We start from the raw sequence: 168,464 nt of genomic DNA on the forward strand, positions 1-168,464 counted from the left end.
GGAGGAGACGGACTCGGCCCGGCGCAGGACCGCCCGGATCCGGGCGTCCAGCACCCGCGGCTCCACGGGCTTGACCACGTAGTCGTCGGCTCCCGCCTCCAGGCCCACCACCACGTCGAGGTCGTCGCCCCGGGCGGTGAGGAGGATCACCGGCAGCTGGTCCATCCTGCGGATCCGGCGGCACACCTCGACGCCGTCGATCCCGGGCAGCATGACGTCCAGGACGGCGATCTCCGGGCGGCGCGACCGGATGTGGTCGAGCGCCTCCTCGCCGGTGGCGTAGGAGGTCACGGAGTGCCCCTGACGGGCCAGGGCCAGTTCGAGACCGGTCCGGACGGAGGGGTCGTCTTCGACGAGGAGTATGCCGGCCACCCGGTCATTATTCTTCCAACACCCCATAAGCCCCTACTTGTCATGAAAATGTGACGTGGTCGGCAAGGGGATGGGGAGGGCCGGGGCGAGGCCGGAGCGGGCGGGGAGCGCCGGGTTCGCGGGGCCGTGGAGGGTGCTGGGGCAGGTTGCCACCTATGTGACCAAAGTCACATTTCTGGCATTGATATCGGGAAAGTCCCCGGTAATCAGGCAATCGGTAATGAAAAGGTCATGGGACTCTCCAGGGAAAACCATCCGGATCTTCCGTTCCGGTTGCGGACCACCCCCCTGGTCAAGGCAAGCTCATAGGTCGTGAGTCCAGGATCGTCGCAACCCGAGGGAGAGCGCCCGCAGGACACGGGGCGCCAGGCCCGCCGCTCCCGCCGCGCGTCCGGGAGACCCGCCAGGAGCGCGCCCGCCGGCGCCGCGCCGGCCGGCGGCACGTCCACGGGCGGTGAGCCGCCCAGGAGCGGGAGGCGGGGAGGGCCGGTGCCCGACGGGAAGCGCGGCGGCCTGACGCCCAAGCGCATCGCCGTCATCGCCGCGGTGACCGTGGTCCTCGTCGGAGGCGGCGCCTACACCGCGCACACCGCGATCCAGAACGCCTCCGCCCCCGCACAGGAGCCGCTCGCCCTGGACGAACTGGCCAGGGCGCTCGGCGGCGACCCGTTCGGGCCCGACCCCGCGGCCGACGCCCTGAAGGCCCAGGCGGCCCAGGCGCTCAAGGAGGACGCGCTCCGGCGCAAGCGCGAGGGCCGGGAGCCGCTCGACCACATCAAGATCGTCAAAGAGGCGCCGGGCGGCGGCGGGTTCGACCCCAAGCAGCTCCCGGCGGGCACCGCGAACCCGACCGGCAACAAGGCCCTGGGCAAGCAGATGCTGGAGGCCCGCGGCTGGGGCGACCAGTGGGGCTGCCTGGAGAAGCTGTGGATGAAGGAGAGCGGCTGGAACGAGCGGGCGATGAACCGCTCCAGCGGCGCCTACGGCATCCCCCAGTCGCTGCCCGGCCACAAGATGGCCAGCGCCGGCGCCGACTGGCAGACCAACCCCGCCACCCAGATCGAGTGGGGGCTGACCTACATCAAGGGCCGGTACGGCAGTCCCTGCGGAGCGTGGGGCCACTCCCAGGCCAAGGGCTGGTACTGACGCGCGGGACCACTCCCGGGCCAAGGGCCGGTACTGAAACGCCAGAAAGCGGCACGTCTGACCGGCCAGGGACGGTAAGCACCGCATCCTGGCCGCATGGGTGTGAAGGTCAGCGTGGTGGTGCCGGTCCGCAACCCCGGTGATACCGCCAACGCGTGTATCCACTCGGCGGTCGAGCAGTCGATGTCCCCGGAGGAGTTCGAGGTCATCTTCGCCGACGACGGATCGGACGACGGGACACGGCAGCGCCTGGCCATGGTCGCCGGAGCCTGGCCGAACGTCCGCGTGCTCCACCTGCCGCCCACCGGCTCGCCGATGCGGGGCCGCAACGCCGCCCTGGAGGTCGCCAAGGGCGAGTACGTCTACCTGATGGGTCAGACGGACCGCCTGGAGCGCACGGCCCTGGAGCGGATGTACGAGCGCGCGATGGCGACCGACGCCGACATCCTCGTCGGGCGGCTGGAAGGGGGCGACGGCCCGCCGCCCCGGGCGTTCGACGCCGACCGGGAGCACGCCGACATCCTCACCGACGGGCTGCTCTCCCTGCTCACCCCGCACAAGCTCTACCGCAGGGCGTTCCTCGCGACCGAGCGGCTCACCTTCCCCGAGCCCGGCGGGACCCTGTCGGAGCAGGCCTTCGCCGTCCGGGCCTACCTGCGGGCGGAGAACATCACCGTCATGGCCGGCGAGGTCTGCTGCCACCTGGGGGAGCGGCCGGAGCCGCCGGTCCCCCCGGCCGTCCAGGCGGCGGAGCTGCGCGCGCTGCTCGACGCCGTCGACGAGGCCGTGCCCGACGGGCGCAGGCGCGACCGCATGTACGCGCACTGGTTCCGCACCGCGATCCTGCCGCAGCTCGGCGGGGACGTCTTCAGCCTGTCCTCGCGGGAGCGGTCCGCCGTCTTCACCGCCCTGCGGGAACTGGTCCTGACGCGCTTCCCCGAGCGGCTCGACGACCGTCTCCCGGTCCACCTGCGCATGCGCGCGGCGCTGCTGCGCGCCGGGCGGCCCGACCAGCTCGTCATGCTCTCGCAGGCCACCCGCGAGACCCACCTGAAGGCCGACCTGAAGGAGCTCGCCTGGAACGGCGGTGTACTGGAGCTGGGCATCACGATGGAGCTGATGTGGACCGGCGACACTCCCACCTGCTTCGTGCCGCACGGCGACCGCCTGCTCTGGAAGCCCCCGATCCCGCTGGAGGGGCTCGGCTCCGCGGAACGGGTGACCGACGTCACCGAGGCGGTGGCCGCCGCCGGGTTCGACGCCTACCTCCGGCACCGCGACACCGGGATGGTCCACATGATCCCGGTGACGTCGGCGGTGGCCCTCCTGCCGCACCGCGACCGGATGAGGGTGCAGGTCACCGGGACGGCCTCGTTCGACGTCACCTCCACGTTCCTCGGCCAGCCGCTGCCGTCCGGGTTCTGGGAGATCCACGTCCGCATGCACGGCGGGCCGCACCGGGCCCGCGCCCGGGTGACCGGGGAGCCGTTCGAGCACTCCGGGGCGCTGGCCGACTATCCCGGACGGCCGGTCGTCCCCTGGTGGTGCGACGAGGGGCTGCCCGGCGTCTGCGTGGAGCCCCGGCTGCTGTCCGACGCGATCGCCCTCGTCTCGCAGGACACCACGAGCGTGCGCCGCCGTGACCACGTCTTCTTCGTGGTGCCCGTGCCGTACCTGCCGGAGGGGGGCGGGCCCCCCGGCGAGCTGGTGCTGCGCCGGGCCGGCGGGCGGCGGGAGGTCTCCGTGCCGGCCCTGGTCGAGCCGGGCGAGCCCGGCATGATCGGCGGGAGCCTGGTCGCCAGGGTCCCGACCCGGCGGCTGCCCCAGCGCGACCTGCTGGTCCCCGGCCGCTGGACGCCGTTCCTGCGGATGGAGGGGCAGGAGGTCGGGCTCCGCTTCCGGGTGCGGATGAACCGCTTCGGCGGGGTGGAGGTCCACCCCGCCGCCGCGGCCCGTCTCCCCGAACGGCGCTACCCGCTGCTCCGGCGCATCGCGACGCGCATCCCGGGGGCCCGCAACATGATGCGGTTCACCCGGACCCTGCAGCGGCGCTACCTGCCCAGCTGACAGCCGTTCGCGAGGTCGCCGCCCGCCGGACGGGGCAGGGTGGCGCTCGGCGGCGGGCTCTGCCGCCGCTCCACCCACCCTTCCAGGGCCTCGAAGGCGCTCCGGAAACACGGCAGGATCGGGCGGATCCGGTCGGGGTAGGCCGCGTACAGGCCGTCGACGTGGTTGCCGCCCTCGATCCGGTAGTAGCGGAAGGGCCGGCGCGCGCCGACCATGCCCGCGTAGACGTCCCCGGAGCGGGAGATCGGCAGCAGGGTGTCCAGCGTGCCGTGCAGCGTGATCAGCGGCTTGCCGATCCTGCCGGTCAGCGCGATCTTCCTGACCGCCTCGTACGGCCTGCGCGCGGCGTAGTCGTAGTCCGCGTCGCAGGCCGGGGCCCCCGGGGCCCCCGGGGCCCCCGGGGCACAGTACGGCGTGCCCGCCTCGGCGGCGCCGTCATAGCCCGGATCGATCTCCTCCCGGTAGATCCGCTGGGTGAGGTCCCAGTAGACCTGGTGGTGGTAGGGCCAGAGGAACTCCGAGCCGCGCGCGAACCCGGCGGCGTACATCGCCTCGGCGTCCCCCTGCGGGTAGGCCCGGAGCGCCGGCGGGAGGAAGGTCAGCAGGTTGTCGCCCCTGACCCGCCAGAGCGTGCCCTCCCAGTCGATCCCGCCGTCGTACAGCCACGGCCGGTTCTCCAGCTGCCAGCGGACCAGGTAGCCGCCGTTGGAGACGCCCGCGGCGTAGGTGCGGCGCGGGGCCGTGCCGTACCGCTTCCGGACGGCGGACCTGGCCGCGACGGTGAGCTGCGTGACGCGCTCGTTCCACTCGGCGATCGCGTCCCCCGGCTCGCGCCCGTCCCTGAAGAAGGCGAGACCGGTGTTGCCCTTGTCGGTCGCCGCGTAGGCGTAGCCCCGGGCCAGCGCCCAGTCCGAGACGGTGAAGTCGTTGGCGTACTGCTCGCGGTTGCCCGGGGTGCCCGCGACGACCAGCCCGCCGTTCCAGGCGTCCGGGAGGCGGAGCACGAACTGCGCGTCGTGGTTCCAGCCGTGGTTGGTGTTGGTGGTGGAGGTGTCGGGGAAGTAGCCGTCGATCTGGATGCCGGGCACGCCGGTCGGGTTGACGGCCCCGGCCGGGTGGAGCCCGGCCCAGTCCGCGGGGTCGGTGTGCCCGCTGGCGGTCGTGCCCGCCGTGGTCAGGTCGTCCAGGCAGGTCGCGACCTGGTGCTCGGCCCCGGGAACCTTGATCCGTTCCTGGCGGGCGCAGTGCCCGCCCGCGGGCCTGTCCGCGGGCAGGCCCCCAGGTTCGTCCGCGGGCCCGTCCGGTGACGCGTTCGCGGCCGGGGCGGTCAGGGTCGCCGGGGTTGCCGGAGGTGTCGAAGCGGCCGGGGCGGCCGGGGTCGCCTGGGCCGCCGGGGTGGCCGCGGTCAGCGCGGTGGCGGCCGCGGCGGTGACCGCCAGGCCGGAGGCGAGCAGGTGGCGGAGTGCGGGACGGAGTCCCGGTCGGAGTCCCATCGGATGGCCTCTCGTCCGGCTCAGCCGCGGGAGGCGGGCTCGGCGGCGGTTCCGGCGGTTCCGGCGGTGCCGGGGGACCGGGGGGCGTCGCCCAGGGTGGCCAGGTCGCGGCCCCTGGTCTCCTTCGCCGCGAACACGGTGACCAGGGTGAGCACGGCGGCTCCGGCCACGTAGAGCATGACCGGCAGCGCCGAGCCGTAGGACTGCAGCAGGGCCACCGCGATCAGCGGGGCGAGGCCGCCGGCCACGATCGAGGCGAGCTGGGCGCCGATGGACACGCCCGAATAGCGCATCCGGGTGGCGAACAGCTCGGAGAAGAACGCCGCCTGCGGGCCGTACATCGCGCCGTGCAGGATCAGGCCGACCGTGACGGCGAGGGTGATCGCGGCGAAGTTCCCGGTGTCGATCAGCGGGAAGAAGGCGAACGCCCACAGGCCGACCCCGGCCGCGCCGAGCAGGTAGACCGGGCGCCGGCCGAGCCGGTCGGAGAGCGCGCCCCACATCGGGATCGACACGAAGTGCACGGCGGAGCCGATCAGCACCGCGTTGAGCACGAAGCCCTTCTCCAGCTCCACCGCCTCCGTGGCGTAGACCAGGACGAACGCGGTGATCACGTAGTAGGAGACGTTCTCGGCGAAGCGGGCGCCGATGGCGGTGAGCACGTCCCGCCAGTGGTGGCGGAAGACGTCCACGATGGGCATGGTCTTCTTCGGCCCGGCGTGGGCGACGGCCTGCTGGAAGACCGGCGACTCGCTGATGCTCAGCCGGATCCACAGGCCCACCAGGACCAGCACGCCGGAGAGCAGGAACGGCACGCGCCAGCCCCAGCTCGTGAAGGCCTCGTCGGACTGGACCGCGGCCAGCAGCGCGAGCACGGCGGTGGCCAGCAGGTTGCCGCCGGGGGCCCCGGCCTGCGGCCAGGAGGCCCAGAAGCCGCGCCGCCCGGCGTCGCCGTGCTCGGAGACGATGAGCACCGCGCCGCCCCACTCGCCGCCGAGCGCGAAGCCCTGGACGAGCCGGAGCGCGGTCAGCAGCAGCGGGGCCGCCGCGCCGATCGCCGCGTGGGTGGGCAGGCATCCGATCAGGAAGGTCGCGCCGCCCATCAGCAGCAGGCTGAGCACCAGCAGCTTCTTGCGGCCGAGCCGGTCGCCGTAGTGACCGAAGACCAGGGCGCCCAGCGGGCGGGCGACGAAGCCGACCGCGTAGGTGAGGAAGGCCAGCAGGGTGCCGGTGAGCGGATCGGACTTGGGGAAGAACAGCGCGGGGAAGACCAGCGCGGCGGCCGAACCGTACAGGAAGAAGTCGTACCACTCGATCGTGGTGCCGATGAGGCTGGCGCCGACGATCTTGCCGATGGGGGTGCGGGTTTTCTCTGCCATCATCTTCACTCACCAGGGAGAGACGCCGTTGGGGGATGTCGGCTCACCGTACGTAGTGACCGGCGTCACTCCTATGGGGCGCGGCACCATACCCCGCGGACGGCCTGTGTGGGCTCCCGCCGGGGCGCCCGACCGGGGACGTGCGACCGGCGGGACGGCGTGGCCGGGCGAGGCGGGCGGCGCACGGGCACAGGCGTACCGGGGCGCTGCGCGGACGCGGGCGGGACGGCCGGGGACGCACCGGGACGGCTCAGGCGGTGGGGTGGCTGAGCCGGTGGAGCCGGAGGGCGAGCTGGAGCTCCAGAGCGCGTTCGGGCTCCTGCCAGCCCGCTCCCAGGAGCCGGCCGATCCGGTCCAGGCGCTGGGTGACGGTGTTGACGTGGATGTGCAGGGCCTCCGCCGTACGCGACAGCGAGCCGCCGGTGCCGAAATAGGCGGTGAGCGTGCCGACCAGCGAGGTGCCCCGGCGGGCGTCGTAGTCGATCACCGGACCGAGGGCCGAGTCGAGGAACGTCCCGATGTCGCGTCCCTCCCCGACCAGCAGGCCGACGAAGCCCAGCTCGGCCGCGCCGGCGCCCTCTCCGGCCCGGCCCAGCGCCCGCAGCGCGTCGGCGCAGCGCCGGGCCTCGCGGTGGGCGGCGGCGACCCCGGCGATGCCGCGCACGGGGCCGCAGGCGCCGGCCGTGGCGGGATGGCCGAGAGAGGCGCTCAGCTCGGCCGCCACCCGCTTGGCCAGCAGCCCGGGATCGCCTCCGGGCAGCAGCAGCACCACCTCGTCCCCGCGCTGGGCGGCGAGCCCGTGCTCCAGCGTGGCCCGGGAGGAGGCCCAGAAGGCCGCCCGCTCGCGTCCGCCGTCGTGCCGGACCACGATCACCACGTGGTCGCCGTCCAGGTCCACGCCCACCCGCCGGGCCCGCTCGCCCAGCCCGCCGAGGCCGGGACGGGAGATCAGGTCGTCGAGCAGCTCGCCGCGGACCCGGCCCTCGGCCTCGGCCACCGTACGGCGGAAGAGCAGCAGCAGGGCGGTGACCAGCGCGGCCCGTTCCAGGATGCGGTGGTCGGTGTCGGAGACCTGGCGGCCGGTCCGCAGGACGAGCGTGCACAGCGGCTCGCCGCCGACGTCCACCGAGGCGACGAGCAGGTCGCCCCGCCGGACGGTACGGCCCAGCGTCCGGGACGACTGCGCGGCCTCGGCGATCGCGGCGGCGTCGAGCCGGCCGGGTCCGTCCGCCCGGTCCGCGCCGTCCATCCGGTCCGCATGGCCCGAGGGGGCCGTGCGGTCCGCGCGGGCCCGGACGGCGTGCTCGCCGGGTCCGCCGAGGTCGCCGGTGATGGGCCGCCCGGCGTCGTCCAGCACCGCCAGGGAGCCGCCGAGCACCTCGGTGACCACGGCCGCCACGTCCTCCACGCCCCCGCCGCGCAGCACCAGCCCGGTCATCCGGTCGTGCGCGAGCGCGGCCCGCTCCACGGCCTCGCTGTGCGCGTTGAGGCGCCGGTTGGCCTCGCTGAGCTCCTCCAGCGCGTTGCGGGTCTCCTGCAGCAGCCGGGCGTTGTCGATGGCCACCGCGGCGTGTGCGGCCAGCGAGCCGAGCAGCACCACCTCGTCCTGGGTGAACGGCCGCACGCTCCGGTTGGCGGCGAACAGCACCCCGATGACCCGCCCGCCGAGCTTGAGCGGGACGCCGAGGATGGCGACCAGCCCCTCCTCCTGCACGGCGTCGTCGATGTCGTGCATGTGGCGGAAGCGCTCGTCGGCGAAGTAGTCGGCCGTGGAGTACGGCGTGGCGGTCTGCGCCACCAGCCCGCCCAGCCCGGCGCCCATGGCCAGCCGGAGCGAGCGGAACTTGGCCGAGACGGAGCCGTCGGTCACCCGCATCCGGGTGTCGCCCCGGTCGGGGTCGTGCAGCGTCATGTAGGCGGCGTCGGTGCCGAGCAGCTGCCGGGCCCGGTGCACGATGGCCTCCAGCACCGCGTCCAGGTCGCGCAGCGCGGCCAGGTCGCCCGCCGTGTCGAACAGCGCCGACAGCTCCGCCTCGCGCCGGGCCCGGCGCCGCAGCAGCGCCCGGACCTTCAGCGCCGCGAGCTTGGCCTCCTCCAGCTCGGCGAGCGTGGCGGCGTCGGCCCCGGCGGTCCTGGCCGCCAGCACGGGCCCCTCGAACTCGACCGCGGAGGCCTCCCTGGCCAGGAGTTCGAGGAAGACCCGCGTGCTCATACCGTTCATTGTCGCGGGGCCGCTCAGCGGGCGGTCCAGCCGCCGTCCACCGGCAGGGAGACCCCCGTCATGAACGATCCGTGCGGACCGCACAGGTAGGCGACGAGCTCGGCGACCTCCGCCGGCTCGACCAGCCGCTTCACCGCGGCGGGCGCGAGCATGACGCGTTCGACGACCTCGTCCGCGCCGATGCCGTGGGCCTCGGCCTGGGCGGCGATCTGCCGCTCCACCAGCGGGGTGCGCACGTAGCCCGGGCTCACGCAGACGGAGGTCACCCCGTGCTCGGCGCCCTCCAGGGCGATCACCTTCGACAGCCCCTCCAGCGCGTGCTTCGCGGTGACGTAGGCGGACTTGTACGGCGAGGCGCGCAGGCCGTGGACCGAGGAGATGTTGACGATCCGGCCCCACCCCCGCCCGTACATGCCGGGCAGGACCGCCCGGGCCAGCAGGAACGGCGCCTCGACCATGACCTTGAGGATCCGGGAGAAGACCTCGGGCGGGAACTCCTCGATGGGCGCCACGTGCTGGAACCCGGCGTTGTTCACCACGACGTCCGCGCCCGCCAGGAGGCCGTCCGGGAACGCCCCGGTGAAGTCCGGCGCCGACAGGTCCGCCGCCACCGGGGTCCCCGAGACGTCCGCGGCGGTCTTCTCCGCGGCCTCGGCGTCCACGTCGACCACCACCACGTGCGCTCCGGCGGCGGCGAGCCGCAGCGCGCAGGCGCGCCCGATCCCGCTGCCCGCTCCGGTCACCACGGCCCGCCGCCCCGTCAGGTCAGTCATGTCAGTGAATCTAGGCAATCACCCGGATCCCTCACATGTCCCCCACCGACATACCGCCCGCACGGGTTATGTGACGGCCGCACGCGAGCCCTTCCCGGCGCGGACCCGGGCGCACGAGCCTCGGACGCGGATCCCCGGACGCGGATCCCCGGGCGCGAACCCCGGGTCCGAGGATCCCCGGCGCGGACCCGGGCGCGGACTCGGGTGCGGCGTCCTCCGGACGGCGGCGTCCCGCGGGCCGCGGGAAGGGATTCGCGGCCGCCGCGGTTCGGAGAAATGTCGTAGGCGCGATCTAGGGTCGGACGGGTCCGAGCCGATCGCTCCCGACGCCCAGGACATCCAGGACACGAGGACACCGAGGACGCCGATGACCGCGAACCCGCTGCGACTGATGGCCGTGCACGCCCACCCCGACGACGAGTCCAGCAAGGCGGCGGCGACGACGGCCCGCTACGTCTCCGAGGGGGTGGACGTGCTGGTCTGCACCTGCACCGGGGGAGAGCGCGGCGACGTGCTCAACCCCGCGATGGACCGCCCCGGCGTGCTGGAGAACATGGCGGAGATCCGCCGCAAGGAGATGGCCGAGGCCGCCGCGGTCCTCGGGGTCGGCCACCGCTGGCTCGGCTTCGTCGACTCGGGGCTGCCGGGCGAGGGGGAGCCGCTGCCGGACGGGTGCTTCGCCGTGCAGGACCTGGCGGTGGCGGCGGAGCCGCTGGTGGCGGCGGTCCGGGAGTTCCGGCCGCACGTGATCGTCACCTACGACGAGAGCGGGGGCTACCCGCACCCCGACCACATCATGACCAACCGGGTGGCCGTCGAGGCCTTCGAGGCGGCGGGCGACCCGGACCGCTACCCCGGCACCGGGGAGCCCTGGCAGCCGCTCAAGCTGTACTACATCGCGTCATTCACCCGCGAGTGGTTCACCGCGATCCACGAAGGGCTGCTGGCCCGGGGGCTGCCGTCTCCGCTGGCGGAGATGGTGACCGACGACTGGTTCGAGGGCATGCCGGAGCTGCCGGTGACCACCAGGGTGACCTGCGACGACCACTTCGAGATCCGCGACCGGGCGATGAAGGCCCACGCCACCCAGATCGACCCGGACGGCCCCTGGTTCGCCCACCCCCGCGACCTGGAGCGCGAGGTGTGGCCGATGGAGGACTACCATCTCGCCCGTTCGCTGGTGGAGACGGAGCTGCCCGAGACCGACCTGTTCGCCGGGATCAGACCTTGACCGGGTAGGTCAGCGCCAGCTCGTCGCCTGGGACGCCTCGGATGCCCCAGTTCACCTGGGGCGACTCCAGGATCACGATCTCCAGGTCGTCGGCGGGGAGGCCGAGCGTCTCCTCGGTCCGGGCGAAGAGCGTCCGGATCAGCTCGCGCTTGGCCTCCTCCGACCGGCCCGCGAAGCAGACGATCTCCACGATCAGATAGCGATCGCTCCGCTGCGGGCAGACGAGGTCCTCGGAGTCCAGCAGCAGGAACCGGTGGAACCTCTTGTCCTCGGGGAGCTTCCACGCCTGGACCAGGCAGCCGTGCACGAGGTCGGAGAGCTCCTGGCGGAGCGGGCCCCAGACGTCGCGGCGGCCGTAGAACTTGATCTGTGCCATGGCGCCGAGTCTCGCAGATCACCTTCCACGGCGTCCGGCCGGGCCGGAGACGCCCCGTCGCCCCTGTCCGGGGCGGCCCCGCCCGCGTCACCGGCTCCATGGGCGGGGCAGGCGGGGCAGACGGGACGCTCAAGCGGGACGGTCAGACGGGACGCTCAGGCGGGCGGGTCATGGAGAGCACGTCGAGCAGGGCGTCGAGCTGCTCCTCGGTGATGGTGCCGTTCGCGACGTGCCCGCGCTCGACGACGACCTCGCGGATGGTCTTCCGCTCGGCCAGCGACTGCTTGGCGATCTTCGCGGCCTCCTCGTAGCCGACGTACCGGTTGAGCGGGGTGACGATGGACGGCGACGACTCGGCGTACTCCCGCAGGCGCCCGGTGTTGGCCGTGATGCCGTGCACGCAGCGGTCGGCCAGCAGCCGGGAGACATTGGCCAGCAGCCGGATGGACTCCAGGACGTTGCGGGCGATGACCGGCAGGGCCACGTTGAGCTCGAAGGTGCCCGAGGCGCCGGCGAAGGCGATGGCCGCGTCGTTCCCGATGACCTGCGCGGCGACCATGCACACGGCCTCGGGGATGACGGGGTTGACCTTGCCGGGCATGATCGAGGACCCCGGCTGGAGGTCGGGCAGGTTGATCTCACTGAGCCCCGCGCGCGGTCCCGACCCCATCCAGCGGAGATCGTTTGCGATCTTGTTGAGGGAGACCGCGACCGTCCGGAGCTGCCCGGAGAGCTCCACGACCGCGTCCCGGGCGCTCTGCGCCTCGAAGTGGTCGGGGGCCTCGCAGAAGGGGAGGTCGGTGACGTCGCGGAGCTTCGCGATGACCTTCGTGGCGAAACCCGGCGGGGTGTTGATCCCGGTCCCGACGGCCGTGCCGCCCAGGGGGAGCTGGGCGAGGTGGGGGAGCGCGCTCCGCACCCGGGCGACGGCGTTGTCGATCTGGGTGGCGTACCCCCCGAACTCCTGGCCGAGCGTGACCGGCGTGGCGTCCATCAGGTGCGTACGGCCCGCCTTGACCACCTCGTCGAACTCGATCGACTTCTCGCGCAGCGCAGTGGCCAGGTGCCGCAGGGAGGGGATGAGGTGGTAGGTCACCTCGGTCAGGGCGGCGACGTGGATGGAGGTGGGGAACACGTCGTTGGACGACTGGGAGGCGTTGACATGGTCGTTGGGATGGATCGGGCGGCCAAGCCGTTCCTCGGCGAGCGTGGCGATGACCTCGTTGGCGTTCATGTTGGAGGAGGTCCCCGAACCCGTCTGGAAGACGTCGACCGGGAACTCCCCGTCCCACTCGTTCTCCGCGATGTCGGTGGCGGCCTCGGCGATCGCCTGGGCCAGCTCCTTGTCGAGCACTCCCAGCTCGGCGTTGACCTCGGCGGCCACCGCCTTGATCAGGCCGAGGGCCGCGATGTGGGGACTCTCCAGGCCGCGCCCCGAGACGGGGAAGTTCTCTATCGCCCGCTGGGTCTGAGCCCGCCACTTCGCGCCCGCCGGAACGTGCACTTCGCCCATCGAGTCATGTTCGATCCGATACTCGCTCATGAACCCAGTCTGCAACGCGGAGGATAAGGCGGATGTTCCGGGCGGGACCTGGCTGTCGTCCGGGCCGGTTCCCGCCGGCCCGGACCGTTGTCCAGGCCGGTCTCCGCCTCCGTCCGTGTCCCTCCTCGCCCGTCCGGCCGTCGTCCGGGCCGGGACCGGTCCGGGCGGCATCCGCGCCGTCGCACGGATGCCGCCGTGCGGTCACCGGGCGTAGAGGAGTGCCAGGACGAGAACGATGATGACCACCAGGGCGGCGGTCGCCACGCCCATCAGGAGGAGCGCCCCGGCCCGCTTCTTCTGCTGCTGCGCGACCTGCTGCTCACCCGGTCCGACGATCGAGAACAGCTCGGTCCCCAGGCCGGGCGCGGAGTCGTCGTCACCGGACCACCCCTGAACGGGCCCGTGCGGGAGCGGGCCCGGCCGGTCCCCCGGTGATCCCGGTCCTCCGGGCCCGCCCGGGCCGTTCGGCCCACCGGAGCCGCCGGGCGCGTTGAATCCACCCGGTCCACCGGGCCCGTTCGGCCCACCGAATCCGCCGGGGCCCGGGAGTGCCCCGGCCTGCGTCGGTGCGTCACCCGGGGCGAAGCCTCCCGGACCCGCCGGCGGCGCGCCGTGGAACGGCGGTCCCGGGGGATTCCACCCTCCGGTGCCGGGCGCTCCGGGGCCCTGCCCGCCGGAGAACCCCCGCGGAGACGCAGGAGGGCCGCCGACCGGCGGACCGCCCGGGCCTGCAGATCCCGGGCCCCCGGATCCGGGACCCGTGGGGGCGGAGGTTCCGGACCCCGGGACCGCCGGACCACCGGGCTCTCCCCGGCGGTCCGGAGCGGACGGCCCCCGGGCCACCGGGGTGCCCAGGCCGGAGACGACGCCGGAGCCGGCCTCGGGGCGGGGTACGGGCGGTGCGGGCGGGGCCGGGGGAGTCCGGCCGGTGCCGGGGAGGGGGAGCCCGATCGTGGGACGCGCGACCATCATCGTCCGGTTGGCGTCGAACTCCTCGTCCGGCGCCGTGCCGTTCCCGGGGCCGCTCCCCGCGCCGTCCCCGGCCCATGCCCCCGCCCGGCCCTCGGAGCCGGGCCCGGCGGCGTGATGGAACGGGGAACGGGCCCCGCCGTCCGCAGCGGGAGCCGGGGGCCGGAACGCCTCAGGGGGCGCCGACGAGGCCAGGGGGGTGTCGGCCACCGCCCGGAGCATGGCGATCGCCTGGGAGGGCGTGAGCCGTACCGTGTGGTCCTTCTCCAGCAGCTGCTCCAGGACCGGGCGGAGCGGGCCCGCCTGGACCGGCGGGTCGACGCCCTCGGTCATCAGCGCGGCGAGCGTCTCGGCCATCGTGGACCGTTCGTACGCCGGACGGCCCTCGACCGCGAAGTACAGCGTGGCCCCGAGCGACCAGAGGTCGGACTCCGGCCCGGTGTGCTCCCCGCGGGCCCGCTCGGGCGCGGTGTACCCCGGGGAGCCGATCACCATGCCGGTCTGGGTGAGGCTCGTGTCCCCCTCGGCCTTGGCGATGCCGAAGTCGGTCAGGACCACCCGGCCGCTCTCGGTGATCAGCACGTTTCCGGGCTTCACGTCGCGGTGGAGCACGCCCTGGGCGTGGGCGGCGCGCAGCGCGTCCAGCAGGTCCACCCCGATCGCGGCCACGAGCCGGGGCGGGAGGGGACCCTCCTCCTCGACCACCTGCTCCAGGGAGCGGGCCTGGACCAGCTCCATGATGATCCACGGGCTGCCGTCCTCGATGATCGCATCGTGGACGGTGGCGACTGAAGGGTGGCTGATGCGGGCGGCGGTACGACCCTCACGGATCATGCGCTCCCGCAGTTCGGCGCGCTGTGCCTCGCTGAGCCCGGGCTCCTGGCGGATCTCCTTGATCGCCACCTCGCGGCCCAGGGAACGGTCGTGGGCACGCCAAACGGTGCCCATCGTCCCCCGGCCGAGCGGGGTGATCAGCTCATAACGGCCAGCGAGCACGCGCGTCTGCTGTTCCGGCATGAGAAGAAGATAAGCGATTACTCCTTGAGGAACGCTTTAGCCTCGCTTGCGGAGTTCCTTGGGCCAGAGACTGCGGGGCAGCATCAGCCGGATGACCGGCGACATGAGGCGGACCAGGGGGCGCGGCGCGGGCCTCGGCGCCAGCGGCGGTTTGCGGTGGTTCCCCTCGGCGGGGCGCCGGTGTCCGCGCGGCGGCGGCACCGGGGTCGCGACCGGCGGCGGAGGCGGAATCGGCGCGGCGCCCGCCCGGTGCAGGCCGCGGTGCTGGGGCCTGCGGTTGAACGAGGGCACGGCGATCGCCGGGGCGGGACGCGCCGGCCTGCCCGCGGGACGGCTCAGCGGCTCCTCGGCGATCCCGCCGGCCGCCACCCGGGCCAGCATCAGCGAGGCCCGGACCGGGTCGAGCCGGGTGGCCGGGTCGATCGTGAGCAGCCCGCGGAGCACCGGCGCGAGGGGGCCCGCCTTCTCCATCGGGATCGGCTCGCCGCTGGTCAGCGCGGCCAGTGCGGCGGCGGCCGTGCGCCGCCCGTGCAGTCCCCGGCCCTCGACGGCGGTGTAGAGGGTCGCCCCGAGGGACCACAGGTCGGCGGCCGGGCTCGCCTTGGAGCCCAGCACCCGCTCCGGCGCGATGTAGCCGGCGGAGCCGAGCACGATGCCCGCCTGGGTGATCGAGACCTCGCCCTCCAGCGCGGCGAGGCCGAAGTCGGTGAGGACGGCCCGCTCACCGGTCACCAGGACGTTGCTGGGCTTCACGTCGCGGTGCAGGATGCCCTTGGCGTGTACGGCGCGCAGCGCGCCCAGCACCTGCCGCCCGATCTCGGCGGCCTGGCGCGGGGGCAGCGGCCCCTCCTGCTGGACCAGCTGCTCCAGGGACCTGGCTCTGAGCAGCTCCATGACGATCCAGGGGCGCTCGTCCTCGGTGACGACGTCGAAGACGGTGATCACCGAGGGGTGCGCGACCATCGCGGTCGCCCGCCCCTCGCGCTCGGTCCTCGCACACAGCTCGGCCCGCAGCTCCTCGTCGAGGACCAGCGGCAGCCGCACCTCCTTGACCGCCACCTCGCGGCCGAGCAGCTCGTCGTGCGCTCGCCAAACGGTGCCCATGCCGCCGCGCCCGACCGGCTCGGCAAGCCGGTAGCGCGCGGCAAGAAGGTATCCGGACGGCGCACGCATGATGGGCAGCTTACCGATTTGCGTAGTGCGACCAGTAGAGACAGGGCCGAAAGTTCTTGTCCATTGAGGTCAGATTCTCTCGCAGGTGACAGTCGGGACACGTACGGTCACCGTTTTCACCCCGCTGCCGGGACCGTGCGGGGGCCGGAGGCGGAGGGCCACTCGGGGGACCGGGGGTGCGGGGCGGTGCCGGAACCTGGTCCCGGAACCCGAGGCCTAAGGGAGGGGCGGTGCCAGAACCCGGTGCCGGAACCCGAGGCCTAGGGGCGGGGCCGCGGCGTCAGTGCGCCGTGCGAGCCGTACCGGCCGAGGCGCGCGCCGCGTACGCGGTGGCCGAGTCGGCGATGGTGCGCAGGACGCCATGGAGCCCGGCGACGGTCTCGCCGTCGATGCCCATGGCCTCGCCGATGGCGTCCGGGATGTGCAGGGTCCGCTCCCGCAGGGCCCGCCCCTCCTCGGTGAGGGTGACGGCGACGGAGCGCTCGTCGTCGGCGCGGCGGCGCCGTGCCAGCAGGCCGTTCGCCTCCAGCCGCTTGAGCAGGGGGGAGACGGTGTTGTAGTCGAGCCGCAGCTCGTCGACGATCGCGCGGACCGTGCTCTCCTCGTGCCGCCAGAGCACGGCCATCACGAGGTACTGCGGATATGTCAGGCCGAGGGGGTCGAGCAGGGTGCGGTAGACGGAGGTGACGCTGCGCGAGGCGGCGTACAGGTCGAAGCAGAGCATCGCGGCCAGCGGCCCGGAGCCGTCGTCCCGCGGGGCGTCCGCCCGGCGGCGGTTCGCGTCCGAGTCCATGGACGGAGTCTAGGCGGAAAGAGCGGTGGCGACCAGATCGCGCGCGATTCGATCGCATGTGATCCAGATCGGCGGCCTGGTCCCGCGGGACATCTCGGAGATCTTGCAACGGAAGCGGCAATCCGCCCCGCCCTGCCGGACCTGGGGCGTGCCCGCGACCGTCATCGGCGCGGGAGCGGCCGGGTGCCACCGCCACCCACGCGGACCGGTCACCGGAAGTCATCGGAGTGGCGTAGATCACATCGCTCTCGACTATCTCGCGTGCGATGTAATCGGGTACGGTTCAACCACTTCGAAAAACGACTCCCCGGAGGATCCGATGGCCCGCTTCGCCCGCCCTCTCACCGCCCTGCTCGCCACGGCCGCCGCGGCCTCCGCGCTCACCACCGCCGCCCCGGCGGCCTCCGCTGCGACCGCGAGCCCGGCCAAGCCCACCATCGTGCTCGTGCACGGCGCGTTCGCCGACGCCTCCAGCTGGAACGGCGTGGCCGAGCGGCTCCAGCGCCGCGGCTACACCGTGATCGCGTCGGCCAACCCGCTGCGCGGCCTGGCCGACGACGCCGCCGCCACCGCCGCCCTGCTCAAGAGCATCAAGGGCCCCGTCGTCCTGGCCGGCCACTCCTACGGCGGGGCGGTCATCACCAACGCGGCCCGGGGCAACGACGAGGTCAAGGCCCTCGTGTACATCGCCGCCTTCATCCCGGAGAAGGGCGAGAGCGCCGCGGACCTGGCCGGCAGACACCCCGGCAGCACCCTCGGCGAGACCCTGCGGGAGGTGCCGCTGCCCGGCGGCGGCACCGACCTCTACGTCCGCCAGGACAGGTTCCGCAAGCAGTTCGCCCACGACGTCCCCGCCCGCGATGCGAAGCTGATGGCCGCCGCCCAGCGCCCCGTCACCGCCGCGGCGCTCAACGAGCCCTCCGGCGTCCCGGCCTGGAAGGACATCGCCTCCTGGGTGCTCGTCCCCACCGGCGACAAGAACATCCCGCCGGCCGCACTGCGCTTCATGGCGAAGCGCGCCGAGGCCCGCGCCACCGTCGAGATCGAGGGCGCCTCGCACGCGGTCCTGGTCTCCCGCCCCGACGCGGTGGCCGACCTGATCGAGCGCGCCGCCGCCGGCCGCCGCTAGCGGGTCGCCGCCAGAGGGCCGCCGCCGGCCGCCGCTGGAGGGGCCGCCGGACGGCACGTCCGGGGCGGGGGGCGACCGGCCCTCCCGATCTCCCGCGGTCGCCGGCGGGCCGCCCCCGAGCCCTGTCCCGTTCACCTCTGCGCAGCACGCGATCCGTACGTTCACCCCATCAGCGACCTCGCACCCCACAAAGGAACGAAAATGGCCTACATCACCGTCGGCACCGAGAACTCCACCCCCATCGAGATCTACTACGAGGACCACGGCACCGGCCGGCCGGTCGTGCTCATCCACGGCTACCCCCTCGACGGCCACTCCTGGGAGAAGCAGCTCCCCGCCCTGCTGGAGACCGGCCACCGGGTCATCACCTACGACCGGCGCGGTTTCGGCCGCTCCAGCCGGCCCACCACCGGCTACGACTACGACACCTTCGCCGCCGACCTCGACGTCCTGATGCGCACCCTCGACCTGCGCGACGCCGTACTCGTCGGGTTCTCCATGGGCAGCGGCGAGGTCGCCCGCTACCTGGGCACCTACGGCACCGAGCGGGTGGGCAAGGCGGCATTCCTGGCCCTGCTCCAGCCGTTCCTGCTCAAGACCGACGACAACCCCGGCGGCGTCGACCAGTCCGTCTTCGACGGGATCCTCCAGGCCGTCACCGCCGACCGCTACGCCTACTTCGACGCCTTCTACGCCGACTTCTACAACACCGACGAGAACCTCGGCGGGCGTCTCAGCGAGGCGGCCCTGCGGTCGAGCTGGAACGTGGCCGCCGGGGCGTCGGCCCACGCCTCGGCCGCGTGCGTGCCGACCTGGGGCACCGACTTCCGCGCCGACGTCGCCGCCGTCGCCGCCTCCGGGGTGCCCGCGCTGATCCTGCACGGCACCGCCGACCGCATCCTGCCCATCGACGCCACCGCCCGCCTGCTGCGCAAGGCGCTGCCCGAGGCGACCTACGCCGAGATCGAAGGCGCTCCGCACGGCCTGCTGTGGACCCACGCCCAGGAGGTCAACGAGGCGCTCGTCGCGTTCCTCGCCGGCTGAGCGCCTCCCCGGAAGGATCGCGGGCGCCGGCCGCCCCGCCGCACGGCGGGGCGGCCGGCGCCCGCGGCGGTGGAGCGCGGCTCTCCCGGTCACCGCGTTCCCCTCGGGGCTCCTCCCGCCGCGGTCTCCCGCCCCCGCTCCGCCGGCCCCTCCCCGAACCGCGCGGCGACCAGGTCGTCGGCCCAGCGCCGGAGGGCCTGCCCGACCGGCGGCATGCGCAACCCGATCCGCTCCGCGAAGGCCAGGGCCGGAGCGGTGTCGTAGCGGTCCTTCGAGAGGAACGACAGCGTCTCCGGGTCGACGCCGGTCAGCGCGCGGGGCAGCCGCCGTACCAGCCCGACGGGGACCGACCACCGCGGCGCGGGCACGCCCAGGTGGGCCGCGAGCAGCGCGACCAGCTCCCGGAGCTCGGGCGTCTCGTCGTCGAGCACCCAGTACGACCTGCCCGCGGTCTCCGGATGCTCGGGCAGGGCGACCATGAACCGGGCCAGGTAGTCGATGTCGACCACGGGGACGAAGACGTCCGGCCCGCCGGGGAGGACGGGCAGCCGCCGGTGCCAGAGGTCCCGGACGAGCGAGGCGAGGCCGATGAACTGGCCGGGGCCGATCACGGTGGCGGGGTTGACCACGGTCAGCGGGAGGCCGAGCTCGGCGGACCGGGCGCGCACCGCCGCGTCGCCCTCCTTCTTGGAGGCCTCGTAGGGCCCTTCGCGCCGGTAGTCGGGGCTCCCGCCGCTCACCCGGTAGCCGCTGACGTGGACCAGGCGGCGCAGGCCGGGGCGGGTGGCGGCCCAGTCGGCCACGTTGAGCGCGCCGGTGACGTTGGCCGACCGCGCCTCCTGCACGGTCAGCCCGAAGGCGAACCGGGCGGCGGCGTTGTAGACGTCGAGCACCCCCTTCAGCCCGCCGTCCGCCCGCAGGCCGAGACCGGGCACGGTGACGTCGCAGGTGACGACGGTCAACCGGGAGGCCTCCACCCCCTGCCCGGCGAGCCAGGCGGTCAGCCGGTCCCCGGAGCCGCGTACGGCGGCGGCGACCGTACGCCCCTGGCGGAGCAGCTCGGCCACCAGGGAGCGGCCGACGAACCCGGTGGCGCCGAGGACGAGGGAATCGGGGGTCATACGATCACTCCTGTTTATAGATCGGTCTACATATTTCCGAGGCGCGAAGAGGCCCCCGGAGTGGAACCGGGGGACTCCTACAGCAGCGCGGCGATCCGGCGGGTGACGCGGTCCAGCGGATCCCGGCTCCGGTGCGCCCGGGCCAGCAGCAGCGCGCCCTCGACCAGGGCGAGCACGGTGGCCGCGGTGTCGTCCGGCTCGGGGTGGCCGTCCGCGGCCAGGCGCAGGCGGAGCGCCTCCTCCCAGGAGCCGTAGACGTCGGAGCAGGCCCGGTGGAGGGGGTCGCTGGTGGCCGCCGTCTCCAGTGCCACGGTCGCCACCGGGCAGCCCTTGCGCCAGCCGGACTCCTCCAGCCGGTCGCCCAGCAGCCGGATCACCCCGGTGACCAGGCCCGCCGCGTCGGGTGCGGTCTCCGCCAGCGCGTGCAGCACCTCGCCGATCTCCCGCCCGGCGCGCCGTACGGACTCGGCCACCAGCTGGTCCTTGCCGCCGGGGAAGTGGAAGTAGAGCGAGCCGCGCGGCGCCCCGCTCGCGGCGACCACCTGGTTCAGCCCCGTGCCGAAGTAACCGCCGGTCTCGATCAGGTCCCGCGTCGCGTCGAGCAGGCGACCGCGGGTTTCCTCACCTTTCTGGCCCATGGGGAAAAAGTAGACCGGTCTTCCTATTTTTGCAAGGCAGCCGTGGCCCGGGGAACGGCTCCCCGGGCCACGGCGCGGCCTGCGGTCAGCTCCGGCGGCCGATGGAAAGGGCAGGGCCGGTGCGGTCGGTGAAGAAGTCGTCGCCCTTGTCGTCCACCACGATGAAGGCGGGGAAGTCCTCGACCTCGATCTTCCAGACGGCCTCCATGCCGAGCTCCGGGTACTCCAGGACCTCGACCTTCCTGATGCAGTCCTGGGCCAGGCGGGCGGCCGGGCCGCCGATGGAGCCCAGGTAGAAGCCGCCGTACTTCTGGCACGCCTCGGTGACCTGCCTGGACCGGTTGCCCTTGGCGAGCATGACCATGGAGCCGCCCGCGGCCTGGAAGCGCTCGACGTAGGAGTCCATCCGCCCGGCGGTGGTCGGGCCGAAGGAGCCGGAGGCGTAGCCTTCGGGGGTCTTGGCGGGACCGGCGTAGTAGACGGCGTGGTCCTTCATGTACTGCGGCATCTCGCCGCCCGCGTCGAGCAGCTCGCCGATCTTGGCGTGCGCGATGTCGCGGGCGACGACCAGCGGACCGGTCAGCGAGAGGCGGGTCTTGACCGGGTACTTGGTCAGCTCGGCGAGGATCTCCGCCATCGGCCGGTTGAGGTCGATCTTCACGACGTCGTCCGACAGGTGCTCGTCGGTGGTGTCCGGCAGGAAGCGGGCCGGGTCGGTCTCCAGCCTCTCCAGGAAGACCCCCTCGGGGGTGATCTTCGCCAGGGCCTGGCGGTCGGCGCTGCAGGAGACCGCGACGGCGACCGGGCAGGAGGCGCCGTGCCGGGGCAGGCGGATCACCCGGACGTCGTGGCAGAAGTACTTGCCGCCGAACTGGGCGCCGATGCCGAGCTTCTGGGTGAGCTCGAAGACCTTGGCCTCCAGCTCGGTGTCGCGGAAGCCGTGCCCGCTGGGGGAGCCCTCGGTCGGGATGGAGTCCAGGTAACGGGCGCTGGCGTACTTCGCCGTCTTCAACGCGAACTCGGCCGAGGTGCCGCCCACCACGATCGCCAGGTGGTACGGCGGGCAGGCGGCCGTGCCGAGGGAGCGGATCTTCTCCTCCAGGAAGGCCAGCATGCGCTTCTCGTTGAGGACGGCCTTGGTCTCCTGGTACAGGAACGACTTGTTGGCGCTGCCGCCGCCCTTGGCCATGAACAGCAGCTTGTACTCGTCCGGGTGGCCGTGCGGGTCCTCGGCGTACAGCTCGATCTGGGCGGGGAGGTTGGAGCCGGTGTTCTTCTCCTCCCACATGGTGAGCGGGGCCATCTGGGAGTAGCGCAGGTTCAGCCGGGTGTAGGCGTCGTAGACGCCGCGGGAGATGTGCTCGGCGTCGGCGCCGTCGGTCAGCACGTGCCGGCCGCGCTTGCCCATCACGATGGCGGTGCCGGTGTCCTGGCACATCGGGAGCACGCCGCCGGCCGAGATGGACGCGTTCTTGAGCAGGTCGAGGGCGACGAAGCGGTCGTTGCCGCTGGACTCGGGATCGTCGATGATCTTACGGAGCTGGGCGAGGTGCGACGACCGCAGGTAGTGCGAGATGTCGTGGATCGCGGTCTCGGTGAGCAGCCGCAGCGCCTCGGGGGCGACCTCCAGGAACCTGCGGCCCGCGGCCTCGACCACACGCACCCCCTCGCTGCTGACCAGGCGGTATTCCGTCTCGTCCGTTCCCAGGGGGAGCAGGTCGGTGTAGTCGAACTCGGGCATCGTCTTCGATCCTCCGTGCCGGGGGCCTTCTGCCGGTTCTCGCCGGTTCCTGCTAGAGGGTACGGCCTCCCGGCGGGCGTTCCGGAAGGCGCCCGCCGTACGGCTCCGCGGGGCGGGGTCGCTTCTTGGGCGAACCGTGGCGCGCCCGGGACGTCCGCTTGCCCGCCGGGCGACGGAGAGACGGGTGAACGCATCCGCTCCGCTTCACGAGGAGGAAGCCATGGAAGCCGCTCAGATCATGATGCTGGGGTTCGGTCTCCTGGTGCTCGCCGGGCTGCTCGTCCCGTTGATCGGGCTCGTGCTGCACGAGCTCGGGCTCCGGGACCAGGAGTGGCCGATCAGCCACCGCTGAGGGCGGCGGGCCGGATCCGGGCGCTCCTCCGCGCGCCCGGTCTCCGTGCGTCCGCGCACCCGGTCTCCGTGCGCCAGACCTTCGCGGGCCCGGCCTCCGCCTGCCCGTGCGTCCGGTGTCCGTGCGGGCGAAACGTCCTTGACGGGAACATGCGGTTTCCGTGACGTCCCTTGCCCGTGCGGGGGAGGCCGTCGGCGCAGGATGGACATGAGGCCGTACGCACCGGATGACCGGCATCTCAGGGGAAGATCATGGAAATCGGTTCTTATGTGCTGTTCGCCATCGGCTTGCTCATCATCGGCGGGCTCGTGGGGTCGTTGCTCACCATCGTGCTCCACATGGTCGCCGAGGAGAACAAGAACCAGCGTCCGCTGCGCCACTGACGGCGGGGCGACGGCCGGCCGCCACCGGGCGCCGCGCCGTCCCCCGCGGGTCAGGCCGGCTCAGCGACGGTGACCGCGGCCGCCGGTCGGCCGGGGACGGCTTCCCCGCGCCCGGGTCCCGCCGGGTCCGGGGCGTCTCTTCCGCGCCCGGGTCCGGCCGTGAGCCCGACGGCGATCCCGGTGATGACCAGCCCGGCCCCGGCCAGGTCGGCGGCGGACGGCGCGCCGAGACCGAGCACCGCGCCCGTGACCATCGCGCCGACCGGGATCAGCCCGGCGAACAGCCCGGCCGCGGCCGCGCCGAGCCGGGGCAGCGCGTCGTACCAGAGGAAGAACGCCACGGCGGTGACGACGACCGCCTGGTAGCCCAGGCCCGCCGCCTCGGCGCCGGTCGGTACGCGCAGCGCCGCGGACCCGTCGGCCAGCAATCCGATCACCCCGAGCAGCGGTACGGCCAGCGCGGCGGAGTAGGCCGAGACCCGTAGCGCGCCCAGCCGGGGCAGCAGCGGGATGGCCAGCACCGAGAAGCAGACCTCGCAGGCCAGGGCGCCCAGCGACCACAGCAGTCCGGCCGGGTCGCCGCTGCCCAGGCCGGTGGCCACGGTGGCCCCGGCGACCACGATCGCCGCCGCCGCCAGCATCCGGGGGGAGGGGCGCCCGCCGATCAGGGCGAGCGCCAGCGGGACGGTGCCGAGCACGGTGCCGACCAGTGCGGGGCCCCCGTGCCGGGTGGCCTCGATCACGCACACGTTGAAGATCGCCAGCCCGGTGAGGGCGAGGGCGGCCAGCAGGGCGGCCTCGCGGGGCGACGGCCGGACGAACCGCAGGCCCGACAGCCGGACGACGGCCAGCAGGATCACCGCGGCCAGCAGGTAGCGCAACGCCTGCCCGCCGTAGATCGGATAGTCCTCGATCAGCCCGGAGACCCCGGCCAGGGTGCCCACCAGGAACATCGCTCCGGCCGCCTGGGCGGGACCGCGGAACCGGGCCGCGCGGGTGGTGACAGCATCGCTCATGCCCGGAATGCTAGGGAGACAATGGTTTCCCAGTTCAGTCCAATCACCGAGCAGAACAGAGGACCAATTGGCCGATCTCCATCTGAGCGTCGACCGGGCCGCGGGCGGGATCGCCGGGCAGATCACCCGCGAGCTGCGCGAAGCCGTACGGCAGGGCAGGCTGGCCGCCGGGGTGCGGCTGCCCGCGAGCCGGGAGCTGGCCAGGGATCTCGGTCTGTCGCGGGGCGTCGTCGTCGAGGCGTACGAGCAGCTGGTCGCCGAGGGGTTCCTGGTCGCGAAGGTCGGAGCCGGGACCCGGGTGGCCCCCGCCGCGAGCCGCGCTCCCGGCTCCGGTTCCGGCCCTGTCACCGGCCGTCGCTCTGACTCCGGCCTCGGTTCCAGTCTCGGCTCCGGCCTCAATCCCGGTCCCGGCCTCAATCCCGGTCCCGGTCCCGGTCCCGGTTCCGCTTCCGGCCTGGGTACCGGCCCCGGCCCCGGTCTCGGTTCCGCTCCCGTTCCCGGGGCCGACGGTGTCCTCCGCCGGGGTTCTCCGGGCGCGGGAGCGGAGCGCCCCGGTCCCGCGGATGCGGGGACACCGGTCCACGAGTGCGACTACGGGCGCCGCCCCACCTCCCCCGACCTGCGGACCTTCCCCCGGGAGCGGTGGCTGGCCGCGACCAGGCGGGTGCTCGCCTCCCTTCCCGCCGGAGCCCTGGACTACGGCGATCCCGGCGGCGTCCGGGAGCTGCGCGAGGAACTGGCCGCCTACCTGCGCCGGGTCCGGGGGGCCGACGCGACCGCGGACGAACTGGTGATCGTGGGCGGGGTCGCCCAGGGGCTCAGCCTCACCGTCCAGGTACTCGCCGGGCGCTTCCCCGAGCAGGGGGAGCACCCCGGCCGCGACCTCGGCTGGTTCACCGGCCGGGCCGCGCGCCCGGCGGACCGCGAGCGCGACCTGCGGCTCGCGGTGGAGGACCCGACCGGCCTGCGCCAGCTGCCGCTGCTGCGGGCCGCGGGCGCCGACCTGGTCGCGGTCCCGGCCGACGAGGAGGGCATCGACGTGGCGGCGCTGGCCGCGGCGGAGGTCCGGGCGGTGCTGCTCACCCCGGCCCACCACTACCCGACCGGGGTCGTGCTCTCCCCTCGCCGCCGCGCGGAGCTGACCGAGTGGGCCGCGGCGACGGGTGCGGTGGTCCTGGAGGACGACTACGACGCGGAGTTCCGGTTCGACCGCGACCCGGTGGGCTGCCTGCAGGGGCTCGCCCCGGGCCGGGTGGTCCTCGCCGGGAGCGTCAGCAAGTCCCTGGCCCCGGGGCTCCGGCTCGGCTGGGTGGTGGCCCCGCCGCACATCGCCGGAGCGGTACGGCGGGCACGGGCGGAGCAGGACATGGGGTCGCCGGTGCTGGAGCAGCACGTGCTGGCGGACCTGCTGCGGACCGGGGCCTACGACCGGCACCTGCGGCGGATGCGCCGGGAGTACCGTGCCCGGCGGGACGCCCTCGTGCGGGCCCTGGCCGAGCACCTCCCCGAAGTCACCGTGTGGGGCGTCTCCGCCGGGCTGCACCTGTTCGCCGAGCTGCCCGGCGGCTGGGACGAGCGGGCCGTCGCGGCGGCGGCCCGGGCCCGGGGCCTGGCGGTCGAGCCGGTGGCCCCGATGCGCCGCCGGCCGGGCCCGCCCGCCCTGGTCATGGGGTTCGCCCGGCTCCCCGCCCAGCGCGCGGGGGAGATCGTCGCCGCGGTCGCCGGTGACCTCGCCCGCTGACGGCCGCCGTCAGGAGGAGCCCCGTCCCGGACGTCGTGAGCCGTCCGAGCCGAGCCTCCCGTCCCGCGTCTTCCGGCGTCGGGGCTCCGCCCCGTCGGTCCCGGCCCCAGAGTCGGGACCGGGGCCGGGACCGGGGGAGGTCAGGAGACCGCCGGGGCGGGCTCGGTCCTCGGCCGGAACCCCCCGGCCAGCGGCACGATCAGGGCGATCAGCACCACCGCGGGCACGAACGCCGCCCGCACGTCCACGGTGTCGTTGATCGTGCCGACCACGGCGGCGCCGACGACGAACCCGACGTAGTTGAACAGGTTGACCCGCGCGATCGCCGTCTCGGCCCCGGCGCCGAGCCGCCCCGCCGCCGAGAACGACTGCGGGGCGATGACGGACAGGCCCACCCCGACCAGGCCGAACGCCAGCACGGCCACGACCGGGCCGGGGGCGGCGACGACGCCGATCGCGCCCAGCGCCCCGACCACCGCGCCCGCGCGGACCACGGGGGCCGGACCGTGGCGGCGGACGGCGAGGTCGCCGGGGACCCGCGCCAGGAGCATGGCGGCCTGGTAGGCGAAGTAGGCCATCGGCACCAGCCATCCGCTCGCGGCCAGCGCCTTCTCCATGTAGACCGTGCTGTAGTTGGAGACCGCCGCGTCGCCGACGTAGAGGAACGCCATCGCCAGGCAGAGCGGGACGACCGGCCGCCACGGCACCCGGGCGGGCGCCGTCCCGTCCCGCGGGGGCGACCCGGCCGGCGCGTCCGCCCCCGGGTGCTCTCCGGCGTCCTCCGCGGTGCTCCCCGCGGCCTTACCCGCCGCGTGCTCCGCGGCCGCCCGCTGCGGGAACCGCTCCTCGGCGGCGCCGTACAGGCGGGGGAGCAGGGCCAGCGAGACGAGCGCGCCGAGCACCACCGGGACGGAGAACGCCCAGACCAGATCCACCTCCAGGGCGCTGAAGGCGGAGTTGAGCCCGGCGCCCAGCATCGAGCCGACGCTCCAGACCGCGTGGAAGCCGGTCAGCACGCTCATGCCGTACCGGCGCTCGACCGCGACCGCCTGCATGTTCATCGCCGCGTCGACCGCCCCGACGAAGAGCCCGAAGGCGGCGCTCAGCACGTAGAGCCCGGCGAGCTGGCCGTTCCAGCCCATCAGGACCACGACGGCGCAGACGGCGAGCTGGGAGAGCCTCAGGACCGGGGCGCTGCCGTACCGCGCGGCCAGGGGGGCGGCGGCGACGCTCCCGACGCCCGCGATCAGCGGCACCAGCAGCAGGACCAGCGTGAGGTCGCCGTCGCTCAGCCCGAACGCGCGCTGCAGGTCGGCCACGTGGGTGAGCAGGGTGGCGAAGCACAGGCCCTGGACGAAGAAGGCGGCCCAGGTCGCCACCCGTGCCTGCCGGTCACGCGGGGTCGGCATCGCGACCTCCAGAGAACATGAGGGGGGTTCAAGTTCTCGCCAGGCTAGGCGTGTCTCCCCTCCGGGTCAACGGTCGTCCGCGGGCCGGGCGCATCCGGGTCCGGCAGGGATTATCGTCGAGGCGTGGACGATTCCAGGCCCCCCGCGACGCCGGCCGTGCCGCCTCCGGGGCGGCCCCCCGCGACCAGGGGGAGAGCGCCGGAACCCCGCCCCGGCGACCTGAGGGCGGGCGACTCCGACCGGGAGCGGGTGGCCGCGGTCCTGGGCGACGCGCTCGCCGACGGCAGGCTGGCCCACGACGAGCACGAGGAGCGCCTGGAGGCGGTCTACCGCGCCCGCACGCTGGGCGAGCTCGCCGCGATCACCGCCGACCTGCTCCCGCCCGAGGCCCAGCCGCTGCGCACCGACGTCCGGCCCGTGACGGCCTTCTTCGGCTCGGAGGAGCGCTCGGGCCGCTGGGTGGTGCCCACCCGCTTCTCCGCCACCGCCGTCTGCGCCAACGTCACCCTCGACCTCTGCGAGGCGCTGCTGCAGTCCAGCCACGTGACCCTCCAGGTCACCGTGATCGGCGGGACGCTCACACTGATCGTCCCGGAGGGCGTGCGGATCGAGATGCCCGCTTCCCTCTTCCTGGGTGGGAAGAAGAACCAGGTCCGGCCCGCCCCCGACGGTCCGGTCATCGAGATCACCGGCCTCGTCTCGATGGGCAGCGTGATCGCCAAGTCGCCCAAGCGGCCCCGCCGCTCCTGGTTCCGTCGCTGACGCGCGGGGCCTTCCCTCCGGCGATCCGCCGTACGGCCTCCGGCGGGTCCGCCGCAGGGCCTTCGCGGTGCCCGGAGGGCTTCCGGGCGGCTCCCGGGGCTCCCGGGCGGCTCCCGGACGGCGGGGGCCGCACGGCCGCGTCCCGGCGTCCCGGCCGTCCGCCGGGACGCGGTGCTGACCCTAGCTGGCGCTGTCGAAGTTGATCGCGCTGTAGGCGCGGAGCTTCCAGAGCTGGTGCTCCGACTCGATCTTGCGGATCGTGCCGGAACGGCCGCGCATCACCAGCGAGCTGGTCACGGCCCGGCCGCCCCGGTAGCGCACGCCCTGCATGATCTCGCCGTCGGTGATGCCGGAGGCCGCGAAGAACACGTCATCGGACTTGACCAGGTCGTCGGTGGTCAGTGTGGCGTCCAGATCGAGGCCCGCATCCAGGGCCTTGCGGCGCTCGGCGTCGTCCCGCGGCCACAGCCTGCCCTGGATGACCCCGCCCAGGCACTTGAGCGCGCAGGCCGCGATGATGCCCTCGGGCGTGCCGCCGATGCCGAGCATCAGGTCGATGCCGGTGCCCGTGCGCGCCGCCATGATCGCGCCGGCCACGTCACCGTCGGTGATGAGCTTGATCCGCGCGCCGGTCTCCCGGATCTCGGCGATGATCTTCTCGTGCCGGGGCCGGTCGAGGACGACCACGGTCACGTCCGAGGACTCGCACCCCTTGGCACGGGCCACCGCGGCGATGTTGTCGGCCACCGGCGCGTTGATGTCCACCGAGGAGGCGGCCTCCGGGCCGGTCACCAGCTTGTCCATGTAGAAGACGGCGGACGGGTCGTACATCGAGCCGCGCTCGCTGACCGCGATCACCGAGATGGCGTTGGGCATGCCCAGCGCGGTGAGCCGGGTGCCGTCGATCGGGTCCACGGCCACGTCGCACTCCGCGCCGGTGCCGTCGCCCACGGACTCGCCGTTGTAGAGCATCGGCGCGTTGTCCTTCTCGCCCTCGCCGATCACGACCACGCCGTTCATCGACACGGTGTTGATCAGCTGCCGCATCGCGTTGACGGCCGCGCCGTCGGCGCCGTTCTTGTCGCCCCGCCCCACCCAGCGGGCGGCGGCCATCGCGGCGGCCTCGGTCACCCGGACCAGTTCCAGGGCGAGGTTGCGATCGGGCGCGTGCGCGCCCGTGGCGAGGGCGGCGGGAACGGACGTCTGCTCGGACATGGCGGAAGGCCCCTCTCGTGGATTACTGCAACGATCGTAGTTGTCCCCCTCTTGCCTGGCCGGGAAGGGATAACCTGCCGACCATGAGCAGCGACACGGATCGGTCGGCGACGGGCGTGACCGCACGGACCTCGGAGCGGGGCGCCGCCACGCGCGTCGCGCTCCTGGCGGCGGCCAGGGAGGTCTTCGTCACGAGCGGCTTCGCCGACGCCGGGGTCACCGAGGTGGTCGCGCGCGCGGGGGCGAGCGTGGGCAGCCTCTACCACCACTTCTCCGGCAAGGCCGATCTCTATCTGACGCTCTTCGAGGAGTTCCAGGCCCGGCAGACCCAGCGCACCAAGCAGGCGCTCCAGTCGGCCAGGGCCGAGGGCGAGACCGACCCGATGCGGCTGTTCATCGCCGGGGCCCGCGCCTACCTGGAGGGCTGCCTGGCCGAGCGCGAGCTCGCCGCGCTGTTCCTGCGCGGTGACGGCCCGCCCGGTTTCGAGCTCGTCATGCGCGACCGGCTGCGCCAGTGGGCCAAGCGCAACGCCGCGCTGTTCGAGGGCGACGAGGGCGCGCTGGTCGTGGTCGTCACCGGGGCGCTGGCCGCCGCCGTCTCCGAGATCGTCCTGTCGCCGGACGAGGACGCCTCCCGCCGGCTCGCCGAGGACGTGCTCGCCATCATCGGGCGGATCCCCGGCCCGCAGGCGTGACACCCCGCCCGGCCGCACCTGCAGGCCGGACCGCGCTCCCGGACGGGTAGTCTCGCCACTCGTGCAACGGTTCACTGAGGGTTTCCGCGGCTACGTCGCCGCGATGCTGATCTGCCTTCTCGGCGTCTTCGTCTTCCTGTTGGTCACGCCGCAGAGCAGGGAAGAGCACATCCCCAGGATCGACTACTCGATCGACGTCGCCAACATGCGGCGCGACGCGCCGTACCAGGTCTGGACGCCCGAGCCGGTGCCCGCCGACTGGATCCCCACCAGCTCCCGGAAGACCGCGCAGCGGGGCGTGGTGACCTGGCGGCTCGGTTTCGCCACGGCCAAGGGCGCCGACGGCGAGCGCGAGCACGTGATGCTCGCGCAGAGCGACGAGAAGCCCGCCGCCGGGTTCGCCGACCGGATGGCCAACAGCAACCGGTCCGTCGGCACCGTCCAGATCGCCGGTGCGGCCTGGGAGAAGCGCCAGCGGGAGGACAAGGACCAGCGCTCGCTGGTGCGGGTCCTGCCCGGCTCCGTGATCGTCGTCACCGGCACCGCCGGATGGGACGAGCTGACCGCCTTCGCCGGCTCACTGAAGCAGCAGCCGAAGGCCACGTCCTAGCAGGGTCCCGGCGCGGGCCCGGCGGGGCACGGCGGGGTTCGGCACCGCCCTGGTCAGGGGCTCGGCGCCGTCCCGGCGGCGGCTCGATGCCGTCCCGGCCGGGGGTTCGGCGCGGTCCCGGCGGGGTCCGGCGCCGTCCCGGCCGGACGCCTAGAAGGGCTGGTCCCCGCCGGGGTCGGGCTGCCTGCGCTGCGCCATGGCCGCGGCGAGCTTCACCCGGGCGCCCTGCAGCCACTCCTCGCAGAGCGCGGCCAGCCTCTCGCCGCGCTCCCACAGCTCGATCGACTCCTCCAGGGTGAGCCCGCCCGCCTCCAGGCGGCGGACCACCTCGGTCAGCTCCTCGCGTGCCTGCTCGTACGACGGTGTCTTCTCCTCGGCCACGCACCCACCCTAGTGGTGCTCCGCCGGGCGGTCCGGTCGCGGCCGTACCCGCGTGCCCTGGCGCAGGTGCCCGGGGCGGGTGTCCGGGGTTCACCGGTTCGCGATCGTCCCCTGCGTCGGCATGCGGGTGCCCGGGGCGGGGCCGTCCCGGGTCCGGTGAGGAGGAGGACTTCCGAGTCCGCGTGCGGGGGATTGCCATCCTCTGTTGTATCTGTTAGATATCTCTGAAAGAGATAAGGAGGTGCCGATGGCACGGCGAAGCCAGACGGAGACGGCGGTGCTGGGGGCGTTGAGCATGCACCCGATGACGGCCTACGCGCTCCGGGAGGCCATCCGGGACGTGCTCGGGCACTTCTGGAGCGAGAGCTTCGGACAGATCTACCCGACGCTCGGCGCCCTCGAACAGCAGGGCCACGTGGAACGCCGCGAGGGGCCGCGCTCCGGCTCGTCGACCTTCGCCATCACCGACTCCGGCACCGCCCGCCTGCGCGAGCTGCTGAGCGAGCCGATCGCGGCGACGCCGCCGCGGAGCGGGCTCCTGCTGCGGCTGTTCTTCGGCCGGACCCTGGGCGTGCGCAAATGCCGGGAGCTGCTGCTGGAGGCCAGGGCGGACGCCGAGCGGAGCCTGGCCGAGTACGACCGCCTGGCCCGCACGATCTCCGCCGAGGAGGCGGGCTCTCCGGACCTGCCCTACGTCCTGACGACCATATCCGCCGGCCGGCACAACGCCGAAGCCGCCATCACCTGGGCCGACGAGGCCCTCGCCCTGCTCGAGGACGTCCCCGGGGACGATCCCCCCGCGAACGGCCCCCCTGCGAACGGAGAGTAATGATGACCGTCTCGGCCGATCCCGTGAACGTCGCGCAACTGCGCCGCCCGGTCCCGCGGCTGCGCGCCCGGATCAACTTCGCCGTCTTCTCCGCCGTCACCGTCGGCGGCGGCTGGCTCTTCGCCGCCATGGACCGGGCCACCGGGGAGACCGTCGGAAACGGGAGCGTGACCTCCGCCGCCGGCGGCACGAACGGGCAGGGACTGTGGATCGCCGTCCCGGCGCTGACCGCGCTCGCCCTGTACTTCCTCAACCGGGACGGCGCGGGACGCCTGGGGCTCACGCTGCGGTTCGCGGGCCGGGCCCGCTGGTTCGCGTTCGCGGCGGTGTTCTCCCCGGCCGTGGCCGCCGTCGCGGTGGCGGCGGCCACGGCCTCCGGCGCCGCGACGTTCTCCGCCGCCCCGCGCGCCGGCGAGCAGCCCCTCCTCGCCGCCTTCGCCACCGCGCTCGGCTTCCTGGTGGTCAAGAACCTGCTGGAGGAGTTCATCTTCCGCGGGTACGGCACGCGCACCGCGATGGCGCTCGGCCTGCGCGGCGTCGCCCCGCACGTCCTCGTCGGGCTGGTCTGGGGGCTGTGGCACCTCCCGCTGTACACCGTCTGGATGTCCCAGGCGGACTTCCGCCAGAGCACGACGCTGCCGTGGGCGTGGTACCTGCCGACCTTCCTCGCGGGCATCGTGGCGATGGCCGTCCTCTACGGCGAGATGCGCGTGCGGACCGGCTCGATCTGGCCCGGCGTGGTGCTCCACACGGTCAGCAACGCCCTCACGACCCCGCTCCTGATCAACGGCCACGTGCGCTACGAGGACCACGGCGACGTGGTGTTCGGCCTCGCCGGCAACTCGGTCGTCTCGGTCCTCCTCTTCGGAGGGGCGGGACTCCTCCTCCTGCGCCGCCGGAACCGGGGCGTCGGGAGCTCGGGCGGTGAGCCCGCGGGCCCGGTCTGACGGCCCGGTCTGACGGCCCGGGGTGGGGCCCGGACTGGGGGCCGATCCGGCCGGCCCGGCGGAGCACCGCCGGACGGCTGGAAGACTGGCGGGGTGAGTGTGCGCGACGCGACCCCCGGCGACATCCCCGAGCTGGTCCGCCTGCGGGAGATCCTGACCGAGCGGATGGCCCTGGACGGGACCTACCCGCTCTCCGAGCACTGGCAGGAGGCCTACGCCGAGAGCCTCGCCGAGCGGATCGGCACCCCCGACACGGCCGTCTACGTGGTGGACGCCCCCGGGGGAGGTCTCGCCTCCTGCGGGATCGGCCTGGTCTTCAACCGCTTCCCCGGACCGTCCCTCCCCGACGGCAGGTACGGCTACATCCAGGGGATGACCACCGATCCCCGGCACCGGCGCAGGGGACACGGCCGGGCCGTCCTGGGCGCGCTCCTGGACTGGTACCGGGCGGGCGGTGTCCGCAAGGTCGATCTGCACGCGACCTCGGACGGGGAGCCCCTCTACCGCGAGCTCGGCTTCGTCGAGGACGGCTACCCCTCGCTCACCTGGCGGGACCTCTCCTGACCCGTCCGCCCACCCCGATGAGACCCCTCCCGGCCCGTCCGCCCACCCGGCGGGACCTCTCCCGGCCCCGGTCCGGGCGCGCGCCCATGCGGCGGGATCCGGCCGCCCGCCCGTTCACGCGGTGGGATCCCTCCTGGCGGTGACGACCGTGATCCGGTCGTCGGGGAAGCGGACCGTCAGCTCGTCGCCTCCGGTCACGTCGGCCGCCCGCCGTACGACCTCGCCGGAGGGGCGCTGCACGATCGCGTAGCCGCGCTCCAGGGTGGCGGCGGGGGAGAGGGCGACCAGGCGGGCGCGCAGGTGGCCGAGGGAGTCCTGGGCGCGGTCCAGGGAGCCGGTGAGCGCGCGCCGGGCCCGGTCCCGCAACTGCTCGGCCTGCTCGGCCCGGCGCTCGATCTCGCGGACCGGGTCGGACAGGGACGGCCGGGAGCGGACCGCGGCCAGCCAGGCCGTCTCGCGGTCCAGCCAGCCGCCGGCCACCCGGCGGCCCCGGTCGCGCAGCTGCCGGACGAGCGTGAGCTGCTCGCCGACGTCCGGCACGACCTTCTTGGCCGCGTCGGTCGGGGTGGAGGCCCGCACGTCGGCGACCAGGTCGAGCAGCGGGCTGTCCTGCTCGTGGCCGATCGCGCTGACCACCGGCGTCAGGCACGCCGCCACCGCGCGGACCAGCGCCTCGTCGGAGAAGGGCAGCAGGTCCTCCATCGACCCGCCGCCCCGGGCGATCACGATGACCTCGACCTCGCCGTCCGCGTCGAGCCGGCGCAGCGCCTCGGTGACCTCGCCCACGGCGTACGGTCCCTGCACGGCGGCCTGCTCGACCTTGAAGCGGACCGCGGGCCAGCGGCGCCGCGCGTTCTCCAGCACGTCGCGCTCGGCCGCCGAGTCACGGCCGCAGATCAGCCCGACCGTGCCGGGCAGGAACGGCAGGCGGCGCTTGCGATCGGCGGCGAAGAGCCCTTCGGCGGCGAGCACCTGGCGCAGCCGCTCCAGCCGGGCCAGCAGCTCGCCGACCCCGACCGGGCGCATCTCCAGCGCGGTGAACGCGAAGGAGCCCCGGTTGACCCAGAAGTCGGGCTTCAGGTTCATCACGACCCGGGCGCCGTTCACCGGGCGGGGGACGGTCGCCTCGTAGACCCCGCGGGGGCAGGTCACCTTGGTGGACACGTTCGCCACCGGGTCGCGCAGCGTCAGGAACACCGTGCCGCCCCGCGCGGTCAGCTCGGTGATCTGCCCCTCGACCCAGACGGTGCCGAGCTTGCCGATCCAGCCGCCGACCATCTGCAGGACGGTGCGGACCGGCAGCGGCTGCTCCGGAGTGGTCTTCGACGTCATGCGGGAAGCCTAGAGGCGGCGGCTACCGGGATGCGGGCCAGTGCTCCGGCCTTCAGGACTCCGTGTTGCTCGATTACGTGGATCGTGCGGTGAATTCCAGCGGCGGCCCATCTCGATGCAGGACATCAGCCGCTTCCGAGGAGTCACGCCGAATTGGGCACCGGAGTCCTTCGGGCCGGGGGTGAAGGCCCGCGCGGGAGTGCCCGCCAGGGCGCGAGCACGCCCTGACCGGACTGCTCTTGCCGCTCAGCCCACCAGGCGTAGAAGACCAGGACGGCGCGGGATTCTCCGTGGTGCTCCAGCAGGCGCTGGGGGACCTGAACACCGCCTACCGCAACTTCTTCGCCTCGATCTCCGGCACGCGCAAGGGACCGAAGGCCGCTGCTCCCCGATTCCGGTCCAAGAGGGACAGACGACAGGCGATCCGCTTCACGAAGAACGCCCGGTTCTCGGTCACGGCGGGCGGGAGGCTGCGCCTGCCGAAGATCGGCGACGTGGACGTACGGTGGTCGCGCCCCCTGCCATCGGCACCGTCGTCCGTGACGGTCATCAAGGACGCGGCCGGACGGTATTTCGCTTCGTTCGTCGTCGAGGTCGGCGACGAGCCGCTCCCGCAGACCGCCTCCGAGGTGGGCATCGACCTCGGGCTCACGCATTTCGCGGTCCTGTCGAACGGCCGGAAGATCGACAACCCGCGTTTTCTGCGCCGCGCCGAACGCCGGCTGAAGAAGGCCCAGCAGGCCCTCAGCCGCAAAGCGAAGGGGTCGAACAACCGCAAGAAGGCCGTCGTCCGGGTCGCCCGCGCACACGCGAAGGTGACCGACGCGCGCCGGGACTTCGGACACAAGCTCTCCACGCAGATCATCCGCGAGAACCAAGCGGTGTACGTGGAGGACCTGTGTGTCAACGGCCTGGCCCGCACGACGCTGGCGAAGTCCATCCACGATGCGGGCTGGTCGCAGTTCGTCGGCATGCTCGCCTACAAGGCCGTCCGCCACGGACGAACCCTTACCAGGATCGACCGTTGGTTCCCGTCGTCGAAACTCTGCTCGGCATGTGGGGTGGTGGCCGAGTCCCTGCCGCTGGGCGTCCGGTCGTGGACCTGTTCGTGCGGAGCGGTCCACGACCGGGACGTCAACGCCGCGATCAACATCCTGGCCGCCGGACGGGCGGACAGGTTAAACGCCTGTGGAGGCCGGGTAGGACCACCGCTCGCGGTGGCGCAGGCCGATGAAGCAGGAAGCCTCAGGGGTGCCGCGTGAACGCGCGGCACGGGCTGAGTCCTCGGCCTTCAGACCGGGGAGCGCGTCAATCGGCGGCCTCCAGCTTCGCGAGGCGGTTCTCGTACATCCGCACGACCTCGGCGCGGGCCGTGGTCACCTGCTCGTAGGCGATCATGTCCTTGATCTGCTGGGCGCTCTTGCCGCGCATGCGGGCGCGCAGCGAGGCGACGGTCAGGCCGGAGTAACCGGGCAGCGGCTCGGCGAGCGCGCCCTCCCCGGCCTCGGCGGGCGCGGCGGTTCCGGGCGCGGCGGCGGGCTTGGCGGTCTTGGAGGTCCGGGCGGCCTTCGCGGGGGCGGGGCTCGCGGCCTCCTGCTGGACCTTGGCCTTCGCGGCCTTCGCCCGGGTGGTCTTGGACTTGGCGAGCTCGGGCTCGGCGGGCTTGGTCTTCACGACCTCGACCTCCGCCTCGACCGGGACGGCGCCGAGGGCGTCGGGCTTCTCGACCTCGACCTCCACCTCGGCCACCTCGACCTTCACCGCGGGCGGCACGGCGATCACGGGCTCGGGCGCGGGCTCGGCGGCCGTGGGCGCGGAGGCGAAGACGACCGGCTCGGGCCGGGTCCTGCCACCGTTGGAACCGGCCTCGGGCCGGACGGGCTCCGCGGTCGAGTCCTTCGCGGCGGCCCCGGCCCGGGCGGGCTTCGCGGTCGCGGCGACGGGCTCGACGGTCTCCGGTCCGGCCGGGGCGCCCGGGGCCTCCGGGGCGGCCTTCGCGGCGGTCTCCGCGCTGGTCTCCGCGACGGCCTCGGGAGCGGTGGCGGACGCGGCCGTGGCGGCGGGCTCGGCCTTGGGCTTCGCGGGGGCGAAGATGACCGGCTCGCGGCGGGCGGGCCGCTCCTCCGCGGTCCCGGCCGCCCCGGCCTGCTCGTCGACGGCGGCGGCCTGCTCGGACGCCGACGGGCGCCCCTCGTCGAGGCCGCCGTCGCCACCGGCCATGCGCTTGATCCTGCTGCGGACCCGGTCGCCGAGCATCAGCGCCTGGCCGACTCCGCTCAGGGTGGTCTGCAGCACGTAGAGCGGTAGTTCCTTCGCCTTCCCGGCGACGTTGCGGAAGAGATCAGGGACTGACATTTCGTCTCCTGGAGAACGGTATCGGACAACTGATTGCGGCAATAAGGTGCTTTGTGAGGTCAAGAGGCACGTGAACGGGCCCCATGGATACTCCACGTAGCATAAGAACATGACTTCAAAGACCCGCGCGACTCGACGCGTGCTTGTGGCGAAGCCCCGCGGTTACTGCGCCGGGGTCGACCGTGCGGTCCAGGCCGTGGAGCGGGCCCTGGAGCAGTACGGCGCGCCGATCTACGTGCGCAAGCAGATCGTGCACAACACCCACGTGGTCAAGACGCTCGAGGCGCGGGGAGCCGTCTTCGTCGAGGAGACCGAGGAGGTCCCCGAGGAGGCCATCGTGGTCTTCTCCGCCCACGGAGTCTCGCCCGCCGTGCACCGGGAGGCCGCCCAGCGCCGCCTGAAGACGGTCGACGCCACCTGCCCGCTCGTCACCAAGGTGCACAACGAGGCCAAGCGCTTCGCCTCCCAGGACTACGACATCCTGCTCATCGGCCACGAGGGCCACGAGGAGGTCGAGGGCACCGCGGGTGAGGCGCCGGAGCACATCCAGCTCGTGGACGGCCTCGACTCGGTCGGCTCCGTCCGGGTGAAGGACCCCGACCGGCTGGTGTGGCTCTCCCAGACCACGCTCTCGGTGGACGAGACGACAGAGACGGTCGCCCGGCTCAAGGAGCGCTTCCCCAACCTGATCGACCCGCCGAGCGACGACATCTGCTACGCCACCCAGAACCGCCAGGTCGCGGTGAAGGAGATCGCCGCCGAGGCCGAGCTGGTCATCGTCGTCGGCTCGGAGAACTCCTCCAACTCCAAGCGGCTGGTCGAAGTCGCCCTCGACCACGGGGCCGACGCCTCCTACCTGGTCGACAACGCCTCCTTCATCCGGGACGAGTGGCTGCAGGGCGTCACCACGGTCGGCGTGACCAGCGGCGCCTCGGTGCCCGAGGAGCTCGTCGCCGAGGTCCTGGCCCGCCTGGCGGCGCACGGCTTCGAGGACGTCGAGGAGGTCGAGTCCGTCGAGGAGAGCGTGCGCTTCGCCCTCCCGCACGAGCTCCGCAAGGACCTGCGCGCCGAGGTCTGAGCCGGAGAGCGCCGGGGTCCGGTCGAAGGGCGCCGATCCGGAGGGCACCGGGGCCCGGGCCGGAGCGGGTCCGGGCTCGTCCTCCCGCATGGAGGGGGCCCGGAGCTCGGGCTCCTTCTCCCGCGGGGGCTACTGGCCCTCGCGGGGCGAGCCGTACACCCGGGGCTCGAAGTAGCCCTCGGGCTCGGGGGCGAATCCCGCCGCCGCTCCGGCGGCCCCGCCCGCGCGCGGCCGGGGGACGGCGGGACCGGAGGCGCGCAGTTCGTCGCGCAGGTCGCGGACGCAGCGGTTCAGGCCGCGCCGCCAGGCGATGAGCAGCACCAGCGCCGAGCCGGCGAAGAGCCAGGGGGCGCCCCGCGACAGCGAGCTGTAGATCCCCAGGCCGAAGGCCGCCGCCGGCGAGGGCGCGGTCAGGGACCGCACGGCCTCGGCGAGCAGCACGGCGGCGAAGAAGGCCAGCGGCGGGGAGACCACGAGCGAGAGCAGGTCGCGCGGGTTCACCAGGGAGACGGCGGCGACGCAGCCGCCCACGAACGCCAGGCCGACCACGGCCGGCAGCCCGAGCACGGTGTTCAGCACGCTGCCCAGCAGTGTGAACACCAGCACGGACGCCACCGCGCCCCGCGCGGTCAGCCGGATGCCGGATGCCGGGTTCCGTTCACTCATGCGATCACCTCGCCCGTCCCCCCTCACGCCTGCTCCTGCACGGCTCCAGTGTGGGGCTCCCCCCGGTTTCAGGAAACGGCTTTCAAAGCAGGTCTTCGGCCAACTTACCGTTCAGGCGGGAGACGGGGGACGCGCTTGGAGCCTCTTCTTCCAGTAGTTCGGGCGAGGCCAGCGTGCGCGGCAGGTCCTCGACCATCTGTGGCCGGTCGAGGTCGGCGTCGACCAGGCCCAGGTCGTTCAGCTTGCGCGCGCTCACCAGGACCCTGGTCTCCAGGGAGCCCACGGCCCGGTTGTAGGACTCCACGGCCCGGCTCAGCGAGCGGCCCAGCGTGTCCAGGTTCCGCCCCATGCTGCCCAGCCGCTCGTAGAGCTCCTTGCCGAGCTCGAAGACCGCGCGGGCGTTCTCGCTGAGCGCGGCCTGCTGCCAGGCGTACTGCGCGGTGCGCAGCATGGTGACCAGCGTGGTGGGGGTGGCGATGTGGACCCGCTTGCGCATGGCGTACTCCAGCAGGCCGGGGTCGCGCTCCAGCGCGGGGGCCAGGAACGCCTCCCCCGGGATGAAGAGCACCATGAACTCCGGCGCGGGGCTGAACGCCTGCCAGTAGGCCTTGGCCGCCAGCCGGTCCACGTGGTCGCGCACGTGCCGGGCGTGGGCGTCGAGCCGGGCGGAGCGCTGGTCGGGGTCACCGGTCTCGGCGGCCTCCAGGTAGGCGGCCAGGGAGACCTTCGAGTCGACCACGATGTTCTTGCCGCCGGCCAGCCGTACCACCATGTCCGGCCGGAGGGCGCCGTCGGCGGTGGTCGCGTTCGCCTGCTCCTCGAAGTCGCAGAACCGCTGCATGCCGGCGATCTCGGCGACCCTGCGCAGCTGCAGCTCCCCCCACCGGCCTCCGGCCTCGGGCCGCTGCAGGGCGCGCACCAGGGCGTTCGTCTGGTCGCGGAGGCGGTCGTTGCTCTCCCTGACGATCTCGATGTGCCGGGCCAGCTCGGCGTGGGCGGCCCGCTGGCCCGACTGGGTGTCGCGCAGCTGGGCCTCGACGCGGGCCAGCGTGTCCTTCAGGGGCTCGATCAGGTGCTCGACCGCCTGCTTGCGCTGCTCCAGCTCCCCGGCGGCCTCGGCGCGGCCGGCGGCCATCCGGGTCTCGGCCAGCTCCAGGAAACGCAGGTTGTTGACGTCGAGCGCGCGGGCGGACAGGGCCTGGAAGCGCTCGGCGAGCTGCTCCTCGACGTAGGCGACCTTCTCCTCGGCGGCTCTGGCCCGGGCCTCGGCGTCGGCCAGGCGGGCGACGGCGTCGGCGGCGCCGGCCGAGGCCCGGGCCCGGCCCAGCAGGAACCCGATCGCGAGCCCCGCCGCGAGTCCCACGGCGAGCTGGAAGGCGAGTGCCATGACGTTCATGCCCGCAGATGATCCCAGGTCCGGCGGCCGAGGCCGGGCCGACACGCCTAGCGGACCGGCCGGGCCGTTCCGCTTGTGCGCACGCCCTCCATCACCCAAAGTTTCATTGTGAACACGTAAAGTAGGGGGAGTTCGTGAGTACACGTGCCTTACGTCCGAAGACGGCGCCGGTGCTGGGGGCCGTGCTCGTCATCGTCGCCACCGCCGGAGCCGCGGCGATCGGGCTCATCGCCGGCCAGGGGGGCGGGGGGCCGGACACGGCGGCCGCGGGCGTCGGCGCGGAGTCTCCGGCCGCGCTCGCCTGGGGCCGGGGGGCCTGCGTCGACCGGCAGGACGCCAGGTTCGACCTCGTCCCCTGCGCGGCCGCCGACGGCACGGTCATCTCCGTGGTGGGCGCCCGCGCGCCCGAGTGCCCGGCCGAGACGGACGAGCTGGTCATGATCTCTGGCGCCCCGGCCGCGCCGGGGACGGCGGGGGAGCCTGGGGAGGTGGCCCCGCAGAGCCTGCGGGCGGGCCGTACGGCGTGCGTGCGCAGCCTGCGGGGACCGCACGCCGGAGATCCGGGGCGGGGCGGCGGGGTGCTGCGCCCGGGCGACTGCCTGGCGCTGCGCGGCGGGGAGCTGCCCTGCTCGGCGCGGGGCTGGTACGGCAGGGTGCTGGCGGTGGTCGGCGCGAAGGAGACCTGCCCGAGCGGGGCGCTCGACGCGCTGGCCGTCGGCGGCCGGGCGGTCGCCTGCCTGGGCGAGGGCGGCGGCGTGCTCTCCGTGGGCGACTGCGTGGTGCGGCCCGGAGAGCGGCTGGTCAGCCGCCGGGCGCTCACCAGGGCGCCGTGCGGTTCCCCGGAGGCCTGGGCCCGGGTGACGGCCAGGGCCGGCTCCAACGACGGCTGCCCGACCGGTTCGGACCGCTATCTGCGGGTGCGCGGGCCGGGGATTCCCCGTCCTGTGACCTGCCTGCGGCGAGTGGCACTGCACGGCTCCCCGTAGACTCGGGTCACGTGAGCCTGAGCATCGGCATCGTCGGACTGCCCAACGTCGGCAAGTCCACGCTTTTCAACGCGCTGACCAAGACCGCCAACGCCCTGGCGGCGAACTACCCGTTCGCCACCATCGAGCCCAACGTGGGCATCGTCGGCGTGCCCGACCCGCGTCTGGAGAAGCTGGCCGAGATCTTCGGCTCCGCCAGGATCCTGCCCGCGAAGGTCGAGTTCGTCGACATCGCCGGCCTGGTCAAGGGCGCCTCCGAAGGACAGGGCCGGGGTAACCAGTTCCTCGCCAACATCCGGGAGACCGACGCGATCTGCCAGGTCATCCGGGTCTTCAGCGACCCGGACGTGACCCACGTGGACGGGGCGGTCGCCCCCGAGCGCGACATCGAGACTATCAACACCGAGCTGATCCTGGCCGACCTGCAGACGCTGGAGAAGGCGATCCCGCGGCTGCAGAAGGAGGCGAGGACCAACAAGGACCGCAAGCCCGTGCTGGAGGCGGCCGAGGCCGCGGTCAAGCTCCTGGACGGCGGCACGACCCTGTACGCCGGGGCCAAGGGCGCCGGGATCGACCCGGCGGACCTGCGGGACCTGCACCTGCTGACCGGCAAGCCGTTCCTCTACGTCTTCAACCTCGACGCCGACGAACTGGTCGACACGGAGCTGCGCGACCGGCTCTCGGCCCTCGTCGCGCCGGCCGAGGCCGTCTTCCTGGACGCCAAGATCGAGTCCGAGCTGGTCGAGCTCTCCGACGAGGAGGCGCTGGAGCTGCTGCAGTCCGTCGGGCAGGAGGAGTCGGGCCTGGCGCAGCTCGCCCGGGTCGGCTTCGAGACCCTCGGCCTGCAGACCTACCTGACGGCGGGTCCCAAGGAGACGCGGGCTTGGACGATCCCCCGGGGCGCGACCGCGCCCGAGGCCGCCGGCGTCATCCACACGGACTTCCAGCGCGGTTTCATCAAGGCGGAGGTCGTCTCCTTCGACGACCTGGTGGAGGCCGGCTCCATCGCCGCGGCACGGCAGGCGGGCAAGGCCCGCATCGAGGGCAAGGACTACGTGATGCGCGACGGCGACGTCGTGGAGTTCCGCTTCAACGTCTGAGCGTCTCCTCCGCGCCCTCTCCGGGGCGCCTGGTCATCCGCGGGGCGGGTGCGGTCCGGCAGGACCGCGCCCGCCCTGTGCTTTGTCACGCTCCGTGAGATTCTGTCCGGCAAATGCGCAGGTCGGGACAGTGGGCACGCTTTTTGGATAGCAAGGGGTGGCGTTTGGGTAACCGGGATGGGCTCTGGCCAGGAGGAACGCGCTTTGTCCGCCATGCGGGGGAGGACGGGGGAGTACGAACGGTTCCAGACCCGGTTTGCTCAGTCCATACGATGACTGCAGCATGGGCGTGGTTTTCCTGGAAGAATCGGCGAGGCAGCTAAGGTAATCGCTTCACCATGGCTCACGGGGTCAGGAGTAATACGGACACCGCGCCGGCCGGGGGGATCGGCGCGAGCGGAGGCGTGATGGCTCGAAGGTCAATCGTCCAGCAGGATCCTCGGACCGCTGGTGACCCTGAGCTTTCGGCATACCCTGGGGCGTCCGACGACCTCGACCTCGATTCCGCCCCGGCCCGGGGACGGGGCGTGCCGCGCCGCGGCCGCTGGTCCGGAGGAGGCGGCCGCTGGCTGGTGTGGACCGGCCGCGTCATCCTCTGGGCGCTGATCGTGGTCATCCTGGTGAACGGCATCCGCGCGCCTTTCGAGCGGTTCACCGGCGGCAACACGAGCACGGGTGCGGCGCCCGTCCCCGCCGACGCGGGATTCCCGACCACGAAGGCCACCTCCTTCGCCAGCCAGTTCGCGGCCGTCTACCTGAACTTCGACGCCGTGCGCACGGCGGAGCGGGCCGGGCGGCTGGCGCCCTTCCTGCCCGACGGGGCTGAGCCCCAGTTCGGCTGGGACGGCCTCGGGCGGATGAGCGCCGGGGCGATCCAGCCCTACGGCATAGAGATCGTCGACGCGGAGAACGCCGTCGTGACGCTGGCGTTCCAGTCGGACGACCGCCGGCAGCTCCTGTCGGTCCCGGTCTTCCATGACAAGGAGACCGGGAGGTTCGTGGTCTCCGGGCGTCCGGGCATCCTGCCCGCGCCGGTGCCGGCGGTCCTCCCGCCCGTGGCCGAGCCCGACCGCGACGAGGCCGCGGAGCAGGAGCTGCGCACGCCCATGGCCAACTTCTTCAAGGCCTACGCCGCCAGCGACACCGCCTCCCTGCAGCAGTACGCCGCGGAGGGGACCGTGCTCCAGGGGTTCGGCGGGTCCTTCGCCTTCCTGGAGCTCAAGGACCTGCTCGTGCCGCTGACCACCGGCGCCACCAGGGAGGTGACCGCGACGGTGGTCTGGGGGGTGCCCGCGGGCGCGGGCCCGTCCGCCGGTCCCACGCCGAGCGACCCGGGGGGCGTGAGCGGCAGGCTGGAGCAGGCCTACGTCCTCACCGTGGTCAAGCAGGGCGACAAATGGTTCGTCCAGAGCATCCGGGGCGCCGGACGGTCCGTGGGGTGACGCATGATCGAATGGTGGCAGTCCGCAGTGAACAGACCCCCCCTGGCCGACGAGCCGGTGGTGAGGCGGGCGGCGCGCACGCGCCGCGGCCCCACGTCCGCCCGGCGCGTGCGACCGTGAGCACGGAGGACGCGAAGTGACTCTGAAGACCATCCTGCTGAGCGTGATCGATCTCGCTCAGCAGCCGACCGGCCAGCCGACCGCTCCTCCGGCAGGCGTGAACACCGAGGGCCTGGCGGACTTCCTCCGCCGGTTCTTCGCCCCGCTCTTCCTCGTCATCGTCTCCGTGGTGGCCCTGTTCTTCCTGTTCACCCGTGAGATCACCAGGTTCGTCCAGTTCATCATCCTCGCCATCGCCATCGGCGTGATCTTCTACGTGCCCAACATCATCGAGGTGACGGCCAAGGCGATCGCGGGCGCTCTGGGCATCACGGGGAGCTGAGACCGCTCGGCGGCGGCCGGACGACGAGAGGCGGAGAGGAGGAGCGCATGGACCTGCCCACTTATACCAATATCTGGCGGATCGAGAAGCGGCTCTACAAGCTGTACGACCTACGGCTGCCGATGCCGCTTCCGATCGTCTGGATCGGTGTGTTCGTGGGGGTGACGGCTCCCTGGTCGTTCCTGCTCGCGATGCTCGGCCTGCCCTTCGACGCCCCCTGGCACGTGGTCTACCTGGTGCCGCCGGGGGTGGTGACGTGGCTGTCCACCCGCCCGGTGATCGAGGGCAAGCGGCTCACCGAGCTGCTCCAGTCGCAGTCGCGCTATCTGGGGGAGCCGCGGACCTGGTGCCGGATGGCCCCCGCGGCGGAGCCCTCGGAGATCACCCTCGTCGGCCGGGTCTGGCGGACGCTTCCCCAGCAGGCCGCGCCGGTCCGGGTCAAGGTCGCGCGCAAGGCCCGTCACGCCGCGCCGTCCAGGCGCGCCGCCGAGGCCTCCCGTACGGTCCGTCCCGTGGTGGCCGCCGCTGCCGCCGCCGCGGCGACCGCGCCGGTCACCGGTGACCGCGTCGCCTGGGGTACGGTCGCCGCCCCTCGCCGGGGCACCGCTCCCGCCCTCGGCCACCCCGTCCCGTCCACTGGAACGGTCTCCGCCGCCGTGCCGACGGCGTCCGCGTCCTCCGCGGCCTCCGCATCGGCTGCGCCGCCCGCCCCTTCCTCGCCGTCCGAGGCGCCCGCACGGTCCGCGGCACCCGTGACGGCCGCGTCTTCCGTGTCTTCCCCGCCGACCGCGTCGCCCGCGTCGTCTGTGCCTTCCTCGCCGTCCGTGCCGACCGCGTCGCCTACGCCGTTCGAGGCGCCCGCGTGGCCGGCGTCGCCCGCATCGTCGGCGCCGTCCGAGGCGCCCGCGGTCCCTGCGGGGTCCACATCCCCCCGGACGCCCGCCGTCCTCGGTGAGAAGCCGGCCGGGACCGCGCGGCCGGGGACGCCCGCGGCCGTTCCGGAGCCGGAGCAGACTCCGGCCACCCCGATCGACACCGAGGCGCTGCGGCGCCTGCGCAGACTCGCCGCCTCCGCGGAGGCCGAGCGGGCCGAGTCCGCAGCGCCGCCCGGGCCGGTCCCGTCCACCGCTGCCGGCCTGCCCGCTCCGCCCGCCGGGCCCGTTGAGAGCCGGGAGAGGCCGTCCGTCCCGCGCATCATGCCGCGGTTCGTCGGGCCCGCGCAGGCCGTGCGTCCCGGGGGCGCGCGGCCCGGAGAGCCCGGGGAGGCGCAGGCCCGGAGGGTGCGGGCCGTACCGGAGCCGACCGAAGACGCGCCGGCCGTACCGGAGCGGGCCGAAGACGCGCGGGGCCGGCGTTCCGGGGGGGAGCCGCGGGAGGGCGGCCAACGGTCCGGGGACGAGTGGAAGTCCTGGCCGCAGGAGCGGCCGGTGATCGTGTCGGGAGGGGTCTCGATCCGGGCCGTGCCCGCCGGGCCCGCCGCCCAGGTCACCCCCGCGGCACCGGTTCCCGCCGCCCCCGCGGCGCCGCCGGGGCAGGCCGAGCCCAGGGTCCGCCGGGTGGAGTCGGTCATCGGCCGCGACTCCGAGGGCGGCTGGCGGCGACTGGCCCAGGTGGTGATGGGCCCGGGGAGCGGGAGCCGTACGGACGGATCGGAGGTCGACGAGGCGCGCGCCAGGGGGGTCTTCAGCGGCAGCCGCCGGGTGGTGGTGCTGGGCTGCACCGGCGGCGCGGGGCAGACCACGACGGCGCTCATGCTCGGCCACACGCTCGCCCGTCTCCGCGACGACCGGGTGCTGGCCGTCGACGCCAGCACCGGCGCGCACGCCCTGTCCGGCCGGATCCAGGGGGAGTCGCCCGAGACGCTCAGCTCCCTGCTGGCGGGCCTGGACGGGGTCCAGGGATACTTGGGCATGCGCGCCTACACCAGCCGCTGCGCCTCCGGGCTGGAGGTCCTCGGGAGCGACACCGACGCGGGCGCCGAGCAGCGCCTGTCGGACCGGGGGCTCTTCTCCGACCGGCGGCTCGGCCAGGCGATGGACCTGCTGGACCGCCACTACAAGCTGGTCGTCGTGGACCCGGCCGCGGCGCTGGCCGCGCGGGTCCTGCCCTATGCCGACCAGCTGATCCTGGTGGCCCCCGCCAGTGAGGACGGGGCCGACGCGGTCGCGATGACGTACGAATGGCTCGACGGGCACGGCTGCACGGACCTCCGGCGCAGGGCGATCATGGTCGTCAACGGGGTGAGCCGCCGCAGCATGGCCGACGTGGAGCAGGCCGAGGCGGTCGCTCGCGGCCGGTGCCGGGCGATCGTGCGGGTGCCCTGGGAGGACGAGCTGGCCCCCGGCAGGTCCGAGCGGGTGGAGCCGTCCCATCTGCGGGCGCCGGGCCGCCGGGCCTACCTCGCCCTGGCCGGGGTCGTGGTGGCCGGACTGGGAGCGGTGCGGACGAACCGAACGAGCGAGGAGGAGCTGGCCCAGTGAGACCCGGCGCGGGAGAAGACGTGGTGTTCCTGTGAGGGAACGGTTCGTACGGACGGCGGAGGGCGCCGCGGGCGGGTACGGCGGCCCGCGCCCCGCGCGACCGGGGAAGGGGGCCGCATGAGCCGCGCGTCGCGGGCCCGCAGCCGCCTGGCCGTCCGGTACTTCGACGACCGGATCCTGCTGACCGACTCCTCGGCGTGGGCCTACTTCCGCCTGCCGACCGTGAGCTACGAGTTCATCACCCCCGAGGAGCGCGAGGCTCTGGCCACCAACATCACGATCGCGCTGGCCGCGATCCGGATGCCGGACGCCGAGGTGCACCTGCGGGTGGCCCACCGCACCTACCCGGCCGCCGAGTGGGCGCTGGCGCTCAACACCACCTCCGACGAGGGCCCCGGCTGGCGCGACTACCTCGAGGAGCTGTACCGGCACGTCTGGGCCAAGGACTTCTGGACCAAGGAGGTCTACCTCGGCGTACGGCTCGGCCCGCGCGGCGCGCAGCTGGGCGACGGGGTGTTCTCCCAGCTCTTCGGCTTCTACCAGCGCGGGGAGAAGGCCCTGGGCCTGGAGGACGACCACGTCCCCAAGGCCGAGGTCGCCAAGTGGACCGGGCACGCCGAACGGCTCGGCCGGGCGCTGGCCGCCAGCGCCCTCTACGCCCGGCACGCCACCTCCACCGAGATCGCCTGGCTCTTCCAGCACGCCGCGACCGGCTCCCTCGGCGACCCGCCGCCCTCGGCCAGCCCGAAGCGGCGGTGGGGCAGGGGCGAGATCGAGTCCCTGGTCGAGGGGCAGATCCACAACGGCAGGTCGCTGCTGAGGGTCGAGCAGCCGCACGGCGAGTCCTACGTCGCCCACCTGTCCTTCGCCCGGTTCCCGGACCTGATGGCCTTCCCCGACGGCGAGCCGTGGATGCACTTCGCCGACCAGCTGCCCTTCCCGGTCGAGATCAGCTCCAGGATGCGGCTGATCTCCCCGGTCAAGGCCAGCAAGGACGTCGCGCGCAAGCTCGCCCACGCCCGCGACATGGACATCCACATCCGGGAGGCGGGCGCGGAGGCGCCGCTGGCCCTGGCCGAGCAGATCGACGCGGCCCGGATGCTGGAGCACGGCATCACCAAGGAGCGCCTGCCCTTCGTGTACGGCTGGCACCGGCTGATCGTGTCCGCGCCGACCGAGGAGATCTGCGTGCAGCGGGTCGAGGCGGTCGTCGAGCACTACCGCGACATGGGCATCGACATCGTCAACTCCACCGGCGACCAGTTCTCGCTGTTCTGCGAGGCGCTGCCCGGCGAGCGGGTCCGGGTCAACGCCTACGCCCAGCGGCAGCCGCTGCGCACCATCGCGGGCGGCATGGCCACGGCCACCGTGGACCTCGGCGACCGGGTGGACGAGACGAACGCCGGCTGGATGGGACCGTACATCGGCGAGACCCTGGGCCGGGCCCGCAGCATCGTGCACTTCGACCCGCTGGTGGCGGCGGCGCGCAACCGGCCGACGGCCATCGCGATCACCGGTGAGCCGGGCGGCGGCAAGACGACGCTGGCGCTGCTGATGATCTACCAGATGGCGCTGCGCGGGGTCACGGTCGCGGTGATCGACCCCAAGGGCGACGCCGACTCCCTGGTCCGGCTCCTGCAGGAGCGGGGCAGGAAGGCACGCATCATCCCGCTCGGCTCGGCCGCGCCCGGACTGCTCGACCCGTTCTCGTTCGGCGACGACCTCGCGGCCAAGAAGACGATGGCCACCGAGACCCTGCGGCTGCTGCTGCCGCGCATGTCGGAGGAGCGCGAGTCGGCGATGATCCAGGCGGTCGCGGCGGTCTCCAACGGGCCGGACCCCTCGCTCGGCAAGGTCGTCGACTTCCTGGAGCAGGCCGGGGACGCCGCCTCCAAGAACCTGGGCGCGGTGCTCCGCTCGATGTCGGAGATGCACCTGGCCCGGCTCTGCTTCGACCCCTCCGGCGGCGACCAGATCGACACCGAGGGCTGGACCACGGTCTTCACCCTGGGCGGGCTGACCCTGCCGGACGCCGCCACCGGCCGTGACGACTACTCCTACGAGCAGCGGCTCTCGGTGGCCCTGCTCTACCTCGTCGCGCAGTTCGCCCGCGGGCTGATGAACGGACTCGACCGGCGGACGCCCAAGGCGATCTTCCTGGACGAGGCCTGGGCGATCACCTCCACTCCGGAGGGCGCCAAGCTGGTGCCCGAGGTGAGCCGGATGGGCCGCTCGCGCAACACCGCGCTCGTGCTGGTCTCGCAGAACGCCGGTGACCTGCTGAACGAGCAGGTGACGAACTGCCTGTCGTCCGTCTTCGCCTTCCGCTCCACCGAGCGGATCGAGGTGGAGAACGTGATGGCGCTGCTCGGGGTGGACCCCTCCGAGGAGCACAAGGCGGTGCTGCGCTCCCTGGGCAACGGTGAGTGCGTCTTCCGCGACCTGGACGGCCGGGCGGGCCGGATCGGGGTGGACCTCGTCTCCGGTGAGCTGCTGCGACGGCTCGACACCAATCCCACCCATGACAAGCCCGACGACAACGTGCACGATCTGTCAGAGGGCGGCTCGGAAGGCGACAGGGCCGGCAGGCCGGGGACTACGGCGCTGGAGGCGAGGTCATGAAGGACTCCGACGAGAGACCGAGGCGTTCCGCGCGGGAACGGCGGGCGGACCGGGCGGCGCGGACGGCCGGGGAGACCGGGACGGGCCGGCGGAGGACGCGCGGGCGGCGGCTGGGCCGGCGGCTCGCGGTGGCGCTGGTGGCGTTCGTGGCGCTCACCGCGCTGCCGCTGGTGTTCCCGGCCGGCGGGTCGATCGCGGCGGCGGCGGCGCCCTGCGACCTGTCCCCGGACCTGGCGCCCGAGATAGTGGGCGGCGGGGTGGACGGCCTGGTCAAGCCGCCGCCTCCGGAGGCGCCCGCCGGGGGTGCCGCGCCGCCGGCCGTCCAGACGAACTACGCCACCTACGGCATGAGCGGCCTGTTCTGGCACACCCACGAGCTGGGCTGCGACGACGTCGCGGCGGTGCTGGGCAACGCCTGGGCCAACACGGTCTTCTCCTGGGCCAAGGCGCTGGACCGGCTGACCATCACGACCTACCAGGCGGCGGCCAGCGAGGGCCCGCTGGAGGCGATCAAGGACGTCGTCGACGACATCGTGATCCGGCTCTCCGACGCGATGTACTGGCCCTTCCTGCGGCCGGTGGTGATCCTCGGCGCGATCTGGCTGGCGTGGTACGGGCTGATCCGCAAGCGCGCGACCACGACCGCCGAGGGCGTCATCTGGATGGTCCTCGCGGTCACCGTCGCGGTCTGGTTCTTCAGCCGCCCCGGCGACTTCACCGGGCTGGGCAAGACCGTCACGGACAAGACCGGGGAGGTCGTCAACTCGGCCTTCTCCGGCCTGCCCGGCGCGGGCGGGGCCTCGTGCCTGCCCGCCAAGGGGGAGACGGCTCCGCAGGCGCAGCCCGGCGGCTACGGCCGGACCGGCACGCCGAGCGTCGACCAGAACGCCGACGCGCTCTGGTCGACCCTCGTCTGCAAGCCGTGGCTGATGGGCATGTTCGGCACCGCCGACCCCGAGGCCCCGGTGGTGAAGCACTTCGGCGCGCTGGGGCTGGACATCCAGGCCCTGGACCTGACCGAGCAGAAGGCCGCCCAGACGCCGAACACGAGCGCGCACCAGGCCCGCTACGTGGAGGAGATGGCCAAGTACATCGAGGGCAGTCCGGTCTACTTCCTCTTCCAGGGCAAGGACTGGACGAACCGGCTGGGCATCGCGATCGGCGCGCTCCTGGCCGCGATGGTCGCCGGGACGCTGATCTTCCTGGTGGCGGTCTCGCTGCTGGCGCTCAAGGTCGGGTTCCTGCTCCTGCTCATCATGGCCCCGGTCTTCCTGCTGATCGGCGTGCATCCGGGCTCCGGCCGGATCATCGCGATGCGCTGGGTGGAGATGCTGGTCGGCACGCTGCTCCGGCAGGCGGTGCTGGCCCTCGTTCTGGGCGTGCTGGTGTACGGCTACGCGCTGATCATCTCCACGGCGATGCCGTGGGGCATGCAGGTCATGTTCATGGCGCTGCTGACGATCGCCGTCTTCTTCTACCGGCGGCCGTTCCAGCACCTGTTCGCCTCCATGGACGGGCACACCCTCACCACCCGCATGCTGGGCGAGGCGGCCAGCGCGCCGACCCTGCAGCGCGCGGCGGGCGTGCTCCCGCCGGTCGCCGCGGCCAGGGCGGGCCGGTGGGGCATGCGCAAGGCCGAACCCCTGCTGCAGGCGGCCGCGGTCGCCGGAGGAGCGGGCGCGGGCGCGGCCGCGGCGGTCGCCCAGGGCAGGGTCCGGGGCCAGGAGGACGCGACGGGCACCCCCTCGGGCGCCAGGGTCCCCGTCACCGCGCAGCCCGCGCCGCTGGACACCGACGCCAAGGCGGGAGGACGCCGGGCCGCCGCGGGCCGGCCGGTCACCACGGCCCGCCCCGGCGCGGCGCCCCCGCTCAACCTCTCCGGGAACCGTACGGCGGGCGGCGCGCCCCCCACACGTTCGGGCGGCTCAGGCTCGTCCGGTGGGAGCGGCGGCTGGTTCGGCGGGCGGGCCGGCGGCTGGGCCCCGCGGGGCGGTTCGGGGTCCGGCGGGGGGACGGCGCCGTCGGGCGGCAGGTCCTCCTCCGGGGGCGGCGGCCGTTCCGGCGGGAGCATCTTCGGCGGCGGGTCCCGGGGTTCGTCCGGCCCGGGTCCGCGCGGTTCCTCCGCGGGCTCGCGGAACGGCGGGTCCCGGGGCTCCTCGGGATCGGGCGGCGGCGTCTTCGGCGGATCCCGCGGCTCCTCGGGCTCATCCGGGTCGGGCGGGAGCATCTTCGGCGGCGGGTCCCGGGGCTCCTCGGGCGGACCGTCGAGGAGCGGCGGTCCGGACAGGTCGTCCGAGGCACCCCCGCTCTGGCTGCCGAGCCGGTCGGACCGGGGGCGGCGGGCCGACGAGGCCCCCACGCCGTTCTGGCTGCGCCCCTCCGGATCGGACAAGGACTGACGGACGATGGCCGAGATCGGTGGCCGCAGAGGGGTCGTCTTCGCGGTCCTCGTCGGGCTCCTGGCCGCGGTCGGGATCTACCTGACCATGTGGGAGAGCGGGACGGGCGGCGAGCAGACGCAGGTCGGCCCGGTGGGCGTCAGCCGTACCGGGACGGAGCCGGGGGCGGGGCGGCAGGTGGACGCCGAGTCGCCGCGCCCGGCGGCGACGGCCAGCGACGCACCGTTCGACGTCTACTCCTACCTGCCGATGACCAAGCAGGAGCTGGCTGCGGCCGCCGACTACGCCGAGCGGTTCACGGCCGATTACGGCACCTACGCCCATGACGAGGACCCGGCGGCCTACGGGGACCGGCTGAGGGGTTACGCCACGACGGAGTTCGCCGAGGTCCTGGTGCGGGCCCGCACGTCACCGGGGTTCGTCGAGGCGAACCGCGCCGACGAGGTGGTCTCCACCGCTTCGGCGAAGGTGCGCCAGATCCGGCAGGTCCAGGACTCCTCGGTGGTGTTCGTGGTCGCCTGCACCGAGCGGATCACCGCGAAGAGCGGCGAGAAGGAGCGCGTCGACGAGTACGCCGTCACGCTCGTCCCCGTCGGCGCCGACTGGCGGGTCCACGACCTGCAGCCCGCCGACGAGGGCCAGGAGGGGGACGAGCGGCCCTCCGGGACCGGCGGATGAACGACGACGGCAGAAAGGTCCGGATCGGGGCGGTCCTCGCCGTGGTGGGACTCTGCCTGGTCGGGCTGATCATGGCTCCGATGATGATGGTGAGCACCTTCCCGTCGTTCACCGGCGGCGGGCTGCCCGACTGCGAGGAGACCGCGGGCCGGGCGGACGGCGAGTCGGAGACGGCGGTGTCCGACATCCCGCCGGAGTACCTGGAGCTCTACCGCGAGCACGGTGAGAAGGTCGGCGTGCAGTGGAACGTGCTCGCCGGGGTCGGCAAGCGCGAGACCGACCACGGCCGCTCCGTGCTCCCGGGCGTGCGCAGCGGCACCAACAGCGCCGGGGCCGCCGGGCCGATGCAGTTCCTGATCAGCACCTGGGGCGGGAAAGTGAAGATCAAGATCCCGTCGGAGTTCAACGGTTACGCCTCCGACGGCGACGGCGACGGCTGGGCCGACGTCTACAACCCGGCCGACGCCATCCTTGGCGCGGCCAAGATGCTCAAGCGCAACGGCGCGCCGGAGAACGTGCGGCGCTCGCTGTTCGTCTACAACCGGGCCTGGTGGTACGTCGACCAGGTCATGGAGATCGCCGGGAAGTACGCCGAGGACGGCGCGGTCAGCGTCCCGCCCGAGGCCGAACCGGCCTGCGACGAACCGCTGGTCGAGGCGGCTCCGGACGACGTGGTCGCGCAGATCCTCGAGTACGCCCTGGCCCAGCGGGGCAAGCCGTACCTGTGGGGCGGCACCGGGCCGGACGCGTTCGACTGCTCGGGGATCGTCTACATGGCCTACCGGAGTGCGGGCCTGTCCATCCCGCGCACCACGTTCGGCCAGTGGCCGTTCGGCGTGGAGGTCTCCGAGGGCGAGGAGCAGGCGGGCGACCTGGTCTTCTTCAACTCCGGCCCCGGCACCGGCCCGGACCGGCCCGGGCACGTCGGCATGGTGGTCTCGCCCGGCAAGATGATCGAGGCCCGGTGCCGCCTGTGCGGCCCGATCAAGGTCACCTCCTACCGCGGGCGGGCGGGCATCGTCGGCTTCACCCGGCCCCTGCAGAACCCCGCGGTCCAGGAGCAGCTCAGGCTGAAGGCCCAGGGCTGAGGGCCTCCGAGCCGCGACGCGCAGCGTCGCCATCGACCCGCGAGGGGGCTCCGTCGTCTGGACTGAGGAGCGCGCGCAGCGAAGCGAGCACGTGATGAGGGAAGACGGCGGTTACCGGCCCCCGAGCCGCGACGCGCAGCGTCGCCATCAATACAGCCATCAACACAGATGCAGCAGAATCAGGGCCCATGAGAAGAGTCGTCGTGGGAGCGGCCATCGTCGACGGGGCGGGCCGGCTGCTCGCCGCGCAGCGCGCCCAGCCGCCGGAACTGGCAGGGGGCTGGGAGTTCCCCGGCGGGAAGGTCGATCCGGGGGAGGACGACCGCACGGCGCTGGTCCGGGAGTGCCGTGAGGAACTCGGCGTCCTGATCGAGGTGGGGGAGGCGGTCGGCGGTGACTGGCCGCTGGGCGGAGACCGCGTGCTGCGGGTCTGGCTGGCGTCGGTGGTGGAGGGGGAGCCGGAGGCTAAGGAGCACCGGGAGCTCCGCTGGCTCGCCCTCGACGAACTGGACGAGGTCGCCTGGCTGCCCGCGGACCTGCCGATCGTACGAGCCGTGCGGGCACTGCTCGGCGGGATTGAACGGTAGCCGATCGTGACATAACTGCTACAGAGCGTGTTGTCGTCATGCGTTCACATCGGGGGATCGGAGACGCGCGGTGACCGTACTGTGCAGAAGATGGTGGAAGTACGCGGCGATGGTGTCGGCTCTGGGGACGGGGGCGCTCCTGCCGGCCGGCTGGCCGGCGGGTCGCGCGGTCGAGCCGGAGCCCGTCGTTCCCCCGATCGACCTGGTCGGAGCGGCCCTGCCCGTCCCGTCCCTGGTGCCCGTCCCTCCGGTGCCGCCCATCGAGCCGGTTCCGCCCGTCCCGTTCAGGACGCCCACCAGACTGCCCGGCAAGCCGTCCCCCAAGCCGTCCCGCCCCGTGCCGCTTCCGGACCGGACTCCGTCCAGGACTCCGGGAGTCCTCCAGGAGGACGTCGGGGAGGAGATGATGCCCGTCCCGGCTCCGGGGCATCTCACCTTCCCGGTCCCCGCCGGTGCTGTGCTCCCGCCCGTCCCGGAGCCCGCCCCGCTGTCCGCGCCGCCGGAGGCGGACGGCGGGCAGCCGTGCGAATGCGGGCCCGAGGACCTGCTCCCCGTCCCGGGGGAGGCGGAGGAGACGTCCGACGCGGAGCCGTACGAGGTCTTCTACGACTTCCAGGGTGTGGAGGGGGTGCCGGGGGCGGTGCGTCCGCGTCGTCCCGGCAGGGGCGGTGCGGCGCTGAAGCGGCCGAGGGCGGAGACCGGTGCGGATACGGCGGCGCAGGAGGTCCCGGCCGCCGAGGGGACCGGGGGAGTCGCCGCGGACACCGGCTTGGCGACCACCGTGCCCGTGCCCGTGCCTGCGCCGACCCTGGCCCCGGCCCCGGCGTGGGTCTGGCCGGCCCCGGCGTGGGCGTGGCCGGTCCCGACGGTGCAGCCGCCCACGGCATGGCCCACCCCCGAGATCCGGATGCCGACGGCCGTGCCCTCCCCGGCTGCGGCCCAGCCGCAGGGCGGCGCGCCGCTGCCCCTGGAGGTGAGCGGCCGGAGCCGGGAGATCGAGATCGCCGGAGAGGCGGAACCGCTGGTGGAGGTGCGGGGCCTGCCCGCCACGGGGGTCGCGATAGGTGGGCTCCTCTGCCTGCTCTGGCTGCAGGCGAAAGTGCAGCAAAAACGTGCCATTCGGGCGATGCAAGAAGAGCGGCTTTGCTGATAATTTTACCCGGCTGGTATTTTCTTGACTGAGTCATTCGGGAATCGCACGGAGGCAGCCGGTGACGAGATCTCACCGCACGGCAGCCGTCTCGGCCGTGCTCGTGTCCCTGGGGCTGACCGGCGTGATCGTGACCGCCGCCGCCTCGCTCGCCGGGGCCGGTCAGGCCTCCGCGGCCGCCAGGACGGTCCTCGCGGAGCCCACGCAGATCCCGGGGTGCGACGTCGACCCCGCGGCCGAGTGCCAGGACCAGCCCGAGGTGCCCGAGGAGCCCGCGCCGGTCGTCACGGTCACGGTGACCGCCAACCCCGACGGGACCGCGCCCAAGCCCTCCGCCAGCACACCGGGACAGGTGACGGTCACCGCCACGGTGACCGCGCCGCCGAAGAAGCCGTCCAAGACGGCCGCTGCGACCACGACCACCGCGGCTCCGCCGCCGGCCCCGACGCAGACCGCCCAGCAGACGGTCCAGCCGCCGCCCTCGACCCCCGTCGAGCCGCCGGTGACCTCGACCCCCGAGATCGAGGAGACGGAGCCGCAGTTCCCCACCGCCGAGCCGAGCCCGGCGGAGACGCTGCCGACCGCGTCGCCCGAGCCGAGCACCAGCACGTTCGCCGAACCCGACCCGGCGACGGTGCCGTACGAGATCCGCAACGCGACCTCCGGCAGCAGTCCGGCCGCGCTGAGCCAGCAGCTCGGCATCCCGGCGCTGATCCTGGTGCTGCTCGTGTTGTTCGGCGTCCTGATCTTCGAGGGGAGGCTGCGCCGCCTGGCGCATGCCGCCGCCGTCCGCCGGGCCGGTCCCCGCGGCTACCCCGCGGGCCCTGCGTACGCCTCCGCCCCGGGACTGCCGTACGGGAGCCACCAGGGGGGCACGGCCTACGCCCCGATCATCAGCTTCGTCCCGATGCAGATGTATCCGCAGGTCCACCCCGAGGCCTACCCGGCCGGCCAGCCCTACGACCCGGCGACCGCGCACATGCCCCCGCCGGGCTTCGAGCAGTACCCGTACGGCGCCTTCGAGCAGCATCACCACGGTCCGTCCGAGCAGCACCCGCACCCGTTCGAGCAGGGCCCGTTCGAGCACGGTCCGTTCGAGCAGGGCCCGCACGGGCCGGAGGCGCCTGGACCGACGTTCCGGGAGCAGGCGCCGCCGACCGCGCCCGAGCCCTACGGTGAGTCCCACGGCGGACCGCTCGCGCAGGAGTCCGGCTCGTTCCCGGGAGGACCCGGTCTTGGCGGCCCGCTCTCCGCAGATCCGGCCGCGCCGACCGCGCCGGGCCCGCTCCCGCAGGGTCCGTTGCAGCAGGGCCCGTTCCAGCAGGGCCTCTCCCAGCCGGGGCCGCTCCCGCCGTACGGTGATCCGTTCCCGCGGGACCCGGCCCTCCCCGATCCGTCGTCCCAGGACCGGTTCCCCCAGGACCGGTTCCCGCAGGATCCGGCGCTGCAGGGCGGCGACCGGTTCCCGCAGGACCCGCCTCCTCCCGGGGACCGGTCCCCGGGAGGGACCGGCGGTGACCCGTCCCCGCCCACCGGCCCCGCGGCCACGGCCGTCTACCCCCTGCCGGGTCAGGAGACGAAGAGGAAGCGCGGGCTCTTCCGCCGCGGCCCGAAGTAGCGCGGCCACGGCCGTCCATCCCCTGCCGGGTCAGGAGACGAGGAAGAAGCGCGGGCTCTTCCGCCGCGGCCCGGAGCGGCGGGGTGCGGTGGCGGCCGACCCGGAGCGGTTCGGGTGCGGCCGGGTGCGGAGCAGTCGGGTGACACGCGAACGGCCGGTCACGCGGGCGTGACCGGCCGTCGGAAGGACCGCGGGGAGGGCTAGCTCTTCGGGCCGGAACGCTTGAAGATCTTGTTGCCCAGCCAGACCAGCGGGTCGTACTTGCGGTCGACGACGCGCTCCTTCATCGGGATCAGCGCGTTGTCCGTGATCTTGATGTGCTCGGGGCAGACCTCGGTGCAGCACTTGGTGATGTTGCAGTAGCCGAGACCGTGCTCCTCCTGCGCGGAGTCCTTGCGGTCGACCACGTCGTAGGGGTGCATGTCCAGCTCGGCGATCCGCATCAGGAAGCGCGGACCGGCGAAACCGGGCTTGTTCTCCTCGTGGTCGCGGATCACGTGGCAGACGTTGTTGCACATGAAGCACTCGATGCACTTGCGGAACTCCTGGCTCCGCTCGACGTCGATCTGCTGCATGCGGTATTCGCCCGGCTTCACGTCGGCCGGCGGGGTGAAGGACGGGATCTCCCGCGCCTTGGTGTAGTTGAACGACACGTCCGTGACCAGATCCTTGATCACGGGGAACGTCCGCATGGGCGTCACCGTGATGGTCTCGTCCTCGGTGAAGGTGGACATCCGGGTCATGCAGCCGAGCCGGGGCTTGCCGTTGATCTCCATCGAGCAGGACCCGCACTTGCCGGCCTTGCAGTTCCACCGGACGGCCAGGTCGGGGGCCTGGGTGGCCTGGAGCCGGTGGATGATGTCGAGGACGACCTCGCCCTCGTTCACCTCGACGGTGAAGTCCTCCAGCCTGCCCTCGCCGCCCTCGCCCCGCCAGACGCGGAACTTCGCCTTGTAGCTCACGGCTCTACTCCCTCACCAGCGCGTCGAAGTCGGCCAGTTCCTCTGGGGTGATGTACTTCTCCAGCTCGGCCCGGTCGAAGAGGGTGATCAGGTCGCCCCGCATCGCGGGCTGGACCTTCTCCTCGACCGTGACCTCCGAGCCGTCGGGGGACGCGGCGCAGACCAGCAGCTTGCGGCGCCACTCGGCCGACATGCCCGGGAAGTCGTCGCGGGTGTGACCGCCGCGGCTCTCCTCGCGCAGCAGGGCCGCCCTGGCCACGCACTCCGACACCAGCAGCATGTTGCGCAGGTCCAGGGCGAGGTGCCAGCCGGGGTTGTAGATCCGGTTGCCCGCCGCGCCGACGTTCTGCGCCCGCTCCCTGAGCTTCTTGACGGCCTCCAGCGCCTCGGTGACCTCGTCGGCGTTGCGGATGATGCCGACCAGCTCGTTCATGGTCCGCTGCAGCTCCTGGTGGACCTCGTACGGGTTCTCACCCGCGCGCTCCAGCGGGGCCAGCGCCTCGGCTCTGGCCGCGGCCACCGACTCCTCCGGGACCGACGGCCGGGCCGCCAGCCGGTCGACGTAGGCGGCCGCTCCGGCGCCCGCGCGGCGACCGAAGACCAGCAGGTCGGAGAGCGAGTTGCCGCCGAGCCGGTTGGACCCGTGCATGCCGCCGGAGACCTCGCCCGCCGCGAACAGGCCGGGGACCGCGGCCGCGCCGGTGTCCGCGTCGACCTCGACGCCGCCCATGATGTAGTGGCAGGTCGGGCCGACCTGCATCGGCTCGGCGGTGATGTCGACGTCCGCCAGCTCCTTGAACTGGTGGTGCATCGACGGCAGCCGCCGGACGATCTCGGCGGCCGGGAGCCGGGTGGAGACGTCGAGGTAGACGCCGCCCTGGGGCGAGCCGCGCCCGGCCTTCACCTCGGCGTTGATGGCCCGGGCCACCTCATCGCGGGGGAGCAGCTCCGGAGGGCGCCGGTTGTTGGCCTGGTCGGTGTACCAGCGGTCGCCCTCCTCCTCGGTCGTGGCGTACTTGTCCTTGAAGACCTCGGGGATGTAGTCGAACATGAAGCGCCTGCCCTCGGAGTTGCGCAGCACGCCGCCGTCGCCCCGGACGGACTCGGTGACGAGGATGCCGCGGACCGACGGCGGCCAGACCATCCCGGTGGGGTGGAACTGGATGAACTCCATGTTGATCAGCTTGGCCCCGGCCAGCAGCGCCAGCGCGTGGCCGTCCCCGGTGTACTCCCAGGAGTTGGAGGTGACCACGTAGGACTTGCCGATGCCGCCGGTGGCCAGCACGACCGCCGGGGCGTCGAACAGGATGAGCCTGCCGTGCTCCCGCCAGTAGCCGAACGCGCCGGCGATCGCGCCGCCGGGGCCGTGCGCGGGGCCGTGGTCCTTCAGCAGCCGGGTGATCGTGCACTCGGCGAAGACCTTGATGTACGCCTCGGCGTCGCCGTGCAGCCGCTCGTCCTCCTGCTGGAGCGCGACCACCCGCTGCTGGAGCGTGCGGATCATCTCCAGGCCGGTACGGTCGCCCACGTGGGCCAGCCGGGGGTACTCGTGGCCGCCGAAGTTGCGCTGGCTGATCTTGCCGTCCTTGGTGCGGTCGAACAGCGCGCCCCAGGCCTCCAGCTCCCAGACCCGGTCCGGGGCCTCCTTGGCGTGCAGCTCGGCCATCCGCCAGTTGTTGAGGAACTTGCCGCCGCGCATGGTGTCGCGGAAGTGCACCATCCAGTTGTCGTCGCTGTTGACGTTGCCCATGGCCGCGGCCGCGCCGCCCTCCGCCATGACGGTGTGCGCCTTGCCGAACAGCGACTTGCAGACGATCGCGGTGCGCTTGCCCTGCTGCCGGGCCTCGATGGCCGCCCGCAGCCCTGCCCCGCCGGCGCCGATGACGACGACGTCGTATTCGTGACGCTCGATTTCCACAGGTGATCCTTATGCGAACGGGAAGGAGATGATGCCCTTGGCGACCAGCCGTACGTAGAGGTCGGCGCCCATGACCGAGAACATGGAGACCAGGGCCAGCTCCTGGTGCTTGGCGTTGAGCTTGGAGACGACGGTCCACGCCTTGTAGCGGACGGGGTGCCGGGAGAAGTGGGTCAGCCGGCCGGCCGTGATGTGGCGGCAGGAGTGGCACGAGAGCGTGTAGAGATTGATCAGGATCGCGTTGGCGATCAGGATCCACGTGCCGAGCCCGCCCGGCTTGTGGACGAGCGCCAGCACCGCGTCGTAGGCGAGGATCAGGCCGATCACGATCGCCGCGTAGAAGAAGTAGCGGTGCACGTTCTGCAGGATGAGCGGGAAGCGCGACTCACCGGTGTACTTGCGGTGCGGCTCGCCCACGGCGCAGGCCGGCGGGGAGAGCCAGAAGCCCCGGTAGTAGGCCTTGCGGTAGTAGTAGCAGGTGAAGCGGAACCCCGCGGGCAGGCCGAGGATGAGGATGCCCGGCGGCCAGGTGTACCAGTCGCCGAACGGGGCGAGGCCGAACAGGCGCGCCTCCTCGGGACAGCTCGTCGCCAGGCACGGCGACGCGAACGGCGCGTGGTACGGCGAGACGAAGTAGTCCATATCGAAGATCGCCCACGTGGCGTAGACGAGGAACGCCGTGAAGATGATGAAGGTGACCAGTGGATAGCGCCACCACTGGTCGGTGCGTAGGGTGCGCTCCTTGATCTGCGCGCGCTGCCTTCTGGCCGGGCTGTCGGCCGCTGTCTGGGTCATCGGTGACCTCTCCACCTCCCGCGGACCCTGCTCGCAGGGGGTCCGGGTCGTTTCAGTTGTGCCGCGCGCCGAGCCGCCGCGGCGGCTCACCCGGGCGCGCGCATATTGGTGGGGGATACGTTACGACGGGACCCGGAGATTGTGTGAGAAGCATCACTCACATTTTCGCAGACCAGGTGTGATTCCTGTCACTCGGATCTGACGGCGGAGGGGGCCTCTCAGTCGAGGCTGGGCAGCTTCACCACGGTGACGAAGAAGTCGTCGATCCGCCGGACCACGCTGATGAACTGCTCGAAGTCCACGGGCTTGGAGACGTAGGCGTTGGCGTGCAGGTTGTAGCTGCGCAGGATGTCCTCCTCCGCCTCGGAGGTGGTCAGCACGACCACCGGGATGCGGCGCAGCTCCTCGTCGCCCTTGATGTCCTGGAGCACCTCGCGGCCGTCCTTGCGGGGCAGGTTGAGGTCGAGCAGGATCAGGTCGGGCCGCGGCGCGTCCTCGTAGCCCTCCTCGCGGCGAAGGAAGGCCATGGCCTGCTCTCCGTCGTTGACGACGTGCAGTTTGTTCCTGACCTTGTTGAGCTCGAACGCCTCCTTGGTCAGCAGGATGTCGCCCGGGTCGTCCTCGACCAGCAGCACGTCGATCCAGCGCATCTCATTCATCAGCGTCTCCAGGAAGAAGGGTCCAGCGGAACGTGGTCCCGCGACCGGCGGGCGCGCCCTCCTCGCCCGGGCTGCCGTCGTCCGGCTCACCATTGTCCACCCAGATCCGCCCGCCGTGGTATTCCACGATCTTCTTGCAGAGGGCGAGCCCGATGCCGGTGCCGGAGTAGGCCTCCCGGCCGTGCAGGCGCTGGAAGATCAGGAAGATCCGCTCGGAGTGCTTGTCCTCGATGCCGATCCCGTTGTCGGAGCAGGAGAACTCCCACGCGTCCCCGGCGCGGCGGACCCCGATGTGCACCCGGGGCGCCTCCCGGGAGCGGAACTTGACCGCGTTGCCGACGAGGTTCTGGAAGAGCTGGGTGAGCTGGACCCGGTTGCCGAGCACCCGGGGCAGGTCGTCCCGGGTCACCGTGGCCCCGGCCTCCTCGATCTGCGAGGCGAGGTTCTCCAGCGCGTCCTCCAGGGGCACGGCGACGTCGAGGGGGACGAGGTCGCCGCCGGCCCTGCCCACCCTGGAGAAGTCGAGCAGGTCGCTGATCAGCGACTGCATGCGCTTGGCGCCGTCCACCGCGAAGGCGATGTACTGCCTGGCCCGGTCGTCCAGCCGGTCGCCGTAGCGCTGCTCCAGTATCTGGGTGAAGCTGGCGATCTTGCGCAACGGTTCCTGCAGGTCGTGGCTGGCCACGTAGGCGAACTGCTCCAGCTCGGCGTTCGAGCGCCGCAGCTCGTCGGCCTGCTCCTCGAGCTTGTCCTGCGCCTCGCTGGTCCGCCGCCACTCGGCGACGATCCTGCGGCGCATCGCGTCCACGTGCCCGGAGAGCTCGGCCAGTTCGGCGGGGCGCTCGACCTTGAGCGCGTGCTCGAAGTCGCCGTGGGCCACCGCGCGGACCTGGCCGGTGAGCTCGGCCACCGGCCGCAGCACGGCGTGCCGGACGATGAGGGCGAAGCCGATCCCGGCCAGCACCAGGATCGCCGCCATCCCGCCGAGGGCGGCGTAGAGCGTCTGCCAGCCCTGCACCAGCCGGGTGGTCGCCGTCCCGTGCAGCCGGGTGAGATGGCCGCGCAGCTCGGTCAGCGCGGCCTGGACCGCGCGGAAGCGCTCACCGCCGACCCTGGCGTACTCCTCCTCGGCCAGGTCGGCGCGTTCGGCCGGACCGGCCGCCGCGACCCTGTCGCCGTAGTCCCGCCGCCAGGCCGCGGAGGCGCTCCTGAGCGTGTCGAGCTCGGCGCGCACGGCCGCCCTCTCGGGCATCCGGGAGAGCAGGGCCTCGAGCGCGGCGAGCGACGCGGACTCCGCGGCGGCCGCGTCCCGGTAGTCCTCCATGTACCGCTCGTCGCCGGTGGCGCCGTACGCGCGCACCGCGCTGCCCTGGACGGTGAGCGCCTCGGAGAGCTCCAGCACGCGCAGGGCCGCCGGGTCGATGACGTCGACCAGGGCCGACCGGGCCTCACTCGTCGCCCCGACCGTGCCGACGACGACCGCGGAGGCGACCGTGAAGGCCAGCGCGACGGCCGAGCCGGCGATCAGGAACCACCTCCCCAGCGGCAGCCGCCCCGAGTCCGCCACGGGCGGGGGCAGCGGACGGGGAGGACCTTCCACCGTCAGGCGCTCCGCGCGTCCTTGGCGATGAGCACGGTGGCCAGGTCGTCGGTGAGCGCCTCCTCGTTCAGTTCGATCACCCGCTCGATGAGCCGGTCGAGGTGGATGCCGCCCTGGTCGGCGATGAGCCGCAGCAGGCCCTCGGTCCCGAGCAGGTCGGGGCCGCCTCCCACGGTGGCCTCGATCAGGCCGTCGGTGTAGAGCAGGACGGACCACTCCCGGCCGAGCGGCACGTCGATGGGGGTCCAGTCCACGTCCGGGAAGATGCCCAGCGGCGGCCCGGAGGGGGTGCCCGGCGTCACCTCGACCACGCCGTCGCGGATCAGCACGGGCGGCGGGTGGCCGACGACGTGCAGGCGGGCGTGGTCCAGCGACGGGCTGACGGTCATCGTGCAGAGCGTGGTGAAGATCTCCGCGGACTTGCGTTCCAGCCGGAGGACCTTGTCGAGCGTGTGCAGCACGTCGTTGCCGGTGTGCCCGGCCAGGACCAGGGTGCGCCAGGCGATCCGGAGCGCCACCCCCAGCGCGGCCTCGTCCGGGCCGTGCCCGCAGACGTCGCCGACCACCACGTGCACGGCGCCGTCGGGGCTCTGCACGGTGTCCCAGAAGTCTCCGGCCAGCAGGGTCCGCTGGCGGCCGGGAAGGTAGCGCGACTCGTGGTGGAGGGTGCCGGGTTCCAGCAGGGGGACGGGCAGCAGGCCGTGCTCCAGGCGGGAGTTCTCCTTGGTGACGAGCTCGGCCTCGACCAGCTTGCGCTGGGCCATGTCGGCGCGTTTGCGCTCCATCGCGTAGCGGACCGCGCGCACCAGCAGGCGGGCGTCGATGTCCTGCTTGATGAGGAAGTCCTGGGCCCCGGCGGACACCGCCTCCACGCCGACGTGCGAGTCGTTGAGCCCGGTCAGCACGAGCACGGCGGCGTGCGGGGCCATCGCCAGCACCTGCTGGAGCGCCTCCAGGCCGTTCGCGTCGGGCAGGGAGAGGTCGACCAGCACGCACCTGACCTCGTCGGTCAGCCGCACCAGGCTCTCGGAGAGGCTGCGCACCCAGATGATCTTCGGGGGGTTCTCCGCCTCGTTGAGCAGCTCCTCCACGAGGAAGGCGTCACCCGCGTCGTCCTCGATCAGGAGGAGCGTGAGTGTTTCGTCGGGAGGGGCGGTCACGAACGCCTCTTCGTGGGGTCGGGGGAAAATCCGTCAACTCTATGAGAATAGTGCTGCCGCCCCGATGATGCGGATGGGTGATCGAACTAAAGGTTTGTCAAGAACCCTCGCCGAGCAACTCGACACCCGGCGGGAGGCTGCCGTCGTGGGCGGCCTCGGCGAGGAAGAACAGCAGCGTGGCGCGGAACGCCTGGGCGGCGCGGATGGGCTCGACGTCCTTGCGGTGGGCGATGGCGATCGTACGGCGCAGCCCCGGCGGCGCCAGCGGGGTCCCGGTCAGTCCCGGACGGCCGTCCAGGACCATCGAGGGCACGAGCGCGATGCCCAGGCCGGCCTCCACGAAGCGGAGCACGGCGTCCATCTCCCCGCCCTCCACCGCGAAGCGCGGCTCGAACCCGGCCTGGCGGCACGCGCTGAGCGTGGCCTCCCGCAGGTCGTAGCCGCGCCGGAACATCACCATCGGACGCCCGCGCAGGTCCTCTATCCGCAGGTACGGCCTGCGCGGCGGAGCGATCGACGGGGAGACGACCACCAGGTTCTCCCGCAGGATCTCCTCGGTGACGAGGGAGGGATCGTCGCTCTGCAGCGGCATGATGATCAGCGCCAGGTCGAGCTGCCCCCGCGCCAGGGCCCGGACCAGGTCGCGGGAGCCGCCCTCCTCCACCAGCAGTTCGATGCCGGGGTAGTCGCGGTGGAAGCGGGCCAGGGCGTCGGCCATCAGCCCGGCGCAGAGCGACGGGGTGGCGCCTATCCGCACCCGCCCCCTGCGCAGCCCGGCCAGCTCGCCGATCTCGCGCCGGGCGGTGTCGGCGTCGGCGAGCATTCGGCGGGCCAGCGGGAGCAGCGCCTCCCCCGCGGGGGTGAGGGTGACGTTGCCCCGGGCACGGCTGAGCAGCGGCGCACCGAGCTCGGCTTCCAGGGCCTTGATCTGCTTGCTCAGCGACGGCTGTGCGACGCGCATCCGCTCGGCTGCCTGGGTGAAGTGCCGAGCCTCGGCGACCGCCACGAAATAGGCCAGTTGCTGGAGCTGCACGCTTCCCTAGCGTAGGGATCCCCCGCCCCCCGATCCGGGGCGGGGCCGCCCGCGAGGTAGAACAGCGGTTACCGGCCCCCGAGCCGCGACGCGCAGCGTCGCCATGAGCACTGTGAGATTGCTCGCACTTGCTGACACGGTGTCATGACCCAAGTTCCCGGGACGCAGAAGCAATAGCCGCAGGCTATGGAAACCACATCCGCGATGACTTGGACGGGACCAAAGTCCTTTTCCTAGCTTCGGGATCGTGACTGCCATGATTGAGCGCGGAACGTCCACCGCGCAGGTCGACCCCCCCGCGGGCGCCCCCGCGAAGCCTGTGACGCCTCCCCGAGCCGCGCCCGCCAAGAGGAAGGGCGGGTTCCTCGGCTCCTCCAACGGGAGGAAGGCCGTGATGGCCGTCACGGGCGCCGCCCTCGTGCTCTTCCTCGTCGGCCACATGGCCGGCAACCTCAAGGCGTTCTTCGGCGCCGATTCGTTCAACGATTACGCCGCCTTCCTGCGCACCATGGGCGAGCCGATGCTCCCCCACCGGGTGGCGCTGACGATCGTGGAGGTCGGGCTCGCCGTCGCGATCGTCCTGCACATGTGGGCGGCGATCACGCTGGCCCGGCGGGCGAGCAGGGCACGGCCGGTCAAGTACGCGGCCAAGCGCAAGTCCCAGGCCGGCGGCTACGCCGTCCACACCATGCGCTACGGCGGCGTCATCATCCTGCTGTTCGTGGTCTACCACCTGCTCGACCTGACGTTCGGCACGGTCAACCCGGCCGGCTGGGACGGCACGCCGTACGAGCGACTGGTGCAGGGCTTCGCCCCCGAGCGCTGGTGGGTCACCGCCTTCTACGCGGTCGCCGTCGTCATGGTCGGCCTGCACCTGCGCCACGGCCTGTGGAGCGCCTTCCAGACCCTCGGCCTGGCGAGCGGCCGCAGCTACCGTCCGCTGAAGGCCGTGGCCGCCACGATCTCCGCGGTGCTGGTCCTCGGCTTCCTCGCCGTCCCCGTCGCGGTCATGATCGGAGTCATCAAGTGAACAAGCACTACACCGAGGGCGAGCCGATCCGCGACACCAAGGCCCCGGCCGGTCCGATCGAGGAGCGCTGGGAGAAGCGGAAGTTCAGCGCCAAGCTGGTCAACCCGGCCAACAAGCGCAAGATGCACGTCATCGTGGTCGGCACCGGCCTGGCCGGCGGCTCGGCCGCCGCGACCCTCGGCGAGCTCGGCTACAACGTCACGTCGTTCTGCTACCAGGACTCGCCCCGGCGCGCGCACTCGATCGCGGCGCAGGGCGGCATCAACGCCGCCAAGAACTACCGCGGTGACGGCGACTCGATCTACCGGCTGTTCTACGACACCGTCAAGGGCGGCGACTTCCGCGCCCGCGAGTCGAACGTCTACCGCCTGGCCCAGGTCAGCGTGAACATCATCGACCAGGCCGTGGCGCAGGGCGTGCCGTTCGCCCGCGAGTACGGCGGCCTGCTCGACACCCGGTCCTTCGGCGGCGCCCAGGTCTCCCGGACCTTCTACGCCCGCGGCCAGACGGGCCAGCAGCTGCTGCTCGGCGCCTACCAGGCGCTGGAGCGGCAGATCGCGGCCGGGACCGTGAAGATGAACACCCGCCACGAGATGCTCGACGTGATCGTCAGCGACGGCCGGGCGCGCGGCGTCATCGTCCGCGACATGGTGACCGGCGAGATCGAGCGGCACCTCGCCGACGCGGTCGTGCTCGCCACCGGCGGCTACGGCAACGTGTTCTTCCTGTCCACCAACGCCAAGGGCTGCAACACCACCGCGATCTGGCGGGCGCACCGGCGCGGCGCGATGTTCGCCAACCCCTGCTACACCCAGATCCACCCGACCTGCATCCCGGTCAGCGGCGACTACCAGTCCAAGCTGACCCTGATGTCGGAGTCGCTGCGCAACGACGGCCGCGTCTGGGTGCCGGTCAAGGCCGGTGACACGCGCCCGGCCTCGGAGATCCCCGAGGAGGAGCGCGACTACTACCTGGAGCGCATCTACCCGGCGTTCGGCAACCTGGTCCCGCGTGACATCGCCTCCCGGGCCGCCAAGAACGTCTGCGACGAGGGCCGCGGCGTCGGCCCCGGCGGGCTGGGCGTCTACCTCGACTTCGCCGACGCGATCCGGCGGCTCGGCCGCGAGGCCGTGGAGAAGAAGTACGGCAACCTGTTCGAGATGTACGAGCGCATCACCGGCGAGGACCCGTACAGCCAGCCGATGCGCATCTACCCCGCCGTGCACTACACGATGGGCGGCCTGTGGGTGGACTACGACCTGCAGTCCACCATCCCCGGCCTGTTCGTGGTCGGCGAGGCCAACTTCTCCGACCACGGCGCCAACCGCCTCGGCGCGTCCGCGCTGATGCAGGGCCTGGCCGACGGCTACTTCGTGCTGCCGACCACGATCGGCGACTACCTCGCGAACGGCCCCTACGGAGAGGTCGACGACGGGGCCGTGGCCGAGGCCGAGGCCGCGGTGCAGAGCAAGATCGAGAGGCTGCTCTCGGTGAACGGCACCCGCACCGCCGACTCCTACCACCGCGAGCTGGGCAAGCTCATGTGGGACTACTGCGGCATGGAGCGCACCGAGGAGTCCCTGCGCAAGGCCCTGGAGCGGATCCCCGAGCTCCGCGAGGAGTTCTGGCAGAACGTCAAGGTGTCCGGCACCGCCGACGAGCTCAACCAGGCGCTGGAGCGGGCCGGCCGGGTCGCCGACTTCTTCGACCTGGCCGAGCTGATGTGCATCGACGCCCTGCACCGCACCGAGTCGTGCGGCGGCCACTTCCGGGCCGAGTCGCAGGACGCCGACGGCGAGGCCCTGCGCGACGACGAGAACTTCGCCTACGTCGCGGCCTGGGAGTACGGCGAGCAGGGTCCGGTCCTGCACAAGGAAGCCCTGGAATACGAGTACGTCAAGATGAGCCAGCGGAGCTACAAGTGAATCTGACCCTGAAGGTCTGGCGCCAGAAGGGGCCGCAGGACAAGGGCCGTATGGTCACCTACCGGGTCGAGGACGTGTCCCCGGACATGTCCTTCCTGGAGATGCTCGACGTGCTCAACGAGCGGCTCATTCTGGAGGGCGACGACCCGATCGCCTTCGACCACGACTGCCGCGAGGGCATCTGCGGCATGTGCGGCATGGTCATCAACGGTGTCGCGCACGGCGAGCAGGTGGCCACCACCACCTGCCAGCTGCACATGCGGCACTTCGAGGACGACGCGGTCATCACCATCGAGCCGTGGCGCGCGGCGCCGTTCCCGGTGGTGAAGGACCTGGTCGTGGACCGCTCGGCGTTCGACCGGATCATCCAGGCGGGCGGCTTCATCTCCGTCCCCGCCGGATCTGCCCCGGACGCGCACAGCGTCCCGGTGAAGAAGGTCGACGCCGACGCGGCGTTCGACGCGGCCACCTGCATCGGCTGCGGCGCCTGCGTCGCGGCCTGCCCGAACGGCTCGGCCTCCCTCTTCACCGCCGCGAAGATCACCCACCTGTCCCTGCTCCCGCAGGGCCAGCCCGAGCGCGACTCCCGCGCCAGGGCCATGGTGGAGCAGATGGACGCCGAGGGCTTCGGCGGCTGCACCAACACCGGCGAGTGCACCGCGGTCTGCCCGAAGGGCATCCCGCTGGACACCATCGCGCAGATGAACCGGGACTACCTCAGGGCGTCCAAGTGACCTGAGGGGCGTATGCTCCGATCTGCCGGGCGGTGACCCGGCCTCCGAGCGGGCGACCGCGGCGGGCGGACCGCGGATGCAGCGGTCCGGCTCGCGCGGCCGGCGCGGGAGACGGCGTGCACCATCGCGGGCCGCACCTTCGTGGGGAGGTGCGGCCCGTGGGATCTCGGGGCGGAGGCACGGGTCTCTCGCGAAGCCCCGTCCCCGCCCGGGCCGTACGGAGGGGACGCATCCGGGCCGGTCAGCGGATCCCGCGGGTCTCGAAGGCGGGGTAGCCCGGCAGCGGGGGCGTCTCCCAGTTTCCGGTGACCTCTCGCAGCAGCCGCCGCATCGTCCGGGTGAGCGCCGGGAACTCCTCCAGTGCGCTCGCCGCCTCCCAGCGGTGCAGCAGAAGCTGCCTCCTCGTCGGAACCGGCCGGCGGGTCCGGTGCAGCGGCCCGTCCTCCGCCGTGCGCGGCAGCAGCCACACCGTCGTGTTCACCGTCCAGGCCGCGACCGCCCGCCGTATCCCGGCCTGCCACACCGCCTCCTCAGCCAGCGCCGGATATGCCGCCACGACCTCCAGGCGGAAGGCCTGCTCGATCTTCTCCGCCACTCCGGCCGGCAGTCTGAAGGCGCACCAGCAGGTGGAGAACGGCATCCTGCAGTACGCGGCCGTCAGGAAGACCGACTGGAAGCAGGCGGCCTCGAAGTCGATCAGCCGCAGGCCCTCCGGGGTGATCAGGTTGTTGTCCGGGCAGGTGTCGCCGGGAGTGAACACGGGATATTCATCCCAGATCGTTGTCTCGATCTCCGCCAGCTCCTCGGCCAGTCCTTCCGGCGTCATGATCCCGGCCTCGGCCAGCAACGCGAGCAGGGCGGTGATCCTCTGTGCGATCCACCGCTCCTCATCCCCGGACGCCGCGTTCTCACCGTTCTCGCCGACTCCGCCGTATCGCGCTCGCAGTCGCGCGAGATCGGCGCGGCGGTGCACCGACCCGGCGGCGAGCCGCCCGAGTCCGCGGGCCCACGCCAGCAGACCCTCGACGGCGGCTTCCGGGTCGTCTCCGAGCAGCACGTCCGCCAGTGTCGGCGCGCTTCCGAGGTCTGCCATCACCAGCAGCGGCACGGAGGCGTCCACGCCCAGCAACTCGGGCCCGGCCAGCCCCAGCGAGAGTCCCGCCGCCTCGGAGGCGAAGGCGCGCCGCCCCTCCGGCCCGTCGCGGAAGGACTTGACGACCACGCTGCCGCCGAGGGCCGTACGGCACCGCAGCACGGTGCTGCGCGTGCTGCCTCCGAGATCGACCGGGCGGGACGGATCGGTGCCCAACAGCTCTCCCGCTGCATGCAAGATCATTTCCATCCCGGCATCCTGCCACCGTTCCGGTGGCGTGGCACCTGGAGGGCGCGTCGCCGGAAGGCGAGACGGGCCATGCGGACTGGTGCCGCGGTCATGTCCGGGGACCGGACGACGCGGCGGCCCTACCCGAACCCCCGGCGGTGGTCATCGGAGGGCGCACGCTCCGAAACCTCGGGCGGCCGCGGCTGCCTGGCGTGCTCGGCACGCTCGGTGGCCCAGCCGAGACTGTCGCCGGCCGGGTGGCATGCTATGGTTTCACCTATAAGAAAATTCTTACATGTGAAGGATCGCCATGACGACGGCACGGCCGACCGGTGACGAGCTGGTCGCGATGCTGGCGGCGCTGGCCAATCCGCTGCGGCTGCGCATCGTCGCGCGGCTGGCCGGCGGGCGCGACTACGTGAGCCGCCTGGCCCGCGAGATCGGCGTCAGCCGCCCGCTCCTCCACATGCACCTGCAGCGGCTGGAGGCCGCCGGCCTGATCGTCGGCACCCTCGAGCTGTCGGAGGACGGCAAGGCCATGAAGTACTACGAGGTCGCGGACTTCGACCTGCGCCTGACCCCCTCGGTGCTGGCCGAGGCGGCCGAGACCCTGACCAGATCGGACCCGGAGAAGGGTCCCGCCCGCAAGGAGCAGTCCTGATGAACCTCGGTGCAGCCGAGACGGCCACCTGGCCCGGCACGGTCCTCGTCCTCGGAGTGCTGCTTCTGGCCGTGATCCTCCTCATCGCCGTGATGGCGAGCCTCCAGGAGCTCCGTAAGACGAAGCTGCTGGCGGCCCGCGAGGAGGACCTGCGGCAGCTCGTGCGCCGCTACGAGCAGCTTTCCGAGAACACCCTCGACGCCCAGCAGCGCTCCGCCGCGGACCTGTCCGAGCTGCGGTCGCGGACGGCGTCGATCGAGCAGATCCTGCGGACCGTCGAATGACGGGGAACGGAGAACGCGCCATGACCACGCCCGCGGCGGACCGGAGGACCACGATGAGGGCGATCGTCCGGGACCGGTACGGTTCCCCCGACGTCCTGCGCCTGGAGGAGATCGGCAGGCCGGAGGCCGGAGACGGCGAGGTGCTGGTGCGGGTCCGCGCGGCCGCCGTCAACTCCGCCGACTGCAAGCTGATGAGAGGCGAGCCGTCCCTGGTCCGCCTCATGGGGTACGGCGTGTTCAAGCCGAAGCAGCGGATCCTGGGCCGGGATTTCGCCGGCCGGGTCGAGGCGGTCGGCCGGAACGTGAGGCACCTGCGCCCCGGGGACGAGGTGTTCGGCGAGACGGCCGGCGGGGCCTTCGCCGAGTACGTCTCCGTCCGAGAGGGCGCGCTGGGACTGAAACCGGAGAACCTGACGTTCGAGCAGGCGGCCGCGGTGCCCCTGGCGGGGAGCACCGCCCTGCAGGGCCTGCGCGACCGGGGAGGGGTGCGGCCGGGGCAGCGGGTCCTGGTCAACGGCGCGTCGGGCGGCGTGGGCACGTTCGCCGTGCAGATCGCCAAGGCGCTCGGGGCGGAGGTGACCGGCGTGTGCAGTGCGAGGAACGCCGAGCTGGTCCGCTCACTCGGCGCGGACCGGGTCGTCGACTACGCGACGGAGGACTTCACCCGGAGCGGGCGGCGCTACGACCTCGTCCTGGACGTGGCGGGGAGCCGCTCGCTGCGGGCTCTGCGGAGCGTGCTGGACCCCCGCGGGACGCTCGTCCTGTGCTCGGGCGAGGGCGGCCGCCGGATCGGCCCCATGGGCCACGTCGTCGGCGCGCTCGCGCTCTCGCTGTTCGTGGGCCAGAGCCTGCGCCCGCTCGCGGCGAAGACGACCGCGGAGAGCCTGGCCGCCCTCAAGGAGCTCGTCGAGTCCGGGAAGGTCGTCCCGGCCGTCGACAGGACGTATCCGCTGAGTGAGGCGCCCGAGGCCATGCGCTATCTCGAGGAGGAGCACGCGAGGGCGAAGATCGTCATCACGGCGTGAGCGGAGACTCCGCTGCGAGGGCTGCGAGGGCTGCGAGGGCTGCGAGGGCTGCGAGGGCTGCGAGGGCTGCGAGGGCTGCGAGGGCTGCGAGGGGAGAGGGGCGGGGTCGGCCCCGCCGACGGCTCCCGGGGGCCGCCGGCGATGCCCTCGCCCCGGGGAGGGCCCCGCTCCCTCCGGCCGGGACCGTCCTCAGCCGAGCTCGGCGACGAGTTCCCGGCGCAGGGTCTCCAGGTCGACGTCCGCCCCGGACAGGACGCGGTGGGCCGGGCCGGGACCGGCGCGCAGGACGCCCAGGAGGATGTGTCCGTCGGAGATGTGCCTGTGCTTCAGGGCGAGGGCCTCGCGCAGGGACAGCTCCAGGGCCTTCTTCGCCGGGGCGGTGAAGGCGATGTGCCGGCCGCTGACCAGGCGGCCCCGGTTGGTGCGCTGCGGCGGCCGGTCCAGGGCACCCGGACCGAAGGCGGCCTCGACCCGCTCCCGGATGGCGGACAGGTCGATGCCGATCGCCTCCAGCGCGTCGGCGTCGATCCGGTCGCCCGCGTGCGGCGGGATCATGCCGAAGACGGCCCGGTAGGCCCGCTCGTGGTCCAGGCCGTGCCGGATCAGCAGCCGGGCCGAGACGCTCTCCGGCCGGTCGAGCAGGCCCAGCAGGATGTGCTCGCTGCCGACGAAGTGGTGGTTGAGCCGCCGGGCGTTCTCCTGGGCGAGCTTGACGGCCTGGCGGGCGTCCTGGGTGAACCGTTCGAACATGCCTACTTCTCCCTTCTGAGGAGACCGCGGCCCCCCGCGTACTTCTTGTGCACCGCCTGCTTGGAGACCTCCAGGCAGTAGGCGATCTCCTGCCAGGACCAGCCCTGCTCGCGCGCGTTCTCCACCTGGAGGGCCTCCAGTCGGTCGACGAGCATCCGCAGCGCCCGCACGGCCCGCAGGCCGACGGCGGGGTCGCGGCTGCCGGCGTCGGAGGCCAGCTGTGCCGTATCGCTCATGACGTCAATGTAGGTTGACGACGTCTTTTCGTCAACCCTCGTTGACGTCGATGTCGCGCCGGCCGGGCGCCGGACGGGTGCGCGGACCGGCCTTCGGACCGATGGGGGCGGCGCGGGCGCGCGTACGGGCCACCGCGCGGACGGAAAATGGTTTGCCTGGTCAGAGCGGAGTTTGCCAGCCTGGACGAGCCATGCGCTCCTTACCCGCCGCTGATCCCGGCATCCCCGACGCCCGAAGCCCGGTCCGCTACCTGCTCTGGATCGCCCGCAACCAGGCCGGTCCCCTCGCCGTCGGCATCGCCTACGCCGTCCTGTGGTGGCTCACGATGGCGCTGGTCCCCGCCTTCGTGGGCAACGGCATCGACGCCATCACCGACAGGGACCTGCCCGGACTGCTCACCTGGGGGGCGCTGACGTTCGCCCTGGGCGCCGCACAGGCGGTCACCGGGGTCATGCGGCACCGGATGGCCGTCCACAACTGGCTGAGCGCCGCCTACCGGACCGTCCAGGTCACCGTCCGGCAGGCGACCAGGCTGGGGGCGACGCTGCCCAGGCGGATGTCCACCGGAGAGGTGGTCAGCGTCGGCAACTCCGACATCGCCCACATCGGCAACGCGATCGACATCCTGCTCCGCGGCACCGGCGCAGTCGTCGCCGTCGCCGCGGTGACCGTCATCATGTTCGGGATGTCGCCGGTGCTCGGCCTGACGGTGCTGGTCGGCGTCCCGCTGATGGCGGCCGCCGTGGCGCCGCTGCTCAAGCCGCTGCACCGCCGCCAGCACGCCCACCGCGACCTGCAGGGCGAGCTGTCCACCCGGGCCACCGACATCGTCGCCGGCCTGCGCGTGCTGCGGGGCGTCGGCGGCGAGCAGGTCTTCGCCGACCGCTACGCCGCCGAGTCGCAGAGGGTACGGCGCGCGGGCGTCCGGGTGGCCGCGGTGGACTCGGCGCTGGAGGGCGCGCAGATCCTGCTGCCCGGCCTGCTGATCGCCGCCGTCACCTGGCTCGGCGCGGCCTTCGCGATCGAGGGCCGGATCACCCCCGGTGACCTCGTCACCTTCTACGGCTACGCGGTCTTCCTCGTCGCCCCGATGCGGACCCTCACCGAGGCGGCCGACAAGCTGACCAAGGGGCACGTGTCCGCCCGCCGGGTGGTGCGGATACTGAACCTGGAGCCCGAGATGACCGGCGGCGCCGCCCGTTCGGACGGCGGCCTGCTCCGCGACGTGGCCTCCGGGGTCGCGGTCCGCCCCGGCACGCTCACCGCCGTTGCGGCGGCCACGCCCGAGGAGGCCGTCGCCGTCGCGGAACGGCTCGGCCGCTACGTCGGCGGCGACGTGGACTTCGGCGACGTGCCGCTGGACACGCTGCCGCTCGCCGAGGTGCGCCGCCGGATCCTGGTGGCCGACAACGGCGCGCGGCTGTTCGCCGGGACGCTCCGCGACGAGCTGGACGTCTCTGGCACGGCCCCGGACGAGGTCCTGGCCGAGGCGCTGCACGCCGCGTGCGCCGAGGACGTCGTCGAGGCGCTCCCCGGCGGTCTGGACGCGCCCGTCGCCGAGTCCGGCCGGGAGTTCTCCGGCGGCCAGCAGCAGCGGCTCCGGCTCGCCCGGGCCCTGGTGGCCGATCCGGAGGTGCTCATCCTGGTCGAGCCCACCAGCGCCGTCGACGCGCACACCGAGGCCCGCATCGCCGACCGGCTCGCCAAGGCCCGGCAGGGCAGGACCACACTGGTCTGCACGACCAGCCCGCTGGTGCTCGACCGCGCCGACCACGTGATCTACGTCGAGGGCGGCCTCGCGCGTGCCCAGGGCACCCACCGCGAGCTGCTGACCACCGCGCCCGCCTACGCCGCCACCGTCACCCGAGGGGAGGACTGATCCGCCGTGAGTGAACGAACGGACGGACAGGCCGGAGGATCCGCCGAGCCGGACGGCGGACGGATCCTGCCGGTCGCCGACCGGGCGCAGGTCCGCGCCTACGCCCGCCGGCTCACCCTGCAGCACCCCCGGGCGCTGGCGGCGGCCCTGGTCCTGCACGGCCTGGCCGCCGCCTGCGGCCTGGCCGTGCCGTGGCTGCTGGGCGGGCTCGTCCAGGACGTGCACGACGGCGCCGGGGTCGCCCCCGCCGCAGTGGCGCTGGCCGTGGCAGGCTTCCTGGTCGGCCAGGCCGTGCTGGTCAGATACGCCGTCTACGCCTCCTCCGCGCTCGGTGAGAAGGTCCTGGCCGAGCTGCGCGAGGAGTTCGTCGGCCGGGTGCTCGGGCTGCCGCTCTCGGCGGTCGAGCGCGCCGGGTCGGGCGACCTCATCACCCGGACCTCCCGGGACGTGGACTCGCTGTCGCGGACCGTGCGGCACGCCGTACCCGAGACACTGATCGCGCTGGTCACCTGCGCCGTCACGGTCGGCGCGCTGGTGCTGGTGGGACCGCTGCTGGTGCTGCCCTCGCTGCTGGCCGCCCCGGTGCTCTGGTTCTCCACCCGGTGGTACCTCAGGCGCGCCCGGGACGGTTACCTGCGGGAGAGCGCCGCCTACGCGGACATGACCGACGGCCTCGCCGAGACGGTCAACGGCGCCCGCACGGTGGAGGCCCTGGGCCTGCAGGAGCGGCGCCACCGGCGCACCGACGCCGACATCGCCCGGTCGTGGGCGGCCGAGCGCTACACCCTCGGCCTGCGCACGGTCTGGTTCCCGGCGGTCGAGTTCGGCTACGTGATCCCGATCGTGGCCACGCTGGTCGCCGGCGGCGCGTTCTACATCGAGGGCTGGGCCTCGATCGCGCAGGTCACCTCGGCTGTGATCTACGTGCAGCAGCTCATCGACCCGCTCGACCGGCTGCTCATGTGGATCGACGAGCTCCAGGTCGGCGGGGCCTCCATGGCCCGCCTGCTGGGCGTCTCCGAGGTGCCGGACGACCGGGAGGCCGGCACCGCCGCCCCGGACGGCCGGGAGCTGCGGGCCGATGGGGTGCGCTACGCCTACCGCGAGGGTCGCGACGTGCTGCACGGCATCGACCTGGCGGTCCGGCCGGGGGAGCGGCTGGCCGTGGTCGGCCCGTCCGGCGCGGGCAAGTCCACGCTGGGCAGGCTGCTCGCGGGCATCCACGGCCCGCGTGCCGGGAAGGTCACGGTCGGCGGGGCGCCGCTGGTCGAGCTCCCCCTGGACGACCTGCGCGGCCAGGTGGCGCTGGTGACCCAGGAGCACCACGTGTTCCGGGGCACGCTCCGCGACAACCTGCTGATCGCCCGCCCGGAGGCGGACGACGACGCGATCCGGGCGGCTCTCGCGGCGGTGGACGCCGGAGATTGGGTCGCGGCCCTGCCGGGCGGCCTGGACACCGCCGTCGGCTCCGGCGGTGAGGAGGTCTCGCCGGCCCAGGCCCAGCAGCTGGCGCTGGCCCGGCTGGTCCTGGCCGACCCGCACACCCTGGTCCTCGACGAGGCGACCTCGCTGATCGACCCGCGCGCGGCCCGGCACCTGGAGCGGTCACTGGCCGCGGTCCTCGACGGCCGCACGGTGATCGCCATCGCGCACCGCCTGCACACGGCGCACGACGCCGACCGGGTCGCGGTGGTCGAGGGCGGCCGGATCAGCGAGCTGGGCTCCCACGACGAGCTCGTCGCCGCGGGCGGTTCCTACGCCGCCCTGTGGAGCAGCTGGCACGGCACACCGCGATAGCCGCCACGGCACTCCGCGGCAGCCGGGACGAACCCGCCGCCCGGGCACGGGCCTGGGTGGGGCGCGCCGCGCTCGGCGCACGGGCCCGGGTGGAGCGGGCCACGCCGCGGTACGGCGGGCCACGCCGCGGTACGGCGGGCCACGCCGCGGTACGGCGGGCCACGCCGCGGTACGGCGGGCCGCGCTCCGGCGGGCCGCGCTCCGGCGCGCGGGCCCGGGCCGGGTCCCGCGCGCCGTACCGGTTCAGCCGATGCCGAGGGACCTCCTGAGGAAGTCGACCTGGAGCAGGAGGAGGTTCTCGGCCACGACCTCCTGCGGGGTCATGTGGGTCACGCCGGACAGCGGGAGCACGTTGTGCGGGCGGCCCGCCGACAGCAGCGCCGAGGAGAGCCGCAGGGTGTGCGCGGCGACCACGTTGTCGTCGGCCAGGCCGTGGATCAGCAGGAGCGGCCGGTCGAGCTTCTCGGCGTCGGCGAAGAGCGACGAGGCGTCGTAGTGACCCTCCTCCGGCTGCCCGAGGTAGCGCTCGGTGTAGCAGGTGTCGTAGAGCCGCCAGTCGGTCACCGGGGCCCCGGCGACGGCCGCGTGGAACACGTCGGGGCGGCGCATCACGGCCAGAGCCGCCAGGTAGCCGCCGAAGGACCAGCCGCGGATGGCCACCCTGGACAGGTCGAGGTCGTCGGGGAAGCGCTCGGCGACGCCGTGCAGGGCGTCGACCTGGTCGTCGAGGACCGGCCCCGCCAGGTCGTGCAGGACGGCCCGTTCGAACTCCGGGCCCCGCCCGGGGGTGCCCCGGCCGTCGGCGACGACCACCGCGAACCCCTGGTCGGCGAACCACTGGCTGGTCAGGTAGGCGCCGGACGCGGCCAGCACGCGCTGGGCGTGCGGCCCGCCGTACGGGTCCATCAGGACCGGGAGCCGGGCCGAGCCGGGCACGTGGCCGCTGGGCAGGATCACGGCGGTGGACAGCTCGCGCTCGCCCGTGCGGATCAGGGAGACCCGCAGGTCCAGGCCGTGCCGCTCGGCGTGCGAGGCGATGTGGCCGCGCGGCCGGTGGTGGTGCAGGACCTGGACCTGCGGGCCCTCGCTGCCGAGGGTCTGGCCGACGAGCACGAGGGTGCCGCCCGCGGTGCGGCCGTTGTAGACGCCGCTCTCGGGCGGGCTGACCAGGGTGATCCGGCCGTCGCGGTAGGCCCAGACGGCGATCTCGGCGGGGTCGCCGCCGCTGGCCCGGAAGAGCACGGTGTCGCCGTCGATGTCGAGGACCTCGCGGACCTGGAGGGTGGGCGGAGTGGCAGGCTCGTCCCCGATGACCAGCCGGCGCCCGCCGCCGGAGTCGGCGACCCAGACCAGGGTGCCGTCGGACAGGTGGCCGGGCACGCCGGTGACGATCTCCACCCAGGCGTCGTCGGTGTCCTCGCGGACGAGCGCCGACTCCCCGGTGGCCGGGTCCACCTTCAGCAGCCTCATCGACCGCTGGTCGCGGGAGAGGGTGACGATCGCCAGGCCGTGGGCGTCCCAGCGGGCGTTGACGAGGTACTCGTCGGTGAAGGGGACCCGGACGCGGGAGCCGCTCAGGCCGAGCACGAAGAGCTCGACCTTCGCGTTCGGCGTGCCCGCGGCGGGATAGCGCTGCGGGACGGCGGGGCGGGACGGGTTGGCGGGGTCGGCGACGAACCACTCCTGGACCGCCGACTCGTCGGCCCGCTCGACCAGCACCGCGTCGCCCGCCGGGGACCACCAGTGGCCCCGCATGCGGCTCATCTCCTCGGCCGCGATGAACTCCGCCAGGCCGTAGGTCACCCCGGGGCCCTCGGGCCGGGCCAGGACGTGGTCCACCTCGTCCGCCAGGCTCTGCACGTGGAAGGCGCCGCCGGTCACGTAGCCGACGTAGCTCCCGTCGGGGGACAGCCGCGGGTCGATCACCGGGCCGGACGTGGTCAGGCGGCGCACGCCCGCGGTCTTCAGGTCCACGGCGTACAGGCCGCCCGCGAGGGTGAAGACGGCCGTGGTGACCGCGCCGTCGGTGCTGTAGCCGACGATGCCGCCGGCCTGCTCGCGGCTGCGCTCCCGGCGGGCGCGCTCCTCGGGGGGCAGGTCCTCCTCGCCCGCGTCGAGCGCGCGGGGGTCGGCGATCAGCCGCTCACCGCCTCCGGCGACGTCGAACTCCCACAGGCAGGTGACCGGGTCCGAGCCGCTCCTCGTCCGCAGGAAGACGACCCGGGAGCCGTCGGGCGAGATCGTGAAGCCACGCGGCACCCCCAGGGTGAAGCGGCGGGTCCGGGCATGGAGACGAGGGAAGCTCTCACTCATACCGCTCATCCTGCCAGCTTGACAGCGCATTCCACGGCGCACGCAGACGTTCGAGTGAAGGCTGTTATGAAAGAAAATGGGCATACGCGACTTAATATGCGAATTAACTGCTCACCAGGGCCGCCGCCGGTTCACGGCTTCCTCCCGGCCCGGGCCGCCCCCGGTGCCCCGATACCCTCTGAGTCATGAACGATCGGCGCCTGCTGCTGGTACACGCCCACCCCGACGACGAGACGATCGGCACCGGGGCCACCATGGCCAAGTACGCCGCCGAGGGCGCCCGGGTCACCCTGGTCACCTGCACGCTGGGCGAGGAGGGCGAGGTCATCCCGCCGGAGCTCGCCCACCTGGCCGCCGACCGCGACGACACGCTGGGCGCGCACCGCGTCGGCGAGCTGGCGGCGGCCTGCGCGGCGCTCGGCGTCGCCGACCACCGCTTCCTGGGCGGCGCCGGACGCTGGCGCGACTCGGGCATGATGGGCGCCGCCTCCAACCACCGCCCGAACGCCTTCTGGCAGGCCGACCTCGACGAGGCCGCCGGGGAACTGGTCAAGGTGATCCGCGAGGTGCGCCCCCAGGTTCTCGTCACCTACGACGACAACGGCTTCTACGGCCATCCCGACCACATCCAGGCCCACCGCGTCTCCTGGCGCGCCCTGGAGCTGGCCGGCGACCCCGCGTTCGGCGAGGGCGAGCCGTGGCGGATCGCCAAGTTCTACCTCACCGCGATGACCAGGTCCGCCGTCCGCCGGGCCGCCGAGGCGATGCGCGAGGCGGACGCGCCCTTCCAGGTCGCCGAGGCCGAGGACCTGCCGTACGGCTGCGCGGACGAGGACGTCACGACCGAGATCGACGCCCGCGAGCACGTCGGCGCCAAACTGGAGGCGATGCGCGCGCACGCCACCCAGATCAGCGTGGACCCGCCCTGGTTCGCCCTGTCCAACGGCATCGGGCAGCAGGCGTTCGGGGTCGAGCAGTACATCCTGCGCCGCGGCGTGCCGGGCCCCCCGGGGCCGGGGGCGCCGGTCGAGGCCGGCGGCGTCGGCGAGCCGTACGACCGCGAGGACGATCTCTTCGCGGGCATCGGCTAGCCTCGGTGGTCGTGGAGGGAATTCCTGAGGCGGGCCCGGCGACGGGCCCCGGGACGGGCGGGACGCAGGCGGCCGCGGGGCCGCCGCCGCGGCTGCTCACCGCTGCGGCCTACGCCGTGCTCGTCCTCCTCGGCGCCCTCATGGGACTCATGGGCGGCTTCCAGCACTCGTGGTACCTCCGGCCCGTCCCGATCTCGGCCATCGGCTGGGTTCTGGGGACCTTCGCCGTCTGTCACGGCGCGGGGCGCGCGATGGGCGGCCGGGCGGGGGCCATGGCACCCGCCGCCGGCTGGCTGGCGGTCACGACGCTCTGGCTGACCGCGCGCCCCGAGGGCGACCTGGTCATCGCCGACGACGTCTCGGGTTACGTCTACCTGTACGGCGGGCTGCTCGCCGCGCTCGCGGGCGCCCTGCTCGTCCCGCCGGGCAGCGGCGGGTCGTGGCTGCTCAGCGGCCACCCGCACGGATCGCACCCGGTGAGATCAGATTCGTCCTGATTGCGTATGGTGGCGTGCGTGCACGTTGAGCAGCCAGTGGACCGCGACGCCTACCGCAGGGCCGTCGGCCGTTTCGCGACCGGCATCGCCGTCGTGACCACCCGGCTCGGCGGGATCGACCACGTGATGACCGTGAACTCCTTCGCCTCGGTCTCCCTCGACCCGCTGCTCGCGCTGTTCTGCGCGGAGAAGGTCGCCCGGTTCCACGACGCGGTGCTCGCCGCCGGGGTGTGGGGGGTGTCGGTCCTGCCCGACACCGCCGAGGACGTCTCGCGTTTCTTCGCCCACCGGGGCCGCCCGCTCGCGGGCCAGCTCGACGGCCGCCCGCACCACCACGGCGGGCTCGGCGTCCCGCTGCTCGACGACGCGCTGGCCACCCTGGAGTGCCGGACCACCGCAGTCCACGACGGCGGCGACCACTCCATCGTGGTCGGCGCGGTGGTCGCGGTGGCGACCCCGGCGGAGGGCTCGCCGCTGCTCTACCACGAGGGCCGCTACCGCCGCCTGGGCTGAAGGCGCACAATCGCCGTATGCGACGGTGGCACCGGGCGCGGCGGACGCTCAACTACGCGAACCTCTCCACCCCGTTGGGGCTGCTGGTGGCCCGCCTGGGCCGGGCCCGGCTGACCGCCGGGCCGGACGGCCTGCTGCTGGCGCACGGCTACCGCATCCCGTTCCCGGTGGCCGGGGCGTTCACGGTCGGCAACGTGGTCCTGACCCGGCACGGCGAGGGCTACCTGACCGGCGCCCTGCTCCGCCACGAGGACCGGCACGCCTCGCAGTACGCCGCGTGCGCCGGACTGCCCATGCTCCCGCTCTACGTCGCCGCGGTGGCCGTCTCGGTGCTGGTCTGCGGGAACCCCGGCTCCTGGAACGTCTTCGAGCGGCTGGCGAACCTGGAGGACGGCAACTACCCCCGCACGCCGCCGTGGTGGACCCGGGCGCGGGTGCGGCGGCGGAGGTAGGCCGGGAGGGGCCCCTCCGCCGGATCCGCCGCGACGGCACGGGCTCCGCGCGTCCAGGTCCGGGCGAGGGCCACCCCGGGGCGGGAAGGCCGCGGCCCGGACGAGGGCCACCCGGGCGGGGGAGGCCGCGATCGCGTCCGGGAGAATGCGGCGCATGGAGTTCACGACCGCCGACCTGATCGACGCCCACGGCGACATCCTGGCGAGCTGCGTGACGCAGTTCCGCTCGTACGGCCTGCGCGCCCGCTTCGCCGGGCCGATCGCCACCGTCCGCTGCCTGGAGGACAACGCCCTGGTCAAGCAGGTCCTGGCCACGCCGGGAGAGGGCCGGGTCCTGGTGGTGGACGGCGCGGGCTCGCTGCGCACCGCCCTGATGGGCGACCTGATCGCCGCCTCGGCCGTCGCCTCCGGCTGGTCCGGGGTGGTCGTCAACGGCGCGGTCCGCGACACCGCCGCCTTCGCCGGCCTCGACCTCGGCATCAAGGCGCTGGGCTCCAACCCGCGCAAGAGCGCCAAGGCGGGCAGGGGCGACCTCGACGTCCCCGTCACCTTCGGCGAGGTCACCTTCGCCCCCGGCGCCTGGCTCTACAGCGACGAGGACGGCATCGTCGTCAGCCCGCACGCCCTGCCGTAGGCCCCGATGACCTCACCCGGTGGCCGCCGCCGGAGATGTCGGACCTCGGAGATCCGACGCTCCGTGACCGTGGAAGGACCGCCTCCGGCGGCCGTTCACGGGAGCTCGGGGGCGAAGACGTCGGCGGCGGTGACCGCGAGGAGATCCGGGTCCGCGTTGACGACCGACTCCCGGGCGCAGACGGCGTAGCGCAGGTCGTCAGGAGCGTCGGTGATCCCCGCCGCCTTGGCGGCGAGCTTCCGGCGGAGCCTGGCCGCGTCGACTTCGCGGGCCCACTTGGACTCGCCCACCATGACGGGCACCTTGGTGCGTTCGCGTCGCCCGATCACCACGGCGTCGATCTCGTCCTGCCCGTCGGCCCGCCACCACGGACCGACCGCGATCACCGAGGGACCGAGTCGTCCGGCCACGGCCAGGCGCCGGAGATGGTCCCGGAAGGCCTCCTCGTAGACCGCGCCCATGTGATCGTCCAGGTCGGCGACGATCTCACCGACGATGGCCGCTCCCAGCCCGCGCTCGATCTCGGCGCGGTAGCTCTCCAGGACGCCCAGGTAGAAGGCGAGGAAATTGTCGGCGATCCGGTAGATCCTCCTGCGCGTGCGCCGGGGATCCTCGGTGACGGGGATCTGGCGCTCCACCAGCCGCATCTGGATCAAGCGGTCGAGCGTACGGCTCGGTTCCGCTTTGACCGCGTCGGAGATCTCCTGGTATCTGGTCTTCCCGGAGGCGATCGCGAACAGGATCGCGGCGGGCAGAGCACCCGACTCCGCCTCGGAGTTCACCACTCGTTCTCCCTCACTGAGCAGGAGGGAGCCGGGCCTACAGGCCAGCCGCCGGAGATTGCCGCTCACCGGCGCGCCCTGGTCCCACCATTCGAGATACTGCGGCATGCCGCCGACCACGCCGTAGACCAGGGCGCGTTCGGCCGGTCGCAGGTCGGGCAGCATCGCCGCGGCCTCGTGCGGACGGAACGGATGGAGCAGCAAGGTGAGGTCGAAGCGTCCGTAGAGCGGTTCCCGGTAATCCTGGATGGCCTCCATCGTCCGTACGGAGGAGCCGCAGATCAGGATGCGGAGCTGGGTCCTGCCCCTGGAGCGGTCGAGAAAGGCCCGCAGGATTCCGGGCAGCGCGGGGGAGACGGCGATCAGCTCGGGGAACTCGTCGAGCACCAGCAGGAGCGGCTCGTCGCGGGCCGCCAGAGCCAGCTGCTCGAGCAGATCCTCCCAACGTTCGTACGGCCTGCTGACCAGGTCGCGCCCGGGGATGGAAACCGCTGCGGAGATCCGATGGGAGAGCTCCGCCAGCTCGTCCAGGATGGGACGGCGTGCCGCGGTGTGGAAGACGACCCGCCGTTCTGCAGAGAAGCGCTCGATCAGGGCGGTCTTGCCGACCCTCCGGCGACCCCATAGCAGGGCGGGGCGCGGGAAGGAGCTGCCCCACCAGTGCTCCAGCGCTTCAAGCTCCGCCGTCCGGCCGACGAAACGACCAATGCCCATGAGAGAAAACTAACATGGCCCGTTACTAACGTGTGGCGTTAGTTGCATGTCCTGTTAGTTAGAGGGCCGTCTCCAGGACCGTGGAGCGGGTCGCGAAACCGTGGCGCAGATAGAAGCGCACGGCGCCCTCGTTGCCCGCGTAGGCCGTCACCCCGGCGTACTGCGCGCCGTGCTCGCGCGCCCAGCTCCGGAACTCCGCCACCAGCCGGGAGCCGACGCCGCGCCCCCGGTAGGGCGGCTGGACGTACATGCTGCCGAGCGTCGCCACCGCGACCGGCCGCATCGCGGTGGGCCCGGACAGCGAGCCGGTCAGGTGGCCGACGATCCGCCCCCCGTCGTCGGCGACCATGACCAGGCGGGCCGGATCGTCCATCGCCGCGGCGAACCTGGCCGCGCCGTGCTCGCGCGGCCAGGCGATGTTCAGTGACGGGTCCCGCGTCCCGGCGTCCTCGGCGAACAGCGCCGCGCTGCAGGCCACCACCCCGTCCAGGTCCTGCGCCCGGGCGGGCCGTACGACAACACCGATCTCACTCATGAGACGGGACGCTAGCGGGCGGCACCGACATTCACCGCGAACCATCCCGGGTCATCCAGAGATCGTTCCCCTGGAAGCGCACGGCCGGGGCGGCGGGAACACGTGCGCCTCCTGAGAAGGGATCGCGCTCCCCGGCGGCGGGCCGTCCCGGGACTCCCGCTACCGGACCGTCCAGGACTGGCCCTGCGGGGTGTCGGCGACCTCGACGCCCAGCCCGGCCAGTTCGCGCGTGAGCAGGTCGCAGGCGGTCTGGTCGCCGGACTCGCGGGCGCTCCGGCGCCGCTCCAGCAGTTCGGCCGCGCCGGGCGGAAGGGTCCGGGGCCGGCCGATGTCCAGCGGCAGATCCAGGCCGAGGACCTGGTCCAGGTGGAGGAAGGCCTCGAACCGCGAGCCCGGGGCGAGCGACTCGTCCCCCTCGATCTCGTCCAGCAGCCGCAGCGCCAGCGGCGTGTCGAGGTCGTCGTCGAAGGCGGCCTCGATCCGGGCGACCCGCTCGGCGGGCATCGGCCGGCTGGGGGACTCCGACCACTCCGCGACACGCGCCCGCCGGCGCCGCAGCGCCCGGTCGGCGGCGCGCAGGGCGTCCCAGGTGAGGTCCACCGGCTCGCGGTGGCGGTGCCCCAGCAGCGCCAGCCGTACGGCCAGCGGATCGAGGCCCGCCGCCGCCACGTCCCCCAGGGACACGCCCGCCCCGGCACTCCCGCCCGCCGTTCCGCCCTCGAAGCGCAGCGGCGCACTGCGGACCGGCCGCCGGGCCGCCCCCGGGGCGACCGCCTCCAGCAGGACGGTCTCCTCGGGGGAGCTCAGCAGGACGTGCTCCCCGGCGGGGGCGAGGGCCTCGGAGACGACGGCCATCTCGGCGAGCAGGGCTGCGGCCTCGCTCCCGCGGGGCGAGTGCTCGGGCGGGCGCAGGTTCAGCGCCGTCGCGTCCGCGCGGAACGCCTCCTCGTGGGAGGGCGCGTCCTCCCGGACGGAGGACCCGTCCGCGCCGGGAGCCCCACCGGTCTCACCAGGCGCCCCGCCGGTCTCCCCGAGAGCCCCGTCGTGGAGCCCTCCGGAAGCCCCGGAGCCGGTCCCGTGGAGCCCGCCGGGCCCCCCGGCCACGCGGTGCAGGACGACCCGGAGCCGGTGCCGCTCGCAGACCCGCCTGACCAGGTCCGCCAGGAGGTGCGGCCGCAGGTCGCCCAGCCGGGCGGGGCGGTCCGCGGGCGGGGCACAGGTGTACATCCGCAGGGAGCGGGCCCCTTCGGGCACGACCCGGTCGGCCCGGCCGCCGGGGTCAAGGAGTCTCAGCACGGAACGGCCCCCGTCGGCTCGTCGGACGGCGTGCGCCGGGAAGACCCATCAGGCGGCGCCCTCCAGGAAGGTGAGGATGTCGCGGTCGCCGCGGTCCCGCAGGCGGGCCAGGACCTCGTCGCGGGCGGCGCCCTCGGACAGGCCGATGCGGCCGCCGATCAGGCGCAGGCCCTCGGCCTCCGAGGCCACCGGGGCGGTGTAGCCGATCAGGTGCAGGGCCCGGTTCAGCGCCGGGATGCCGGGGACCGCCGCGGGCAGGTAGCGGGTGAGCAGTTCGCCGCCGTCGGAGACCGTCAGGAAGACGTGGTCGCCCTCGGAGGCGCCCGCGGCCACCAGGATCGGGCGGATGGAGCCCATGGTCGGCTGGTTGTGCCAGCTGATCACCACGTCGCCGGACGGGGTGGAGGCGGTGAGCTGGCCTCCCGGGGCCATGCCGAGGTAGGCGGCGAAGCCGGTGGGCAGCGGCGAGCCGGAGCCGCGCAGGTGCTCGGCGTTGACGTCCACCCGGTGCCACCAGCGGCCGTCCCGGCTGCGGAAGCAGCGGCGGGTCGAGGCGACGTCGCGGCGCGGCTGGTAGTCGCTCTGCTCGGCCCCCGCCACCCGGATCCACCCGCGCTGGGTGCGTTCGAAGCCGGGACCGCCCGCGTAGGCGCGCACCGAGCTCTCGCTCACGTCGTAGCGGGAGGTCAGGTTGGTGACGATCGTGTTGACCGGCGCCTCCCCGCCGGCCCGCTCGATCTCCCGGGCGATCATCTCGCGGATGCCGAGGTACTGCTCGCCGCCCCAGCGCGTCAGGCCGTACTTGTTCCGGTCCAGCCGCAGGAACCGGTCGTCGGCGGTGAGCTGGTTGCGGATGCCGACCAGGCTGTAGTCCTCGCCGATGCGCTCCTGGATCTCCTCGGGGGTCAGCGCGCCGCCTGCCACCGCGAGCACGGCCTCCGCCTTGTCGTTGACGCTGCGCGGCCAGGGCACCACGTGCTCCTCCAGCACCCGCAGCTGGGGCACCGAGACGAGCCACCGCTCGGCCACGTCCTCGCGGATGCCGAGCTGGCTGACCAGCGTGACGGCCTCCGCCAGGGGCCGGGGCCCGTCGGTGAACAGCTGCCGGGTCTTCTCCCGCAGCTCGTCGGCGCCCCCCGCGACCAGCCACCCGTCGACCTGCTCGTAGCCGGTCAGCAGGGTCCGCACGAACCGCCAGGCCGGGATGGAGAGCGTCTTCAGCTCCGTGCGGTGCCACGGCACCGCCGCCGCCAGGTCGTCGGCGGGCACCGCCGAGCCGAGCCGGCCGCGCAGCCATGACACGTGCGCCACCAGCGGGGCCGCGTCCGGGCCGGAGAGCCAGGTGTCCACGTGGTCGCGCAGGTCGCGCTCGATCTGCCGGATGCGCTCGCGCGTCACCGAGAACCGCTGGGCCAGCTCGTCCAGCGTCACCCGCTGGGAGGCGTACAGGCGGTCCCTGGCGATGGCGCGCTGGCGCTCGTCCAGGGTGGCGAAGACCTCGTCGATCAGCTCCGGCAGCGGCCGGTCCGGCCGGGAGGCCGGGACGGGGGCGACGCTGTCCTCGGTCACGGGTTCGAGCAGCCGCTCCAGCACCCCGGTGAAGAGCTTGTGCACGGTCTCGCGGCCGAGCCCCTCGGGCGTGTGCACGCTCGACGCCGGGTCGGCGAACCTGAGCAGGGGCAGGACGTCGCCGAGCATCAGATGGCCCCAGCACGACAGGGCGAGGTCGGCGAGCCGTCCCGCGACCTCGGGGGTCCCGACGATGGAGCAGGCACGCTCCAGCGGAAGCGCCTGCCACCACGCCTCGGGGAGGCGGGGGTCGTTGGCGATCGGCGCTACCTGGCCGGGAGAGGTCCAGCGCAGGGGTGGCGCGATGTCGCTCAGGCTGAGGTTCATTGGGGTCCAACCGGCAAGGGGAATGTATCCGCAGTTCAGAGTATGTGATCAGATGGGAAGGAACGGGCTGGCCCGCCCGGAGTGGGAGACGTAGAGCAGTTCCCGCGCCCGGGTGCAGGCCACGTACAGCAGGCCCCGTTCGCGCTGGAGGTCGTGCGCCCGCGCCGAGAGGTCCTCCTCGGCCGGGGTGAGCGAGTCGGGGGCGGGCACCACCCCGTCGGCGACGCCGATCACGGCCACCCGCCGGAACTCCCGCCCCTTCATGCCGTGCAGCGTGGTCACCCGCACCCCCGAATCCCGTAGGGCGGCCCTGGCCTCCCGGACGAGCCCGGCGGTCCTGGCGGCCACGGCAATCTCCTCCGGAGGCACGCCGTCCTCCCGGATCCACCGCCAGACGTGGGATACCAGACCGTTCAGCTCGTCCTCCGGTGAGTCGTAGGCGCGGACCACGGGATGCGGGCCGTGTCGGGTGGCGCGGAAACCGTACAGCTCCTGCACTCCGGCCACCAGCCCGTCGGCCGGTCCGCCCCCGCGCAGCCGTACCCCCCAGGAGAGGATTTCCCCCGGAAGGCGATGGGACACCTGAAGCCGCTGCTGGACCGCGTCGATCCCGAGCGAGGCGAGCGATACGCGGGTGTCGAGGACCCGCTGGTGCGGGTCGCCCACGATGAACAGGTCGTCCGGCGCGTGCGGCACCGCGGCGCGCAGCAGCCGCCACTGCACGGGGTGCAGGTCCTGCGCCTCGTCCACCACGATGTGCCGGTACGGCTCCCGCCGGGGCGCGGCCTCCTCCAGCAGGTCCCCGGTGCTCTGGCCGAGCAGGATCGACGCCTCGGCGGCGAGCTGGAGCAGGGTGCGCTTGCCGCGCTCGGCCAGCCGCCCGGTGACGTGCTCGACCGCCGCCCACACGGCGGCGCGCTCGTCCGCGGGGAGCGCGACGCCGCGGCCTGGCCGGGGGGCGGACAGGTACTCGTCCAGGGTGCGCAGGTTCTGCGCCAGGATGACCTGCTCCCACTCGCGCAGCAGGAACGCCGGGCTGCGGCCGCCGGCGGCCTCCCGCCAGAGCGCGCCCAGCTCCTCGGAGCCGACCAGGACGGGCGGGTGCCCCTCGGCGTCGGAGACGATGCGGTGGGCCAGCCGGTCCACGTTGCCGACCTCGACGCGCTTGCGGACCACCGCGTCCTCGATCAGCAGGTCGAGCCGGGAGGAGAGCTCGCCGCTCAGCCCCTGGGAGAAGGTGACCAGCAGGACCGGGCCCGCGCCGCGCGCGGCCAGGAAGGCGGCCCGGTGCAGGGCGAGGACGGTCTTGCCGGTGCCCGCGCCACCGGTGACCAGGACCGGCCGGTCGCAGGACTCCCGGTAGGCGAGCCGGTGCTGGGCGGGGTGCAGGAACACGCACCAGCCGGGCGCGTCGAGCACGTGGTTCAGCTCGCGCGGGTCCGCGGTGAAGACGGCGCGGTCCGGGCTGCGCACGAGCGCGGCGGCGAGGTCGTCGGGGTCGATCGGGGTGGCGGCGCCGGCCTGGCCGGGGGCGGGGCCGGCCGGGCCGGGGGCGGCGTCGACCGCGCGGCAGGCGTCGAGCTCCCGCCAGGCCGCGGCGACGGACTCCCCCCTGGCGAGTGCGGCCAGCGGGACGTACTGCGTCGGAGGGAGCAGCGGCTCCAGCGCCTCCAGCGTCAGCTCGTCGGTGATCAGCCGGACCAGGGGCAGGAAGCGGTGGTCGACGCCCAGTTCGATCAGGTCGGTGTCGCAGGTGTCGGCGAACAGCCGGGCCGGGAACGACGCCGCGGACCTGCGGATCGCCGTCTCCACGCGCTCCAGCGCCTCGGCGTCCCACACCTCCACCACGCCGATCACGGGGTTGACCCCGAAGCGGTACCGCTGGGCGTAGGCCCACGCCTCGGCGTCCGGCAGGACGGTCAGCAGCCAGTGGACGTCCCGCTGCCTGACCACCACACCGCGGTGCCGCTCGGCCAGGCGGAGCGTCGCGACGCGGTCGTCCCTGGCGCCCCTGACCCGCTCCGGGTGCGGCGCGCCGGCCGTGTTCTGCAGGAACCTGCGTACGGAGACCAGCGCGTCCCGGCGCGCCGGCTGGGGCAGCGCGCTGAGCTCCACGGGGAACTCCGGGGCGATCGCGAGTCGGGGCATCGGCTACGCCAGCAGGGACTGCAGGTCGCGGTCACCGCGCTCGCGCAGGCGGGCCAGGAGGTCGGCCTGGCTCACCGGCCCCGTCATCCCGATCCGGGTGGCGATGACCCTGGCGGCCTGCTCGGGCGTGCCGCTCGGCGCGGTGTAGCCCACCAGCCGCAGGGCCCGCGCGATCGGTTCGGTCCCGGAGGCCGCGGCGGGCAGGTGCCGGGCGCGCAGCACCCCCTCCTCGGACAGCGTCAGGAACAGGTGGCCGCCCTCCTTGGCGCCCACGTCGTGCAGGAGGAGCACGAGCGACTCCAGGGCCGGCCGGTCGCGCCAGCGCAGCGTCATCTCGCCGACCATGCTGGTGACCGTACGGCTGTCGCCGGGGGCCATGCCCAGGTAGGCGGCGAACCCGCTGGGCAGCGGGCACTCGGCGCCCGCGAGGTGGTCGGCGGTGATGTCGACCCGCAGCCACCAGCGGCCGTCCGGCTGCCGGAAGCAGCGCCGGGTGAGCGACACGTCCTTGAGCGGCCGGGCGGCGGCGTCGGGCGGGAACGAGGACTCGAAGAAGCCGGGCCTGCCGGAGGAGGACGCGGCGCCGAAGGGGTCCGCGGCCCCGGGCGGCGACGGCGGTCCCGCCTCGTCGGCCGGTTCCCGGAAGGGCTCCGGACCGTCCTTCCGGGCGGGTTCCGGGCGGTCCTGCCGGAAGGGCTCGGGGCCGTCCTTCCGGGTGGGTTCAGGGCCGGGCCGCGCGGGCGCCGGGCCCGGTTCCGGGTGCGGTTCCGGGCGGGACGGGGCCTGCCGCGGGGACGCGCCGTTGGCGCGGCGGGCCGACTCTCCGGCACCGAGGATGCGCAGCTGCGGCACGTTCTCCAGCCACTCCTTGGCGACCTCGGGGTGGATGCCGAGGGTGGAGACCAGTTCGAGGGCCCGGCCGACGGTCGGCGGGCGCTCGGCGCTGCTGATCAGGTCGCGGGTCCGGTGGCGCAGGTCGGCGATGTCACCGTCCACCAGCCAGTCGCCGACGAGGTAGTAGTCGGGCAGGGTCGCCAGCACGAACTGCCAGGCGGGCACGTCGAGGGAGTGCAGCTCCCACGTGTGCCAGTCGGCCGCGTCGATCAGCCGGTCGACGGGCGCGGCCTTGCCGAGGGTCCTCCTGAGCGCGGTCAGGTGGTCGCGGTACGGCGCAGCCTCATCGGAGGCGAGCCAGCGCCGCAGCCGTGCGCGCAGCTCGGCCTCGGCGTCCCGGACCACCTCGGGCTGGACCGCGAAGAGCTTGGACAGCGACTCCACCGCCGCGGGATCGTCGGTGAAGACCCTGTTCTGCGCGACGGCCCAGCTCAGATCCTCCAGGTCGAGGAAGGCCGTGTCGAGCAGCGCGTGCAGGCTGGGCGCGCGTCGCGGCACGTCCTGCCCGGCGGCCTCGGCCTCGTCCCCGGGCTCGTCCGGGTCCGCGGCCGTGGCCTCGTCTCCGGCCTCGGCTTCGTCCCGGGCCTCGGCTCCGGCCTCGTCCGCGAACGCCGGGACCGCGGGCTCCTCCGGCACGCCGCCCGCTCCGGTGAGCCCGGGCCCGGCCTCGTGCTCGGCTTCCGGTTCGGGCACGGTTTCCGGGTCGGGCTCGTACTCGGCTTCCGGCTCCGGCCCGGTCGTGCGCTCCGGGAAGGGGGCGGGCTCGAAGACGCTGAGGCCCGCGGAGCCGGATCCGCGCGCGGGTTCGGACGCGGCCCCCCGCACGGGTTCGGGGGCGGCCTCGGATTCGGACGCGGTCCCGTATACGGGTTCGGGGGCGGTCTCGGGGGAGGCCTCCTCCGAGGCGGATCCGCGTGCGGTCTCGGGGGAGGCCTTGAGCTCAGGTTCGGAAGAGGCCTCGCGCACGGGCTCGCGCACGGGTTCGGAAGAGACCTCGTGCACGGGTTCGGGGGCGGTCGCGCGCGCGGGCTCCGGAGCGGCGGTCCGGGAACCGCCGGGCACCGGGGAGAGCCGGGCGAAGACCGCGCCGAAGAGCGTGTGCAGCAGCGGGCGGGGCTGCACGAAGGGCTGGTCCCGCAGGTCGTGGCCGGTGAAGGAGAGCAGTCCCGGCCAGGAGCCGGCCCGGTCGAGGGCGATGGCCGTACAGGGCTCGTCGGCCTCGTCGGGGTCCAGGACGTACAGGGCGGGCAGGACGTCGCCCACCGACGCGGCGGGCCAGTGCTCCAGGGCGATCTCCGTGACGATCTCCGCGAGCCGCTCGGGCCCCAGCACGGCGAGCACCGCGGGCAGGGGCAGGCTGCGCCACCAGGCGTCCGGCAGATCGGGCTGGTCGCGCAGGAGCGGGATCGCGGCCGCGTCGCTCCAGCGCAACGGCGGCACGAGGTCACTCAGACAGACGTTCATCCGCACCCTTCACCAGCACCTCTGATTTGCCCGAGTCGTTCCTCGTCGCTGGAGAACGAGACTCATGGAACAGACCATAGTCTGGCAAATCGCCTTAGCGCATCGGGTGGTCTCAGCGGGCTCAGCGGCGGACGGCCGCGAACCGGAGCCGCACGTAGTCGGCCATCCAGCCGGTCTCCCGGCGCAGTGCGGGCGCTGCCAGCTCGTTCACCCGTCGCAGCAGGGATTCGATCAGCTCCGCGGGGAGCTGGTGCAGCAGCGAACCGGCGAACATCCGTACCCAGTCCGCCGCTCCGTTGGGGCATTCGTCAAGTGGAGTCGGCCGGTCGAAGTACTCGAGAATTCGGACGACGAAGCCGCCCTTCTCCAGCCGGCCGGCGTACTCGGCGGGGGTCGGGAAGTACCACGGCAGATCCGGATCGGGCAGCCCGTGCTCCCGCCAGGCGGTGGAGACCGCCGCCGTCAGCGCGGCGCAGTTGCCCGCCCCGCCCATCTCGGCCACGAACCGGCCGCCCGGGGCCAGCGCCTCCCGGACGCTGGAGATCACCGCGTCGGGCTCGCTCCCCATCCAGTGCAGGGCCGCGTTGGAGAAGACCGCGTCGTACGGCTGCGCGACCACGAAGTCGCGTCCGTCGCCGACGATGAAGTCCAGCCCGGGGTACTGCGCCAGAGCCTTCTCAATCATGGCGGGGGAGCCGTCGATCCCCAGGACGTGCGCGCCCCGGGAGGCGATCTCCGCCGTCAGCACGCCGGTGCCGCAGCCGAGGTCCACGATCCGCTCCCCGGGCCGGGGGTCCAGCAGGTCGACCAGGGGGGCGCCGTGCGCCGAGACGTATCCGAAGCCGCCGTCGTAGGTGCGAGCGTTCCACGTCATCAGGCTCGGCGTGTCGTATCGCACGATGATCAGCTCACATTCCGAGGCCGACCGGCCCCTCACCAGTACCCTCCGGACACTTTAGAGCCTCGGACATCCCGCGACGCAGCGGTCACACCGATCCCCCGGTCAACCGGCGTCGCGGTCCCACTCGCGCGTGACCACGGTCTTCGCCGCGTCCGTCTCCGGAACGGTGAGGACCACCGGCCGGGCCTTCGTCGCCGGGAGCCGGGCGGCGAGCTCGGCGTCCAGGGTGCCGTTCATCCGCATGGCCTCCATCCGGACGGGCCGGGCGTACCCCTTCAGGAACAGGTTCTGGCCCCGGTCGGAGAACAGGAACTCCTGCCAGAGCCGGGCCGCGGCGGGGTGCGGCGCGGCGGCGCTGACGGCCTGGACGTGGTAGGAGGCGATCACGGCGTCGCCGGGGATCACCACCTTCCAGTCGGGTCCGCCCGCCCCCGGCTCCCCGGCGGCCCGCGCGGCGTTGAGGAAGTCCCAGTCCAGCACGACCGAGGGCGGCCGCCCGTCGGTCACCAGGTTCCCGGCCGCCGCCAGGTCGTCGAAGAACTCCACGCCCCGCTCCGCGTCGGCCCGGCCGCCGCGCAGAGAGGCCGACATCACGGCGCCGAAGGCGGCCGCGTTCCGCCGCGGGTCCCCGGGCAGCCACACGGCGTGGCCCGGCTTGAGGAGGTCGGCGTAGGAGGCCGGGGCCGCGACCCGGCGCGCGTCGTACCCGATGGACATGTAGCCGCCGTAGGCCGCGTACCACTTCCCGGAGTGGTCCTTGAGGTGGTCCGGGAGGTCCTGCCAGCCGCGGACCTTGTAGGGGGCCAGGGAGTCCGCCTCGGCGACCGCCACCTCCAGGCTCAGGTCGAACACGTCGGGCTTGAGGTGCCCGGCCGCCTCGATCGCCCGCCGGCCGCCCGCCCCGGGTTCGAGCTCCTTCACCTCGATGCCGTACTCGTCGGAGAAGGCGTCGATGACCTCGCCGTAGTTCACCCAGTCCCGGGAGAGCCCGACCACGTTGAGCGAGCCCTCCTTCCTGGCCGCCTCGACGAGGCGCTCCATGCTGGTGAAGCCCTCCTCCAGGGAGGCGGCCTGGAGCTTCACCGGAGGCAGCGGCGTGCCCTCGGTGGCCGGCGCGCCGCCGCATCCGGTGATCGCGGTGGCGAGGACCACGGCGGTGGCGATGGCGAATCGGGTGCGTGCAGTCACACCGGGCATACTCTTGGCGGTGATCGCGGCGGTCGAGGAGGCGCGACCGTTCTTGGTGAACGGCTTACGCCCGGCCCGGGACGACTTTGGCCGCCACGAGGGTCCGCTCGTCGATCTCGACCAGGGCTCCGCCGCGCCTGCGCACGCCGAGCACTCCGTCCCGCCAGAATTCCAGCTCGCCGACGGCGTCCCGGAAACCCTCCGGGACCCTTCTCCGGGTCGTTACTCTTTTCCCCACGTCAGCGGGGGTTATGGTGATGCTGAGGCGGGCGCCGAAGCCAGGATTCATCTCGTTTGCCCCCCTCCCGTTTCAGAGTCCCGGTGGGCACGGCAATACTAGGGCGTAGCAACCCGCGGTCGAAGTCGTGCCTAGGTGCGTAAAGAAGAAGGAGCCCGAGGTGACCTACGTCATCGCGCAGCCTTGCGTGGACGTGCTTGACAAGGCGTGCATCGAGGAGTGCCCCGTCGATTGCATCTACGAGGGCGAGCGCATGCTCTACATCCACCCCGACGAGTGTGTGGACTGCGGTGCGTGCGAGCCTGTCTGCCCCGTCGAGGCGATCTTCTACGAGGACGACCTTCCCGAGCAGTGGAAGGACTTCTACAAGGCGAACGTGGACTTCTTCGAAGACCTCGGCTCGCCCGGCGGCGCCTCCAAGGTCGGAAAGATCGAGAAGGACCACCCGGTCGTCGCGGCCCTGCCGCCGCAGGCCGAGGAGCACTAGACGGCCTCGGGCGGGGGCGGCGCGCGCGAAGGATCGCCAAGGCCATCGAAGGCCGTCGCGAAGGACATCGCCGAGGACGCGGCCCCCGCCGACCGGACCCACCGACGACCTTCCCCCGCTCGCCCCGGGCCGGGGCGCGACAGCGGAGAGAACTGTGATCGGGCTGCCTGACTTCCCCTGGGACCGCCTCACGCCGTACAAGGAACTGGCGCTGGAGCACCCCGACGGGATCGTCGACCTGTCGGTGGGCACCCCCGTCGACCCGGTGCCCGACGTCGTACGGAGGGCGCTGGCGGACGCCTCCGACAGCCCCGGTTACCCGCTGACCTACGGCACGGAGCGGTTGCGCGCCGCCGCGGCCGGCTGGCTGCGGCGCAGGCACGGCGTGGCCGTCGACCCGGCGGCCGTGCTGCCGCTGATCGGTTCCAAGGAGTTCGTGGCCTGGCTGCCGACGCTGCTGGGTGTCGGGCCCGGCCAGCGGGTGATCTTCCCCGAGCTGGCCTACCCCACCTACGACGTGGGCGCCCGCCTCGCCGGCGCGGAGCCGTACGCCACGGACGGGCTGGTCGCGCTCGGGCCGGAGCGGGTGCCGCTGGTCTGGGTGAACTCCCCGTCCAACCCCACCGGCCGGGTCCTGCCCGCCGAGCACCTGCGCAAGGTCGTCTCCTGGGCGCGCGAGCACGGCGCGGTCGTCGCCTCCGACGAGTGCTACATCGAGCTGGGCTGGGAGGAGGAGCCGATCTCGATCCTCCATCCGGACGTGTGCGGCGGCTCCCACGAGGGACTGCTCGCGGTGCACTCGCTCTCCAAGCGCTCCAACCTGGCCGGCTACCGCGCGGGTTTCGTCGCCGGCGACCCCGCGCTGGTCAAGCGGCTGCTGGAGGTCCGCAAGCACGCGGGCATGATGGTCCCGGCGCCGGTCCAGGCGGCGATGACCGCGGCGCTGGACGACGACGCGCACGCCGAGGAGCAGCGGACCCGCTACGCGGCCCGGCGGGCGGTGCTCCGCCCCGCGCTGGAGGCCGCGGGCTGGCGGATCGAGCACTCCGCCGCCGGGCTCTACCTGTGGGCGTCCGACGGCACCGGCTGCTGGGACCAGGTGCGCGCTCTCGCCGGGAAGGGGATCCTCGTCGCACCGGGGGAGTTCTACGGCACGGCCGGTGAGGGACATGTCCGGATCGCCCTGACGGCGAGCGACGAACGCATCGGTGCGGCGGTGCGCCGCCTCCAGTAGGATCGCGCGGCATGACCCCTGAGGTCGCCGTGATACTCGGCCTGAGCGTGCTGACCGCGGTCCTGCTGCTGGGAGCGTTCTACGCGACCACCCGCCAGGACCGCAGGACGTCCGGGCCCGCGTCGTCCGGCGAGGCGACCACCGCTCCCGCCGGGACGGCCGGGCCGCCGCGGTCCGCGGCCCCGTCTCCTCCGCCGCCCGGACCCGAGGCCTCGGGCCATGTCGGCATCGACTACCCCGACCCCCGCACGATCAAGGTCGGCGACACGATCGACCACCAGGGCGTGCGGGCCCGCGTGCTCGGCGCGATGCACCTGTCGCGGCAGGGCGTGCAGTGGACGGAGTACCTCCTCGACGACGGGACCCGCCACCGCCAGTGGCTCTCGGTCGAGATGCACCCCGGCCAGGCCCCCGGTGACGCACCCCACCTGGAGGTGCTGCTGTGGACGCCGGTCCCGTCCGAGGGGATGGTCCCGGCCAAGTCGATGATCATCGTGGAGGGGGTGGAGTTCTTCCCCGCCGACCGGGGCACCGCGGCGTTCCGCTCGGAGGGCTTCACCGGGATGCCCGACCGGGGGCTGCTCGACTTCGCCGACTACCGCGCCGCCGACGGCCGGCTGCTCTCCTTCGAACGCGTGCAGGGCGAGGGCTGGAACTCCTCCTACGCCCGGTCGCTGCCGCCCGGGTCGATCACGATTCTGAGCAGGGGCTAGGAGATCCGGACCGCACCCCGGGAGGCGCCGGGGTCGGCCGTCCATCCCTGCTCCTCGCCGCCCTCCGCGGTCCAGGAACGGCCGTCGTAGCCGATGCGGCGCAGGCCGTACCTCTGGGCGTGGGCGAGGGACCAGGAGGCGATCAGCCAGCCCTGCCTCCGGGAGGCCGCCTTGAGGGTGGTCCCGGCGCCGAGCGTGCGGGCCAGCTCCTTGGTCGCCTTGGCCGGCGCGGGGGCCGGGACGGGCGTCTCACCGCCCTCCAGGGGGAACCAGCAGTGCAGCGCGCCGGGCGCCCGCCCGGTGAACGCCGCGGCCAGGATCTTCGCGTTCTCCTCGTGCTGGGCGTACAGCGAGCCGTCGGCCGAGCGCTGCACCTCCTGGGCGGCCTCGTGCAGCGGGATCTTCTGGTAGCCCTTCACCTTGACCAGCCCCGCGAAGAACCTGCCGGCGGTGTAGACCGGGTCGAGCAGTTGCTCGGGGGTGCCCCAGCCCTGCGAGGGCCGCTGCTGGAACACGCCCACGGAGTCGCGGTCGCCGAACGGCAGGTTGTACAGCTTGGACTCCTGGATGCCCGTGGCGTAGGCGATCACGACGGCCCGCTCGGGCAGCTTGCGGCGGTGGGCCACGCCGGCGATGGCCGCGGCCACCTGGGCCTGCTCGATCTCCAGGTCGAGGGTGCCCCCGGCGGCGGTGACCCGGCAGCCCTCATCCGTCGAGGGCCGGTCGAGCAACGCGAACAGGCCCACGGTGATGGCCACCGCGAGCACGGCCACGATCGCGATGATCGCGATGACACCTGGGGAGAACCGCCGTCGCACGGTGAAGAACCTACCGGGCGCCGGACCGGTCCGCGGCCCGCCGGAGCCCGGTGCTCCCGGCCCCGCGGGCCCTTCCGCGAGCGACCGGGCCCGTACTGAGGCCGTCCCCGAGGCCGTACTGAGGCCGTTCCCGGGGAGGGGTCCCGGGACCCCTCCCCGGGGATCCCGGGAACGGATCCCGGGAACGGGCCCCGGGGACGGGCCTCGGGGACGGGGCGGGACGGCGGCGCCGGGCGGTTGTAGGGTCGCCTGCATGGACACGCGGCTGGACCTCACCCAGGACGTCGGCGCGCTCACCGCGCGGATCGTGGACGTCGAGTCGGTGAGCGGGAACGAGAAGGCGCTCGCCGACGCGGTGGAGGAGGCGCTGCGCGCCCTGCCGCACCTGCGGGTGGAGCGCGACGGCGACTCGGTCGTGGCCCGCACCGAGCTCGGCCGGGGCGAGCGGGTGGTGATCGCCGGGCACATCGACACGGTCCCGGTGGCGGACAACCTGCCCAGCCGGGTCGAGGGCGACCTGCTGTACGGCTGCGGCACGTCCGACATGAAGAGCGGCGTCGCGGTCGCCCTGAAGCTGGCCGCCGCACTGGAGGCGCCGAACCGGGACGTGACCTACGTCTTCTACGACTGCGAGGAGATCGAGGCCGAGCGCAACGGGCTGCTCCGGCTCAGCCGGAACCACCCCGGCTGGCTCGCCGGGGACTTCGCGGTGCTGATGGAGCCCACCGACGGGGTGATCGAGGGCGGTTGCCAGGGCACCCTGCGGGCGCAGGTCGTCACCCGGGGCAAGCAGGCGCACAGCGCCAGGTCCTGGCTCGGAGTCAACGCGATCCACGCCGCCGGGCCCGTGCTGGACGTCCTGAACGCCTACCGGGCCAGGACGCCGGTCGTGGACGGGCTGGAGTACCACGAGGGCCTGAACGCGGTCGGCGTCACCGGCGGCGTCGCGGGCAACGTGATCCCCGACGAGTGCGTGGTGACGGTCAACTACCGCTTCGCCCCCGACCTGTCGCTGGAGGAGGCGCGCGAGCACGTGCGCGAGGTGTTCGACGGGTTCGAGCTCCGCTTCACCGACGGCGCCCCGGCCGCGCGGCCCGGCCTGAACCACCCGGTGGCGGCGGCGTTCGTGACGGCGGTCGGCGGCGTGCCGAGGGCCAAGCTCGGCTGGACGGACGTCTCGCTCTTCTCCGGCCTGGGCGTCCCGGCCGTCAACTACGGCCCCGGCGACCCGAACCTGGCCCACCAGCGCGGGGAGTTCGCCTCGCTGTCCAAGATCGCCGAAGCCGAGCGGCACCTGCTCTCCTGGCTCTCCTGAGACCTCGGGAGCGGACCCGCGAGCCGCGACGCGCAGCGTCGCCGTGGACCCGCGAGGGGGCTCCGTCGTCTGGACTGAGGAGCGCGCGCAGCGAAGCGAGCACGTGACGAGGGAAGACGGCGGTTACCGGCCCGCGAGCCGCGACGCGCAGCGTCGCCGTGAAAACGAGAAAGTGGCTTTCCTCGCCGGCCATTTGGCGGGGAAAGCCACTTTCAGTCCCGAGCAGCACCCTCGCCGGTTAGACGCGGGCTCGTCGAAATCCGGTTCCGTGTTTTCGCGGAGAATTTTCAAGATTTTTCCCGGGACGGCGCTAGCGTGATCGCATGAAGAAGACACGTCCGGAGCGCCGCCAGGGATCCGCAGTGGTCCGCGGTGACTTCGTCCCCGATTCCACCTACGACCAGCGGCTTCTCGACCGGCGCGGACCGGCCGACTGGCTGCACATGGACCCGTGGCGGGTGCTGCGCATCCAGGCGGAGTTCGTGGAGGGCTTCGGCCTGCTGGCCGAGCTGCCCCGGGCGGTGACGGTCTTCGGCTCGGCGCGCACACCCGTGGACTCGCCCGACTACGAGCTGGGCGTGCGGCTCGGCCGGGGACTCGCCGAGGCCGGATACGCCGTGATCACCGGTGGCGGTCCGGGCTGCATGGAGGCGGCGAACAAGGGAGCGGTCGAGGCGGGCGGGATCTCGGTCGGGCTCGGCATCGAGCTCCCCTTCGAGCAGCACATGAACGAGTACGTCGATCTCGGGATCGAGTTCCGCTACTTCTTCGTCCGCAAGACCATGTTCGTGAAGTACGCCTGCGGCTTCGTCGCGCTGCCGGGCGGGTTCGGCACGCTGGACGAGCTGTTCGAGGAGCTGACCCTCGTCCAGACACGCAAGATCACTTCTTTCCCCGTGGTGCTGCTGGGCACGGAGTTCTGGGGCGGACTGCTCGACTGGATCAGGACCACGCTCGTGTCCACGGGGAAGATCTCCCCGGCCGACGTCGACCTGATCCAGGTCACCGACGACCCGGCCGAGGCCGTACGGATCATCGCCGAGGCGGACGCGGGCAGGTCGGAGCAGCTGGAGAAGGAGCAGGAGGCGGCGGAGGGCACGGTGGCCGCCGCGGAATAAGGTTGTCCGGTGTTCATCTGCGTGTTCCTGGCCTCGAGCCAGAGGATCGATCCCAAGTACCTGCGGCTGGCGGAGGAGGTGGGAGCCGAGCTCGCCAGACGCGGGCACACGCTGGTCAGCGGCGGGGCGCGGGTGTCGTGCATGGGCGCGGTGGCCCGCGCGGTCCGCGCGGGCGGCGGCCACACGGTGGGGGTGATCCCGCAGGCCCTGGTGGACATCGAGGTGGCCGACACCGACTCCGACGAGCTGATCGTCACCGCCGACATGCGCGAGCGCAAGGGGGCGATGGACGCCCGCTCCGACGCCTTCCTCGTGCTCCCCGGCGGCATCGGCACACTGGAGGAGCTCTTCGAGATCTGGACCGCGCGGACGCTGGGGCTGCACGACAAGCCGCTGGTCCTGCTGGATCCGTGGGGCCTCTACGCGCCGCTGAAGGAGCTGGTGGGGGGCATGCACGAGGAGGGCTTCACCCGGGCCGGCGTCTTCGACGCGATCTCCTGGACCACCACGGTCGAGGAGGCGTTCGAGCTTCTGGAGAAACCGGCCGGGCGTCTGGCGCCGAGCCTGGACGAACTAGGCGAGGCCACGGCGGGCTAGCGCGGGCGGCCGCCTCCCGGCCAGGGACTCGGTCATCGCGACCGCGAGCCGTACCTGGTCCGGGCGGGTGGTGCGGAAGACCCTGGCACCCAGCCAGGCGCAGACCGCGGCGGCGGCGAGCTCGGCGGCCTCGTCGTCCCCGGCCTTCTCGGAGGCCGCCGCGTCCGCCGTGCCTGTCGCGTTCGCCGCGTTCGCCGTGCCCGCCGGGTCCCCGGCGGGCCCCGCCGCCCGTTTGGAGATCCGTGCCGAGGACCGGGCCAGCTCCGACGGCGTGACGACGACGGTGCGCCCGGCCCGGACGAGGCGCTCGACCTCGTCGATCGAGTGGGCCTCGACCCAGTCGGGCCCGGCCTCCGCGTCCGCTCCGACCACCAGGGGATCTGCCATGCGGCGATCATAGGTCCTGGCCCCGCGATCTTCCGGATGCGCGGGACGGGACCCGGAGGAAGGGAGTTGTGGCACGATTCGTATGTGCTGGTCGTACTCGTTCTCGCTGCCCTGGCCGTTCTCGCCGGCGTGGTGCTGGTCGCCACGGGGAGGGGCGGTGAGCTCAGGGAGTTCGCCCCCGACGTGCCCCCGCTCGCCCTGCCCGCCGCCGGGCAGCTCACCGCGGTGGACTTCATGGCCCTGCAACTGCCGGTGAGCCTGGTCGGCTACCACACGCAGAGCGTGGACGAGACGCTGCAGCGCGCCGCGACCGCGCTGAGCGAGCGGGACACCAGGATCGCGGTGCTGGAGCAGCGGGTGTCGGAGCTGCTGGCGAGCAGGCTCCAGGCGCGGCAGGAGATGCACGCCGGTCCGGCGTACGGGCCGGCCACCGAGCACCGGCCCGGCGCCCCCCGCGAGGATCTCGCCGAGTCGCGCGAAGGCGCCGCCCCCGTTCCAGCCTCTCTCGGTGACCTCGAGGAGCCGGAGGAGCCCGGCGGCCAGGAGGACCCCGGTGACCCGGAGGAGCCGGAGGGCGCCGGAGCCCGGAGGGGAGCGGAGGGCGCCGGATCCGAGGAGGCGGCCGGGAGGGCCCCGCGGGACGACCCGGCGGGGCCGGACGGGGAGCCCGGCGCCGCCTCCACGCGGCGGGCGGGCGGGCCTGCGGACGAGGAGGGGCGCGGGTGACCGCGCTCGTCCGGTGCGGGTGGGTGAGCTCCGCCCCCGAGTACATCGCCTACCACGACGAGGAGTGGGGCCGCCCGGTCGAGGGCGACGACCGGGTGTTCGAGCGGCTCACCCTGGAGGCGTTCCAGTCGGGCCTGTCGTGGATCACGATCCTGCGCAAGAGGGAGAACTTCCGGAGCGCGTTCGCGGGCTTCTCCATCCCCGCCGTGGCCGCGTTCGGCCAGGACGACGTGGACCGCCTCCTGGCCGACCCGGGCATCGTCCGCAACCGGGCCAAGATCGAGGCGGCGATCTCCAACGCGCGGGCCGCGCTCGGCGTCGGCCTGTCCGACCTCGTCTGGCGCCACGCCGATCCCGGTTCCCCGGCGCCCGCGACCGGCGCGGACGTGCCCGCCCTGACGCCGGGCTCGGTGGCGCTGGCCAAGGAGCTGAAGAAGAACGGCTTCCGCTTCGTCGGCCCCACCACCGCCTATGCGCTGATGCAGGCCATCGGTCTGGTCAACGACCACGTCGCCGACTGCTGGGTCCGGGACCGGGTCTAGCGGCCCGCGGGTCGGCTCCGGGCCCGCCGGTCCGCCCGGCTCCGGGCCCGCGGGTCGGCTCCGGAGCCGGGCGGACCCGGATCTCCTCACGGCTCGGTGAGATGGCGGTCCACGAACGCGGAGGCCGCCGGGAGCAGGCGCGCGGCCTCCCGCTCGAAGTAGGCCCTGGCCTTGTCCCCGGGCCAGCCGCCCGGCAGCAACTCGGCGGGGAGGCCCGGGTCGCGGAAGAGGAAGTTGCGCCAGCCGTGCAGCAGCCTGCTCCGGACGGCGAAGACCCGGTCGTCGTCGGCGTCGTCCGGCAGCGAGTCGACCAGCTCCACCGCCCGGGCCAGCCACTCCTCGTAGGCGGCCGCGATGGCGTCCAGGTCCCAGGTGCGGGCGACGAGCGCCCGGGGGTCGCCGTCGAGCACCGCTTCGAAGCGCTCGGCGTGGATCTCCTCGCCCGCGAGCAGCGGATCGAGCTCGGGCGAGGGGTGCGGGCCGATCCAGGTGCCCTCCGTCAGCGGCGCGTAACCGAGGAAGGACAGGTCGGCCCTGAGCCGCTCCCGGCGGGGCCGCTCGCGCACGGGTTCGATCACGAGCAGGTGCCACCGGCCCGACCAGGTGACGGCCCCGGCCCGGTAGATCCGCAGCGCGGCCTCGTCGAGCCGCCGCACGCATTTCGGGGTGACCTCGTAGCCGGGGCCCTGAGGCAGCCGGGCGGGTGCGAGCCAGCCCTGCCGGACCATGCGCGAGATGGCGGTGCGCACGGCCGGGGCCGCGATCTCCAACGGGGCGAGCAGGCGGACGAGGGCGGCGACGGACGCGCGGCCGCCCCGGGAGCGCAGGTGGTCACCGTACAGGTCGAAGAGTGCGGCGCGGGCGTTCACAGGGACCAGTTTGGTCGGCGCAGGGGGCCCCGGACAACGGTATCGGGCCTCCGGTGGAACCGGCCTGGAACCTGATCGTTCCCATTCCGAGCGTGGAGGCGGGATAATAGGACATCACAGAAGACGTGAATGCGTCGGCCACCCTCGGGTCAGTCGGAGATCCGGAGCCCGAAGCAGGAAGGGATACACGCATGGCGGCGATGAAGCCGAGGACCGGTGATGGTCCGCTGGAGGTCGTCAAGGAAGGCAGGGGGATCGTCATGCGGGTTCCCCTGGAGGGTGGCGGCCGGCTCGTCGTCGAGCTCTCCGCGGACGAGGCCGGCGCCCTGGGTGAGGAGCTGAAGAAGGTCGTCGGCTGACACCGGCCCGATGACACGGTCCGACGACACGGCCCTGGCCGCAGGGCCGCCCCCGCGGCGGCTCGCGCCAGGGCCGCGGCGTTCCGCCCCGGTCCCGCACCGGAGCCGCCGAGGCCCCGTGCCGAGGCCGGGGCCTGCACGATGGAAGGAATGAGCGACGTGCCCCTGGAGACCTCGATCAGTACGGCCGCACGGCTGCCGGAGGACGCCGCGCTGCTCGCGGTGCCCTTCGCGGCGGATCTCGATCCGCCGGTCGGGCTGCCCGTGCCCGCCGCCGCGCTGCTGGCCTGCTACGAGGCCAAGGGCGAGGCCGGGGAGATCGTCGAGGTGCCGGTGGCCCGGGGCGAGGCCGTCGGCCGGATCCTGCTGTACGGGATCGGCGACGGCTCGGCCGACGCGCTGCGCAAGGCGGGCGCGGCGGTGACCCGCCGGGGCAGGGGCCGCGAGGAGATCACCGTCGTGCCGCCGCCCGGGGCGTCCGCCGCAGCGGTGGCCGCGTTCACGGAGGGCGCGCTGCTGGCCGCCTACACCTTCCGGATCGGCGAGACCGCCCCCTCGTCCCGGCCGGTGGCCTCGATCCGGCTCGTCACCGGAGCCCCCGGGGACGACGGGGGGACCGGCGACGCGAGGGAGACGGGGGAGACCGGGACCGGCGACGCGAGGGAGACCGGGGAGACCGGGACCGGCGACGCGACGGAGACCGGGGAGACCGGGACCGCGGCCGTCGAGTCCGGGATCGCCAGGGGCAGGGCCGTGGCCGGCGCGGTCGCGCTCGCCAGGGACCTGGCCAACACCCCGGCCTCGGTGAAGACCCCCGCCTGGCTCGCCGAGCGCGCCGCGGAGCAGGGCGTCGCCACCAGGATCTGGGACGAGCGGGAGCTGCGGGCCGGCGGGTTCGGCGGCATCCTCGCCGTCGGCCAGGGCTCGGTGAGCCCGCCGCGGCTCATCCAGCTCTCCTACGAGCCGGAGGGCGAGGCCACCGGGCACGTGGTCCTCGTCGGCAAGGGCATCACCTACGACACCGGCGGCCTCTCGCTCAAGCCCACCGAGGGCATGAAGTTCATGAAGACCGACATGGCGGGCGGCGCGGTCGTCATCGCCGTCCTGGGCGCGCTGGCCGCCCTCGGCGCGCGGGTCCGCGTCACCGGCCTGGTCGCCGCGGCGGAGAACTCCTTCTCCGGTACGGCGCAGCGCCCCAGCGACGTGATCACGCAGTACGGCGGGCGGACCGTCGAGGTGCTCAACACCGACGCCGAGGGCCGGCTGGTGATGGCCGACGCCCTGGCCTACGCCGACGCCGAGCTGAACCCGGACGTCATGGTGGACATCGCCACGCTGACCGGGGCGATCGGCATCGCCCTGGGCAAGGGCCTGGGAGCGCTCTTCGCCTCCGACGACGGGCTGGCCGCGGAGCTGGCCGGGGCGGGGGAGGCCAGCGGAGAGCGGCTGTGGCGGATGCCGCTGATCGACGACTACGTCCCGGCGCTGGAGTCCTCCGTGGCCGACCTGGCCAACATCGAGGCCGGGTCCGCCTACGGCGCGGGCTCGATCACCGCGGCGCTGTTCCTGCGCGAGTTCACCGGCGGGCGGCCGTGGGCGCACCTGGACATCGCAGGCGTCGGCCGCAGCACGGTGGACGAGGGCCTGTCCGCCAAGGGCGCGACCGGCTTCGGCGTCCGTCTGCTGCTGGAGTGGCTGTCCGGCCGCTGAAGCCGGGGCGGTGCGAGGACCGCCGGGGCGCGGTTCCGCCCCGGCGGAGTCGCACACCCGGGGACTCGGCCGTCCGGCGGAGCCGCCGGGGCGCGGCCGCCGTCCTCGGCGCCGCGGCCTGCCGGGACTCGGCCGGCCGCCGGGTCAGCCGGCGAGCTTGACCGCGGCGAGGATGCCGCCCCCGAGCGGGAGCAGCAGGGGGCGGAGCCGCTCGTCGGAGCGGACCAGCTTGCCCAGCTCGCGGACGGCGACGGTGTCCGGGTCGCGCCGGGCGGGGTCGGCGACCCGGTGGTGCCAGAGGGCGTTGTCGAAGACGACGACGCCGCCCGTGCGCAGCAGCCGGACGGACTCGGCCAGGTAGTCGCCGTACTCCTGCATGGCGCCGTCGCAGAAGACCATGTCGTAGCCGCCGTCGGACAGGCGCGGCAGCACGTCCAGGGCCCGCCCGGTGATCAGGCGGACGCGGCCGCCGGAGAAACCCGCCTGGGCGAAGCTCTGCCGGGCCAGGCGCTGGAGCTCGGGCTCCACGTCCACGCTGGTGAGCGTGCCGTCGGGGCGCATGCCGCGGAGCAGCCACAGGCCGGACACCCCGCAGCCGGTGCCGATCTCCACCACGGCGCGGGCGTTGACGGCGCTGGCGAGGAAGCAGAGGGCGGCGCCGCCGCTGGGCGAGGTCGGGGAGATCCCCACCTCCAGGCTCCGCTGCCGGGCGAGGCGGAGGATCTCGTCCTCGGGATGGAAGTCCTCGGCATAGGCCAGAGTGGCCTCCAACGGACTTGTCGGCGTCTCTGCCATCGGCCTCTCCTCCCGCTCTCTCGTGCACAGTCGCATGGGCGCTGGGTCGCAGCCTAAGGGAGGAGGCCCGGATCGGGAACTCATGCCCCGGGCGGGACGTTGCATGGATTAAAGCGGCGTTTGCCGGTCCTGTGGGTAGTGAGCGCGCACGAAGGGACGAAACCAGGCACTATGGCGATAGCGGTGGTCCCGAAGAGAGGGGTGCTGGTGGACGAGCCCGACCACCAGGTGGATGCTCCCGTGTCCGACTGGAAGCCTCCCACCTGGGACGAGGTCGTCCGGACCCACTCGGCGCGCGTCTACCGGCTGGCCTACCGGCTGACCGGGAACGTCCACGACGCCGAGGACCTGACCCAGGAGGTGTTCGTCCGGGTCTTCAGGTCCCTGTCGAACTACACGCCCGGCACCTTCGAGGGCTGGCTGCACCGCATCACCACCAACCTGTTCCTCGACATGGCGCGGCGCAAGCAGCGGATCAGGTTCGAGGGGTTCGCCGACGACGCGGCCGAGCGGCTGCGCGGGCGCGAGCCGTCCCCCGCCCAGGTGTACGACGACACCCACCTGGACGCCGACATCCAGGCGGCGCTGGACGCGCTGGCCCCCGAGTTCCGCGCCGCCGTCGTGCTGTGCGACATCGAGGGGCTCTCCTACGAGGAGATCGCCGCGACGCTCGGCGTGAAGCTCGGCACCGTCCGCAGCCGCATCCATCGCGGCCGGGCGCAGTTGCGAGACGCGCTGGAGCACCGCGCGCCCCGCAGCGAGCCATCCCCCCCGACCATCACCCGCGGGGAGGAGTTCGCATGACAGACCACAGGCATTCGAAGCGACGGACCGGGACCGAGGGCGAAAGCGTGCACGCGAGACGAGGACCCGGACCGGACCCGATCACCAAGGGCGACTGCCACGACGAGCCGCTCGGCAAGGAGTCGGCATGAGTCATCTCGGAGAACGCGTTTCCGCGCTCGTCGACGGCGAGCTGAACCACCATGAGCGCGACCGCGCCCTGTCACACCTGGCCTTCTGCGCCGACTGCCGCGCCGAGGTCGACGCCGTGCGAGCGCTGAAGAGCCGGCTGCGGTCCCTGGACGGGCCGTCGATGCCGATGGACCTGACCGTCTCGCTGCTGCGGATGGGCGAGCCCGGCGGCCCGCTGCCGCCGCGGGAGCGGCCCTTCCCCGCCCCCCGGACCTTCGGGGGGGCGCCGATCCCGAGCATGCACAGCATCGCGCCGCCGGACAACCGGCCGCGCGGCCGGGCCGGCGGAGCCCGGCGGTCACGCCGGGCGGGTTACGTGGCCGTGGGGTTCGCCTCCGCGGCGGTGGCGCTCGGCACGCTGTTCGTCGTCGGGGGCGCCGAGTCCAACCCGCGCGTGCCGCCGGTCGACATGTTCGCCAACCAGCCCGGGAGCCCCGCGAACACGGTGCACCGCGGCGGTACGGCGACGCCCGTCCCCTCGCTGACGCCGTCGCCCGCCAGGTGATCCGACCGCCCGCCACCGGGCCCCCGGAGGCGTCCCGCCCCCGGAGCCGGTGGCGGGCGGTCGTGTTTCCGGGTTTCCGGAGTCCCGCCGGGCGGGGCGGGGTGCCGGGGTCGCGGCTCGTGCACGGCGAGTCTCCGGGATACTGGTATCCGAGGCATCCGGACGGGCAAACCGCGCTTTATGTCTCTCGTATGCAGCTCCGGGGAAGATTGCCTGGCTGCCGCCGGCGAGCGGCCTCATACGAGGCTAAGGAGTAGTGAATATCCGATGACGACCGACGATCCCCGCACCCACGAGGCGCACGATGCCGAGGGACGTGCGCCGTCGGACTTCAGCGGCGGGCGGGGCCCGGCTCCGGAGTCCTCGCGGCCCGACTTCCTGCCCGCGGGCGAGACCACGGGCCCCCACGGCGGCGGGCGGCCGGGCGACGAGGGGTGGAGCCAGCTGGGGCAGCCGCCGGCGCCGGGCGGGTGGAGCCGCGAGCAGCCGGCGGCCCCGGTCGCGCAGCAGCGCCAGGAGGGCTGGGTGGACGCGCCGGAGGAGAGCGGCTGGGGTGACCCCTCGGGCCGCCCGCGCCCGGAGCCCGCGGTCGCGGGCCCGCCGTACGGACAGGCTTCCGGCCACACGGCGGTCCTGACGGCTCCGCCGCCCCCGCCTCCGCAGGCGTTCGGCATGGGGCCCGGCTGGGCCCCGCCTCCGCCGCCCGGCGGCCCTGCGGGCGCCACGGCGGCCGCCGGGCAGCGCGGGCCGGGCACGAGGACGCTCGTCGCCCTCGCGGTGGTGATCGCGCTGCTCGCCTCGACGCTCGGCAGCGTCGGCACCTACCTCCTCACCCGGCCGAGCGGCTCGGGCGTGGACCCGTCCTACCGGATCCCCGCGGCTTCCGGCGGTTCCACCGCCCGGCCGCCGGAGTCGGTCGCGGGCGTGGCCTCCAAGGTGCTGCCCAGCGTGGTCTCCCTGGCCGTCGAGGCCGGCGGGGGCGCGGGCACCGGTTCGGGCTTCCTGATCAAGGGCGGCTACGTGGTGACCAACAACCACGTCGTCGCGGCTGCGGCGACCGGCGGGCAGATCCAGATCCAGTTCAACAACCGCAAGTCCACCGCGGCCAGGATCGTCGGCCGCGACCCCGAGTCCGACCTGGCCGTGGTCAAGCCGGACGACACCTTCGGCATGCCGGAGATCACCCTCGGCGACTCCGACAACGTGGTGGTGGGCGACCCGGTCATCGCGATCGGCTCCCCCCTCGGCCTGACCGGTACGGTCACCACCGGCATCGTCAGCTCGCTCAACCGGCCGGTCCAGGCGGGGGAGGAGAACAGCTCCGACACCACCTGGTTCAGCGCGATCCAGACCGACGCCGCCATCAACCCCGGCAACTCCGGGGGCCCGCTGGTCAACGCGCGCGGCGAGGTGATCGGCGTCAACTCGGCGATCGCCACCCTCGGCAGGCAGGTCGGCGGTCAGAGCGGCAGCATCGGCCTCGGCTTCGCGATCCCGGTCAACCACGCCCGCCGGGTCGCCGAGGAGCTGGTCACCACGGGCTCCGCGAGCAAGTCGCGGATCGGTGTGCTCATCGACCAGGCCTACCAGGGCACCGGGGTGCGGATCAGGAGCGAGGCGCAGGACGGCCAGGCGCCGGTCTCGCCCGGAGGGGCGGCGGACAAGGCGGGTCTCAAGCCCGGTGACGTCATCCTGGAGGTCAACGGCCTCACGTTGCAGGACGGTAACGAGCTGATCGCGCTGGTCCGGGGCAGGGCTCCCGGTGACAGGCTGGAGGTCAAGTTCCAGCGGGGCGGGCAGGAGAAGACGACCACCGTGATCGTGCAGGCCGATCGCGCCACGCCCACGCCACGGCCTTCCTGACCAGCGCTCCGCGGGAGCGTCCGCGCGGTCGGGGGCATTAGTCTGGAAGCGCTCCGGGACCCGTCCCGGAGCGCTGACCTTGAAGGGGAGGTCCGGTGAACCCGCGCTCGAGAAGGGCCGCATCCGCCGGGCACTCCCTCGTGCTGAGCCGCTAGGAGATCGCCGTGTTCGGACTCGGGTGGTTTGAGGTCGCGGCACTGGTGGTCATCGCCCTGCTCGTCTTCGGGCCGGAGAAGCTCCCCCAGGCGGCCGCGCAGGCGGGCCGGACGCTGCGCAACCTGCGGCGGATGGCCAACAACGCCAAGGACGACCTCCGGGTGGGGCTGGGGCCGGAGTTCGCCGACTTCGACCCGGCGGACCTCAACCCGAAGAACTTCGTCCGCAAGCACCTGACGGCCGACCTCGAGGACGACTGGAACGGCGCCGCCTCCGCCGCGGCGCTCGCCACGCCCGCCTACGCCCCGTCGTCGTACGCGGCCGAGGCGGCCGAGGAACTCGGTTACGGCGAGATCCCGCCGTACGACTCCGAGGCCACCTGAGGCACGGCACAGGCCGCGGCCGCAGGCAGACACGAAAAGCGAAAAGGAGGCGCCCCCACCGGGGGCGCCTCCTTTTCGCGTGCCGTGCTCCGCCCGTGCCTCCGCGGATGCGGATGCGGACCACGGACCGGCGGACGCCCGCTCAGCGGCCCCGGGTGGGGGAGATACCGAGCTGGAGGCCCTTGAGGCTGGTGGACTTCTTGCTCAGACCCGCGGCGATGCGGTGCAGTTCGGCCGCGGCGGGAGCGTCCGGGTCGGTGAGCACGAGGGGCTTGCCCTCGTCGCCGCCCTCGCGCAGCCGCATGTCGATCGGGACCTGGCCGAGCAGCGGCACCCGGGCGCCGAGCGTGCGGGTCAGCGCGTCGGCCACGGACTGGCCGCCGCCCTCGCCGAAGACCGAGATCCGCTCGTCGCAGTGGGGGCACGGCAGCCAGGACATGTTCTCGATGACGCCGGCGATCTGCTGGTGGGTCTGCGCGGCGATCGACCCGGCCCGCTCGGCCACCTCGGCGGCCGCCTGCTGCGGGGTGGTCACCACGAGGATCTCGGCGGACGGCATGCGCTGCGCCACCGAGATCGCGATGTCGCCGGTGCCCGGCGGCAGGTCCATCAGCAGGACGTCGAGGTCGCCCCAGTAGACGTCGGCGAGGAACTGGTGCAGCGCCCGGTCCAGCATCGGCCCGCGCCACACCACCGGGGTGTTGCCCTCCGGCTTGAACATGCCGACCGAGATGACCTTGATGTCATGCGCCACCGGCGGCATGATCATGTCCTCGACCTTGGTGGGCCGCTCGGAGACGCCCAGCATGCGGGGCACGCTGTGGCCGTAGATGTCGGCGTCCACCACGCCGACCTTGAGCCCGTTGGAGGCCATGGCGGCGGCGAGGTTCACCGTGACGGAGGACTTGCCGACGCCGCCCTTGCCGGAGGCGACGGCGAAGACGCGGGTCAGAGAACCGGGCTTGGCGAAGGGGATCTCCTTCTCCGGTCCCCGGTCGCCGCGCAGCTTGGTCTGCAGCTCCTTGCGCTGCTCGGCGCTCATGACGTCCATCTCGACCTGGACGCCGGTCACCCCGTCGACGCGCGAGACCGCGGCGGTGACGTCGCGGGTGATGGTGTCCTTCATGGGGCAGCCCGACACCGTGAGGAAGATGCCGACGCGCACCACCCCTTCGGGGGAGATGTCGACGCTCTTGACCATGTCGAGCTCGGTGATCGGCCGACGGATCTCAGGGTCGTTGACGGTCGCGAGAGCGGCCGTCACGAGTTCCGGGGTAGGTGCCATCGAAGTGTGGGCACGAGACCGCCACCGGTGAGGGCGACGGGGGATGCCGTCCCTCCTTGTCTGTGTGTCGTCCGGGCGTTCCTCGGGCGGGTCCATCGTATGAACCCGGGAGGCGTGCGAAGAATTCCGGGTGCTCGGTGCCGCGGAGGCGTCTTTGACGTCCTGTTACCCGCCGGGGCGGGGGTCCAGGGGCGCCTCGTCGCGCGATCCGGACAATTCGCTATGTAGATGCGTGTGCAACGTTCTAAGGTTACTGCGTGACCCTGACGGCGGGCGAGTCAAGAGATGCCATCGGCTCGGAGGAGCTGGAGGTCTGGCGCATGCTCCAGCGGGCCCAGGTGCGGATCACCCGGCTGCTGGAGGCGGACCTGATGGTCGCCCACGACCTGGCGCTGGCCTCCTACGACGTGCTCAACCAGCTGGCGGAGTCGCCCGGGCGGCGGCTGCGCATGAACGACCTGGCCGAGCGGGTGCTGCTCTCGCGCAGCGGCCTGACCCGGCTCATCGACCGGCTCCAGCGCGACGGCCTGGTGGAGCGGGAGGCCTGCGCCAGCGACGCGCGGGGCCTGTTCGCGGTGCTGACCGACGCCGGCGCCGACCGGCTGGCCGAGGCCGCCCCCACCTACCTGCGGGGCATCCGCAGCCGGTTCCTGGACGTGTTCGACGAGGACGAGCTGCGCCAGTGCGCCGCCATGCTGAACAAGCTGTTCCCGGAGGCCGCCGGATAGCGGCCGGAGACGCCCCGGCGGCGCGGCTCCCGCCGGGGCGCCGCCGGCCGTGCTCCCGGACGGGACGGGCCCCGGCGGTTCAGCGGGGACCCTTCGGCCGGGCCGGAACGGGTTCGGACGGCCCGCGCGCCTCGCGGAGATCCTCTGCCAGGTGCTGGAGCTCCGAGCGCAGGTAGTCGCGGGTGGCCACCTCGCCGAGCGCGATGCGCAGCGCGGCGATCTCCCGGGTCAGATACTCGACGTCGGCCTGGTTGCGCTCGGCGGCCCTGCGGTCGTGCTCGTTCTGGACCCGGTCCCGGTCGTCCTGCCGGTTCTGCGCGAGCAGGATCAGCGGGGCGGCGTAGGAGGCCTGGAGCGAGAGCATGAGCGTCAGGAAGATGAACGGGAAGGGGTCGAAGCGCAGGTTCTGCGGGGCGAAGACGTTCCACAGGATCCAGACCGCGACGAACACCGTCATGTAGACGATGAACCGCGCGGTGCCGAGGAAGCGGGCGATCTGCTCCGACAGCCGCCCGAACGCCTCCGGGTCGTAGTGCGGGCGCAGGCGCAGGCCCAGCTCGCGGGGCTGGTCGAGCCGTTCGGTCACGGGTTCCCTCCGCGGTCCTCTTCTTCCCGCCAGTCGCCGGGAAGCAGGTGGTCGAGCACGTCGTCCACGGTGACCGCGCCGACGAGCCGGCCGGCGTCGTCGACCACGGGCACCGCCACCAGATCGTAGGTGGCCAGGTAGGACGTCACCTGTCTCAGGGTGAGGTCGGGCCTGATCGGGTCGAGCGAGTCGTCCATGACCGTGCCGAGCAGGGTGGACGGGGGCTCGCGCAGCAGCCGCTGGAAGTGCACCAGGCCGAGGAACCTGCCGGTCGGCGTCTCGACGGGCGGGCGGGTCACGTAGACCTGCGTGGCCACGGCCGGGATGTGGTCCTGCTGCCGGATGACCGCCAGGGCCTCGGCGACGGCGGCGGTCGGGGGCAGGATCAGCGGCTCGGACGTCATGATGCCGCCGGCGGTGTTCTCGGGGTAGACCAGCAGCCGCCGGACCGGCGCGGCCTCCTCGGGCTCCATCAGCGCCATCAGCGCCTCGGCCTGCTCGGGGGAGAGGTCCTGGAGCAGGTCGGCGGCGTCGTCGGGCCGCATCTCCTCCAGCACGTCGGCGGCCCGCTCCGGGTGCAGCCGGCTCAGGATGCCGATCTGGTCGCGCTCGGGGAGCTCCTCCAGCACGTCGGCCAGCCGTACGTCGTCCAGGGCGGCGGCGACCTCGGCCCGCCGCTTGTCGGACAGCGTGTGCAGGGCGCTGGCCAGGTCCGCCGCGCGCATGGTCTCGAAGGCGGCCAGCAGGCTCGCCGCGCCCTGGTCCTTCTGCACCGCGCTGAAGCCCCTGACCTCGCGCCAGTCCACGATCCTGCTCGCGCCGCGCCGCCGCAGGCCGAGCGTGCCGCCGCTCCTGGCCAGGGCGACCTTGGTGATCACCCACTCGGAGGTGCGGGTCTTCTCCATGGCGAGGTCGAGCACCGTCATGCGCTCGCCGTCGACCTCCACGGACAGGTCGAGCATCTCGCCGATGACCAGGGTCTCCGAGGCCCGCTGCTCGAACCTGCGCATGTTGAGCCGGCCGCTGAAGACCAGGGCGCCCGCCTCGACGGTGAGCACGCGGGTGATCGGGAGGAAGACCCGGCGGCGCGGCTGCATCTCCACCACCAGGCCGTGCACGTGAGGCGGGGCGGACCCGGCGACGGTCACCACCACGTCCCGCACCCGGCCGATCTGGTCCCCGGCCGGGTCGAAGACGGGAGTGCCGGCGAGCCGGGCGATGAAGATCCTCACATTCGAAGCGTAGGCGGTGGTCCGGGACAGGGGGCCGAGGCACGCTCACATGCCGGACATTTCTTGCCCTGGCCTCCTCAGCGTGACAGCATCAAAGCTCGCAAACGGTAGTTACATGGATGGTGTCACATGAGGCGTGCCGGCCTGCTGATCGCGTTCGCGTCCTCCTGGTGCTTCGCGTTCTCCGGACCGATGGCCAAGTACCTCGGCGGCGGCGGGCTGGCGCCGCTGGAGTCCGTCTGGGTCCGGATGGCCGGGGCCGGGCTGCTGCTCGTCGGCATCCTCGCGGCGGTCAGGCCCCGGGCGCTGCGCATCCCGCGCGCCCGGCTGCCGTTCTTCGGCGCCTACGCGGTGGTCGCGGTGGCGGGCGTGCAGGCGCTGTACTTCGCGGCGATCACCCGGCTGCCGGTGGGCGTCACCCTGCTGATCGAGTTCACCGCGCCGGTGTTCGTGGTGCTCTGGGTGCGCTTCGTGCGCCGGGTACGGCTGCCGCGGGCGGCCTTCACCGGGGCGGTGGTGGCCGTGGCCGGGCTCGGCATCGTGGTGGAGGTCTGGTCGGGCCTGAGCCTGGACCCGTTCGGCCTGCTGCTGGCCTTCGGCGCCGCGGCGTGCTGCGCCGGGTACTTCCTGCTCAGCGACGGTTTCGGCGACGACGTCGACCCGCTCGGCCTGATCGCCTGGGGCCTGGTCGGCGCGGCGGTCGTGCTCGTCCCGGTCTCCCGGCCGTGGGACATCCCGTGGGAGGCGTTCGGCGAGGCGGTCTCGCCGTCGCCGGACGCCCCCGTGCTGCCGGTGGCGGCGGCGGCGCTCTGGATGATCGTGGTCGCCACGGTCGCCGCCTACATCCTCGGCGTCACCGCGGTGCGCCGCCTGTCGGCCGCGGTCGGCTCCACGGTCGCCTCGCTGGAGGTCATCGCCGGCGCGGTGATCGCCTGGTTCCTGATCGGCGAGGCCCTGGGCGCCTTCCAGATCCTCGGCGGCCTCATCGTCCTGACGGGCGCCTACCTCGCCCAGCGGGCCACCGCGGAGCTGCCGGCCCGGACGGGCGGGGTGGCGGAGCCGGTCGCGGCGGGGTGAGCCGTACGGCCCGCGACCGGGAGGCGGTCACCGTGGGGGTGGACCGCCTCCGGCCCGGAGACGGTCATCGCGGAGGCGGGCCGCCCGCGGCCGGGAGGCGGGCCGTGCGCGGCCGGGGACCGGTCACCGCGGCGTGAGCCGTACCACCTGGGACTCGGCGGCCCAGCGGGCCGTCAGGCCCGCGCCGTCGGCGGCGTTGAGCCGGTCCTTGGCCAGCGCGGCCACCGCGTCGGCGGCCTCGGCCTGGTCCACCACCTCCACCGAGGCGTCGAAGGCGACCAGCCGCGCGCCGTTGTCCTTGCTGCGTAGCGTCACCTGGACCCGGCCGGCCTCGGTCAGCCCGGGCAGCGACTGCTCGCCGCCGCCGGTGACCACGTAGATCGCGCCGTCGTGCCAGGTGTGCCAGGCCAGCCGGGGCCGGTCCAGCGAGAGCCACAGCACGCCCGACTTCTTCGCGCCCTCCTCGATCACACTCATGACACGAATGTACGGCCCGCGCCCTTGCGAGCCCCGGGCGCGGGCCGTACACGATCGGGACGGGTCAGCGGCGGGCGAGCTTCCACGCGGCGGGAAGCAGCCCGGCCGCGACGGCGATCTTGATCGCGTCGCCGACCAGGAACGGGATCACACCGGCGGCGAGCGCCTCGCCCAGGCCCAGGCCCAGGGTGGCGATGAGGACCGGGAGGCCGAAGGCGTAGATCGTCAGGTTGCCGAGGACCATCGTGCCGACCGTGCGGGCGACCGTGCGGTCGCCGCCGCGCTCGGCGAGCCTGCCGACCAGGGCGGCGGCGGCGATGAAGCCCAGCACGTAACCGAAGGTGGGGCCGCCGAAGCCGGAGGCGCCGCCCGCGAACCACGGCACGCCCGCGATGCCGACGAGCATGTACAGGGCCATGCTCAGCGCCGCGCGGTTCATGCCGAGGGCCGCGCCGACCAGCACGACGGCGAAGGTCTGGCCGGTGACCGGGACCGGCCACATCGGGAAGGCGAGCTGGGCGGCCAGGCCGGTGAGGGCGGCGCCGCCCACGACGAGCGCGGCGTCGCGGACCCGGGCACCCGGGATGAGGTCGGACAGTACGGCGGGCTGAGCCACCGGAGAAGCGTTTGCCATCGTTTCGTCTCCCTTTGCCGAAGCGTGCTCTCCATTATTCGGACATCCGGCCCGTGGTCCGCTCAAGGGGTGCGCCAAGAAACAGGGGTCGGAGTTTGTGCGGGCGCGACAGCGCCCCCGTCCGCGGAATCTGCCGGGCGCCCGCTACGGTGTGGCCATGCGCTCCCGACGTTCGTGCCTGGCGGTCCCCGGCAGCAGCCCCCGGTTCCTGGAGAAGGCGCAGGGCCTGGCCGTCGACGAGGTCTTCCTCGACCTGGAGGACTCCGTCGCGCCGCTGGCCAAGGAGGAGGCGCGCGGGAACATCGTGGCCGCGCTGCGCGAGGGCGACTGGTCGGGCCGGGTCCGGGTGATCCGGGTCAACGACCTGTCCACGCAGTGGACCTACCGGGACGTGATCGAGGTGGTCGAGGGCGCCGGGGCGTTCCTCGACTGCCTGATGCTGCCCAAGGTCGAGGACGCCGGGCAGGTGGCCTGGCTGGACACCCTGCTGACCCAGATCGAGAGGGCGAACGGGCTGCCGGTCGGCCGGATCGGCATCGAGGCGCAGATCGAGAGCGCCCGCGGCCTGGTCAACGTGGACGCCATCGCCGCCGCGTCGCCCCGCCTGGAGACGCTGGTCTTCGGCCCCGCCGACTTCATGGCCTCGATCAACATGCGGACGCTGGTCGTCGGCGAGCAGCCCCCGGGCTACACCGAGGGCGACGCCTACCACTACATCCTGATGCGGATCCTGATGGCCGCCCGCGCGCACGACCTGCAGGCGATCGACGGGCCCTACCTCGCCATCAAGGACCTGGACGGCTACCGGCGGGTGGCCGCGCGCTCGGCGGCCCTCGGCTTCGACGGCAAGTGGGTGCTCCACCCGACGCAGATCGAGGTGGCCAACGAGGTCTTCTCGCCGTCCCAGGAGGACTACGACCGCGCCGAGCTCATCCTCGACGCGTACGAGTACTACACGACGGTGGAGCGGCGCGGCGCGGTCATGCTGGGCGACGAGATGATCGACGAGGCGTCCCGGAAGATGGCGCTGGTGGTGGCGGCCAAGGGCCGTGCGGCCGGGCTGCCGCGCACCACCGCCTTCACCCCGCCTGCGGCCTGATCCCGATGGCGGCGGAGCACCGCGGCGGCCTGACTCCGACGGCGGCGGAGCACCGCGGCGGCCCGCACCCCGCCTACAGCTTGACCCCGATCGTGGTGAAGAACCACAGCGACGAGGTCACCCAGAGGCCGGCCAGCGCGGTGAACGCCAGCCCGCCGAGCAGCGGGAGGGTCCAGCCGGGCAGCCCGCGCTTGGGCAGGGCCAGCATCTTCGCGGTGAACACGCCGTAGAAGAAGCAGCCCAGCAGAGAGTGGACCAGCACGCGGGTCACGTCGAACTGGGCGCCCAGCGCGTACAGGCAGTGGAAGGCCACCGGGATCGTCAGCAGGAACGCGGCCCGGCCCGACCAGCGGTGCAGGGCGCCGATCCACGGCACGTCCAGTCTGATCCGGCCCCACATCACCAGCGCGGAGAAGACCTGGACCCCGGCGAGCAGGAACGCGCCGGTGGTGAGCCAGGACTTCATGGCCAGCGGCCCGGAGAACCCGGCGGGGCCGACCGCGAAGCCGGTGGGCGTGTGGGCGCGTCCGTAGACGCCGAGCGCGACCGCGACCAGCCCGCCGACGACGAGCGGGACGAGCAGTGGGGCGAGGTTCTGCCGGGGCGGGGTCCGCAGGGCCTGCGTGTCGTCCGCCGTGCCGTTCGCTGGGGTGCCGCTCATCAGAACTCCTCGATGAACTCGTCGACGTCCTTGGGATCGACCTGTTCGCCGTTGACGGTCGCGTTCTCCCCGGGCTCGGGGACGGCGACGTCGGCGGGCGCGCCGTCGACCAGGGTCAGGCCGACGCGGGTGCCGTCGGCGAGGTAGATCCATCCGGCCCGGACCTTCGCGCCGCGGACGATCGCGCTGGCCCGGTAGAGGCCCGACGGCTTCTTGACCGTCGGCGCGGTGAAGTCCCACTCCTTCGAGCCGAACTCCAGCGTTCCGGTGGCCCTGCCGCCGCCGAGCGCGGCGGTGAGGGAGGCTCCCTCCGGTCCGGTCAGGACGACCTTGCCGTCGGCGGCCTTCCCCCGGAGCCAGGCCTCGACCCTGCCGTCGCAGAAGTAGCCGACGGCCTTGCCGTTGCGGATGGAGACGGCGATGAGGCCGCCGTTGCCGCGGACCCGGCCCGCGTAGTCGGCCTTGGCGGGGACGGGCTTGGCGGTCCTGGACGGTGCGGGCGCGGCAGAGGCCTCCGAGGTGGCCTCGGCCACCGCGGCGGGCCCGCCCGCCGCGCCGGCGTCCCGGGCCGGCGGCGAGGTGGTGGCGCTGAGCGCGCCGAGCGCGACGGTCGTCGCCGCGCCGGCCGCCAGCGTGAGTACGGGCCCCAGCCGTTTCATGTTCGCTCCCTGGGGTCGGGGTTTCCTGCCCTCATGAAAGCTCCCACCGGCCGCAGTGTCTGTGAAGTAATGCGCACTGGGGCGGAGAGGAGAGATTCATGTGCTCCCCGGACTGGTCGAAATCGGATTTGCCATTTCTGGCGGTGACGAATCCGGCGCCGGGCCGATGAATCTCGCTAGAGAGGTCTCGCCAGGAGGGCTCCGGCGTGTTGCTCTGGATGGGGCGCCCCGCCGGGGTCGCGCGACGGCGAGAGGTGATCGTTTCAATGGGACGGGGTAGTAGTAGGGTCGCGTGCGATTTGCCGTTTCCATAAGGGATTGCGGTCGGGCGTTGAAGACGACTGGAACGGTCCGGAATCAGCGGATCCGGATGCGTAGGCTTCCTTCGAGGAGGTGCTGAGCGTGGCCTCGGGCCCTCACGACCCGCGCTCGCGAGAACGGCCGGCGGACGGCGGCGGCGCGTCCGGTGGAACGCCGCACGGAGCGGAGTCCCAGCAGTCCCAGGAGCCGCACGGGTTCCGCAGGCCCGACCCGTCCCAGGAGCCTCCGAGCCCCCATTCTCCGCCGACGATCCAGCACTTCCCCCCCGGTCCCTCCGACGGCCGTCCCCGCGGCCTCCCGCTCTCCTCCCCCTGGGTGGCGCCGCCCTTCGCGGCTCCCGCGCCGGAGGAGGCCGATCTCCCCGCCTCCTCCCGGGCGCCCGCCGCCGGCCGCCGCCGTCCCTACGCCCAGCCGTACGCCTCGCCCGCCGCGGCCGCCTCGTCGTCGCCGGGCTCCGCGGAGCCGGAGGACCCCTCGGCGGGGCGGGGCCCTTCCGAAACGCCGGGCCCCGCTGAGGCGTCCTCCGCCGACCGGCACGCGACGGGAGCCTCCGCCACCGGACCGGGAGCGGAGTCCCGCCCGCGCGGGAGAGCGGCGGGCCGCCCCGACAGGCTGGTGGCGTCCGCTCCCGCCGAGCCGGTTCCTCCCGCGCCGGAACCGGGAGCGGAGTCCCGGCCGCGCCGGGGAACGGCGAACCGGCCGGACCGGTTGGTGGCGTCCGGACCTCCCCGCCGGGTCCGGAGGCCGCAGGACGAACCTCGGGACGACCCGCAGGATGACCCGGGAAAGCGGCCCCAGGCCGTGACCGTGCCCGGGCCGGAGTCCGAGCCGCCTGCCGCGCCGTCGGGGGAGCCCGCCGGGTGGACGCCCGAGCGGGAGGACGACTTCGAGCCCGTGCGGCGGGTCGGCCGCCCGCCGGCCGGAAGACCGGCGCGGCCGGACCTCCTGGTGGCCCAGGGTCCGCCCCGGCGCGGACCGGGCGGAGGACGCCACCGGCCGGCCGCCGCGCCCTCGGCCGTGCGCCGTTCCAGCCCGAAGCGGGGCAGGGGTGGACGCCGGCTGGTCGTCCCCCTGGTGATGGTCCTGGTCCTCACCGCGGCGGTCGGCGGGGGCCTGGCGCTGTGGGGCTGGGTGAGCGACTCGCTGGGCACGGGACTGCGCCTGGCGGGCGGTGACTTCCAACCGGCGGACGGGACCTTCGCCTCGCCCGTCGACGGCGGCGGCGACGGTTCCAGCCAGGTGCTCAACGCCGTCGCCGCGGTGGGGCCGACCGTGGTGGCGGTCGGCAGCGACACCACCAGCCCCGTCCCCCGGCCGCTGTTCCTCGTCTCGCCGGACGGCGGCACGACCTGGCGGCTGGGGAAGGTGACCGGGTTCGCGGGCCAGGAGGGCGGACCGGCCACGGTCGGGCTGGTCGCGGGCGGCGACGGCCGGTGGCTGGCGGCGGGCAACGAGCCGTCCGGCACCGGAGGGCCCGCCGGGAGCCTCACCGTGGGACTGTGGAGCAGCGTCGACGGCCACCGCTGGAGCGCGGTGGACGCCGAGGGACTGACCGCGTTCGCGAGCGGCGACAGGATCACGGACCTGGCCCGGACCTCCTCCGGCTTCGTGGCGGTCGGCACCGCCGTCCTCGGCGACGGCACCTCGGGCGCCGCCGCCTGGACCTCGCCCGACGGGCGGAGCTGGACCAGGGTGGAGACGCGCGACATCGGCGCCCCGGACAGGATCCGCGGCCTCAGGGCGGTCGCCGCCCGGGGGGACGCCGTGGTCGCGCTGGCCGATCCGGCCCAGGGCGGTCCGGGCTCGGTCGTCCTGCGCTCCGGCGACGGCGGGAGGTCCTGGCTGCCGTCCGGAGTGGCGCTGGACGGCGTCGTCGCGCAGCCGGGCACGCTCGCCGTGGCCCGGAAGGGGTTCGTCCTGGTCCCGCTCCAGCAGCGCAGCGCCAAGGGGGAGGTACGGGTCCACTGCTCGGCGGACGGCGGGAAGTGGGAGGCCTGCGGCGCCATCACGGGACTGGACGCGCAGGGATCGGGCGTCAAGCGCCTGACCTCCTCCCCCGAGGGGGTGGCCGCGGTCACCGAGACGGGCCTGGAACGCTACGCCGTGCACACCAGCGCGGACGGCCGCGAGTGGACCAGGGCCGCCGACCTCGGGCGGCTGCCCGGCTCGCTGCGGGCTCTGGCGGTCTCCGGCACGGGCACGCTCGTCGTCGGCGGCGACGAGCGCGCCGCCGAGGTGGACAACCGGCTCGTCCTCATCACGGCGGCCAAGGGGAGCAAGGCGAAGGCGGTCCCCCTGTCCGAGATCCGGGGCCTGGTCCGGGCCGCCCGCGAGACGGCCCGGGTGGCCGCGGGGGAGGGCCGGTTCGTCGCCGTCGGCTCGGTCTTCGGCGACGCCGGGATCTGGAGCAGTCCGGACGGGGAGAAATGGCAGGCGGCGGGACCGGCGGAGATCCTCGGCGGCGCGCACCGGCAGGCCCTCGGCGACGTGGCGTACGGCAGGAAGGGCTGGCTGGCGGTGGGCGGGACCATGAGCGGAGCCTCCTCGACGGAGCCACTGCTCGTCACCTCCGCCGACGGCGGCGACTGGCGCCGGGTCCCGGCCGCGGATGCGCTGAGACCGGCGGGCGACCGCGACTTCCTCGCCCCGCACGTGGTCGCGGCCGGCCCGTCCGGCTACGTCCTGGCCGGTGAGGAACGGGGCGCGGCCACCGCCGTCCCCGTCCTGTGGTTCTCCGCCGACCTGAAGCGCTTCACCCGGGCGGCGGGGCTGCCCGCGGGCGGCGCGGGGGTGCGCCTGCACGACGTCTCGCCCACCTCGTCCGGTTACATGGCCGTCGGCGGCTCCGGTACGGCGGGGCACGAGACCGGCGTGGTGTGGGTCTCCGCCGACGGCGTCACCTGGACCGCGCGCAAGCCCGTCGTCCCGGTCGGCGCGACGTCGGCGGGACTGCGGCACGTGGTGACGTACGGCGGGCAGGCCGTCGCGATCGGCGCCGCGGAGACCGCCGAGGGCAGCCGGGCGTTCGGCGCCGTCTCCCGGGACAACGGGGCGACGTGGGAGACGGTCTGGCTCCCCGCCGACCAGGCGGCCGCCGTGCACGACCTGGCGGCGACCCAGGACGGGGTGGTGGCGGTGGGCCGGCAGGGCGCTCGGGGGGAGGGGGACAGCGCGGTGTGGACCTCAGGGGACGGGCGGTCCTGGCAGCTGCACACGCCCACCCAGGGGCACCTCGCCGGTGGCGGCCTCCAGTGGCTCGGCGCCGTCGCGGTCTCCGGCGACCAGGTGGTGGCCCTGGGCCGGTCCACCACCTACGACGCCGACCACCTCACCCTGTGGCGGTCGACCCTGGCGGCGGACCGATGACTCCCCAACCGGTGAGGGCGTCCAGCAGGCCGGAGACCAGGGGCAGGCGGGGCAGCTCGCCGGGGTCGAACCAGCGGGCGTCGGTGGCGTCGTCGCCGGGGACGAGCACGCCGCCGACGACCTCGGCCAGGTAGTCGCGGATCTCGTAGACCACGCCTTCCGGGCCGGGGCGGTCCACCGTGCCCGCCAGCGGCCCGACCGAGACCGTCAGCCCGGTCTCCTCCGCCACCTCCCGGACGACCGCCTCGGCGTCGGACTCGCCGGGCTCCACCCGGCCGCCGGGAACCGACCAGAGCCCCTCGCCGGGCGGGCGGCCGCGGCGGACGAGGAGCAGCCGCCGGGAATCATCGGAGATGATCGCCCCCACACAATTTACGCGCACCTGAACAAGATTACGGCTCCATAACGGACTGCACTCTTGACTGACCGGTCATCAGAAGAGCACCGTGGGTAGGCGTGAGAGCATCGCCTACCTGCCCACGCTGTTTCGGCCCGCTTCGCCCGCCGAGTGCTTGGTCAAGCGCCTGGCGATGCGGCCCGCACGGCGACGTCCTGCCCCTGCAGCCGCCGCGGCAACCGTCGGAGGCGGCCGTGGAGGCCGTCACCCGCGAGGCCCACGTCCCGGTCTGGATGCCGTGGCCGCTGCCGGCCGGCTGGCTGGTCACCGGGTTCGCCGCGGCCGGCGACGAGCGCACCGGCACCCGGGCCACCGTCGTCGCGCTGTCCGGCCCCTCGCTGACCCAGGGTCCCGCCGATCTGCTGATCATCGCGGAGGAGCCGGGGGTGGGACTCGGCGCGGGGTTCGCCGGGCTGCCAGGCCCCGACCCGGGGGAGGGGTTCGGCGACGGCCCGCCGCACGCGAAGATCGACGTGAACGGCCACCCCGCCGCGCTCTGGTGCGTGAGCGGCGCCTCCGACCGGGCGGTCTACGCCGGTGAGGCGATGGGCGACTGGCTGTGGGCCGTCGTCTGGCCCGCCGACGCGGGCTGCCTGGTCGCCCTCTTCGAGCTCTCCCTGCGTGACCTGCGCGACGACGGGCAGGTGTTCGACCTGCCCTTCGGCGCCTTCTCGCCGCGCCTGGAGGTCGGGGAGGCCTGACGGCCCGGCGCGCCCGGCGGCGTCCTCGTGCGCCCGGCTTCGGCGCCCCAGCATGCCCTGATGTCCGAGCATGCCCCGACGTCGGCCCGGCCGGGCGTGGAACCCCGCAGGTCCCGGCGCGGGCCGGATGGCTAGCATTGAGGCGATCCCCCTCCGCTCCGGCCAGGGGGACGCGTGTTCGACATCCAGTTCTTCGTCGAGGCGTTCGTCACGATGTTCGTCATCATGGACCCGCCCGGCATCATCCCGCTCTTCCTCGCCTACACCGGCGGCCGCGGTACGGCCGAGCGCAGGCGGATCGCCTGGCAGGCGCCCATCGTCGCGTTCTGCCTCGTGGTGCTGTTCGCGGTCTTCGGGCAGGCGATCCTCGGCTATCTGCACGTCGAGGTGGCGGCCATGCAGATCGCCGGCGGCCTGCTGCTCCTGCTGGTCGCCCTCCAGCTGCTCACCGGTGAGACCGAGCCGCCCGCCAACACGATGAAGTCCAACGTGAACGTCGCCCTGGTCCCCCTCGGCACGCCCCTGCTCGCCGGTCCGGGGGCGATCGTCGCGACCATCGTCTTCGCGCAGCAGGCCGGGGCCAAGAGCGGCGGCATCCTGGCGCTCGCCCTGGCCATCGGGGTCGTGCACATCCTGCTCTGGGTGTTCATGCGCTTCTCGCTGGCCATCGTCCGGGTCGTCAAGGAGAACGGCATCGAACTCGTCACCCGCATCGCGGGCCTGCTGCTCTCGGCGCTCGCCGTACAGCTCATCATCACCGCCATGCGCACGCTCCTGGGAGTGGCGCCGTGACGCGCGGCGTCGCAGTCGACCTGCGAGGGGGCTCCGGCGTCTGGACTGAGGAGCGAAGGAGCGCAGCGGATGAGCGACGAGGGAAGACGGCGGTTACCGGCCCCTGAGCCGCGACGCGCAGCGTCGCCACCGACAGAGGCATTGATCTGCTCCCGCCCTGAAAGCGGCGGGGATTCCCGTGCCGCTCACGCGGCAGCCCGCGGTGCGCCGCGCGCCGTGGAACGGGTGCTTGACGCTTCACCGACCCGGGCACCCCCCGAAGTCTCCACGCCCTGAGACGACCGGCCCGGCCGCCTGTCCTTTGATTTTGACGCATTTCGCCGCGTTCACATCGGCGTGCTCGACCTGCCCGCAGGCGGTGCAACGGAAGAGCGCTTGGCTCTCGCGGCTCTTCGCATCCACCCGCCCGCAGGCCGGAGCCGAGCACGTCTGGGACGTGTACGCGGCCGGAACCGCACTGACGACACTGCCGGTGTAACGGGCCGCCGAGCGCAGCGCGACCTCCAGCCCGTACCGGCCCTTGTCCAATATCGCCCGGTTCGGGCCAGACTTCTGCGCCACCCGCGCACCCGGCGCCGCGGCCGTGCCGGACGCCGACGCGGTCATCGCGCGCACGTGCAGGTCCTCCAGCACGATATGCGCGTAATCGCGGGTCAGTCGGTGCGCGGCCTGGGCGGTGAAGTCCGCGCGCCGCCGCCGCGCCCGGCGGCCGCGACAGCCGGAAGGGCACCCAGCCGAATTTCGGCAGGAACACCCGCGCCCACCGGCGGTTGATCGTCTGGACCGGGATCTGCTTGGGGATGGGGAACCGGAACGACGGCCGCCAGCGGGCCCGGGTCTTCCAGCGGACCTTCCAGGTGCCATGCCGCCGGCACGCCGCGTCCAGGTCCTTGAGTGCCTGCTGCAGCGCCTGCGTGGGTGCTTCGGCCAGCCAGGGAAAGTCCCTTTTTGGCCTCGGCGAGCTGCCGGCACTGCTCGGCATAGCCGACGAACGCGCCCCGGGCGCGGTAGACGCGGCGCTGCTCCAGTGCGGTGTTCCACACCGCCCGGCACACGGCGGCGACCCGCTCGGCCAGCAGCCGCTGCCCGGCGTCGAACTCCAGCCGGTACCTGCGCCCGGTCAGCACGCGAAACACCTCCCCACCCCATCGATCACCCGCCCTGCGTGTGCGGACTCGAACGCGTTAGCGGCCACGTCATGATCGAGGAGGGTGAACACCGGCACGGCGGACACCGGGTGCCCGCGCCGCCCGCCTGGCAGGGCATCGTGACCGCAGAGCGGCGGAACGCCGCCGATGACGCGGGGCCGCACCGCCGGAAGAGATCACGATCGGGGTGAGCGGTGGCTCCGGGACCGGGGCCGGGCTGCGCGCGTTCGATCGCGAAGGCGACCCTGTCCAGCTCCTGGCCTGCTCCCCGCCCCCGGCCGTCGGCGGCGAACCGGTCACCTCGCCGGAGGGCTGCTCCTTGCCCGGCCCGCGCACGGAGTCCACCGGCCGAACCAACCGCGCCATCACGCACGGCCGCTTCCGATCTCCGGGCTACGTGGCCGCTTCCTGCGGTGGAGCCCTGCTGACCGTCCTCAGGACCTGCATCGACCAGCAGTCCCGCTCTTCGGACGTTTGCGGGTTCCGCGCCGCGCGCTCGGGATGGCCCGCCTGACGGCGGGCCATCCCCTGACGGGGACCGCATTCATCCTCGGCCTGGAGGCCGAGGCTTTCTCCGGATTCCCGGTAAGGTTCTGAAGCGTGACAGCCCGTATCGAGCGAGTGGTGACCGAGGGTGACGTCGACGTCGACGGCACCGAGCACAAGGTCGAGAACAACACCTGGATCGTGGGTGACGATGAGGAGGTCATCGTCATCGACCCCGCGCGCGACGCGGAGAAGATCCTGGAGCAGGTCGGCGAGCGGGAGGTGCTCGCCGTCATCTGCACCCACGGCCTGCCCGACCACGTCGGCGCCGCCATCGAGGTGGCCGCGCGAGACGAGGCCGTGGTCGCCATGCACCCCAAGGACAAGCCGCTGTGGCGCCGGACCTGGCCGGACACGTGGCCGGACATCGAGCTCGAGGACGAGGGCGTGTTCGCCGTCGCCGACGTGGAGCTGGAGGTCATGACGACCCCCGGTGTCACGCTGGGCGGCATCTCGCTCTACTGCGAGGAGCTGGACGCGGTCTTCACCGGCAAGACGCTCCTGGCCGACGGCCCGGGCAGGATCGGCGGTGAGTACCCCGCGCTGGCCGACCAGCTCTCCACGATCGGCGGGCGGCTGTTCACCCTGCGCCACAGCACCCGCGTGCTGCCCGCGCACGGCGAGGAGGCCGTCATCGGCGACCTGGAGCCGCGGTTCGACGCCTGGCTGTCCGGTTCGCTGACCCGCGGCACCGCGGAGGCGGAGGCGGAGGCGGAGGACGAGGGTCCGCTGAAGGACGGGACGCGCGCCGCGGGGATCCGGCTGAACCTCGACCGCGACTAGCCCTCCATGGACCAGCTCCCCCTGGAGGGCGTCCCGCGGCGGCTCTACTCCTGCACGCCGTCGCGGCTCAACGGCTGGCTGGACTGCCCCCGGCGCTACCGGTTCGGCTACCTCGACATGCCCGTGCCGCAGCGGGGGCCGCGGTGGGCGCACACCAGCGTGGGCGTGAGCGTGCACAACGCCCTGGCCGGCTGGTGGCGGGAGCCGTACGACCGGCGCACCCCCGCGACGGCGGAGGCGCTGCTGGCCAGGGGGTGGATCGGTGACGGGTTCCGGGACGCCGGGCAGTCGGCGGCCTGGCTCGACCGGGCGCGGGCGATGGTCGCCCGCTACACCGCGACCCTCGACCCGGCCGACGAGCCCGTCGGCGTCGAGCGGACCGTGGCGACCAAGACCTCCGTGCTCGCGCTGTCCGGCCGCGTCGACCGGCTCGATCGCAGGGGCGGGGAGCTGGTCGTGGTCGACTACAAGACCGGCCGCCGCCCGCTGACCGAGGACGAAGCCCGCTCCTCGCTGGCGCTGGCCGTCTACGCCCTGGCCTCCTCCCGGATGCTGCACCTGCCGTGCAGGCGGGTCGAGCTCCACCACCTGCCGACCGGCTCGGTCGTGGCGTGGGAGCACACCGAGGAGTCCCTGGAGCGCCACCTGCGCCGGGCGGAGGAGATCGCGACCGAGGCCGCCGAAGCCGACGAGCGCTACGGGACCTGGGCGGAGGCGGCGGGACGGAGCTCGCGCGCGAGCGCGGGCAGGGGCCGGGGCAGGGGCGCGGCGGGGAACGCGGACCGCACGCCGCCGGAGGTCCCGCCGGAGATCGAGGCGCTCTTCCCGCCGCGGACCGGCCCGCTCTGCTCGTGGTGCGACTTCCGCCGCCACTGCCCCGAGGGGCGGGCGGCGGCGCCGGACAAGCTTCCCTGGGACGGCCTGGCCGACTCCTGAGGGTCCCGGATCCTTCCGGCCCGCCGTCCGCGGTCGACGGGCAGGGCCCGCACCTGAGCGTCGGGGAGCGCCGGGCCGTTGCCCCGTGGGGCGGGGAACGGGCGCCGACCGTCGCGTCATCGGCGCCGGACGCCCGACAGATGGCGGATGATCCGGCGCGGACCGGCTGTGAGGATGAACTCCATGGATTCCGAACTCGAAGCCTTCCTGGCGTTCCTTCCGTCCTGCCCGCCGCCTACATCGCGACCGCCGAGTTCGACCCGCTCCGCGACGAGGCCATCGAGTACGCGCTGCGCCTGCTGCGGACCGGCGTCCCGGTCGAGCTGCACCAGTGGGCCGGGACCTTCCACGGGTCGCAGGCCCTGCCCGCCGAGGTGTCGCAACTGCAGATCGCCGAGCTGGGCGCCACCCTGCGCCGTGCTCTGGCCGAGTGAGGTGAGCAAGCCTCGCCGAAGCGCGTCCGGAGCAGGCGGCGGCTCCTCATGGGGCCGCCCGTGCACGTCGCCCCGGTCCTGGCACCGGCGGCCGCGGTGTGACCCGCTTCATCCTGTCGGGCGCTCTCCGGCGGCCGGGGACGCGCCGACCGGCCAGCGCCGGGGATCGGTCAGCCCTTTCAGGCCCCGGCTCACGTCGTAGCCCGCCGCGCCCAGCCGCCCGCGGGAGGCGGTGAGCATCTCGCGGGTCCGCCGGGTGAAGGCCCGGTCGTGGACGGGTTCGGGAAGGGCGTTCATGCTCAGCCGGAACGCCCGCAGCGCCGCGGTGACCGCGCCGCGGGGCACTTCGGGCAGCACGCCGTACATCCTCCTGGCCCAGCCGGGCAGCGAGTGGTAGCACAGGGCGCCGAACGGGAAGTAGGCCGGTTTGCCGGGGTTGAGCATGCGGAGCCCGGCGGGCAGGCGCGGCCAGAGCAGGAAGCGGACGGTCTCGGCGGCCTCGGGGGTGACCTTCAGCGCGGGCCGGACCCCGGCGAGGTAGTCGTCCAGCTCGGCCAGCGAGCCCGGCACGTCCTCGGCGTGCAGTCCCACGTAGCCGGCACTGCGGCGCTGCTCGGCGAGGTAGCGGTCGGCCTGGCGGTCGCTGAGCGCGAGACCCGCCCGCCGCGCCACCGACAGGTAGGACGAGACCTCGGCGCAGTGCACCCAGAGCAGCAGTTCGGGGTCGTCCACCCGGTGGGTCCGGCCGGTGTCCGGGTCGTCGATGCGCAGGCTCCGGTGGATGCCCCGGACCCGACGGCCGATCTCCTCGGCCTCCGCGGGGCTGCCGAAGGTCACCCGGCCCACGAAGTCGGCGGTACGGCGGAGCCGCCCGAACGGGTCGTCCTGGAAGGTGGAGTTCTGCCAGACCCCGCGCATCGCCAGGGGGTGCAGGGCCTGCAGCATGAGGCCGTGGACGCCGCCGATCCACATGGAGCGGTCGATGTGCACGAGCCAGGTCGCGGTGTGCGGGGGCTGGACGACGATGTCTTCGATGCTCGCCATGGTAAGTAGATGGTTACACAAGATTGGACGGATCGTCCAACAGGGTGTCGCCTCCGTGGTCGGGAACCGTCCCGTGACGTGCGTCCCACCGTGACTACCGTGACCGCCGGGGAACGCCGGGGAACACCGTCTCCGTGGCGGGGGAACCGTACCGCCGGAGCGGTCAGCTCAGCAGCCGGGCCTCGGCGGCGTTCCAGAACCGGACGAGGGCGGCGGCCGTGGTCTCGGGGGCCTCCACGGCGGGGGAGTGCGCCGCGCCGGGGACGACCACGCACTCGGCGTCCAGCCGGTGCGCCATCTCGGCCTGCAGATGCGGGGGCCAGCCGTCGTCGTGCTCGCCGTACAGGACCAGGGTGGCCACGCCGACCTGGGCGAGGTCCCCGCAGCGGTCGGGCGCGGAGAGCACCTGCCGGGTCATGGTGGTCATGCCCACCGGCGAATTGGAGAACAGCCGCTTGCGCAGGAACGCGACGATCTCATCGGGCACCCCGGCGGCCAGCGCCTCCGGCTCCATCCGATGGTGCCACAGGTGCTCCAGGCCGGACTCGGGCAGTTCGGTGAGCATGGCGCGGCCGAAGCGCTCGCGCGGGCCGACGATCGCGCCCGGGCCCGAGCTCATCAGCGTGTAGGAGGCGAACTTGGTGCGGCCGTCGATGACCGCCTCCCGGGTGACCAGTCCGCCGAAGGAGTGGCCGACCAGATGGAGGGGCTCGTCCCCGCTGACCGTCTGCGCCAGCAGGTCGATGTCGTTGCCGAGCGCCGCGCAGGTGTAGGCGGCGGGGTCGTCCGGGCCGTCCGTCTCGAACTGGCCGCGCATGTCGATCGCGATGACCCGGCGGCCCGACTGGGCGAGCGTCTGGAGGACGGAGATGAAGTCCTCCTTGCTGCCCGTGAGACCGGGGACCAGCAGGGCGGGCCAGCGCTCCGGGATGCCGCTGACGGGCATCGCCTCCAGTGCGGCGAACGTGCCCGCCGCCGTGTCGACCGAGATGGGGCGGACACCGGGAGGCAGGGTCAGAAAACGCGGCGTACTCACGTGAGACCACGATACCTCTCTGGTCGGGATGGCCTGCCGCCTCGGCGGACGGCCGCGGCCGACGGAGGAGGGACACCGGGCGGGATGCCCGGAGTCCCTCCCCCGCGGTTACGGCTGGTTGCCGCGGCGGGGTCCCCGCTGCTGGCCCCGGGCCGCCGGGCGGCGGCGGTTCTGGACGCGTTCGGAGGCCGCCGAGGGGGCGATCTCGTCGTCGTCCGTCGCCAGGTCGGGAGACTTGAAGATCACCGCGAACGGGCTCGGCGGAATGATCTTCTCTGGCTCGGGGCGCTGCTGCTGGGGCGCGGGCGCCGGCTCCTCGACGTCCGGGTCGGGGGCGTCGAGGTCCTCGGCGGCCACCGGCTCGACGGGAGCGGTCTCCGGGCTCCGCCCGGTCCTGCGGGTGCGGCCGCGCCGGGGCGCGGACTCACCGTCGTGCGGTGCCACATCTGCCTCCACCTGAGGGAGCTCGACGGCGGGACTCGGGACGTCCGCGACCTCGACCGGCGCCGCGGCCTCCTCGACGGCGACCGTCTCCGGGACCGCCGTCTCCGGGACCGCCGTCTCCGGGACCGCCGTCTCCGAGGCCTCCGCGCCGTTCCGGCCGCCGCGCGTGCGGCGGCGCTCGCGCGGGGTGCGGGCGGGACGCTCGCGGCGCTCCTCCCGCTCCTCGTCGCGGCCCTTGCGGGGCGTGCGCGAACGGGTGCGGCCGGTCTCGCCGAGGTCTTCGACCTCCTCGGCCGCCAGGCCGGCGCGGGAGCGGTTGGCGCGCGGCAGCACACCCTTGGTGCCCTCGGGGATGCCCAGGGCGCTGTAGATGTGCGGCGAGGTCGAGTAGCTCTCGACGGGCTCGGCGAAGTCCAGCGAGAGCGCGTTGTTGATGACCTTCCAGCGGGTGAGGTCCTCCCACTCCACGAAGGTCACCGCCACGCCGGTGCGGCCGGCGCGGCCGGTGCGGCCGATCCGGTGCACGTACGCCTTCTCGTCCTGCGGGCAGTCGTAGTTGACGACGTGGGTGACGTCGTCGACGTCGATGCCGCGCGCCGCGACGTCGGTCGCGACCAGGACGTCGATCTTGCCGTTGCGGAAGGCCCGCAGGGCCTGCTCGCGCTGGCCCTGGCCGAGGTCCCCGTGGACGGCGGCGGCGGCGAAGCCGCGCTCCTTGAGGTCCTCCACGACCCGGTCGCAGGCGCGCTTGGTCTCGCAGAAGACCATCGTGAGCCCGCGGCCCTCGCACTGGAGGAGGCGACCGAGAATCTCGATCTTGTCCATCCGGTGCGTGCGCCAGACGAACTGCGTGGTCTGCGGGGTGGCCTCGGCCTCGGCGTCGTTGTTCTCGGCCCGCACGTGGGTCGGGCGGTTGAGGTAGCGCCGGGACAGGCCGACGATCTCGCCCGGCAGGGTGGCGGAGAACAGCATCGTCTGCCGCTCGGCCGGGACGAGCTTGATGATCCGCTCGATGTCGGGCAGGAAGCCCAGGTCGAGCATGCGGTCGGCCTCGTCCAGGACGAGCACGCCGATCTGCGAGAGGTCGAGGTGCTTCTGCTTGACCAGGTCGAGCAGGCGGCCGGGGGTGCCGACGATGACGTCGACGCCCTGCTTGAGTGCCTCGATCTGGGGTTCGTAGGCGCGCCCGCCGTACACGGTGAGGATCCGGGAGCCCAGCTTGCCTGCGGCCGTGACCAGGTCCTCGGTGACCTGGACGGCGAGCTCGCGGGTCGGTACGACGATCAGCCCGCGAGGCTTCTTCCGGTTCTTCCTGGGCTTGCCGACACGCTGGAGCATCGCCACGCCGAAGGCGTAGGTCTTGCCGGTGCCGGTGCGCGCCTGGCCGATGATGTCCTGGCCCGCGAGGGCCAGGGGGAGTGCCATCTCCTGGATGGGAAACGGCGTGGTGATGCCCTCGGTGTCGAGGGCGTCAGCGATCTCTGGTGTGACTCCGAGGTCTCGGAACGTCGTCAGCTTGGCCTGCCTAAATCTCCGTTGAAGGCAGTCCTGCCGGGACCACGGGCCGACAACTCCCCGTGCCGGGTCCTCGCGGAAGGGCCAGCCCTCTCAATGTCATCAGCGACCGCTGCGGCGTCACGCCGATTTCCGGGGGGCGTTCAGGAGGGATCTCCTGGGTTAACACAGTGCGGTCGCACTTTCACAGTGAAGTGTACCCGATACCACAACCGGGAACCGATTTCCTGGTATTCCGCATGAATAAGGCCGGTGACCCGCTGGGAACCGGGACCGGTTCACCGGCGGCCTCGGACGCTCGTAGTCTGCCCCCATGAGTGATTCCCGCCCTGGCGTCGCCGACCTGCTCGGTGTGCTCGCCTACGCCGAGCTGACCGCGTTCCTCCGCCTCGCCGAGGAGGCCGCGCGGCACGCGCCGACGCTCACCGACCGGGCCGCGCTCGGCGACCTCGCGGCGGCCGAGTACGCGCACTTCCGGCTGCTCCGCGACCGGCTCGCCTCGCTCGGCGTCGACCCGGAGGAGGCGATGGCCCCCTTCGTCGACGCGCTGGACGGCTGGCACGAGCGGACCACGCCGAACGACTGGCTGGAGGCTCTGGTCAAGGCGTACGTCGGCACGGGGATCGCGCTCGACTTCTACCGTGAGGCCGCGGCCCACGTGGACGCCGAGACGCGGTCGCTGGTCGAGGAGGTGCTGGCCGACGAGGGCCGCTGCCAGTTCGCGGTGGACCGGGTCGGCGCGGCTCTGGAGGAGGACCCGAAGGCGGCCGGCCGGCTGGCGCTGTGGGCCCGGCGGATGGTGGGCGAGGCGCTGAGCCAGGCCCGGCGGGTGGCCGAGGCGCGGCCGGAGCTGGCGGTGCTGCTGGTGAGCGCGGACGGGGAGGACGTCACCCGGATGTTCAACCGGCTGACCGAGGCGCACGGCAGGCGGATGGCCGCCCTGGGGCTGACCCCGGGGCCGTGAGTCCCGGGGACCCGGCCCCGAGGCCGTGCCCCCGGGCGACCCGAGGCCGCGCCCCCCGGGCTACCGGTCGGATCAGAGGGTGCCGCCGAAGCCGACGGGCCGGGACTCCTCCTCGCCGATCTCGACGAAGCCGAGCGAGGTGATCGGGACGAGGACCCTGCGGCCCTTGACGTCGGTGATGGAGAAGATGCCCCGGTCGGCGGCGAGGGCCTTGCCGAGTTCGTTCTCGACCTCCTCGGCCGAGAGGTCGGTCTCCACCACGAGCTCGCGGTGCACGGACCGCACGCCGATTTTGATTTCCATGTGCTGCTCCCTTTCGATGAGGGCTGCCTGTCTCATCGTCGCCCCTCGGGGAGCTCCGCGTGCCGGTTGATCGCGTCAAGCGAACAGGCCCGCCGGTGCGCGGCGGGCCCGGTCGGCCGGTGTGCGGGGAGGCCCTCGGTCAGCCCGTACGGGGGAAGCCGGAGATGCCGCGCCAGGCGAGGCGGGCCATGAGCTGGGTGGCGGCGTCCTTCGGGATGGAGCCGTTGCTGCTGAGCCAGTAGCGGGCGCTGACCTCGGCCATGCCGACCAGGCCGACGCCCAGGAGGTGGGCCTCGTCGCTGGAGCAGCCGGTGTCCTCCTGGATGACCTGGCTGATCATCTCGGCGCTCTCGCGGAGGTTGCGCTCGATGCGCTGGCGGACCGGGGCCACGTTGCGCAGGTCGGACTCGAAGACGAGGCGGAAGGCCTCGCCCTGCCCGGAGACGAAGTCGAAGAAGGCCCCGATCGCCGCCTGGACGCGCTGCTTGTTGTCGGTGGTGGAGGCCAGGGCGTCCCGGCAGCGGGTGATCATGTCGTCCACGTGCAGGTCGAGCAGGGCGAGGTAGAGCTCCTGCTTGCCGGGGAAGTGCTGGTAGAGAACCGGCTTGCTGACCCCGGCCCGCTCGGCGATCTCGTCCATCGCGGCCGCGTGGTAGCCGTTCTCCACGAACACTTCCTGCGCCGCGCTGAGCAGCTGACGGCGGCGGGCCATCCGGGGCAGCCGGGTGCCCCGGGGCTTGGCGTCCGGGGTAGTGGTCACGGCGTTCTCCTTGCGGGATGCTCCTACGTCTCGGGTCATCCTACGCGCGGGTAACCAGGTCAGCGATAGTCATCCTCGTCGAGCTCCACCTCGCGGCTCTGGTCCGTGGCGTCGGCGGGGTCCGCGTCGAAGGGGATGCGGTCGGGCCAGCTTCGGGTCCCGGCGCGCACCTCGCGGTGCTGCTCGGCCGCGTCCGCCTCGGGGGTCTCGAGGTCCGCCGCCGGGCCCGCCGTCTCGGACAGGGCGTCGTCGATCTCCTCGAGGGTGGTGTCGTTCACGTCCATCTCCGACATCGGCCCGTCCTTCCGTCCTGCTGTGAACAAGGGACGCCCCCCAGCGTACGTCCCCCGGGTGCCCGGGCCGGGCAAGGCAGGGCATCGGATGCGCCGTGGCGGGTATGTCCCTCGTTGGTAAGTGTTTCCATGCGCTTGGCGATTTTTCCGAACATGTGCGCGAAAATCGATGGGGGAGTTCCGACGTAGGGAGACGGCATGCGGAGCATCTGGAACGGCGCGGTGTCGTTCGGGCTCGTCACCATCCCGATCAGGCTGTACCCCGCGACGGAGCAGCGCGGCGTCGCCTTCAACCAGGTGCACCGGGAGGACGGCGGGCGCATCCGCTTCCGCCGGGTCTGCGAGGTCTGCGGCGAGGAGGTGCCCTTCGCCGAGGTGGCCAAGGGGTACGGCCTGCCGACCGGAGAGACCGTGGTGCTCGAAGACGCTGACTTCGAGGACCTCCCGCTGTCGACCTCGCACCGGATCGAGGTCCTGCAGTTCAGCCCTGCCGACCAGATCGACCCCGTCCTGCTGGCCAAGTCCTACTACCTGGAGCCGGAGCCTGCCGGGGTGAGGCCGTACGTGCTGCTCCGCGGCGCGCTGGAGCGGTCGGGGCGGGTGGCGGTCGCGAAGGTGGCGCTGCGGCAGCGCGAGTCGCTCGCGGCGCTGCGGGTCAGGGAGGGGGTCCTGGTGCTGGAGACCATGCTCTGGCCCGACGAGGTGCGCGAGGCGGGCTTCGCCTTCCTGGAGGAGGAGGTGGAGGTCCGGGCGCAGGAGGCGCGGATGGCCGAGGCGCTCGTCGAGACCATGAGCGGGGACTTCGACCCGGCCGCGCACCGGGACGCCTACCGGGAGGCGCTGCTGCAGGTCGTCGAGGCGAAGGCGGCGGGCCGCCAGGTGGTCCGGCCGGCGGCACCGGTCGGGGAGGGCGGCCCCTCGGCCGATCTGATGGCGGTGCTGCGGGCCAGCGTGGACGCGGCCAAGCGGAACCGGGGCGACAGGGGGGACAGGGGGGATGCGGCCGGGCGGCGCCGGGCGGACGACCCGGTGGAGCGGGGCGGGGACGCGCCGGAGCGCCGGCCGGGTGGGGCCCGCCGGCCCGCCTGACGCGGGGTGCCGCGGGGCGCGCGGCGGGAGGGCCGGGCACGGCTGTGCCGTGGCGTCCTCGCGGGCGCCACGGCACAGGAGTCACCGGGATCGGCTACGAGCCGCTGGTGGCCTCCTCGGTCGTGATCCGCGGGCCCTTCTTCACATAGGCCTTGTGGACGTGTCCCTCGACGCCCGAGTCGCCGTACACCTTGCGCCAGTTCTCCCTGGAGCGCTTGCAGTTGCCGGTGGTGACCTGCCCCGGGTAGAGGACGTCCACGGTCTTGTGCCGCTTGTTCCAGGACTTGGGCGTCTTGCCGGGCTTCTTGCGCACCTTGAGGTAGCTGTCGGCGGCGACGTTGCGCACCTGGTAGAGGCAGGCGTCCTGGGCCTGGGCGGGGGTCGCCGTGACCGCGGTGAGGGCGACCAGGCCGCTGCCGGTCACGGCGGCGGCCGCAAAGGCACTGGCGATTCGCTTGGAGAGCATTCGTCACTCCTTCTCTATCGATGTTGTGACTAAGGCCTTGATGTCCGGATTCATTCTGCGAAAACGGGCACTGAGAGTGATGTACTAAATACATAGAGTTACAATATTCTGTCTTTGGTATATACCGGACAAAAGGGACGAAATGAAAGAGCGGTCCGGCGGGCGGGGAGGGCGTCGGCTTGCGGATGCCGCGGCGATGAGTCCGGAACGCTGATGTTTTTCCTGCTTCGTCCGGTGGATATCGTCCTAACAGGTAGTGAACCCGCAGGAGGAGACATGGGGGACAACCCGATTCCGTGCTGGCCCGGCAGGACGGTCGAGCTCGGCGAGCGCCGCGTGCACGTGCGCTCGACGCCCCGCGGCCCCGCGGAGACGGCGGTCTACGTGCACGGCCTGGCGGGGTCGGCGACCAACTGGACCGACCTGATGGGCGAGCTGTCCGACGTGGTGACCGGCCACGCGATCGACCTGCCGGGCTCCGGCTACTCCCCGGAGCCGGCCGACGGCGACTACTCCGTCGGCGCCCACGCCCGGACGGTCGCCGCGCTCATCGAGGAGATCGCGGACCGGCCCGTCCACCTGTTCGGCAACTCCCTCGGCGGCGCCGTCTCGGTACGGCTCGCCGCCACCCGGCCCGACCTGGTCCGCTCGCTCACCCTGGTCTCCCCGGCCCTGCCCGACCTGGTCCTGCGGTACGGCCCGGCGCGCGTGGCCCTGTCCACGGTGCCCGTGCTGGGGGAGTGGGCCTTCGACCGGCTGCGGCTCCTGCCCCCGGAGCGCAGGCTCAACGCCACGCTCGGCATGTGCTACGCCGACCTCGGCCGGGTCCATCCGGAGCGGCTGCGCGAGGCGATCGAGGAGCTGCGCCGCCGCGACGAGCTGCCGTACGCCGGGGCGGCGGTGATCAACTCGGCCCGCGGCCTCGTCGCGGAGTACCTCAGGGAGTACGTCAAGCGCGGAGCGGACAGCCTCTGGCGGCAGGCGGCCATGGTGCAGGCGCCCACGCTGGTGATCCACGGCCGCCACGACAGGCTCGTCAACCCGCGGATGGCCGCCCGGGCGGGCCGTACGTTCCCGGACGTGCGGCTGGTCCTGCTGCCGGACGCGGGGCACGTGGCGCAGATGGAGGTGCCCGAGCGGGTGGCCCGGGAGGCCCGGCGTCTGATATCTGAGACGGCGCCCGTCTCGATTGGGGAATGAGCGCAGCCCCCGGCTAGGTTGTGAGTGGTGCGCTAGCCGCATCCGTCAAGACCCCTGAAACGGGAGCAGAACTGTGTCGTTGCCACCGCTGGTAGAGCCGGCAGCCGAGCTGACCGTCGACGAGGTGCGCCGTTACTCGCGCCACCTGATCATCCCCGACGTGGGCATGGCCGGGCAGAAGCGCCTGAAGAACGCCAAGGTGCTCTGTGTGGGCGCCGGAGGGCTGGGATCCCCGGCCCTGCTGTACCTCGCGGCCGCGGGCGTCGGCACGCTGGGCGTCATCGACTTCGACGTCGTCGACGAGTCCAACCTGCAGCGCCAGGTCATCCACGGCCAGTCCGACGTCGGCCGGCCCAAGGCCGAGAGCGCCGCGGCCTCGGTCAGGGAGATCAACCCCCTGATCGACGTGGTCGTCCACAACGAGGTGCTGACCACCGAGAACGTCATGGAGGTCTTCTCCGGCTACGACCTCATCGTGGACGGCACCGACAACTTCGCCACCCGCTACATGGTGAACGACGCGGCGGTCCTCCTCGGCAAGCCGTACGTCTGGGGGTCGATCTACCGCTTCGACGGCCAGGCCAGCGTCTTCTGGGCAGAGCACGGTCCCTGCTACCGCTGCCTCTACCCGGAGCCTCCGCCGCCCGGCATGGTCCCCTCCTGCGCCGAGGGCGGCGTGCTCGGCGTGCTGTGCGCGTCGATCGGCTCCATCCAGGTCAACGAGGCCATCAAGGTGCTCACCGGCATCGGCGAGCCACTGGTCGGCCGCCTGATGATCTACGACGCCCTGGAGATGACCTACCGCTCGGTCAAGGTCCGCAAGGACCCCGAGTGCGTGCTCTGCGGCAAGAACCCGACGGTCACCGAGCTGCTGGAGGACTACGAGGCGTTCTGCGGCGCGGTCTCCGCCGAGGCGCAGGAGGCGGCCTCCGGTTCGACGATCACCGCGGCCGAGCTCAAGTCCTGGCAGGACGCGGGTGAGAACGTCTACGTGGTCGACGTCCGCGAGCCGAACGAGTACGAGATCGTCTCCATCCCGGGCGCCGTGCTCATCCCCAAGGGCGAGTTCCTCAACGGCTCCGCCCTGGAGCGGCTCCCGCAGGACAAGAAGATCGTGCTGCACTGCAAGTCCGGCGCCCGCTCCGCCGAGTGCCTGGCGATCGTCAAGAACGCCGGCTTCTCCGACGCGGTCCACGTCGGCGGCGGCGTGCTGAGCTGGATCAAGACGGTCGACCCGAGCCTGCCGGCCTACTAGGCCCGCCGGTCCGGCACCGCCGTCCGTACGGCGCCCCGTGGAGCACCGCTCCGCGGGGCGTTCGCCGTTCTGGGGGAGGGCGCCGCCGGAGCGGGGACGCTCCGGCCGGGACGCGCGGCGGCCCGTCCGGGACGGACGCCGTCACTCCGGGGCGAGGGTGAGCCCTGACCGCGCGACGATCGCCTGCAGGGCCGCCACGTGCAGGGCGTAGGCCCGGCGTCCCTGGGGGGAGAGCTTGAGCCAGGTCCGGGGCCGCTTGCCGATGTATCCCTTGCGGATCTCCACGTATCCGGCGCCCTCCAGGGCGCTCGCGTGCTTGGAGAGCACCGAGTCGCTCACCCCCACCTGGTCGCGGACGAACCCGAACTCGGCCTCGTCCGCCGCGGCCAGCAGCGCGACGATCTGCAGCCGCGCGGGCGCGTGGATGACCGGGTCGAGTGCCATCACCGCCCCCTCTCGATCTTGTCGGCGTTGCGGCCGGAGATCCAGCGGGCGACGAGCGGGCCGGTGAGGGCCATCGCCGCGGTCATCCCGAGGCAGGCGTAGGTCGCGCCGTAGGGGACGCCGCTCAGGGTCAGGAAGACCGCCGCCGCCACCGTGCAGGCGATGAGCACCAGCAGCCAGCCGGTGTAGCCCAGCATGCCCGCGGCGGAGATGACGCTCTTGTGGGCGCGCATCCGGCCGCTGCGGCCGATCGCGATGGAGGAGCCGGCGATCCCGGCCGCGGCCAGCACGGCGCCGGCGATCCGCAGCGGGACCGGGGTGAGGGGGTCGGCGGAGACCTGGATGAGGGTGGTGGACAGGCCGATGCCGACGACGAACCAGGTGGGGAACCACGGGATGGTGCGCACGGCCCGCGCCTGCGTGGCGCGGATGCCGGACAGGGCGCGGGCGGCCTCCTCGGGGGAGAGGTCCATGCTCTCGGGGGTCGCGTTCATGAGGACTCCTTCTCCGGGCGGCTTCCCGCCGGGTCTTCCCTTCTCTTTCCAATAAGGAAAGTACTTTCTACTTTCCATGTCGTCAAGTACTTTCCGCGGTCCCTGATCTGAGGGGAACGGGGAATGGCACCGGCCCGGCCGCATTAAGGTCGGGGGCGTGAACGACGTGCCGGGTCGGCGGCGGGTGCGGTCCGCGCTGGTGGCGGCGTCCGCGCTCACCCTGACCTGCGCGGCTGTGGCCGGCGTCGCCGCGAGCGCCGCGGGAGCCGAGCTCACCCGGGGCCCGAGCGCGGTCGAGCTGGACCGGGCGGCCGCCGCGGAGGTGGCCCGCCGCTGGCGGGTCTGGCCCGCGGGGAAGGTCTTCCCCGAGACGGTGCGCTACTCCGCCGAGCAGGGCGGGACCGAGCGGGCCCGCCGGGTGGGCATCTCACCGGAGACGGACTGCGGCCGGGCGGTGGACGCCGCGCTGCGGAAGGCGCTGACCCGGGCGGGCTGCCGGGGGATCCTGCGCGCCACCTACCTCGACGCGCTCCAGGGCGTCGTCCTCACCATCGGCGTCGCGGCGTTCCCCGGAGAGGGCCCGGCGGCCTCCGCCATGGCGGGGCTCCCCCGGGGCGGGCGCCCCTCCCCGGGGCTGCGGGCCCTGGCTTTCTCCGGCACGGTCGCCGACCGGTTCATCCAGGCGGGCCGGCAGGCGAGCACGGCGCGCGCGGGCGGGCCGTACCTGGTGATGGTCACCGCCGGGCGGGTCGACGGGCGCCCGGCGAAGACGGCCGGCAGGCAGCGGCCGACCATGTTCGCCTTCACCGGCGACATCGCCGACCGGATCCTCGCGAACCTGTCCACCCCCGCCCGGCCGGACTGCTCCGCTCCGGAGTGGCGGTGCTGAGGCGGACGTCCCGGTGGCCGTCCCGGTGGACATCGCGGTGGACGCCGCGGCGGGCGGCTCGCCGTGCGAACGGCCGGCCGGGCGGTCCGGCGGCCGGGCGGAGGGCCCGAGGGACGGCCGGCCGGGCGGTCCGGTGGGCGGCCGCGGCGGGGGCGTCGGCCGTGCTCGCCTGCGGGCTCGTCCCGGTCCTGCCCGCCGGGAGCGCCCACGCCGACGAGGTCAGGAGCAGGCAGCGGGAGGTGCTGCGGACCCTGGACCTGCCCCGGGCCTGGCGGACCTCCCAGGGGCAGGGGGTGACGGTCGCGGTGCTGGACTCCGGCGTGGACGCGCGCCACCGCGACCTGGCGGGCTCGGTGACCGAGGGCAGGGACTTCACGGCGGGGGCCAACCCGCCGGGTACGGTGCCCCCGCGGCTGCACGGCACCTACATGGCCTCCCTGATCGCCGGGCACGGCCACGGCCCGGGCGGCGCCGACGGGGTGATCGGGGTCGCGCCCCGGGCGCGCGTGCTTTCGGTGCGGGTGATCCTGGAGGACGAGGAGCCCGGCTTCCGGGAGTTCAACGCCGCCGAGCGGTTCGAGGACGTGGTGGCCAGGGGCATCAGGTACGCCGTGGACCGCGGCGCAGACGTGATCAACATGTCGATCTCGAAGGAGCTGGCCACCGGCGAGGAGCGGGCGGCGATCCGCTACGCGGTCTCCCGGGGGGTGGTGCTCGTGGCGGCGGCCGGGAACGAGGGCGCGGGCGGGGCCGCCGACGGAGGGTACGCGCCCTACTCCTACCCGGCGTCCTTCCCGGGGGTGGTCTCGGTGGCGGCCACGGGGCCGGGCCTGCGCCGGGCCTCCTTCTCCAACGCCAACCCCTCGGTCCTGGTGGCCGCACCGGGTGTGGACGTCCTCGGCGCGGGTCCCGGCGACGCCTACTGGGTCGGCCGCGGCACCTCCCAGGCGACCGCGCTGGTCTCCGGCGTGGCCGCGCTGATCAAGTCGGAGCATCCGGAGATGTCGCCCGCGCTGGTGGTGCAGGCGCTCACCGCCGGCGCGACCCGGCGGCCGGCCGGCGGCTACGACACCGGCACGGGTTTCGGCGTGGTCAACGCCGCCCGGGCGCTCGCCGAGGCGGACCGGATCTCCCGCCACACCCACACCGCCTCGGGACCCGGCGCCCACGACCCGGATCGCCCGCTGGGCGCGGGTTCCCGGGCGGCCGGGCCGGTCCGGGTGGTCCACCGGGACCGGCGCAGGATCGCCGTGCACGCGGGGGTGGCGCTGACCGGCGGGATCGGCGCCGTCGCGTCCCTCGCGGTGATCGCGGTCGTCGCCGGGCGGGTGCGGGCGGCGGACCCGGCGCCCGCCCCGGCCGCCCCGGAGCCCGTGGCCGCGCCCTGACCGGGCTCCCGTGCCCGCGTCGCGGGCGCTCTCCGTGACGCCACAAACACGGTCCGGCGATGGGGCCGGAGAAGGGCGCGACGTAGCATCGGAGTATGTCGCAGCCCGGGAGGTCCCAGGAGCCGGAACGGCACCTGGAAACCTCGCCGCCGCGTGCCCGCGGAGGCTGGCCGCCGGCGGGCGCCGGGGTGCGGCGCGCCGGGGCCGCGCGGGCCCGGGAAGGCCCTCCACGCGCCACCGCCCGCCGGGCCAGGGTCCGTCCCTGGCCCCAGACGTTCCGCGACCGGGCGGCGGTCCGCCCCGCCGAGGCGGCCTCGATCGAGCAGGGGGTCCGGCTCCGCGCGCTCTTCCTGCTGCTGGTCGGGATGATCCTCGCCATCGCCGCGACGGACGTGCTGACCGGCGCGGTCGGCCTGCTCCGCGAGACCGCCTCCCGCCCGCTGACCGAGGCCGAGAAGGCGCGCTACGTCCAGGAGGACATCGCCGGGCGGTGGCACACCTGGCCGGCGACGCTGGTCTTCCCCTCGGAACTGGAGTACATCGGCCTCGGCCGGGTCCAGCTCTACGCCCGCAGGGTCGGCATCGCCCCCGAGACGGCCTGCCGCTCCGGCACGGACGCCGCGGTCGGGTCGGTCCTGGAGGAGCACGGGTGCCGCACGCTGCTGCGTGCCACGTACGTCGACCAGACGTCCACGTTCGCGGTCACCGTCGGCGTCGCCGTCATGGAGGACGCCGAGCGGCGGCAGGCGGTGGCGGGAGACCTGTCGAACGACGACCGGGTGGGCGTCCGGCCGGTGGCCTTCCGCGGCACCGCCACGGAGCTGTTCGGCGCGGCCCAGCGCCAGCGCAACGCCTGGGTGGGGGTCGGGCCGTACATCGTCTTCTCCACCGCCGGTTACACCGACGGCCGCACCCGCCAGGCGGTCGCCCCCGAGGAGATCCCGCACAGCGAGCTGTGGCCGACGGCCCAGGCCGTGGCCGGGCGCATCGCGCACGCGCTGGGCGACGAGCCCGCCGTGCCCCGCTGCACCCAGGGGAACGTGTGCTGAGGCGGTGGCGGCTCCGGGCGCTGGGCGCGCCGGCCGTCGCCCTCACGCTGGTCGCCGGGCCGGTCGCGGCGCCGGCCGCCGCCGACGTCCGGGAGGACCAGCGCTGGGTGCTGGAGGCCCTCAACGTCGGGCAGGCCTGGAAGGCCACCAGGGGCGCGGGGGTCACCGTGGCCCTGGTGGACGGCGAGGTGGACGCGGAGGTCGCCGAGCTGCGGGGCCGGGTCACCGCCGGGCCCGCCATGGGATCGGCCGGGCCGGACGGCGCCGGCGGCGGCGAGTCCGCCGGGCGGCGGCACGGCACCGCGATGGCCTCCCTCATCGCCGGGGCGGGCCGGGGCGACGGCGGCCTGCTCGGCGTCGCCCCGGAGGCACGGGTCCTGTCGCTGCCGCTGGTGCTCGACGGGGATCTCCCCGCGGCCTCGGACGACGACCTGCGCACCCGCGGGGACAGCCCGCTGGCCCGGGCGATCCGCTACGCCGCCGACCACGGGGCCGACGTCGTGAGCATGTCGCTGGGCGCCTACGGCCCGCACCGGGCCGAGCGGGAGGCGGTCTCCTACGCGCTCTCCCGGGGGGTGGTACTCGTCGCGGCGGCGGGCAACGACGGCGACAGCGAGCAGACCGAGCGCGCCGGCACCTCCTTCTGGAACTTCCCGGCCGGATACTCCGGCGTCATCGGGGTGGGGGCGGTCGACCGGGAGGGCAGGCCCGCCCCGTTCAGCAGCGACAACCTGTCGGTCCTGGTCTCGGCGCCGGGCGTGGACGTGCCGGTGGTGGTCCCCGGCGGGAGGTACGAGTCCTCGGAGGGGACGAGTTCGGCGACCGCGCTGGTGGCGGGGATCGCCGCCCTCATCAAGGCGGAGCACCCGCGGATGCCGCCGGACATGGTCGCGCGCGCCATCGCCGCCACGGCGGACTCGGGCCCGGTACCCGGATACGACGAGTACGTCGGGTTCGGCACGGTGGACGCCGGGAAGGCCCTCGCCCGGGCTGGGGAGCTGATGGCGGCCGCGGCCCCGGTCCCGGTGGACGAGAAGCACCGCTTCGGTGGAGGAGCGCTCCCGGAGGAGGCGCCCCGGCCGGGCGCCGACCCGTTCCGCCTCTGGCTGTACGGCGCCGGCCTGGTCCTCGGGGTGCTCGCCTTCGCCGGGGCCGTGGTCGTCCTCACCCGGAGACCCGCGTCGCGGTGAGGATCGGCGTCCCGGGCGCCCGCGCCCCCCCCCCGGGACGCCCGGTGCGTCCGGAGCGGCCGACTCGATTCGAACGCGTTTCGGACACCGTTCGGGCACTGTTCGGCCGCGGTGGCACCGGTGTCGGCCTTTCCGGCTCCGCGGGCCGGGGAAGATTCGCTAGGGTCGCGCATCATGGGGTACGAGTTGCGGGTGGAGCGCCCGGCGCCGCTCACGTTCGCGGAGCTCGCGGACGTGCTGGGGCGGGCGGGGTTCGAGTACCGCGGTTCGCAGGAGGCGGGTGAGGTCCTCGCGCGCCACGGCGACGGGGTCCACGTCGTCGCCGCCTGGAACGGGACGCTGTCCGGCGCGCCCGGGTCCGACTGGCAGGTGGCGCAGCTGGTCCGGGTGTCCGCGCTGCTCGGCGCGCACCTGGTCGGCGAGGACGGCGAGTCCTACACGGTCCGCGACGGCGTCGTCGAGCAGGTGAACGGCTCCGCGTCCTACGAGTTCGGCAGGATCGACGAGATCCTCGCGGCCGGTCCCGCCGTATGGCGGAGCTAGGCCGCCGGGGCGATCCCACTCCGTACGCCGAGCGGGTGCTGGACCTGGTCGAGCGCATCCCGCCCGGCAGGGTGATGTCCTACGGCGACATCGCCGAATACCTCGGTGAGGGCGGCCCCCGGCAGGTCGGCAGGGTGATGTCCGTCTGGGGAGGCGGCGTCCCCTGGTGGCGGGTGGTGCGTGCCGACGGCACCCCGCCCTCCTGCCACGAGCGGCGCTGCCTCGACCACTGGCGGGAGGAGGGCACCCCGCTGCGGGGCGGGCGGGCGGACATGCGTCTCGCCAGATGGGACGGTCATCCGCAGGCGACCGGTGAGTCCGGGAAACGGCCGCCGAGTCCGGAGCGCGACCGGTAACCGGTTTCTGCGGGGCCCACTAACATGGCGGGGGACGGACAGCTCTCTGCCCGAAAGGCGGTGCCTCCCCCATGGCCACCGGCGCTTCACCCGCGCGAGCGACCGGCGACCCTGTCGCTGACCGTCTGCGGGTCGTCCAGGACCTCTGCGACCGGGGGGAGTCCCTCGAGTCGCTGATGAGCGCGGTGCTCGCCGAAGGGCTGACCCCTGCCGAACGCAGGCGGTTCGACGCCGAGGTGCTGGCCGGGCCGCTCGGCTCCAGGCTCGACATCGCGGCCAAGCGCGGGGCCGCCCGCCGCAGGGAGTTCGTCACCGCGGTCAAGCCGTACCTCGCCGGGGTGGACGCGCGCGTCAAGCGCGACCTGCCCGTCGCGCGGCGGCTGGCCTTCCACCTGATCGAGCGGCGCGGGGTGGACGAGCTGGCCGACGGCGACGCCCTGCAGAAGCTCGTCACGGCCGCGGCCGAACCGTCCCGGCGGGTCCGCAGGAGCCTGCGCTGGTACGCCGACCTGCCGCTCCGCGAAGAGCTGCCGGAGCCGCTGTTCCGGCTGCGCGCCGCCGACCTCATCCCGGTCACGCAGGTCGAGGACGTCTCCTGGTCCGGCGGGCGGCTGCGGATCAGCGGTCACGCCTACCTGGCGGGCCTGTCGGTCCGGAGCCGCCGCTTCAACCGGGCCACCGTCGTGCTGCGCGGCCCGCGCTGGCTGCCCCCGATCCGCCTGCGCACCCGCAGGAGCCACCACCCGGAGGCCACGCACGGCGCCCGGGAGGCGGGCTGCAACTACGACTGGTCCGGGTTCACCGCCGAGCTGAGCCCGTGGGCGCTGCGCTGGCGCGCCGCGCTGCGGGCCGTCGTCCGCGGGGGCAAGAGGCTGCTCCGCCGCCGGGCGACCGTGCGCGACACGACCACCTGGCGCGCCGAGATCGTGATCTGGAGCCGGGGCGCCCGCGCGGTCGGCCTGCTCCGCGGTCCCTCCAGCGGCCGGACCGAGCGGCCCTCGGGCCTGGAGACCCGCCCGGGCTGGTGGATCCGGCCGGTCTGGACCTCCGACCGCGCCCTCCAGGTCGTGCTGCAGCCCACCCGGGCCGAGCTGACCGGGGTGCGGCTGGACGGAGAGCGGCTGGAGCTGAGGGTGTTCCTGCCCGACCGGAGGTTCACCAGGGGCCAGGCCCGGCTGGACGGCCACCGGGTGGCGGCGGACTTCACCCCGGTCGAGGGCGGCACCGAGGTCGTCGTGCCCTTCGCGGTGGCGTCGCTGCTCTCCGAGCGCGACGGCGGCAGGCTCTGGATCGAGCCCAAGGGCGACCCCGCGGCCCCCGTCATGCTCGGCAGGGCCGAGGAGAGCCGCACGGTCATCGGCGAGCGGGAGATCACGGTCCTGGGCGACCGGCGCGACCGGGTGATCGTCTCCGCGCACCGCATCCGGCCGGTCGTCTCCTCGGCGGTCTGGGAGCCGGACGGCGCCCTCGTCCTGGAGGGCTCCTACCCCGGCTCCGGTCCGGCCGAACTGACGCTCCGCCACCGCAGCGGGCTGCTGTACGCGACGCCGATGGAGCGCGAGGGCTCCCGCTTCGCCGTGCGCCTCGCGCCGGCGGCCATGCCCCGCTTCGGCGAGACCGTCCCGCTGGGCAGCGGCACCTGGAGCATCGCGGCGCGCGAGGCGTCCGGGGAGATCGTCCCGGTCCGGATGGACCACGCCGCCCTGGAGACCCTGGACGAGAGCCCGAAGACGATCGGCGGGCGCGAGTACCGCCTGGTCTCCACCCGGTTCGACGTGCCGGTGCTGGCGGTGGCCGAGAGCCGCCCCGACGACGAGAAGGGGCCGGGCGGGCTGCACCTGCTCCAGCGCTCCTTCTACCCGGCGCAGCGCAGCCGGGAACTGCGCGAGGCCACCGTCTACGTGGCCTACGACGGCCGGCAGTACGAGGGCAACGTCCGCGCGGTCTACGAGGAGCGGCTGCGGCGCGGCGACGACCGCGAGCACGTCTGGGTGGTCAAGGACGGCGCCTTCACGCCGCCGGGGGCCGGGGAGCTCGGGCTCGGCGCGGGGATCGAGCCGACCGTGGTCCGCGCGGGCAGCCGGGAGCACTACGAGGTGCTGGCCCGCTCGCGCCACGTGGTGACCAACGGCTTCCTGCCGCCGTGGTTCCGGGCGCGCGAGGACCAGGTGGTCGTGCAGACCTGGCACGGCAGCCCGCTCAAGCGCATGGGCAACGACCTGCCGCACATGTCCCGCGACCCGAAGCCGCCGGCCTGGCACCGGCAGGCGGTCGAGGTCCGGGGCTGGGACCTGCTGGTCTCGCAGAGCCCGTGGGCCACCCCGATCCTGCGCAAGGCCTTCGGCTACCAGGGCGAGGTCCTGGAGAGCGGCTACCCGCGCAACGACGCGCTGGTGTCCCCGGACCCGGAGGCCGCGGCGCGGGTGCGCGCGCGGCTCGGCGTCGCCGCGGACGCCAAGCTGGTGCTGTACGCGCCGACCTTCCGCGACTACGACCGCAGGAGCAACTCGATCCGGTTCGACCTGGAGCAGGCCCGGCGGGCGCTGGGGCCCGGCCACCGGTTCCTGATCAGGGCGCACTCGATGCAGGCGGCGCCCAACGTGCCGGAGAGCCTCGCGCTGGACGTCACCACCTATCCGGACGTCGCCGATCTGCTGCTGGTCGCCGACGTGCTGATCACGGACTACTCGTCCGTGATGTTCGACTTCGCCGCGACCGGACGGCCGATGCTCTTCTTCACCTACGATCTGCAGCGCTACTCGGCCAAGCGCGGCCTCTACCTCGACCTGGCCGCGGAGGCCCCGGGGCCGCTGCTGTCGACCGGCGCCGAGGTGGTCGAGGCGCTGCGGGACGTCGAGGGACTGGCCGCCGCGCACGCCGAACGCTACGAGCGCTTCAGGCGCACCTACGCGCCCCGCGACGACGGCAAGGCCGCCGCCCGGCTGGTCGACCGGGTCTTCGCCCCCTGAGGCGTCCGGTGGCGGGCCGGTGGCGGTCCGGTAGCGGTCCGGCGGTGGCCGGGAGGGAGAAGTCCGGCGGGAGCGGGCCTGCCGCGCAGGGGATTCGGACCCGAGTGGCCGACTCGGCCCGATCACTGCCCGACATCTGGTGGAATGGCGAGCTGTGAGGGGTCAGAGCTGGCGGCTGGTGCGCCGTGAGGGTGCGGGGAAGGCCGTTGCCCCCGTGCTGGACGAGCACCAGCGGGCGGTGGTGGCCCATGGGAGCGGCCCGCTGCTCGTGCTGGCGGGTCCCGGCACCGGGAAGACCACCACGATCGTGGAGACCGTGGTGGACCGGGTCGAGCGCCGGGGGGTCGACCCCGAGCGGGTGCTCGTCCTGACCTTCAGCCGCAAGGCCGCCGACGAACTGCGCGAGCGCATCACCGGCAGGCTGCGCCGCACCACCCGCACGCCGCTCGCGCTGACCTTCCACAGCTACGCCTACGCCCTGCTCCGCCGCGAGGCCGTACTGGCCGGTGAGCCCCCGCCGCGGCTGCTCACCGGTCCCGAGCAGCTCCTGGAGATCCGCCGCATGCTCCTCGGCGAGCTGGAGGAGGGCGCGCCGTACTGGCCGGAGGACATGCGCGAGGCGCTCAAGACCCGCGGGTTCGCCGCAGAACTGCGCGACTTCGTCGCGCGCGCCGCCGAGCGCGGCCTCGACGGGCCGGAGGTGGTGGAGCTGGGCCGCCGCCACGGCCGTCCCGACTGGGTCGCCGCCGGCCGCTTCGCGGACCGCTACCAGGCCCGCTTCGACCTGGACCCGGAACCGGTCCTCGACTACCCCGAGCTGGTCCGCGCCGCCGCGGCCCTGCTCGCCGACCCCGAGGTGCGGCTCCGCGAGCGCTCGGCCTACGACGTCGTCCTGGTGGACGAGTACCAGGACACCGACCCGGCCCAGGAGCTCCTGCTCCAGCGGCTCGCCGGGGAGGGCCGTGACCTCATCGCGGTCGGCGACCCCGACCAGTCGATCTACGGGTTCCGGGGCGCGGACGTCCACGGCATCATGAACTTCCCCGACCGGTTCCGCGACGTCCATGGGGAGAAGGCGCCCATCGTCGCGCTGCGCGTCTGCCGCAGGAGCGGGCCCGGCCTGCTGGCGGCCACCCGCCGCGTCGCCGCCCGCCTGCCCGCGGTGCCCGGCGGCGCCGCGCACCGCGAGCTGACGGCGCTCCCGGACGCCGGGCACGGGGACGTCCGGGCGGTGGTGGCCGACAGCCCCGCGCAGGAGGCGGCGGTCGTCGCCGACATCCTGCGCCGGGCGCACCTGCTGGACGGGGTGCCCTGGTCGCGGATGGCCGTGCTGGTCCGCTCGGCGACCCGGCAGGTGCCGCTGCTGCGTCGCGCGCTGGTCGCGGCCGGGGTGCCGGTCGTGGTGGGCGGCGGCGACGTGCCGCTGATCCAGGAGCCGGGCGTGCGCCCGCTGATCCGGCTTATCCAGGTGGCCCTCCACCCGGAGACCCTCGACGAGGGCATGGCGGAGGAACTGCTGACGGGTGCCCTCGGCGGCACCGACATGATCGGGGTGCGCCGGCTGCGCCGCGCGCTGCGCGTCGCCGAGCACGAGGCCATGGCGCTCCCGGTGGAGCTCGAGGAGCCGGCGTCCGACGGCGGCCCGAGGTCCTCAGGAGAGCTCGGGGAGCCGGCGCCCGGCGGCGGCCCGAGGTCCTCGGGGGAGCTGCTCGTCGCGGCGCTCAAGGACGCGCGGGAGCTGGTCCTGGTGGAGCCGCACATCGCGCTCCCCGCCGAGCGGCTCGCCAAGCTCATCGCCGCCGCCACCGAGGCCGTACGGCAGGGCGGCACGGCCGAGGACGCGCTCTGGGCCGTCTGGCGGCTCACCGGCCTGGCCGGCAGGTGGAGCGAGATCAGCGCCGCGGGCGGGCACCGGGGCCGGCAGGCCGACCGCGACCTGGACGCCGTCATGGTGCTGTTCGACCGCGCCGCCAAGTTCGTCGACCGGCTCCCGCACGCGGGCGTCGACGTGTTCGTGCAGGACCTCGTCTCCCAGGAGATCCCCGAGGACTCCCTCGCCCCGCGCGCCCCCGAGAGCGACGCGGTGCACATCATGACCGCCCACCGGTCCAAGGGACTGGAGTGGGACCTCGTGGTCGTCGCGGGGGTCCAGGAGGGGACCTGGCCCGACCTGCGGCCCCGCGGGTCGGTCCTGAGCACCGACGACATGTGCGCCCGGGCCGAGGGCTCGGAGCACGAGGACCCGGTCGCGGTCCGCGCCGCGCTCGCCTCCCAGCTGCTGGCCGAGGAGCGCCGCCTGTTCTACGTGGCCGCCACCAGGGCGCGCACCAGGCTCTTCGTCACCGCCGTCGGCGGGGACGACGTCGAGGAGCGGCCGTCGCGGTTCCTGGGCGAGCTGGTGCCCGGCACGGGCGAGGAGGCGGCGGCCCTCGACGAGCGGTCCCGCTGGCTGACCATGTCCGCGCTGGTGGCCGACCTGCGGGCGGCGGTCTGCGACCCGGCCCGGCCGGAGTCCCTGCGCAGGGTCGCCGCCGAGCACCTGGCCCGGCTCGCCGCGGCCGGGGTGCGGGGCGCCCACCCCGACGAGTGGTACGCCCTCACCCCGATCTCCGACGACCGCCCGCTCGGCTGGCCCGACGACGTCGTGCGCATCTCGCCCTCGGCGGTGGAGAGCTTCACCAAGTGCGGCCTGCGCTGGCTGCTGGAGACCTCCGTGGGCGCGGGCGGCACGGACGTGGCCCGGGGGCTGGGCACGGTCGTCCACGCGCTGGCCGTGCTCGCCGCGGACGGCATGCCCAGCGAGGAGACCCTCGCCAAGCACCTGGACAAGGTCTGGGACGAGCTGGATTTCGGCGGCGTCTGGTACAACCGCAAACAGCGCCGGGTCGCCGAGAAGATGATCTCCAGGTTCGTCGAGTGGCATCGGGAGAACCCCCGGACCCTGGTCGCCACCGAGGAGTCCTTCGTCGCGATGGTCACCGAGGGGGTGCAGATCAAGGGCCGGGTGGACCGGATCGAGCGCGATGGGCAGGGCCGCGCCGTGATCATCGACATCAAGACCGGCGCGAGCAAGCCCTCCGACGCCGACCTCGACCGCCATCCCCAGCTCGGCGTCTACCAGCTCGCCGCGCTGCTCGGGGCCTTCCAGCGGTACGGCATGCACGAGCCCGGCGGCGCCGCCCTCGTGCAGGTCGGCAACGCGGCGGGCAAGGACGCCAGGGAGCAGATCCAGCGGCCCCTGGCGGAGGACCCCGAACCCGGCTGGGCCCGCGACATGGTGGACACCGTGGCGCGGGGCATGTCCCTGCCCTTCTTCCACGCGAAGGTCAACGACGGCTGCCGCACCTGCGCCGCGCGGGCGAGCTGCCCGGTCAACGAGAGCGGGGGCCAGGTGTGCTGAGCCTTATCGCACCCCGCCGCGCCGTGCGGGGCCGTACCGCGCGGGGCCGTGTCGCGCCGTGTCGCGCCGTGCCGTGCCGTACCGCGCCGCGCCGTACCGATGGAGGCAGGGGTTGCTGAGTCCGATCCAGCTCGCCGACAAGCTGGGCATCCTCCCCCCGACCCCGGAACAGGCCGCGGTGATCGAGGCCGGTCTCGAACCCATGGTCGTGGTGGCCGGGGCCGGGTCGGGCAAGAGCGAGACCATGGCGGGACGGGTCGTCTGGCTGGTCGCCAACGGCCTGGTCCGGCCCGAGCAGGTGCTCGGCCTGACCTTCACCAGGAAGGCGGCGAGCGAGCTCTCCCACCGGGTGCGCGAGCGGCTGGGCGCCCTCGGCCGCGACGTGTCCGCGGACCCGCTGGCGGGCGAGCCGACCATCTCGACGTACCACGCCTACGCCGCCCGGCTGGTGACCGACCACGCCCTGCGCGAGGCGCTGGAGCCCACCATGCGGCTGATCACCCCGGCCATCGCCTGGCAGCTCGCCGGGCACGTGGTCAGCGCCTACGACGGGCCGATGGAGCAGCTCGACTGGGGACCGGCCACGGTCACCCGCGCGGTGCTGGAGCTGGCCGGTGAGCTGGCCGAGCACATGCGCGAGCCGCAGGACGTGCGGGAGGTGGGCGCCTGGTTGAAGGAGCGGTACGACGCGCTGTCCGGTTCCCCGATCCTCGCCCAGCGCAGGCCGCTGGCCGTGCAGCGGGCCAGGGAGCAGCTGCTGCCGCTGGTGGAGGCCTACACCCGGCTCAAGCGCAGGCGCGAGGTGGTCGACCACGGCGACCAGATGGCGCTGGCCGCCCGGATCGCGGCCAGGCACCCCGAGGTCGGCCGGATCGAGCGCGACCGGTTCGCCGTCGTCCTCCTGGACGAGTACCAGGACACCAGCCACGCCCAGCTCGTCCTGCTCCGCTCGCTGTTCGGCGGCGGCCACCCGGTCACCGCCGTCGGCGACCCCTGCCAGTCCATCTACGGCTGGCGCGGCGCCTCGGCCGGGAACCTCACCCGCTTCCCCCGCGACTTCCGCACGGCCTCCGGAGAGCCCGCTCAGGTCCGCCGGCTCTCGGTCAGCTTCCGCAACGGCGACGCCGTCCTCGACGTCGCCGCCCGGGTGCAGATCCCGCTGCGGATGGAGGCCAGGGAGGTGCCGGTGCTGGTGCCCGGCGGCAACCGGGTCGAGCGCGGCCGGGTGGTGTGCGGCTTCCACGAGACGGCCGAGGACGAGGCGAGGTGGGTGGCCGAGCAGGTGTGCGGACTGCTCGGGAGCGACACCGCCCCGGACGGCCTGCCGTGGGGCGAGGGGGAGCGCAGGAAGGCCAGGCAGAGCACGTGGGGCGGCCCGCAGTGCCTGCAACCGCACGACGTGGCGATCCTCGCCCGCAAACGCTCGCAGTTCCCCGCGCTGCGCAGGGCCCTGGAGGAGCGCGGCGTCCCGGTCGAAGTGGTCGGCCTGGGCGGCCTGCTCACCGTGCCCGAGGTCGCCGACCTGGTGGCCACCCTGCGCGTGCTCTACGACCCGACGGCCGGGGACGCCCTGGTCCGGTTGCTGTCCGGTCCCCGCTGGCGGATCGGCCCGGCCGACCTGAAGGAGCTGGGCGAGCGGGCCCGCGAGCTGAACCGGGAGAACCGCGAGGCCGGTTCCCCGGTCGCCGACCTGCTGGACCAAGTCGTCGCGGAGCTGTCCGAGGAGCGCGGCAGCCTGGTCGACGCGCTGGACGAGCTGCCCGACCGGCCCGAGTGGCAGGAGGCGTTCTCGCCGCTGGCCTGGGTACGGCTGGTCGCCCTGGCGCAGGAACTGCGGACCCTGCGCGGCCACGTCGGGCAGCCGCTCCCCGACCTGATCACCGAGGTCGAGCGCCGTCTCGGCCTGGACGTCGAGGTGGCGGCCCGGGGGTCGGCCGCGGGTCCGTTCGCCGCCCGCGCCGACCTGGACGCCTTCGTCGACGCCGCCTCCCGGTTCGCCGGCGACTCCGAGGACCCGACGCTGGGCGCGTTCCTGGCGTTCCTCAAGGCCGCCGACGAGGAGGAGAACGGCCTGGACGCCGGGCGGGTGGGCGAGAGCAACAGCGTGAAGCTGATGACCGTGCACGCGTCCAAGGGCCTGGAGTGGCCGGTCGTGATCGTTCCCGGGATGTCGCAGATGCTGTCGAAGACCGGCTCGCCGACCGTCGGCACGATCTTCCCGGCCCGGCCGGTGGTGAGCCCCAGGTGGACGGAGAACCCGCGCAGGCTGCCCTACCCGCTGCGCGGCGACGCCTCCGACCTGCCCCGGCTGGCCGGGCTGACCAAGGAGGAGCTCGCCGAGTTCGACGAGCGCTGCCGCGACCGCGACCTGCTGGAGGAGCGGCGGCTCGCCTACGTCGCGGTCACCCGCGCCCACTACCTGCTGATCGCCTCGGGCTACCGCTGGGGCGGCGCGGCCAAGCCCCTGGAGCCGTCGGACTTCCTGCTGGAGATCCGCGAGACCTGCGGCCGGGTGGCCACCTGGCCGCCGCCGCTCGAGAAGGGCGTCACCAACCCCCTCCTCGCCGAACCCGCCGAGACCGTCTGGCCGGTCACCCCCGGGGGGGCCCGGTACGAGGCCGTCGTCGACGGCTCCTTCCTCGTCGAGGCCGCCCTCCGCTCCCTCGCGGAACCGGACGGGAGTGCGGGGAGCGGCCGGAGCGTGCGGACGGGCGAGGGCGTGCGGACCGGCCAGAACGCGGGGACCGGCGAGGGCGTGCGGACCGCCGGACCCTCGTGGGCCGGAGCGCCCGCCGTACCCGCGCGCGGTCCGGACGGCGGAGGGGCCGAGACCGGGGAGCCTGAGGGCGGGGAGGACCCGCGCCTGGCGGAGCTGCGCGGCTGGGACCGGGAGCGGGCCAGGGCCTGGGAACGGGACACCGAGCTCCTGCTCCGGGAACGGGAGCGGAACCGGCGGCGCGGCGGGCGCCAGGTCGAGCTGCCCGCCCGCCTCACCGTCTCGGACCTCGTCGCCCTGGCCGCCGACCCCGCGGCCCTGGCCCGGCGGATCCGCCGCCCCGTCCCGAAGCGGCCCGCGCCCCTGGCCCGCCGCGGCACCTCCTTCCACCGGTGGCTGGAGACGCGCTGGGGCCAGCAGCGGCTCCTCGACGAGCTCGAGCTCCCCGGCGCCGGCGACGAGACGGAGGAGGCCGAGGTCCTGCTGGCGGAGCTGCGCGAGAGGTTCGAGGAGAGCGAGTGGGCGGGCCGGGAACCGCTCGAGGTCGAGGTCCCGTTCGAGATGATGATCGCCGATCGGCTGGTCCGCGGCCGGATGGACGCCGTCTTCCGGACCCCGGACGGCGGTTACGAGGTCGTTGACTGGAAGACGGGCCGCCGCCTGATGGAGACGACGCGGTCCGCGGCCTCCGTCCAGCTCGCCGCCTACCGCCTGGCCTGGTCCCGCCTGGCCGGCGTCCCCCTGGACCGGGTGGGGGCGGCCTTCCACTACGTGCGCTTCAACGAGACGGTCCGCCCGGTGGACCTCCTCGACGAGCGCGGACTGGTCGCGCTCGTCGAGTCGGTCCCCGCGTCCGGGCGGTGAGGCTCAGGCGAACAGCGCGGCGACGTCGATCCGCAGGCCGAACGGCTCCGGCAGCTCCAGCGACCCGCCGCTGTGCACGGTGACCGTCTTGAGGTACGGCTCCCGCTCGTCGAAGGGCGCGGGATCCTCGACCGGCTCGCTCATCAGGGTGACCTTCGGCGGCTCGGCCGTCGGGTCGACGATGAGGTAGAGCGGCACCCCGGCCCTGGCGTACTCGCCCGGTTTCTCCTGGTAATCGGCCTTCCACGTGCCGGGGGAGCAGACCTCGGCGGCCAGCAGGGCGGAGCGTCCCCGCAGCCGCATCTCGTCGTGGTACTCCGGATCGCGGGGAACCACCACCAGGTCGGGCAGGCGCATATCCCCCTGGGGCGGGATGCTCAGCGCCATGCTCTGGTGCAGACGCCACCCGTTCCGGGTCTTGACCGGATAGAGCACGTCGACGAGGTTGTCGAGGACATCGCAGCTCCTCGGGTGAGCCCAAGGACTCACGACGACCTGCCCCTGGACGATCTCCGCGGCATAGCCGTGGTCGTTGAGCTCTTTGCAGAGCCGCAGGGTTCGGTCTTCGACGGTGTCGCGGGAGAACCGCCGGAAAGGATCCTTCCGGCTGCGCGGCTCATCGGTGGTCTGGTGACGGGGTAGAGACATGACCATTGAGACATCCTCTCGGGGCTCCCTACGCTGGCATCGTATGTCGATCCCCTCACATCCCGTCGCCGACCGTACCAGTGCCGTCTACGCAATGTGATGAAATGAGGCCGGTCGGTCGCAGATAGCGGAAGTCCGGGCGCGGGTGCATCAGGAAGTCGTGGTGGGAGATGTTCCAGGCGTAGGCCCCGGCCATCGCGAACTCCACCACGTCCCCCGGCTCCAGCCGGACCGGTGCCCTCCTGGCCAGCACGTCCTTCGGGGTGCACAGCTGCCCGACGATCGTGACCGGCTCGCCGGGCGCGCCCGGTCCTCCGGCCGAGGTCCAGGCGGCCAGCGGCTGGTCGTGGCCCTTGGTGGCCGGGGTCCGCAGGTGGTGGGTGCCCCCGGCGACCACCGCGAACAGCTCGCCGTGCACCCGCTTGACGTCGATCACCCAGGTGACGTACCGCCCGCAGTAGACGGTCAGCGACCGCCCCGGCTCGACCCGCAGCAGTTCCCCGGGCCGCCGGAGGCCGGCCAGGCCCGCGCCGTACGCCTTCCAGTCGAACCGGGCGTCCGGGTCGGCGTACGACACGCCCATGCCGCCGCCCAGGTTGACCTCGGTCGCGCCGATCCCGCGGGCGTAGTCCAGTACGGCCTCCGCCAGCCTCAGCATCCGCGGCGCGTCCAGCCCGCTGGCCAGATGGGCGTGCACGCCCCGCCAGCGGACGAGGTCCTGGCCGCGGAGCAGGGAGAGGCACTCGTCGACCCCGCCGGGGTCCATGCCGAACGGGGTCGCGCCGCCGCCCATGGCCAGCGAGGCCCCCTCGACGGGGAGGTCCAGGTTGACGCGGAGCAGGACGTCGGCCGGACGTCCGAGGGCGAGCAGCCGCCGCAGCTCCCCGGGGCTCTCCACGTGTAACCGGTGGACGGGCGGGGCGCCGCCCGAGCCTCCCCGACCGCCTGAGCCTTCCGAGGTTCCCGGGCTGCCGGAGGCTTCCGGACCGCCAGGGCCTGCCGAGTTTCCCGGACCTGCCGGACCTCCCGGGCCGTCCGCCGGGCGGACGGCGGCGGCCAGTTCGGCGTCGGTCTTGCCCGGGCCGCCCAGCGCGACCGGCACCTCGGGGAACAGCGCCCGCACGTGCGCCAGCTCCCCGCCCGAGGCCACCTCGAAGCCGTCCACGTACCGGGCGAGCACCCGGAGCAGCTCCGGGTCGGGATTGGCCTTCACCGCGTAGTGCAGCTCGATCCCGTCCAGCGCCGCCCGGACCTCGGCCACATGGGCGTCCAGTTCCCGCAGGTCGTAGACGTAGGCGGGCGGCTCCCCCGGAACCAGCGGGCACCCGTCGGGCGTGTGCTCGGAGGTCATCGGGCACCCGCCGCGTGCGCGCTCCGGACGGAGCCCGGTCCGGCCGCCGGTGGGCCGATGAAGGGCCTGGCCGCCGGGGTCGCCAGCGGGTTGGCCACCGCGACGTACCCCGCCGCGCGGTCCGCCGCCCGCGACCACCGGACCGCCAGGTTGGCCTTGGCCGGCAGCGGCGCGTCCGACAGCAGGCCCGCCAGGGGCGGCGGCCATCCCCGAGCGGCCGCGTAGCGGGCCAGGACCTCCCCGGCCACCGCCCACAGCTCCCGCACCGGTCCGTCGCCGGCCAGCGAGGCGGCGATCTCCGCGAGGTGGTTGACGACCAGGCAGTAGACCACCCGGTTCCAGCCGTCGGCGGCGTCGTAGGTGAGCGCCTCGGCGACCCGGGGGGGAAGGGCCGACAGGTCGTGGCGGCCGGCGACGAGCTTGGTCCCCTCCAGGTCGCGGAAGACCGCCTCCACCGGCGTCCCGGCCGGGTCCACGCCGACCAGGACGTTCTGCAGGTGGGGTTCCAGCACCACGCCGTGGGCCAGGTAGGCCTCCAGCACCGGCGGCGCGACGCACTCCACGTAGGCCCGCCACCAGCGCACCGGGTCGGCGGCGGCGGAGGCGGGGAGCACGGGGGCGGAACCGGGGGGCGGGGAGGCCGCGAGGGCGCCGCTCAGCAGCGGGGTCACGCCCGGTCCGCAGACCTGCCGGGGGCTCGCCCGGACGATCACGCCCAGCCCCTCCAGCAGCCGGGTGCCGAGGTCCGCCGAGCGGTAGCCGGGCTCGGGGAGCCAGCGGGTGCCGGGGAACCGCTCCGCCAGATCGCGGAAGACCGGCTCCAGGCGGGCGGTCAGCTCGACCGCCCCGGCCAGCTCGTACCAGGAGTTCTTCCGGACGCAGTTGGTGATCCGCACGTCCAGGCTGAACTTCAGGCACCGCTCGATCGACGGCTCGTAGACCGTGCGGACCGACGAGGTGGGGACCGCCTCGCAGGAGCCGCGGCCCAGGTCGACCAGGCGCCCGTCGGCCAGCGGCGCGGCCAGCTCGGCGGCGAGCAGGTCGAGCTGCCAGGGGTGCGCGGGCAGCAGCGCGTACCCGGGCGGCGCACCGCCCAGCGCGTCCAGTGCCGCAGTCTCGCCCGCCTCGGCCAGCACGTCGTGCCGGACCCCGAGCAACCGGAGCGGGAAGGCCGCGTGCGCCTCCGGGGCGTACGCGAGCCAGCCCGCACCGGAGGCCGCCCCACGGATCCCGCCGTCGTGCGGATCGTCCTCCCGGCGGGTCCCGCCGCGGTGCGGGGCGTCCTTCCCTCGGACCCCGCCGTCGTGCGGGTCGTCCGTACGGCATGCCCCGTCCCTCTCCGGGCCGCGGGAGACGCCGCCCCCCTCCGGGCCGTCACCGGAGACGCCGTCCCGCGCCTTGGGGCTGGGGTGGAACGGGTGCCCGAAGACGAGCGCCTGTTCGGACGCCAGCCAGGGGTCGGCCGGGGGGCCCGCGTCCCGGCGGCCTTCCAGCAGCGCCGCCACGGCCGACCGGCTCGACCGCACCTGGGCGGCGAACTCCTCGTTGCCCCCGCCCAGCTCGGCCTCCAGCAGCCGGACGAGCCGGTCGGCGGAGAGCGGACGCCAGCGGCCGTCCCGGTACCACTCGGCGGGTCCGGTGAACCGGAGTGCGAGCCCGCCGTGCGCCCGCACCCGCAGCGGGGTGCCCGCCAGGTGCAGCAGCAGGCGGGGCCCGTCGTGCCGGACCCGGCCGCGCGGCCCGGCGACCTCCCGTACGGCGCAGCGCAGCAGCGCCGCCAGCGTCGCCTCCTCGGCGACGGCGGCCGGGGAGTCGAGAACGGAGCAGAGAACGGGAGCGGTCATGGGGTCCCCTGGGTGATCACGGGCCGGACGGCCGCGGGAGGGTGGCGGAGGTAGTTGGGGCCGCTGGTGCCGTAGAACTTGTTCACGTCGCGCGCCCCGGTGCGCGCCTTGTCCACCAGCGTCCCGGCGGTGACCATCGACTTGCCGACCAGCCGGGCGGCGTCGAGGGACCTGGCCCGCAGCAGCCGGGCCGCCGGGTCGTCGCCGTACGGCTCCAGCGCCTCGGCGAGCGTGTCCCGCAGCAGCCGGGAGGCCCGCGCGGGCGGCAGCGCGCCGAAGGCCGGAGCGGCGGCGGCCAGGTGCAGGGTGATGGTCACGAACACGTCGGCGAGCGCGTGCGGGTCGTCGGTCAGCATGCGCCCGTCGGCGAAGTCCGGGACGGCGGTCCCCGCGGCCCGCAGGCGCCCCGGGGAGGCCAGCAGCCCGTCGTTGTCCTTGACGAGCAGCCGCGGGGGGCCGTCGCCGTCCAGCACGAGCGCGAGGTTCTGCTGGTGGGCCTCCAGCGCGACGCCGTACCGGACGAGGAGCCGCACGCCGGAGGCGAACAGCAGGCGGAGGTACTCGGTCAGCAGCGCCTCGACGCCACCGGCGCCGCCGTGCCGTCGCGCGGCGAGCTCCTCGGCGACCGTGCCGCCCTCCGGCAGGGGGGCGAGCAGCGCCGCCACGGGGACGATCTCGCCCGGCGGGAGGCGGCGGACGAGCCAGGCCAGGTACTCGTGCCCGGTGTGGGCGTGGACCTGCTCGTCGGCCAGGATGATCTGCGGACCGGCGATCCGGCGCAGCAGCAGCTCGGCCCGCGCCCCGTCGGCCAGCGTGCCCGGTTTGATCGAGCGCCGGTTGCGCAGGCCCAGCGTGCTGGTGGGCAGCGGCAGCTTCAGGTGCGTGCGGGCGTCCACCTCGACCGTGCGCATGGACAGGGTGGGCCGGACGGTCAGGTACGGCTCCGGCGCCGGGACCGCCCACGGGATCGCGCGGACGGCGGGCAGCGCCAGCGGGTGCACCGGGAACAGCACGTGCGTGTCCGCGAGCTCCCCCGCCAGCCCGACGCGGGCGAAGTCCGGCGCCATCGGCGGCGTCCCGGGCGAGGTGCCGGTCACCCGCTCGCGGGGCACCGCCGCCCACCGCAGCTCGAAGCTCGGGGCGAACTCCGGCGCGTAGGCCGTCAGATCCCCGTCCGAGAGCCCGGCCCGGCAGCGCGCCGTCGGATAGACGGGATGGTCCAGGAAGGCCGCCAGCGCCTCGTAGCGCGCGGTCCCGGCCGGGCCGCGCCGCAGCCGGGCGAGCACGTCCCGGCGGTGGGCGTCGTGGAGGTCGAGTGCGCGCAGGGCCTCGCGGCACTCCTGGGCGAACGCCTCGATCCCGGCGGCGTCCGCCGGGTGCGCGACCGCCCGCAGGGCGCCCAGCACCTCGGTCAGGCCCAGGCGCTCGGCGGGGGCGACGGTGAAGTCCTGGAACGGCGAACCCGGTACCAGCCGGACCGGGCGCCCGCCCGGTCCCGGCAGGTGGAGGACGACGCCGTCCCTGCGCCGGGCCACCCGCCCGGCCAGGCCGCCGTAGTCCTCCCGCAGGAGGGCGTCCAGGACACGGGCCGCGAGGTACGGCTCCCGCCCGGCGACGGCGCGCTCGGCGATCATGCGATCACCCAGGGGTCGGCGGCGGTGAAGGCCGAGACGGCCTCGTCCACACTCGCCCGGTCGGGGCCGACGGCGCGGACGATGCCCAGGTAGTCGCGGTTCGTGTGGCTCCGGTCGATGCGGTCGCCCACCGACCGGAGCGGCCGGTGCCAGAGCCGCACGCGGTCACCGGGGGAGGGCGCCACGATTCCTGGTGCCCTCGTCACGGTCCCCGACCGCTCCGCCACCAGGCTCAGGGCGGTCCCGTGCACGGCGGCGCGCTCGAGGTCCGGCCCGAGGCCCAGGCCGAGATGCACGCCGAGGATCCGCTCGAAGAGCGGGACGCCCAGCAGGTCGGCGAGCAGGAAGTCGCAGTGGTCGCCGATCACCCGGTAGTTGACCTCGATGATCCGCGGCCCGTCCGCCGTCATCACGTACTCGGTGTGGCAGGCCCCGAAGCCCACGCCCAGGGCTCGCAGCGCCCGGAGTACGTGACCGGCCGCGGGCGGCGGCTCCCAGTCCAGGCGCTCCTCCACGAAGTGCGGCAGCGGCCCCAGGGTGGTCCGGAAGCCGCCGAGCACCCGGACGGCCCGGCCGTCGCCCAGGGTCTCCAGTGTGTGCAGCGGTCCGTCGAGGTACTCCTCCACGACCAGGGTCTCGCCCGGCCGCCGCCCGCGGATCGCCCGTACGGCCCCGGCCAGTTCGCGTCCGTCCCGGACGAGCACGACGTCCTCGCTGGCGACGCCCTGGCTCGGCTTGACCACGGCGGGCAGCGGCACGTCCCCGGCGGGCACCGGGTCGTCCGGCGCGAGCCGTACGGAGCGCACGGTCTCCACGCCGGCCGCGGCCAGCCGCCGCCGGGTGAGCGCCTTGTTCTTGGCCGCGACGCACGCCCGCCAGTCCTTGCCCGGCAGGTCGAAGTAGGCGGCGGCCAGGGCGGTCTCGGCCTGGATGTGGTCGGAGTTGGAGAAGACCGCGGCGGGCGGGTGGTGGTGCGCGATGACGTCGATCACCGCCCGTGCGTCGCGCACGTCGCAGGCGAGCGCCTCGGCACCGGAGGCGGTGTACTGCTCCGGCCGGTCGGTCAGGACCGTGACGTCGCAACCCAGTGCGCGGGCGGCGGGCAGGAATCCGTCGGTGACGGAGTCGGTCGGTTTGAGCGCGGTGAGGTACAGCCGCAATGCGGACCCCCGATATCAGGTAAGGCTAACCTAACCAGCGGCATCGTAGTCGAACGGAGATCATCGTGTGACGCGACAGGAGAATCATCATCCATGTCCCGTTGGCGGGGGGAAGAGAAGCTTCTCACCGTCGTCTCCTCCCGATCTCTCCGGGCGACGCCTACGGGGGACATCATGAGCCGCGCTCGCCCCGCCGTCACCCCGGCCGGGCGGCCGCCCCGGCGGGCCCGCCGCCCGCAGGGCACGATGCCCCTCTCGCCGACGGTGCGACGGCGATGCCCCTCTCGCCGCCCGCGCGGCCTCCCGGAATCTCCCGTCCGGCCGCGGGCCCGTGGCGGCGGAGGCCCGCGGCCGGCGCGTCGTTAGGATGTGTCCGGCTCGGGGAGGGTGTGACGGCGTGGACATCACTGCAGACGAAGGACTACTGGGACCGCTGCTGCTCGCGCGCGGCGCCATCGACCGGTCGGCGGCGCGCCGCGGGGACGCCGGGTGGATCGAGCGGGCCTGGGCGGACCCCGCGACCAGGGTCCTGGTCGTCGACGGCGGCCAGGCCCTGGTCAGGATGAGGGGCGGGGCGGCCGAGCTCGTCCTGCTGCCCCCCGCGGACGCACCGGAGGGGGAGCGCTACCTGCTGGGCGTGGACGCCGGCGGCACCGCCTACTTCGCGGTGGCGGCCCCGGTCGAGGGCGCCGTCCGCGAGGAGCCCGGCCGCCGGATCGCTCCACCGGCGGCCCCGGCGGCCCGGCCGGAGGGGGAGGCGGCCGCGGCCGGGCTGCGCCAGGTCGGCGCGCTCCTCGGTGACCTGGACGCCGGCCTGCTGGTCTACGCGGTCGCGCTGGAGGCCTGGCACTCCACCCACGAGTTCTGCCCGCGCTGCGGGAGCCGTACGGAGGTCCGGACGGGCGGGCACGTGCGGGTCTGCCCGCAGGACGGCAGCCAGCACTTCCCCCGGGTGGACCCCGCGGTGATCATGCTGGTCCACGACGAGGAGGACCGGTGCCTGCTGGCCCGCGGGCCGCAGTGGCCGGAGGGCCGGCTGTCGGTGCTCGCCGGGTTCGTGGAGCCCGGCGAGTCGCTGGAGAACGCGGTGGTCCGGGAGGTGGCGGAGGAGGTCGGCGTGCGGGTGGCCGCCCCGCGCTACCTTGGCAGCCAGCCCTGGCCGTTCCCGCGCAGCCTGATGCTGGGCTTCTTCGCCAGGGCCCTGTCCACCGAGCTCGTCCCCGACCGCGAGGAGATCGCCGAGGCCCGCTGGTTCAGCCGCGCCGAACTGCGGGCCGCGCTGGAGAGCGGCGAGGTGCGCCTGCCGCCGGAGGTGTCGATCGCGCGCCGGTTGATCGAGGCCTGGTACGGCGGGGAGCTCGAAGGGGATTGGTGACCGGCCGCGCCGCCCGGTCGGCGGATCGCCGCCTCGCGCCCGCCCGGCCGGTGGATCGCCGCCCCGGGCCGGGCGGGCGCGGCGGAGCGGTAACGGCCCCGCGAGCATCGTTCACTTTATGTGTTTGAGCGACTACTCTTCGTGTTTTGGCTGATGGGCGTCGGGTATGGAGAGTGCAACCCGGCCCGCCTCGCCGGCAGGCGGCCGGGACGGACACCGAACCCCTGCAGGCCCTCGCGAAGGGAAAGAAATGATCAAGAAGACAGCGTGCCGCCTCGTCGCCGTCGGGGCGCTGGCCCCGGCCCTCGTGCTCGGCGGGACCGGGACCTCCCTGGCCGACGACGGGGCGCTGTGGCAGCAGACCCAGGCCCGGGCGACCATCGACGGCGCGAGCCTGAAGATCGTGCGAGCCTACACCGACGGGTCGGGCAAGGTCTTCTTCGAGGAGCTCCACTTCACGGCGGACCGCAACGGCGCCACGGTCCACCGCACCCGGAGCGGCGCCAGCGCCGGATAGTCCCCGCCGCGGCCGGGAGGAGGTCCTGCAGGGCCGCCCGGCCGCGTGACGGCGCCCACCGCGGGCGGACCGCGGCGTCCCCGCCCGGCCGCGTGACGGCGCCCACCGCGGGCGGACCGCGGCGTCCCCGCCCGGCCCGGGACGGATCAGGCGACCGTCCGGAGACGGCTCAGGCGGCGCTCCCGCAGCTCAGGCGGCGCTCCCGAGGAGCCGCTTCACCTCGGCGACGGAGGGGTTCGTCAGGGCCACCCGCCCGGCGGGGGACTCGACGACCACCGTCGGCACGGTCTGGTTGCCGTTGTTGACGCTCATGACGAACTCGGCGGCGTCGGGGTTCCGCTCGATGTCGATCTCCTGGTAGGCGATGCCCTCCCTGGTCAGCTGAGCCTTCAGCCGCTTGCAGGGACCGCACCAGGTGGTGGTGTAAACGGTGAGCGCCATGGCGTTGGAAACCCCTTCAGACGATGTTCGCGCTCATTGGCAACACGCGGTGGGCGCCCGGTCTTCCCGCCGGGCTAGAAGACCTTGCCGGCGATCCACTCCTGCACCCGCTCCGCCACACCGGGCAGCCGGTAGAGCGGGGCGCTGTGGTTGATCCCCACCTCGGTCAGGACCGTGACCTCGACCCCGACCTGCCTGAGGCGGTCGCGCAGCTGGTTGCTGTGACTCGACGGCACGAACTCGTCCGCCGAGTGCACGCTCAGCACAGGCGCGTCGCCGCGGCTCGCGTGCTCCGGCACCTCCATGCTCTGCCAGATCCTCGCGCACTTGCCCGAGGGCTCGCAGCCCCCGGCGAGCCGGATGGCGGACTCGCGCAGCTTGCGCTTGTTCAGGTCGAGGGTCTCGGTGCCGTCGAGGTAGGCCGTGAGGGGGGAGACCACCGGAGAGATGCCGACCACGCCCTTCAGCCCCGGCAGGCCGTTCTTGTAGGTGCCGACCGCGGTGGCGAGGTGGCCGCCGGCCGAGAAGCCCACCACCACGTAGTTGTTCGGGTCGAAGGACCACAGGGCGGCGTGCCGCCGGGCGGTGGCGATGGCGTCGAGGGTGTCGACGCGCTGGGCGGGCCACGCGGCGTCGGTCGAGAGCCGGTAGTTGATGTTGAAGACGGTGTATCCGAGCTCGGCGTAGCTCCGGCTGATCTCCGTCATGTACTTCTTGTCGCCCGACGACCACCAGCCGCCGTGGATCAGGAAGACCCCCGGCCGCCGCAGCTCGTCGGCCTGGTGCCAGACGTCCATGCGCTGCCGGGCGTGCCTGCCGTACGCGACGGTGTCGACGATGGTGCCCTGGACCAGCGCGTCGGGATCCGCCGACGCCGGAGTCGACGCCGAGGGCGTCGGTTCGGCCTTGCGCGACGGGGTCCCCCCGGTCGCGGTGGAGGCCGGGGCGGCGTTCGCGGCGACGGCCGCCGCGGTGGCCGCGGTGCCGGCGGAGGGGGCTGTGGGGACCGCCGCCACGTCCGCGTGCACCCCGGAGGGTGCGAGCACCAGGGCCGCCAGGGCGAGCGCGCTCACGGTTGCCGCAGTTCGCACAGGAGTCTTTCCTTTCCCCCGGGGTTCTCTTGAGGACCCCATTGTGGAGTAAGGCACCCTGTCCGCGCATCTCAGCACGGACTCGGGAGGACGACGGGATGGTGCCAGAATGGGCGATGCCCGGCCGGCGACCGCGAGGACAGCGCCGACCGGCCCATCGGACGGCGTGTCACGGCTTGTTAAGGAGTCCCCATGGAGCCCGCTGACGTGCTGGCGGGACTGGATCCCGAGCAGCGTGAGGTCGCCCAGGCCGTACGGGGTCCCGTCTGCGTCCTCGCGGGAGCGGGGACCGGCAAGACGCGGGCCATCACGCACCGCATCGCGTACGCCGTGCACAGCGGGGCGGTCGAAGCGACGGGCGTGCTGGCGGTGACCTTCACCACACGGGCCGCCGGGGAGCTGCGCCAGCGGCTGCGCGCGCTCGGCGTGCCGGGGGTGCAGGCCCGCACCTTCCACGCGGCCGCGCTCCGCCAGCTCACCTACTTCTGGCCGCGCGTCATCGGCGGAGACCCGCCCGCGGTGATCGAGTCGAAGCTGCCGCTGCTGCGCACCGTGTGCCGCTCCGTGGGGCGGGAGGCCGCGCAGGCCGAGCCGCGCGACCTCGCCGCCGAGATCGAGTGGGCCAAGGCCGGCCAGATCTACCCCGAGGACTACGCCGAGGCGGTCAAGAAGATCGGCCGCACGCCCCCGGTCCCGGCCGAGGAGATGGTCCGCGTCTACGAGGCCTACGAGGCACTCCGCCGCGAGCGGCACCTGCTCGACTTCGAGACCATCCTGGAGCTCACCGCCGCCCTGATCACCGAGCACGGCGAGGTGGCCGCCCAGGTCCGGCAGCAGTACCGCCACTTCGTCGTCGACGAGTACCAGGACGTCAACCCGCTGCAGAAGCTGCTGCTCGACACCTGGCTGGGCGACCGGGACGACCTGTGCGTGGTCGGCGACCCCAACCAGACGATCTACTCCTTCACCGGCGCGACCTCCCACTACCTGACCGGCTTCCCGGTCGAGCACCCCGGCGCCACCGTGATCAAACTGGTCCGCGACTACCGTTCCACGCCCCAGGTGGTCGCGCTCGCCAACCGCGTCCTGGAGGTGGCGCGCTCCCCGCACCGGCTCTCCCTGGTCGCCCAGCGCCCCGACGGGCCCGAGCCCGCCTTCACCGAGTACGCCGACGAGGCCGCCGAGGCCGCGGGTGTCGCGCGCGCGGTGCGGGCCCTGGCCGACCGGGGTGTCCCGTTGCGCGAGACGGCCGTGCTCTTCCGCGTCAACGCGCAGTCGCAGGCCTACGAGCAGGCCTTCGCCGAGGCGGGCATCCCCTACCTCGTGCGCGGCGCCGACCGGTTCTTCGAGCGCCCCGAGGTCCGCAAGGCGGTCGTGCTGCTGCGCGGCGCGGCCCGCTCCGCGGGCGCCGACGAGGACCTGGCCCCGGCCGTGCACCACATCCTGTCCGGCATCGGCCTGACCCCCGAACCCCCGGCGGGAGGGAAGGCCAGAGAGGAGTGGGAGTCGCTGCGGGCCCTGGCCGAGCTGGCGGAGGACCTGGCCGCCCGGGGCGCCGGTCTGCCGGGCTTCGTCGCCGAGCTGGAGCGGAGGGCCGCCGAGCAGCACGCGCCGGAGGTCGAGGGTGTGACCCTGGCCTCCCTGCACGCGGCCAAGGGCCTGGAGTGGGACGCGGTCTTCCTGGTGGGGGTCACCGAGGGGATGCTGCCGATCGTCCACGCCAAGACGCCGGAGCAGATCGAGGAGGAGCGGCGCCTCCTCTACGTGGGCGTCACCCGGGCCAGGGTCCACCTCGCGGTGTCGTGGGCGCTGGTCCGCTCCCCTGGAGGGCGGCCCCGGCGGCCGTCCCGCTTCCTCGACGGCCTCACCGGCCGCCCCGCGCGGGTCCGGGCATCGGCTCCCGCCCCCCGCGAGCGCCGTACGGTGGCCGCGACGGTGAGCTGCCGCGTCTGCGGCAAGACGCTGGCCGCCGCCGCCGAGCAGAAGCTCGGCCGGTGCGCCGCCTGCCCCGTCGACTACGACGAGGCCCTGCTGGAGCGGCTCAAGGTGTGGCGCGCGGCCGCCGCCAAGGAGGCCAAGGTGCCGTCGTACGTGGTCTTCACCGACGTCACGCTCCAGGCCATCGCGGAGCGGGCGCCGGCCTCGGAACAGGACCTGATGTCGATAACGGGCATAGGGCGCGTCAAACTGGAGCGGTACGGCGAGGCGGTGCTCGCCATCTGCCGTGCGGCCGGAGACCAGACGGAGGACGCGTGAACGAGGCTCTCAAGGAGCTGCTGGACCTGCTCGACCTGGAGCAGATCGAGCTCGACATCTACCGGGGGCGCAGCCCCGAGGAGCGCATCCAGCGCGTCTTCGGCGGGCAGGTGGCCGCCCAGGCGCTGGTCGCCGCGGGCCGTACGGTCCCGGCGGACCGGCACGTCCACTCGCTGCACGCGTACTTCATCCGGCCCGGGGACCCGGCGATCCCGATCGTCTACAACGTGGAGCGGGTGCGCGACGGACGGTCGTTCACCACGCGCCGGGTCGTGGCCGTCCAGCACGGCAAGGCCATATTCACCATGTCGGCCTCCTTCCACGTCGCCGAGAGCGGGGTCGAGCACCAGGCGGCGGTGATGCCGCCGGTGGCCGCGCCGGAGGACCTGCCCACGATCCAGGAGCGGATGCGCGAGGTCGTGGGGGAGGGCTCGCCGTGGCGGGAGTGGCTGACCCGGCCGCGCCCGGTGGACTCCCGCTACGTGACCCCGCTCACCTGGGAGGCGCACCGCGATCCCGGGCTGCGCGGGGCGGAGACGAACGTGTGGTTCCGCTACGACGCGGACCTGCCCGACGACCCGCTGCTCCACGTGGTCCTGGCCGCCTACGCCTCGGACTTCACGCTGGTCGACACCGTGCTGCTGGCCCACGGCCTGGCGTGGGGGGCCTCCAACCTCTCCGGGGCATCGCTGGACCACGCCATGTGGTTCCACCGGCCCTTCCGCGTCGACGACTGGATGCTGTACGCCCAGGAATCGCCCTGGTCGGGGGCGGCGCGGGGACTGGCCAGGGGGCAGATGTTCACCCGGTCCGGCGAACTGGCGGTGTCCGTGGTGCAGGAGGCGATGATCCGCGTGCTGGAGCCGTAAAACTGCAGGTAGAAAATATGTTGCCCCTTCCCGGTGACCGGGTTTAGGGTCTTGGACAAGCGAGCCGGACAATCCGTCCGGCGATCTACGAATGGAGGTGAGTCCGCTGTGAAGATCAACCTGATGTCGGTGCAGCTGGGGCTCACTTCCGCGTGCCCCGGCACCACCCTGCCCGTCTTCGGCGGCCAGGCCATCCTCGCGGATGCCGCGGTCGTTCCCATGCGACGGGACAAGTCTGTCATCTTCCAGGTCCAGGTCAGCCGTGAGGCCGCCCTGTTCGCCATTCCGGCGACGGGCGTTCCGGCTGCCCCGGCGGCAGAGGCCGGCGACTACGCACAGCAGACCGAGCACACCGGAAACGGTGGGCTGCGAGGTCCGCAACCCTGGAGGCACCCTCAGGTCATATGACCTGACGAGGGAGAGCCACCAGGCCGCGGATCCGCAGACAGGATCCGCGGCCTTCTTGTTTTGCCGCACATCCTGACCCCCACCCACGAGGTAACAACAAGACCGACACCCAACAGAGAGGTGAAGCAGATGGGGGCCCAGACGATCATGGACCTGATCGACGAAGCCGAGATCCCCTGTCGTACCGACCCCGACCTCTGGTTCGCCGAGTCCCCGGAGGACGTGGAGTTCGCCAAGGCGCTCTGCGGGGGCTGCCCGATCCAGCAGGCCTGCCTGGCCCGCGCGCTCGAGCGTGAGGAGCCGTGGGGCGTCTGGGGCGGAGAGCTCATCCTGCGGGGGGCCGTCGTCCCGAGGAAGCGTCCGCGCGGACGTCCCCGCAAGACCCCGGTCGCAGCCTGACCGGTCACAGCCCGACCCGATGATCAACCGAACGTTCTGAGAGTTCCCAGAGAGGACCACTTCCGATGACCTACTTCACCAGCCGAGGCCTGGACCTGCCATCTATGCATGAGGAACTGGTGCGTGACCGAATACGGACGCTCCACAGGGAGGCGGAGGAGCAGCGCCGCGCGGCCGGGATCCAGCGGCTCCGGCGCGCCCGGCGCGACGCGGAACGCGCCTCGGCGCGTCTCCGCCAGGCGCTCCTGACCCTGGTCTGATCCTCTCCGCCGCGCCCGACCCCTCCCTTCCGGGGCGGCCGCGTCCCCCGGCCCGGTGACCGCCGAAGGTCGCCGGTCCGGGGTCGACAACCGCCGCGGACGGCCGGGCTCGACGGAGCCCGGCACCGGGGAACGGGCGAGGGCGGGAAGCGCTGCGGGGCGCGCAGTGGCAGATGTTGAAGAAAGGGCGCTTAGATTCAAAGAGTCAAGGCAACACATTGGGCCGGGGTTCGGTAGCCGAGGCACTTGCG

Annotated in this window: 155 protein-coding genes and 1 pseudogene (1 of these 156 running past the window's edge); 85 read left to right on the top strand and 71 right to left on the bottom strand. The window is 73.6% G+C overall.

Going from position 1 to position 168,464, the window contains the following annotated elements; all coding sequences use genetic code 11:
* Positions 1 to 372, bottom strand: the 5' portion of a protein-coding gene (locus IEZ07_RS14620; protein WP_084008798.1) for a response regulator. The gene continues 303 nt to the left of window position 1, outside the view; 372 of the gene's 675 nt are visible here — the first part of the coding sequence; its start codon is at positions 370 to 372; its stop codon lies beyond the left edge, outside the window.
* 489 nt (positions 373 to 861) lie between these two features.
* Here IEZ07_RS14620 and IEZ07_RS35660 point away from each other — a divergent pair, with 489 nt between their 5' ends.
* Both IEZ07_RS35660 and IEZ07_RS14630 read left to right on the top strand, forming a co-directional pair.
* Positions 862 to 1,518: an aggregation-promoting factor C-terminal-like domain-containing protein gene (locus IEZ07_RS35660; protein ID WP_239320009.1), complete on the top strand. Its 657-nt coding sequence runs from the start codon at positions 862 to 864 to the stop codon at positions 1,516 to 1,518.
* A 96-nt stretch (positions 1,519 to 1,614) separates the two neighbouring features.
* On the top strand, positions 1,615 to 3,585 hold the full coding sequence (locus IEZ07_RS14630; RefSeq protein WP_191895263.1) for a glycosyltransferase family 2 protein: 1,971 nt from the start codon (positions 1,615 to 1,617) through the stop codon (positions 3,583 to 3,585).
* Here IEZ07_RS14630 and IEZ07_RS14635 read toward each other — a convergent pair.
* The 4 genes from IEZ07_RS14635 to IEZ07_RS14650 all read right to left on the bottom strand — a co-directional run bounded on the left by IEZ07_RS14635 (position 3,570) and on the right by IEZ07_RS14650 (position 9,451).
* A complete protein-coding gene (locus tag IEZ07_RS14635; protein ID WP_239320006.1) occupies positions 3,570 to 5,078 on the bottom strand; it encodes a tannase/feruloyl esterase family alpha/beta hydrolase in 1,509 nt (502 codons plus the stop codon). The two genes, IEZ07_RS14630 and IEZ07_RS14635, sit on opposite strands and share 16 nt — an antisense overlap.
* A 20-nt stretch (positions 5,079 to 5,098) precedes the next feature.
* Entirely contained in the window at positions 5,099 to 6,457 is a 1,359-nt protein-coding gene (locus tag IEZ07_RS14640) for an MFS transporter (protein ID WP_191895362.1), read from the bottom strand.
* 250 nt (positions 6,458 to 6,707) lie between these two features.
* A complete protein-coding gene (locus tag IEZ07_RS14645) occupies positions 6,708 to 8,669 on the bottom strand; it encodes a helix-turn-helix domain-containing protein (RefSeq protein ID WP_239320004.1) in 1,962 nt (653 codons plus the stop codon).
* A 23-nt stretch (positions 8,670 to 8,692) separates the two neighbouring features.
* Positions 8,693 to 9,451, bottom strand: coding sequence for a 3-hydroxybutyrate dehydrogenase (locus tag IEZ07_RS14650; RefSeq protein WP_191895265.1), 759 nt, complete (start codon positions 9,449 to 9,451; stop codon positions 8,693 to 8,695).
* 367 nt (positions 9,452 to 9,818) lie between these two features.
* On the opposite strand from IEZ07_RS14650, the gene mca reads away from it, so the two are divergent.
* The gene (gene mca, locus IEZ07_RS14655; RefSeq protein WP_239320002.1) at positions 9,819 to 10,682 is read left to right on the top strand and encodes a mycothiol conjugate amidase Mca; all 864 of its coding nucleotides are present in this window, start codon (positions 9,819 to 9,821) and stop codon (positions 10,680 to 10,682) included.
* On the opposite strand, the gene IEZ07_RS14660 is transcribed toward mca, so the two are convergent.
* From IEZ07_RS14660 to IEZ07_RS14680, 5 genes are all read right to left on the bottom strand, one after another.
* Entirely contained in the window at positions 10,672 to 11,058 is a 387-nt protein-coding gene (locus IEZ07_RS14660; protein WP_191895266.1) for a tautomerase family protein, read from the bottom strand. The two genes, mca and IEZ07_RS14660, sit on opposite strands and share 11 nt — an antisense overlap.
* Before the next feature lie 142 nt (positions 11,059 to 11,200).
* Positions 11,201 to 12,601: a class II fumarate hydratase gene (locus tag IEZ07_RS14665; protein ID WP_191895267.1), complete on the bottom strand. Its 1,401-nt coding sequence runs from the start codon at positions 12,599 to 12,601 to the stop codon at positions 11,201 to 11,203.
* Between the two features lie 201 nt (positions 12,602 to 12,802).
* Complete coding sequence (locus tag IEZ07_RS35665; protein WP_239320000.1) at positions 12,803 to 14,587, bottom strand: serine/threonine-protein kinase; 1,785 nt, start codon at positions 14,585 to 14,587, stop codon at positions 12,803 to 12,805.
* Positions 14,588 to 14,623: 36 nt separating this feature from the next.
* Entirely contained in the window at positions 14,624 to 15,760 is a 1,137-nt protein-coding gene (locus IEZ07_RS14675) for a serine/threonine-protein kinase (RefSeq protein ID WP_191895268.1), read from the bottom strand.
* A gap of 280 nt (positions 15,761 to 16,040) precedes the next feature.
* Positions 16,041 to 16,553, bottom strand: a complete 513-nt coding sequence (locus IEZ07_RS14680) for a MarR family winged helix-turn-helix transcriptional regulator (protein ID WP_307729018.1) — start codon at positions 16,551 to 16,553, stop codon at positions 16,041 to 16,043.
* 319 nt (positions 16,554 to 16,872) lie between these two features.
* Here IEZ07_RS14680 and IEZ07_RS14685 point away from each other — a divergent pair, with 319 nt between their 5' ends.
* The gene (locus IEZ07_RS14685; RefSeq protein ID WP_191895269.1) at positions 16,873 to 17,682 is read left to right on the top strand and encodes an alpha/beta fold hydrolase; all 810 of its coding nucleotides are present in this window, start codon (positions 16,873 to 16,875) and stop codon (positions 17,680 to 17,682) included.
* A 201-nt stretch (positions 17,683 to 17,883) separates the two neighbouring features.
* On the top strand, positions 17,884 to 18,726 hold the full coding sequence (locus IEZ07_RS14690; protein ID WP_191895270.1) for an alpha/beta fold hydrolase: 843 nt from the start codon (positions 17,884 to 17,886) through the stop codon (positions 18,724 to 18,726).
* Positions 18,727 to 18,815: 89 nt separating this feature from the next.
* Here the strand turns inward: IEZ07_RS14690 and IEZ07_RS14695 are convergent, their stop codons facing one another.
* The 3 genes from IEZ07_RS14695 to IEZ07_RS14705 all read right to left on the bottom strand — a co-directional run bounded on the left by IEZ07_RS14695 (position 18,816) and on the right by IEZ07_RS14705 (position 22,226).
* Positions 18,816 to 19,847 carry an SDR family oxidoreductase gene (locus tag IEZ07_RS14695; RefSeq protein WP_191895271.1) on the bottom strand — a complete coding sequence of 344 codons (1,032 nt, stop codon included), beginning with the start codon at positions 19,845 to 19,847 and terminating at the stop codon, positions 18,816 to 18,818.
* Positions 19,848 to 19,924: 77 nt separating this feature from the next.
* Complete coding sequence (locus IEZ07_RS14700; RefSeq protein WP_191895272.1) at positions 19,925 to 20,485, bottom strand: TetR/AcrR family transcriptional regulator; 561 nt, start codon at positions 20,483 to 20,485, stop codon at positions 19,925 to 19,927.
* 85 nt (positions 20,486 to 20,570) lie between these two features.
* Entirely contained in the window at positions 20,571 to 22,226 is a 1,656-nt protein-coding gene (locus tag IEZ07_RS14705) for a fumarate hydratase (protein WP_191895273.1), read from the bottom strand.
* Between the two features lie 220 nt (positions 22,227 to 22,446).
* On the opposite strand from IEZ07_RS14705, the gene IEZ07_RS35670 reads away from it, so the two are divergent.
* Positions 22,447 to 22,578, top strand: a complete 132-nt coding sequence (locus IEZ07_RS35670) for a hypothetical protein (RefSeq protein WP_255529559.1) — start codon at positions 22,447 to 22,449, stop codon at positions 22,576 to 22,578.
* A gap of 251 nt (positions 22,579 to 22,829) precedes the next feature.
* Positions 22,830 to 22,961 carry a hypothetical protein gene (locus IEZ07_RS35675; protein ID WP_255529558.1) on the top strand — a complete coding sequence of 44 codons (132 nt, stop codon included), beginning with the start codon at positions 22,830 to 22,832 and terminating at the stop codon, positions 22,959 to 22,961.
* A gap of 50 nt (positions 22,962 to 23,011) precedes the next feature.
* On the opposite strand, the gene IEZ07_RS14710 is transcribed toward IEZ07_RS35675, so the two are convergent.
* A complete protein-coding gene (locus IEZ07_RS14710) occupies positions 23,012 to 23,977 on the bottom strand; it encodes a DMT family transporter (protein ID WP_191895274.1) in 966 nt (321 codons plus the stop codon).
* Positions 23,978 to 24,044: 67 nt separating this feature from the next.
* On the opposite strand from IEZ07_RS14710, the gene IEZ07_RS14715 reads away from it, so the two are divergent.
* Positions 24,045 to 25,718, top strand: coding sequence for an aminotransferase-like domain-containing protein (locus tag IEZ07_RS14715; protein WP_239319998.1), 1,674 nt, complete (start codon positions 24,045 to 24,047; stop codon positions 25,716 to 25,718).
* Between the two features lie 140 nt (positions 25,719 to 25,858).
* On the opposite strand, the gene IEZ07_RS14720 is transcribed toward IEZ07_RS14715, so the two are convergent.
* Positions 25,859 to 27,127 carry an MFS transporter gene (locus IEZ07_RS14720; protein WP_191895276.1) on the bottom strand — a complete coding sequence of 423 codons (1,269 nt, stop codon included), beginning with the start codon at positions 27,125 to 27,127 and terminating at the stop codon, positions 25,859 to 25,861.
* A gap of 123 nt (positions 27,128 to 27,250) precedes the next feature.
* Between IEZ07_RS14720 and IEZ07_RS14725 the strand changes: the two genes are divergently transcribed.
* A complete protein-coding gene (locus tag IEZ07_RS14725) occupies positions 27,251 to 27,889 on the top strand; it encodes a DUF1707 SHOCT-like domain-containing protein (protein WP_239319996.1) in 639 nt (212 codons plus the stop codon).
* Between the two features lie 180 nt (positions 27,890 to 28,069).
* Here IEZ07_RS14725 and glpX read toward each other — a convergent pair whose 3' ends face one another.
* Complete coding sequence (gene glpX / locus IEZ07_RS14730; RefSeq protein WP_068901239.1) at positions 28,070 to 29,104, bottom strand: class II fructose-bisphosphatase; 1,035 nt, start codon at positions 29,102 to 29,104, stop codon at positions 28,070 to 28,072.
* A gap of 83 nt (positions 29,105 to 29,187) precedes the next feature.
* Between glpX and IEZ07_RS14735 the strand changes: the two genes are divergently transcribed.
* Positions 29,188 to 29,799, top strand: coding sequence for a TetR/AcrR family transcriptional regulator (locus IEZ07_RS14735; RefSeq protein ID WP_191895277.1), 612 nt, complete (start codon positions 29,188 to 29,190; stop codon positions 29,797 to 29,799).
* Positions 29,800 to 29,860: 61 nt separating this feature from the next.
* Entirely contained in the window at positions 29,861 to 30,409 is a 549-nt protein-coding gene (locus tag IEZ07_RS14740; protein ID WP_191895278.1) for a DUF4245 domain-containing protein, read from the top strand.
* A gap of 150 nt (positions 30,410 to 30,559) precedes the next feature.
* Here the strand turns inward: IEZ07_RS14740 and IEZ07_RS14745 are convergent, their stop codons facing one another.
* Positions 30,560 to 30,790 carry an exodeoxyribonuclease VII small subunit gene (locus tag IEZ07_RS14745; RefSeq protein ID WP_068901243.1) on the bottom strand — a complete coding sequence of 77 codons (231 nt, stop codon included), beginning with the start codon at positions 30,788 to 30,790 and terminating at the stop codon, positions 30,560 to 30,562.
* Between the two features lie 247 nt (positions 30,791 to 31,037).
* Between IEZ07_RS14745 and IEZ07_RS14750 the strand changes: the two genes are divergently transcribed.
* The 3 genes from IEZ07_RS14750 (at position 31,038) to IEZ07_RS14760 (ending at position 33,130) form a co-directional block, all read left to right on the top strand.
* Positions 31,038 to 31,619 (top strand): PadR family transcriptional regulator, encoded by a 582-nt coding sequence (locus IEZ07_RS14750; protein ID WP_191895279.1) that lies wholly within the window; start codon positions 31,038 to 31,040, stop codon positions 31,617 to 31,619.
* Complete coding sequence (locus IEZ07_RS14755; RefSeq protein ID WP_191895280.1) at positions 31,619 to 32,566, top strand: CPBP family intramembrane glutamic endopeptidase; 948 nt, start codon at positions 31,619 to 31,621, stop codon at positions 32,564 to 32,566. The genes IEZ07_RS14750 and IEZ07_RS14755 overlap by 1 nt, the downstream gene beginning before the upstream one ends.
* Positions 32,567 to 32,659: 93 nt before the next feature.
* Entirely contained in the window at positions 32,660 to 33,130 is a 471-nt protein-coding gene (locus IEZ07_RS14760; protein ID WP_196465754.1) for a GNAT family N-acetyltransferase, read from the top strand.
* A 114-nt stretch (positions 33,131 to 33,244) separates the two neighbouring features.
* Here IEZ07_RS14760 and xseA read toward each other — a convergent pair whose 3' ends face one another.
* Entirely contained in the window at positions 33,245 to 34,462 is a 1,218-nt protein-coding gene (gene xseA, locus IEZ07_RS14765; protein WP_191895281.1) for an exodeoxyribonuclease VII large subunit, read from the bottom strand.
* Positions 34,463 to 34,749: 287 nt separating this feature from the next.
* Between xseA and IEZ07_RS14770 the strand changes: the two are divergent.
* A pseudogene (locus IEZ07_RS14770) lies at positions 34,750 to 35,724 on the top strand (RNA-guided endonuclease InsQ/TnpB family protein); the annotation flags it as partial.
* A 46-nt stretch (positions 35,725 to 35,770) separates the two neighbouring features.
* On the opposite strand, the gene IEZ07_RS14775 reads toward IEZ07_RS14770, so the two are convergent.
* On the bottom strand, positions 35,771 to 36,817 hold the full coding sequence (locus IEZ07_RS14775; protein WP_191895282.1) for a hypothetical protein: 1,047 nt from the start codon (positions 36,815 to 36,817) through the stop codon (positions 35,771 to 35,773).
* A 109-nt stretch (positions 36,818 to 36,926) separates the two neighbouring features.
* On the opposite strand from IEZ07_RS14775, the gene IEZ07_RS14780 reads away from it, so the two are divergent.
* Complete coding sequence (locus IEZ07_RS14780; RefSeq protein WP_191895283.1) at positions 36,927 to 37,895, top strand: 4-hydroxy-3-methylbut-2-enyl diphosphate reductase; 969 nt, start codon at positions 36,927 to 36,929, stop codon at positions 37,893 to 37,895.
* Between the two features lie 129 nt (positions 37,896 to 38,024).
* On the opposite strand, the gene IEZ07_RS14785 is transcribed toward IEZ07_RS14780, so the two are convergent.
* Entirely contained in the window at positions 38,025 to 38,561 is a 537-nt protein-coding gene (locus IEZ07_RS14785) for a DUF6542 domain-containing protein (RefSeq protein ID WP_068901251.1), read from the bottom strand.
* Between the two features lie 82 nt (positions 38,562 to 38,643).
* Positions 38,644 to 39,957: a DNA recombination protein RmuC gene (locus IEZ07_RS14790; protein ID WP_189235523.1), complete on the bottom strand. Its 1,314-nt coding sequence runs from the start codon at positions 39,955 to 39,957 to the stop codon at positions 38,644 to 38,646.
* A 134-nt stretch (positions 39,958 to 40,091) separates the two neighbouring features.
* On the opposite strand from IEZ07_RS14790, the gene IEZ07_RS14795 reads away from it, so the two are divergent.
* The 12 genes from IEZ07_RS14795 (at position 40,092) to IEZ07_RS14850 (ending at position 56,549) form a co-directional block, all read left to right on the top strand.
* The gene (locus IEZ07_RS14795; protein WP_191895284.1) at positions 40,092 to 40,943 is read left to right on the top strand and encodes an LppU/SCO3897 family protein; all 852 of its coding nucleotides are present in this window, start codon (positions 40,092 to 40,094) and stop codon (positions 40,941 to 40,943) included.
* An 11-nt stretch (positions 40,944 to 40,954) separates the two neighbouring features.
* Complete coding sequence (gene ychF / locus IEZ07_RS14800) at positions 40,955 to 42,043, top strand: redox-regulated ATPase YchF (RefSeq protein ID WP_068901253.1); 1,089 nt, start codon at positions 40,955 to 40,957, stop codon at positions 42,041 to 42,043.
* 527 nt (positions 42,044 to 42,570) lie between these two features.
* Complete coding sequence (locus IEZ07_RS14805; protein ID WP_239319994.1) at positions 42,571 to 43,485, top strand: conjugal transfer protein; 915 nt, start codon at positions 42,571 to 42,573, stop codon at positions 43,483 to 43,485.
* A gap of 163 nt (positions 43,486 to 43,648) precedes the next feature.
* The gene (locus tag IEZ07_RS14810; RefSeq protein ID WP_229797818.1) at positions 43,649 to 43,927 is read left to right on the top strand and encodes a hypothetical protein; all 279 of its coding nucleotides are present in this window, start codon (positions 43,649 to 43,651) and stop codon (positions 43,925 to 43,927) included.
* Positions 43,928 to 43,974: 47 nt separating this feature from the next.
* On the top strand, positions 43,975 to 46,407 hold the full coding sequence (locus tag IEZ07_RS14815; protein WP_191895286.1) for a TcpE family conjugal transfer membrane protein: 2,433 nt from the start codon (positions 43,975 to 43,977) through the stop codon (positions 46,405 to 46,407).
* Between the two features lie 117 nt (positions 46,408 to 46,524).
* Positions 46,525 to 49,029, top strand: coding sequence for an ATP-binding protein (locus IEZ07_RS14820; protein ID WP_191895287.1), 2,505 nt, complete (start codon positions 46,525 to 46,527; stop codon positions 49,027 to 49,029).
* Positions 49,026 to 51,428 carry a type IV secretion system protein gene (locus IEZ07_RS14825; RefSeq protein WP_191895288.1) on the top strand — a complete coding sequence of 801 codons (2,403 nt, stop codon included), beginning with the start codon at positions 49,026 to 49,028 and terminating at the stop codon, positions 51,426 to 51,428. Before IEZ07_RS14820 ends, IEZ07_RS14825 begins: the two co-directional genes overlap by 4 nt.
* Positions 51,429 to 51,434: 6 nt before the next feature.
* On the top strand, positions 51,435 to 52,106 hold the full coding sequence (locus IEZ07_RS14830) for a hypothetical protein (RefSeq protein WP_191895289.1): 672 nt from the start codon (positions 51,435 to 51,437) through the stop codon (positions 52,104 to 52,106).
* Positions 52,103 to 53,194 (top strand): C40 family peptidase, encoded by a 1,092-nt coding sequence (locus IEZ07_RS14835; protein WP_191895290.1) that lies wholly within the window; start codon positions 52,103 to 52,105, stop codon positions 53,192 to 53,194. Before IEZ07_RS14830 ends, IEZ07_RS14835 begins: the two co-directional genes overlap by 4 nt.
* Positions 53,195 to 53,382: 188 nt before the next feature.
* Positions 53,383 to 53,781 (top strand): (deoxy)nucleoside triphosphate pyrophosphohydrolase, encoded by a 399-nt coding sequence (locus tag IEZ07_RS14840; RefSeq protein ID WP_068901260.1) that lies wholly within the window; start codon positions 53,383 to 53,385, stop codon positions 53,779 to 53,781.
* 70 nt (positions 53,782 to 53,851) lie between these two features.
* Entirely contained in the window at positions 53,852 to 54,931 is a 1,080-nt protein-coding gene (locus IEZ07_RS14845; RefSeq protein WP_191895291.1) for a hypothetical protein, read from the top strand.
* 61 nt (positions 54,932 to 54,992) lie between these two features.
* Complete coding sequence (locus IEZ07_RS14850; RefSeq protein WP_191895292.1) at positions 54,993 to 56,549, top strand: hypothetical protein; 1,557 nt, start codon at positions 54,993 to 54,995, stop codon at positions 56,547 to 56,549.
* A gap of 200 nt (positions 56,550 to 56,749) precedes the next feature.
* Here the strand turns inward: IEZ07_RS14850 and IEZ07_RS14855 are convergent, their stop codons facing one another.
* The 7 genes from IEZ07_RS14855 to IEZ07_RS14885 all read right to left on the bottom strand — a co-directional run bounded on the left by IEZ07_RS14855 (position 56,750) and on the right by IEZ07_RS14885 (position 64,676).
* Positions 56,750 to 57,511, bottom strand: a complete 762-nt coding sequence (locus IEZ07_RS14855; RefSeq protein ID WP_068901264.1) for a succinate dehydrogenase/fumarate reductase iron-sulfur subunit — start codon at positions 57,509 to 57,511, stop codon at positions 56,750 to 56,752.
* 4 nt (positions 57,512 to 57,515) lie between these two features.
* Positions 57,516 to 59,429: a fumarate reductase/succinate dehydrogenase flavoprotein subunit gene (locus IEZ07_RS14860; RefSeq protein ID WP_191895293.1), complete on the bottom strand. Its 1,914-nt coding sequence runs from the start codon at positions 59,427 to 59,429 to the stop codon at positions 57,516 to 57,518.
* Positions 59,430 to 59,438: 9 nt separating this feature from the next.
* The gene (gene sdhC, locus IEZ07_RS14865) at positions 59,439 to 60,224 is read right to left on the bottom strand and encodes a succinate dehydrogenase subunit SdhC (protein WP_068901266.1); all 786 of its coding nucleotides are present in this window, start codon (positions 60,222 to 60,224) and stop codon (positions 59,439 to 59,441) included.
* Positions 60,225 to 60,442: 218 nt separating this feature from the next.
* Positions 60,443 to 60,883 (bottom strand): response regulator, encoded by a 441-nt coding sequence (locus IEZ07_RS14870; protein ID WP_191895294.1) that lies wholly within the window; start codon positions 60,881 to 60,883, stop codon positions 60,443 to 60,445.
* A complete protein-coding gene (locus IEZ07_RS14875; RefSeq protein WP_191895295.1) occupies positions 60,876 to 62,483 on the bottom strand; it encodes a sensor histidine kinase in 1,608 nt (535 codons plus the stop codon). Before IEZ07_RS14875 ends, IEZ07_RS14870 begins: the two co-directional genes overlap by 8 nt.
* Positions 62,484 to 62,485: 2 nt before the next feature.
* Positions 62,486 to 63,643, bottom strand: coding sequence for a PP2C family protein-serine/threonine phosphatase (locus tag IEZ07_RS14880; protein ID WP_239319993.1), 1,158 nt, complete (start codon positions 63,641 to 63,643; stop codon positions 62,486 to 62,488).
* A gap of 97 nt (positions 63,644 to 63,740) precedes the next feature.
* Positions 63,741 to 64,676: a LysR family transcriptional regulator gene (locus IEZ07_RS14885; RefSeq protein WP_191895296.1), complete on the bottom strand. Its 936-nt coding sequence runs from the start codon at positions 64,674 to 64,676 to the stop codon at positions 63,741 to 63,743.
* 247 nt (positions 64,677 to 64,923) lie between these two features.
* On the opposite strand from IEZ07_RS14885, the gene IEZ07_RS14890 reads away from it, so the two are divergent.
* From IEZ07_RS14890 to IEZ07_RS14900, 3 genes are read left to right on the top strand one after another with little or no spacing between them, the layout of a single operon-like run.
* On the top strand, positions 64,924 to 65,706 hold the full coding sequence (locus tag IEZ07_RS14890) for a succinate dehydrogenase cytochrome b subunit (protein WP_239319992.1): 783 nt from the start codon (positions 64,924 to 64,926) through the stop codon (positions 65,704 to 65,706).
* The gene (locus tag IEZ07_RS14895) at positions 65,703 to 67,631 is read left to right on the top strand and encodes a fumarate reductase/succinate dehydrogenase flavoprotein subunit (RefSeq protein ID WP_191895297.1); all 1,929 of its coding nucleotides are present in this window, start codon (positions 65,703 to 65,705) and stop codon (positions 67,629 to 67,631) included. Before IEZ07_RS14890 ends, IEZ07_RS14895 begins: the two co-directional genes overlap by 4 nt.
* Positions 67,628 to 68,365 (top strand): succinate dehydrogenase/fumarate reductase iron-sulfur subunit, encoded by a 738-nt coding sequence (locus tag IEZ07_RS14900; RefSeq protein ID WP_068901278.1) that lies wholly within the window; start codon positions 67,628 to 67,630, stop codon positions 68,363 to 68,365. Before IEZ07_RS14895 ends, IEZ07_RS14900 begins: the two co-directional genes overlap by 4 nt.
* Positions 68,366 to 68,606: 241 nt before the next feature.
* Here IEZ07_RS14900 and IEZ07_RS14905 read toward each other — a convergent pair whose 3' ends face one another.
* Positions 68,607 to 69,701, bottom strand: a complete 1,095-nt coding sequence (locus IEZ07_RS14905; RefSeq protein ID WP_204054380.1) for a hypothetical protein — start codon at positions 69,699 to 69,701, stop codon at positions 68,607 to 68,609.
* 295 nt (positions 69,702 to 69,996) lie between these two features.
* Between IEZ07_RS14905 and IEZ07_RS14910 the strand changes: the two genes are divergently transcribed.
* From IEZ07_RS14910 to IEZ07_RS14920, 3 genes are read left to right on the top strand one after another with little or no spacing between them, the layout of a single operon-like run.
* Positions 69,997 to 70,347: an ArsR/SmtB family transcription factor gene (locus IEZ07_RS14910; protein ID WP_191895299.1), complete on the top strand. Its 351-nt coding sequence runs from the start codon at positions 69,997 to 69,999 to the stop codon at positions 70,345 to 70,347.
* Positions 70,347 to 70,631: a hypothetical protein gene (locus IEZ07_RS14915; RefSeq protein ID WP_191895300.1), complete on the top strand. Its 285-nt coding sequence runs from the start codon at positions 70,347 to 70,349 to the stop codon at positions 70,629 to 70,631. The genes IEZ07_RS14910 and IEZ07_RS14915 overlap by 1 nt, the downstream gene beginning before the upstream one ends.
* A 20-nt stretch (positions 70,632 to 70,651) precedes the next feature.
* Positions 70,652 to 71,656 (top strand): NAD(P)-dependent alcohol dehydrogenase, encoded by a 1,005-nt coding sequence (locus tag IEZ07_RS14920; RefSeq protein ID WP_239319991.1) that lies wholly within the window; start codon positions 70,652 to 70,654, stop codon positions 71,654 to 71,656.
* Between the two features lie 189 nt (positions 71,657 to 71,845).
* Here the strand turns inward: IEZ07_RS14920 and IEZ07_RS14925 are convergent, their stop codons facing one another.
* Positions 71,846 to 72,406, bottom strand: coding sequence for a Clp protease N-terminal domain-containing protein (locus tag IEZ07_RS14925; protein WP_191895301.1), 561 nt, complete (start codon positions 72,404 to 72,406; stop codon positions 71,846 to 71,848).
* A 2-nt stretch (positions 72,407 to 72,408) separates the two neighbouring features.
* Complete coding sequence (locus IEZ07_RS14930; protein ID WP_068901296.1) at positions 72,409 to 72,642, bottom strand: RNA polymerase subunit sigma-70; 234 nt, start codon at positions 72,640 to 72,642, stop codon at positions 72,409 to 72,411.
* Positions 72,643 to 72,833: 191 nt separating this feature from the next.
* On the opposite strand from IEZ07_RS14930, the gene IEZ07_RS14935 reads away from it, so the two are divergent.
* On the top strand, positions 72,834 to 74,522 hold the full coding sequence (locus tag IEZ07_RS14935; RefSeq protein WP_191895302.1) for an ABC transporter ATP-binding protein: 1,689 nt from the start codon (positions 72,834 to 72,836) through the stop codon (positions 74,520 to 74,522).
* A 6-nt stretch (positions 74,523 to 74,528) separates the two neighbouring features.
* Positions 74,529 to 76,319 carry an ABC transporter ATP-binding protein gene (locus IEZ07_RS14940; protein WP_239319989.1) on the top strand — a complete coding sequence of 597 codons (1,791 nt, stop codon included), beginning with the start codon at positions 74,529 to 74,531 and terminating at the stop codon, positions 76,317 to 76,319.
* 243 nt (positions 76,320 to 76,562) lie between these two features.
* Here IEZ07_RS14940 and IEZ07_RS14945 read toward each other — a convergent pair whose 3' ends face one another.
* Positions 76,563 to 78,632 (bottom strand): S9 family peptidase, encoded by a 2,070-nt coding sequence (locus tag IEZ07_RS14945; protein WP_191895303.1) that lies wholly within the window; start codon positions 78,630 to 78,632, stop codon positions 76,563 to 76,565.
* A gap of 185 nt (positions 78,633 to 78,817) precedes the next feature.
* Here IEZ07_RS14945 and mshB point away from each other — a divergent pair, with 185 nt between their 5' ends.
* The 5 genes from mshB to rraA all read left to right on the top strand — a co-directional run bounded on the left by mshB (position 78,818) and on the right by rraA (position 81,819).
* A complete protein-coding gene (gene mshB / locus IEZ07_RS14950) occupies positions 78,818 to 79,723 on the top strand; it encodes an N-acetyl-1-D-myo-inositol-2-amino-2-deoxy-alpha-D-glucopyranoside deacetylase (protein ID WP_191895304.1) in 906 nt (301 codons plus the stop codon).
* Positions 79,724 to 79,734: 11 nt separating this feature from the next.
* Positions 79,735 to 80,220, top strand: coding sequence for a DUF6113 family protein (locus IEZ07_RS14955; protein WP_191895305.1), 486 nt, complete (start codon positions 79,735 to 79,737; stop codon positions 80,218 to 80,220).
* A gap of 18 nt (positions 80,221 to 80,238) precedes the next feature.
* The gene (locus tag IEZ07_RS14960; RefSeq protein WP_239319988.1) at positions 80,239 to 80,733 is read left to right on the top strand and encodes a flavin reductase family protein; all 495 of its coding nucleotides are present in this window, start codon (positions 80,239 to 80,241) and stop codon (positions 80,731 to 80,733) included.
* Between the two features lie 17 nt (positions 80,734 to 80,750).
* A complete protein-coding gene (locus IEZ07_RS14965; protein WP_191895306.1) occupies positions 80,751 to 81,185 on the top strand; it encodes a hypothetical protein in 435 nt (144 codons plus the stop codon).
* Positions 81,186 to 81,339: 154 nt separating this feature from the next.
* A complete protein-coding gene (gene rraA / locus IEZ07_RS14970; protein WP_068901309.1) occupies positions 81,340 to 81,819 on the top strand; it encodes a ribonuclease E activity regulator RraA in 480 nt (159 codons plus the stop codon).
* Positions 81,820 to 81,914: 95 nt separating this feature from the next.
* Here the strand turns inward: rraA and IEZ07_RS14975 are convergent, their stop codons facing one another.
* From IEZ07_RS14975 to IEZ07_RS15015, 9 genes are all read right to left on the bottom strand, one after another.
* Positions 81,915 to 83,315 carry an ATP-binding protein gene (locus IEZ07_RS14975; protein WP_191895307.1) on the bottom strand — a complete coding sequence of 467 codons (1,401 nt, stop codon included), beginning with the start codon at positions 83,313 to 83,315 and terminating at the stop codon, positions 81,915 to 81,917.
* 58 nt (positions 83,316 to 83,373) lie between these two features.
* Positions 83,374 to 83,850 carry a GNAT family N-acetyltransferase gene (locus IEZ07_RS14980; RefSeq protein ID WP_068901313.1) on the bottom strand — a complete coding sequence of 159 codons (477 nt, stop codon included), beginning with the start codon at positions 83,848 to 83,850 and terminating at the stop codon, positions 83,374 to 83,376.
* Positions 83,851 to 84,009: 159 nt separating this feature from the next.
* Positions 84,010 to 85,146 (bottom strand): CysS/YqeB C-terminal domain-containing protein, encoded by a 1,137-nt coding sequence (locus IEZ07_RS14985; RefSeq protein ID WP_191895308.1) that lies wholly within the window; start codon positions 85,144 to 85,146, stop codon positions 84,010 to 84,012.
* Positions 85,147 to 85,194: 48 nt separating this feature from the next.
* A complete protein-coding gene (locus IEZ07_RS14990; protein WP_068901316.1) occupies positions 85,195 to 87,042 on the bottom strand; it encodes a sigma factor-like helix-turn-helix DNA-binding protein in 1,848 nt (615 codons plus the stop codon).
* 48 nt (positions 87,043 to 87,090) lie between these two features.
* Entirely contained in the window at positions 87,091 to 89,190 is a 2,100-nt protein-coding gene (locus tag IEZ07_RS14995; RefSeq protein WP_191895309.1) for a UvrD-helicase domain-containing protein, read from the bottom strand.
* Positions 89,191 to 89,193: 3 nt separating this feature from the next.
* A complete protein-coding gene (locus IEZ07_RS15000) occupies positions 89,194 to 91,548 on the bottom strand; it encodes a hypothetical protein (RefSeq protein WP_191895310.1) in 2,355 nt (784 codons plus the stop codon).
* 121 nt (positions 91,549 to 91,669) lie between these two features.
* Complete coding sequence (locus tag IEZ07_RS15005; RefSeq protein WP_084008820.1) at positions 91,670 to 92,446, bottom strand: class I SAM-dependent methyltransferase; 777 nt, start codon at positions 92,444 to 92,446, stop codon at positions 91,670 to 91,672.
* Positions 92,447 to 92,551: 105 nt separating this feature from the next.
* Positions 92,552 to 93,637: an extracellular solute-binding protein gene (locus tag IEZ07_RS15010; protein ID WP_239319987.1), complete on the bottom strand. Its 1,086-nt coding sequence runs from the start codon at positions 93,635 to 93,637 to the stop codon at positions 92,552 to 92,554.
* A gap of 64 nt (positions 93,638 to 93,701) precedes the next feature.
* Entirely contained in the window at positions 93,702 to 93,875 is a 174-nt protein-coding gene (locus tag IEZ07_RS15015) for a putative acetyltransferase (protein WP_307729019.1), read from the bottom strand.
* A 160-nt stretch (positions 93,876 to 94,035) separates the two neighbouring features.
* Between IEZ07_RS15015 and fdxA the strand changes: the two genes are divergently transcribed.
* The 3 genes from fdxA to IEZ07_RS15030 all read left to right on the top strand — a co-directional run bounded on the left by fdxA (position 94,036) and on the right by IEZ07_RS15030 (position 96,309).
* On the top strand, positions 94,036 to 94,362 hold the full coding sequence (gene fdxA / locus IEZ07_RS15020; protein WP_068901325.1) for a ferredoxin: 327 nt from the start codon (positions 94,036 to 94,038) through the stop codon (positions 94,360 to 94,362).
* Positions 94,363 to 94,516: 154 nt separating this feature from the next.
* Positions 94,517 to 95,596 (top strand): succinyldiaminopimelate transaminase, encoded by a 1,080-nt coding sequence (dapC, locus tag IEZ07_RS15025; protein WP_068901327.1) that lies wholly within the window; start codon positions 94,517 to 94,519, stop codon positions 95,594 to 95,596.
* An 11-nt stretch (positions 95,597 to 95,607) separates the two neighbouring features.
* On the top strand, positions 95,608 to 96,309 hold the full coding sequence (locus IEZ07_RS15030; RefSeq protein ID WP_068901328.1) for a DUF4178 domain-containing protein: 702 nt from the start codon (positions 95,608 to 95,610) through the stop codon (positions 96,307 to 96,309).
* Here IEZ07_RS15030 and IEZ07_RS15035 read toward each other — a convergent pair.
* Complete coding sequence (locus IEZ07_RS15035; RefSeq protein ID WP_191895312.1) at positions 96,306 to 97,127, bottom strand: hypothetical protein; 822 nt, start codon at positions 97,125 to 97,127, stop codon at positions 96,306 to 96,308. The genes IEZ07_RS15030 and IEZ07_RS15035 overlap by 4 nt on opposite strands.
* A gap of 253 nt (positions 97,128 to 97,380) precedes the next feature.
* Here IEZ07_RS15035 and dapE point away from each other — a divergent pair, with 253 nt between their 5' ends.
* From dapE to IEZ07_RS15050, 3 genes are all read left to right on the top strand, one after another.
* On the top strand, positions 97,381 to 98,442 hold the full coding sequence (gene dapE, locus IEZ07_RS15040; protein ID WP_191895313.1) for a succinyl-diaminopimelate desuccinylase: 1,062 nt from the start codon (positions 97,381 to 97,383) through the stop codon (positions 98,440 to 98,442).
* Between the two features lie 323 nt (positions 98,443 to 98,765).
* The gene (locus IEZ07_RS15045) at positions 98,766 to 99,560 is read left to right on the top strand and encodes an LOG family protein (protein WP_191895314.1); all 795 of its coding nucleotides are present in this window, start codon (positions 98,766 to 98,768) and stop codon (positions 99,558 to 99,560) included.
* Positions 99,561 to 99,569: 9 nt separating this feature from the next.
* Positions 99,570 to 100,157 carry an LOG family protein gene (locus IEZ07_RS15050; RefSeq protein WP_191895315.1) on the top strand — a complete coding sequence of 196 codons (588 nt, stop codon included), beginning with the start codon at positions 99,570 to 99,572 and terminating at the stop codon, positions 100,155 to 100,157.
* Here the strand turns inward: IEZ07_RS15050 and IEZ07_RS15055 are convergent.
* The gene (locus IEZ07_RS15055) at positions 100,134 to 100,544 is read right to left on the bottom strand and encodes a hypothetical protein (protein ID WP_191895316.1); all 411 of its coding nucleotides are present in this window, start codon (positions 100,542 to 100,544) and stop codon (positions 100,134 to 100,136) included. The two genes, IEZ07_RS15050 and IEZ07_RS15055, sit on opposite strands and share 24 nt — an antisense overlap.
* Before the next feature lie 84 nt (positions 100,545 to 100,628).
* Between IEZ07_RS15055 and IEZ07_RS15060 the strand changes: the two genes are divergently transcribed.
* Positions 100,629 to 101,270: a hypothetical protein gene (locus IEZ07_RS15060; protein ID WP_191895317.1), complete on the top strand. Its 642-nt coding sequence runs from the start codon at positions 100,629 to 100,631 to the stop codon at positions 101,268 to 101,270.
* Entirely contained in the window at positions 101,267 to 101,812 is a 546-nt protein-coding gene (locus IEZ07_RS15065; RefSeq protein ID WP_068901339.1) for a DNA-3-methyladenine glycosylase I, read from the top strand. The genes IEZ07_RS15060 and IEZ07_RS15065 overlap by 4 nt, the downstream gene beginning before the upstream one ends.
* Before the next feature lie 86 nt (positions 101,813 to 101,898).
* On the opposite strand, the gene IEZ07_RS15070 is transcribed toward IEZ07_RS15065, so the two are convergent.
* On the bottom strand, positions 101,899 to 102,681 hold the full coding sequence (locus IEZ07_RS15070) for a PaaX family transcriptional regulator (protein ID WP_068901341.1): 783 nt from the start codon (positions 102,679 to 102,681) through the stop codon (positions 101,899 to 101,901).
* Positions 102,682 to 102,872: 191 nt separating this feature from the next.
* On the opposite strand from IEZ07_RS15070, the gene IEZ07_RS15075 reads away from it, so the two are divergent.
* Both IEZ07_RS15075 and IEZ07_RS15080 read left to right on the top strand, forming a co-directional pair.
* Positions 102,873 to 103,040 carry a DUF3117 domain-containing protein gene (locus IEZ07_RS15075; protein ID WP_068901342.1) on the top strand — a complete coding sequence of 56 codons (168 nt, stop codon included), beginning with the start codon at positions 102,873 to 102,875 and terminating at the stop codon, positions 103,038 to 103,040.
* Between the two features lie 150 nt (positions 103,041 to 103,190).
* Positions 103,191 to 104,750, top strand: a complete 1,560-nt coding sequence (locus IEZ07_RS15080) for a leucyl aminopeptidase family protein (protein ID WP_191895318.1) — start codon at positions 103,191 to 103,193, stop codon at positions 104,748 to 104,750.
* A gap of 144 nt (positions 104,751 to 104,894) precedes the next feature.
* Here IEZ07_RS15080 and IEZ07_RS15085 read toward each other — a convergent pair whose 3' ends face one another.
* Positions 104,895 to 105,545, bottom strand: a complete 651-nt coding sequence (locus IEZ07_RS15085; protein WP_191895319.1) for an O-methyltransferase — start codon at positions 105,543 to 105,545, stop codon at positions 104,895 to 104,897.
* Between the two features lie 171 nt (positions 105,546 to 105,716).
* On the opposite strand from IEZ07_RS15085, the gene sigE reads away from it, so the two are divergent.
* From sigE to IEZ07_RS15105, 5 genes are all read left to right on the top strand, one after another.
* Positions 105,717 to 106,349: an RNA polymerase sigma factor SigE gene (gene sigE, locus IEZ07_RS15090; protein ID WP_068901348.1), complete on the top strand. Its 633-nt coding sequence runs from the start codon at positions 105,717 to 105,719 to the stop codon at positions 106,347 to 106,349.
* On the top strand, positions 106,346 to 106,480 hold the full coding sequence (locus tag IEZ07_RS35680) for a hypothetical protein (RefSeq protein ID WP_255529847.1): 135 nt from the start codon (positions 106,346 to 106,348) through the stop codon (positions 106,478 to 106,480). Before sigE ends, IEZ07_RS35680 begins: the two co-directional genes overlap by 4 nt.
* The gene (locus tag IEZ07_RS15095; protein ID WP_191895320.1) at positions 106,477 to 107,025 is read left to right on the top strand and encodes an anti-sigma factor family protein; all 549 of its coding nucleotides are present in this window, start codon (positions 106,477 to 106,479) and stop codon (positions 107,023 to 107,025) included. The genes IEZ07_RS35680 and IEZ07_RS15095 overlap by 4 nt, the downstream gene beginning before the upstream one ends.
* A gap of 267 nt (positions 107,026 to 107,292) precedes the next feature.
* A complete protein-coding gene (locus IEZ07_RS15100) occupies positions 107,293 to 108,888 on the top strand; it encodes a S1C family serine protease (protein WP_191895321.1) in 1,596 nt (531 codons plus the stop codon).
* Between the two features lie 164 nt (positions 108,889 to 109,052).
* On the top strand, positions 109,053 to 109,427 hold the full coding sequence (locus IEZ07_RS15105) for a sec-independent translocase (protein ID WP_191895322.1): 375 nt from the start codon (positions 109,053 to 109,055) through the stop codon (positions 109,425 to 109,427).
* A gap of 142 nt (positions 109,428 to 109,569) precedes the next feature.
* On the opposite strand, the gene IEZ07_RS15110 is transcribed toward IEZ07_RS15105, so the two are convergent.
* Entirely contained in the window at positions 109,570 to 110,712 is a 1,143-nt protein-coding gene (locus IEZ07_RS15110) for an Mrp/NBP35 family ATP-binding protein (RefSeq protein WP_068901354.1), read from the bottom strand.
* A gap of 257 nt (positions 110,713 to 110,969) precedes the next feature.
* Between IEZ07_RS15110 and IEZ07_RS15115 the strand changes: the two genes are divergently transcribed.
* On the top strand, positions 110,970 to 111,440 hold the full coding sequence (locus tag IEZ07_RS15115) for a MarR family winged helix-turn-helix transcriptional regulator (RefSeq protein WP_196469876.1): 471 nt from the start codon (positions 110,970 to 110,972) through the stop codon (positions 111,438 to 111,440).
* 79 nt (positions 111,441 to 111,519) lie between these two features.
* On the opposite strand, the gene IEZ07_RS15120 is transcribed toward IEZ07_RS15115, so the two are convergent.
* A complete protein-coding gene (locus IEZ07_RS15120) occupies positions 111,520 to 112,026 on the bottom strand; it encodes a DUF1003 domain-containing protein (protein WP_204054378.1) in 507 nt (168 codons plus the stop codon).
* Positions 112,023 to 113,258 carry a magnesium transporter MgtE N-terminal domain-containing protein gene (locus IEZ07_RS15125; RefSeq protein ID WP_301549324.1) on the bottom strand — a complete coding sequence of 412 codons (1,236 nt, stop codon included), beginning with the start codon at positions 113,256 to 113,258 and terminating at the stop codon, positions 112,023 to 112,025. The genes IEZ07_RS15120 and IEZ07_RS15125 overlap by 4 nt, the downstream gene beginning before the upstream one ends.
* Positions 113,259 to 113,387: 129 nt before the next feature.
* Here IEZ07_RS15125 and IEZ07_RS15130 point away from each other — a divergent pair, with 129 nt between their 5' ends.
* Positions 113,388 to 114,335 carry an EamA family transporter gene (locus tag IEZ07_RS15130; RefSeq protein ID WP_191895323.1) on the top strand — a complete coding sequence of 316 codons (948 nt, stop codon included), beginning with the start codon at positions 113,388 to 113,390 and terminating at the stop codon, positions 114,333 to 114,335.
* A 123-nt stretch (positions 114,336 to 114,458) separates the two neighbouring features.
* On the opposite strand, the gene IEZ07_RS15135 is transcribed toward IEZ07_RS15130, so the two are convergent.
* Both IEZ07_RS15135 and IEZ07_RS15140 read right to left on the bottom strand, forming a co-directional pair.
* Positions 114,459 to 114,812 carry a hypothetical protein gene (locus IEZ07_RS15135; protein WP_191895324.1) on the bottom strand — a complete coding sequence of 118 codons (354 nt, stop codon included), beginning with the start codon at positions 114,810 to 114,812 and terminating at the stop codon, positions 114,459 to 114,461.
* Between the two features lie 64 nt (positions 114,813 to 114,876).
* Positions 114,877 to 115,446, bottom strand: a complete 570-nt coding sequence (locus IEZ07_RS15140) for a biotin transporter BioY (RefSeq protein ID WP_191895325.1) — start codon at positions 115,444 to 115,446, stop codon at positions 114,877 to 114,879.
* A 157-nt stretch (positions 115,447 to 115,603) separates the two neighbouring features.
* Between IEZ07_RS15140 and IEZ07_RS15145 the strand changes: the two genes are divergently transcribed.
* Positions 115,604 to 116,545 carry an HpcH/HpaI aldolase/citrate lyase family protein gene (locus IEZ07_RS15145; protein WP_191895326.1) on the top strand — a complete coding sequence of 314 codons (942 nt, stop codon included), beginning with the start codon at positions 115,604 to 115,606 and terminating at the stop codon, positions 116,543 to 116,545.
* Between the two features lie 73 nt (positions 116,546 to 116,618).
* Here IEZ07_RS15145 and IEZ07_RS15150 read toward each other — a convergent pair whose 3' ends face one another.
* Together IEZ07_RS15150 and IEZ07_RS15155 are read right to left on the bottom strand one after the other, a co-directional pair.
* On the bottom strand, positions 116,619 to 117,206 hold the full coding sequence (locus IEZ07_RS15150) for a DUF6529 family protein (protein WP_204054376.1): 588 nt from the start codon (positions 117,204 to 117,206) through the stop codon (positions 116,619 to 116,621).
* Entirely contained in the window at positions 117,206 to 117,865 is a 660-nt protein-coding gene (locus IEZ07_RS15155) for a hypothetical protein (RefSeq protein ID WP_191895327.1), read from the bottom strand. Before IEZ07_RS15155 ends, IEZ07_RS15150 begins: the two co-directional genes overlap by 1 nt.
* A gap of 1,122 nt (positions 117,866 to 118,987) precedes the next feature.
* Between IEZ07_RS15155 and IEZ07_RS15160 the strand changes: the two genes are divergently transcribed.
* Entirely contained in the window at positions 118,988 to 121,552 is a 2,565-nt protein-coding gene (locus IEZ07_RS15160) for a beta propeller repeat protein (protein ID WP_191895328.1), read from the top strand.
* Here the strand turns inward: IEZ07_RS15160 and IEZ07_RS15165 are convergent.
* The gene (locus IEZ07_RS15165) at positions 121,515 to 121,934 is read right to left on the bottom strand and encodes an NUDIX hydrolase (protein WP_191895329.1); all 420 of its coding nucleotides are present in this window, start codon (positions 121,932 to 121,934) and stop codon (positions 121,515 to 121,517) included. The genes IEZ07_RS15160 and IEZ07_RS15165 overlap by 38 nt on opposite strands.
* Before the next feature lie 74 nt (positions 121,935 to 122,008).
* On the opposite strand from IEZ07_RS15165, the gene IEZ07_RS15170 reads away from it, so the two are divergent.
* Positions 122,009 to 122,650 (top strand): DUF6758 family protein, encoded by a 642-nt coding sequence (locus IEZ07_RS15170; protein ID WP_191895330.1) that lies wholly within the window; start codon positions 122,009 to 122,011, stop codon positions 122,648 to 122,650.
* Positions 122,651 to 122,824: 174 nt separating this feature from the next.
* Complete coding sequence (locus tag IEZ07_RS15175) at positions 122,825 to 123,442, top strand: MarC family protein (protein WP_068901376.1); 618 nt, start codon at positions 122,825 to 122,827, stop codon at positions 123,440 to 123,442.
* Positions 123,443 to 123,679: 237 nt separating this feature from the next.
* On the opposite strand, the gene IEZ07_RS35685 is transcribed toward IEZ07_RS15175, so the two are convergent.
* Complete coding sequence (locus IEZ07_RS35685) at positions 123,680 to 124,075, bottom strand: zinc ribbon domain-containing protein (RefSeq protein WP_239319981.1); 396 nt, start codon at positions 124,073 to 124,075, stop codon at positions 123,680 to 123,682.
* Between the two features lie 20 nt (positions 124,076 to 124,095).
* Positions 124,096 to 124,569: a helix-turn-helix domain-containing protein gene (locus IEZ07_RS35690; protein WP_239319979.1), complete on the bottom strand. Its 474-nt coding sequence runs from the start codon at positions 124,567 to 124,569 to the stop codon at positions 124,096 to 124,098.
* Positions 124,570 to 125,190: 621 nt separating this feature from the next.
* Between IEZ07_RS35690 and IEZ07_RS15185 the strand changes: the two genes are divergently transcribed.
* The 3 genes from IEZ07_RS15185 (at position 125,191) to IEZ07_RS15195 (ending at position 127,289) form a co-directional block, all read left to right on the top strand.
* Positions 125,191 to 125,919: an MBL fold metallo-hydrolase gene (locus tag IEZ07_RS15185; protein WP_191895331.1), complete on the top strand. Its 729-nt coding sequence runs from the start codon at positions 125,191 to 125,193 to the stop codon at positions 125,917 to 125,919.
* 6 nt (positions 125,920 to 125,925) lie between these two features.
* Positions 125,926 to 126,855, top strand: a complete 930-nt coding sequence (locus IEZ07_RS15190) for a RecB family exonuclease (protein WP_191895332.1) — start codon at positions 125,926 to 125,928, stop codon at positions 126,853 to 126,855.
* Between the two features lie 140 nt (positions 126,856 to 126,995).
* Positions 126,996 to 127,289, top strand: a complete 294-nt coding sequence (locus IEZ07_RS15195) for an alpha/beta hydrolase (RefSeq protein ID WP_204054375.1) — start codon at positions 126,996 to 126,998, stop codon at positions 127,287 to 127,289.
* A 108-nt stretch (positions 127,290 to 127,397) separates the two neighbouring features.
* Here IEZ07_RS15195 and IEZ07_RS15200 read toward each other — a convergent pair whose 3' ends face one another.
* The 3 genes from IEZ07_RS15200 to IEZ07_RS15210 all read right to left on the bottom strand — a co-directional run bounded on the left by IEZ07_RS15200 (position 127,398) and on the right by IEZ07_RS15210 (position 131,238).
* Positions 127,398 to 128,333: an oxygenase MpaB family protein gene (locus IEZ07_RS15200; RefSeq protein ID WP_191895333.1), complete on the bottom strand. Its 936-nt coding sequence runs from the start codon at positions 128,331 to 128,333 to the stop codon at positions 127,398 to 127,400.
* A gap of 163 nt (positions 128,334 to 128,496) precedes the next feature.
* Positions 128,497 to 129,369 carry an alpha/beta fold hydrolase gene (locus IEZ07_RS15205; protein WP_191895334.1) on the bottom strand — a complete coding sequence of 291 codons (873 nt, stop codon included), beginning with the start codon at positions 129,367 to 129,369 and terminating at the stop codon, positions 128,497 to 128,499.
* A gap of 108 nt (positions 129,370 to 129,477) precedes the next feature.
* Positions 129,478 to 131,238 (bottom strand): DEAD/DEAH box helicase, encoded by a 1,761-nt coding sequence (locus IEZ07_RS15210; protein ID WP_191895335.1) that lies wholly within the window; start codon positions 131,236 to 131,238, stop codon positions 129,478 to 129,480.
* 403 nt (positions 131,239 to 131,641) lie between these two features.
* Here IEZ07_RS15210 and IEZ07_RS15215 point away from each other — a divergent pair, with 403 nt between their 5' ends.
* On the top strand, positions 131,642 to 132,292 hold the full coding sequence (locus IEZ07_RS15215) for a ferritin-like fold-containing protein (RefSeq protein ID WP_191895336.1): 651 nt from the start codon (positions 131,642 to 131,644) through the stop codon (positions 132,290 to 132,292).
* 72 nt (positions 132,293 to 132,364) lie between these two features.
* Here the strand turns inward: IEZ07_RS15215 and IEZ07_RS15220 are convergent, their stop codons facing one another.
* From IEZ07_RS15220 to IEZ07_RS15230, 3 genes are all read right to left on the bottom strand, one after another.
* Entirely contained in the window at positions 132,365 to 132,595 is a 231-nt protein-coding gene (locus IEZ07_RS15220; RefSeq protein ID WP_068901389.1) for a DUF3107 domain-containing protein, read from the bottom strand.
* Positions 132,596 to 132,734: 139 nt separating this feature from the next.
* Entirely contained in the window at positions 132,735 to 133,355 is a 621-nt protein-coding gene (locus IEZ07_RS15225; protein WP_153054514.1) for a TetR/AcrR family transcriptional regulator, read from the bottom strand.
* A gap of 59 nt (positions 133,356 to 133,414) precedes the next feature.
* Complete coding sequence (locus IEZ07_RS15230) at positions 133,415 to 133,648, bottom strand: Rv3202a family protein (protein WP_084008809.1); 234 nt, start codon at positions 133,646 to 133,648, stop codon at positions 133,415 to 133,417.
* 198 nt (positions 133,649 to 133,846) lie between these two features.
* Between IEZ07_RS15230 and ku the strand changes: the two genes are divergently transcribed.
* Positions 133,847 to 134,737, top strand: coding sequence for a non-homologous end joining protein Ku (gene ku / locus IEZ07_RS15235; protein ID WP_191895337.1), 891 nt, complete (start codon positions 133,847 to 133,849; stop codon positions 134,735 to 134,737).
* A gap of 94 nt (positions 134,738 to 134,831) precedes the next feature.
* Here the strand turns inward: ku and IEZ07_RS15240 are convergent, their stop codons facing one another.
* Positions 134,832 to 135,203, bottom strand: a complete 372-nt coding sequence (locus tag IEZ07_RS15240; protein WP_191895338.1) for a hypothetical protein — start codon at positions 135,201 to 135,203, stop codon at positions 134,832 to 134,834.
* A 276-nt stretch (positions 135,204 to 135,479) separates the two neighbouring features.
* Here IEZ07_RS15240 and IEZ07_RS15245 point away from each other — a divergent pair, with 276 nt between their 5' ends.
* Positions 135,480 to 136,403, top strand: a complete 924-nt coding sequence (locus IEZ07_RS15245) for an alpha/beta fold hydrolase (RefSeq protein WP_191895339.1) — start codon at positions 135,480 to 135,482, stop codon at positions 136,401 to 136,403.
* Between the two features lie 73 nt (positions 136,404 to 136,476).
* Positions 136,477 to 137,658, top strand: a complete 1,182-nt coding sequence (moeZ, locus tag IEZ07_RS15250) for an adenylyltransferase/sulfurtransferase MoeZ (RefSeq protein ID WP_191895340.1) — start codon at positions 136,477 to 136,479, stop codon at positions 137,656 to 137,658.
* Between the two features lie 141 nt (positions 137,659 to 137,799).
* On the opposite strand, the gene IEZ07_RS15255 is transcribed toward moeZ, so the two are convergent.
* Positions 137,800 to 138,102 (bottom strand): transcriptional regulator, encoded by a 303-nt coding sequence (locus tag IEZ07_RS15255; RefSeq protein WP_191895341.1) that lies wholly within the window; start codon positions 138,100 to 138,102, stop codon positions 137,800 to 137,802.
* The gene (locus tag IEZ07_RS15260; RefSeq protein ID WP_191895342.1) at positions 138,102 to 138,596 is read right to left on the bottom strand and encodes a hypothetical protein; all 495 of its coding nucleotides are present in this window, start codon (positions 138,594 to 138,596) and stop codon (positions 138,102 to 138,104) included. Before IEZ07_RS15260 ends, IEZ07_RS15255 begins: the two co-directional genes overlap by 1 nt.
* A gap of 157 nt (positions 138,597 to 138,753) precedes the next feature.
* Between IEZ07_RS15260 and IEZ07_RS15265 the strand changes: the two genes are divergently transcribed.
* The 9 genes from IEZ07_RS15265 (at position 138,754) to IEZ07_RS15305 (ending at position 153,960) form a co-directional block, all read left to right on the top strand.
* Complete coding sequence (locus IEZ07_RS15265; protein ID WP_239319976.1) at positions 138,754 to 139,485, top strand: hypothetical protein; 732 nt, start codon at positions 138,754 to 138,756, stop codon at positions 139,483 to 139,485.
* 161 nt (positions 139,486 to 139,646) lie between these two features.
* Entirely contained in the window at positions 139,647 to 140,873 is a 1,227-nt protein-coding gene (locus IEZ07_RS15270; RefSeq protein WP_191895343.1) for a S8 family serine peptidase, read from the top strand.
* 95 nt (positions 140,874 to 140,968) lie between these two features.
* The gene (locus IEZ07_RS15275) at positions 140,969 to 141,922 is read left to right on the top strand and encodes a hypothetical protein (RefSeq protein ID WP_239319974.1); all 954 of its coding nucleotides are present in this window, start codon (positions 140,969 to 140,971) and stop codon (positions 141,920 to 141,922) included.
* Entirely contained in the window at positions 141,916 to 143,112 is a 1,197-nt protein-coding gene (locus tag IEZ07_RS15280; RefSeq protein ID WP_191895344.1) for a S8 family serine peptidase, read from the top strand. Before IEZ07_RS15275 ends, IEZ07_RS15280 begins: the two co-directional genes overlap by 7 nt.
* 174 nt (positions 143,113 to 143,286) lie before the next feature.
* On the top strand, positions 143,287 to 143,655 hold the full coding sequence (locus tag IEZ07_RS15285; protein WP_191895345.1) for a hypothetical protein: 369 nt from the start codon (positions 143,287 to 143,289) through the stop codon (positions 143,653 to 143,655).
* Positions 143,643 to 144,011 carry an MGMT family protein gene (locus IEZ07_RS15290; protein ID WP_191895346.1) on the top strand — a complete coding sequence of 123 codons (369 nt, stop codon included), beginning with the start codon at positions 143,643 to 143,645 and terminating at the stop codon, positions 144,009 to 144,011. The genes IEZ07_RS15285 and IEZ07_RS15290 overlap by 13 nt, the downstream gene beginning before the upstream one ends.
* A gap of 71 nt (positions 144,012 to 144,082) precedes the next feature.
* Complete coding sequence (locus IEZ07_RS15295) at positions 144,083 to 146,980, top strand: CDP-glycerol glycerophosphotransferase family protein (RefSeq protein WP_239319972.1); 2,898 nt, start codon at positions 144,083 to 144,085, stop codon at positions 146,978 to 146,980.
* A 154-nt stretch (positions 146,981 to 147,134) separates the two neighbouring features.
* Entirely contained in the window at positions 147,135 to 150,380 is a 3,246-nt protein-coding gene (locus IEZ07_RS15300) for an ATP-dependent helicase (RefSeq protein WP_239319970.1), read from the top strand.
* 112 nt (positions 150,381 to 150,492) lie between these two features.
* Positions 150,493 to 153,960 carry an ATP-dependent helicase gene (locus IEZ07_RS15305; protein WP_191895347.1) on the top strand — a complete coding sequence of 1,156 codons (3,468 nt, stop codon included), beginning with the start codon at positions 150,493 to 150,495 and terminating at the stop codon, positions 153,958 to 153,960.
* Positions 153,961 to 153,963: 3 nt separating this feature from the next.
* Here the strand turns inward: IEZ07_RS15305 and IEZ07_RS15310 are convergent, their stop codons facing one another.
* Genes IEZ07_RS15310 through IEZ07_RS15330 form a run of 5 tightly spaced genes read right to left on the bottom strand, consistent with a single transcriptional unit; the run spans position 153,964 to position 160,597 of the window.
* The gene (locus tag IEZ07_RS15310) at positions 153,964 to 154,608 is read right to left on the bottom strand and encodes a Uma2 family endonuclease (protein ID WP_191895348.1); all 645 of its coding nucleotides are present in this window, start codon (positions 154,606 to 154,608) and stop codon (positions 153,964 to 153,966) included.
* A 55-nt stretch (positions 154,609 to 154,663) separates the two neighbouring features.
* Positions 154,664 to 155,959: a type III PLP-dependent enzyme domain-containing protein gene (locus IEZ07_RS15315; RefSeq protein WP_191895349.1), complete on the bottom strand. Its 1,296-nt coding sequence runs from the start codon at positions 155,957 to 155,959 to the stop codon at positions 154,664 to 154,666.
* Complete coding sequence (locus IEZ07_RS15320; RefSeq protein ID WP_239319968.1) at positions 155,956 to 157,803, bottom strand: IucA/IucC family protein; 1,848 nt, start codon at positions 157,801 to 157,803, stop codon at positions 155,956 to 155,958. The genes IEZ07_RS15315 and IEZ07_RS15320 overlap by 4 nt, the downstream gene beginning before the upstream one ends.
* A complete protein-coding gene (locus IEZ07_RS15325; RefSeq protein WP_191895350.1) occupies positions 157,800 to 159,437 on the bottom strand; it encodes an IucA/IucC family protein in 1,638 nt (545 codons plus the stop codon). Before IEZ07_RS15325 ends, IEZ07_RS15320 begins: the two co-directional genes overlap by 4 nt.
* Positions 159,434 to 160,597 carry an ATP-grasp domain-containing protein gene (locus IEZ07_RS15330; RefSeq protein ID WP_191895351.1) on the bottom strand — a complete coding sequence of 388 codons (1,164 nt, stop codon included), beginning with the start codon at positions 160,595 to 160,597 and terminating at the stop codon, positions 159,434 to 159,436. The genes IEZ07_RS15325 and IEZ07_RS15330 overlap by 4 nt, the downstream gene beginning before the upstream one ends.
* Positions 160,598 to 160,994: 397 nt before the next feature.
* Between IEZ07_RS15330 and nudC the strand changes: the two genes are divergently transcribed.
* Together nudC and IEZ07_RS15340 are read left to right on the top strand one after the other, a co-directional pair.
* Positions 160,995 to 161,972, top strand: coding sequence for an NAD(+) diphosphatase (gene nudC / locus IEZ07_RS15335; protein WP_239319966.1), 978 nt, complete (start codon positions 160,995 to 160,997; stop codon positions 161,970 to 161,972).
* 250 nt (positions 161,973 to 162,222) lie between these two features.
* The gene (locus IEZ07_RS15340; RefSeq protein ID WP_068901417.1) at positions 162,223 to 162,489 is read left to right on the top strand and encodes a hypothetical protein; all 267 of its coding nucleotides are present in this window, start codon (positions 162,223 to 162,225) and stop codon (positions 162,487 to 162,489) included.
* 189 nt (positions 162,490 to 162,678) lie between these two features.
* On the opposite strand, the gene IEZ07_RS15345 is transcribed toward IEZ07_RS15340, so the two are convergent.
* Entirely contained in the window at positions 162,679 to 162,930 is a 252-nt protein-coding gene (locus tag IEZ07_RS15345) for a mycoredoxin (protein ID WP_068901419.1), read from the bottom strand.
* Positions 162,931 to 163,004: 74 nt separating this feature from the next.
* Entirely contained in the window at positions 163,005 to 164,021 is a 1,017-nt protein-coding gene (locus tag IEZ07_RS15350; RefSeq protein ID WP_204054374.1) for an alpha/beta hydrolase, read from the bottom strand.
* A 192-nt stretch (positions 164,022 to 164,213) separates the two neighbouring features.
* On the opposite strand from IEZ07_RS15350, the gene IEZ07_RS15355 reads away from it, so the two are divergent.
* From IEZ07_RS15355 to IEZ07_RS15375, 5 genes are all read left to right on the top strand, one after another.
* Positions 164,214 to 166,277 carry an ATP-dependent DNA helicase UvrD2 gene (locus IEZ07_RS15355; protein ID WP_191895354.1) on the top strand — a complete coding sequence of 688 codons (2,064 nt, stop codon included), beginning with the start codon at positions 164,214 to 164,216 and terminating at the stop codon, positions 166,275 to 166,277.
* A complete protein-coding gene (locus tag IEZ07_RS15360; protein ID WP_068901425.1) occupies positions 166,274 to 167,146 on the top strand; it encodes an acyl-CoA thioesterase in 873 nt (290 codons plus the stop codon). The genes IEZ07_RS15355 and IEZ07_RS15360 overlap by 4 nt, the downstream gene beginning before the upstream one ends.
* Before the next feature lie 108 nt (positions 167,147 to 167,254).
* Complete coding sequence (locus IEZ07_RS15365) at positions 167,255 to 167,554, top strand: hypothetical protein (protein WP_191895355.1); 300 nt, start codon at positions 167,255 to 167,257, stop codon at positions 167,552 to 167,554.
* A 129-nt stretch (positions 167,555 to 167,683) separates the two neighbouring features.
* Entirely contained in the window at positions 167,684 to 167,953 is a 270-nt protein-coding gene (locus tag IEZ07_RS15370; protein ID WP_068901429.1) for a WhiB family transcriptional regulator, read from the top strand.
* 119 nt (positions 167,954 to 168,072) lie between these two features.
* Positions 168,073 to 168,213 (top strand): hypothetical protein, encoded by a 141-nt coding sequence (locus tag IEZ07_RS15375; protein WP_189235655.1) that lies wholly within the window; start codon positions 168,073 to 168,075, stop codon positions 168,211 to 168,213.
* Positions 168,214 to 168,464 lie beyond the last annotated feature (251 nt).

This window comes from Planomonospora parontospora, from assembly GCA_014647935.1.
Lineage (GTDB): Bacteria > Actinomycetota > Actinomycetes > Streptosporangiales > Streptosporangiaceae > Planomonospora > Planomonospora parontospora.

What these genes read in the sequence shown, in the direction of transcription:
- IEZ07_RS14630 (WP_191895263.1), top strand. Translation starts at nt 1,615, where the DNA reads ATGGGTGTGAAGGTCAGCGTGGTGGTGCCGGTCCGCAACCCCGGTGAT.
- IEZ07_RS14635 (WP_239320006.1), bottom strand. Translation starts at nt 5,078, where the DNA reads ATGGGACTCCGACCGGGACTCCGTCCCGCACTCCGCCACCTGCTCGCC.
- IEZ07_RS14640 (WP_191895362.1), bottom strand. Translation starts at nt 6,457, where the DNA reads ATGGCAGAGAAAACCCGCACCCCCATCGGCAAGATCGTCGGCGCCAGC.
- IEZ07_RS14645 (WP_239320004.1), bottom strand. Translation starts at nt 8,669, where the DNA reads ATGAGCACGCGGGTCTTCCTCGAACTCCTGGCCAGGGAGGCCTCCGCG.
- IEZ07_RS14650 (WP_191895265.1), bottom strand. Translation starts at nt 9,451, where the DNA reads ATGACTGACCTGACGGGGCGGCGGGCCGTGGTGACCGGAGCGGGCAGC.
- mca (WP_239320002.1), top strand. Translation starts at nt 9,819, where the DNA reads ATGACCGCGAACCCGCTGCGACTGATGGCCGTGCACGCCCACCCCGAC.
- IEZ07_RS14660 (WP_191895266.1), bottom strand. Translation starts at nt 11,058, where the DNA reads ATGGCACAGATCAAGTTCTACGGCCGCCGCGACGTCTGGGGCCCGCTC.
- IEZ07_RS14665 (WP_191895267.1), bottom strand. Translation starts at nt 12,601, where the DNA reads ATGAGCGAGTATCGGATCGAACATGACTCGATGGGCGAAGTGCACGTT.
- IEZ07_RS35665 (WP_239320000.1), bottom strand. Translation starts at nt 14,587, where the DNA reads ATGCCGGAACAGCAGACGCGCGTGCTCGCTGGCCGTTATGAGCTGATC.
- IEZ07_RS14675 (WP_191895268.1), bottom strand. Translation starts at nt 15,760, where the DNA reads ATGCGTGCGCCGTCCGGATACCTTCTTGCCGCGCGCTACCGGCTTGCC.
- IEZ07_RS14680 (WP_307729018.1), bottom strand. Translation starts at nt 16,553, where the DNA reads ATGGACTCGGACGCGAACCGCCGCCGGGCGGACGCCCCGCGGGACGAC.
- IEZ07_RS14685 (WP_191895269.1), top strand. Translation starts at nt 16,873, where the DNA reads ATGGCCCGCTTCGCCCGCCCTCTCACCGCCCTGCTCGCCACGGCCGCC.
- IEZ07_RS14690 (WP_191895270.1), top strand. Translation starts at nt 17,884, where the DNA reads ATGGCCTACATCACCGTCGGCACCGAGAACTCCACCCCCATCGAGATC.
- IEZ07_RS14695 (WP_191895271.1), bottom strand. Translation starts at nt 19,847, where the DNA reads ATGACCCCCGATTCCCTCGTCCTCGGCGCCACCGGGTTCGTCGGCCGC.
- IEZ07_RS14700 (WP_191895272.1), bottom strand. Translation starts at nt 20,485, where the DNA reads ATGGGCCAGAAAGGTGAGGAAACCCGCGGTCGCCTGCTCGACGCGACG.
- IEZ07_RS14705 (WP_191895273.1), bottom strand. Translation starts at nt 22,226, where the DNA reads ATGCCCGAGTTCGACTACACCGACCTGCTCCCCCTGGGAACGGACGAG.
- IEZ07_RS35670 (WP_255529559.1), top strand. Translation starts at nt 22,447, where the DNA reads ATGGAAGCCGCTCAGATCATGATGCTGGGGTTCGGTCTCCTGGTGCTC.
- IEZ07_RS35675 (WP_255529558.1), top strand. Translation starts at nt 22,830, where the DNA reads ATGGAAATCGGTTCTTATGTGCTGTTCGCCATCGGCTTGCTCATCATC.
- IEZ07_RS14710 (WP_191895274.1), bottom strand. Translation starts at nt 23,977, where the DNA reads ATGAGCGATGCTGTCACCACCCGCGCGGCCCGGTTCCGCGGTCCCGCC.
- IEZ07_RS14720 (WP_191895276.1), bottom strand. Translation starts at nt 27,127, where the DNA reads ATGCCGACCCCGCGTGACCGGCAGGCACGGGTGGCGACCTGGGCCGCC.
- glpX (WP_068901239.1), bottom strand. Translation starts at nt 29,104, where the DNA reads ATGTCCGAGCAGACGTCCGTTCCCGCCGCCCTCGCCACGGGCGCGCAC.
- IEZ07_RS14735 (WP_191895277.1), top strand. Translation starts at nt 29,188, where the DNA reads ATGAGCAGCGACACGGATCGGTCGGCGACGGGCGTGACCGCACGGACC.
- IEZ07_RS14750 (WP_191895279.1), top strand. Translation starts at nt 31,038, where the DNA reads ATGGCACGGCGAAGCCAGACGGAGACGGCGGTGCTGGGGGCGTTGAGC.
- IEZ07_RS14755 (WP_191895280.1), top strand. Translation starts at nt 31,619, where the DNA reads ATGATGACCGTCTCGGCCGATCCCGTGAACGTCGCGCAACTGCGCCGC.
- xseA (WP_191895281.1), bottom strand. Translation starts at nt 34,462, where the DNA reads ATGACGTCGAAGACCACTCCGGAGCAGCCGCTGCCGGTCCGCACCGTC.
- IEZ07_RS14775 (WP_191895282.1), bottom strand. Translation starts at nt 36,817, where the DNA reads ATGTCAGTCCCTGATCTCTTCCGCAACGTCGCCGGGAAGGCGAAGGAA.
- IEZ07_RS14780 (WP_191895283.1), top strand. Translation starts at nt 36,927, where the DNA reads ATGACTTCAAAGACCCGCGCGACTCGACGCGTGCTTGTGGCGAAGCCC.
- IEZ07_RS14785 (WP_068901251.1), bottom strand. Translation starts at nt 38,561, where the DNA reads ATGAGTGAACGGAACCCGGCATCCGGCATCCGGCTGACCGCGCGGGGC.
- IEZ07_RS14790 (WP_189235523.1), bottom strand. Translation starts at nt 39,957, where the DNA reads ATGAACGTCATGGCACTCGCCTTCCAGCTCGCCGTGGGACTCGCGGCG.
- IEZ07_RS14815 (WP_191895286.1), top strand. Translation starts at nt 43,975, where the DNA reads ATGGACCTGCCCACTTATACCAATATCTGGCGGATCGAGAAGCGGCTC.
- IEZ07_RS14820 (WP_191895287.1), top strand. Translation starts at nt 46,525, where the DNA reads ATGAGCCGCGCGTCGCGGGCCCGCAGCCGCCTGGCCGTCCGGTACTTC.
- IEZ07_RS14825 (WP_191895288.1), top strand. Translation starts at nt 49,026, where the DNA reads ATGAAGGACTCCGACGAGAGACCGAGGCGTTCCGCGCGGGAACGGCGG.
- IEZ07_RS14830 (WP_191895289.1), top strand. Translation starts at nt 51,435, where the DNA reads ATGGCCGAGATCGGTGGCCGCAGAGGGGTCGTCTTCGCGGTCCTCGTC.
- IEZ07_RS14835 (WP_191895290.1), top strand. Translation starts at nt 52,103, where the DNA reads ATGAACGACGACGGCAGAAAGGTCCGGATCGGGGCGGTCCTCGCCGTG.
- IEZ07_RS14840 (WP_068901260.1), top strand. Translation starts at nt 53,383, where the DNA reads ATGAGAAGAGTCGTCGTGGGAGCGGCCATCGTCGACGGGGCGGGCCGG.
- sdhC (WP_068901266.1), bottom strand. Translation starts at nt 60,224, where the DNA reads ATGACCCAGACAGCGGCCGACAGCCCGGCCAGAAGGCAGCGCGCGCAG.
- IEZ07_RS14870 (WP_191895294.1), bottom strand. Translation starts at nt 60,883, where the DNA reads ATGAATGAGATGCGCTGGATCGACGTGCTGCTGGTCGAGGACGACCCG.
- IEZ07_RS14905 (WP_204054380.1), bottom strand. Translation starts at nt 69,701, where the DNA reads ATGATCTTGCATGCAGCGGGAGAGCTGTTGGGCACCGATCCGTCCCGC.
- IEZ07_RS14910 (WP_191895299.1), top strand. Translation starts at nt 69,997, where the DNA reads ATGACGACGGCACGGCCGACCGGTGACGAGCTGGTCGCGATGCTGGCG.
- IEZ07_RS14915 (WP_191895300.1), top strand. Translation starts at nt 70,347, where the DNA reads ATGAACCTCGGTGCAGCCGAGACGGCCACCTGGCCCGGCACGGTCCTC.
- IEZ07_RS14920 (WP_239319991.1), top strand. Translation starts at nt 70,652, where the DNA reads ATGACCACGCCCGCGGCGGACCGGAGGACCACGATGAGGGCGATCGTC.
- IEZ07_RS14925 (WP_191895301.1), bottom strand. Translation starts at nt 72,406, where the DNA reads ATGTTCGAACGGTTCACCCAGGACGCCCGCCAGGCCGTCAAGCTCGCC.
- IEZ07_RS14930 (WP_068901296.1), bottom strand. Translation starts at nt 72,642, where the DNA reads ATGAGCGATACGGCACAGCTGGCCTCCGACGCCGGCAGCCGCGACCCC.
- IEZ07_RS14935 (WP_191895302.1), top strand. Translation starts at nt 72,834, where the DNA reads ATGCGCTCCTTACCCGCCGCTGATCCCGGCATCCCCGACGCCCGAAGC.
- IEZ07_RS14945 (WP_191895303.1), bottom strand. Translation starts at nt 78,632, where the DNA reads ATGAGTGAGAGCTTCCCTCGTCTCCATGCCCGGACCCGCCGCTTCACC.
- mshB (WP_191895304.1), top strand. Translation starts at nt 78,818, where the DNA reads ATGAACGATCGGCGCCTGCTGCTGGTACACGCCCACCCCGACGACGAG.
- IEZ07_RS14965 (WP_191895306.1), top strand. Translation starts at nt 80,751, where the DNA reads ATGCGACGGTGGCACCGGGCGCGGCGGACGCTCAACTACGCGAACCTC.
- rraA (WP_068901309.1), top strand. Translation starts at nt 81,340, where the DNA reads ATGGAGTTCACGACCGCCGACCTGATCGACGCCCACGGCGACATCCTG.
- IEZ07_RS14975 (WP_191895307.1), bottom strand. Translation starts at nt 83,315, where the DNA reads ATGGGCATTGGTCGTTTCGTCGGCCGGACGGCGGAGCTTGAAGCGCTG.
- IEZ07_RS14980 (WP_068901313.1), bottom strand. Translation starts at nt 83,850, where the DNA reads ATGAGTGAGATCGGTGTTGTCGTACGGCCCGCCCGGGCGCAGGACCTG.
- IEZ07_RS14990 (WP_068901316.1), bottom strand. Translation starts at nt 87,042, where the DNA reads ATGAACCTCAGCCTGAGCGACATCGCGCCACCCCTGCGCTGGACCTCT.
- IEZ07_RS14995 (WP_191895309.1), bottom strand. Translation starts at nt 89,190, where the DNA reads ATGCCCCGACTCGCGATCGCCCCGGAGTTCCCCGTGGAGCTCAGCGCG.
- IEZ07_RS15000 (WP_191895310.1), bottom strand. Translation starts at nt 91,548, where the DNA reads ATGAACGTCTGTCTGAGTGACCTCGTGCCGCCGTTGCGCTGGAGCGAC.
- IEZ07_RS15030 (WP_068901328.1), top strand. Translation starts at nt 95,608, where the DNA reads ATGACCCCTGAGGTCGCCGTGATACTCGGCCTGAGCGTGCTGACCGCG.
- dapE (WP_191895313.1), top strand. Translation starts at nt 97,381, where the DNA reads ATGGACACGCGGCTGGACCTCACCCAGGACGTCGGCGCGCTCACCGCG.
- IEZ07_RS15045 (WP_191895314.1), top strand. Translation starts at nt 98,766, where the DNA reads ATGAAGAAGACACGTCCGGAGCGCCGCCAGGGATCCGCAGTGGTCCGC.
- IEZ07_RS15055 (WP_191895316.1), bottom strand. Translation starts at nt 100,544, where the DNA reads ATGGCAGATCCCCTGGTGGTCGGAGCGGACGCGGAGGCCGGGCCCGAC.
- IEZ07_RS15075 (WP_068901342.1), top strand. Translation starts at nt 102,873, where the DNA reads ATGGCGGCGATGAAGCCGAGGACCGGTGATGGTCCGCTGGAGGTCGTC.
- IEZ07_RS15080 (WP_191895318.1), top strand. Translation starts at nt 103,191, where the DNA reads ATGAGCGACGTGCCCCTGGAGACCTCGATCAGTACGGCCGCACGGCTG.
- IEZ07_RS15085 (WP_191895319.1), bottom strand. Translation starts at nt 105,545, where the DNA reads ATGGCAGAGACGCCGACAAGTCCGTTGGAGGCCACTCTGGCCTATGCC.
- sigE (WP_068901348.1), top strand. Translation starts at nt 105,717, where the DNA reads ATGGCGATAGCGGTGGTCCCGAAGAGAGGGGTGCTGGTGGACGAGCCC.
- IEZ07_RS35680 (WP_255529847.1), top strand. Translation starts at nt 106,346, where the DNA reads ATGACAGACCACAGGCATTCGAAGCGACGGACCGGGACCGAGGGCGAA.
- IEZ07_RS15095 (WP_191895320.1), top strand. Translation starts at nt 106,477, where the DNA reads ATGAGTCATCTCGGAGAACGCGTTTCCGCGCTCGTCGACGGCGAGCTG.
- IEZ07_RS15100 (WP_191895321.1), top strand. Translation starts at nt 107,293, where the DNA reads ATGACGACCGACGATCCCCGCACCCACGAGGCGCACGATGCCGAGGGA.
- IEZ07_RS15110 (WP_068901354.1), bottom strand. Translation starts at nt 110,712, where the DNA reads ATGGCACCTACCCCGGAACTCGTGACGGCCGCTCTCGCGACCGTCAAC.
- IEZ07_RS15130 (WP_191895323.1), top strand. Translation starts at nt 113,388, where the DNA reads ATGAGGCGTGCCGGCCTGCTGATCGCGTTCGCGTCCTCCTGGTGCTTC.
- IEZ07_RS15135 (WP_191895324.1), bottom strand. Translation starts at nt 114,812, where the DNA reads ATGAGTGTGATCGAGGAGGGCGCGAAGAAGTCGGGCGTGCTGTGGCTC.
- IEZ07_RS15140 (WP_191895325.1), bottom strand. Translation starts at nt 115,446, where the DNA reads ATGGCAAACGCTTCTCCGGTGGCTCAGCCCGCCGTACTGTCCGACCTC.
- IEZ07_RS15145 (WP_191895326.1), top strand. Translation starts at nt 115,604, where the DNA reads ATGCGCTCCCGACGTTCGTGCCTGGCGGTCCCCGGCAGCAGCCCCCGG.
- IEZ07_RS15150 (WP_204054376.1), bottom strand. Translation starts at nt 117,206, where the DNA reads ATGAGCGGCACCCCAGCGAACGGCACGGCGGACGACACGCAGGCCCTG.
- IEZ07_RS15155 (WP_191895327.1), bottom strand. Translation starts at nt 117,865, where the DNA reads ATGAAACGGCTGGGGCCCGTACTCACGCTGGCGGCCGGCGCGGCGACG.
- IEZ07_RS15190 (WP_191895332.1), top strand. Translation starts at nt 125,926, where the DNA reads ATGGACCAGCTCCCCCTGGAGGGCGTCCCGCGGCGGCTCTACTCCTGC.
- IEZ07_RS15195 (WP_204054375.1), top strand. Translation starts at nt 126,996, where the DNA reads ATGGCGGATGATCCGGCGCGGACCGGCTGTGAGGATGAACTCCATGGA.
- IEZ07_RS15200 (WP_191895333.1), bottom strand. Translation starts at nt 128,333, where the DNA reads ATGGCGAGCATCGAAGACATCGTCGTCCAGCCCCCGCACACCGCGACC.
- IEZ07_RS15210 (WP_191895335.1), bottom strand. Translation starts at nt 131,238, where the DNA reads ATGGCACTCCCCCTGGCCCTCGCGGGCCAGGACATCATCGGCCAGGCG.
- IEZ07_RS15215 (WP_191895336.1), top strand. Translation starts at nt 131,642, where the DNA reads ATGAGTGATTCCCGCCCTGGCGTCGCCGACCTGCTCGGTGTGCTCGCC.
- IEZ07_RS15220 (WP_068901389.1), bottom strand. Translation starts at nt 132,595, where the DNA reads ATGGAAATCAAAATCGGCGTGCGGTCCGTGCACCGCGAGCTCGTGGTG.
- IEZ07_RS15230 (WP_084008809.1), bottom strand. Translation starts at nt 133,648, where the DNA reads ATGTCGGAGATGGACGTGAACGACACCACCCTCGAGGAGATCGACGAC.
- ku (WP_191895337.1), top strand. Translation starts at nt 133,847, where the DNA reads ATGCGGAGCATCTGGAACGGCGCGGTGTCGTTCGGGCTCGTCACCATC.
- IEZ07_RS15240 (WP_191895338.1), bottom strand. Translation starts at nt 135,203, where the DNA reads ATGCTCTCCAAGCGAATCGCCAGTGCCTTTGCGGCCGCCGCCGTGACC.
- IEZ07_RS15245 (WP_191895339.1), top strand. Translation starts at nt 135,480, where the DNA reads ATGGGGGACAACCCGATTCCGTGCTGGCCCGGCAGGACGGTCGAGCTC.
- IEZ07_RS15255 (WP_191895341.1), bottom strand. Translation starts at nt 138,102, where the DNA reads ATGGCACTCGACCCGGTCATCCACGCGCCCGCGCGGCTGCAGATCGTC.
- IEZ07_RS15260 (WP_191895342.1), bottom strand. Translation starts at nt 138,596, where the DNA reads ATGAACGCGACCCCCGAGAGCATGGACCTCTCCCCCGAGGAGGCCGCC.
- IEZ07_RS15275 (WP_239319974.1), top strand. Translation starts at nt 140,969, where the DNA reads ATGTCGCAGCCCGGGAGGTCCCAGGAGCCGGAACGGCACCTGGAAACC.
- IEZ07_RS15285 (WP_191895345.1), top strand. Translation starts at nt 143,287, where the DNA reads ATGGGGTACGAGTTGCGGGTGGAGCGCCCGGCGCCGCTCACGTTCGCG.
- IEZ07_RS15290 (WP_191895346.1), top strand. Translation starts at nt 143,643, where the DNA reads ATGGCGGAGCTAGGCCGCCGGGGCGATCCCACTCCGTACGCCGAGCGG.
- IEZ07_RS15295 (WP_239319972.1), top strand. Translation starts at nt 144,083, where the DNA reads ATGGCCACCGGCGCTTCACCCGCGCGAGCGACCGGCGACCCTGTCGCT.
- IEZ07_RS15310 (WP_191895348.1), bottom strand. Translation starts at nt 154,608, where the DNA reads ATGTCTCTACCCCGTCACCAGACCACCGATGAGCCGCGCAGCCGGAAG.
- IEZ07_RS15315 (WP_191895349.1), bottom strand. Translation starts at nt 155,959, where the DNA reads ATGACCTCCGAGCACACGCCCGACGGGTGCCCGCTGGTTCCGGGGGAG.
- IEZ07_RS15320 (WP_239319968.1), bottom strand. Translation starts at nt 157,803, where the DNA reads ATGACCGCTCCCGTTCTCTGCTCCGTTCTCGACTCCCCGGCCGCCGTC.
- IEZ07_RS15325 (WP_191895350.1), bottom strand. Translation starts at nt 159,437, where the DNA reads ATGATCGCCGAGCGCGCCGTCGCCGGGCGGGAGCCGTACCTCGCGGCC.
- IEZ07_RS15340 (WP_068901417.1), top strand. Translation starts at nt 162,223, where the DNA reads ATGATCAAGAAGACAGCGTGCCGCCTCGTCGCCGTCGGGGCGCTGGCC.
- IEZ07_RS15345 (WP_068901419.1), bottom strand. Translation starts at nt 162,930, where the DNA reads ATGGCGCTCACCGTTTACACCACCACCTGGTGCGGTCCCTGCAAGCGG.
- IEZ07_RS15355 (WP_191895354.1), top strand. Translation starts at nt 164,214, where the DNA reads ATGGAGCCCGCTGACGTGCTGGCGGGACTGGATCCCGAGCAGCGTGAG.
- IEZ07_RS15370 (WP_068901429.1), top strand. Translation starts at nt 167,684, where the DNA reads ATGGGGGCCCAGACGATCATGGACCTGATCGACGAAGCCGAGATCCCC.